Source organism: Paenibacillus sp. FSL M8-0212, assembly GCF_038004645.1.
Classification (GTDB): Bacteria; Bacillota; Bacilli; order Paenibacillales; family Paenibacillaceae; genus Paenibacillus.
Genome location: NZ_JBBORP010000001.1, coordinates 2,652,504 through 2,883,189, shown reverse-complemented (window position 1 = coordinate 2,883,189; position 230,686 = coordinate 2,652,504). Strand labels below are relative to the sequence as shown.

Here is a 230,686-nt window from a genome sequence, read left to right as displayed (position 1 = left end):
AAGTTCGTCAACGTACCCGCTGTTACCGTTGCACCGAGTACACTGGTAATGGTTCCGTTCAACAGGTTCGTCAGTGTTCCTGCTGTTATGGTCGCTCCGAGTATACCTGTAATGGTACCCGCTGTAATCGTTGCTCCAAGCACACTTGTGATCGTTCCGGCGGTAATCGTCGCTCCTAATACACTTGTGATCGTACCATTCAGCAAGTTCGTTAATGTTCCCGCGGTCACCGTGGCCCCGAGCACACTGGTGATTGTTCCGGCTGTAATGGTCGCTCCCAATACACTGGTAATCGTACCATTCAGCAAGTTCGTCAGTGTTCCCGCGGTCACCGTAGCTCCGAGTACACTGGTGATCGTTCCAGCTGTGATCGTCGCCCCAAGTACACTTGTGATCGTACCATTCAGTAAGTTCGTCAGTGTTCCTGCGGTCACCGTGGCTCCGAGTACACTCGTGATGGTACCATTCAGCAAGTTCGTGAGTGTTCCTGCTGTTACGGTTGCCCCGAGTACACTTGTAATCGTTCCCGCCGTGATCGTTGCTCCCAATACACTGGTGATCGTACCATTTAGCAAGTTCGTTAATGTACCCGCTGTAACTGTGGCTCCAAGCACACTGTTGATCGTACCTGCCGTGATCGTCGCTCCAAGTACACTCGTGATGGTTCCGTTCAGAATGTTGGTAATGGTTCCGGCGTTAATTGTAACCGTGGTCAGACCTGAGATGTTACTGATGGTTCCGTCCAAAATAATACCAACCACGTTCCCGCTCGTATCCGTTCTGACAGGCTGGGCTGTGCCTGTACTATCCTGGCCAAAAATCAACGTTCTCAGATTGTCCGGATTCGTATTAAACGTTGTAAAGTTAGGCATGTGCCTCGTCCTCCTCCCTGGTCAAATCTGTGAGATCATAACTCCCTTACGGCATACGCTGTGCCTGAAAGTAAACATCGAGCCGGGTCGGTTGATCCGGTTCAACGGATCGAATTGCAAGCCGGGTATAGTGCAAAAATCGCAATGGTACCAGCGCTTTGGTCTGGCCTCCCGCGACCACCTCCTGGCTGTCCACAGCATAATCTACGGCATTGGGGCTGATCTGGATCTGTACAAGCGCCGGATGTTTTCCCCGATTCACAACGCCATAGGTATACATGCTGAGTGATGAGGTGTCTTGTGCCGGGAGTGAATCCATGCTGCTACTGGTTTCGGCTCCGACATACGTATGCTCTGTAAAACAATGAATAGCACCAGGGAGTTTCGTGCGTGAGGAAGCACCCTGCTTGAACCGGGGACGAGTAATCCGGGAACAAGGGGGTTTCAGCAATTTAGCGCGGCAGGAATGACGGGAGCGGCGGCGACTGACATATTTAGTTGGTTGCTTCGTTCTCTTCTTGCTTCGCTTCGCTGTTCGACTCATCTCGATTTCCCCTTAAAAAATGTGCTTACGCATCGTATGCCCGGTTTGTATATGCGGGCACGGCATCTGCCGTTATTTCCAGATATACGGCTCAGTCCCCAATCCATTTTGCTTCTTTTCACATACACTGCAAGTACAATGAAATGCGAATCAATCGGAATGTTGCTCAAATGAACTGGTCTATGGGAGGTGGATGAGATGACCAACTATAATGTATTCAACCAATCCAATCGTCCCCTGTTTACTCAACTGACCAATACCTTCTCAGCCCCCGGCATTGAAGCGTCACCAGACAGCGGCGCAGCTGCTGCAGGCAGTTTTTTTGCCCTGACGACCAACAATACCTTAATTCCTTCCAACCAGAATCTTCTTCTACAGATCTTGAATGCGGCCGGCAGCGGCCGAACAATACGCATATCCAGCCTCACAGGAGGCACAACAGCGGCGGCTACTCTTGTTATCTATTCAGGAGGAACCGTGACTGTTGGTAGCACACCAGTGCCCGTCAATACATTACTGGGCAATACCAATGCCAGTGTAGTTACCACAAGGCAAAATACTGGTACTCTGGGGGGAACCTTCACGAGTATTGCAAGTATTCCGCTCACCGCAGGAATTTTTTCACTGGATCTGAATGGCTCCATTATTGTGCCACCGGGACAAACATTATCCATTAGCGTAGGCACGGGGAATCAGACCGCAGCCATTAATCTGTTCTGGTGGGAATTCTGAGTTTGATCCTGATAAAAGGAGGTGCACACTGTGCCAAACAATAATGTATTCAACCCGTTAAGCCAGCCCGTCTATACGTCCAACACCAACACGTATATTTCTCCCGGCATTGTTGCACCTCCGGAGAATAATGCTGGCAGTACAGGAAATCTGTACAACGCAGGTTCCACCAACTCCACTACACTGGGGTTACTGGGAGGAACGGTTATCGCCACCGTACAATTGGCCAATCCAGCAGGGAGTGGGAAGACCCTATACGTATCACGGCTCTCCGGCGGAATCACGGTTGCACTGAATCTGTTGTCATCCTTCAGCGGTTCCATGAGTCTCAGCGCTAATGGAACACTGACATCGCCCACCACACTCACGCCGGTAAACAGCAATCTTTCCAGCAGCAATACCAGCGTAGCCATCGTACGATTTTCTGCTGCTGCGCCTTCAGGAGCGACCCCATTGATGGCTATGCCCCTTCAAGCAGGGCCGTTTCTGTCCAATGAATTTGGCCGTTATGTGGTTCCTCCAGGTCAAGCCATTAACCTCTCTGTCAGCGGATCACTTTCGGTTGGTGGACTGATGGCGTCTACTGCTTATTTTGCTTGGTGGGAAGTGTGATTCGTTCAATCGTGCTTAACAATGCAATGTGCAAACAGCCGCCTTCGGATGAGTACCGAAAGCGGCTGTTCGTTATATTGTAGATGTAATGATAATTAAAAATGTCCGGACAGGCTGTCAGACCGATTCCTACGGAATGATCTCTTTGGCTTCAGACACGAGAGGCTGCTTCCCTTCCCACAAAATGCGTTGCAGCAGTATGCCGGCAAGACCAATCACCAGCGTAGCGAGACCGATATATTGAAAGGTAGGACTCGGCCCTGCAACTCGGATGAGCGCCCCACCTGCAAGTGGAGCTACGACCAGTACAACACTGGATAGTGAATTTTGGATGCCGAAGACGCGCCCTACATAGGCAGGAGGGGTCTCTTTTTGCAACAAATAATTCAGTGTTACCATAAAGAGTCCATTACCTATCCCGATACAGAGACCCCAGATAATGACCCAAATTTCAGGTGTTTGTGGGCCGATCCACCCCAATGCAGCGATTCCAGCACCTACGAATAGATATCCTCCACCCAGTCCCCACCCATACCCAATTCTCGGCAAGCGATTTAACAACAAAATGATGATTACTGCCCCTGCGCCTGCAGATGAACCCAACCAGCCGAGCAGTGATTCATTACCTGGCTTGATCTCCCGAAACAGGGTCGTAAACTGATAATCAATCATAAGAATGGCCATGAGTCCAAAACAGCCGAATAAAATCGTACTCAGTACGGTGCGACTGCTCTGTATAAAACGCCAGCCTTGCTTCCATTGTGAGAACAAGGTTTCCGATCCATCCTTTTCACTAACAGCACTTCCGTCTGATGCTACGGACTCCGCCTTCTCCACCGAACGCCGCAAGGGCCACAATACCGCACCTGACAACAGGCGGGTACAGGCATTAATGACAATACAGATTTGTGGTGAGAAAAAGGCCAAAATGACTGCACCCAGAAGTGGTCCCGCCACTTTCGAACACTGGCTTACAAAACCGTTTAGGGACGATGCCTGAAACAGATGCTCCTCTGCCACCACCTGGCGGGTTAACGCCTGCTGGGCTGGAACATGAAAAACACCCATCATGGCACGTAGAGCAAGAAGTGGAAGCAGCCAGATCGGGCTTGGTGCGAATAAAATAGCAACGGTTAATCCCACGGTGATCACATCACACAGCATCATGATTTTCACTTTGTGAAGTCGATCGGCAAGGGCACCTCCAAAGGAGCCCAGCAGTATACCCGGGACAGCCATACATACAGGAATAAGCGCAATGATCAGCGGATCAGCACCCCAGCGGTAGGCCACCATCACCTGGATGGCGAGTGCATCGAACCAATCTCCAAACGTAGCCAGCGAGTATGCGATAAACATGCGGACAAACTGGAGGTTAGTCCATAAGCTTTTGGAAGATTCCGCAGATGAGGCGGTTAATTCGGTGGATTCATTGGATGTGGGTTCATTTGAAATGACGGTCATACATGTACTCCCTCCCTTGATTACAGCCGTTTACGGTCTGTATGTTCCTTGGCTGTAATCATAAGGGAGTTATATCAGAGGAAGATCAGAGGATGGGGAGGTAGGAGATAAAAAGTTACGTACTTCATCTGCAATTTGTTGTCCATATAAGGGAACACCGTAACTTTTGCCGATCTCAGCGTACACTTGACGATACTTACTCCGAAGTCTGCCTTCGATTCGATGATGACCCAGGAATAGGAGAATCTGATATGCAGCATTCAGATATAGCGGTGCGTTCAGCGACATTTTCAATACATCCAGACCGTCATCCATTCTTAACTCTGCTTCACGAACTCGTCCTTGCCGAAGCAACCATAACCCCTCCATCACCTGAAAACGTCCGATCTCCCGCAGATATGGGGCATCCTTCAATCCTGACCGCAGGACTGCCATCTGGGCCTCAACAGCTTCACCGCTGCCACCCCACAGTTCCACATACAACGCGGCAAGTGCTACAGGAAGTCTGAAATTCTTCAGCTCCTCAGTCTCTATTACACGATACGTTTCTTCAAGCTGCGTTTTGGCACGTTGATACTGGCCCACCTCTACATAGACTTCAACGATGTTTAGAATGCGGAGTTCCCGAAGTTGATCGGCAGATAATGCAGATGAACTCAATGCCTGCTCATACAAGGGTAAGCTTTCTGATGGTTCAATTAGCGAATGGACAAAAATTAATAACCAGTATAAGCGTTCTTCAAAAGCAATTTCTTTGGTTGTAATCAGCCACTCCAGATCTCCCTGTATAAAATGAATATACAACTGATAATACGGGGCAATCTGAATGCCAAGCGCTTCCTGCTGTTGAACCAGGGTCTGTATGGCATTTCCCTGCCCAAACAAGTGATATTTACGAAGTAATCCGTGAATGACTTCCTGCATTTCTGGGTCCTGAGCAGAAGGGCTAGCGGGTAGAGCGGACTTGTTCTCCTGCACAGCAAGCCGGTATCCATAACCCCGTACCGTGTCCAGACTGATCTCATCCCAACGTTTCAATTTCTTGCGCAGGCGATAGATATGATCGTCCACGGTGCGTTCAACCGGATATTCCAGCGGCCATACCCGATCCAGCAGTTGACTGCGGGTGAAGGCTTTTTCCTTGTTTTCATACAGAAAATGCAGCAGTGCAAATTCCTTGGCGAGCAAGCGAATGGATTCCGTTCGCCGCGTGACCGTATATGTTCCTTCATCCCATTGCAAAGACATGTCAGGGTCCTCCTACTATGTATAATTCGCTATTCCGAAATAATATAGATTCTTTCCATTTTCTTCAACGTGTTCAACATACCACAAAAGAACCCTTTGCGAGAACGCAAAAGGTTTCTATCGTTTATCTTATAGATAGCTAAATTGCAGACGCTACGTATATCTGTTCTTCCAACAAGTATTACCTTGCCTTAACCCAGTACGACACGATCATCTGCCATTTTTTTGCCGCTAATCCGTTCGAATTCACCAAGCAACTCAGGCACGGTTAACGTACGTTTGCGCTCTTCGCTGACATCCAGAATAATTCGTCCTTTGTCCATCATGATCAGACGGTTACCCAGACGAATGGCCTGCTCCATATTGTGCGTCACCATCAGGGTGGTCAGTCTCATCTCACGCACAAGTGTCTCCGTCAGTTCCGTGATCAATTCGGCACGTGAAGGGTCAAGGGCTGCCGTGTGTTCATCCAGTAGCAAAATCTGCGGCTGGGTAAACGTAGCCATCAACAGACTGAGTGCCTGCCGCTCACCGCCAGACAAAAGCCCCACTTTTGCATTGGGACGCTTCTCCAGTCCGATTCCCAGCTTCTCCAGTTGCGTGTTGAAAACCTCACGTCTGGCACGGGTAACTCCGAAGCCCAGTCCGCGTCCTTTGCCACGTTTATATGCCATCGCCATATTTTCTTCAATGGACATATGTGGTGCTGTCCCTGCCATCGGGTCCTGAAACACCCGGCCAATCCAGCTGCTGCGTTTATGCTCCGGCAGGTTTTTAATAGAGCGGTCATTGATCAGCACATCACCCATGTCTGGCTTCATCACACCCGAGATAATGTTCATCAGCGTGGATTTACCCGCTCCGTTACTGCCAATCACCGTCACAAAATCTCCCGGATTCATCGTCAGATTCACGCCAACCAGCGCGGTCTTCTCATCCGTTGTGCCTGGGTTGAACAGCTTGGTTACTTGCGTAATCTCCAGCATGCTCACATACCTCCCTTCGCCTGATGACCCCCGGATCGCATCAACTCTTCTGTTCGTTTGCGAGCCAGACTTCGCTGCTTCATGGAGCGCTGCATCGTTGGGAATACAAGGGCAATAATGACGATCACCGCGGTGATCAACTTAAGATCAGATGTATCAAACCATTCCACTTGAAGGGCAAGCGCGACCACAATCCGATAAATAATCGAACCAACAATCGCAGCAAGTGTAGCCCAGAAGACCGTTCTTGCACCAAGAATAGCTTCACCGATAATCACCGAAGCCAGTCCAATGACTATCATACCAATGCCCATCGTGATATCCGCAAAACCTGATTGCTGTGCAATGAATGCACCAGACAGAGCAACCAATCCATTAGATAAGCTGACACCTACAATCGTAGTCACATCCGTATTTGCACCAAAGCTGCGAATCATGCGTTTGTTATCACCTGTCGCGCGGAGTGCCAGTCCAACATCTGTTTTCATGAACAGATCGAGCATGATTTTAAACACCAGCACGATGATAATAATAAGTACCATGACATGCTCACCTGAGAACGGATTGTCCATACCCATAATGGATTTATTCGGTGCGCCAAGAATACGCATATTAATGGAGTAAAGCGCGATCATCATCAAAATCCCGGATAACAATCCGTTGATTTTGCCTTTGGTATGAAGCAGACCTGTACAAGCCCCGGCCACCATGCCGCCAGCCATTGCCGCCAAACAGGCGAGCCAAGGAGAGAAGTCATTGGAGATCATAACCGCCGCGATTGCGCCTCCTGTTGTAAAACTTCCGTCTACGGTAAGGTCAGGAAAATCGAGTATGCGGAACGTAATATATACACCAAGTGCCATCAGTGCATATAAAAGCCCCAGCTCGATTGCTCCTTCAATTGAATTCCAGCTTATACTCACGCTACTTCCTCCCTGTCTATCGAAAAGAATGAGGCGAACCCGTTGCACGTTCGCCTCGCATCCATACTGCCGGATTACACTTCGGTCAGATTATTGAATCAATCTCAGATTCTATTGAATAATGTTGTTTTCCTGGTCTTTTACTTCGGCTTTCATCTCATCCGTAACCGTGATGCCTTGGGCTTCAGCTGCTTTCAGGTTCAGGATCAGATCCAGTTTGTCCGGAACGGTGACTTTCATATCACCAGGATTCGTACCATTTTTCAGAATGTCCGCGGCCATCTCACCCACCTGATATCCATGGTCATAATATTTGAAGCCAACCGTTGCAAAAGCTCCTTTTTCAACGGTATCCCGATCACTGGAGAAGAACGGAATTTTATTACTGTTTGCCGTTTGGATGATCGTATCAACCGCACTCACGACAGAATTATCAAGTGTGATGTAAAAGGCATCTACTTTGCCAACAAGAGAATCCGTTGCCTGTTTTACTTCAGATGTATTCGTAACGGGTGCTTTCACCAGCTTGATATTATGTGTTGCGAGTGCTTTTTCTGCGTTATCTGCCATAACCACCGCATTTGGTTCACCTTCGTTAATGACCAAGCCCACCGTTTTCACATCCGGCAGATTTTTAGCGATAAAGTCAGCCAATTGTACGATGGCCTCTGGATTCGTGTCGGATGCACCTGTAACATTGCCGCCCGGCTTGTCCATATCGGTCACCAGTTTGGCACCCAGTGGGTCTGTCACTGCTGCAAACAACAATGGCTTGTCCTTCACTTGTTGAGCCAGAGCCAACGCAGATGGTGTTGCGATGCCGAGTACGAGATCATTTTTGGAATCACCCGAGATTTTCTGTGCAATGGACAGGTTGTTTGTTGAATCACCTTGCGCATTATTGTAATCGATTTTGAGGTTCTTGTTCTCTTCAATGCCTGCTTCCTTCAGTGCTGCGATGAATCCTTCACGTGTAGCATCCAGAGATGGATGTTCAACAATCTGCGAGATGGCAATCTGGTATGATTTTTCCTCGCTGCCTCCACCTGTTGTACTCCCCGATCCTTCGGATTCCGAGCTTGTACCGCTGTTATTTCCGCAACCTGCCGCAACGATCATTGAAGCAACCATCATCAGTGACATCCAAAATTTCTTTTTCATGTGTGAGAACCCCTCTCCATCTTATAAAATGTGGTTACCCTTATCGAGATTCCATTGGCACGATAGGGCGGGACAAAACGCTTCAACGCATTGTTGCTTTGATCGACAAAAGCAGACAAATATAGACTTTTCTCATGCGACTGAAGTCCATGACCCGTGTTGGTGTTTTATTGTTCCCCTAATATTAAGGGGCGTCCCGATATCCGTCAATGGTTGAACCGCTTCCAATTTACTTTCATCGTATGGTTGTGATAGAAAACATTACATAACGAAAAAAAAGCAACCCGCAAGTTATGCGAGTTGCCTAGTATATATAGCTTATTTTTCTTGCTGGATTGCTTTCACTTCAGCAGAGGTTAGTCCCGTCGCTATGACAATAGTCTCTTGATCAAGACCTAAATTGAGCATATTCATTGCGATTTTCTGCTTGCTCTCAGCTTCACCTTCTTTGATTCCCTCTTTGATCCCTTCTTTAATTCCTTTTTGAATTCCTTCCTCCATGCCTTTCTTGAGACCCTCTTCTCGTGCGCCTTCCATCATGGATACTTGATCCCGTAAAAACTTTTGACGTGCTTCATATTGTTGACGGAACTCTTCATCCTCGCTCAGTTCCTTCAATAGATTCATGGCCTTTTTCAAAGCCGGTTCGGGTTCGTGCATCGTTAACGCCTCCCATCTAATATTGAGTTATGTATAAAACATCTGGATGTTATTTCAGATTATATCACGCATCTCACCATATAAATAACTCATTTACGTCATTTTCATTCAAAAAAAGAGACTATTTCGACGAATCGAAACAATCTCTTTGTATAAACCAGTTAATTCCCCGACGCTTCGCGAATCTCATACTTGCACCTTTTGCCGCCATCGGCGTAACATTCGGTACGCTCTACCTCAGCTTGAAGAAGCGAGCGGAACAGTTCCAGTTCACAGCGGCAAGCCTGCTTGTAGACACTCGCGACTTGTACAATCGGGCAATTCATTTCCGTAATGACGTAGGTTCCATCTTCTTCTCTGGACGCATCCGCCATATATCCGTTGGCATTCTGGATTCGCGCGAGTTCCTCCACCCGTCCGGCCAGATCCTGGCCCTCCATCTGTGGCAATCCGCTACGAAGCAGCTTGTCCCGTCGACTCTCGAACAATGCATCCACCACACCGCTCCCGGCTGAGTCAGACAATTCTTCAAGTAGCTCCAGCGTAAGGGACGAATATGATTTTGGGAAAAAGCTGTCCCCACGTACCGTCAATTGGTACACCGAGGACGGACGTCCAGCCGTAGCCCGCGCCTCCCGAACCTCGATCCAGCCGTCCTGCTCCAGTGCCGTCAGATGACGGCGAATGGCCATGCCGGTCAGACCCAAATCAGCTGTCATTTCCCTCGCGGTCAATGTGCCTTGCTGCTTCAGCATGAACAAAATCCGTTCACGCGTCGTTCGTTCCTCTTCACGCTTCACGATCAGCACCTGCTCTCCTGCTTATGCGTGTACCGGTGCTGCCTCCCGGCAAGCATCCGAGCAAAAGCGGTTATGCGTCTCTTCGCAATCCTCACAGCTTACGTGCTGCAGGTTGCAGGTTGGACAATTAATATATCGGTCATGTGTCGTTCCACAGTGATAACAGCTGGCAATGACAATATCCTCGTCTGTCCGGTTAATCGGCACAGAGATTCGCTCATCAAACACGTAACACTTGCCATCAAACAGATGGCCTTGTACTTCAGGATCTTTACCGTACGTGACAATACCGCCGTCCAATTGAGCCACGTCCTGGAATCCTTCATTGATCATGAAGCCAGTCAGCTTCTCGCAGCGAATGCCGCCAGTGCAGTAGGTAATAATGGTTTTGTCCTTCATGTCACCCAGGTTCTCCCGAATCCACTCCGGAAACTCACGGAACGACTCAACATCTGGACGGATAGCCCCGCGGAAATGGCCGATTTCGTATTCGTAATCATTGCGACCATCGATAACGATGACATCATCACGTTGCAAATGCTCATGGAACTCCTTCGGTGAAAGGCGTTTGCCGCTAATCACATTCGGATCGAGATCTTCCTCCACGCGGAACGTAACCAGCTCTGCTTTGTGCCGAACAAAGATTTTTTTGAACGCATGCTCTTCCACATCATCAATCTTAAACACCATATCGCTGAACAGCGGGTTCGCATGCATGTCTTTCATATACTGTTCCGTCTGTTCTGGCGTTCCGGATACCGTGCCGTTAATACCTTCGGATGCGATCAGAATACGGCCTTTCACACCGAGGTCCTTGCAGTATTGCAGATGCTCTTGTGTAAACGTCTCGGGGTCTTCAATCTTCACGAACTTATAATATAAAAGCACGCGGTACGCGCTGTTACACATGTATATCACCTGTTCCTATTCCATGTTGTTATTAGCCGGATCATCCGGCAAGACGACTACGTTGCACCCTTACTTGTAAAAAGAAAAGAAACAGCCGCCCGAAACTTCGTCTCGAACTGCTGTCTGACATTCGACTTTTATTCCTGCATTCTAGTTTATCGGAAGCGGAATAGCTTAGTCAATATAAATGTATAGAAAGGGATGAAAGATATGGAACATATCTGTCCGCAACAACCATCCTATTCCGAGATCGTAATGACTGAGGTTACAAAGTGATACGATTCATTCTCCAATACCGCCTGCGATAAAAGGATCTTATTACCTTCCGGGCTCCAGGCGAGCGGGTCAGAAGCGTTGTCCATATCCGCCGAGATCTGGAACTGTTCTGCCGACTCCGTATTGGAGACAAACAGCCCTTTCTCATTATCATTCTCGGAATTGATGGTGTATGCAATCTTGGAATCATCACCCGACCAGCTGGTGCCGAAGATCTGCGTACCTCTGGCGAGTGTGGCCTTCTCATTCCCTTCCAGATCGGTGAGCACCAGCGCACGTTTGGTATCCGCCGTTCTTTTCACAATCGCAAGCCTTGTTCCATCATTAGAAGGAATGACCCACTCCACACTTTTCAGCACCTGTTTCACGTCACCCGTCTTCACATCGTATGCATTCAACTGGCCGTCCTCGCCCGTAATATAATAGAGCATATTGCCTGACACTTTGATACTCCGCACATTGAAATTACCTGTCTCCACCAGCACTTTCGTTGTGCCATCCACATTTGCCGAGATCAGATCACCCTTCATATTAGGGAAAACGACATGTTCATTATCCAGCCATGCGCCCTCTTGGATAAAGCCATCCTCCTTACCAGCGGGGATTGCCTCCCCGTTATGCAGGTTCAGAATATAGCCTTTTCCCGTGTTTTCCTCCGGCTCCCGATAGAATAGGTACTGACCATCCGGTGACACCAGCGGTGCACCAAGATTCGCTTCACTTTCCTTGAGCGGCGTATCTGTACCTTTGGTTAGATCATACATGTATAAGTTATGCGGGTACCTTTCCTGACCTTCAACGGTGACGGGTTTCAAGGACTTGTTCTCCTTGTCGGATACAATCCAATCATCACTGAGCCAGGTAATCCCGCGCATATTTGGCAATTTATCTATTTTCTCCAGCTTAAAGCTCTGGTAGACGGATGTGTTGGTGTTATCTTTCACCGTAATATCGGTTCCCGTCTTCCCGCCTTGTGTGTTGCCCCCCGGCTCTGTTATTCCCCCGCATGCTGCTGTTGTTAACAGGACGATGGCCCCGAACGTGCCCAAAGCTGCTTGTTTCCAATTCATCATGGTCCCCCCTGGTTTCTCTTCTATAAGACCAAGCATACACACGGCATACTTCCAAAGTTATTCAGACTTGTTTCGAACTTGTAAACTTGCATCAGCCAAAGGAAATACGAGTTGGAATGCCACACCTTCCCCATCTTCTGGATCACCCGACAGCAGGGTGATTGTACCGCCCTGTTTTTCAACAAACTGCTTCACGAGAGATAGTCCCAGTCCTGTTCCGCCAGTTTTTCTGGCCCTGTCTTTGTTCACGGTGTAAAAGGGTTCAAAAATCTTCTCCCGTGCCTCTGCCGGAATCGGTGTACCCGAGTTGTAGATGCGAATGACCGCTTGACGCCCCTGCATCCGTAGTTCACTCTTCACCCGGATCACACCATCCGGAACGTTATATTTGATCGCATTATCCAGCATGTTGATGAAAATATGCATAAGACTCTCCCGATCACTGCGGATCACCGCCGGTTCAAGATCCAGTTCCATGTTCAGCGCAAACTTCTCCGCTTTCCCACGCATCCGGCCACAGGCATCCTCCAGCAGAGCACTGACCTCTACATCTTCGGCCTGGTTCTCGAAGTCATACTTCTCCAGGGCAGATAAATGTAATACTTTCTCCACCATCTCGTACAGCCGCTCCGTTTCTTTGCCAATGTTACTTGTGGCATCATCAAGCAGTTGCGGATCATCCTTATACATGTCGAGCAGCTCCACATAGGCTTTGATCGACGTTAGCGGTGTCTTGAATTCATGGCTAATGTTACCGATATATTGTTTCTGCTGCTGTTCCAGCGCCTGCAGCTTCTCTATGGCCAGTTGCAACTTCTGCTGCTCCGCATGCATGGCTGTGATGTTTTGCTGAATGGATGTACTCATATAATAAATGCCCTGCCCCAGCTCTCCCAGTTCATCCTTGCGCCTTACAGGGGACTCCGTAATGTAGTTCCCTTCGCGAATGGAATCTGCGGACCTCTTCAGCCGGGTAATCGCAACGGCAAACCGATTGTAGAACAGATAACCTAATATGAAGCTCAGCGCCACAACGGTAATTCCGGCCCAGATGAACAATTGAAGGATGCGAGTATAAAATTCATGGTAGCTCTGGACAGGGTATTGTATCCATACGGCGCCCATCTGTCCATCCGGACCATCCAGCGGTGCGGCATAGAGCAGGGTCTCGCCCTGCTCATGATAGGCTATTTTATTTTGCAGCGCATAGTCTAGCGTTTCCTGAACAAGTTCACTCTCGCTGGAGGCGAAGGATGCTCCCACCTGCTGGCCTGTCATGTTATAGAGTGCTATTGGCAATCCGGTAGAGTTGGCCAGTTCCTGTGCCAGCCTGCGGCCATTTCGCTGTAAAAAAACGTCCTGATCCAGATGAACGGACTCGGTGTAGTAGGACTGTCTCACATTCAGATTCACCAGCCGTGTCTGCTGCGATAAAATACCTTCAATCTGTGACTGTTGATTGCGTTCAATACCGCGCAGAACCAGTGAGCTAAGCACAACCACCGTTAGGATAAGCAGGGCTGCCAGAAAAACACTGAACTTCAGCTTGATGCTGACTCTCATATGGCCCCGCCTGTTTCAGGTGCAGATGCTTTGTAACCAATCCCGTATACGGTCTGCAATTTTTGCTGATCCGTATCTCCGATTTTCTTACGCAAACGCTGGATATGAATGTCCACGGTTCGTGTACCACCCGCATATTCCATGCCCCAGACCCGATCCAGAAGATCGTCTCGTGTATACACACGCTCAGGATTAGACATGAGAATGGTTAGCAGATCGAACTCTTTTGGGGTCAGATCCAGCTTCTCCTCATTCACGGTCACCGTGCGGTGAGCAACATGAATACGCAGTGTGCCATTCACGATGGCCTGATTCTTCGAATCGTCAGGTGGTGGACTGCTTTTCTCGACACGGCGCATGAGCGCTTTCACCCTTGCGAGCAGTTCGCGGATCTCGAACGGTTTGGTCATGTAATCATCGGCGCCCATTTCCAGGCCAACGATCTTGTCCACGATATCATTTTTGACGGTCAGCAAAATAATGCCGATATCCTCCCGGTCTTCCATCCTGCGGCATACGCCGTATCCATCAAGCCTTGGCATCATGACGTCCAGAATCATGACCTGCGGGTGAAACGATGCAACCTTGACCAAGGCCTCTTCACCGTCACTCGCAGTCTCTACTTCATATCCTTCGCGCCGCAGCGCGTAAGCAATGGCACTGACGATACTTGATTCGTCATCCACCACGAGCACTTTTTTATTCATGGGATTCATCCTCTTTATCTATGTCATGAGTTAGTTTATGGGTCTATGTTAGCAAGGTCCGTGGGAATTAGCTATGGATGAGTTTGCAATTTGTATGAGAGACTTTCATCCTCTCAGCTTGGACTTGGCTCTACTTTCTTTATACCCCAAAGGCAACAAAAAGAGCCAACCCATAATTGGATCAGCCCTTGATCTATAGATTCTCAATTCATGTTAATGTTTAAGTCAGCCGTTTAATGCCCCCTTCTGCATTTACTCCTCAAATGACAGATTGAGCGGCTCGTCCGACATCTCGTACTCTGTCTCCATATGTGTCAGCGGTGTGTTCAGATCCACTTCTTCGAAGCGGAAGCTGTCGACCCACACTTTTCCTTTACCGTTCAAAATAACCCCGAATGAAATGACCGCGCTGCCCTCCGGTACATCAAGCACAATACTATACTGATTCCATGGCTGCGTACCAGTAATTGGCCGATCATGCATGTTATCAAATTGAAGTACATCATGAACGTTATTATCCACACGCATCCATAATCCGCAAAAAGCATCCACATGCTCGGTCTTCACAAATCCCGATAATTTCATCCGCTTACCTATATACTTGTCCGCTCTGAACTGCTGCATCATAGTTGCAAATTCGTTGGGCTCCATCGGCGTAACTGCCTTCAAATATCCTGAAGCTTTTCCCTGATGCACTTCGGCCGGATCAATGCCCATCTCATAATTTTGCGGATGACTTCCGGTTAACATCCAACCTGTAATCGTTGACGTCTGATTCATCTGTAATTCTCCTCCTCTGGTTCTTCCTTCGAATAATTTCAGATCGAACAATTTGCGAAAACGTCCTGGTGGCATGCCATATAATTTGCGAAATGCACGGGTGAAGGCTTCCTGACTCTCAAATCCACATGCCAGCGCGATATCCAAAATGCCCGCATCCGTCGATCGGAGGGTCGTGGACGCCAGACTCATCCGACGGTTTCGGATATAATCCACCACGGTCATGCCCACCTCATTACGGAAAATCCGATGGTAGTGATATGGCGACAACAAGGCCTCGGATGCCACTTCTTCCAGTCCAATCTGCTCATGCAGATGAGTCTCAATATAGAACAAACTTTGCTGAATCATTGCACGGTAACGGCTCAACTGTGGTAAAGCCCCCTTCCATATCCTTACTATACGTGAATGATGTCATCGCCGTTTTGATCATTTTTGCTATCTTCACTTCGGTTGGCCTCTATCCCGAACGCAAAAAAGAGCCAATTACGGATGGAATCCTTTCCGTAATTGACTCTTCTGGGAAACTGCTGCCCTGTGGCTACTGTAGAGCCATTTCATTGATCTACAGCAGGTTCATTTAACTATTTGCTTTGTTTATCCGCACAACACTTCGTCAGACAGCCGGTACCGGCTGTGCACCAACCTCTTCGTCATCATGCTCCACCAGTTCATGTTTCTCCCAAGCTCTACTCTTCCAGCGGAAGTACATAATAACCGCGCGGGTCCACTCATCCGCCGCAATGGCAAGCCACACACCAGCGAGCCCCAGATGAAGCTTGAATATGAGCAGGTACCCCAGTGGCAGACTCATGCAGACCATGGAGATCAGCCCCATGTATACCGGGAATTTTGCATCCCCTGCCGCACGCAGGGAACCAATGATTACAATATTGCAGGTACGTCCGGTTTCGAGTAAAAGACTGAGCAAAATTACCTGAGCCCCCAGCTTGATAATTTCCGGATTATCCGTAAATATGCTCATCAGAGGCACACGGAAAAAAATGATGATTACATCAATGATAACCGTGGCCAGAAGGGCCCATTTTACACTGTCAAAAACACGTTTGTACGCATCGTCTTTGCGCCGCGCACCCACAAGCCGGCCTACAATAATCGATGTCCCCATACCAATCGCCATGCTGAACAAGTAGATATAGCTGGAGATATTACCCGCATACTGCTTGGTTGCCATAGCTTCTGCACCCAGATAGGTCACATACAGCGTGAACACGAGCTGGCAGGAATGATATACCATCGATTCCATCGCAGACGGAATGCCAATCCGCAGAATTTTGCCAATGAATTTCTTGGACAACTTAATGTAGTATTCAAAATCCACCCGTACCTCGCTCACACGATACAACAACCAGAAGAAGATCAGCAGGCAGATAAACCGGCTTCCCACCGTGGAGATTGCTGCACCTTCCACCCCAAGCTTCGGCAGGCCGAAGTGTCCAAAGATCAATGCATAGTTACCAACAACGTGAATCACGTTCATGAATACAGCAACATACATCGTTTCTTTGGTGTAACCATGTGTACGAATCGTCGCAGCCAGCGCATTAATGAGTGCCTGGAGGAAGATCCCGCCACCAACGATATTTATATACGAACGGGCAAAATCATAAATTTCGCCTTGAATATTCAGAAGTGTTAGCAATTGTCCTCCGAACAGAAGGAAGATTCCGCTCAGGACCAGACCTACGATAAGATTCAGTGTGATCGCATTACCTGTAACCTGCGCTGCTTCACTTAACTTTTTCGATCCGATATATTGTGCGACTACAATCGCAGCACCATGTCCAATGACTTCCAATACAAGGATAGCGATAGAAATAATCTGATTGGCTGCTCCAACGCCGGAGACCGCATTATCGGATACCGAGCTGAGCATGAGCGTATCCACGCTCCCCATCAACATAAATAAGAAGAGTTCCAAGAAAATAGGCCATGTCAGTCGAATCAGATTCAGATCCTTGGCATCAGAACGAAGGGACTCTTTGGTTGAGGATATTGCTGTCATTTTCTCACCTTTCCCATGTGGGCTTTAATTCTTAGGGTATGTTAGCACAGGTAGTTTGAAAATGCAGTAGTTTTGCGAAAATAGTTGAAAGTTTTTTGTAATTCCATAAATAGGTATTTTCAGCGTTTTCATCAAGCCCTGTTTCCGTACGCCTGCCCGAGGTTTTAGAAGATAAAAAAGGCCCCTCCCGACTCGCTTTTAAGCAAGTAATGGAAGGACCTTAGATCCCCAGCCTTTTAACCTTTAACAGAACCCGCAGCAATTCCCTCTACGATTCGATTACTCAGGATGAGAAACGCAATCAGGATCGGCAAAATACTAATCATCAGCGTTGCACCAATCGCTCCCCAATCTGTTGTATATTGACCGATAAAGTTCTGTACCCCAACAGTTAAGGTCTTGTACGAATCTGTACTGATGAACGTATTAACAAAGATAAATTCATTCCAGTTATAGATCATGTTGATGATCGCCGTTGTGGAAATGACCGAAGACGTCATCGGCAGCACAATCCGAAAGAAAATCCGATGCACGGAGCAGCCATCCATCACTGCGGCTTCTTCCACTTCACGGGGAAGCGCGTAGTAGAATCCCAGTAGAATCATAATGGTAATTGGCATATTAAAGGCAATGTAAGACAAGATGACTGACAAAGGATGATCGGTGAGATTAAGCTTCAGGAACAAGCTGAACAGTGGGATCAATGTGGAGTGCACAGGGATCATTAGACCCACCATGAATAACCCCAATATCAACGAGCGACCCTTCCAGCGCATACGTGTAATGGCAAAGGTCACCAGACTGGCAAACAGCACGGTGAACACAACCGAGACCGCCGTAATCCATACACTGTTGAAGAAGTATAAGCTGATATTTCCCTCTGTCCATACCTTGACATAGTTTTCCCAACGCGGGGTAGCAGGAAGGGAAAAAGGCGCCATGTCGAATACTTCCTGATTATTTTTAAGCGAGAACAACAGCAGCCATACCAAGGGCAAAATTTGCAGCAAAGCTACCAGGGACAAGAGGAAATACAGCAGAACATATCCGAATCTCCTTAACCATGCCGAACCTCGGCTTGTCCCCGGGTACGTTGGCAATCTAACGGCCGTATCCGTCTTCACCGGGATGGACCTCCTTTCATTTCACTAGGGCGTGTCTGGAAACTCCGAAGGTGGCAGATTTTGCCGAATTTTCGTTCCAAGCAAGGAAATTTTCCGCAGGCGTGCCGGGGCACGTCAAGGGAAAGTGACGCAGCAGGGGGCGAAAAGGCGGTAAAAGATGCACTTCAGCGAGTTTTCAGACACGAACTAGCGTCAGGAATACTGGATCGTATCTTTGGATGCTGTCGCTTTTCGAAGCAGCCAGGTAACCAGCAGACAGATCAAGAGCAGGAAGAAACCTACAGCACTGCCGTAACCAAAGTCGAAGCTACGGAACGCCTGACGATACATATAGGAGGCCATCACTTCGCTGGAACCATTCGGTCCGCCATCGGTCATCACGTAGATGAGATCAAAATACTTGAGTGAACCTACCACAGCCAGTACAACGGTCACCTTGATCACCTCAGTAATAAGCGGCAGCTTGATTCGAAAAGCGATCTGCCAAGGGCTTGCTCCATCAATCCGGGCTGCTTCCACCAGAGATTCCGGAATATTTTTGAGTGCCGCATAATAGATCAAAATATAGAAGCCTGCATACTGCCACAGTATCGGTACGAACAATGCATACAGCACCAGGGATGGTTCCGCCAGCCAGGCTGGCGGATTGCTGAAGCCGATCGCTTCCAGAAAGGTGTTCAGCACACCATTGCTGGGATGATAGATCTTCAGCCATAACTGGGCGATCGCGACCGAAGACAGCAGCATCGGGATCAAATATATTTTGCGGAACAGATTGGCACCCTTGATTTTGCCTGACAGCACCAAAGCAATCATCAGATAACCGATCAGACTCAGCGCAGAGAACAAAGCAAGCAAAAAAGTATGACCCGCACTCTGCCAGAATGTTCCGTCCTGAAGCAGTCTGGCGTAATTATCCAATCCAATATAGGTCATTGCACCGATCCCGTCCCATTGCATCAACCCATAATACCCGGTGAGCACGATCGGGATGTAAACCAAGACCAGCAGCAGAAGCAGTGCAGGAAGCACGTACAACGCAGCAACGAGACGGTTGGACATGACTTTGTCCATCACATTATCCTCCCTTCAAGCGTTCAAACGTGTGTACGTCAATTGCCTTTATCAATCGCAGCCTGATGATTCTTCACAAAGTCCTCCGGTGTTACCGCTTTGCCAAACAGCGCCTGAATCATATCCAGATGTGCCTGAGCGGCTGCCGGTTTCATCTGCACGTCTGCAAAGAGTGTAAGGCTGCTGGCCTGATTCAATTCGTTCAGCAGGTCAATGTAAAGCTGTGGCAGCTGTACTGCATCTGTATCCACTTTGGTAGCCGGGATGACGCCTGCTTCAGTTACCGAACTTTCACCCCATTTTTCCACAAAGTATTGCACGAACTTCGCCGCTTCTTCCTTCACTTTGGAGTTCTGGGCCACGAACAGCCCTACGCCTGGTCCACCTACCCAGCTGTTAATATCACTCTTGCCATCTTCCATCGTTGGGAATTTGAAAAATCCGATCTTGTCCTTGAATTCCTGCGGGATGTCCGGGTTGGTCGTGAAGTTTGGCAGTTCCCAGGTGCCCATCAGGTACATGGCAGCCTTTTCGTTCATGAATTCGGATTTGCCCTCATCGTTGGACAACCCGTTGAAGCCTTTGTTGAAGGCATTCATATCCACCAGCTTTTGTACCTCGGCAGCAGCTTGAGTCAGCGCAGGATCGTCAAACTTGCCGGAGCCATTGATCGCCTTTTCCAGTGCATCTCCACCTAACCGATTCGCCAGATACATATACCAGAGTGAGCCGGTCCAGCGGTCTTTATTACCCAGTGCGATCGGAACCTCACCGTTATCTGTCAGTGTCTTCAGCACACTCAGGAATTCATCGTACGTTGCTGGCGGCTGCAAGTTATATTTCGCAAAAATGGCTTTGTTATAATAAATGGGGGAGATATTCAACTCGATTGGTAACGCATACGTTTTGCCGTCTATGGCATAGGCTTCTGTTGTTCCGGCTATGAATTTCTCGCCCAGCGAGCCGCTCAGCAGATCATCGACCGGTGCAAACAGATTCCCCTTCACATAAGGCTCCAGAAATCCAGCAGCCCAAGTTACACCAACATCGGGAAGTTCATTCGATGCCGACAGAATTTTCAATTTGTTCTTGTATTGTTCATTCTCCAGCACTTCCTGCTTAATGGTCACATTGGGATGATCCGTCTGATACTGCTTGATGATATCGTTGACCAGTTTGTTTTGCTGTGCGGAACTGCCTGCTGGCCAGAGGTGCATGAATTTGAGGGTTACTTTCCCATCTGTGCCGTTGCTGCCCGTTTCACCCTCTTGATCCGAACTTGAACTGTTACATCCGGATAAAATTACGGCGAGAACCAGCGTCCATGACAGAAGAATGGCCATCGTCTTTTTGCTCATTATCCCAACCCCCTTGGTTTTTTCGGTTAATGTAACCGCTTTAACCAAATTGTAGCACGGGCCTATCACCCCTATAAGGTCAGAATAATTTGGAAAAACTCCACTTTTTTGAGGTTATTTGTTATCTCGTTCAGATAGGGAATGACGATATTTACTTGGACTAAGCCCTTCAAGACTTTTAAATACCGTGATAAAATACTTATCCGTCTGATAACCCACCTGTTCGGCAATCTCCGAGATGGGCATCGTTGTCTGCACAAGCAACTCCTTCGCGCGCTGAATGCGTTTGCGGGTAAGGTATTCACTAAAATTGATGCCGATCTGTTCCTTGAATAATACACTGAAGTAACTGGAGTTTAGATGGAGTAATTCAGCGATTTCACGCATGGTCACATGTTCACCCAGATGAGTATCCACATAGGCCAAAGCTTCACTGATCTGGCTATTGAGCCTCTGTTCCCCGCGCTCCTTAACATCCAGCAACTTGGGGTCAACCATTTCCTGCATCGTTTGAATACGCCGCTGTTGTTCGCTGAACTTCAAGGCTTTTTCGACGGTCTGCAGCAATTGTTCTTTATCAATTGGTTTCAACATATACTCCACGACACCCAGCTTAATGGCCTGCTGGGCGTACTGAAAATCGGCATGTCCTGACATAATCAGGACAACAGGCTTGTTGGAAAAATGTTGAATGGCCTCAATCAGAGACAAGCCAGAGAATTCTGGCATGCGAACATCCGTTATTAACAGATCTGCCGGCTTTTTCTTGAGCCATTCCACGGCCTCGACGCCACTTTCTGCAGTCTGAATGTGATTTCGTCCTGCCGACCATCCTTCCAGTGTCTTGCGAATACCCTCTCTTGTACGCGGCTCATCATCCACGATAAGAATCGTTTTGTCATGAATCATATGCACCCTCCGTTCCCATGGGAATCTCAAAGCAAATGACAGTTCCTTCCCCAACCTTACTTGTTATGGAAAGCCTGCAACGTTCGCCAAGTTGGCTGCCAAAGTAAAGCTTCAGTCGCCGATGTACGTTGATTAGACCTACGCCTGTCCCCTTGTTAGATACAGCGGGGCCACCATGTAAGGCATGAATGACAGATTGAAGCCGTAATTCATCCATACCGGGACCATCATCCCGAACCTCAATGCGAACCAGATTCTCCTCGGTCGAAGCATACACATGGATGCTTATCTTTCCCGGTCCCAGTTTACTTTCAATGCCGTGGAGAATCGCATTTTCGACCAAGGGCTGTATAAGCAGTTTCGGAATGGGGACCTTACGAACCGCATCGTCCAGCTGAATCTCCCATTGCATTCTGTCTCCCAACCGCATCTGCATAATACGAAGATAACGCTCGGCGTGTTCCAGCTCGTCGGCCATCGTAACCCATTCATCCTGCTGCGAACTGGAGATAATGTAGCGAAATAATCGGGACATTGCCACGACCATACGTGCCATCTCCTCGTCTCCCTTTTCTTCAAGGGACCAATAGAACGCCTCCAGGGTGTTAAATAGAAAATGAGGATTAATCTGAGACTGCAACGCCTTCAGCTCGGCCCGGGACTGCATGATTTCCTTCTCATGAACCACACGGGTCAATTCGTTCTGCCTGTAAACCATCTGGTTATACACTTCGTTGAGTTCATTGATCTCCATCGTAGAGCTGACCATTAGATTAGGTCTCATTGCTCCTGGCTGTGCACTGCGCATAGCCCGCATCAGCCGTATGAGCGGACGTGTAATCATCGTGGACAGAAAGAAGGACATGATGAGGAACAGAACAACACCAATCATTCCCGAGACGAGCAGCGCCGTCCTCAGGATGGATACACCTTCCGTTGTCTCCCGCAGTGGGGTAAGGACAGCAAGTGTCCAACCCGTTAACTCCGATTTTTGACGGACGACGATATAGGATTCCTCCCCGTTCTGGACAACTGATCCGCTGTCCAATATGGCTTTGGGATCGAGATTAATCTCCAGATCGGAAGTCACCACTTCGCCTGCCCCATCCAAGAGCATGATGGAGTCCTGCGAACCATCTGCCCCGTTCGAATCATTGAGTTGAAAAAAGCTGCGCTGCATCCGTACTACCACATATCCCCCATGTTCAAAAGAATGATCCAGCAGGTTAATCCGCCGAATAGCCAGCAGCACACCCGGATCTTCAGGGTCAGCGCCTGCCCATACCAGTCTGCCTTTTCCTTCATCCGCCAGATTGATCCAGTTGCGCTCCACTCTGAGATCGAGAGAACGGTCATCCATCGGAAAGATGCGGTTATAACCCGTAGTGTATATCTCCATACTCTGCGCACCATTGATGAAAGACTGATAACTGCCTGCAATCTGCAAGAGCGCTTGGCGCTGATTAAAGGTGGCCGGGTTGCCTTGCTTCTCATCGCTAAGCAGACGCTGCACGTATGAATCATCCGCCACCTGGGCGGTCAGTGAATTCACTTGTGCAATGAGTGCATCCAATCTGCCACTGGCTTGGACGGCGGTTTGATGGATATGTTTCTCCGCATTGCTTTTCAGCAAAGCAGCTACCCGATCATAAGCCGTTATGCCTGCGAGCAGCAGAACAACAAGCATCACCATAACAAAACCAATGAAGATCTGATTCCGAAGTGAGTTAAAATGTCCTTTTTTCCCGTGCAACTTCCCCATTCTCCTCTCTTTTTGGCCATGTAAAAGAACCCACCACCTTACGCCCGTGCTCTTGAAGACTGGGTACAAACGATGCCGGATTTATCTACGTATTCAGTTCCCCTATATAAATGAACGAAAGAATATTTACACTTGCCACTACGATGACAGAATAACCTTCCAATCGCTGTTATCCCCAGATTTTTTGATTCCCTTTTTAAAGGGGAAAATCCGGGGATAAAGGCGAACGCTCCGCTTTTTCAGGTTATTTCTGCCCTCTCCGTTCTCGTGCAAATGTTTAGTTCAATTTATATAGTTAAAGCGCTTGCAAAATTGAACCTCAATCTTCTTCTCACTATCTTTGTTTACCGATTAAACTAACGACTAAAAAATAGCATAGTTTTACAGGTTAATCAATCCTCCGAAGAGTTACCAGACGTTAAATGACAAGGATCAAAAAAAAGAGAGGGGACTCTTACAGTCCACCTCTCTTTTTTCATATCCCTTCACACATATTCTTTTCTTTGGTACATCATCAGTTATTTCACAGACCCTTGTGTAACCCCGTTGATGATCCACTTCTGTGCAAACAGGTAGATGATAATCATCGGCAGTAACGCGAGCAGGTATGATGCAAATGCAAGGTTAAACTCGGTATTAAACTGTCCTTGGAATACATACTGTACCAGCGGCAACGTGTATTGTCCCGGATCACTGATAATAATGAGTGGCAGCAAGAAATCGTTGTACGTGGACAGACAGGTCAGAATACCAACCGTGGCACTGATGGGCGCCATGAGTGGGAAAATGATTTTCCAGAACGTGCCCCAGGTTGTCGCCCCATCCACAAATGCCGCTTCCTCCAGTGCTACCGGAATGGACCGGATGTATCCAACGTACACAAATACGTTAAATGCCAGGCCATATACCGTGTGCAGCAGGATCAGACCTACCAGATTTGTCATCTCCAGCGATGCGGTCAGTTTAACAATCGGCAGCATGATAATCGGGAACGGAATGAACATCGCGCTGACGAAGTAATAGTACAGTCCTTTGAAAAACTTGCGTTTCTCCATATTCCGCGCAATGGCATAGGCCACCATCGAGTTACTGAGCAACGTCAAAAGCACGGTTGATGCGGTCACAATCGCACTGTTACGGAACGATTGGAAGAAGTTTGTCATGTCGATGGCCCTCGCAAAATTCTCCCAGTGAAGCGTTGTCGGAATGGCAAAGACCGATTGGGCCATCTGTTCCGGATTTTTCAAAGCAATCGTAACGGTCATATACAATGGGAACAGGATAAACAGGGTACCCAGCACAACAAGCAGCATAACGAGCCAATTGATTCGTGTACGGCTTCTCATTACAGATCCATCTCCCTTCTTTGCAGGAACCGGATTTGCAGAATTGAAATCACCGCAATAACGATGAAGTAAATAACCGAGTTCGCAGATTGATATGCATATTCGCCGCCTTCAAATCCGCCGGTGTAGATCAGATGGGAGATGGACTGCGTCGCCCGTCCGGGACCACCGTTGGTCAAGGCTACGATTTGGTCGAAGACCATAAGTGAGTTTTTCATCGCCAGCACCATATTAATGGTGAAGAAAGGTGCAATCAGCGGGAAAGTAATACTCCAGAATTCACGCCATTTGCCTGCACCATCGAGGTTGGATGCCTCGTATAGTGTCGTTGGTATCGTTTGCAGACCAGCCAAATACAGAATCGTATTCAGGGCCACGGATTGCCATACTGCAACAATGACGATACCAATCCAAGCCAGACTCTCGCTGCCAAGAATGTTGGTGGATAGCGCGTTGATGCCCAGATTTTGTCCCCAGATCGGGAATACGTTGGAGAACAGGTAGTTAAATATGTAACCTACGATCAGTACACTCAGAATATTGGGCAGGAAGTAGATGCCGCGGAAAAAGTTACGGAACTTGATCTTGGCATTCAGCCCGAGTGCAATGAGCAGGCTCAGGATATTGGTCAGGATTGTCACCACGATCGCAAATTTGAATGTAAACCAGTAGGCGTTACCCACGTTGTCATCTTGGAACAGATTGAAATAGTTTTTAAAGCCAACAAAATCATACTCTTTCCCGAATCCGTTATAATTCGTAAATGAATAATAGATGCCCTGGAGGGCCGGCAGTGTCATAAATACAAAGAACAATACAACCGCCGGAACCGTCATCCAGTAATAAGGTGCGATACGTTTGTTCATGTTCCATCCTCCTTCAGACAAGGCTTAACGCCGATTGGCAACCTTGTCCCATTCTTTGTCGAGTGTATCTAGATAGTTGTCGATGTTTTGGTTCTGCAAAAAGGACTGTACGATGGAATTCAGCTGCACCGCAGCCGGAATATAGTGATCGGGAAAGTCAATAACCTTGCCCTGCTCGATATAAGGCATCAATTCCTGTACCGCAGGATCATCCTGCTTCACGCCTTCGACCGCAGAGAACAGCGTCTGTTCGTCAATGTATCTTCCGATATTTTCAGGCTTTAACAGGAACGCAATAAACGTCTCTGCCTGCTCGCGATTAGGCGTGTCCGCCGCAATGGTAAACAGAGAGTCGATCCCGTTCACCAGCTTGATCTCGCTTGCATCGTTGCCCGTTGGGAATGGGAAGAAACCGATGTCTACATTTGGGTTCGCTTTGCGAATCTCCGAGATGGCCCAGGTTCCCTGGATGTACATGAAAGCTTCACCGTTAGCGAAGGCACGGTTACCGTCCGAATAAGCTTTACCAAAGTTATCGCTGTGACCATATTTCATGAGTTCCAGCTGCTTCTCAGCTACCTCGCGGTACTTCTCCTTGAACGTCACTTTGTTATCGCGCCGCTCCTGGTAGAAATCAATACCGACCAGATTGGAGGCCAGTGCATTGAACGGCAGGCTTGTCTGCCAGTCATCCTTGTATGTGAAGTAAAATGGAATCTCACCTCCATCCTTTATCTTTTGGGCGGTCGCAATGAGTTCATCCCACGTCTTGGGTACGTCCAATCCCATTTCCTTAAACAGCGTTTTATTGTACATGATGCCGTTTGCATTAGTCGCGTAAGGAATACCTGTCACTTCGTCCATACCTGTGAGATCGTTGAGCATTTGTATGTAGTTTGGATCAATCGTCTGGAGTAATGAGCTGTCCGTCAGATCGGTGAAAATATCACTCTGGGCCAGAATGGAATAGGTATCGGTTGCGCCCATAGCCATAATATCCGGTATATCATTTTTGACGACACGCGTCTTCAGTACCGTCTCCGCATCGGGCGGATTCACCTGTGTCACTTGGATATCGTCATGCTCCGCATTAAACGTTTTAATTAATTCATCAAAGGTTGTTTTAGCTTCAGGCTTGTTCTGGAAAAATTCAATCTGCACTTTGCCATTCGCGCTATCTCCACTGGTACAGGAAGATAAAAGTACAGCCATCATTCCACACAGCAACATTGTCCCGAGAGCCTTGGTAAGCGTTCTTCTCATGTTGTACCTCCCTCAGCTTTATACGTAAAGATTTACCCATTCAGATGGTGAAATAACCATTTGGTTAATCCTTCCAAACTAACTTCAATCTGAATGGATAATATAAGCCTTTATTATTCCTAAAACGGTTTCGATAAAAATGAATCAAGACATTTCTTCCCATGACCTGAATCGGGCATAACAAAAAGGACACTGGATGATATCCAATGTCCCTCATTCAATAAGCTTATATTCAGCCACTGTAACGCTTTTATCCAACCTATTACGAACGCTCAACCTTCGGCAAAGCATTGCGTAAACGCTTGGCTCGATAACTCTGATATGCACGAATCAACATGCCGATGATGATCATGACCACACCGATGTTAATTGCGACATCAGCGAGATTCAAAATTCCGCGTCCTGACGGAAATACGAGGAAATCCGTTACCCGCGCATAGATAAATCGATCGATTGCATTTCCTAAAGCCCCACCGACCATAAAACCCGCGCCAGCTTGCATCCAGAAACCGCGAATCTCACCCTTACTCCGGTAATACAGCATGCCCGCTATGAACAGAACAGCAATCACACCGAACAGGCGCGCATTTCCCTGAAACATGCTGCCCGCCATGCCACTATTCTCATAATGCTGTAACTGCATGCCCGAGTTACCCAGTCTCATGACGTCGCCAACTTCCATATACATCCTCACTGCAATCTTGGTTCCCTGATCCACCAAAGTCACCAGCAGTGCTACAAAATAAAACAGCATCGTGCTTCTCCTCCTGCCTACTTAGCCATAACTTATTTTAACTTTAAGAGTTTTGAGTATATTAGGTTCCCTTCACTTTAACACAGCCGATGTACGCTCTCCAAATGAGCCGTCTTCAACCACGCCTATAACATCCACTAACATCGTTCAGACTGCATCCAGAAGGGACTACACCAATCCATGTCGAATGTAGACATCAATCATATATGTAAAGGGGCTGCCTGTAATTTGAACCTGACCATGATCGAAAAATTAAAGGAAATGCAGCAGGAAGAAATGGACTTGGTATTTGGCACATTTGATTCTGAAACGGCGCTTAACCTTGGCCTGCATCTGGTTGAAGAAGCGAAGCGTCGCTCCCAAGCCGTGACCATCGACGTTACCCTGAAAGGACATCGTCTCTTTTTGCATGCGATGGAAGGCACTCATCCCGACAACGAAAACTGGATTCGCCGCAAGAACAACGTGGTGAATCATTTCTCCTCCAGTTCTTGGCATACGGCTCTACGCCTAAGAAACGAGGACCAAACGCTTGAGCAGGATTTCAACCTGCCTGCATCTGACTATGTTCTGGCTGGTGGCGCTTTCCCGCTTATTCTGAAAAATGAGGGACAAGTCGGCACCATTACAGTATCGGGTTTGCCTGATGAGGAAGACCATGATCTGGTCACGACAGGCATTCGCTCGTTTTTGTTGCAGCAGAGTTAGATTAAATGGCGCAAAAAAAGCCCACCAGATCAATATAGATCAAGTGGGCTTTACTAGCTAAAGCAGCATGCTCAGGACGGATTTTTGCTTTTCATAATATGGTACACATTGCTAAAACTCCCGGAGAGAATGCCTGTAATCGGGAATATGGCCCAATTGATATCCCACCGTTGATATACAAAGCCTGTGAACAAGAAGATAGCTGTCGCCAGCGGCCATACAATCGCTTCCACGGCTCTCACAACCTTTACTTCTTGCTTCTTATCTACCGTCAACTGGTGCTTCTCCAGCAAGTTCGTGTAAGCCCCCTGAATATTACCGTAATATACAAACAAGAATGCTCCTACCCCAGCCATGACCATAAAGGCAGATACACCATAAGAGGCGTAGTTATCATTGATAGAGGAGGCTGCGAAAATAAACACAGGAGACAGAATGCAGAGGCAGACACCCGTAATGATGGCTATTCGATAAGTCAGAGCGAAGCTCTCCCGACTATGCTGAATACTCATTTTAAGTGTATAAGGAAGCTGGAAGCCCTTCTCCATATAACTGAAGCGTTCAAGCTTCATGCCACTGTGAATGAACATGCCCACCGCAATGGCAATGAGCACGAACATGCCGATCAGGCCCAGTACAGCCCCCGTTTCCACCGAACGGTTTGCAGCTGAAGTGGCATAGTTCTCAAATAAAGTATCCATGAAAATCAGAAACGCCACACCCACCGCGCACAATAAAATACCCAGCCCGATCCAAAATCCGGCATTTCTTTTGGCAGTGGTATATGCGTAGGCTTCTTCTTCCGTCAGCACAGGTACTGCCTCTTCCGCACTGACTGGCTGAATACCGAGTTCTGCAGTTAACTCCTCGATATTACCAAATTCCGAGATCACAATGCCGATGGCTTCATTCTCCGACTTGCCTTCCCGCTTCAACTCCAGGTACTTATCTTCCATCCCCGAAAGAAGCTCCTGCTTCAGATGCTCCACCTCGGGGGTCTTCGGCAGACCAGCAAACATGTTCTCCAGATACACCATAATTGTCTCCATGTTTCGTCACAACTCCCTGATAAATAGATTAACAACCTCCTGCGTAACCTTCCATTCCTCACACTTTTCTCTGTAATAGTCGAGGCCGGACGGCGTAATCCGGTAATAGGTACGACGCTTTCCCAAACTATTCTCATCCAGGTAAAACGATTCAATATAACCGTTCTTCTCCAATCGGGTGAAGGCCGAGTATAACGTCGTCTCCTTCATGACGTACTTTTCCTCTGTCAGCTGCCTAATGTTCTTGGAAATCTCGTAGCCGTACGACTCCCCTTCGAGCAGCATGTAGAGGATCAGCGTATCATTGTAGCCACGTATAACGTCACTGCTGATCACAAAAGATACTCCTCCTCATTACTTCATCTGTCGTAGTAGTTGAAGTATAGCACAATTTACTACGACAGGTGAAGTAGTTATTCCAAAAATGGGCAATAAAAAATCCGTACCTGGGATAGGCACGGATTTTCTTCTTTTTCCTGCAGTTAAATTCCTGCGTTTATTGAATCGCTGACAGAACATCCAGTAGCATGGATTTGAATTTCGGCCGATCAATGCCCTCACAGACACGTACATTGGGCTCTTTGCCAAAACGTCCGTTGATATCAACCACACTGTATCCACGTGTCAGTTCTCCTGCAGCTTCCACATCCACATAATATTGACCCGACTTGGTCATGATGGATTCATCTGCGGCTACAGCCATCAACAACGTATCCGGATGAGTGGTGCCATTGAGTTTATGTACCGACTTGTTGAACTTCATAACCACTTTGTTGATTGCGGTGAAGAAATCGGCACCCGATGTTCCGAGAGCTGCAATCTCTGCATGATCGTCATCGTCCATGACTGAATATTGCGTACACATTTCCCAGCCAACCATCGTGATTGGAATGCCCGCATGCAGTACAATTTTCGCCGCTTCCGGGTCCACGTAGAAGTTATACTCCGCCGCTGGTGTGATATTGCCCAGTGCATTATTCGTTCCGCCCATAATGTACAGGTGAGCAATTTCTGGAATAATCGTTGGGTCTTTCTGGATCGCCATTGCAATATTGGTCAGCGGGGCAATCGCCAGAAGTTCAATTTCACCCGGATGTGCATGCACCTTCTCAATGATAAAATCAACCGCATGCCCGCTCTCGGGACGCTGCTCCGCCTTCGGGAAATGTGCGCCGCCCATACCATCATCGCCATGCACATCTTCCACTGTACGGTGCTGAGCCTTTCCGTAGGACATTAGCGGACGCTCGCAACCTTTATACACAGGCACCTTGCCGCCATGTCCAGCAACCTGTACCGTGTACAGGGCATTTTCAACCTCCTGGTCGAATTGTACGTTACCGCCCGTAATGGTGATACCTTCCACCTGAAAGTGGTGCAATGCCGTCAGGATCGCAATTGTATCGTCTCCTGCTGTATCTGTATCGATGATGACTCTTCTCATGATGCCGCGCTCCTTCTTCCATTTGATAGTAAACTCTATAAAACACTATGTCTTATTTTACATCAAAAATGTACCAATGACGATGGAAACGCCGATGATAATCGAACGCAGCAGTTGCGCTACCGCCATATTGCCTCGTGCAATTTCGTCACATACCCGCATTTTGGGAATCAGGAAATCAAATATAATATAGACCAGGCACAGCACAATAATTCCAAACGCCGACCACAGCAGCATATCCAACCACGAGTGCGTCGAGAAAGATACCATGCCCACAATAATACACAGTCCCAACAATTTGCTGCCCATGTACATGCCTGCCGCCTCGTTACCTTTGGCGATTTCCTCACTATCGTTATACCGGGTCAATTTGCTAAAAGCGAAATATCCACATACCAATACCACCAGCAGAATGCCTACACCCACTGCCACATTCACGAGGTTTAATCCCAAGTTCTCCATTCCTTCTCCTCCTCATCATTCATCCGTTCACGAACCGTAGCCGCGCAATAATAAGCCATATCTCCAGTTACTTTCTCCCCAACCCTGGGTAACACCCCAGCCAAACGCCCACCGATAACAAACACCCCTGTAAGCAGATAACCGCTGTACGCTCCATCTTCCGTCTCGATCACGGCCTGTTCCATCGGAACCAGCTGCTGATAGATTTTGGGTTGGTTTTCGTAATAAGCTGCAATCTCTTCATCCTCGTCTGTTGCCCCAGTTGCAAGATTGGATTCCAGCGCCTCGTTAAGAGGATGCTCCATATCCTGCTTTCCAAAGGCATTGTTCGTTCCTCCATCCAGCAAAAGAGTACCTCTGCCCTCGCGTCCCCAATAACTTTTGGATACATACGGTATGGCATTCAGCTCGAAAGGCTCAGCCGAAAAATAGGTGGGTAGCAGATATCGGGAAATCACATCCATTTCTGCTTCATCAAAGAGGGTAAACCCGCAATATTCCGGGGTTTGCTCGTTACGCTCGTAGAGCGACCAGATCGCCGCCATGAAGCCTTTGCTCTGCATCAGGACATGCTGAACGGGATTCATCAGGCCCAGCCGTCCCTCACGTACAAGATCAAGTAGTGCAGCACCAATGTCCACCCCGGTCGTCTCATCCCGATCATCGATCAGATACTCCAGTGGATAAAGGCGATACAGTAGATTAATCTCCCGACCCTTATGGTAAAGCGCCTCTCCCGGAACAATCTCCAGTTCCTCAAGTGGAGCATAAAAGACTTCGTATCCGGCTTCACGACAACGTCTCATCAAGTATTCCGTATTTGTTCGATCTTCGACATGTTCGCCAAAAGAAGTAAACGTCACCGGACCCTGCAATCCATGGTTTGTATAGAATTCCAGCCATATCCTGAAACACTCCCGAATACGCGTATCCATCTCGGCAGATGGCGCAGTTAGCGTAGCATCCTCAGCAAGACCGACCAGGATATTTTCTAATGCAGCAGCCTCCGGTATGCCTGTTGGAGTGTCCGTATTATTTTCAATACACTTGGGCCCAGCCTCTCCAATAATCCAGTCCTGACGGGTAATGCCTCCAGTTACCATCTCCATACGTGCCGCCGGAATAAGCCCGGGATGGATACCCAACTGATGCTCCAAAAAGGAATCCGGCATGTATTGCTGGATAAATCGCATCACTTTACAATAAATGCCGTCTACCGCCTCAGCTGCGGTACGCAGCTCTTGTATCTCCGAGGGAGAATAGACCGTCAATGCAGGCACACAATACTGCTTCCCGTACATTCGATGGTATGGAATCTGTTGTCCCGCTTCACCCTGAAACACCTCTTCGTGACTAAACGGCAGTTGAACCACTTGCCTCATCCGGTTATCCTCCCGAACTGCGGAAGAAGCTACCGAAGCCGCTTGATTTGGACTTGGATTTGCTATAGGAGCTGTTACTGTCCTTGTTGCTTCGATACGACGACCCACCGTAGTAATAGTGCCCACTGCTGGAATCATATTCACATCCGGTATCATACTCCGGGTCACATTCATCATTGTTGCTGCCACAACCCGATAACACGGCAGGTACCGCCAGCATCAGGGAGAACGCAACCAGCTTTGCTTTTGAACCGGGTTTCGATGCTTGCCCCCGCTCTTGGTCACTCATTACAGATCCACCTCTTTCATATAAAACAACACTTTCTTGCGATCCGCATCCAGCACGGAATACAGGAATTCATACGTCTTGCCATCGCGAACCATGTAATGGTCCAACAGTTGTTCGGCAAGCTCCATCGTATAGGTGAATGACGCTGTGAGTTCCAACTCCTGAAATGAACGTCCATTCCACAACATATACTCTGCGCTGTACATGGAAGACATTTTGCACATCGCCAGCGCAGCATCCGCAATGGCTGCACCGTACTCATCCGGCATCTGTTGCTCATACGCCGTTACATATACTGCATGTTCCCGCCCATCCTGGCATTCATTGGACAGATGCGCCCAGAGTTTGTTTTTCACCAGAGTGGCATCCACCAGTTTGCGCATAAACAGTTCATCTCGCGTGACTGAAGTCTGTTCCAGCACTCCCGTCTCCGCCTGTCGATCATCCGACCAACTCCGATACGTCAATGAATAATAGATACCGATAACCTCCCTTTTTGCGAGCTCTTAGGTGAGCCGTTTCAATTCATACAAACGTATTTAACGCATGTGGAGGTAAAAAGTTACACTATTCCCCATGACATGTAAAAATAAGAACAGGTTGTCGCCCAATCTCGGATCAACAAAGCTTGAAAAAACAAGTAATTCCGCGTTTGGTATGTAACTCCGGCCCAAAAAGGCCGGAGAAGATTCTCCGACCTCGTATGTTCAATCTTATGCTCATGCCATTCAGACTTATAACTCAGCCCACTGGGCCAATAGATCATTGTATTCAGCGGACAATTGCTCATGTTCATTCCAGATTTGTTCCAATTCAAGCGGATTGTTCTGCACCGTTTCCAGCTGTTGATCCAGCACCTGAATCTGTGCCTCAAGACGAGCCAAAGTCTGTTCCAGCTTCTCCGCAGACTGTTTGTTGCCACTGCTGTTTCTATGATTCGATACAGCTGTTGCTGAAGGAGTTAACGCCTTACCTGATTCAGTAAAAGCTTCATGATCTCGACTTCCATCGATAGCTGCAACAGTGGAACCGTTCAATGCCGAGATTGCTTCTGATTTCTTCCCTGATCTGGTAGTCCCGCCGGGCGCAGACGTTAAACCTGACTTCACCTCAGACTTGGCGTTTCCACGAGAAGAAACTCCCACTCCTGCTGTAGCCTGAGTTGTCGCCGCCGAACGAGCTTGCAAATCAAGCTTCTTCTCGCGATACGCCTCATAGTCTCCCAGATAAGCGGTCATCTGCCCGTTCTCCAGTTCCCAGACACGGGAAGCGAGGCGATTGACGAAGTACCGATCATGCGAGATGGCAAGTACAGTTCCTTCAAAATCAACCAGTGACTCTTCCAGCGCTTCTCTGGATGCGATATCCAGATGGTTAGTTGGCTCATCGAGCAGCAGTACATTGGGTTTACGCTGCACCAGTAGGGCCAGCCGCAAGCGCGTCCATTCCCCGCCGGATAATTGCCCGACAGAGCGGAATACATCCGCTCCATAGAAAAGGTATCGAGCCAGAATGCCACGTGCCTCTCCTTCCTCCACGCCCGCTTCCAGACGGAAGTATTCAAGTACGTTCAGCTTTGGATTCGTAGGTTCCTCCTGTTGAGCCAGATACCCCACATCCACACGTGCCCCCCACTCCAACTTGCCCGCATTGGGCTGCTCGTCACCAAGCAACAGCTTGAATAGGGTCGTCTTGCCGGAACCATTGCGGCCAATGAGTGCAATTTTATCCCCATATTCCAGCAGACCCGAAACCCCGCGCAGGATTTCACGCTCGCCATAACTCTTTTCGACCTGTTCCAATACCGCTACCCGTTTACCCGTTCGATCCGTAGGACGCACATCGAATTCGGCATTGCGGCGCTCCAGCACAGGACGCTTCACCTGTTCCATCCGCTCGATGGCTTTACGCATAGAAGCCGCCCGTCTGAAGAACTTTTCATTGCCGCCCACACGACCCCATTCCTCCAGTTGGCGAATTGTTTCTTTCATTTTCTTGATAACCTTCTGCTGCTCCTTGAACTCTTCGAATTGCTGCAACAGCCGTTGTTCCTTCACTTTCATATATTCCGTATAACCGCCAGCAGACGTTTCCGCTTCTCCATCCTCCAGCTCCAGTGTTTGATTCACGACCCGATCCAGAAAATAGCGATCATGCGAGATCAGGACAATGGTGCCGGGATATTCTCGTAAAAATCCTTCCAACCACTCGACCCGCTCCAGATCAAGATGGTTTGTCGGCTCATCCAGCAATAACAGATCAGGTTTTACGATCAGCTGCGAGGCCAGCACAACCCGGGTCTGTTCCCCACCGGACAGGGAACCGAAGCGCCATTCATAATGCGCCTTGGCGATATCCAGACCGTCCGCCACCTGATCGATCCGCGCATCCATTTCGTATCCACCCTCACGCTCAAACTGGTCTTGCAGCGCTGCATAACGTTTCAACAGGCGCTCCAATTGATTAGGGTCTGCTGCACATGCCGGATCGGACATCTGCTGCTCCATTTCCTTCATTTGCGTGCGACATATCATAAGCTCTTTGAATCCAAGGCTCAGCACATCCAGGACGGTATGGTCATCCAGTCCTTCTGGAACTTGTGCCACGTAACCGGTCCGTGTATCTTTTTTAATCATCAATTGCCCTTCATCCGGCTTGTTCAGTCTTGCCATCAGGCGCATAAGTGTGGTCTTGCCGCTTCCGTTGCGGCCGATCAGAGCAACCTTGTCACCTTCCATAATTTCAAATGTAATGCCGTCCAGCACCAGATGTGCTCCATGGTATTGAGTCAGTTGTTGCGCGCTAATTATCATCATAATAAGGTTCCTCCTATGGTATGGAAGATCCTGACCGCAACACAAAAAGAGCCGCAGGAGGTTAGCTCCGCGGCCCTTCAGAATTCAAGCAATATCGCTTATCGTCCGAATGAGGTCAAGGCAGGCATCTTCTCGCAAATGTTAACTTCCGTATATTCAAAATTGGACAGACTTCTCCCGTTGGTCAGAAAAGTATGAACAATGCCAGCCATAGCAATCGGCAGCTGGCTAATACGGTTGTTAAGCATCTCGTGATTCACCTGTCTTCACCTCCCCTGTCATAATTAATGTCAATATATCACAGACGAATGCATTCCTGCAACCATCCCATTGCCCAATTCATCCTTACTCCACAGTAGCTACTGCTCTGATTAATCCCTGCCCCGTCGCCGAAGCATTACATCCCTGATCGCCACCGTAATAAGTGTTAACATTCCCGAGGTACCCAGTGATGCGCCAAGCAGGGCATATCCGATGCCGTTCCACCCGCCAATATCGATGCTGATCATGATTACGACGGCACCGCCAAGCAAGGCCACACATGGCAATATATATTGAACCCACGTCATTCGACGTCCTTGCAAACGGTAGATAAGCCATTCAATCAGCAGCTGCACCGCCCACATTCCCAATGTCCACAAGATCAGTACTTCCATAAGGTTCCCCTCCTGTTGCTGGATGGATCAAGCCTGTGTTACAGACCTTACGTTACTTCAACCAATCCGAGAAAAAGTTCCGGTACCCTTCTTTCATCTTTGTGCGCGAAAAAGCACCAAACGCATACTCACGGTTGTCTTCTGACACACTGCGCGGCGCGGCCGCAGCCATGTTCACCAGTTCAAACCAGTTATCCTCGTTGCCTGCAAAGGCATGCGTGGATCGAATGTGACCGTAGCAAGCATGCTCCGGCTTCACGACCATTTTGCCCATCGCCATCGCTTCCGTCAGCGGCATCGCAAACGTATCAAAGGCCGAACAGTTCCAATACACCTTCGCAGAATTCATCAACGTAAATATCTCATCCTGTGTGAGCGCAAACTTCAGCTTCACGTTGGCAGGAATGTCGTACTTCTTCATGGTTTCCCGATAGCGCACACCGCCGAATACCATGTACACTTCCTTGTCCGGGTTCTGCCGAGCATATTCCAACACCAGATCCGGTCGACGATTCGCTTCATCCCGACCGATCCAGAGCACCCGATTATGCACGACCTGGCTCGGGTCATAGTGCCGGTTCGCCAGCTCTTCGCTAAAGCCAATCGGGATGACGTTCACGTCATGTACGCCGAAATTGCGGCCCAGTTCTGTTTTCAAAAACTCGGTCTGCACAATGGCTTTATCCACCATCGTATAAAATGGCTTCATCATCTCATATCCCGTTAGCGCGGGATCGGGGAAACTGTGCGGGAACAATACACTCTTCGGTAAGAACATCTTCAAAAACGTAAACCCGGATACGGTGTAGATGACATGCTCTATATTTTGGCTATAAATCTGGTCCAGCACGATATCGTAGTTCACCAGGTCACCTTTCTCATGCTCATACCCCGGCAACCAGTCGTATCCGCTGACATGACGCTCCGGCGAGATGAACACAATATCCACGCCCAGCTCCAGACCAATCTGCTTCAGCCGATCCGCAAATACGCGTGGCCCCTGTGCTTCCGTGAATTGAATTTTACGCATAACAAGTCCGACTTTACGCAAGCTTCTCACCCCTCATTTCTATTCCTCACCCAAGTGCTTCATGCACTGTTCCAGCGTTGCTGCCGTCTCATGCCACTGGTTACGCAACTGTTCCTTCGGCCACACACATGCCTCACTTCTCAGGTCACCGTCAATCAAACGCAGCATCCAGAGCGAGAATACAATAGCATAGGCGTTGTACCATTCTGCAAAAGAAACCCGTTCAATCTGCACGCCCAGTCTACAAAGTTTGTCCAAATAAACATCAATGACCCGCTCTCGCAATGCAGGCGTAACCGTTCTGGGAAACAGCGGATGCGAGAGATCCACTAGATGAACTACGTCCCACAGCGGCGTATTCAGATGGGCATGCTCCCAATCCAAGATGACCAGTCTGCCGTCCACCTCCGCCATGTTACCTGGATGCAAGTCTCCGTGACATAAAACGGTTGGAAGTTGCTCCTCAGCTGTGAGAATCAACGTGGCAATCTTGTCCCAATCCGATGGAGACAACCGTATATCCAGCTTGGACAACAGGTCGTCCGTAGATAGTCTGTGCATTTGTAACTCATCCAACATCGTGCGAATAGACGGTTTCTGCCCCACGCGAGGCAGCTCACTCCAATCCGTAACAGACAACGCATGCCACGTTGCCATATGTACCGCTACCCCAAGCATCGTCACTTCTTGCGAATCATGCACCAGTTGCCCCAGATCCTCGTAGATCATCCAGCTCTGTGCCGGTGCAATGGTAAGATCCGACGCTGCAATAAGCTGTGGATAGATCTGTGGTAGACCAGACATTACACGCTCGTACATCCATCGTTCCCGTCCATGCTGTGCAGGATTCGTCAGTGGTTTAAAAATATAACTTTCACCGGTAGGAACAGTGAATCGCTCCACATATCGTCCGTTCATTCCTTGATACAACTGTTCACGGCTTGTTATATATTGATCATTCAGCATTCCTTCGGGCGTCACCCAGCTGTATGCATCCATCTCTTCTTTCACGCATCCACCATCCGTTTCGTTCTCGCTGCTGCTCCGATGTTGATTTCTATTCATCATACGTCGCTGTTCACAAGCCTGCAAGCTTTGTTCGTAAGCGCTTATTCAGTGTATCAATTCAGATTTTCAAAATTGCTTGTTGCATTTTGGTTAGTAATCACTTACTATACAATCATGAAGAACAAATCTCATGTGGACAGCAAAAAGAAAGATATCCTACAAGCGGCGATGCGCTTGTTCGCAACCAAAGGCGTTGACGGCATATCCGTCAAAGAGATCGGTGACGCCGCCGGAGTAACCGATGCGGCGATCTACAAACATTTTAAAAACAAAGATGCCGTTGCACTGGAAGCCTTCACCCAATACTGTGCGGACTATACTTCACTGATTGACGGGTATGTTCGACAGGAAGGTCCGGTGCTGGAACGCTTCAAGCAACTGGTTACCGAGGTTCTCCATCTGCATGATGAAGATCCCTACGGACTGCTGCTGATTTCACAGAATCATGAAATATTCATTGAAGCCGGAAGCAGCGAGGATTACCGTCAGCCGTTGGATGCGTTAATGGATCTGATCGATCAGGGAATCATGCGGGGCGAGCTGCCTCAGCAGGATTCACGGCTCACAGCCGTTCTGGTAATCGGTGCAATCACACGCATGGCGGTCTCCAGTATGCAGGGTGAACTGCCAGAGTTGTTGGTACCCTACACTGGGGAGACGGTTCACCGACTTGCATCAATGTTGGGAAACGTACCTCAGGAGTAGCGAGGGAGATGGGATGAAGCTAGAAATGGAGTAGCGGAGCGTAGGGAAAACGACGTGAGCAACTACATTGTTTCCGAAGCAAACAACCTTCGTAAACATCCGCTTATCTCAGCTGAATCCCATCTTCGATGCGGATGATGCCGCTAGGCATGATTTGTAATCAAAAGCGGACTTTTTGAATAACTTCTAAAGAGAATCGTCAACATACCATCAGGATATACAGATGGATTACCGGGTCATACGTGACCTTTTCTTTTTGCACATGAGGTTAGTGTTCATTAACTAAAATAGTCAGGACGTGTCATCTTCCATGAAAAAAATATTAATTATTCAAGGCAATCCCGTCTCCCCCAGTTACAACGGTGCAATCGCCGAGGCGTACCGCAAAGGTGCGGTGCAAGCGGGTGCCGACGTCCGCATGATTACCCTGAACGAACTCGCGTTCAACATGAATCTGGAAGGAGGATATCGTAATAAACTTCCACTTGAACCAGATTTGCTGGAGGCCCAAGAAGCAATCAAGTGGGCCGAACATCTCGTATGGGTGTTCCCAATTTGGTGGGGAGGACCACCTGCCCTGCTGAAAGGTTTCGTTGACCGAATCTTCATGCCAGGTTACGCCTTCAAGTATCAAAAAGGAAAACCTTTCCCGGATCAACTGCTCAAAGGCCGCACCGCTCGCATGATCACTACGATGGATGGTCCGAGCTGGTACTTCAAGTGGTTCCAGGGTGAGCCTGCACATAAAATGATGAAAATCTCCACATTTGCACTGACTGGCATCAAACCTGTTCGGATAACAACTGTAGATCAAGTTGGTAAGAAGTCAGATGAACAGAGAAAGAATTGGTTGGATAAGATTGAACAGCTTGGGCGGAAGATGGGGTAACTGAGTAGATATCCATCGTCGCCATGGTCAGGTACATTGTGTAAAAGTAAAGTTTAATCAAAACGCTATTTGCTGAGTTTGTTTTGTATAAAAGGAAACTAACTAAAACAGGTCAATCATGGGAGTATACAACCATAATTGACCTGTTCAATGCTATAGTGTTATTAGTAATTTCATTTGGTACTGGGTCGAATCTACTCATAGAGAACCGTTCCCCCTTAAGAAGCATAAGACGTTCTATCTGGAAAAACGCCGTCATTCTCTCTTAAGATTCTAATTAATTTTGAAGCTGCACGTAAATAATAGAAATTTGTAGCGGATCCCGGAACTTTTTCTATTTCCTCACATTCCCCATCCGATTTACTTAACTTTATCTTCCCTAATGAGTTTTCATCAGGACCAAATTTGTACACTACAAAATTCTCTGTCTCTTCTTCTTTAACTAACAGAACATAAGTTGCCAAAACTTCACCTCCCTAATTATTCATATACACTATCTGACCAATTATAGTGCTTATAGAGGGTAAAAAAAGACCACAACACGGGCGGCTAGCTCATATTGTGGCATTGTTGGTTGTGTATTGTACGGCCTAATCTCTACTGTTGTAAAGGATCTGCTTATTATCTTGTAACCATTTTCTAGCTTCTTCACCTACTAGAATTTTTGGTTGCTCTGGCGTCCCAATATTGATGCTTTTTATAAAAGCCTCATCTAGCCCCCGAACCCCAGTTAATTTAGCTCCTTTTAGCAATACTCTTTCAAACGTAGCTAACCGCAAATGAGTTTCGCTATAGCGATTATATTTTTAAGTTATGCTTGTTTCCAAACACAAAATAAAAAAAGATTGATCCATGGTAATAGCTACCATAATTAACCTGATAATGAAGCGCGATAACCTTATTTATGTTGTAAACTTTAAGGATTTGATGTGCGCACAATCGAATTCAGAAATCTTTATAAGTGTGTTACATCAGTTAAAACTGCTGTTGGATACTTAGTTACTCAGCACTGGGTAGCCCTACTACCAAAGAAAAATAATCTAATTCACTTCTTCAAACTCTTTCATTTTCTCAATTTTCACTCTGTCATTCTCTTCTTGTGGAATATGATTCAGATATTTACTTTCCCAATATTCTAACCTGTCTGAAGGGCCAAAGTTGGATTCCCCCCAATTCGTGTAATCGTATTCTATATTTAGTTTCCCCTCAGATGTAAGCTTCATGGTTATTGAAAACCATGGATCTTGTCCTTCGTTTAAAAATAAATTTTTTAACTCATTTGTAACTTCAAACAATTTAGTCTCTAAATGATTATATTCTTCTGAATTAACATTTAAAATATCAAGAGAATATATATACTCGCTCCCATTTTCAGGCTTAAAGAAAAAGAAGACTCCTCCTTCTCCATTTTCCACTTCACCATTAAAAAAAAAGTCCTCCCAATTAACTGGTATCATTTGATCTATGATTTCTGCAATTGTTCTATACAATTCGTTCATCTTTTGTTCCATTAATTAATCTCCGACTTTATGTAATATTCGTTTAGTAACTGGTCTTTTGTTACCAATTCGATAGATCATTTTTAATGAATCTGGGCTCAGATAACCAGCAATAAGTTGATAATCTGTAGATTCCACTATTACGTTATACTCATTTTTGAAATATTCTTTTGCTATGGGAGCGTCTTTTTTTACAATATTATGTAATTTAACATCAATTTAGCACTTATTTAATATTAACCCTTTATCGGTCTATTTCCCCTTCGTAATAAACCATCCCTACAAATTAATACAGATTAGGATTATCCTTGTCTTGTAAGAGTCTGTTTGAACTAATAGAGTGTACGGCTGCTTCTACCTTACCTGGATAATACATGAATATAACAAGCACCTGAGGACAATATAAGTACAAGACTTAAAAAGGAACTAATCGTTCGTTTCATCTTGATCGGCCCCTTCTTACTTGAATGGATTGATGATGGCAAAAGCGTACTCGTCCAAATCGCGATCACTCAAGAGAACATAATCTGCCGAAGAAAGCTTGAACTTCGTGTAATCATAATTCTCTACGAATTTTCCATTTTGAAAGATATCCACGCTACTTACTACTGGATAGTTATTAATCCTGGTTTATCCTCATTATTAGCCACTTTCTAGCTTCTTCACCTAGTAGAATAATTGGTTTTTCTTGGGTCCCAATATTGATACTTTTTATATGAGCCTCTCCTACACCTTTAATATTTTTTAATGTCACTCCTTTTAATAATGTTTCTTCAAATGTCGATAAACTTATATCTACGTCTTCTAATTTTGCATTACTAAAATCAGTGAGATAGAAAAGTGCAATATTCAACTTACAATCTATTAAAACTGCATTTTTAAATCCCACCTCCCAACAGTCACTCTTACTAAATCTAGATTTTTTAATGATACAGTTAGAAAAATCTGCATATCTAAGATCAGATTTATAAAAATCGCAGTTATTTAGATAGGCATTTTTAAATGTCGATGAGCATAATAACGATGTATGAAAATCAATGTTTTCCAATTTCAATTCATCAAAGTTACATTCTATTAAATATGCTTGTTCAACCAATTTATTGGATAAATCTACTCCTCTTAAATCCACCCCATCTAAATTTAACATTTCACCTTCTTCACCAATTGTATCAATCCATTTTTTATGAAGTTCAAATTCCTTACTGAGATTTACTTCCATTTCCACACCCCTTAAGGATACCATATTATTTTATCTGCTACTCCTCCTTCAGCAATTGCTTTTTTCATTTGTTTAATATGCTCACCTTCCATTTTTCTCGTATCAATAATCACAATATTTCCATTATCAAATTCTTTTTGTAGCTTTTTCATACCTTGTTGGATGGTAAAAGCACCCTTTTTGGGATTTGTTACATGAATCCCGTTATTACCACTTGGAAAAGATTCAAAGCTTTTAACGTCCCACTTTAAGCCTGAAGATGTATCAATAAATTCTGCTCCATTTTCTCTTTGAGGATCACGTATTAACCTTCCTAATTCACCTCTTTCTTCTACCGCTAATCCAACTTTTCTTCCCCTTATATTTTTTGGCTCTATTTTTCCACTACTTGCTGGATCACGAGCTAAATCATCTAATTCTGTTTGATTTCTTCCTCCAGTATAAGTACCTTTAACCGAGCCCCCAGTACTCTTACTCGACTGCTCTCTCTTCGCTTTCGCGTCCTTAATGGTCTGTTTCACCTTGGCGATTGCCGGATTGGTCCCACGTCCTTTGTAAGGACCTTTTCCGCCTGATAGACCTCCGGTGACCAGCCCGATTCCGGCAACGATTTGACTCCATTTCAGGGATGATATCATCATCTTGGCGTAATCGTCAGTGACGGGCTCTCCCGTAAAAGGATTCACTCTCCGTTCTAATGCTTCAATCTGTAACTGGATTAGATCCTGATTCGGAGGCTCGACAGCTCCCATCCCCTCACTCAAGCTGCTATTATCCAGTTTACCCTTGTCCTTCTCATACGCCTGAAGGGGCTGCCTGATCTGTCACGCCCTTCTCATTAACCGGTAGCCACATATGCCACTGCGAATTGTACGCCATCCGGTATCCTTTATCACTAGAACTATTCGCTGCTTTCAGCCCGATAGACATCGTAGCTAAGGTACCTGCCACTGCCGCTCCGCTCATCTGCCTGCTGAAAACGGACACCAATGTCTCGGAGTTCCTTCGCGATGTGGGTCAAATGCTCCAGCGTTTCGATCATGCGGGGCTGAGTTTCTTCAAATCGTTCTAAAAACCGTTCTCGCACCATCCCGGACCACATCGATTCCATCCAGCGGATCAATCGAACGAGTTCCTCGCGTGTATCTCCCATTCGCGGCGCGAGTCCGTTCAACCTCTCGTGAGGCTTCAAACAAACGCTCCGGGGTTACTTGAATTCTGCTCATCGCTTTCTCCATCTGTCCAATGCCGGACTCTATGTCTTCCTTATCTCAACCTATTGTGTTCTAAACGTTCGGCATATTTCGTGCTTGTTTTAGCTGCACGTTCTCGCTTAATGTGGCACCTGTGCACTGAAATCATCCCGGCTGGAACGATCGGCATGGTAGAAAACCACATCTCCGTCCCTTAAAGTGAACGAGTTGCCATAGCTATCTTCGACTTGACGCTGAAATCCTTCCAGCAACCATTGGTTCATCAGCGGTGCATGGATATATTGCAGATGCGGAGCCCTCAGGTTCCCTTCCTGGATCGACTCCAAGTTAAAGTTCACAACAATATAACCGTTCTTCAAGAAGATGGGTGACTTTGCATCCAAACCACCATGGGTACGCCCATACTCGGCCAGATTGGTTCCTGCTTGAACCACGTAAGGCTCGGCGGGCAGACTATATTCTCCATACCACTGCTGAATGGCAGCATTTGCACGAAGTACATCCGCACTTGCGTTCGTCGGAATATTCGTTTTGGGTCCGATAAACGTACGTAATTGCTCCGGCATCAGAAGCAAACTGTATCCGCCTACAGGAGTTTTCATCTTCGTAAATTTATCCCGGTAATACTCCTGATACGTACGTTCACTCATCATCCCTGGATGAATTTCGCCATAGCGATTATATTTATAGGTCGCCGTATCTCGTAGCTGTTCCGAAGGTACTTGACGTAACCGATCATTGAGAATGACAAACCGCTTGACTTGATCCTCTGCTGAACCAATACGAATAAAACCTCGCTGGTTCGTCGAGTAATACAGATCTACCGGCACGCGTGTTTTCCCGTCTTTGCTGACAAAATCAAAGGTTGGAGTCAGGCGAATGCCGTCTCTGGACCCGAACATATTGCCCTTGGTTTTGAAATCAAACTTAAAGTGATATCCCGTCTTCACAGCCACATTTTGATACCCTTGCAGCGGATGACTGCCTGGGCGAATCGGTACAGTGAACTGTGGTTTGTTCCCTCGTTTGTCACCATCAATTCCCTGCGTTCCTGTCCAGTAGCTGATCCAGGTGGGTGCAATGCTGCCCTTAAATCGCCGGAAAACAAGCTCCCAGTTGTAGTCTGCAATGTCCGTGATTTCAAAGTCGTATAGCCTCCCAATGACCTCCACGGATACTTCGTCGCTGGCCAGATGATAGGTTAGATCTGTGTTGGCATCGGGTTGGGCATTGCTCCTGGACATCGATTCAAAATCGGCAGGTGCATTCTCTGCAATATTACGGAACTCCACCTGGTAATCTCCCTCATCTACCCACACAGGCAGATAAAAGGTGGTATCGAGCACGTCCACCGGAATATCGATCCATGTACTCCGCGGGTAAAACTGTGTCCGGTCGGCACTGTATACGTCAAACGGAAACCGCACCTGTTTGATTCGATAATATTTGGCATAATCCCGATCCCCATATCCCGGATAAGAGTTGACATCCAAATGCTGTCCGCTCGTGGGGATACGGACTGTGAACGGCCGCTCCAAAATAAGGGCAGATCGATCCATATTCGGTATCGTTTTCTGATTATGAGGCTGATCGTCTGAAACAAGAGAATAGTTCACGACTGGAGTATGCACAGTGACCGTGTTAATCCCCGGAATTTCAAAGGTTTCTTCCTCATTGCCATCATTAACATTTCCACTCATTAATTCATAACGGATTTCGCCTGTGCTAGGCGTATCCTTCTTATTTAACAAGGTTTTGGATATTTCATTGTCAGGACTGTACAGAACATCTTTGCCAATCATTTGGGGTTCTGCGATCTGACCTGGCGTTGGCCCCGTTTCTTCTACTTTTGCGTTGTCCATGACAACAGCCCCATTAAACTTCAAATAGTCATTCTTAACTTGGACCTTTGGCACAGCATCTTCCGCAATTGATGAGAGATCATCTGTTGGTGTTGGAGGTTCGCTGGTCCCTCCCGGCACTGGCTGTGAAGGCGCTGTTAACACAGCCGGTGTATTGGGTGCGTAAAAGGTACCGTTCGTAGCCGCCGCATAGATGGGACTACGATAATCAGCAGGATATAGTTCAATCTGTGGTAAAGCATAGTTTTTTAGAATCGCATCGGTTATCTCATAAACAAGCAAAGTGTCAATTTTCCAATACTCGAAATCCCGTTTCACAGTATAGGTGTAGGGTACTTTGACATCTCTAGATCTTGGAGTTGATACCGTTGTCGTACCACCTTTACCATCCGAAATTTTCTTTTCGTCTGTCCACGTTTTGTTATACGTTTTTTCAACCACTACGGTATATGTACAAGTGCCTTGCATATTCACAAACTTATTTTGGAATAGGTAACTTAGACCAAATACATTGCCATATAAACTCTCAGAGGTAGGGATACCTTGCAGTACGTCAAATGGCTCACTTCCACGTTGATCGGCCTTAATAACTGCGCTTGCATTAGGATCCATTCTCTCCCCTGTCATTTCTCCGGCAGGTGACTCTGCACATGCCGCATCTGGCTTTTCCGGAATTTCGGGTGGTGGCGTATCGCCAACCGTAATCGTTACATTTTCATAAATGTAATATGGGCCATCTTTGGAATTCTTCCATTTCGCGGTGATGATTGCCGTTCCAACGTTTTTAGCAACAATTTGCCCTGTTAATTTTTCTACGTAAACTACTTCTTTTTGGTTAGAACTCCATTCGATTTGTTCAGCACGCTTGGAGACATTCACCCAGTTACCGAATTCTTCTTGGTCGTATGCCTTAGTTCGGATCTCCGCAACCAATGATTTTACATCATTAACCTGAAGCTGCATGTCTTCTCGGACACGGATTTCTTTTGTTTCCGTAACATAACCGGAGTAGTCGATTTTTAACGGGGTATCATAGGTCGCTTGATATTTACGATGTCCATCAGGTCTAATACCACCATAAGGTTCTTTTTTTGTTGCTTGCTTTGGGTATCCTGTTTTTGTTCTTAGTATTGCAAACAAATTACCTTTTTCATATTCCGGCTTTGATCCAGGCTCAACTGTATAACTTGGGGCCGAGACATAGTTAATATCTTCTATGCCTAATGATTTCACATACTGTCTTCTGAAAAGATTTTGTTTATCATCACTTAATGATGCTGGAACATAGTCTTGAGTATTAATCTTGTCTTTTACAAATTCATCTCCTCTTGGTACGGCATCTACTCCACTTCCATATGTGGTGGTTGTTACTCGATCAGCACCTTCATTCCTTGTTGCTGACCAAATATCACCGTCACCTTGCGTCCATACTGTCATAGGGTGAGGGGAGGCAGTTCCTGTCACCATTACCTTTATTGATTGTTTACCTTTGGCTAATCCACTAGGATTAACTTCAATACCTTTATTTGGGTAACCCTTATTAAAATTTGCATATGATGTATAAGATAATGCAAATGTAAGATATACAATTATGAAGGTAAACAAAACAGTAAAAACATACTTCTTCATTCTAAACTAACCTCATTTCTTTCTGATCACAGCAAAAGATCCACCGTCCATATCAAATTGGGAATTCGGGTTATTGAGATCAATGTAGTTAGCAACCCATAGTCTTACTCCCTTATTGTTTTCTTTGAAGAATTGCTTTGTATTCATGTTAGGCAAACTAATGTACCCATACTTTTCATGCAATTTGTTTACTATTTTAGATCCACCTGTAAAATCAATAACACCATTTAAATAATGAATTACATCAAAGTCTTTAGCCTTAGGATAAATAGTGATTTCCGAAAATACTGGTAGTACATTTCTCATTTCATCATAAAAGGACTTATCATCTGATGCGACAAAGAGTGGCGCATAGATGCTTTTCTTTTTATTCCATTCCTGCACATTCACAGCAATTAAACGGTGAAACACCAGACTCCCAGATCCATTTCTAAAGGTTTTTCTCTTACCTGAAATATCAGAGATAGAGGTATTGCCTGTTGTCAAACTAGATACTAATTCAAGATTAGATTTTTCTATTCCTACCATACGTAGCTCGTTTAAATCATCAAATGCAACCGCATCCTTTTTCAGTACATTTTCGAGTCGCAACAAAATAGCAGAAGATTCAGCCCGAGTGGTCGATTTGTCCATTCCAAAGGATCCGTCCGGAAAACCGTTCATCAAGTTGGTTCCTATTGCAACAGCGAGATAAGGAATTTTATCTTGAGCAATTCCTGGTTTAAAGGACTCTTTGACTGGAAGTAACGTTTCTTTCGTTTCAGCAAATGCTGTTTTATACTCAGCACTGGATGCGACCAATCCGGAACTCAACCATTTAGCCATTTCCTCGCGAGTAATCGGAGTACTTGGTTTAAATCCGTTTGGATAGTCTTTGGTATTAATGAAGCCCAAGCTGATTGCCCGATCTACCTCTGCTTTGCTCCAGTGTCCATTCAGATCCTTGAATGAATCTGTCTGGGCATCTTCCGGAAAGGACATGTCTTTGGCTACTCGTGAAATTAGGGACGCAAATTCTGCTCTTGTTACCGAAGCATTGGGCTTGAACAATCCATTACCGTATCCTTTGAAGTATCCCTTGGAAACCGCAGATTCAATAGCAGACTTTGCCCAGTGATTAGCTTGTACATCTTTGAAGGTCGTTGTTGCGGCAGAAGCCTGGGAAGAAATTAATGTCGATACGACCACTACAGCGCTCATTATGGGTAATATTATTTTTTTCAACTTTTCCACTCTCCGTATGTAAGGTTTTAGTAACTTTCTATTTGAACAATTCAAATTTATTGGTTACTTATTGAGTACCATATGCTCTAATCAACATCTCAATTAATCACTTTAATTTTCTTAAGCTTCAAAAAGGGCACTGATTTCTTCCATTTATTACATATGACCCTTCGGATCCAAAAAATTTATTCTAATTGAAACAGCCACTTTGGACCACCTACGTTTTCTACCTCATAAGTATTATAGTTAATGGAAATAGAAACATTCTCATTGATATCGTTGTTAACATAACCATATAAATTAACCTTTGGATAAACATAACCATCAAAAACTTGAGAATCTGTAAATTCAACCGTGACATCATACTCACTTTTAAAATATTCTATCCCTATAGGAGTAGCCTTTTTGATGATGATATTATTCTCAATCTGATATACAATTGTACATCCACTCACCGATAAAACTAAGATCACTAAAATGGTCAATAAAACTTTTAATTTAGAACTCATCTGATATCAAGCACTCCTCATACAATGGAGCAATACCGCCACCTTCTGCATTATTTAAACAGGAATTCACGTTTCATAATGAAATGGTTCGGATCCATTAAATTTATTGGTTCAATTGTATTTACATTAATAGAGAGATATGGATAACATTTTTTTTCAATTGTTCCACTCTCCGATTAGTTAGATTTAGTTCGTTTAGGTTCTTTTACTACTATGTAAATTTTCACTGTGCTCCGGAATCTACTTGTATAAAAATCTTCTCCCCTTTTGATTAATGTAGTCCACTAGTTCCGACGTATGCTCCAGGTGCCATTCATCCAACTGCTTAATACTCATTTGAAGATCCCACACAATCGGTACAAGTCGCTGACTATGGGCTGCTCTCGGTATACTCGAAAAGGTTCTGTTGAATCCGTTCAGAGGCATCAACTAAACAGTTGCTTCAGCTTTACCGAAATGATAAGTAAATAGGACGAGCACAGAGGACAAAATGATTATCAAACTGAAACTGAGTATTGAACTGATGGTCCTTTTCATTCAAAACATAGCCCCTTACTTGAAAGGATTAATGATAGCTACAGCCTAATTGTCCAAAGCTCCATCCCGTAGGAGAATATAATCTGCCGAAGAAAGTTTGAACTTCGTGTAATGTTAATTCTCTACGAATTTTCCATTTTGAAAGAGATCCAAGCTACTTACTACTGGATAATTATTCATTCCTGTTTTATCACCATTATTTATAAAAGTCCGCATCTAGCACCTGACGTCCCTTGAAAACTATTCTTTACTACGAACGAGATAGGATTTCCTCTGACACTACTTCTAATCTGTACCACATTGCCGCTACGTACAGGACCTTTTACCAAATCAATGCTGTACGCCACTTGACTATTCCCTAGTCGGATCGGTAAATCACTCTCTTTGATAATCTTCACGCCAGGGTAAGTTTTTTTCTTCAAGTTTTTTAAAAATATTCAATGCTTTGTGTATATGCTTTAAAATCACTTAACTTGGTTAACTTAAACACCTTATCATCTGTACTCCGGAAGTCTTTGTTCCCGATCCATACCCAACGGCCAATCTTGTCCCACTCTACCTTCTGGTACGCTTTATTATGAACTCGTGCGGCCCCATTGCATTTCTTGGTTCAAGTGTATTTATATTAATAGAGAGAGATACTTGTATTTGTTGCTCTTCTTTTACGTAACCATACAGAACAATATCCTCTGTAACAGGAGTATTTAATTCATACTTTGTGAAGATTATATTTGCACCATAATATTTCATAAAATAGGCTTGACCGATAGGTACTGCTCTTTCATATAACGCCTGTTTTTTTGCCTCTGATATCTTACTATATATAAAAATCATACTAATAATCACCAAAAATAAGATAAGAAGCTTGATGTATTTCGACAAAGAACAACCTCAATTCAATCCAAAGTATTTATAACAAAAAGCGGATGAGGATGAACCGTTCCTCAAAGATCAGGAGGATCATATCCAACAGGGACTGAAACGAGACTTACCTCATATGTCCGATAGTCTACAAATACAGTAAACGTTTTTTCCTGTTGATCATGGATTCTCCCATACAGGATAACCGTTGAACTAACATATACTGCATTAACTTGATAATCTTTTCGGTGATCTCGTTCCTGTAAGCTTTCTCGTTGAATATCCGTTAAGGTACCTATAAATCCGGTCGAGAGCATGCCGTCGACGGAGTGTTTGATGTGGTGAAGGATAGTTTTTGAGAAATAAGGTGGAGGTTTCCACTCGCCTAACCAATTATTCCATAGATTTTCTTGTGATACATTAGACGCATGAGACATATCTTGTTCTCCTCTGCGGGGGGTGGTTTGCGGTACTTCTATTTTACGCAGAGAGTCAGGTTTGTCTTTATTCACATTTCATGGAACTGATTTTGAGCAAGTACAGAATATTATTATTTTTCACGTGGTATGTATTGTGCAAGCACTCTCCAATAAGACAAAAGACGCAAATATATCAATACTATCTTGAGTTTTAGGACTCATCTGATATCAAATAAGTTTATATTCTTCAATAAGTAAAATTTGTTCTTCTATTCACCAATCTTTTTAAGATCTAAAGGAATACCAGTTCCTGTAACTTCCAAATCACGGTAATCCAAACTTATTTTAATCTTATCTTCTTCTTTACCTACAATATATCCGTATAGCACCACTCTAGTTTGTAATATAAGAAGCCACAACTTGTGAGTCAACAAATTCAACCTCCACACCATAATTATCTATAAAGTACTTCTCGCCTATAACCGTAGCTTTCTCAACAATTTGTTTATCAGTCAAGTAATTCTTAACAATTAAAAAACAAATAAACAAAACTACTATAGATATAATAATCAACAGGACTTTAGAATTAATTTTAATAAGAATCACCCTTTGATTCTATCAGGAATAATATGTATTACTTTAACAATAACTATCTTGGAAAATAAATACAGTTATGTTCTTGATAAGCTTTACAAGCCATGTCTAAAGAATCTTATGTGGAATTAGGGCTTCTTGTCCAAAAAGTTAGTCCGATTGAAATATCCACTCTGGCCCACCTACATTTTCAACTTCATAAGTATTATAATTAATCGCAATAGAAATTTTCTGGTTAACATCACCCTTGACATATCCATATAAAACAACCTGTGGATATACATAACCCGCAAAAACCTGAGAATCTGTAAATTTAACGGTAACGTTATACTTACTTTTAAAATATTCAGTTCCTATGGGAGTCGCCTTTTTAACAATATTATTATTTTTCACTTGATATGTAATTGCACATCCACTCACTAATAAGACTAAAGACGCAAAGATTATCAAAATCACCTTCATTTTAAGACTCAATTAATATTACCCCTCTTTACGGAACAGATACTGCAAAATTATACATTATTTCAACAGCGGATACGCTTGATAAAATGAAAAGGTTTGGCCCCCATGCATTTCTTAGTTCAAGAGTGTCTACATTAATGGGAAGAGATACTGGATGACCAAGACCTACCCCGACTTAGAGTTTATGCTTATATATTCATAATTAATCTTCTTGCCATCTGAAGGCACATAAATACCATTTTTTTTTCAAATAAGGGCCCCTTGTCCAAAAAGTTAGTCCGATTCAAACATCCAGTCTGGTCCAGTTACATAATTAACTTCATAAGTATTATAATTAATCGCAATAGAAAATGTCTCTTTTACATCGTGCTCCACATATCCATACAATACCACCTTCGAATCTATATAACCTGGAAAAACCTGAGAATCTGTGAATTTAACGGTAACATTATACTTACTTTTAAAATATTCAATTGCTATGAGAGTAGCCTTGTTGACAATATTATTATTTTTCACCTGGTATGTAATTGCACATCCACTCACCGATAAAACTAAGATCACTAAAATGGTCAATGAAACTTTTAGTTTAGAACTCATCTGATATCAAGCACTCCTCATACAATGGAGCAATACCACCACCTTTTGCATTATTTAAAAAGCGGGTCACGCTTCATAATGAAATGGTTCGGATCCATTGAATTTCTTGGTTCAATTTTATTTACATTAATAGAGAGTGATACTCGTATTTGTTGATCTTCTTTTACGTAACCATACAGAACGTATCCTCTGTAACAGGAGTATTAATTCATACTTTGTGAAAATTATATTTGCACCAAAATATTTCATAACGTAGTCTTGACCGCTATTTGCATATTTCAGCGATCCGCATGACCTGCACGGCATGCCAAATAGGTTTCGTTTGGAGCTACGAGTTTGTGGGGCCTAAACAACGATACAGCTAGGCTTTTCGTGCTCAAACCGTCGAACAAGCACTCGGCTCTACAGCAGTGCATAGCTCACACATGCAACAAGCGCCTGCAAGTACAGTGCAGCGAATGCATCGGGAAGCATGCGAGCGCTTGACGAAACAGGCATGGCACGAAGCTACAGACTGTTCGAATCTGGTACTCGGGATTGACGATTTCGCGATCAAAAAAGGACTTACGTATAATACCGGCATTCACAATCTACGTGGCGAAACCATGCTGGATCTTTGGGCTGGACGGAAGCTGGAAGACTTACGCGAGTATGCTCAAGTAAATCCCCGCTTTTTAGCCTTAAAGCCCAAAGCCGTTGTGATGGACCTTGCTAAGGCCTATCACACGTGGATTGCCGAATGTTTTCCCCAGACGATTCGTATTGCGGATCGCTTCCATGTTCATGGTTATGTCATCGACAGTGTTCAAGAGATTCGAAAATCGATTCAGCACAGGCTATCTTCCCGGGCTAAAGCCATCCTGAAAAGTCATCATCGATTGCTGAATCCGCCGATGGATCAGCTTTCTGAACAGAGCAAAATACAATTAGAAAGCCTACTTACCTTCTCTCCGTTGCTACGCAGCGTCTGGGAATGGAAGGAATCATTTTCGCAGTGGTACGACTGTTCTACCAACGTCAACGCAGCTCGCTTGGGATTCAATCGATGGTTAGAGCAAGGAGAGAACATCGATCATCCTGCCGTCCAGAGCACATTGAAAACCATGCGAAACTGGCAAGAAGAGATCGTGAATTACCATCACTGTCGTTTTACAGATGCGACTGTTGAAGGACGGTATAACCGGATCAAAGCTTACCAGCGTCGACACTACTTCACACGTAATCGCACGTGCTACAGAGCTGGTATCTTAGTTGAATGCAACCGACGTTACTTCAACGAATTGAAAAATTCAACCACTAGTTTTTAGATTGAGCCAAAATTAATATTATATTATTTAAACGGAATCTTACGCTTATTTATAAAATCCTGTGGTCCCATTTCTAATTGAGGCTCTAGTGTATCTAAATCGATTGAAAGAGATACTTGTGTATTCTCGTCTCCCTTTACATAGCCGTATAGAATAATGTCGTTTGAAACGGGGGTATTAATGTCAAATCTTGTGAAATATATTTCCGCATCATAATACTCCATAAAGTAAGCTTCACCAATCGGTATTACTCTTTCATATAAATCCTGTTTCTTAGATTCAGATATTTTATAATATACAGTGAATATTATAAGAAAAAGCATAAAAAACATAATAATCTTTTTGTTTTTTGACAAAAAAACTCTCCTTTCACAGAAAAATAATACTATATACAGTTTAGTATATATGGTAAAATAATACTACTTGTAGCTTTAAATTATTATAATTAGGGTGTGTCTTAATGAGTAATTTTGTTAGTGATGAAATCTATCATACTATCTCACAAGAAGTCTATAGAGATAGTATACAATCTGGCTATAACTTTCCTACAAATACCGACTGGAAAGTAATCAAACCTTCAGGTATGCTCGATGACGAGAAAAGTGGATTTCATGCTGAAGTTTTCTATAATAAAAAAACGGATCAAGTCATCATTGGTTACAGAGGAACTGAGCCACCTGACCGCCCCATTAAGAGCGTGATAACAGACTACGGAACGGACCTTAAAGACGTAATTGGGGGACGTACCAAATACACAGAACAACAGTGGACAAGTGTCCATAACAACCCGAATTTAAATGAGGCTGAAAAAAAACTTATATCTCCTCAAGTATATGGTCCTAACTCTCAGTATGAAAATAATCAATTCTATCAGGCAGATCAATTATACATATCCGTTAGAAAAGAATACCCACAAGCAGAAATTTCTACTACAGGACATTCACTGGGAGGAGCGCTTGCTCAATACGTCTCTGTTAGAAACAACCTGTCATCCACTACATACAACCCAGCTAGCATTCGAGCAGTTGTCTCCGATGATATCCTGAAGAAAATAGATGCCGGAGAATATGACAAGAAAAACACAGCTTATGTCAACCCAGGAGATGGTGTTGGAGCAGGTTTTTTCAATTCATCGACGCGGCATGCAGCCAATACAATCATGATTAATAAGACGTACGAGGAAGCAAATAATAGATATGTTCAAATCACTATACCTATAATATCCAAATCAAGCGGTACTTCTTCGGGTATTTCCACACCCTTTTGGAAGAATATCACTTTTGTATCTACTACACTCCCAATAGGTACTCAAGGCATGGGGGAAAAATTATTCAATTCTTTCGGTGGAGAAAAGGCCCACGGCCTGGAGAACTTCAAGTTTGACAAGAATGGCTTTATTACAAATACACTTTATACACGAGATGGTGAAGTGATTGGTGGAAATCCAAGGTACACGGAATACATAAATATCCTGCTTGCCAATGAAAAAATGAAGGATACCGTAAATAAATTAATTGAAAAGTATGGTGCCCACCTAGGACCTCTTGGACAAATGGCCGCTGCCGGTGCTGGGGTTACCATCCAACTCTCACTAGAGAATCTTCAAAGAGCCGGACAAAAAATGCAGCAGCATGTAAATGAATTTCAATCTAGCCTCCCCACAGCAACCAATGCCATTCTCAGACTTATTGAGTCCAGTGATAGCCGCTCTCTTGAACCTATTGTGGATCGGTTAACAAGTGATTTGCACAAATTTAGCCGATGGTACGAAGAAGAAGCACATATCATTGCAGAGTATATTAATCAAAAAGCGGAAGATTTCAGACAAGCCGACGAGGGTTAAAAAGGAGCGACGAAGCCTATGTCACGGAGCATTGTTGTAGAATTAGTTGATTTGATGAATGCCGAGAAGGAAATCAATGATTTAATGGATATGCTTGAAGCTAACAAACGTCATGTAAGATCCATTGATGAGAGTATTGGAGATTGGAAAGGTAAATCTGCGGAAGAATTGCGAAGAAAGATGGATCGTTTCCAGAACATTTTAGGAGAATGGATTGCAGATTTCAAGCAGCAACAGATTGAGCTTGTGAAGTATACATATCGTATGGAGCGTGCAGATCGGGGAAATTAGGATAACGTTCAACTGATGAATAAGATCTGAAAAAGGAGGCTTCTTATCATGAATATGGTAAGGAGCCTCCTTCACTATAAATTTCATTTAAACGAAATACGACCCGAGGGATGCTCAGGCAAAATGGACGAAACCAACTGCTGCACAGCTGGATGATCTGACTGCATTACCGAATCCCCGGCATCACCGCTATAGACAATCTTGCCCTGATCCATTACGGCAATGCGGTCACAGATGGTCATGGCGGCCCGAATATCATGCGTGATAAAGAGGTAGGACAACCGATAAGATGCTCTGAGCTCTGCCAGCAATGATAAGATTTGTGTCTGGTGCACCATATCCAGGCTGCTAATCGATTCGTCCAGTACGATTAACTTCGGCTTGAGCGCGATGGCTCGTGCGATGTTGACCCTCTGTAATTGGCCACCGCTGAACTGGTGCGGAAGCTTGTTTGCATCCTCTGGTGTAAGTCCAACCTGCTCGAGCAGTTGTCCAATCACACGAAGTTGTTCTTTTGCCGACAATCGCTCGTAATTATCCAGCGGCTCCCCAATGATCTGCGCGGCAGTCATGAGTGGATTCACAGCCGAATAACAGTCCTGGAACACGACCTGCAGATCACGCCGTAATCCCTTGAGCACGGGTTTGCTGGATCGGTAGATATCCTGTCCTTGAAATAAAACCTGACCCTGGCTGGGCTTCTCCAGACCAAGTATGATTTTACCCAAGGTACTTTTACCTGCCCCGCTCGTACCCAGGAGCCCCAGACACACACCCTTTTCTATCGTAAGTGAGATATCTGCCAGCACAGGAGGTCGTGCTCCCGAACGATCCAGCCAATTACGTTTGCCATAGCTATGGCTTACTCCACGTACCTGAAGCATCAGGTCATCCTCCTCTCTTGTACTTGGCAGAAGCAATCTCCGAAGAGGCCGAATCTACACATCACCATGCCCATTCCACCTCTACGACTACCCGCTCTACACATACACTCACTGAACGATTCCACTCTTTATTAGTCGCTATCGTCCTAAAGACATACTGGGTCTGGCATTTAACAACATCCGTGTATACTCATGCTGCGGGTGATCGAACAGTTGGTACACATCCGCCTGCTCCACAATTCGCCCCTTCTGCATGACCGCGACTTCATCCGCCATTTGCGAGATCACGCCCAGATCGTGAGAGATGAGTAAGATGGATGTGCCGTATTCCGTACGTAAACGATCCAATTCCTGAAGCACCTTCAATTGATTTACGACATCCAGTGCCGTCGTTGGTTCATCCGCAATAACCAAAGCCGGTCGCAGGCACATCGATATGGCGATCATCACACGCTGCAACATACCGCCACTCAGTTGGAAGGGATATCGCTTCATCAGTTTAGCTGGTTCGGGTAAGTTCATATCTGCCAAGGCAGCAATGGCCCGCTCCCTGGCAGCTGCTTTGGACATTCCCGTATGCGTACGCAAGGTTTCAATGAATTGAGATCCAATCGTATATACGGGTGTAAAAGCATTCATTGGATTTTGCATAATAAATCCGATTTCCTTGCCGCGGATGCGCCGCATCTCCTCACCTGACAAATAGCCAAGCTCCCGTCCATTCAGACGGATGCTGCCCGATACCTCCATCCTGCGCGGATCAAGCAGGTGGAGCAACGCATTACACGTAACAGTCTTGCCGCTGCCACTCTCGCCGACCAGACCGAAGACACGACCTTTTTGTAATTCGAAATCAATGGGCTCAAGTAACGTGACTGAACCCTCCGCTGTTCTAAGATTCACTTGCAGACCACGAACTTCGAGTACCTTCGCTGCATCATCCATCGTTACGTTCACCCCTCGTATGCCTTCGGTTTCGAACCACTACCTTTTTGCAATGCCATAACGCTCGGATAACGCTTCACCCAAGATGTTGAACGTAATGACTACCAACAGAATCAATGCACCCGGGTATATCATCAACTCCGGATGACTACGAATATACCCCGTTCCTTCATGGATCATGGCTCCCCACTCTGCATTCGGTGGTTGAATACCAAGTCCCAGGAAAGACAGAGCAGATATATCCATAATCGCCCACCCCATCTCCAGAGTACCCATCACAACGATCGGACGCTGCACGTTGGGGATGATATGTTTCCGAATAATCGTCCACGAAGAGGAGCCGCTAATCCGCGCCGCTGCGATGAAGTTCCGTTCTTTCAGACTAACGACCATGTTCCGGCAGATACGTGCATAATACACCCACTGTACCATCATGAGTGCTAGAAGCACCTGCATCAAACCTGGACCAAAGATCCCTACAATACCGAGCACCAGCACCAGATTCGGAAACGCCATAATGCCTTCACACAAGCGCATCAACAGACTGTCCACCCAACCACCAAGGTAACCGGAGATTGAACCTACAATGACACCTATGAGCAAAGATGACAGGAAGATCAGGGTAGCAAATCCAAGCGACACTCTCGCTCCATACATCAGCCTAGTGAGATTGTCGCGTCCCAGATGATCCGTTCCGAGCCAATGCTCAAGCGATGGACTCGCCAGCTTCTGCAACAGATTCACCTTCACCGGGTCATGAGGAGCAATCCATGGGGCTAATAACGCGATCACGAAGAAAAGCAATATGATCACCGAGCATATCTGGATGGCTCTCTGCCCTTTAAATACCGCACGCCATTTGTTTATCAATGTTCTGCCCGTCCTTTCGCTGAAATCCGTGGGTCCATAACGAGCTGCACCAGATCAACGAGCAGATTGCATACGATGAACAGGCAGGCCGCCAGGAAGACATAACATTGAATAACGGGAATATCCCGATTAAATATCGCATCGACAAAATAACGTCCGAACCCAGGCCAGGAAAACACCTGCTCCACAATAATGGTTCCTGTCAGCAGCTTGCCCATACTCATCCCCATCCCCGTAATAAGGGGCGATATGGCGATTTTCAGGACATGCTTGAGCATTATGACTCGTTCGCGAATCCCGCGTGTTCTCGCGTACTGTACATACGTCTCCTGCAATTGCTCCAGTACACTGGAACGTAGTAATCGGGTGTAGATCGCAATAAGAATGAAGGAGAGTGTAATTGTAGGCAGAACCAAATTCTCCCACGATCCACGTCCTTCCACAGGCAGCCAATCCAGCTTCACCGAGAAAAAGAAGATCAGCAGGTAACCTAGCCAGAATTGCGGAATAGATGCTCCAAAATAGGAAATAGCACGACTGACCATGTCAATCCAGCTATTCTTGTACATCGCCGCCAGTATTCCCAAAGGAATACTCACCAAAGCCGATAACAACATACTCCAGAAGGCCAGTTCAGCCGTAGCCGGAAGCCTTAATTTCACCTCATCCCATACGGGTTTATTGGTGAGATACGAGGTGCCGAAGTCGAGCTTGGCAATCTTCTGAATCGTATGCGCATATTGGGTTAACAAAGGCTGATCCAGTCCGAATTCATGCCGCTTTTGCGCAAGCAGCTCCGGTGTTGGATAGATATGAGCGGCTGTCAGATAAGCCTCGGCTGGATCAACCGGTGAAATATGAATAAGCGCAAAGGTAACAAGTGTAGCGATAAAAACGATAGGAATGATCGCGATCATTCGTTTCCCGATATAACTGATCACCAAACGTTCCTCCCTGTTCTCAAGCTACATGAGCTTATTACTCTTGAAATCACTATATAAGTTCAACTAATTTTTTTACACGAGAACGGAGAGGACAGAAAAAACCTGAAGAAGCGTAGCGTTCGCCTTTATCACCGGATTTTCCCTTTAGAAAGGGAATCAAAAAAATCTGGGGATAACAGCGATCGGAAGGTTATTCTGTCATCGGAGTGGCACGTGTAAACATTCTTTAGTTGAACTTATACAAATTATTGATTGCCTAATTCAATTCCCACAAACGGATTTTCATCACGATTCGCCGGGAAAATAAAGTTGGAAATTTTCTTCTGATATACAGCCGTTTTCTTAATATAAGAGATCGGTACAATCGCCGATTGCTCCTGAAGTGTTTTCAGGATGGAGCCATATAACTCCTGGCGTTTCGTCTCGTCTGTAGATGACAGTGCTGCATGCACCTGATCGTCCAGTTCCTTTTTCATCGGCAACGCACTCAGGGTCTCGGAAATCCCGAATCCAGGGCTCGCCACAACGTTAATGAATGAATGTGGATCATATGGAGCGCCATAGTTGTACCAGAAATACAGGTCGAAATCATTGGCTTTCAGACGTTTGATCTGAACCGTCAGTTCCAGTCCAGTGAGATTTACTTTAACCCCAAGCTCGCTCCATTCCGCCTGAATGGTCTCAGCCATCGCTTTCTGAATCGGGTCCGTCTTGTCAAAAATCATCTCGAAATCAAGCTGCTGACCGTCTTTTTCACGAACCGTACCACCGGCCGGCAGCTTCCAGCCCGCTTCATTCAGTAATGCTTTGGATTTCTCCACGTCATACGTGATTGGTTCCAGGTCTACATTGGTGTACGGATAGTTTTTGGACAATACGGTATCGGCTGGTTCTTCCAATCCGGAAGTCACGCCTTCCACCATCGCCTTTTTGTTAAACCCTTGCTGAAGCGCCTTCCGTACTCTGACATCGGACAGCTTGGGATTGGAAGAGTTCAGCAACAGACTGCGAGTTCCTACAGGATCAGATAATTGGGTCACATATTCATCATTGTCACGCAGCTCCTGGAACGCATCCAGACTGATCATACCTTCACCATAGATCAGATCGAGATCGCCTTTTTCAAAAGCAAGGACACGAGTTTCACCGTCAGGAATGATTTTGACCGTAATCTGATCCACCTTTGGTGCTGTTCCCCAATAATTCGGGTTGCGTTTGAAAACAGCATATTCGTCCTGCTTGTATTCAGCCAGCATCCACGGGCCTGTTCCAACTGGCTCTTTGATGCCTTGGGATGTATCTCCATCATCCGGGAATCCGGCTTCACCCAGGAAGCGGAATGGACGGACCACAGACAAGTCCTGAAGAACCGGATAATATGGCTCTGTGAGTGTCAATCGGAAAGTATGGTCATCCACAACCTCTGTCTTGTCGAGCACACCTACAATGCCCAGCCAGCTATGTGTATCTTTATTTTTCATTACAGCATCAAAGTTCTTTTTCACAATCTCAGCATTAAATGGTGTACCATCTGAGAATTTCACACCTTGGCGAAGCTTGAATGTATATACTTTGCCGTCATCGGAGATTGTCCATGATTCTGCCAGCGCAGGTTCCAGTTTTCCGTCCTTCTGGTAACTGATCAGTGGCTCATAGAGCATGGATTGGGCAAATAATTGCGAAGGATTGTACGTATGCGGATTCATTGTACCGATATCACGTGGCCATGACATCGTAATCGACTTCGTAGATGTTTGATCCGAAGCAGCAGATGAGGATTCATCTCCACTTCCTGTATTGCTGCAGCCCACAATAACGAATAACAACAAGAGCATAGTTGCCAGCGTGAGGGCCGAAGATTTGCGATGTTGAACAGACATGGATGTTGAACCCCTTTTCTCTATTTTATGATAATGATTATCATATTCATCCATTAAGAATAGGCAGGAGCCCTCCTTTTGTCAACAAAATTCGACATAGTATGCATCACTACTAAAATAGCCAAAAAAGCCCTTCCTATAGGAGGAAGAGCCTCTCGACCTGAATATGAATCACAACTGAAAAAATAAGTTCCACAATAATCTGCTATTCCTTGCTCACAGCAAGGTAATCACGAAAGTACATATGCAGATATATTACTGAAATCCATCTTCATACGCCTTCTTGTTTCTCGTTTAAACTTCTACAGCGATGCCCTCATAGAACCGACGAATCACCTGCTCCGCTGGCTTGCCGTAAACTCCATATCCGTCATCGGTCAGCGCATCATTCTCCGCGTGCAGATGTGCGCTCCAATCCCACAGACCGAAGCCCCGCACCCAGTCACGCTGACTGACATGCCGGAACATGGCCTCATAGAAACGCTCCTGTTCCTCCGCACTTACTTCGCCTTCCAGTCCCCAATCGTTTGGTACCTGGGCTGATCCACTGCGGCTGGGACAGCCTGCTTCTGCGAAGAAGAAAGGTTTGCCGTAGGGAGCAATCGCCTGCTCAATTCGATCCAGCTGTGCCTCCCAATCTCCGATGGGATAGTACCCACTGGAAGAGATGACGTCCACAGCATCCCACCAGTTCACATGGCCTTCCTGATATTTGTCCGTGTTGTATGAAACCAGTCCCGTATACACTTCACGCACAACAGCGATCACCTCGCGCCACTCTTGATCCCGACGCTCGGATTGCACCATCTCACAGCCTACAATGAACATCTCACACTTTTCCTGCTCTGCTATCGCTGCATAATGCTTCTGAAATGCCGTGTAGCTGCGGAACCAATCCTTCCACTTCGGCTCACAAGGCACATCGATATCAAAAAAGTTAATATGTGCACGCCATGTGCCGTCGGTGCAGTTAACGGTTGGTTTCAGAATGATACGCAGCCCGAGTGTACGAGCATAACGAATCATGTCGATAAGTTCATCATCCTCCACCAAATGTGCACCCCGATACTTCACTTCTACTGCCTGCGGATGATCCTGATGTGCCGCCAGTGCAAAAATAACATGTGAACTGCCTGTACGTTCAGCCATCAGGCGCAAGGATTCTTTGGCTTCCGGCTTACGGAAGTCTCCCCTGCCACTCATCCAGCCAAATGTAAATCCCTTGATATACTCCATATACATTGCTCCCCAATGTTTCTGTTCACTTAATGAAAAAAGAATGACCTACTATATACACTTTCACTACGATTGCAGTACCATCTTCCGATCGCCGTTATCCCCAGATTTCTGTCAATCCCTTTTATACAAGGGAGAAATCCGGAGATAAATGCGACCACTTCGCTTCTTCAGATTGGTTCTGCACTTTCACTTCGATTACAGCTTGCCTTCCTCGTGATCTCCGGCAATAACTTCGTCCGTCTCGATCACATAGTTCACGATCTCTTCGATGGTCGTGTAAGCGACGCCCACATACGTGTCGGCAGCGCCGTAATAGATGGCGATACGTCCGGTATCAGCATCATGCAGTGTTGCACACGGGAAGATGACGTTATCAACAAAGCCTTGCTCCTCGTACCATTTCTCTGGTGTCAGCACAAAGTTGGACGAACGATATTTTACTTTGGACGGTTCATCCAGATCCAGAATGACCGCACCCATGCTATAGACAAAACCGTTACAGGTTCCAGTTACGCCATGGTAGAACATCAGCCAGCCTTCGGACGTTTCGATCGGAGCGGGCCCGCCTCCAATTTTGACCGATTGCCACCAACCTTGGCCGCCCTTGCTCATCACATGACGATGCTTGCCCCAATACACGAGATCCGGGCTTTCACTCAGGAAGATGTCTCCGAATGGCGTATGTCCACTGTCACTTGGTCTGGACAACATCACATAGTTATCGTTGATTTTGCGTGGGAACAACACGCCATTCCGGTTGAATGGCAGCATTGGATTTTCGAGGCGGACAAATGTTTTGAAGTCATCCGTCTTCGCCAGTCCCAATGCAGCGCCGTAAAAATCAGTACACCAGATGATGTAATACGTATCCTCGACTTTGACCAGACGTGGGTCATACGCATAGTTCGGCATAAACGGATCGCCATTTTCATCTACAAATGCAATGCGTTCCTCTTCAATCGTCCACTCCAGACCATCCTCACTCGCCCCCATGTGCAGGTGCGGACGGCCATTAACGGTTTCAGCGCGGAATACACCAATGAATTTCCCTTCATACGGTATAACAGCACTGTTGAAAATACGAGCAACACCCTTGACCGGGTTACGCGGGACTACCGGGTTCGCCGAATGTCTCCATACCGGGCCTTCCGTTCCCTCCGGTTTGGCTTCCCATGGCATATTCGGCAAAGCATCCCCAACAATGTGTACGTTTTTCGTTTCGGCAACTGACATTTTTCATTTCTCCCTTCGGTTAGGCTTTATGAAATGAATAATTAAAATTGCACTAGACCACTTTGATGACAGAACAACCTTCCGATCGCCGTTATCCCCAGATTTTTTTGATTCCCTTATACAAGGGGAAAATCCGGTTATAAATGCGACCACTCCGTTTCTCCAGCTTTTTTCTGTCCTCTTCGTTCCTGTGCATTCTCACATGCATTTCATATAGCCTCTCGTTTTTTATTTAACAGAACCTTGCGCGAAGCCGTTGTAGATGTATTTCTGTAATAACAGGAAGATGATCATGGTTGGAATAATGGCGATCATGATGCCGGCGCTGATGACCTCCCACTGCGATCCGAACGGTCCCTTGAATTTGAACAAGGCGGTGGATATGACCTGTAGATCGGTCTTTGGCATGTACAGGAACGGTGTGTAGAAGTCGTTATAGATGTTCACACCCTTCACGATAATGACCGTTACAATAGCCGGTTTCAGCAGTGGCAGAATGATTTTCCAGTAGATCGTGAAGTACGAAGCACCGTCCAGCATGGCGGATTCATCCAGTGCACTTGAGATGGAGCCAAGGAACTGGAGGAAGATATAAACCGCGATGATATCTGTACCCAGATACATCACGATGGCCGCCCAGCGTGTGTTAAACAGGTCGAGCGCGTTGATGATCTGGAATGTGGCGACCTGCGTCGTAACACTTGGAATCAGGGTAGCGAGCAGGAACGCCGCGACCATGATTTTCTTGCCTTTGAATTTGAACCGATCCAGCACATATGCGATCATGGAACCCGTTAAGGTCGCCCCTATAATGGAGATGACCAAGATAATAATGGTGTTTTTGAAACCGACCAGCATGTTGCCATCCACAAAAGCCTTAGCATAGTTCGCAAAGTTCAGCCAGTTGGCTGGTGGGGCAAGCGGGCTGCTGGTAGCGTATTCCGCATTCGTTTTGAGAGATGCAAACAGGATGACCACGATAGGTAACAGTGCGATAAACGCCGCAAGCACCAGGGAAGCATATTTAACCACGCTCGCAAGGGTGTATTTGAATTGTGTCACGTTTATTCCTCCCCTTTCATGGTGACGCGCTGCACAAGCGTAACAAGAATAACGATCAAGAGCAGCACCACAGCCATGGCGGATGCCAGTCCCAGCTTGCCGTATTTAAACGCCAAATGAACCGTCTGGATTACAAATGTCATACTGCCGTTGGAACCATCGGTCATGATATATGGAATATCGAACGCACTAATTGCGCCGCTAATCGCCAAGATCAGGTTGAGCTGCAGGATGCGTGTAATGCTTGACAGGATGATGTGGCGGAATTGCTGCCAGCGATTGGCACCATCAATATCGGATGCTTCATACACATCCTTCGGAATGGAAGAGATTGCACCCAGGAAAATGATAAAGTTGAAGCCCATGTATCTCCATACCGATGCACCTGCGAGTGACACGTTGATAATATTCGGATTACCGAGCCAGAGCTGCGTGTATTGTCCTAGCCCTACAGCATGCATGAGCATATCGAGTGTACCGTCTGGTTTGAAGAAAAAGAGGAAGATAAAACCGATGGCTACCCCATTCAGCAAATATGGGAAGAACAATATGCCTTTGAAGAAGTTTTTGCCTCGGACTTTGAAACTCAGAATCGTGGCAAAGTAGAGTGCCAAGCCCATCTGTACAAACGTAGCCACAAAGTAGTACAAGCTGACAATGAATACTTTGAAGTATTCGGGATCACTGAATATGCGAGTGTAGTTCTCAAAGCCAACATAATCGAACCTTTTACTATATCCGTTCCAATCGGTGAAACTGTATTTGAACATGTTGATGACTGGCAAGTATGCAAATGTAAACAGCAACGCCAGCGGAATAATTGAGAAGGCACAGATGATAAATATGCGTTGCGCTGAGTAGCCCCAATTCGAAAGTTTTAAGTACTTCATGCTCTCCACACCTCCAAGCGGTTCACCCGCCTATATATATCGAAAGACTCCCGTCCAATGGAATTCCTGCGGAATAACTGCCGGGGGAAGAGCATGGGTATCATGCTTTCCAATACCACATACTCCATGCTCCATTCATAAATGGGTTCCTATATCCCCGCAGTCCATTCATTACCTGATCCACTTACGTTAATCCAATTATTTCGTGAGTTCTGCCCGTGCTTTGACCCACTTATCGTTCAGATCTTTCATGATGTCGTCATACGATTCCTTGCGGTTCCCAATACCTGCTTCGATAATGCGTTTCTTGAAGTCAGGCTGCCAGAGACCGATTTCGCCTTCGTTATCAATCTTGTCGACCAGACCTTCCTGACCTTCTTTGGCAGGTGTAAGCGTGGAGAATTTAACGTCTTTATATTGATCCAAAATGGGTGGTAATTCCGCGTTTTTGTCTGCATCCATACCGCCGCCCTGTTCAACCGCGTAGTTTGATTTCGCCAGGAACCAGTCAATCCAGGCTTTGGCAGCAGGTTTGTTCTCACTGTTCACGTTCATACCGATGTTATAGTCGGCGGAGAGCGGAACCACAACCTCACTAGCATTGGTTGGGAAAGGTAAGAATCCAATGTCGTCCGGGGTATCCGTCATGCCTTGGATCTGCGTGATGGCCCAAGAGCCCAGTGCCATTGTGGCAATCTTGCCTTTGGCGAGATCCGCTTTGGAGCTTTCCCAATCGGTTGTTGTTGGATCTTTCTCGATCAGACCGTTCTTGGCTGCATCATAGAGCACTTTGTACAGTTCATAGTGCGGCTGACCAGGCACAAAGTTCTCATCTGTGTTCGGTTGGTCCACGTTAACGTAATCCACACTGCCTGCAACGGTTGGCAGATCCGATTCCCATTGTGTCAGGGCCCAGCCGGATGCATAGTTGGTGTAGAGCGGAACCGCGTCAGTATTGTCTTTGATCAACTGAAGCGCAGCCTGGAATTGTTCAGGTGTCTTAGGCACTTCATTGATACCGGCTTCTTTGAAGACCTGTTTGTTATAGATAATTCCCGAGAACGTGATGACCGTAGGGATACCGTATACCTGACCATCCACCATGCGTTCTTCAATAGCCGTGTATTTGTCTTTCAGTTCATCGTACGTGCCAAGCGGCTCGAAGAAGTCCGGGATATCCGCGATCGGAACGCTCGTCGGGATCATCAATACGTCACCGTAATCTTTGGTGCTCATACGAATTTTCACTTGTCCTTCATAGTCTGCCAGTGCCTGAAAGTTCACTTTGACATCCGGGTATTCCTTATTGAACTCAGCAGCGTAATCTTTGAATACGGTATCAACAATATCTGTACGTTGTGTAAGGACGGTAATTTCGCCCTTGATATCTGCCGGATCTGTACTGATCTCCTCCCCTGCCTGCGAAGATCCACCTCCGGATGAACATGCAGCAAGTAGTGAAGTGATGAGTAGCATCGTCAGCAACATCATCCAACCTTTGTTTTTTCTCAATTGTTTCGACCCCTCTCTTAAGTTAATTAAGTTATCGTTAAGGTTACAAAATGAATTCTATTATGGTAACGCTTACCTGTCAATTAAATTATTTATAACTTAACAAGAAAAATTGCGATGCATTTCGTTGACATCTGTTTTTCAGAGCACTAATATGGATTAATAAAGTTACCGATAACTTAAATATATAAATTGATTAAACATTTACACGAAACGTAGAGGACAGAAAGAACCTGAAGAAGCGGAGCGTTCGCCTAAAAGCTTTCTGAAAGAAAGCTATATCGGAAGCATACGCTATCCCCGGATTTCCCCCTTATAACAAGGAATCAAAAAAATCTGGGGGTAACAGCGATCGGAAGGTTATTCTGTCATCGGAGTGACCAGTGTAAATATTCTTTAGTCCATTTATGAATTAAGATTTATGTAACACGTTGAAGGAGCGCTCACTTATGAATACAAAAACACCCCAACTCCAATCTGAGATTAAGGCCCATTGGGAGAAGCAAATTCTACCCTTCTGGTCCAACCTTAAAGATACAACCCACGGTGGATTCTACGGTTGGGTTGGCAATGATCTTCAGGTGAATCCACAGGCACCCAAAGGCGGGATCGCCACGGCACGACAACTCTGGTCTTTTGCAGCGGCGTATCGGGTTACCGGAAACGAAAGATGGCGCGATCACGCGGAGCACGCCTATCGTTTTCTCGCAGACCATGTGATGGATACCGAATATGGCGGTATGTACTGGATGGTAGATTACACAGGGGAAGCGCTGGACACGAGCAAACATGTGTATACGCAATCATTCGGTGTGTATTCACTCAGTGAGTACTATCGTGCTACCGGGGATGCTTCTGCATTGGAATTTGCGAAAACGCTTTTTGCTCTTATCGAGGACAAAGGTCTGGACGCCGGACTACCTGCTTACAAGGAACAATTTGATCGTACATGGAAGGAACAGCCCAATGAAATGCTGAGCGAAAATGGGGTTATTGCGGATTACACAATGAATACGCATATCCATGTACTGGAGGCCTACACCACGCTCTATCGCGTGTGGCCAGATCAACAAGTGAAGGCGGCGCTGGAACGCCTGCTCGGAATTTTGTATGAACGGGTGTATGACCAATACACCAAGTTTCTCGGGGTATTTTTCAACAAACAGTGGGAGTCCATCATTGACCTGCGCTCGTTCGGACATGACATTGAAGCCAGCTGGCTGATCGACGAAACACTGAAAGTGCTGGGACTGGAACAACATCCGGAGTATGCGGCCATGGTAACGGATATTGCCTATAACATCTCCAACGTGGCCGTAAATGCCGATGGTTCCCTGCTAAATGAACAAGAAGGTGAACATATCGATGAGAAGCGAATCTGGTGGGTTCAAGCTGAGGCGATGGTCGGTTTCTATAACGCGTATCAGCGCACAGGTGATCCACTGTTTCTGGAGAGAGTGGAACGCTTGTGGACCTATACGCAAGAAAACATCATTGACCAGCGTGCTGGCGGGGAATGGTACTGGTCGGTGGACGGGAACGGCACACCGGATCAGAGCGAAATTGCCGGACCGTGGAAATGCCCATATCACAATAGCAGATTCTGTATTGAATTAATCGAGAGGATGGGATCAGAATGATACACCCGAAATACAAGGAGTTACTGGAGAAACAGGAGCAGTTGCTTACTCGCCCCAATGAGATTAATTCTTCCTTCTACAACGGCATATATGATCGGTATCAATATCCGGTAATCACTCGCCATCATGTACCGCTGCATTGGAGATTCGATCTGGATGAGACGACGAACCCGCATTTCATGGAACGCCTGGGTATTAACGCAACGCTGAATCCGGGAGCCATCTATTTCAATGGCAAATACGTCATGGTCATCCGTACGGAAGGATTGGACCGCAAATCAATCTTTGCACTCGCCGAGAGTGACAATGGAATTGACGGGTTCCGTTTCACGGGTAAACCATTGGTCTGGGAAGATATCGATGCGGATGAAACCAATCAATATGATATGCGCCTTGTCCAACATGAAGATGGCTGGATCTATGGCATCTATTGCTCGGAACGCAAAGACCCGGAGGCTCCTGCATTTGATACATCCAGCGCAGTTGCACAGGCAGGACTGGTCCGTACACGGGATCTTACAAGCTGGGAACGGTTGCCCAACATCACAACGAATTCCCCTCAACAGCGCAATGTCGTATTGCACCCGGAATTCGTGGATGGAAAATATGCCTTCTACACACGTCCACAGGACGGATTCATCTCAACAGGCAGCGGCGGCGGAATCGCCTTTGGTCTGTGTGAGGATATCTTGAACCCTGTCATTCATGAAGAGACCATTATCGACGAACGGCAATATCATACGGTATATGAGGTCAAAAACGGTCAAGGCCCTGCTCCGCTCAAGACGGATCGTGGCTGGATTCACATTGCTCACGGGGTTCGGAACACCGCAGCAGGCCTGCGTTATGTGTTATACACTTTCGCTACGGATCTGAATGATCCGGCGCGTATTATTGCCAAGCCGGGCGGCCACTTCATTGCCCCTTATGACGATGAGCGGGTAGGCGATGTGTCCAATGTTATTTTCTGCAACGGTGCTGTGATCAATGAGAAGGAAGAAGTCTTTATCTATTACGCATCCAGTGATACCCGCTGTCATGTGGCAACAACCACGTTGGAGAAACTGGTCGATTATACGTTTAATACACCTGCTGATCCGTATCGTTCCTTGGACTGTGCCAGCCAGCGTGGTCAGCTGATTGAACAGAATGAGAAGCTTCTACAGAAACAATTGACATAACATCGGTAGAGCGTCCTCTCAGGGAAACCTGCAATGTGCTGAAAATTAGCGTAACAACAACCAGAATGGCTTTATTCCGAGTGGGTAACGATGTATACTGATATGGATTGTTATTATGTTGGAAGAAAGTGTTCATCATAATGACAGCACATTGTGCCTATACCGGCTTGAAGGAGGCGACCATACTGAAGAACAATATCACCATGCGGGATATCGCCGACAGGCTCGGGGTCAGCAGTGTGACCGTCTCGAAAGCATTGAATGATAAAGATGGCGTGAGTGGCGAATTAAAGGAAAAAATTAAAGTACTTGCTGTTGAAATGGGCTATCGGTATAATGCTGCTGCCCGTTCCATGAAGGAAGGCTTAACCCATAATATTGGCGTAATTATCCCGGAGCGTTTTACCGGGCCTACGCAGTCGTTCTATGTACGCGTGTTCCAGCGCATCACCAAACATCTGGAGGAACAGGGCTACTACGGCATTCTGCACATTCTGAATGTGGAGGATGAGGAGGAATTAACACTGCCCAAGCTGTACAGCGACAACAAGGTCGATGGTTTCATCGTGCTCGGGCAGATCAGCAAAGAGTATATTGAACTCGTTCGATCAATGGAAGTTCCCAAAATGTTTCTCGACTTCTACGATGAGCATTCGGATATCGATTCCGTCGTTACCGATAACTTCTACGCTGCCTATGAGCTAACGAACTATCTGGTTCAGCAGGGCCACCGTGACATTGCTTACGTGGGAAACCTCTATTCCACGAGCAGTATCCAGGACCGATTCCTCGGATATTACAAATCCTTGCTGGAACATCGGCTGCCAATGAATCCGGATCTGGTTCTGAATGATCGGGATGAACGGGGTACGTTTATTGAGATTGATCTGCCGGAACAGCTGCCAACCGCTTTTGTATGCAACTGTGATCAGGTCGCTCATCTGCTCGTTCAGAAGCTGACTTCCATGGATATTCAGGTGCCTGGCCAATGCTCTGTTGTTGGTTTTGATAATGATATCTACGCGATGCTCTCCGATCCCAAGCTGACAACTGTTGAAGTGGATGTGGAACAGATGGCGCGCACGGCAGTTCAGTCCATGCTCAAAAAGGTCGACAACCCGAACCGCAGTTTCGGCCGTGTACACGTGAAAGGCAACATCATCTATCGTGACTCGGTGAGTGCTGTGTCTGCCTCATCAGATACTATGGATATCTGAATTATACAATTAAATAAACGAACACAGATGACTGGCCTTTATCTTACTGGCCAGTCTTTTCTGATGCATCGGAGCTTAACGAGGGCGACGATCTGTTGAATTCTTCAGAAATGTAGTCGTTCTCCAAATCGAGAGGATGAGGATTAACTCATACACATTGGTTAAAGTTCCGGTTTCCACTGGCAAGGAGATTAACTGTCCTACAAACAATAATGCAGTCCCAACAAACAGCCATACCCATTTATGTTTGAAAAGAACGATCAGGCTAACAAATAAGAGTACAAGCCCCACGATGATCACCATCATCGGCGGACCTCCATGACCTTCTGCCATATATCTCAGTACTCCATGCTCTTCTATAACCTTGAGATTTTTAACCTCGGATAAAGTAAAACCTACAATCTGGTAGATAACCAAACCTAAAGTTATCAGCCATGCTACCACACTCGTTATACTTCTATTTGCAAACTTGGCACCTGAGCTACGCAAGATATGGTAGCCAACCAGAATAAGGGTAGGGGTAGCAAATGCATGTAGCCAAAATCGAAGGCTACTAAGAACAATTAACAATTCCCCTTCCCCTATCAAATTACCTAAAGCAATAATTCCATTATCATATGCCAAGCTGAACGCTACAAATAGCTGAAAACTGGAATACGCGAGCCATTGCTTCCTCTGGGTTAAATCGACGCCCATCCGAATAACAAGTATCAAATAAACAAGAGTAAGTACGGAGTATATCCATACATCCAAGCTGCTTCACCATCCTTATTGGTCAATTCTAATAAATTATATTTACCGGTAAGTAAAATTACAAGTCATACTTGTAAAAATGGATAATTTGTCATAAATTACTCGCTGATGTAATGAAGATGAATATCGATATATAACGTTTACCCGGGAGACCAACACATGCTGTAGCTGGAGATGTTCCACCCTAACAAGGAGTCACTTTTCAAGCGGCCCGCCAAACTGTTTATGGAGCTAATTCATATAAAAAGAGCACTCCCGGCTATCGTAGCTGCAGGAGCACTCTTTTCCTTATTTGAAGAACGTAAAAGCAACAGGTTACTCTGATGTCTACTCGCTTTGTTCAGACTTAAATCACATCATGGCCTAATAACTTGTCTTCAACCAATTGTCCTTGGACCAGGTCAGTTTACCCGAACCCGCGCCATTGGAAGCCGTGAGGCGAGCATTCAACGTAGATGGATCATCCGTGGTATAGCTGTAAGGAAGTGTCGAGAAACCGTTCCAGGAGAACGATTTTACCACTGCCGGGATTGGCGCCAGTGGACTGCCAGACGTATCACTGCTTCCACGGAATGAGCTGCCATCCAGGGAGTACATGGTATCGGTCACTCTGATTTTGCCGGTATAGGTTGGATCTGCCGGATCGGTCTGATTGTTACGAACAGGATATAGCACGTCCTTGATGACTGATTTCTCAACTAATACGGCTCCGCTCTCTGTGGAGATTGCCCCATTGCCAATGATATCGAACTTATAACCTTTGGACGCAATCGCTGTTGCCATCGTAGTTGTAATTTTGGCTTTAGCGGCACGTGCACCTGTCGCATCCATCACGATGTTGTATGCATGTGCGTTGCCTCCACGCAGGCGTGGCATCCGGTCCTGAATATCCTTGTACAAGTTATGGTGCAGCGTCATGGACAGGTTGGCGTTAGCTGATTCCAGGCTGGTCGAACCGACCAGATGTCCTTTCTTTTGTGGTCCTGAGATGGCGATAATATCGGCTTTGCTGAGACCTACAGCACTGCTGCGCAGGTAGTTATACATGGGATAGGAAGCCTTGTTTGCTTCCAATTCGTTAATCTGCTGGGTAACCCAGCTGTTCGAGCTGCCGTCATCCCCTTTGAAGAGGGACCAGGAGATGGTCACGCCGCTGGTTCCTTTTTTCGAATCGATGAGTCCGTCATAGGCTTTATTAAATGTGCAGTGATCAATCCATACGTTGCTGTTCTCCTCCAGGGTGATGTAATCCCAGTCATTCTTGTCGTAATCACCTTTGGTGGATTCATCCCATTCCCATAACTCATCAAATTCCAGGTTGCGGATGATGACGTTGGAGCTTCGTTTCACGCTGATCGCAGCGTGTTTGATTTTAGAGCCGTTGGCGGAGAAAATCGTGAGTCCATTGAAACCATCAATCGTGAGCTTGCTAACACCGGTCTGTTTTAATACGGGATGCGTCAACGCATTATTATGCTTGGCAAAAGGAGAAGTCTGCGCTGCGCTCGGAATTTCATTCCATCCCAGATTCAGATCGTTCATGATCTCAACAACTTTGACACCGGAGTTCTTTTTCAGCGCCAATGCCAGATCGGTCGCATTATACACTTTCTTATACGTGGCTGTGTTTGATTCGCTAATGATGCCGCCGCCCGCATTCCCTTGGGAGAAGCCTGTAAGATTGTAGTCTGCGTTACCCGCTGCCTGCACACTTGCCGGGCCGGACAATAAAGTTAACCCCAACGTTAGAGCCAGAGCTGTGCTGCACAAGCTTCGAAATTTGCTTTTCATCGATTCCATTCCTCCCAATATATGATGATGACATTCGTCCATCGCTGCCATGCCAAGTTACGAAGGACATGTTCTCAATGTAATTGTTGAAAGCGATTACAACAATAATCCCTATCTCACATGTGGTTAGGAAAGGCTGGTATGGTAAGGGTTTGTACTGTAAGCAACCTTGAATCGTACAGAGTTAACTTGGAGAGTGAGGTTTCAGGGATACATCGAGGTAACAAGAACATTCCAGATGGGATGAAATTAAAAAAGCAGGACTGCATCTGCCGCAGACCTGCTCGATTTTACTTTTTGATGGAACGTGTCCAGAAGCCACCATGGAACTGTTTGGGCTCCACAGTAATGACAAATGCTTTCGGGTCCAGACTGAGAATCGTCTGATAGAGCAGTTTCTGGTTTTTACGTTTTGCCAGAATCTCCATCACAAGCCGATCTCCATCACGTCCACTGCCCACCCATGCAGTAACGCCGTAGCCCTTATCCCGCAGGGCATTCGCGACGCTTCCATCCAGCTGATTACAGATTACTTTAACGGTGATATAACCGAGCGCAATCTTTTCTTCAATCCACGCTCCGAGCAGCACACCCAATCCGTAACCTACCGCATATACAATCAGGGCCTCCGGTTGTTTCAGATAGTTTAACACCAGATTCAGACCGAGCACATAGATCACAATCTCACCCATGCTGATCAGTGCGGCGATATATTTCTGTCCTTTGAGTGTCAGAATCATCCGGAGTGTATAAGCCGATACATATACAATCTGGATCAAAAAGATAAATACCAATATTTTAAACAATCACAATCCCTCTTTCCTGGCCTTCGCAACGGAATTGGCCCTTTGCTGCATATACTCGACGATTTCGTTTCATCTATGCTTCCGATATGTTCGCTCTATCTCCATCATTGGACGTTATGCCCTCATTCTAAACGGTTGAATGTAAATCCGTAGGCATTTTCTGCTCTCTGGCATGCCGGAACTGCAATTATAGAACCGTTTGTACCGATTATCAACCCGGCGGAGGTCCCAGGGTCGAAAACGGGGGTCTTTGAATATGCTGTATCATCATAAAGCCAAGCACGCTGGCACAGGATATCAGGTCAGAACCAGGATGGATGGGTCAAAACAAAAAGGGGGTGCCGTCATGCAGCTATGGCAGGAGATGGAGCGGGAAGGCATGGAGGAACTCATTTTTTGCCATGATGCAGATAGTGGATTGAGGGCGGTCATTGCCATTCATAACACGGTCCTTGGACCTGCGCTCGGCGGATGTCGCTACTGGACGTATGCGTCCGAGGAAGAAGCTGTTCGGGATGCTGTGAAGCTTGCCAGAGGCATGACGTACAAAAATGCAATCTCCGGACTGCCTTATGGTGGAGGGAAAGTGGTCATATGGAATGTGCCTATTGCGAAAAATGCAAAACCGGATGTGGATGGTTGCGGGTCTGTTAGTGGTGAGCAGGTCATTAGAGATCTAGGGGTAGAGCAGCAAAAGGGCGCTGCCGCTGAACGGGAAGTCGTCGCCGATCAGGGTGCTGATCGTATAGATAAAAGCCTGGATACGGACGTATCCAAGCGGGCGCAGCGCTTTCGAGCACTGGGACGTTGTCTGGAGCGGCTGAACGGACGGTACGTGACCGGTCTTGATCTGGGTACCACGGCGACAGACATGGACCAGATCCGACTGGAGACCGCACATGTGACGGACACCACGGGTTCGCTTGGGGCGCAGGATGACTTCACTGCCGAGATGACCGCCTACGGCGTACACATCGGCATTGTGACCTCGCTGCGCCAGCAAGGCATTGCATCTTTGCAGGGCATTCCCGTTGCCGTCCAGGGACTGGGCAAGGTCGGGTATGCCCTGTGCCGTTACCTGCATGCAGCCGGGGCACGGCTCATTGTGGCAGACGTTGTACCGGAGCGTGTACAACGTGCCCTTGTGCAGTTCAGCGGCGCCATCCCGGCCGATCCGGCCCATATCCACGCCGCTGACTGCAAGGTCTTCGCCCCCTGTGCCTTAGGGGGCGTACTGACCCCGGCAACGGTGGAGGAGCTGCGCTGCTCCATCGTTGCCGGGGCGGCCAACAACCAGCTGAGTGAACGACAGCTGGTTGCAGGCCGCATGCAGGCGCGCGGCATCCTGTACGCGCCTGATTATGTGCTCAACGCAGGCGGGATCATCTCCACCGCCTACGAGCTGGAAGGCGCGGGGCCTGACCTGATCCGCCAAAAAGTGGCGGGGATTGCAGGCACGCTGAGCAAGGTATACGCAGAAGCTACGCAATCTGCGATCTCCACAGCGGATGCAGCCGATCGGCTAGCGGAATCCATCCTCCGATCAGGCCATAAAAAATAGGTCGCCCCACTCTGCCACCTGAGTATCTTCATACCGCCAACACATTCCCCACCCTCTAACGTTAAAAGCTATAGCATATCTGGAACTTATCATGGGCTTCACTGCATTCGGACGGATTCCGACGTGCCGAAAAAGAGCTCCCACCGATTTACTCCATGCTAACGAATCTGATACACGTTATTAGCCCTTTCTAGCATGGATCTAAAATCTAACGAATCTCAGACACGTTATTGTGCCTAGTTTGGTCCTTTTTCAAGCTTAATAACTACTTTTCCGAAGAATAGCATTCCTGAGGTTCGTTAGAATTTATATTTCAGAATTTTACCCTGAATAGGTTGTCTCAGGTTCGTTAGCGCTGCGGACGAGGGTTCTATGGGGTAGTATCACCTATCAAAAAGAGCTAACCCCGACATCCATGTCCAGGTTAGCTCTTCTTAGTTCTTCTTAGCACTCTTAACTCTTCTAGGCTCTTATCACTTCGTCCTTTTACTTTCTAATCCCTTATCGCTTTTCTTTTATTCTTCTGTTCTGCTGTAACTTCTTAAACTGCAACCGACCTCTTCTTCGCTGTCTTCTTCTCTCGAAACAGCAGCGTCCACAGCAACACATTCGCTACGATCAATAGCGCACCATAGATCCATACGCCCCCCGATGCCGAACGGAAAAAGACATGGACTCCCCATAACATGGCAAGCACAGGGAGGGCGGCGAATACATACCAACCATCACTTTGCTGCGCCATACTGAAAGATTGGGAGAACGGCGGCTTACGCAGCAACAATTTGCCTGCCAGTGGGACAAGTGCCGTAGCCGTCAACAAAATTATCGCAATATCCGGCAGTATCCGTGATCCAAATGCCCAGGTGAACAGAATGGCATTTGCCAGAAATATAGGCAGAAACATGTTGCACAAGAACGCCTTCAGAGCGCCTTTATATAACGCGCTATCGTTCGCCATCGGTGCAGCGCGAAAGGTCCAGAACGCTTTGTATTGTCCCGAAAATTTCAACATGACCACAACCGTTACAACTAGCATCAGTACAATGTAAAAGGTGTATACAAACGAACTTTGCCTGAACTCCGCCCAGGTAGAAGATTGTAATTCGGTAAACCAAAATACATAAGGTAAGACAAATGATAAACCAAGCGATGGATACACCTTCAGCTTGAATTCCCGTTCATTACGCATCATGCTGGCTGACAGACGGAAGCAAGCTTGCTCCTCTCTGGAACGACTGACTACCTTGGAGATCAACCGATCCCATCTTCCGCGTCTGCGTCCGGAGGACTGACCCGAATGTGCCATTTTTTCCAAATACAATTCAAAGGAAGGCATAAGCTTCACATATATGATCATACTCACCACAGGAACCAAGACTGCCAGTGCTGTGAACGTATAGATCCACACATTCCCGCCACCTGCAAATAACCATTCGTATGCAGCCGCATACCATAACGGAGGCAATAGCAACTGCCACCAAGCTGGTGTAAATACCATACCAAAGTCAATAATACTGAACGAACGGATGACCAGCTGATAACCGATTGCAATCCCCACGGAAAGCAGAATCTGTACCATATTGATCATATCCTTCAGCTTCTCGCCATCCAGAAACTTCATCATGAACAGATAGATCAGAGACGTTGTCACCAGAATCAGCATATTGATCAGAATCAGTTCTACAAGGAAAATCAGAAAGAATCCGATCCCATGCGTCACTAACGCGGCAATTAGCGGTATACCGGTTAATGAACCCGTCAGCAATAGCAGATAAACGCCTGCATGGATGGCTCGGGCCATACCTACCGTTCGCCCATTAACAGGCTTAGTCATAATAATATTACGATCCCGAATGTCCAGCAGTACGGAGGAAAAATCCGAGATCATGGACGTCATGATCATAAACATTAAGATACCAAACACAAGACCCATCTGAAGCATGAAATGCCCTGTATCCCAGACGATGAAGGGAACCATCATCAGTCCCATTAATCCATACAACCACAGGGAACGAAGAAACTGATTCCCTTCCTTGCGCTCTTTTTTCCCTGAATTGTTGGACAAAATGGTAGGTACTCTGCGTTGATCCATCTGGAATTTCACCCGCAAAATCAGGCGCAGCACATCATAATCCGCTCCTGTTCTGGCGATGATCGGACGAAAGCGATCCAGAATCTTGAGTGTGCGGAAGTCGGAGGATTCCTCCATATCAGTACACCTCCTGCACAATCGATACAAATCGCTCCGCAATTGCTTTGTGCTCATTGAAGCCTGTCAATTGATTAAATACTTCCTCCAACGTCCCTTCCATGGACTGCTGTTGGAGCTGCTTGAACGTACCGTCTGCCACCACGCGTCCTTCAGCGATCAGTACAATTCGACTGCTGATCTTCTCCACCACATCCATGATGTGTGACGAATAGAAGATCGTTGTGCCTTTGGCTGACAATTGTGACAAAATCTCTTTGACCACCATCACACTATTGGCATCCAATCCGCTGAGTGGTTCATCCAGAAATAGCAGATCCGGGTCATGCAGCAGCGCAGAGATTAACAGCACTTTCTGACGCATACCTTTAGAAAAGGATGCAATGCGGGAATGATATGATTTTTCCAGTCCAAAACAATCCATCAATAGCTTGGCTTTGTAATCCGCATCTTCATAGGACATGCCGTATAACTCTCCCGTAAAAGTCAGATACTCCGCAGGCGTTAATTGTTCGTACAATTCCGCGACCTCCGGAACATAACCGATTCTGCGCTTATACTCTACATCCCCATCCGCAATATCTTTACCAAAGATTCGCACCGTGCCTACATATCCTTCAACCAGCCCGAGTAAAATCTTAACCGTTGTACTTTTGCCAGCCCCATTCGGACCAATATATCCAATCATCTCACCGCGATTCACTTCCAGATCGATGCCGTTCAGCACATAACGTCCGTTGTATCTCATACGTAAGCTTTCAATTGATAGCACTTGTTGTTCACTCACTTCGTTATCCAGCTCCTGTCTCTATCTTTTTCTACAATTCTACTAGTTTACCACAGATTGGGATGGTAATGATCGGAAATAGGTCACGATATGAGCCATCAACTGGATATCCCTTTCGAGTAAGAGCATCACGTAACAAGCTCTAATACATCACAAAGCCCCTGTCCCACCTTATGGTAAGAGACAGGGGCTTCCACTTTATGTTGAACCTTATTTTATAATATTTAAAACGTCTTACTGCACCTTAACAATCTGAAAATGCTGATTCGTACCCCCATTATCCGTCCACTGGATGGCCGCAGCCCCATCTGCCAGGGATTGACTGGAGATGTCCAAGACCTTGCCTGTACTGCGGTTCTTCAGTTTATAATAACCACCACCTACATGGACGAGCTGCCATTGCTGGCTGGCCCACCCTCCATCATTCCACTGTTCAATGACAGCCCCATCAGTGGTGGCACCATTCTCCACACCGATTAGCTTACCGCTGGAACGGTTGATGATTTTGACATAACCGCCACCCGCATCGGTAATCTGCCACTTTTGACTTGTTGTTCCCCCATCTGCTCGCTGCTCCAAATCCGCACCGTTGGCGGAAGAACCCCCGATGACATTTAGCAACTTGTTGCTTTTACGACTAATCAGCTGATATGAAGCATTTGGGTCCCAGACATCCGGTGTATTCACTCCAATTACGGTACCTGTTGCTGTATCAATCGTAATACTGCTGGCCCAATTCATCGCCAGACTGGTTGCGCTTGGGAATGAAAGTGGCAGCCAGACATACTTGGAATCTTGCACAGGCCCACTCCACGCTCCAGCCCAGCGATCACCCATGTAGAGATAGGAGGTTGTCTGTGAACCTTCTACCGGAACGACATAGGTGGATTGGGAACCATACGTTGTACTGTCTCCAAAGTTACTGAGACCGCTCCATGTGCCTGTAATGCTGGAGGCTGTCGCATATTTCGCCTGATTCGGATTCCAGCCAGTGGCACCCGAGGTGATCAGGAAGTAGACGCCGTCTTTTTTGAATAGAGCAGGTGCTTCACGATATTGTCCGGGCCACAGTGTTGTGACAAGGGATTCCACACCGAGGAAATCCGGGGTCAGCTTATATATATTCAGATCTGCATTCACTCGGGTCGCGGAGATCAGATAAGCGGTTCCGTTATCGTTGTATACCGTCATGTCTCTGGAATCATACCCAAGTGGACGATAGCTGCCCACATACGTGTAATTGCCATCAACCGTATTCGAAGTAGCTACGGCCACTCGGGCCTCGCCATAATCCAGACCATTCTCCTTGTGCATCCACAGCACATATTTGCCAGTCGAACTGTTATAGATGACTTTTGGGCGTTCAATGTTGGAGATATTTAACTCGGCTGCCGAGCTGCTGGTGAGCACATCATTGCGATACTCCCAGTTCTTCAGATCCGATGAACGATACACCGATACCGCCTTGAACGTTCCATTCGTATTACGATTCTCCCCAAACCAGTAATAATACCCATTTGCCTTGATCATCCCGCCCCCATGAGCATGAACGACATTGCCATTGGTATCCTTGAACTGTATCCCGTTCGTTACACTGAGCGGAGCAGCTGAAGCATTCGGTCCGGGTGCGAGCAGCATACCTATTGATTGCAGCGCCAAAACCAAAGCAAGCAGATAACTTAAGCGGCGGGTAAAGCGACGTGAATGTGTATTCTTTTTCAACCATCCATCGTTCATAGCCATATCGTAATGCACCTCCATATTTTTTTGTGAAGCGCTTACATAAAATAAAATCGATATGTCTCATCTGCCTCCGATCGATGATGCATTTCAGCAAAAGAATTCCTGGCAATACTGGCTGGGCGATCACCTCCATGATTCCGATTGTATCCGCCACATTCCTGCTTGAATAGTGAACAATCCGGCGGAAAATGTACAATCTCATACTCAGCTCTCTCCATAAACAGCAAAAAGACGCTTCCCCCGAAGCGTCCTCTGCTATACCTGCCCTGCCCCTCCATGATTTAACGATCTCTAGCTGTGTGCGGCTGTTCATAGGCAGGTTTTTATATGATGTTTTATCGGCGTATACTCGCCCTTATCGCTTAATCTTGGTCGTCAAAATCCTGGTCAAACGATAACACTTTACCTGTGTTGGCATCGATATCTACATCTGCTTCACCTTGAGCGGTTCTCAGTTCGATCTCATACACATAGCGACCATCATCATGATCCAGCTCGACTTTGGTTACTTTACCACCCGTAACTTGTTTCAACGCAATGTTTGAAGCTTGGGATGCCGTCAATTTGACCTGCTTGGAAGCAGAGTTATTAGACGTGTTGCCTGTTGCAGTACCTTTATAATCGTCGTCATCATCGTAGTCTTCATCATTCACGACCGCAAGAATTTTGCCTGTATAAGCATCCAGACGAACGACAACATCATTGGTTCCTTTTCTGTCGATCTCAACTTCATAGAACGTTTGGCCGTTTCTACGCTCCAGATCCACGTCATCCACTTTACCATCGGCTGCTTTTAACGCCAACGCTTTCGCTTGTGATGCATTCAGCATTTTACCTGTGCTGTTCTGATTCTGTGTTACAGATTGTGTTGTTGACGTTGGTGTAGTTTGCACCGATTGTCCGTTCACATTCCCGCTAGCCGCTACGGCTGATCCACCAAGTAATACTGCTGCTGACAAGCTACCAATCCAAAGTTTATGTTTGTTCATCATCATCATTCATCTCCTCGTTTGTTGTTTCGTTCTCGTCTACATTTATAGAATAACCTGCAGGAATGAGAGATCAGCGAGAGTTAGATTAGAATTTGATGAGAAAATGAAGAGAATGCTCATTTAACAGGTATTCATTGTCCATCTAATTGAAAAAGATGACCCCTAAAATAGGAATCATCTCTCTAAAGCAGTTTAACACGATAACTATATTTAATGGGTTCTTTGCAAAAGGTTAATCCTCGTCCTCATCCCAAGTCACCGAACGAATCGCTCCTGAGATGGCATTCACCTGCACAATAGCCTCTCGGCCATCCTCCAGATCAATTTCAACCAGATAATATGGATTCCCACTGTTGGTTCCACGCAGTTCGATGTCGTCCACTTCTCCCGGGACCTCCGCAAGTGCCTTCTGCTTGGCTTGTTTCTCGCTCAGAAACTGAGGTTTGGGATCATCCTTGGTTGGTTCAGTTGTCGGGGCTGCTATTGTTTTGGAAGCTATCGTCTCTCCCGTGTATGGATCAATCGTGAGTTCTTCACGACTGTTATCCTTCGCCTTCACCACCGCGGTGTATACCGGACTGCCTTGCTGCTCCACAAGTTCAAGCGAGACCAATTGGTTATCTGTTTGTTGTTTTAACAACGCCGTCTTGATCTGCTCGCGGCTCCATAACGTCTTCTCTTCTGCTTGTGGGTTCGACTCCAGCCGTTTAATGGAATTCACAGCAGCTGTAACGGCATCCACTTGCACATCATATAGGCCGGTCTCCGAACGGAGCTGCATGATATACGTCCCATCCTTCAACGTGGAATTCACAATCTCCCCTGGATATTGATCCAGTACCGATTGGGCTGCCGCATCTGCCGTAAGTACCACACCAGTTGATTGCCACGGCTTCCACCAAGCAACTACTGCCACAATCAGCACAACGAAAAGCCCTGCACCCCACCAAAGTGATCTTCGCGATTTCGCCCATCCACTGTTCGCCTGTTCATGCCGTTTCATCTCCGGTGGTCGCTGCTCATGCTCTGTCATCACGTTTCCCCCTATGCACTCTCTTATCATCCCCAGTTGATCTGATGCTTATCAGTATATAAGAGAAGAATGAGAATTTCATGAGAGCGGCCCGTTCTGAACCGATAAAGGCAAAATAATCGAAGCCTCGGTGCCTTCACCCTCGGTGCTGGTCAGTTCGATCCGTGCTCCAACTGCACCTGCAAGCTCTTTGGCAAGTGACAATCCCAGACCTGAACCACTCGCGCCTAAGCTGCGTGTTCTGGCCGGATCAACCCGGTAGAATCGATCAAATACCTTCTCCAGCTCATCCTCCCGCATACCAATTCCGGTATCCACGATCCGAATTCGGCACTCTTGCCCCTTGGCTTCCAACTTGACTTCAATTGCATCTTCACTATACTTCCGAGCATTATCCAGCAAAATAAACAACAGCTGCTTCAGCTTGCTCTCATCGCTGATCGCCCAGATTGGACCTGGATCTTCACACCGGACTTCGCGGTGATAGGCTTCGCGAAACGCACGTGTGGAGTCTGTTGCCAGTCTCGTAATATCCACACGCTCCAACTGTACATTCCACTGCTCTGGCTGCTTCGCGAGCAGTAACAGTTGCTCGGTCATCTCTCGCATGCGAACCGATTCGGACAGAATCGCTTCCACCGCTTCATCAAATACCTCGGGCCGCTCTTTCCCTCGCCGCTGTAGCAGACTGGCATAGCTTTCAATAATGGTCAGCGGTGTTTTGAGCTCATGAGATGCATCGGATACAAACCGTTCTTGTCGTTCAAAGTTGGATTCGAGCAGATCCATCATCCGGTTGAACGTTTGCCCCATCGTTTTCAGTTCATCCTTCGACCCTTCCTCCAGTGGAAGACGCTTGAATTGGCCGCTGGACTGTATATCAGTCATCGTGCGTGTCATCTGCTGAATCGGTCTGGTCATTCGATTCGCCAGAATTCGGCTGGAGATAATGGCTGGAATGAGAGCAATAATCGTGACCGCCACAAGCACAGTCCGCAGTACAGACAGACGATTCTCCGTCTCTGCAATGCTCTCGGTGACCTGTACATTCACCACCTCGCCATCAGGCCAGATGACCGGGACTGATACCCACACATAACCAATCTGTTCAACTTGGGTATACTCCGATTTTTTCTCACTTTCGTACTTATAAGGTAGCTTGCTCAGCTGCTCGGAAGCTGCTGTTGTTGTCACCGGGGAACTGGTGCCGTCTTCATTAACGATCCGAAGCATGCCGTTCACAGGCGCGTAGGCCCGCAACAAGTCATCCGGCGGAATGGAGCCGGCAGACTGACGCACTCCTTTGACAATAGACTCCGCTTCCGCTTCCACCCGATTAACCTCGTTATCAATGGACATCCGTTCAAACACGATGTAGACCGACAGGTTCACCGCGATTAACAGCACAGCAAATAATACAGACGAATACCCGTAGATTTTACTGCGCAGGCTCATAACTGTTCCTTCAGGACGTATCCTACGCCCCGTACGGTATGTATTAAGGGTGGTGTGAATCCGTTATCCACCTTTTTGCGCACATAACGGATGTACACATCCACCACATTGGTATCTCCATAATAATCGTATCCCCACACGGCCTGCACGATCTGGTCACGACTGAGCACCTGACGTTGATTCTGCAGCAGATACACGAGCAGGTCGAACTCACGTGGAGTAAGCTCAATGGCCACACCATCTCGGGATACCTCTCGCGTACCTTCATTCAGTTTCAACCCGGCAGCCGTCAACCAGCCCGCCTCAGCTTCATCCTGATGCCCAGAAGAGTCATTCCCCGTATCAGCAGGTGTAGACGAAGAAGCGGAAGAAGCAACCGACGCCACTGCACTAAGCCGCAATGCAGCTCGAACTCGGGCAAGCAGCTCTTCAATCTGGAACGGCTTGGTGATGTAATCATTGGCTCCGAGATCCAGGCCAGATACTTTGTCTTCTACCGAATCTTTGGCAGTGAGCATAATGATCGGAACTGTAGCGTCTTTGGCCCGAACTCGACGCAACACCTCAATGCCACTCAGACCAGGCAACATCACATCCAGCAGAATCAGATCCCACTGTCCTTCTGCATACTTCTCCAGTCCTTCTGTTCCACTACCAGCCTTGCCTACCTGATAGCCCTCATACTGTAGTTCCAGTTCCAGCAGACGTGCTATTTTGGGCTCATCCTCTATGACCAGCACGGCTTCGTTCATGCAGCGCTCCCCCTCATCCCCATCATTTCATTCTCCCGTTATCTTACAATAACATCTACAATTTGCCCAAGGCATCTTCAACCGGATGCTCCCCGGCAATCAGATCAAAGGCCATCCGGTACGTCTTCTCTTCCTGCAAAGAAGCCACGATGACACGGGCCACATCTTCACGCGGGATGCTTCCCGGCTCCAGATCGGTTCCAACTGCAATCTTGCCTGTGCCCGGTTCATTCTTGAGACCACCTGGACGTATAATCGTGTAATTGAGATCACTTGCAAACAACGCACGATCCGCATAATGTTTCGCCACGTAATAAGGCTTGATGGACTCTGACCATTTCTCCCGTTGATCTGCGCCATACGCACTGACCAGAATATATCTGGAGATTCCTTGCTGCTCTGCGGCTTCCATCGTTTTCACCGCACCGTCGAGATCAATCAGCAGTGTTTTGTCCTGACCGGTAGATCCGCCAGAACCTGCCGTAAATACAATGGCATTATGATCCTTCATTGCCTCAGCCAAGTCCTCTACACTACCCTCCAGGTCACCAATTACCACTTCGGCACCGAGTTCCTTCAGTACATCCGCCTGCTCCGGTTTGCGGATCATGGCCGTTACTTTATGTTTGCCTTCCTGTGCCAGCTGCTCCACCACAAACTTGCCGATTTGTCCATTTGCTCCTATAACTAAAACGTTCATACGTCATTCTCCTCTCAGTTGAACGGATGGCTTGTTGTTGCTCCCCGTTCCTTTTATTTAAAGATGCTCATCCTATAATTTAAACGAAAGCCGGCGCTTCTAAGCGCCGGCTTCATGTCCATGCCTGTTCAGTACCTCTATGAAATGTGAATTCTTCCGTTGTCCCATTAATATGCCATATACCCTAGGTGGTTTATACGCCACCTCACATTGACCACTTCTGCCATACCTTTTTCCCATCTGAATATCTGTTTTCCTTTGTAATGGTTACAACCAAAAAGGACGCCCAAAAGGGCGCCCTTGAATGGCATGAAGATTAGTAAGCCAGTGCGAACAAACCGTGAATATGAGCCAGGTAACGGATGTTACTTGCTTCTTTCATCATGGTTGCAGGCAGACCTTTCAGACGAGTCTGGTTGCCACCGATCATGCCGACAGCATCTTTACGACCCAGACTTCCCAGCGTACCGGAGAATACTGGTGTGAAGGATTCCATTGCGCCACCTTTGAACATAACGCCCAGGTTGTGACCAATAGTCTCACCCATTTGCCAAGCCAATTGTGCTGTTGGAGGGTAAGGGCGAGCGCCTTCGCTAGGGAAGACCACTGCGCTGTCACCAGCAACAAACACGTCTTTGTGTGAAGTAGATTGCAGAACTTCCGTAACTTTCGCGCGGCCACGATCCACTTCAATTCCGCTGTTAGCAACAACAGCGTTGCCTTGTACGCCACCTGTCCATACGAGTGTGTTCGTAGGGATGGAGCTGCCGTCTTTCAGCAGAACTTCGTTTTCTTTCATCTCGGTAATCGCTACGCCAACGATGAAGTTAACGCCACGTTTCTCAAGACTTGATTTAGCACGTTCAACCAGCTCTGGCGGGAATCCTGCCAGGATGGAAGGACCTGCTTCAACTGTGTACAGGGATACTTCTTTGAAGTCGATGCCTTTTTCTTGACATACTGCAGGAAGCAGGTCAGCGAATTCGCCAACAAGCTCAATACCTGTCAAGCCGCCGCCACCAATAACAAACGTAGCGTCTGCTTTGTTGCCGGACTGTTTGTAAGCATCAAGACGTGCTTCAACGTGTGCACGAATACGGTTTGCATCGCTAACCGATTTGAGCGTGAAGCTGTACTCTTGCAATCCCGGAATTCCGAAGAATGCCGTTTCGCTACCCAAGGCAACGACAAGTGCATCGTAAGAGTATGTGGAGCCGCTGGTCATCAGAACTTTCTTCTCGTCCGGCTTGATTGTATCCACCGTATCGATTTTCAAGTTCACGTTTTTGCCACGCAGCAATTTTTCGAGTGGAAGAGCAACTGCTTGTTCAGCAATGCTTCCCGCTGCAAGACGGTGCAGTTCCGTGATAATTTGGTGTGTAGGGTAACGGTTCACGACAGTAATTGTCGCTTCTTCCGGAGACAAGTATTGACGTGCAGTCAATGCAGTCAACAGACCGCCGTATCCTCCACCCAAGATCAAAATTTGCTTCGACATATCCATCCTCCGTTCTTCTAAGTCTTAACGTTTCGGTTGTTGACGCTCGTTCAGGATGCTCAAGAAAGATTGAGCAAAACGAAGCGATTGTTGTACGTTTGGATCTTTAAGCATTTTCAGCATAGCGAACAAGCCAACTGAAGTTTGCTCTGTTTGCGCACGGTCATTGGCTTCGATAGCAGCAGAAGCTACACCTTTAGCTTTGTCTACAACAGGCTTAGCGAACTCGCCCATTGCGCTCATTGTGTCGCTGATCAGAACTTTGTCTGTTGCTACACTTTGTGCAAAGTCATAAGCTTTGGTCATAGCAGTAACCATTTCAGCCAATTTAGGCAGGTTCTCCACCAGAACGGTTAAAGACTCCTGTACCTCAGGCTTCATCAGTTGATCCAGAACGTCCAAGGACTGGCGCTCGGAAACGTTGGCACCTTCTGTAACTGGCACCTCTTGTTGAGTAGGCGATTGTGACATAAGAGAAAGTCCTCCTTTACTTTGGGATAGAAGTCCGCGACTTTCATGATGCCTGTCAAGCAGAGCCGAACCACAAAATACATCGAATACATCTAAATGTACCAAATTTCACACAATAGGATGAGCGTAGCTCATGGCCACTCCCATATCATGCATTGTATCTTGGATCTATTGCGGACAACATGTGTTGACGCACAAAACGACAAGCAGGCCGAAACCGAACTCTATACCCTTATATTACACCTCTTACACATGAACATGAAAAAGAAATTTTTTACACTTGTGAAGATATTGTGAACATTGTAGCAAAATCGATTTTTTTGTCAAGCATTGCGGTCGGATTAAAATCGATTATTCTCCTGTCCCAGATCCGTCATCCTACCACATGTGGTATGAAGACAAGATCCCATATGACCATATGTGCGATATGTACACAAGGAAGGATTTTTTCAACTAATGATTCAGGAATTGTTTTCCAAAATCATGAATTTCATGCAACGAAATTGGTCACTGTCGTTATTATGCAGCTAGGGGTACAGCCTTATTCCTGAAATGACATCATTTCTTGTTCAAGTATGAACCTATTCTGGCATGAAAGCAAAAAAGACACCAAGAAGGCCTGACGAATCGTCATACCTCCTGATATTTTGCTTTACTATACGCCCGATTGAATCATTCAGGTCATCCCATAACTATTCCTGGGGAATGCTGAGCCATTCCTTCAAGCAACGCTTTTATTACAACGACGGCGGCTCGCTCCAATTCCTCCACTTCCAGAAGTATCGAGATAGCCTGATCGGCATGAAGCTTCTCATCAGGCAGTCCTCCTTCTGGAAAAGGAAATAGTTCCGCGAGTGTATTTAACTTTTGGGACATGTTTCGATATAACTCTTCTGCCTGAAGACAGAATGGAATCAAGCTGGAATAACAGGCAGTCGACGCCCACTGTAGAGAAAGTTCTTTGAAAAACTCACTTGCATAACGTCTTGCATCCCACAAAACCGCAATGTTATAGGCGTGACCGTTCGGTTCTACCCGTCTATATTCTAGGGCTTCTCTCCAAACTGCATAGACAGCAAGACCACTGACAGTGTTCGGCAAGGTATAAGGGTCCTCCCCACGATAATGAGCCAAAACAGCTGTTAGTGCCGCGTGCAAGTTCATTTCTCGTATCATGCCATCTGATTCCGCTGCCAGCACAAATACTTCCTGATTCACACCCCGGCCTACATGATCATAGGGAATTGTTCCTGATTTAATGAAATCGGTACCGTATAGGGTCCGGGCTGCGTCATCATAGCCATAGATCAACCCGAATTCGGGAATATTCAGGTCCCACACAACGGCCGGAATTCCCCGATGAATGGAGTAACGTATCAAGGAAAGGGCCTGAACAAGTCTTGGATTAAGCAACCTTTTCCCCTTCGCTTTCTCCTCTAGCATCGAAGGATCGACCAGATTGGCATTAAGTCCCGCTTCGCTCGCCAAAGCCTCAACCGCATGGGAACGATAACCCATATGTTGCAATCCTCTTGTAAGCACCTCTTTGAAGTTATAGGCGGTAGGTCCAGCGATATGTATGTCCTGAGGCAGGATGGTCAGACGAAAAGAAAGTCCACTCATCCCCATAACCATGGGAAGAGACGGAGATGGACCGATATAACCTAACATCTCGTGAATGGATGCTGCTGCCGAGTTCCAGGTTTGGGGAGCCCGAAACGAAAGGGGCTCCTCCAGAGTCACTCGATTTTGCCCAAGTGAATTCCACTCTGCCAGCATTTCTTCTACAGATAAATGAATATGAAACTGAGACACTTTTTTACGTGAACGGGACAGAATTTGATACACATTGGCAATTGTCAGATTGAATTTGTAGGCCATTTCTTGCGGTGACAGCTGCTCCATCCAATATGATGTGAAGACCTGTTGTTCTCTTTCATTCAGACAACCCAACAGCCTGTGGAGATTGTTCCTCATTTCCTGCTGAACAACAGCTTGATACGGATCATAGCCTGTCTCCTGCGATCTCCAATTTGAGTCATTCAGAAGATGATTCAGCGTCATGTCGAGTAAGTCTTGATCGCTCCATGAGGTATCATCGGCTCCAAATCCAAATGCAAAAAACGAAGAAAAATGTTGTTCCCGCTGCTGCTTTTGGCGCTGCATATGTGAGTACGCCTGATTACGTATAATACGCTGCATCCAGGCCATAAAACGCTCAGCATTCTGAAGCTGTCCCATATGAATGAACGCACGAATAAGCCCATCCTGTAAAATGTCTTCTGCGAGATAAGAATCATACGTAAGTGCTCGCACATAACGAAACAATTGCCCACGGTGACGGTGAATCAAATCTCCAAAAGCCTCTGTATCCCCCGTTTGGGCTCGTTGGATAAGCGTGATATCCGGCTCATTTTGCCGATCCTCTAATATCTCATCTTCCCCTGGCCTGATATGGCGATTATTAGTTAATCCATCCATGTATATCTCCCTTTCTTATAACGCCGCTCCACTTTCATTACTCCATCTTCAGAATAGAAGCTTCGATCATGGCTTCCGTCTCCGCGAGTGCCACCATGATTGTCGCAGCAGCCTCCCAGTTCCGAGAGACAAGACGGGATTGGCATTCCCCGAATTGGCGGGATTGTGCGTATTTCAAAGCAGATAGGTCAGGATGGATTGTTTTAAAAAACAAACCATAATCATGGGCACGACGCGCGCCTACTGGCAGAGCAAAATACACATAATGAGCCCACTCATTATCATCGATTGCTCCAGCACGAACCTGTTCCGCCTTATGCAGAATGGCTGAAGCTCCGGTTCGTCCTTCCTGTGCAGCAATATCATGGGTCTGTTCTGTAAGGGTTGATTTGAACCAAGTAAAAGCCCGACGGTTAATCTCCTCCAGATCAGGATGTTCAATGCGTTCAGGACTCCACCATCGTCGATACACACCGCTACTCCATGGGAATTCAGACTTCCATGCTTCCTCAAGTTTATCCAGTGTCAGGAAGACATTGGGGAATCCGGCTGGGTCATGCAGGCATATTTCATCACCCTTCATATTGAGCGCCACTACATAATGATCGCAACCACCCAGGTTGGGAGAGTTGGGATTGTAGACGAGTTTGCCCATATCCAGCGGACCCATCATTACAGGACCCTGCTTCAAAGCCTCTCTTAGCTCATTAACAGGCATCTCTGTACCCCGTGCTTGCACACTTTCGCGCACACTAAATCCCAAAATGCTCATCGCTTTGCTAATCGCCTGATCAGGACTAGATGTACAGTCATCAAAAAATAGAAGGTCTTCCTGCGTGCAGAAAGCTCCCAGGGAAAAGCCACCGATGGTTTCAAGCAGACCGGGATCTATCTTTTCTCCAACGGACGACAGCAGCATTGAAGCTGAATTGGCGTAGCAATACGCACCATTTCCAATATAATTGCTCATATCATAACATCCTCTCATTCCTTTAATGAAGCACGCGATTAAGCAATGCCTATACTTATACTGACTCTTCGTACAGATCATTTCTGACAGAATATCCAGAACAATTTCTGCCTGCATCACAATAGCAACGTTTAGAATAAGGACATCCCGGTTAATAAGGACTACACCAGAAACGAAGGAGATGTTCGATATGAGTAATTCAACTGGCGATAAAATCAAAGCAGGCGTAAATAAAGCCAAAGGCGAAGTGAAGGATCAGATCGGTAATGCAACCAACAACAGATCCCTTCAGGCTGAGGGTAAAAAAGACAAAGCCAAAGGTGCTGTACAGGATAAAATTGCCGACATTAAAAAAGATCATCACTAGATCCTTTTAATGTGAAGGTCCAACAGCACGATGATTTCGTGCAATAGATCGTTATGAACTAGCCTAACTGTCCGTGTTCGGATGAAATCTGAAAATGAGACGGAGGCGCAAAAAAGCCAAGGAAGGTGTTACTCAATACACCCTTCCCTGGCTTTTTTTGTGCGTTCTATACTGCTGGAACTGCGTATCTTGCCATATCGATAATGAAACTGCGCGTTTCCCTTGTTGTATGGTATTCACGACTGAACTGTCTGACCCATTCGGGATGTTCCCGATACCAACGGAAGGTTCTTTCCAATCCTTTTTCCAAAGTGGTTTGAGGTAACCACCCCAATTCCGCTCGCAATCTCCCTGAATGTACGACCAGACTGGACCCCCTGGACTGGGTTGGTTCTTGCTCCCGGATCTCTACAGCAGCTATAGATCGATCCATCGGTTTCAACAATTCCCCGATTTCCTGCATGGTTGTTCCAAGCCCTGTCGATATGTTATAGACCTGTCCATCTTTGCCTTTCAGCATGATCTGTTCAATGGCACGGAGGGCATCATCTACATACAAGAAATCACGTACTGCCGATCCCTGGATATCAAGAGGCAGTCCATCCAGCATTCGACCGAAGTTTCGGGGAATAATACGGTCTGGCAATTGCCATGGACCATAGAGGTTGGTCAAACGAAAGAGTTTGACTGGAAGCTGGTAACATTGAGCGTAGGAGTGAGCAAGCATTTCACACGCGACTTTGGATGCGGAATAAGGTGAGACAGGTGCATACGGATCTGATTCGTGATAGACTCTGCCCCAATCACCGCCATACACTTCAACGGATGAAGCCAGCAAGACTGGAATGTGATGTTCGGTCGCATATTGCAGAATAGCCTGTGTGCTGAGTGTATTATTGCGGAAAACTTCTCCTGGCTGATGATACGAATAATCCACGTGTGGCATGGCTGCCAGATGAATAATGTAATCTGTTCCTGGAGGCAGATGAATCCGGTCCGATGCAAGGTCACAACAGATGAACGGCATCTCATGCAGAGGAGAAATGTGAACAAGCCTCTGACAATAATCATCCCGATCCAGAAGGATAATTTGATGCCCCTTTTGCGCCAAATACTGCGAAAGATTAAATCCCACAAATCCAGAAGCCCCTGTAATCACAATGTTCACACACGATTCCCCCTTGCGATTTATACAACGAGTGCATTGAAGAGAGTATATGTACTGAGTATAACCTTAAAATGATACATTTTGTATCATTTTACAATTGTTTTTTGTTCGTCTTTGAGTTTATAGGGTAATTTATAGTGAGGTGATGTGAGATGAATGAACGGAAAAAGGACATAGAGACGTTATTCCTTCAGGATGACGGTGTAATTCCCAATCATCCGACCCTGCCTGTGCTTTTGTATAAGAATGTATGGGCTGAAGAGGCTCTTCATGCAGAATCGTTGCTGAACCGTAATGGATGGGGGAATAGCTGGTTGAATGGTGTGTTCAATTATCATCATTATCATAGTAATGCTCATGAGGCTCTTGCTGTGGTGAGTGGATTCGTGGAACTGATTTTAGGCGGAGAAAATGGACAGAAAGTTTACCTTCAGACAGGCGACGTTGTCGTGCTTCCCGCTGGAACAGGGCATAAACGTTTGGAGTCCAGCACGGATTTTCGTATTGCCGGTGCTTATCCGGGCGGCATGAGTTACAACACACGCACAGGTGAGGAAGACGATCGTGCCAAGGCTCTTCAGGAAATTCGAAAGGTTCCGATCCCAGATACCGATCCCGTCTATGGGCAGCACGGACCGCTACTAGAAATCTGGAATGGGAAGAAATCTTAATACAGTGATGATCATAAAGACGATTGGACAATGCACAAGCGAAGTTGGTTCAGTAATAAAGGATGAAAAATAGACTGTTCCCCGGACAAGTAGGAGAATCATGCCGGAGTACAGTCTATATGTTTTTCTTTAATCTCTAATCTATCGCACGCCAGCAACTTTTAGTTCAGCTCCGTACTCGCAAGTCGGATACTGTAGTACCTCATCGCATGTGGCCTACCTTCCATCTCCAGTCGTCCCTGCAGTACAAGTTGACGTATTCGATATTCAATAAATGCGTCTCCCACAGTTTGTTCTAAATATCCAAGTACTTCACCTACAACACGGGCACATATTATAAATTCATCAGATTGTCTGGTTAACGTAAGGTCTCTCACCTTTTGCATAATGAAATCATCAATTCCGTCCTCGGACACGCTATGGATCTTACTATCCTTCATTATTCGCAGAAGGCCTCGTTGTTTAGAGAGAGAATCCCACTCTTGCTCCATCTGCTTGCGCTCTTCTAAAGACACCGGCTCTGCATTTACATAGTGGTTCCACATGGCCAACAACTTCTCGGAAACAATCTCTCCTGTTCTCCAAACATCATACTCGATATCAGGGTTATGGAATAACTGCTGATACAGTTCACTTGTCTCGATCAGATAAACAGGACTCTTCCTGTTACGCAGCAAATGAATAGCATACAGAAGACCCGTTTTCTCATGGGCGTTATTAGCATACCAAATGGTAATTCTAGTCTCTTCATCAATGGAACTCATCACGGTATTTAATTGAATCAGTTCATCTACGCCTTTGATAGCGTAATTTCCGTGTTCACTCAAATAAAGTCGCTCCAGTAACCAGAGGTGTCTACGTTGTAGAACTATCCTATCAGTGAGATCTCCCAATGGGCCAATCGCATAGTAGTCATTCATAGAATAAAAACGCCGCTCCAAGCGTCCAGGAACGCTACCCAACGGCGATTCACCAATCGCTATATGAATTTCACGCGGCTTCTGTGTATCAAGCAATTGCTGCTCAGCTTGCTTCCTATTCCTTTCCTCGTCTAACCCCTCAAAAATCCGCTGTACACTCACTGCAAAATGAACTGAATGTTCTTCTGTCTGATGACTGACTGCCATGTCCGCCCTAAGATAGAGCATACGCAATAATGAACGAAGCTCTTCTTCATTCATGCGATATAATTCTTTATCAAAGTCAAAGACATTTTCAATCATACTGATCCCCCTTAAAAGGTTCATCACGAGTTAATTCATAAATGCCACACAAATATACCACTGTACCCCGAAACTAGGAGGAAATTGATTTTCCAGAGGGTTGATTCAGATCATGTAGATCTTCTCCATCTGACGATGAACGGGTAAAGTGTCGCTCCAGTTTGCGGCTTGCCCACAGGGATATCGCAATAAACAGCAATACGCCTACCCAGCGTACAGGGTGCTCCAGAAATTGTTCCACATTGGAACCGATATACGTAACAGAGAAAATCATGATCGCTTTACCACAGCCCACCGCAAGCAGGAAGGATAACAACCGCATTCGTGCGATACCTGCTGCCACATTAATAATGACAAACGGACCTACCGGGAAGATACTTAGCAGGAAAACATAACCGAACGCGTTCCTCCGAATCCATACCATACTGCGCTGCACGCGGGGTTTGCGTGCCCAGCGTTCCACAAAAGCGGATTTCCCAATCTCCCGTACGATCAGGAACGTAACGGTACAACCGAGCACCATGCCGATCCATGAATATATAAATCCTGCCCACAGACCATATACCGCACCGTTCACGCCTACAATTAATAGCGTTGGAAGCGGCGGCACAAATGATTTCATAAACGTAAGCAAAATTCCCGGTAACGGGCCAAGGGAGCGAAACTTCTCCAGCCAGAAACGAATATTTTCTTCCGTAATATATGACATAATGTCCAATGCTGCCGGGGTCATCTGCATCCATCCAATCTATACAGTCTAAGTTCTCAGGCTTGATGTTCACTATACATTTCATCATTCATATGGATGATGAAGCTTCTTTAGCAACTCCCTCCCAGTATAACGTACATCTTCGATGAACACCGTTGTCAATTTGAAGAAATTATTGCACAGCAAACTCACTTCCCACCCAAATCAGAATTAAATCAAAAAAGCACACCTCGACCTCTGTGGTCTTGGTGTGCTCTTCATATCAAAACCCCGATTCCATGTTCGGGGGCATTTATCCTTCTTCCAGCTGCGCTTCCTGCATTGCCAGTTCAATCAGTTCTGCCTGATGTGCAGCATTCCATTCGGGAATACCGGAACGCATGAACTCTTCGGCATCCATCGCTGCTTTGGACTGGTTGCACAGATTACAGGCGCAGACACAGTTGAGCGGGGTGGTATGTCCACCTTTGGCACGCGGCAGCAGATGGTCAATCGTATCTCCATACGATCCACAGAAGTAACAGGTGTAGTGATCTCGGGTTAAAATATACCGCTTGAAATCCTTGTTGCTGAACAATCGGCGAATCGTGTACCGATTGACCACCACAGCGGCTTTTTCCTTGACCAGCGTGACCGCAAGCTCCATGTCCACTTCCTGATGCCAGCGTCTGCCTTTGTCGGTCTTGCCTCGCATCCGTACCATGCCTTGCCGGTTGGTCCGGAGCGAAGCCGGATCTTCCGGGTCGATGGCCACCGGGGCCGCCGGCGTCTGGCGGCGAGGACGGCCGTCCGTGCCAGCCCCGTGGCTACGGCTGGCATGTGCGGGTCGCTGCCCGGATGTAACGCGGGCAGCGTCTTCGCCGTTCGCCTTGGGCGCACGCTCCTTGCGCGCCTGGCGCGGCTTGGACCCTGGCGAGCCAGGCTGGCGCACGGGCGCAGGAGGCCCTGCCTCCGCAGCAGCCCCCGGCGCTTGCCGAGGCTCGCGCCCGGTGGCGGCAGGCTGTGCCTCCGCCGCCGTAGGTGCAGCGACCGTGGTGGCATCGCCACGGTCGCTCAAGGCCGGCGCATGGGCCTCAGCAGCTATGCTGCGGGCCTGCCCTGCGCCGGGCGCGAGCGCGGCAGCACGCTTGCGGCGCCGCTTGCGCTTGCGTTTGGCTGCGGTCGGTTGATCCGCAGCCATGGGCTCTGCTGCCGGGCCTTGCGGCTCAGCTGGCAGCAGAGCCTGGTGGGCCGCCGCAGCTTGCTCGGCGGCCTGCCCTGCAGCGGCTGCTCGCGCGCCAGCCCGCTGTGCAGTGCCCTTATCATTCGCAGCAGCATGAACCTCCTGCGAATGCCCTTCTACCCCACGCCAGCGCTCACCTGGTTGTGGCTCATCTCCTACCTCACCCGCCAAACCATCATGCTCCAGACTCGTATCTCTCAGCTCATTGCCCGTTATGCTTTCTGATCGCTTGCTCTTCCTCCGTCTTCTCCTCTTCTTCCGAATACCCGAAGAAGAGGGTGAGGAAGTCACCAAGTCAGCATGTTCATCGTCATCCGAAGATGACGATGAACATGCTGACGGTTGAGACAACAGACTTCTGTCAGACTCAGACACCGTAGCTGATCCCTGCTCCATACCATGGGAGGTACGACCTGCCTCATTTCTTGCAGTTGCAGAGGGTCTGGCAGTAACCTCACGTGTATCCAAGCCATCCCGTTGACGCTCGATCCGTTCATTCGTTTGCCCGCCCACGCTTGAACCTGCATCGTGGTCAGCCTGTCCACCGAGCTGGCGACAGCTGCGGCAGGCTCCACGCCTGGCTCCGGGACCTGCCCGCTTTCCGGTTCTGCGCCGGAATTCGGACATCGGCCGCTGTTGTCCGCAATACATACACGTTTTGCTCAGTCGCGCTTCTTGTTCCGTCTTTCCTTGCCGGAAAGGGGCTGGACCCGTCTCCATGTTGTCACCTCGGTTCCGTATGAATCCGGTTTCTTTCTATTGTATCACATCTGCTCGCGAACACCCTCATGGCCAAAAGCCTGATAATCTTTCGAATTGTACTCCTGAGTCTGTTCACTGCATTCGTGAAGAATGTGTTCCACATATTCCAATATATCTTGCATCGGTCTCCCGCATTTTTCGCATGTTGTCATTATATTCACCTTAATCCTGTTATCCATAATGTATTATCGTTCCGCCTTATGATTACCCCTCATACATGAAAAAGAAACACTCGTTCCCCACATCCAGCATATCTGTATAGACGAAAAAACCGTTCCCTGCTCTCCCCTAAGGTCGACCAAGAAACGGTTTATTATTCCTGTGTTGGAAAACTATCTTAACGAACGTCCAGTTGGCCCGAGTTCTGTTGTGGGACGAGACGTGGTTTGGGTTTTGGCAGATTGCCAAAGATGACCCATGCATATGGAACAAACCTTGCCGTCAATCCAACGACGATCCACGAAGCGATTAGAGCTACACCGAATCCTCCGGCATACCACAGATGCACTAACCAGGAAACACCTGTTTGCGGTGGAAATTCACGATACACCAGCAGGAAGAAGGGATGGATCAGATAGATGCCAAAGGACAATGCCCCAAGCCGATTCAGCGGCTTGACGATGAGTGAAGGCCCTTTGCGATAGAGCAGATAGGCAATCTGGATAAGCACCAGCGCACAAGCAAAGGTATGCACATTCCAGAAGAATTCATACCACAGTGTGTTATACGTTGCGATCTTCAGACGCAGCAGGTAATAGATATACACATGGCCAAGTCCGGCAATGATCCAGACCGCCCAGAGCAGAATCCATGAAGCTACGCGTCCTTTGGTTGCATTGGCCCGACTGATGACAAACCATTGCTTGATTTTAGGGAAATATACCCCGATAAAAGCACCCAGCATGAAATAGGAAAAGTATGAGAACGCCCAGCTTCCCTTGTTGGGTACCTGGAATCCATATTTATTACTTACGATGAATGCCCATTGAATCAATAGTCCAATCGGAACAGACCATTTCACCACAGAAGGATATTTCTTAAGCAACCATAACACCAATGGGAATAACAGATAAAATTGCATGTTAATAAACACAAAGTACAGATGCGTATAGGCTTTACCCGTAAACAATTTCGTAATGAAACTTACAGCCGATTCACCAAACGGTCGGCCCTGATAATGCGTGAAATGCAGAATAACAAAATACATCAATGAAAACAGGAAGTACGGAAGCAAAATATACACAAATCTTTTCTTGTAAAAGTTACTCACGAGTTTCTTATCCAGCGGACGGGAATAATAGTTATAGAACAGTACGAAACTGCTCATAAAAATAAAGGTTGGCGTACCATATTTCATAAAGATATTAATAAAGTTGTACAGCCAGTAGTAGCCTGAGCCCGTCATGTCCACCGTCGCATAAGACGTGGAATGCACGCACAGTACGCCGATAATTGCCATGGCACGCACCAGATTCAGCTCTGGAATTCGCTCTCTTTTCAGTGTTTCACTCATGTTTACGTTTCTCCTTAATGTGTTCGTCAATATGTCAGATATGACTTAATACAATAAAGCTCTCTATCTATTAAAAGCCATAATGCTTAAGATGGATAGTCCATTTTCTTAACAATTCCTAAATTTTCAACACATTTCACACTATTTTCATGTCTATATATGTAAAAAAGACCGCGAGTACGCGGTCTGTGGGACATCCTGCTCTCAACCAAATGAATATTGGATCAACCGGATGAAAATGGTGAATTTGGGTTTGGGCATGAATCCACCCCTGACTGAGTCTACTTCCCACGACTCGCCAGAATCTGTTTATACACGTCAATTGCCGCCTGTCTGGATGCCTTCAGATCAACAATGGCATCCTTGCGCGGCTGATGGATATCCTTGCTATGCAGATCCTTCAAATCTGGCAACCACTTTCGAATGTAGTCTCCTTGAGGATCGTACTTCTCCGATTGCGTTACCGGATTGTTCACCCGAAAATATGGAGCTGCGTTCTCACCAAGCGAGGCGCACCACAGCCAGTTACCTCGGTTCTGAATGTTATCATAGTCACGCAGCTTGCGCCTGAAATAAGCTTCGCCCAAGGTGAATGGGCATTGCAGGTTTTTGGTGAGAAACATTGCCGTGAGAATCCGCAGCCGGTTTGGCATATGTCCGGTTTCATTCAGTTCCGTCATCGCTGCATCAATAATCGGAATGCCTGTGTCTGCCTTGCACCACCGTTCAAAGTGATCATCATGGAGAGCCGAGAGATCGTACACCTTTTCATATGTAAAATAGTGACTCTCATAGACCGCTCGATACAGATAGAAGTCGCGGAAGCACAACTGCCTGATCCATTCCCCAGCCTCAGCCATGCGACTCGCCGCATCATACATTTTGCGAATGGATACAGCCCCCACAGCTACGTAAGAACTGAGATGACTTGGCTCGTACGCCTCATATTCATCCCGATGATCCCCATATTCAGCAATTCGATCCGACAAGAATTGATCCAACAGCAGATGCGGGTCCTCGTCATTCGAACCACTGCCCTCAAGCAACTCCGGAGGTACCTGCATTGCATCCGGCCATTCAATCTGACGATCACTCACCTTCAACTCTGCAACCGTTGTTGCCGAAGGAAGGTTGGGATGTTCATTCATGAATTCCACCCACCGCCGATGAAAAGCCGCAAATACCTTATAGGGCTCCGACTTTCCTGTAAAATTGGCAAATCCATTCAGATCCATCAGCAGATGATCCGTCAGTTGTGTGAACGTAACCTCGCGTGCCTCACTGACTTTGCGTATGGCCCTATCCCGCTCGATTGCATATGGCGTCATATCCCGATGGACCACAATCTCGTTAATCTCACCTTTGAATTCGTTCAAGATGAATTCAACCACTTCAGCTGGATTGCCATAAGCAACATGCAGTTTTCGTTTGGCTTCAAGATAACGTCTGCCTAATTCCGCTGCATGCTGCCTAAAATTCACACCGCTGTGTTCCTTCTCTCGGCCTTGCCGCAGGAGAAATGCATCGTAGATGAGAACATGCACACTCTCTTCTTGGTGTTCCCGCAAATAATCGAATGCAGCCAGATCATCCGTACGCAAGTCTTTGCGGTGTATGAATAACTTCATGCCTCACCCTCCTGTCTGCACTTACGTTTATTTGTCCGTCAGGTTCTGATATAACCTGCTTGTTTCGGGCTCGGGCTGATACCCCAGATCCTCATTTAATGTCAATGTAAATGAATGATATAAACGAAGTATGCCTTGCTGATCATCCATGGATGCATACACTTCCATCATGAGTCGGCAGATCTCTTCCGAATAAGGCTCCCGTTCCTGCAATATCGTTAATTGCTCAATCGCTTCCTTGCCACGACCATGCTCCATGTCCCATCTCGCAATATCCATAACCAGCCCTGTGTACTTCCGTCTCAGTTCCCTTGCTTTGGCCTGTGCCCAGTGATAATCATGCTCTTCCAAATAATCGGCACGATAAAGTGGAATCATATGCCTCAAGTCATCAACATTGTCTGATGTGATGACGTTGTAGACCATGGATTTTTCGAATTGATCCACATCACTTACCAGATTGCCTGATAACAGGCGATAACGGTTCATATTGTACTCCAGCTTGCCTGTCATGTTCCATTCCTTAAACAGCTTTCGAATCTGGTACACGGAAGTATGTAGATGGGTTAATCCCTTTTCCTGGGAAACATCACCCCACAGCTTATCCAGCAGAATCTCCTTGCTTACCCATTCTTCCCTGTGATGAAACAAAAAAGCAAACAATTCCTGTGATTTGGTTGTGCGCCACTTATGTTTCTTGGCACCCTGATCCAAACTTCTGTAGATATCCAGATGTTTGAACGTAAGCAGCCCCGGAACTTCAGTATCCAACTCCACAGATACAGGTGCCGATTCCTGTATCTCGGCGGTGGCTGCAACTTGGGAAGTATGCGACATTATGCCCGCAATTCGATCAATGGTTTTGGTCAATCGGGCGGAGCTTACCGGTTTCAGTACATAATCCAGTGCATGCAGCTCAAATGCTTCCACTGCATGGTCCGCATAAGCCGTAACAAAGATGATACAAATACTCTGATCCAATTGCTGTATATATTCAGCCGCTTCCAGGCCATTCATCTCCGGCATTCCAATGTCCAAAAATACAACATCTACACGTTCGTTTGCCAGAAAATGCAGACCATCACGAGCTGTTGGAAAACATTGCACGGGTGTAATTCGTCCGTCCGCTCGTAGTAGTCGCTCCAGATGAAGCTGCGCTGGCTTCTCATCATCGATCACAATGGCTCTCACCGTTCTTTCAGCCTCCTGCCATGAAAGATTCAATAGGAATACCGATTTTATCGGCATCCGCTTATTAGTCTGTTAACCATAATTGCTTCACTCGGCACATTAATTGGAATAATCCACCTTTTGCACAGGGATACGGAATCGGATCTGCGTGCCTTTACCCACATGGCTATGAATCTCGAGTCCCTGACCATAGAGAGACATCAGGCGACGGTTTATATTTTGCAGCCCGACACCTCCTGGACCTTCGGTGCGCCCTGACATGACCTGAGCCATACGCTCAGGAGGGATACCTACACCATCATCCTGAACCTGAACGACCACATGCTCGCTCTCTTTGAAAATTCTAAGCTGAACTGTCCCGCCGGCTGCCCTCTCCATCACGCCGTGGCGAATGGCATTCTCCACAAGTGGCTGAATACTGAGAGGTGGCAGATATAGATGCACGTCCGATTCCACCTCATACTCAACCACCAGTCTTTCCTCAAATCTCGCCTGTTCCAGATGCACATAAGACTCCACCAATTCCAGCTCTTTGGTCAATGGAACAAGCTGCTCCCTGTTCTGGAAGTCAAAACTTCCACGCAGGTAATGACTCAATTCAATCAGCAGATCGGTTGCTTTGTCCGGATTCACTGCACAGGTCGCGATAATCACATTGAGTGCATTATATAGAAAATGCGGCTTGATTTGCGCCTGCAAAAAGGCCATTTCGGTCCGAATAGCCTCCTGCACAGAACTCCGCATCTCAATTAACGTCCGAACTCTGGCGCGCAATTCGCCGGCATCCACCGGTTTGCTCAGGAAGTCATTGGCTCCCGCCTGGAATCCGTGCTTGATATCCTCTGGCAACCCGCGAGCGGTCAGCATCAGAATCGGTAACTCTGACAGGGAACTGTGCTCACGCAGTTTGCGACATAACTCAAGTCCGGACATTTTGGGCATCATCCAGTCCGTTATGACAAGATCAATCGACGGGAATTCTTCACGAAGTTTCAATGCGGTGGACCCGCTATCTGCTGCGATAACCCGATATCGTTCCGTCGATAAAAGGTTAAGCAATACCTGTCGATTCACGGGGTCATCGTCCACAATCAAAATCGTATGCTCAGCTTCCGTAAGTTCATCCAGCTCATCTGACTCTCTTGTCACAAGCTCCTTCGTCCCTGCCCCCTGTGCAGCAACATATCGGGCGGCAGCTGGTTTTGAATGAGATTGCAGCAGCGGCAACTTCATAACAGGCAGGGTGAAATGAAAGGTCGAACCTTGCCCCGGCTCCGATTCAACCCAGATCTCACCACCGCCAAGCTCAACGAGTTTTCGCGTAATACTGAGACCCAGTCCGGTTCCATTATTCAATCGCTCGATCGTGCCGTTACTCTGCTCATACGCCTGGAAGATATCCTCCTGTTTGTCCAAGGCAATGCCTACCCCTGTATCAGTAACCGATACCTTCACCCACTCCCCTTCAACACTAGCGTACAATCGAATCTCACCCTGCTCAGTGTACTTATAGGCGTTACCCAGCAAGTTGTACAGAACTTGTCTTAGGCGATCTTCGTCTGCCTCCACAAGTGGCAACGACTGGGGCCATTGCTGAATCAATATAACTGGCTTATCCTCAAACGTGAAACCCGAGACTTCAACCACAGTACGAGCAACGGATTCCAGATCAACAGGTACCCGTTTCAACTCGATCTCACTATTTTTTAATTTGGAAAAATCCAAAATATCGTTAACCAGCAGTGAAAGGCGCTTTCCGGTTGAAGTAATCATGGACAGATTTTTGGCTTGCTTGGGCGTGACTGCTCCGGCCGCCCCTTCCAGCATGGATTGCGCAATATTAATGATGCCATGCAGGGGAGTTCGCAGCTCATGAGACGTGTTAGCCATGAACTCGTCCTTCAGGCTGTCGATGGCAAGCAAACGCTCAGACAGGGCTTCCACGTCTCGGAATGATTGTGCGAAGCGGATTGCGGTCACAATCATCTGGGCAAATACAAATAATAAAAGTTCAATCAGCGCAAAGAACGCTGTGTCTAGGGTAGTGAACGCACCAAGGGTGTGCAACACAACAACCATGAGTATGCTCATCATGCTCACCAGTGCAAAGTGGCTATCATTCGGCCGTCCTTTCAACCAATAGAACATCGCTCTCAGCGTATAGAACATGACAACAAGGGAGATCAGTAACATGGGAAGCTCAAGAGACGAGAAAAGCGTGGGAGGGAGCGTAAGACCCACAATGGTCTGGGTAACGATCAACACTACAGCCAGACGAACAAACCACTGATGAACTGCTCCTGGCACACGGGCATCCATATACCGAAGCAAAAAGTAATAGGCAAAGGCTGAACTAAGGAGCTGAATCCGAAGCATCTCATTATTGGTCAGGAACGGTACAAACGTCCCCAGTAACTTCTCCCCATGTGTCAGAGCGTACACCGCACCAGAAAGGCTGAATAATCCGAGAAAACGAAGTTCCTTCTCCGTACGTCGTAATCTGAATAGTAGTAGGAAAAAGGCGGCTGGCAAGATAAAACCAAATAAGGCCATCAGATCCTTGAGCCAATCTTGTTGCTGGCTTTTCAGAATGCTATGCTCGTCTCCAAACAAAATGGGCGCTACAATGCCCCCGGAAGAATAACTATAGTTCGATACCTGAATGATAATGTCAGCCGTGTTGCCCTCAATGGACGTGAATCCCGTAAAAGGCAGATTTAATTGTATATCTGTCGCCTTGGTCTTTCCTGGCAGGCCTTTGCCACCAATCTCTTTACCATCGATAAATACCCGATGGGCCATGCGTATATTCTGTGTGCGTATACCATAATCGTTTTTCATCGTCCGGGGTGTAAGCTGGACTTGCAGGTGATAGGTGCCATACCCATGCGCTTGCCCCAGAGATTTGTTCCATCGGGCAGGAACCTGAGTGCCAGACGAAGCCGGCAATGGCTTGCGACCGGATACACTTGCTTCAATATCTGCCGGACTCAGCAGCTGCCCAGGGTAGAAATCCCAGACACCCTTTAGAGACGCTGCACCCTTGCGATCAAAGTCCCATTGGGTAAGGTCAATTTTTCCATCTGTAGCCTGGGGGTTACTCTGCTCGCTAATTAACGTCTGGGCGATCCAACCCAGTGGAACAATGACAATACATATGAAGCTTATGGTCAGCATAATCCAGTGTTTTCTCATCTATGTATTCCTTCCATCCACAATGGCGAGAGACGTCTAATTCTGTCGATTTATCACTATAATTCATGTTACACGTTTCTGGTGCTCACGGAAATAGTTTCCGTATCATAATCGGTCAACTTCCTTATAATTTTAAGGATCTCTATCTGTTTTCGCCAGCTCCTAGTACACCAAGGAACCCCAGGCCGAATTTCACCGGAATGAACGGGCGAAATGGCCTGGGGTTGATTGAATGAAGATTTATTTAACAACTTGAGCAAGCTTCTGAACGATTCCGGCCCATCCCTGTTCCATACGTTCGCGTACGATAGCGTGGGCCTGTCCAAACTCGGTCAGTTTATCTGCATCCCAACCGCTATGAATCAGTGTAAAATCCGTACCTTCGGGCTGTTCATTCAGTTGGAACGTCAACGTCCAGTCCTTACCCCAGCGGAATGACAGCTTGTGCAGTGGAAGAACTTCCGTCACCTGACATGGTGATTGGCCGAAGGGGCCTGCTTCCAATATAAACTCGTGACCTTCCACGGGTTCCAGATTGCTTGGCATGAACCAGGTTTTCAGTCCCTGCTCGGTCGAGACCATTTCCCACACCTTCTCTACAGGTGCATGGAGCATCAGTTCCTGCCGGATATCTGGCAGTGCACTTGATGAACTTAATGATGAATCCATTCGAATCACCTCCTTATACATTTCATTTCGTATACTACCCGAATAGAAGTTGACCTCCGCTTTATCCCCACCCTATAATTGGAACATATTCCATAAAAGGTGCGTGATTCCTATGATAGTCTGCTCTGAAAAATCCAATTCCAACCGTTGCCGGAAGGGATAATCTTAACGTATTCCCTTCCACGTTTGCAATGCATTACATTGAAATGTGGGGGATACCTATACCATGTCTTTCAGTTATTACGGTCCATTATGTACCGCCGTTTATGATCTAACCAAACCCGTGGGACACTCCTTGGGAGGAGACATTGAATTCTATCGCCATTATCTCCAGCGCTGCAAAGGACGTATCCTTGAAGCCATGTCGGGATCAGGGAGAGTGCTCATTCCTTTGCTTGAAGCAGGCTTGAAGGTGGATGGAATTGATTATTCAATGGATATGATCGACTCTTGCCGTTCTCGTTGCACCGAGCGGGCATTGCCCATGCCTGAGCTGTTTGTTGCCGATCTGGAGAAGCTTGACCTTCCATATCGATACGAGGCAATTATCATTCCCGGAGGTTCTCTGCTCCTCATTCAAGACAGACAGGCGTCGATTAACGTATTACGTAATCTATTTCAGCATTTAGAACCTGGCGGCAGGCTCGTGTTTGATCTGTTTCTGCCCGATGTGACACAACCCTCTTCTGTAGAAACATCAACCGTTTCATTACCCGATGGTGATACGATCACGGTAGAAGTGAAAACCATTGAAGTGAACCTTCTTCAACAGTACAAAGTGAGTCTGATCCGCTACGAACAATGGCATCAGGGTGCTCTTGTTGCTACGGAGCTGCAACAGCTTACCTTGCGCTGGTACGGCATAGAAGAGTTACGCCTAATTCTCGAACACATTGGTTTCTCTGACATTAAAGTGTACGCCGACTTTAACCCGGATCAACCACCCACGCAGTCCAATCAAAAATTCGTCTATGAAGCGACTCGAAGAGCGTAGTCATCCGTATTGATGCTTCTCATTATAAAAAAATTAGGCCACAGCAAAGGTTATCCCCTGCTGTGGCCTATTTTACTATATAAAATTTGCAATAACATTTACATGAGAACGCAGAGGGCAGAAATAGCCTGAAGAAGCGGAGCGTTCGCCTTTATCCTCAGATTTTCACCTTTGAAAAAGTGAATCAAAAAAATCTGGGGATAACAGCGATCGAAAGGTTATTCTGTCATCGGAGTGGCAAGTGTAAATGTTAGTGCAAGTTAGTATCCACGAGAATATTGCTCTGCAATGGCAGCTTGATCCTTGCTGACACCCAGTTCCAGAGCGGCATGGTTCGCCCAGTACGGATCACGTAGCATGCCTCTGCCAACGGCAACCAGATCCGCATCACCGTTGCCAATCACCGCCTGAGCCAATGCTGCATCCTCCAGCATACCCACTGCGATTACAGGAACGTTCAGTTCTTCACGGAAACGACGGGCAAATGGTACCTGATACCCCGGATAGTTCCCCGGTTTCCGCTGTCCCGAAGGTCCTTCGCCACCTGAACTGATATGGAACATGTCCACGCCTGCATCTTGGTAGGCACGAGCGATATTGATCGTGTGGTCGATATCGTATCCACCATCCGCGTATTCTATGGCCGAAATCCGCAAAATCAGCGGCATGTCTGCTGGCATTTCTTTTTTCACCGCACGAATGACTTCAACGCCAAAACGGGACAGATCCTGCCCATATACATCTTCACGATGATTCATCAGCGGGGAATGAAACTGGTGGATCAGGTATCCATGTGCGCCGTGCAGCTCAATGGTATCCACTCCAGCCTGTACTGCGCGACGAACACCGTCTGCGAACTTCTGCACCATGGCTTCTACCTCTTCTGTACTTAACGCACGCGGCTCCTTGTACTTTTCTCCCGGGAATGTGACTACCGATGGGGCAACCGGCTGCGGTGCATCCTCTGCTTTTCGTCCCGCATGTGCGATCTGAATAGCTACTTTGGAGCCGTAGGCATGAATTCCATCGACAAGTTTGGTGAAGGCAGGCACATGCTCATCTGACCATATACCCAAGTCATTATCGGTAATACGTCCATCCGGATCTACATCGGTCATCTCGATTACAATCAGTCCTGTTCCTCCAACCGCACGGCTCACATAGTGAACCTGATGCCAATCGTTCGGAATGCCGTCCTTCGCAGTGACAGAATATTGGCACATCGGTGCCATGACGACACGGTTATTTAATTGCAGGCTCTTGAATTGATAAGGGGAAAATAATTGTTCAGTCATTGATGTTGCATCTCCTGTTCCATGATCATGATATATATGAAGCCTTACTTATTTGTCTAAATCCGAAAACAGTTTTCCGTTCTTGCCGTAATTGTCCTTCTCCAAATCCTCAATGAAGATAAAGACTTTGCTCGGATCAACATCCAATGTCTCACAAGCCACCTGAGTCATACGTTCAATCAACTGACGTTTCTGCTCGACCGACTTGCCTTCCAGTACCTTAACCGTGATAAATGGCATGTCTTGAACACATCCTTTCTTCATCATTTATTATGAACCTCGGTTATAGAAATACAAGTACGTACATTTTTGTGACCTAGTACCCTTTTTGATACCTAATCATCCTCACATTTCGGTTCTGCCCCGTTCTGGAAATGACTGCAAAACATGATATGATAACCGTAGAGAACCACAATAATTACTATACCCAATTTACATAAGTTGTGACCAACGGTTACACGATAACGGAGAGGGCAGAAATAACCTGTAGAAGCGGAGCTAAAAGCTTTCTGAAAGAAAGCTGCATCGAAAGCATACGCTATCCTCAGATTTTCACCTTTGTAAAAGTGGATCAAAAAATCTGGGGATAACAGCGATCAGAAGGTTATTCTGGCCTCGTAGTGGATCAGTGTAAAACAAGTAGCTCAACTTATATACTACTCAAGCTAGGGAGAGATTATAGATGAAAGATATATTAATTCAAAGACTGAGCACTTACGTTCAGATGGATACCCAATCCGATGAAAATAGTGAGACATGCCCTTCCACACCCGGCCAACTGGCCTTGGGCAAACTGCTCGTTGAAGAATGTACCTCCATTGGTCTGCAAGATGTAACGATGGATGAGAACGGTTATGTCATGGCTACACTGCCATCCAATACCGACAAAGATGTTTCCGTAATCGGTTTCCTGGCTCACCTCGATACAGCGACCGACTTTACTGGCAAAAATGTCAAACCACAGGTTATCGATAACTATGACGGTGCTGACATTGTGCTGAACTCGGAGCTAGACGTAGTACTGTCCAACAAGGATTTCCCGGAGCTGCATGAGTATAAAGGCCACACCCTGATCACAACCGATGGTACAACATTGCTTGGTGCAGACAATAAGGCAGGCATTGCTGAGATCATGACCGCGATGGCCTATCTGATTGAACACCCGGAAGTGAAACACGGTAAGATTCGGGTTGCTTTTACCCCGGATGAAGAGATTGGCCGTGGACCGCACAAGTTCGATGTAGCTGCTTTTGGAGCCAAATATGCGTACACGGTTGATGGTGGACCGCTTGGCGAGCTGGAATATGAGAGCTTTAACGCAGCTGCCGCCAAAATTACAGTACGAGGCACCAATGTGCATCCCGGAACAGCGAAGGATAAGATGGTGAACTCTCTGAAAATTGCAATGGAATTGAATAGACGCCTGCCTGTGGAGGAAGCTCCTGAATTCACGGACGGTTATGATGGGTTCTACCATCTGTTGTCTTTGGAGGGTGACGTTGAGCTGACGAAAATGAGTTACATCATCCGTGATTTCGACCGAGAGAAGTTTGAAGAGCGCAAAACAAATCTGCTCCATATCGCAAACGAACTGAAGACCAAGTATGGAGAGAAAAGCATCACGGTTGAATTGAATGACCAGTACTATAACATGCGCGAGAAAATTGAACCCGTACGCCAGATCGTCGATATTGCCCATGAAGCCATGACCCGACTGGACATCGAACCTGTTATTCGCCCCATCCGGGGAGGAACAGATGGTTCCCAGCTATCCTATATGGGCATGCCAACACCAAATATCTTCACTGGCGGTGAAAACTACCATGGCAAATTCGAATATGTATCGGTAGACAATATGGTGAAGGCAACCCGTGTCATTGTAGAGATCGCTCAATTGTTCGAGCAACGCGGAGATATCTAATCCACTTGAAGTGCAGTGCAAAAAGAGCACCCCTTGGGATATTCGGGAGGGTGCTCTCTGTTATGCCGTATTGTAGTTTATTGTGTCGCGTCATGTCGCATAGATATGTAGGCTTGGTCTTTATTTAAAATGCCATCACTCATATATATTGCCTCCCGCGATGACACGTAACTGTTCCAGATCACAGATCACAAGCTTTCGTTGCACTTTGTGAATAATATTTCGATTACACAGATCTTGAACAACTCTATTAAGATGTCTATAGCTGGTGCCCAGCATATCCGCCAGTTCGGTGAGCTTGGAGGTCTGAATCTCTTCCGAAGAGGACTCGTCCTGGCCCATTGTGGACAACAGATAGCTGGCAAATCGGCTCTCGACCGGATATAACATGTTCAGACTCGACAGGTTCGAGAAGGTATACAATTTGTGTGTAACTTGACTCAGCATAAAGTGGAGAAATTTAGGGTTCTCTGCATACGTATTCTGGAGAGCGCGATAACTGATACCCAGCAACAGACTTTTGCTCACAGACTCTACCGTATTCATAGCCTCCTTGCCATTTACCAGTTCCAAATCTCCCACAAGCGCAAGTGGTGTACTGAAACGAAGCAACAGAGACTTCCCGTTAGGCAGGGTGGTATAGATCTTGAGTTTGCCCTGCACGAGAAAATACAATCGCTCGGGTCGTTCACCTTTGGCACATATCATCTCGCCCTTCGCGGCCTCAAGCAGTCGCAACTCAGCGAGCGCAAACTCGTCCAGCACCTTATCCAACCCATTCTCACGGGCAAGTTGCCGCACAAGTCCAAAGTCCATAATTTCCTTCATTCCGACTTCCCCTCCGTTGTCGTATATAACATATGCAAAAGGACATATGTCCCATAATTGATATACACTCGTACAAATATCTTGATATAAAAATAGTTACAACTAACACTTATATCCAATAAATCAGTTCACATGGTAAATATTTAAAAATTTAATCATAAAATGTTCATTCTTTCATACAAAATGCCGTTCACGAAAAGCCATTTCTATCCGATGAAAGATAGAGCATTCCATAGATCGTTAAAAATAATACATTCAAATATTGAAAGGATGGTCCTCTTCCATGAACGTTGTAGATGCCCTGCTTAAAGTAATGCCTTATATCAGCATGATCCTTAGAGAACCAGCTAGTTTAACTGTATATGATCACGAAAAGGTATTGGAGGTTGTTACCACCGATAAATTTGACCTTGGTTTTGAAAAAGGAATGCCACTCTTGGAATCGTATCAAAACTTTGCCATCTTAAAAAACGGAAGAGAAGCAACCCTTGCTACTCTCTCCAAGGAAGTTTATGGTATCGAACTGGATATTTTGAACATTCCGATCTTTGATGATAACCAGAACGTTGTTGCTGTTTTCTGTGTATCTTACGACCAATCCAACCAGAACCAACTTGAAGACATTATACAAGAAAATCAAACCATCAATGGTAACCTCGTTGATATGGTGCAGCATGTCGCCGCTCATGCCGAAGAATTGCAAGCAACCAGTGAGCAGATCCTGCAGAACACACGGATTGCTGTTCAGAACTCTTCCCAAATCAACAAAGTAGCCGGATTCATTCGTGAAATCTCTGAACAAACCAACTTGCTTGGCCTGAATGCCGCTATTGAAGCTGCTCGCGTTGGTGAGGCAGGCGCCGGCTTCGGCGTGGTGGCATCCGAAGTACGCAAACTCTCTGTGGATGCCAAACAAGCTACAAGTGACATCGATACCAGCCTGAGAGATGTACAACAGGTCATCAAACAGATGGAAGTTGAAGTCTCCCAGATTGCAGCCTCTTCACAGGAACAAGCAACGCTTGTAGCATCCTTTACCGATGTGATTGAGCAACTTAACGAAACAGGGGCACGAATGAAAACTCTATCCGAACAACTGATCAGTTATTCGGTTAAAAAGTAATCAAAATAAAAACAAACAGGACTCGGGTTGCCCATGATGGATAATCCAAGTCCTGTTGTTTGTTGTGCCCATTTGTATATAACCAACCACGTTCAGATGAAATCTTAATTGGCTACATGTATTGATTTATCTCCAATAACTTCTTCTTCCGACTCCCAGCATTCCACTTCACCCGGAATATGAATCCGGTCCCGGGTAAAGACGGGATCACGGCCTTCAGCCTTCTGTTTTTTGTAGTCCTTCAATGCTTCGAACGTCACCTTGGACAGCATCAGAATCGCAATCAGGTTCACCACCACCATGAGCCCCATGAACAGGTCAGCCAAATCCCATACCAGCTGCACTTTGGCTACCGCACCAAACACCACCATCGCGATAACGCAAATACGGTATACCCACAGCCAAACTTTGTTGGATTTGATAAACTCAATGTTGGTTTCTCCGTAGTAATAATTTCCGATTAGTGTACTGAAGGCAAACAGGAACACCATAACCGCCAGGAATCCCGATGCCCATGAACCAATATGTACACTTAATGCTGCCTGAGTTAACTCAATGCCACCCAGATCGGAACCTTTGTACACTCCTGATAGCAAAATAATCATGGCTGTGCTTGTACATATCACTAACGTATCTGTCAGTACGCCAAATGCCTGGATAAGTCCCTGTTTCACTGGATGTGTTGTATCCGCCGTTGCAGCAGCATTCGGGGCACTACCCATCCCCGCCTCATTGGAGAACAATCCACGTTTCACACCGTTCATCAGTGCAGCGCCCAAAGTTCCGCCAGCCACCTGTTCAATGCCGAAGGCATTTTTGACGATCAATGCAATCATGGCCGGAAGCTGGGTAATGTTCGCCAACACAACAAAAGCCGCTACCCCAATGTACAATACAGCAAGCACAACGACAATGTATTCCGACGCTTTCGCAATCCGTTTGACACCGCCCATAATAATTCCTGCAAATACCACGGCCATAATGATCCCTACCGTTAACCGATCCGTGCCAAATGAGTTCTCAAATGCAACGGTAATCGTGTTAGACTGCACCGCATTAAAGACCAAACCGAATGAAAGTGTGATGAGAATGGCAAATAAAATCCCCATCCAGCGCTTTCCTAGCCCACGCTCCATATAATACGCCGGACCCCCGCGGAATCCGCCCTTATCCTTCACTTTATAGATCTGAGCCAACGTGCTCTCCACAAAACTGGAGGCAGAACCAATAATCGCAATAACCCACATCCAGAATACAGCCCCGGGTCCCCCCAGTGCGATGGCCAATGCAATACCGGTAATATTGCCTGTGCCTACACGGGCCGCCATACTAATACAGAACGCCTGAAAAGGTGAAATTTTGCCTGGTTCCTTGCTTTTCGGCTCTAGAAGCACCTTCACCATATCTCCAATCATGCGGAATTGCATGAATCGGGTCTTGGTGGTGAAGTATATACCACATACTACCAATAGTATAATTAACACTTTGGACCATAGAAAATCATTGAAAATGACGACAATATCTTGTATTGTTTGCTCCATCGGTATGCCCCTTTTTATGGTGTATTTCAAGCACAGAGATGGTCACGTGAAAAGTTTGTACCATTCTGCACAACACTAGCCCCAGACTTCGGGATGTTACTTATACTACAAGGGCATCTACGAAAATCGACAAATACCTACATGCAATTCCTACATTTATTTTAAAAATGGGCTTTGATCGCCCAAACATTGTCATAGAACCTGACATGTCAGGTTCTATGCAAGAAGGAAAGGAACGATTACACTGGAACGAGAGTTCATGGCGGAGTTAACCGCCTTTACCATAGATTTATCAATCACACCATTCGCAGAGAAAGGGAATGACTGACATGCGTTATTTTATCGTGGATGATGATCCTGGCGTTCGTTCCATGTTGATGGATATTATTGAGGATGAAGGCCTTGGCGATATTGCCGGGGAAGCTGAGGACGGAGCACATATTCACGCGGAACTGTTGGAGCTGCATAAGGTGGATGTACTGCTGATTGATCTGCTGATGCCCCAACGAGACGGGATACAGACCGTGCGGGCGCTTGAGGGAAGGTTCGAGGGCAAGATCGTCATGATCTCCCAGATCGAGTCGAAAAATATGATCGGAGAAGCCTATTCACTAGGCATTGAATATTATATTACGAAGCCGATTAACCGATTGGAGATTCTATCTGTTCTGCGTCTGGTAAGCGAAAGGCTTCGGATGCAGCAATCCATCGCAGATATTCAGCGGACATTGCAGGGACTGTCCGGTTTGAATTCTACCGAACGCGCTGCGGCTCCGGTTCCGGACAAAACAATCACGACTGCAGGACATTTCCTGCTGTCCGAGATGGGCATGATCGGCGAAGCGGGCAGCAGGGATCTGCTGGACATGCTGGAATATCTGGAACAGGTAGAGACAGATGAACATAAGCTGTCGCCCTATACGTTCCCATCCCTCAAAGACATCTTCCAGAACGTAGCGATACGCAAGCTGGGAGACAACGCATCACTCGCAGAGGTGAACAAGGAGATCAAGGCATCGGAACAACGTGTTCGCAGAGCCATCTTCCAGACGCTGAGTCATGTGGTGTCTCTGGGATTAACGGATTATACACATCCCAAGTTCGAGAACTATGCATCCAAATTTTTCGATTTCACCGAAATCCGCAAGAAAATGCTGGAGCTGCAAAACAATGTGGAGCCTTCCTTGTCCCAGACACGCATTAATACGAAAAAATTCGTACAGGTTCTATACTTGGAAGCCAAACGATTGCTCCATTAAACAGGTAGATGATTGATATTTGGCAAAACAAACGGGCATGAATACTATGTCGGTATGGTACCGCCTCTTCAACCGAGGCTATCCATTCCGGCCATATTCATGCCCGTCTGTACGATCAAGTGTTACTTATCTATGTGATTCGTTCTGTATTTAAAATCAAAATCCCTTCGGGTTCAGGCCCGTGAATGGTTTCGGCTAATTCGGTTATACTCATTAATCAATTCGTCCAATGCCATAGACTGCCGAATCACATCGGGATGTCCAAGACCACCTTTGTTATGCTCTACCAGCACATAAAGGTTATGTCTGGCCTTCTCTATTTTATTTTTCAAATCCAAACTCATAACCATAACCCCTGATACCTCCTTATTCTGTGAACCATTTTAGTTTTTCCTGTCAATCTATAGTTGGATTAACATATGGCATAGGAGACAAGGATGTTTTGTATTCTTCTCCATTTTTTGATAAAGATTATTTTATCACACAAGAGCTTATCCGAAAATGGCTGATATGACGCAATTTAGCGTTAATCACGAGGCCTTTATTCTAACGTCTAGCCTCATCATTCACGGCCAGAATGGATTGTGTCGTAAATGTGTATATTGAAAAAACAAAAACTCTATTGGTTCAAAAGGTAATAAAATCCCTTTCCATAATGGGGGCATTCAGGTACAATAGGGCGATGTGTGTGTCCGGACCCGGCGGATACAAATGATGTAATTTAGAGGACGGCCAACGACGGCCATGGATCCTGATTTGATATTATTGGAGGCTTATCATCACCATGCAGACCGATTCACAGACTAAAGTCAAAATTGTTAACGCCGATCCCAGCGCAATGGGATTATTTGGGTTGGCTATCGTAACCCTGGTCGCTTCTTCCCAAAAGCTTGGCATTACGGATGGACTTAGCTACGCTATTCCTTGGGCGATCTTCCTGGGTGCCTTTGCCCAGTTATTCGCATGTATTCAAGATTCCAAACGCAACAACACCTTTGGCACAACAGCTTTTGGCGCGTATGCATTCTTCTGGTTTGCCATGGCGGCCAACTGGATGATCAAAATGGGCGTATTTGGCTCCACGCTTGCTGAACAGGCCGATGGCAAGCAGCTCGGATTTGCTTTTGCCGGATACCTCGTATTCACCCTGTTCATGACAATCGGTGCTATTGAAGCAAATAAAGTATTGCTTATCATCTTCATTCTGATTGACTTCCTGTTCCTTGGCTTGACCTTTGACGCTTTCGGCGTAGCTCCTCACATTTTCCACACCATTGCAGCATACGCTGAAATGGCGATCGGAATTGTGTCCCTGTATGGTACAGGTGCTTCGGTACTGAACGCTCACTTCGGTTATGCGTTCTTGCCGATCGGCAAACCGTCCGGCATTTTCAAACCCAAGGCTTAATATACAGCAGTAAACCGCCAGCGCGCCGGTCCGCGCCTGGCGGTTTTTTTGCAGTCTGACTTCATTTGAATATGTATCTGACCGACACCTATACTAGGGATAATAGACCCAAAAAAGACCCTGCAACACATGAAATGTCACAGCAGCCATACTGTAAGGAGGAAAAAACATGAGAGAGATACCAAAGCCTACGGAGATGGATCAGGTGGAGAAAAAGTATGTACGCGAAACGCGTTGTTTTAAGACGGCACGGGTATTCCCAACCGATGTCAACAATCATAATACACTGTTCGGCGGCAAGCTGATGTCCTACATCGATGATATTGCATCCATCGCCGCTTCCAAGTTATGCCGGGTCAATACCGTAACAGCTTCAACCGACTCGGTCGATTTCCTGTACCCGATTAACCCAACAGATTCCGTAACGCTTGAATCGTTCGCGTCCTGGACAGGACGAAGTTCCATGGAGATTTTTGTGAAGGTGATTCGAGAGGATCTGAAGACCGGAGAGAAGAAAATTGCGGCGACGGCATTTCTGACCTTTGTGGCCCTGGACGAAAATAATCGCAAACTGATTGTACCCCGCATTATCCCGGAGACGGAAGAAGAGAAGAAACTATACGAGACCGCTCCGGATCGGGCGGCCATGCGGAAACAACGGCGGGAAGAGAGCAAGAAATTCGCTGACTTCCTGACCGTTACTTATCCTTGGGAATAAACACACGCTAAACAATAACAAGATTGAATAAAAGCATTACATTATCTGGACGATGCCGGATAGATGGACATCGCTCTATTATCCGGCAGTTCGCCACCCATGGAGACACACCACTGTTGATAGATGCGATATGCTGCACCACTCTCCAGCAATCCCTGACAAGTGTATATGCCCTCTTCGATGGAATTGACACGCCCAGCGGCGTACAAGCGGAATCCTCCATTTAACAAGACCTGATTCACAAAAGCGATATGACCATCGCCGCTTAATACACTTTCCGCCACTTCAAGCTGCTTTGCAGCCGTCCAGACCAGTTCCGGCACGGGCATATCGAGTTCATAGGCTGCAGGATCAACCAATTCCAGCTTCATATCGCCATCTTCTACTGCGTATACGCGGGTTGGCCGATCAATGTACAGATCCTCAGAACCTTCCATCCCCTGTACAACATAAGCACGACGATAGTTAAACCGGGTGAGCAACTTCGCAATCCGATCCAGAAAGGTATTATGAAACACACCAAACACCAAATACGGTGAATGGTTATAATCAATCAGTTTCTCTGCTGTGTTAAACACCGTTCGAAAACCCAACTCTTCCCGTAACGGACGAAGCTTGCGAAGAGGCTCACACCACTCCTCGGAGGATACGTACATGACACCGGAACGCAACGCAGCCCCACGGGCATCTTCCCGATCCATTTTACGTGTATCAATTCCCGCTTCCTTTAACAGAACCGACAGCGTAACGCCCCACTTGGGCGGTAAAGGATCACTCCCGTGCAAAGTCACCGGCAACCCGGCCGCTGCGAGTACAAACGCAACCGGAAATGTAGCCATGAACGACTTCGTCCGCCCGTCATAGGGACCCGCACAGTCCAATCCGTCCTGAAATACGGAGAAACGTTCCGCACTGTTACGGCATGCATGAACAAAGGCTTCCAGTTCCTCAACGTTTTCCATTTTCATTCGTTCAGCCATTAGAAACGCAGCCGTCTGGGCAGGGGAAACCTCCTGTTTCAGGATTTTCTCTGCAACGGTCAGTGCCTCTGTATAATTCAGATCACGCGAGCCTCGTTTCCCACGTCCGACTTCTCGGAGTATCTGAGACATATCCATGGAGAATCCTCCTTCCAATTAAGACTGGAGCAGTTGATGTGCCTTTACAATTGCTGTGGCTACATCAACCATCCGTTTGCGTTCATCCATCGCTTTCTTGCGTAACAGGTCATAGGCTTCGGCCTCGGAGATCTGCTTCAGATCACTAAGGATGGCCTTCGCCATATCAATCCATTTCCGATCCTCCAGCCTGGATTGCAGCTGCTTCCGTTCCTGCTCCCACTGCTTGCGTTCCATGTAGCGCCGAGCTGCAAAGTGAAGAGTCCAATGGATCTCGGGCCCGGTCATGGATGGTGTAAGTATTCCATCAAATGAAGTTTCGACCTCGCAGGATTCTGCGGAGGAAGAAGCCGTATCTGGCGCACACCACCAGAGCAGCGGGGAATCCGACTTCTCCTTTCCCAGGCAGTTCACCCAGTACTCCACATCGGCCAGCGACAGATGCAAGATGGACGCTTCCGCTGCAATAGCCAGCTTCAACGCTTCCGTTTCACTGCCCGCCACCTGTACATGGTACCCGTTTGCTCCCAGCAGCCTCTCCGGTGTCAGAGGGATTGCATCGGATGAGGCAGCTATCGTTGGTTGAACACGGATGACCAATAAAGATCGCATGATGGATCAATCCCTCCCTATGGCGTATAGTCAGAGTCCACAACATTTAAGACGTTAATACACGAAAGCGATAAACATGTTACATTACCTAACAAAAATTAAGTGGTGACGATTATACGTCTTATTTTCAACATTAGAATGATCTTTTCATGCCTCAAAATGATCTTTTTATGCCCCATCATGTTGCAATAAAAAAGGTCAAACACTATACATGGCACCTTTTCTACAGTGTTTATCATATCCAGCGTGCTAACGTTATCTAAATCCTTCAAATTAAGAAGATATACTCGTAAAACTTCGTCGTCCATTCGGTATTCCAATAAACTCATGTAAACATAATTAACTTTAAATTTCAAATACTTTTTTATGTTAACTATATTGACACGTGTAGATCGATCTTTTATAGTTAAGCCATAACAACTCCATATTTAAATCGATCACAGTTACAACGGCGTAGCTGGTTGAAACGGCAATGAAGCCTGTTTTGCAATCTCGGAGCAAGGGATGCGTATGTATATACGCAGTCCTCCGAGGCATAACAGGCTTTTTCGATTTTAGAGACAAGGTTTCGAGGCAGTTTGCAGAATGGACCTAAGGGGGCTAATCATAATGAGTACAACGAAAAAACTGGTGCTGGTCGGCAATGGCATGGCGGGAATCCGCACAATCGAACATATCCTTAAGCTTGCTCCGCACGCTTATGAAATTACAGTCTTCGGCGCAGAGCCGCATCCCAACTACAACAGGATCATGTTATCCTCTGTATTGGCTGGCGGAACATCCATTGAAGATATCGTAATCAATGAGTGGAGCTGGTACGAAGATAACGGCATTCAGGTATACCCGGGTGACCCGATCGTTCAGATCGATACCAAGCGCAAGGAAGTTGTATCTCAAAATGGTGTACGCGCAGCCTATGATGAGCTGATTATGGCAACTGGTTCACAAGCGTTCATCCTCCCGCTTCCCGGCGCTAACAAGGAAGGCGTCATCGGTTTCCGTGATATTAAAGACTGCGAGACCATGATGGCAGCATCACAAAAGTATCGTAAAGCTGCCGTCATTGGAGGCGGATTGCTTGGACTGGAAGCAGCGCGGGGGCTGCTCAATCTGGGCATGGACGTCACGGTCATCCATATTAACGGACATCTGATGGACCGGAATCTGGATTTGCCAGCAGGCCTGATGCTCCAGCGTGAGCTTGAAGAGCAGGGCATGAAGTTCCTTTTGAATAAACATACTGAAGAAATTACAGGCAAACATCGAGTGAAGGCTATTCGTTTTACTGATCAAACGGTACTTGAAGCGGATCTGGTTGTCATGGCTGTCGGGATTCGTCCTCAGATTGAACTGGCTCGCAATGCCGGACTCGACGTGAATCGTGGTGTCATTGTAGATGATTATATGCATACCAGCATCCCTGGCATCTCTGCCGTTGGCGAATGTGCAGAACACCGCGGTATTGCCTACGGACTGGTTGCTCCATTATATGAACAAGGTATGGTGCTCGCAAAACGTCTGGCTGGTGCGGCAACTGAAGGCTATGAAGGTTCAGTCACTTCTACCAAGCTGAAAGTATCCGGTGTAGACGTATTCTCTGCTGGACAATTCAAAGACGCTGCGAACACGCGCAGTATTCGCATTCAGGATGATGTCGATGGTGTATACAAAAAGATGGTGATCAAGGATGGGCAGCTCATTGGAGCTGTATTGTTCGGGGATACCACGGATGGCGCATCGCTGTTTTCTCTCATTAAGAGTGGAGAGAACATCAGTGGTCGGGAGAAAGAAATTTTGCTCGGTGTACCCTCTGGTGGTTCAGGCTCGGGTCCATCTGTCGCAGAACGCATGGCGAGTATGCCGGATGACGAGATCGTGTGTGGTTGTAATGGTGTTACCAAAGCTTCCATCGGGGACGCCGTTCTGAACAAAGGCTGCAACACCCTCGGTGCAATCAAATCCTGCACCAAAGCCTCCGCTTCTTGCGGTGGGTGCAAGCCTATCATCGAAAACCTGCTCACGTATTACGCAGGTGATAATGTAGGCGAACAGACCAAAGAAGGCATCTGTGGCTGCACCTCCTATGATCGGGATGAGATTGTTGCCCAGATCAAGGAAATGGGACTCAAAAGCGTGAAGGAAGTTATGAACGTTCTCGGTTGGGATGAGCCGGAAGGTTGTTCCAAGTGTCGTCCTTCACTCAACTATTATCTCGGTATGATCTGGCCGGCTGAATACACAGATGAGCGTGTATCCAAATTCACCAATGAACGTTATCACGCCAACATCCAGAAGGACGGTACCTACTCCGTTATTCCACGGATCTATGGTGGTGTCACTTCCCCAGCGGAATTGATCAAGATTGCGACTGTCGCGGAGAAATACGATGTTCCTTTGGTGAAATTCACGGGTGGACAACGACTCGATCTGCTTGGTGTACAGAAGGAGAACCTGCCGAAGATCTGGGAAGAGCTCGATATGCCTTCCGGTTTCGGTTATGGGAAGGCGCTGCGTACGGTGAAAACTTGTGTAGGCAACACATTCTGCCGATTCGGTACACAGGACTCCATCGAGATGGGGATTCGACTGGAGAAAAAACTCGACAAGATGGTAGCTCCAGCCAAAGTGAAACTCGCTGTCTCGGGATGTCCGCGGAACTGTGCTGAAGCGACCATCAAGGATCTGGGTGTTGTCGCCATTGATGGTGCTTGGGAGATTCATGTTGGCGGTAACGCCGGAGTCAAGGTTCGTGCAGCCGAGTTGCTCTGTACGGTGAAGACCGATGCGGAAGTGGAAGAGTGGACTTACTCTTACCTGCAATATTATAGAGAGAATGCAAAATGGAATGAGAGAACAGCGGCTTGGATTGAACGGGTAGGTCTGGATCATGTGAAGGAAGCATTGGCGGATCGGGATGTACGTCTCGCTCTGGTTGAACGTCTGGAAGTTACACTGGGCCACACGGTTGATCCTTGGAAAGAAATCATTCAAGACGAGAAATTACGTAAAAACTTCACCCCACTGTCCGGTGCCGAGCCGGTAACCCACTAGAAGAGGAGGAACAGGGATGAACAAATTCCGAATTGGACACCTTGCAGATATTGATGAAAAGGGAGCACGGACCTTCCTGATAAAGGATACCGAAATTGCAGTCTTCAAACTGAGCGACGGAAGTCTGCACGCCGTCGAGAATCGCTGCCCCCACAAGGGCGGCAAGCTGTCGGAGGGTATGGTATGCGGGACAGCGGTTCATTGTCCTTTGCATGATTGGAAGATTGATCTGCGTAACGGTAAGGTACACGAGCCGGATGAAGGCTGCTTGAATACCTACAAAACAGAAGTGGACGGCAACAGCGGAGAAATCTACATCACAATTGCGGGTTAAAGGCTAGAGATACCCTGACATCAAGGAGGCGTGCGCTATGGATTTTGTTAAACCTGCAGAAGTGCTGCAATCGATGGTCGAAGCTGGTGAGAGCAAAGCCAGAATGAATCGGGTACAGATGCTGATCCGCGGTTTTCTGGCAGGGGCTATTCTTGCTTTTGCAACCACAATGGCATATACCGCTGTCTCTCAAACTTCCGTTGGTTTGGCAGGTGCACTGATATTCCCGGCAGGATTCGTCATCATTATTCTGCTGGGTCTCGAATTGGTGACAGGAAACTTTGCGATGCTTCCACTCGCGGTGTTGAAACGTAGAATTACATGGATGGATATGCTCCGAAATTATTTCTGGGTGATCACAGGACATCTGCTCGGATGTGCATTCTATGCTCTGTTATACGGTTTGACCATTACCAAGATGGGTACGGATATGAGCGACCCTCTAATACAAACGCTGATCCAGACCAGTGAAACCAAAACATTGGGGTATCAGCACTTGGGCGGGGCTGGCATTGTACTGGTCATCATCAAAGCCATTCTATGTAACTGGATGGTCACACTCGGGGCAGTGATGGCAATGACGTCCACTTCTACACTGGGCAAAATCGTAGCGATGTGGCTGCCTATTACCATATTTTTCACTCAAGGATTTGAGCATGCTGTGGTAAATATGTTCGTCATTCCGGCAGGCATGATGCTCGGCGCACAGGTGAGTGTCGCTGACTGGTGGCTGTGGAATCAGATCCCGGTGTTGTTGGGTAACCTCATTGGCGGAGCTGTATTTACAGGCCTCGGTCTATATGCTGCACACCACTGGGGAAATCCGGTGAAGCTATCAACGAAACTGGCAACCATTCAGGGTGGTCGTTCAGGATTAGCAAGTTCCGATGCTGCACCGAAACTGGGGACACGATCATGAGTCGGGGCCTGGTTAGTATTGTTGGCGCTGGTCCTGGAGATCCGGATCTGATTACGGTAAAAGCCCTGAAACGAATTCAGTCCGCAGATGTCATTATGTATGATCGACTTGTGAATGATCAATTGCTCGCTGAGGCTCGTGAAGGAGCACTCCGCATCTACTGCGGCAAGGCGCCGGGCCTTCACTCCATGAGTCAGGAGATGATTGGACGAATGCTGGCTGCACATGCAGCGGAAGGCAAACAAGTCGTACGACTCAAGGGTGGCGATCCGTTTATCTTTGGCCGTGGTGGTGAAGAAGCGCTTGTGCTAGCGGAAGCAGGGATTGCATTTGAGATTATTCCTGGCATCACTTCGGCTGTAGGGACATCCGCTTCATCCCTTATTCCGTTAACCCATCGCGGGATTGCTTCATCCTTCGCATGTGTCACGGGAACCGGCAGTGACGGAAGTGTATCATCGGTTCGCTGGGATCTGCTCGCCCATAGCGTGGATACACTGGTCATCTACATGGGCATTAGCCAACTGCCCCAGATTCAACATGAATTGCTTCACCATGGCAAAAGTGGACACACTCCTGCGGCTTTAATCGAACGAGGAACCACTTCGGAGGAGCGCATTATTACCGGCACACTTGCCGAACTCCACTTGCTCGCCCTGTCACATCAAGTGAAAAACCCGGCATTAATCATGATTGGCGAGTCGGTCCTGATCCGCGAACAGCTGCTTCAGATGCAACAGGCCGCTAACGCCTCCATGACCGGATAATCCGGTACTTTAATCCAACAGCATACGCTCGTGAATAGTCCGGCCCTTCTGCCCTGGTTCAATCAGCAGACGGGTCGGTTTGATGTTAATCAGCGCCGTAAGCTGCTCTCCCATATAATGCGCAGAATACTTGAATCCAATCTCTGCCCAATGCATGATTACGCCTACCGTTGCAGATACCAGATAACTTAACATGATGTCGTAATTAATCGTCCACTCACTATCCTCGGTCACCAATACAAAATCTTCGGTTAGATACGTTCTAAACATATTGCACAGCCGGGAACTCATATCGGAATGCATCGTTATTAATGCACGAAAGATATCCTGATGGGCTTCAATATATTCGAATACAGGCATCGTGGATGGCAGCAATGCAGTCATGTCCACTTCTTTGAGCTGTGCGTATGGTTCTGCATAAGCTCGCCCCACTCCCTGCATGAAATCATCCAGAATGAACTGCAACAACTCCGGTTTGCCGGGAAAATGTAAATAGAAGGTTCCACGGTTGTAATCCGCCCGTTCCGTAATATCCCGGATTGTGAGGGCATCCGCTCCCTTCTCTAATATCAAAGAAACCGCCGCAGCGATGATCGCATCCTGCGTTCTTCGTGCTCTCCGGTCCTGAGGATGTTCAATGATCAACATTTTCGCCTCCTTTGTTCATTATTGTAATATAAATGAACACCGCTTACACCTCTGTCCGATAGCTGACATATGCGCTGTCAATGATTATTGTCACATTGCTATGTATATCTTAACATTGAGACAGGAAAGATAGACGACAGGTTGAAACTTTTTTTGAGAAATACCTGCCAATAATGAATAAGGAGCGAATATATCATGAGTACAACGTATACACATACAGCCGTAATTACAGGAGCAGCCGGAGGCATTGGTAAAGAATTGGCACGCCGCCTTGCAGAGCGCAAAATCAACTTGGTTCTGGTGGACCTGAATGAAGAAGCCATCCAGCAGACAATTACTGATCTGAACCTCGACAAAGAGCACGTCATCGCCGTAAAAGCGAATGTATCTCAGGAAGCAGACGTGAAAAACTATGTGCAAAAAGCATTGGATGCGTTTGGCCGAATCGATTATTTTGCCAACAATGCCGGAATTGAAGGTCCAACAGGGCTGATCGAAGACCTGAGTGTTGAAGCACTCGACACCGTATATAACGTCAACATTCGCGGCGTATTCCTGGGTCTGCAAAATGTTATTCCGGTGATGAAAAAACAAAAATCCGGTGCGATTCTAAATACCTCTTCCCTCGCGGGTCTGATGGGTGCACCTGCTGTATCTCCATATATTATGTCCAAACATGCCGTGGTTGGTCTCACGCGTACCGCTGCAAATGAACTGGCACCTTATAATATCCGGGTTAACGCTGTATTGCCAGGCACAATCAATACACGCATGATGCGCCAGATCGAAGCAAATTCCGGTAACGTGGAAGATTATCAATCAGCAACCGTATCCAGCATTCCAATGGGCCGTTATGGCGAACCGGAAGAAGTTGCTGCGGTGATGAACTTCCTGTTGTCCGAAGAAGCATCCTATGTAACAGCTTCCCTCTACACCGTAGATGGCGGTATGGTGGGTCAATAAGAAGCTGTAAACTGTAGGATCCGGTCCGATAGAACTTCAAGTCCATCCTTAGAAAAGTTATACCGACAGGTATTCCCGAAGGAATGCCTGGTCACTACAATCTAAAAAAGGCCTCAACACCACAGTAATGTGGAGTTGAGGTCTTTTTTAGATTACAACACTTGCTGTGCAGAAGGCTGCATAAGTGAAATGTCACTTTTGAAACGCCATTTAAACGTCTCGTTGCACCTTGTGATCACTCTAACGAACTTAGGGCACCTTATATCGGCTAATAGAGCTTATTTCCCAAACTAACGAATCTCAGACACGCTAATCCCGCAGAAATGCTGCAATTGCACCGAAAAGTCCTAAAATCCAGAGAATAACGTGTCTCAGATTCGTTACATTCCCAATCGAGCGAGAAATACTCGAATAAGTCGTGTCAGGTTCGTTAGATTTTGCCCGGACCACAGAAATGCTTGGTCGCCGTACTGAACAACCATCGAACACCGATAATCAAGCACCTCATGCCGCCGTCCATCATAACGAAGCTCATTAAACCTCACGCCACAGTCCAAGCTCCATATCCACACTTAACTTAATCGACGTATCCCGCGTGACCCTTGTCCATCAAGTAGTCCATCTCAGCATCCAGGATGCTTTCCACGGTCAACTCATCCAGCTTCACATCTTTGCGACTAAGGATGTAGTCCGCCAGATCATCGCCGTCAATATCCACATCGTTACCTTTGGCATTTTCGTGCGCCTTGTTGATGTACGCTTGCTCATGCTTCAATACAAGAGCGATGTTCGCTTGGCTTGCCTTTGTTTTATCTGCAATATATTGCATCATTTCTTGTTCATTAATTGCGTTTGCTTCTGCCACGTTCAGTTCATCTCCTTGATTCATACATACTGTTGCCATTGTAGCATAGGTTAACCCATTACAGGCAGAACTTATGCCTGAAGAACGATTATAGAGCAGTAGCGAAGGGTTAGTGTGGAGCCGAAACGTAAGTAGCATTTTTTCATACGCTGGCTCATCACTCCCACCTTACGACAACCGCACGTAAAATGTAGCGCCCTCTCCGACCACGCTTCGAGCGTATAGCTCTCCTTTGTGCTGATCCACAATGGAACGAGCAATCGCCAAACCCAGACCATGCCCACCATGCTTGCGGGCTCTTGACGAATCCGTACGATAGAATCGATCGAAGATCCGATCGAGATGTTCCGTTGCAATGCCTTCCCCTGTGTTGGACACGGCCAGCATAACATCGTTATTTTGTCTCTGGAGCGTAACGTTTACGGACCCTTTTGGACCGGAATACTTTACTGCATTATCGAGCAGGATCAGAATGACCTGTTTGATCTGCTCACTGTTCCCATGAACCGTAAGATTCGGCTCAATGTTGTAATCGAGGGAGATATTTTTCTCAAATATAACGGCTTCCATCGGCAAAATAATACTCTCTACCGCATCGCTCATATTAAACTTCGCATGAATCATCGTGGAGCGTGAGTCGTCCATCTGTGTCAGATAGAGCAGATCATTCGTAAGTCCGGTCATACGCTCAGTTTCCGACTTGATATAGTGCAGCCACTTCGCCTGGTTCGCTATGGTATCCTCCTGATTCGCAAGCAGCACGTCAGTATTGGTATTGATGATCGCCAGAGGTGTCTTCAACTCATGTGAAGCATCACCGATGAATTGTTTTTGTTTCTCAAACGCTTCTCTGACGGGTGCAATGGAGCGATTCGCAAAATAACGGCTCAAGAAGTAAATCACAATCAACATGATTAATCCAACAACAGCAAAGGTATAGATCAGATTCGTAAGAATGCCCTGTTGTGCCGTCACATCAATGAATACGATCATATGCCCGTCACCGCTCGGATCAACCACATAGGCCCAATCCGTTCCATCCAGCGCAAATTGTCCAGTCTGCCGTTCTGAATCACCAACTTTATTCTGGTCAACCTTTTGCAACGCCTCGGTGTAGAACGTATCTTCCATATCAAATCGGGAATGTGTATCCGTAATCTTCCACTGATCATCCGTCTTGATCATGAACGAAACGGAACGTGCCGGAGGTGAGTTGGGATCCCCTCCCGGACCTCCATTATCACCACCCATGGCATCGGAGGGAAACGAATCTGAACCGGAACCGGAACTTGAACCTGAGCCTGTACTACCACCTGTACCGGAACCCTGCCCTTCCCCACGTGGCATCTTGGATGAATTATAAGGACTGTGATAGAAATCAGACACCTTGTACAACTCCATATTGGTCTCACGCTGCACATTCTGATAAGTAATCGTATAGATCGTCGCAAATGCCACCAGCATCATAATGGAGATGGACACCAGATTCACGATCAGGAATCGATTTCGGAGTTTCTTGAACATCAGGACGTCACCTCAAGCACATACCCCACACCCCGAATCGTGTTAATGCGGACAGCCGAGTTCAGGAAGGTTAATTTTTTGCGCAAAAACGAGATGTACACCTCCACATTGTTATACTCCACTTCCGAATCAAATCCCCATAACTTCTCAATAATCTGCTCTTTGGAAGTTATCGCCTGTTTGCGGGCAATCAACAGCTCCAGCAGTTCATTCTCCTTCAGATTCAGCTTGATCTCCTTCCCCTGAACGCTCAGCTTCAACTGCGTTGTATTCAGCTCAATGTCGCCAAATTTCAAACCGTCCTCGGGAACCACTTCGCCCTTCCGCCTTAAGGCTGCTCGAATCCGGGCCAGTAATTCCTCTGTGGCAAAGGGCTTGGCGATATAATCATCGGCACCATAATCGAGGCCTGTGACTTTGTCCGATAGTTCACCTTTCGCAGTAAGGAGAATGACAGGCGTATGATTGCCTTCACTGCGGAGTTTCTTCAGGACGGCGATCCCGTCCATCTCCGGCATCATGATGTCGAGTAGTAACAGGTCGTAGATGCCGCTCTGCGCATAATCGAGTCCTGATCTGCCGTCGTGGACCATGTCCACGGAGTAGTTGTTTTTTTTCAAAATCTGCGATACAGCCTCTGCCAAATGAACCTCATCTTCCGCAATTAATATTCTCATGCTCTATTCATTCCTCTGCTTGAATTATTCGTCTTCAATTAACTCTTTATGATATCACCTATTCTACCAATTAAACCTTGAATCAATCTTAATTCATTTTGTGCATTCGCACTATTATAGGAAGGTAAAAAATGTTAACGCAATGTAAAACCATTTAAGATTCATTCAAGGTTGGGGCTCTAAGATACAGACATGGAAGCAATACACGATGCAACAAAACATACAACCCACCCACGAAAGGAATGAGTCCCACATGGCTATTGAAGTATTCAACCGATATGAGAGCAAGTATCTTCTGACCGATGAGCAGTACGCACACTTCTACAATGACCTGCTGAAATACATGGAGCTGGATGCCTACAACAAGAAACATGAGTATTACTCCATCAGCAACCTGTACTTCGACACTCCGCAGGATTCGCTGATCCGCGCCAGTCTCTCCAAACCAAAATACAAGGAGAAACTGAGACTGCGGGCTTATGGAATCCCTGAAGAGAACGCCAAAGTGTATCTGGAGATTAAAAAGAAAGTCTTCGGCCTGGTGAACAAACGCAGAACAGCATTAAAGCTGGATGAAGCTTACGAATTCGTTCGTTCGGGACAGGCGCCGGAGCTGGCGGATTACATGAACAAACAGGTTGTCGAGGAGATTAAATATTTCCTTCGGGTATACGACTTGGAACCGAAAGTGTATCTGGCGTATGAACGCAAAGCGCTCTTCGACAAGAACAGCCGCGATCTCCGCATTACCTTTGACACCAACATCCGCAGCCGCAGATACGATCTGAAGCTGGAACAGGGAGATTACGGTGAGCCGCTGGTGAAGGACGGTCGATGGCTGATGGAAGTAAAAGCCGAGAAAACTGTTCCGTTATGGCTGTCGCAACTGCTATGTGAGCATGGTCTATATCGCACCGGATTTTCGAAATACGGCAACGAGTTCAGACATCTGGCGAGAACAACCAACCTGAATTACCAAACAGAGCGCATTCTTGTACCAGGTACCGATTTCAACCCATCCATAGAACAAGATAAAACGATTATAGAAAGAGAGAGTGTCCTATATGCTTGATTCACTGTTCAGTTCAGCCCTAACCGATACCAACCTGACGTTTAACAACGCAGTCATCACCATTGGTCTTGCCATCATTCTGGGGTTAATCATCAGCCTCACCTACATGAAGACTAACCAAAGCACATACTCCCAGAGCTTCACCTTAACGATGGTTGTCCTGCCCGTCATTGTCGCCATCATCATCCTGCTCATCGGCAGCAACATCGCTCGAGCATTCAGCTTGGCAGGTGCCTTCTCGATCATCCGATTCCGAAGTGCACCTGGTGATCCAAAAGACATTGCTTATGTATTGTTCACGATGGCTTCCGGTCTGGCCTGCGGTGTAGGCGCTTTTGGATACGCGGTGCTGTTCACCATTATCCTGTGTGTACTGATGTTTGTTCTGAGTCGCTTCAACTTCGGCGGCAAGAAAAGTCAGCTGAAAACGCTGAAAGTCACCATTCCCGAAAACTTAAGCTATGAAGAAGCCCTTAATGAAGTGTTCCATAAATTCAACGTACCTTTTGATCTGAAAAAAATCAGAACCACTGAACTCGGCAGTCTGTATGAGCTGGTCTACAGTGTAACCATTCACGAAAGTGTTAGCCAAAAGGAATTCCTCGATGCGATCCGCACACGGAACGGCAACCTGGATATCTCGTTAACCATGAGTCCAACAACGGAATATTAATTTTTAATTCGAAGGGAACGATCTAATATGAAGAAAAACATGATAACAGGCAGCAAACTTTGGTCCATCGCCATGATTACCAGCCTACTCGCAGCATGCAGTGCACCAGCAACGACAAGCACAACCGCCAATGCCGCAACATCGACGACAGGAACAACCAAAACGTTATCTGTCAGCGAGCAAACTTCAGTGAAATATGCAGATCTGGTCTCTCTGGATGCTGACGATACCAACATTAGCTGGAGTGAGACAGATTCCACAGCGATCAAGCTGAACGGAACAACTGCAACGGTGACCGGTTCGGGCGCCAAAGCAGCGAATGGTTCGGTAACCATCTCCGAAGCAGGCACTTATGTACTTAGCGGTGAGCTAACCGACGGACAGATCGTGGTCAATGTTGCCGATAAAGGCACCGTTCATCTCGTATTAAACGGAGCTACCATCCATGATAATGACAGTGCAGCGATCTATATTCAAAAAGCCGGTAAAGCGGTAATTACGCTCGAAAAAGGAACCAAGAATACCGTTTCCGATGGTAAAACGTATGTGTACGCCGACGCTACGACAGACGAGCCGGATGCTGCGATCTTTAGCAAAGCGGATCTTACGTTCAACGGTGCAGGTCAATTGACCGTCACAGGTAACTATAATGAAGGTATTACAAGCAAGGATGATCTGAAAATCATTAGTGGTAACATCAGTGTCAAAGCAGCCGATGACGGGATCAAAGGTAAAGATATGGTCGCCATTCAAGCGGGTACCATTACCATTGAAGCCGAAGGCGACGGTATTAAATCAACCAATGACACAGATACCACCAAAGGTTACGTTGCTATCGCAGGAGGTACCTTCGATATTCAGAGTGGCAATGACGGTATTCAAGCCGAAACCGCACTCGTTACGGATGGCGGCACTTACAACATTGTAACTGCCGGTGGTAGCGCCAATGCACCAGCCAAAGTAGAAGAAGGTCCGTTTGGCGGTGGATGGGGTGGCGGCACACCTCCAACCGATATGGGCACACCACCGGATGGCGAACCTCCTGCAGATATGCCGGAGATGCCTAATAACAGCGGTACGGATACAGGTGCTAATACAAACGGCGCAGCAGCATCCAACTCTGCCAACACAACAACAGATAACAATGCTGATGCGGACACAGCAACTACAGCAACGGAGTCCACAAGTGCCAAAGCACTCAAAGCAGGTGCAGATCTTACGGTTAATGGTGGTACGTATACCATTGATTCCATGGATGATTCCTTGCACAGCAACAATAACGTAACAGTCAACGACGGAACATTCAACATCGAATCCGGTGATGACGGCATCCATGCCGATCAGGCCCTGACGATTAACGGCGGAACCATCACGATTGCGAAGAGTTATGAAGGACTTGAAGGTGCAATCATCACCCTGAACGATGGGGATGTAGATGTAACGGCATCCGATGATGGCGTAAATGCTGCAGGTGGCGAGACGGAAACAGCTGCGAATACAGCGGCAAGTACAGATAGCGCTACTACAGCAACCGATGCAACAACGACGTCTAACATCTCTGTAACCGAAACAACAGGTACAACATCAACTACCGATCAGGCATCCCAAGGTACAGCTGCTAATCAGCAAGGACGTGGACCGGGCGGTATGGGTGGTGCAGCAGCAAGTAATAACGAGTTCCACATTAACGGCGGCTCCCTCACAGTGAACGCAGGTGGTGACGGACTGGATTCCAATGGTTCCATCAACATGACTGGCGGAACGGTTATTGTGAACGGACCAACGGATAGCGGCAACGGAGCATTGGATTATGACGGTACATTTGAAATCAGCGGTGGATACCTCGTGGCTGCCGGAAGCTCTGGTATGGCACAAGGAACATCCGATACGTCTACGCAAAATACCATTGTGATGACATTCCCTGCAACGCAAAAAGCTGGAACACTTGTACATGTACAAGATAGCGAAGGCAACAACATTCTGACATTTGCTCCGGCAAAAGATTATCAAACTGTGGTTGTCAGCTCCCCGGATCTGAAAAAAGATGGCTCCTATGTGATCTACTCCGGTGGTACGTCTACAGGTAAAGCGGTGGATGGACTCTACACAGACGGTACCTACAGTGGCGGAACTCAAGTAGTTGCATTCCAATCGACTAGCAATGTAACTTGGGTCAATGAATCAGGTGTAACTACAGCCAATTCAGGTATGGGTGGTCCTGGTGGCGGCGGTGGACAAGGTGGATTCGGAGGCGGCAGAAACAGATCGCAATCCGGTACAACCTCCGACAGCACAGGCACTACGGATTCTGCAAAATAATCATAATTTGTAGTTAGGTTATAATAAGAAACACTAGGTCCCGAAATCACGATAACAGTGAATTCGGGGCCTAGTGCTTTTATTTTTCAGGAAGAACATGAGCAACTGTTCATGCGTTCCTTTTATTTGTAAGATACAAACTAGGGATTAGAATAATTACAAGAATAACGCTGGATAATAGAAATCCGGCATGGTACCCCTTCAACTCATTTATGACCGTTGCAACAACCGTCGCGATAATAGCTGAGCCAAAGCTTGAACCAAGATTCTCAATCATATTAATGCCCACACTCGCTTCGGGGAGCTGTGTGCTATCAAGCCCGGTGTATGCTTCACTTGTTAACGGCAGACTAATTCCTCCAATACTCGCACCACGAATTAACAATATAACGGAGATCCAGATCATACTTGTTTTATCAGAGATAAAAATAAGCGGAATTGAACCAATGAGAGAAAGAAATAAACTGACGATCACTACATATTTAGGTCCAATTTTATCAATCATTTTTCCAAGTAAAGGCCGAGTAACAAGCATCCCAACCCCTTGTGGGATAAGAGCAACTGCTGTTTCAATCGCCGTAAAATGGCGAAAGTTTTGAAAGAATAGCGGGAGGATTAACATCGGGCCCATAAGAGCAATATTTGCCATGAACAAGCCGGCGCTTGAAGCAGCAAAACTTTTATAAGTAAACAAACTCATGGGCAGGACCGTTTGATTCTTGCGAATGAGATTATAAGCCATATATATGACAGCCAAACCCACACCAATACCCACCCATAAGATCGTTTCATTATTGTTAAACGTAGCATGTTCCGCAGCTCTCGTTATCCCGTAGATTAAAGCCCCGCTCATGGAAGACAAATTAATAATGCCAAACAGATCAAGCTTATTCTCTTTGTTGAAAGGTTCAAAGTCAGGAATTGTTTTCATCATTACTGGCGCAGCAATCAACACGATAAACACGTTAATGAAGAAAATCCATTGCCAGGATGCCACCTGAACGATGAATCCTCCAAGGACTGGACCCAGAATAGGGCCGAAGATCATAGGCGTACTTACGATGGCCATCACTTTTCCCAAGTGATCTTTCCCTGCCGTTTTCAACAAGAGGGTAAACATGAGGGTCGTAATCACCCCTGCGCTGAACCCTTGAAGTAAACGAAAAAAGATAAAACTCGAAATGTTCCAGCTAACACCTACTAAAATAGAAATCACTCCAAATAGGATAACAGCACCAATGAAAATCTTCTTGCTATTAAACTTGTTCATAAGCCAACCGGAGATGGGAACTGCCATGGCAAGAGCGAGAATATAGCCTGTAATGGCCCATTGAATAATGGTCAAGGTTGTATTGAAATCATGTGTTAATTGATCTATGGCAATATTCACCATGGTTGAATCAAGCAAAGGTGCAATGGCTCCAAGAGCTATAGCCCAGGCTGCAATGAGCACCTCTTTGGGTAAATCAGTGGTTTTAACGTTTTCTTTAGTCATATGTGTCTCCTCTTTGCATTATTGTTTCCTATTCAACAAAAAATGTAACTCTTTTTAGTTTCCTTGTCAACAATAATTATTCAAATAAAAAAGCAACCTACCCTCGATTAGAGTAAGTTGCTTTTTTGTGTTACCCTTCATTACACACATTTATCTAAATGTCCAAACCCTGTTTCTTTATCTCTGCGTCCAAATGTTTACTGTATTGCTCCATAAACCTGAGCATGCCCTCCAATTGCGCTTCGGTTACCTGCTCAAACACAGCCTGATCCCGCTTTTGAAATTCTTGGTGAAGTTCCTCGTGAATACCGAATACAACATTCCCTTTCTCGGTCAGTCTGAAATAGACTTCTTTCTTGTTCTCCGGCTTCTGGTAGACTTCGATCAGTTTTTTTTCGATAAGTTTCTTCGTCAATTTACTTATGGCACCCTTGGTCATATACAGCGACTCTGCAAGCTTTGTCACATTGGGATCGATATTCTTTCCAATATATTCAATGCAATGAACTTCGGAAGACTTATAACCACGAAGACTGGCTTCCATCTTCGACTTGTTAATCCAGACCATTTTATTAAATAATTCTCTGAAATGATCAGTCACTTGTTCTTGTTTATTCATAGCTATATACACCCCACGTGAGTTATAACATGCATTGAAAAAAAGCAGAAACATGAGGGTCTCATTCCTCCGGTTTCTCCTGTCTCCAATCATAAGCTTCTTCATTAAAAAGCATACACATACACTTTGGTACGTAGGGCATCTCGACATGTTATTGTGCGTAGCGGTTCCTTGCCCGGCAGGGCAAAACAGATACTAATCACCTTGGCACCCGGCGGAAGCTCCCGACTGAACTTGTCCAGAAGTCGGGTCATCGCTCCCGGAAACAGATAACAGATCACACAATCCGCATGTTCATAGGAACTGGTGTAGATATCCCCGCGCATGAAGCGCAGTCTGCCCTTGAGAGAGTGCTTGTTTCCCTTCGCTCGGCGTAAGCGAACACTGAGATAGGCAATTATTTGGGAAGACCATAAGGGAATGATAGAATTCTCAATCCCGGTCAGCCTTTTACCAGGGCAATGCCTTACAACATCCATTCCCAGTGTGCCCCATCCGGAGCCTGCTTCGAGCACATCCCCGTACCCTGGAATGCGGTTTACCTCCTGAATGACCACCTGCCTGACACGGCCGGATGTGGGCATCGGGGAAATCCCGTTTTTCCAACTGACAAGTACGATAGATATGACACATATCAATGTCACCACAGCAATCAGCCATGGAATTAGATGAACGATGAACATAGCATCATCCCTTTGTTATCACGCATTCATTCGGGCACATGAGACTTCATGTATACCCCTTTTTTGTACACAGACTTGATCGTAAAATGTACACCCAGCTTGCGATTCGTCCGATAGATGAGCGAGTTAATCTCGTCGATCCCTACCGCTTCACTCTCCAGCATGCTCCGCTCCGGCCACACCTGAGCCACAATCTGCTCTCGGGTCACAAAATGGTCCAGTTGACTATACAGCAATTTGAACAGCTGATACTCCTTCTTGGATAGCGGAATCTCCACTTCACCGATCTGCACGGTTTGCAGGTGATCCTGCAAGCGTACGCCCTCACCCAGCAGATCCGACACCCGATATTCCCTGGTCTCTCCAAGATCTCCTTCAGCGCGAAGCTGAATCAAGCCGTTGACCAATGTCAGGCTGTCTCCTTCGCCAAACGGATATTTCTCATAAGGAACGAGGCGCTGCCCGTTCAGTTCGGTTCCATTTTTACTATCCAGATCCTCGATCCATAGCTGTTGCTGTGAATCATAATGAATGCGGCAATGCCGCTTCGATATCATCTGATTATAGACAGACAAGTCCAATTCACTGCCGCCTGTATAACGTCCCACCGTAATGGAGCGACCTTGGCTTACATAAGCGAATGAGCCGTCACTTTCCTGTCCTGGCGTACGAATGACGATTTTTGCCGTCTCCCGCATGTTATTCTCCCACCTTCAATGATCACTCACTCGATCTCTATAAACATTTCATAACAATAATGATAAGATCATCAGATTTGTTCCATTGTTTGCACCGCTATAGTTCAATATAGTGGTATACAGGAACGATTTATGTTTGGTTCTACTCACTCTACTATACCAGACGTTGTGCTTTTTTTCTCATGACGGCCGGATGTCTACTTTAGCTCATTCAACAAGAGAGGTACCTTCCTATGAATAAAAAAAACATTTTCATATACGTGTTGCTCGCCTTTGCCCTGTCCATGACATTAACCGTGCTCTCCCGTATGAATGATGATGGCGGAGAATCACTGAAAGGCACATCGGCTTCCGAAACCTCATGGTTACAAATGAAGATCCAGCCCTGAGTCTACTCTATTATAACGTGATCTCCGCGCAAAACGTTTCACGAATGTCATATTAGCCTAAGCCATAGACTCCAATCAATAAGGCCCCGGATTGCTGTTCACAGCAGCCCGGAGCCTCATTTTAATACCAAAAAACTATATTACAAGACTTATTTCCCAACGCGAAGTGAAGTGGACAGCGGACATTCCCACCATCTCACCCACACTCACCTTAACGCCGCTTCTTTCTCACACCGAATTTCCTCCACGCATACACGATAAGAGCTACAGGGCCAGCAAGCCATAACAGTTGCCAAAACATGATTTTCATGTCGAATCCCATTTCAAAAATCCCTCCCCATATAATCGCAAATGCAACCTCGGTCGTTCAGAATCAAAGTCAGTCTTGCTCCTCCTCAGAAACAGTCGGTTCGTCGGCAGGCTTTGCTGTCTCTCTGGACTGTATTTCCTCCATCCGGCTCGACACCTTCTGATACAGGTAAGAGATCCCAAGCAATAGTACGCCAAAGCTGAAATAAGCAAAGATTTTGCTGCCCGAGGTAAGCATCCCTACATCATAGAACACCATCTTACCCGTAGCGAACAACGTGAGACCCAGGCCCAGACGCCGAATCATCACATATTTTCTACGGAATCCATAGGCAATATAGAGAATCGCCAGCAGCAGATAGATCAGGCTGAACATCAGCCCCACATCACCCCACTGGAACTGGATCGTCAGGAATACGGTGATAACCCCAAGCAGGTATACCCCTGCGATAACCGGGTACCATTCAATGCTCTTGAACTGCCCACGGATGCCTGCAATCAGCAGATCCCTTCCTGCAAAGAATACCCCTACGTTAAAGATAATTAGCACCAGTAAACCAACAATCTCTGCCGCTGTATGCTGCTGAACTTCCGGCTGAAGCGCCGGCATGGTGAAGGTTACAGCCAGTGCAATACAGCAGCCAACGGCATGAAGGAAGGTGGTGTACACCTGCACGAATTGGTCGCGCAGCAGCTTCACTTTGCCTAGTCCATACGCCAATGCAATGGTGAACGCTGCGAACATGAGTAACTTGTAGAACATGTATAACAGGAACGTCCCATCGACTGCTCTGGTATACAATTCATTTGACTCATACAGCACGTATAACCACAGATTCGCAAGTGTCACATACTTGAATCCGTTCAGGAAACCCAGTTCCAGTGCGCTGTAATTGAATCTCTCTCTGGAAGATGAGTTGCTGTGAACTGCCCAGGCATAATACAGTGTAATCAGCAGGGTCCCCAGCGTAATGCTGGTGTATTTTAACATAAAGTAAGAACGTTCCCCGATGAAGAATAGCGCCAGCAGGTCATAGTACACAAAAGTGAATAGACATAGAAGCACGATGCCCCATCCGGCACGTTCCACCGATTTGAACCGTTTCAGATGTCCGAGTGTGACCAGCAGAACGCCTTCAATTAACCAACCCATGGATAACCACTTGGCCCCGAACTGGAACGGGATAATCAGAATGGCAAAGGTCAGGGAAGTGACATAGAAGAGCAGAATCGTCTGTTTCTCCTGAGCCATATGGCGCTGAACGAATCGTGCGAGGCCCAGATACACCGCGCAGAAGATTAACGCCAGCAAGCCCTGAGCATCATTCCAACCTGCCACATCAAATAACATGTATAACATCAGACAGCTGATGCTTGTATTCATAGCGAGCAGAGCGAAATCCCACCAGGTTAACTTCATCCGGTGTTTGAACGGATACGCCAGTGTAATGCCCAGATATAATGCAAACGTCACAATGGAATACAACATGCCAATCTTCTCACTTGGTGACAGCCATAAGAGGATGAGCATGGATGGTGTGTTGAACAGGAAACTGATATAGTGCACCACCGGCCACCGTTTGCCAAACGAAATGAACACAATAATGCCGTTTAAGAGCAGCAGATAGATCATGGCTACATAGACAGCAGTGCCCTCAAGCCCGAACGAGAACATATACGAGAATAGCGGAAGATATCCGCCTACCAGACCCAATGAACAGATGGTCTTCGACTGATACCTTAGGGACAACAACACGGAGATTGCCGATACCAATACAGACAGGGCAAGTCCCGTATATAACCCGATAATATGCAGTAAAAAATAACTATAGAAGATGGACCCGAACAACACGGAGATCCCGCCGCCGAGCAGCCCCATTGCAAACGTCTGCTTTTTGCGACGAAACAGCAACTCTCCTCCAGCGAGCATCAGAGCACCAAGCAGGAAAAAGGCTCCACTCTTCATCTCGTCATTAAACCAGGTCGAGTACGAGTATTGGAACGCTGCTCCAACGCCTAGAATAAGCAGCAGAATGGCTACTTTGTTGATCCAGCTAAGTCCAATCTTCATCTCCATACGATTCTGCTTGATCCGACGCTGAATGGTCTCTTCGCTCAAGCCCTCCTCCGCCATCTGCTCATATCCACGCTCCATGTGCCCACGCAGAGCCTCTTCTCGCTCCCGTACGGCCCGCTTGTGCGATTCAATGCGCTCATTCACCTCTGCAGCAAGGTAAGCAATCCTCTCCTTCACCTCGTGGGAGTCCTCTTGCAACTCCTCTGCTGCCCGGTTGTACAGCGCGTTCAGATTGGATTTGGTTCGATGTTCATGGAATGCAATTCGATCATTATGTACCGCTGTTTTCCCTTGAAAATAGGTCTCCATCTTCTCTCGGGATACCCGAATCAGATTCAGCTTCTCATCCAGCATCTGTTCAGATAACGCCATGCGAAGACGTGCATTCTCTTCTTCCATCTTGCGCGAGCGAAGTTCAAGCTCGCGCAGCTTGAGCTTATGGGCTTCATACTGTTCCTGCAACTGTTCATTCTGAACGATCAGATCATCGGACTGGTATTCCTGGAGCAAGGCTTGATACTCCTTCGCCAGCTGTTTCTGCTGCTCCTGAACCTGCCCAAGCCGTTCCTTAAACTCCTTCATGAGTTTCCTCCGTTGGTTGATGTTTAATCTTTTCCCTATATTTTACTATATGTATGCCATAAAAAGAGGTTTAAACATTAGATATATCTGTACAATATTCCATCCTTAGGATCTCAAACGCAAAAAAAGCCGGGAAGCAACTGCTTCGCCGGACTTATATTCATATGAGCTTTGCACAAGAATGGATGCTTATGCTGCATCAGGTGTATCTGCCTGGTCCGCTGACTCCGGTTCAATAATCTCGGTAGCATCCGGGTCCAGCCAGCTGGCGATCATGCCACGCACATATTGCAGATCGTCCTCCGACAGATCGTAGTACCATGTGCCACTGCGCGTTGCACCCTCACCCTTCAGCATGTAGTTGCTGATCGTTGGTATGCTATCTTTCATATATAAGGACTCGGCAAATTTCACGATAAAGTCCGAGGTCATGTTGGTTGTAAAATTCGATCCGGCAATCTGAATTACGTCCGGGATCTTGGTCAGATTTTTGACCTCTAGCGCACGATTCATGAAGGCACTTAGGAAAATCCGGTGACGCATCGTCCGATTGAAATCGGAATCTTCCCGGTAACGCACATAACCAAGCGCTTCTTCACCGCTATAGATCGGTTTATTCGCTTCAACAAACAGCTTCTCATGAATTTTGAGCTTGTTCTCAATATTCTTTTTGATCGGCAGTTCAACACCGCCCACCGCATCAACAATATCCTTGAGCCCGTTAAAATTAATCGCGGCATAGAAATCTACTTTGTTCCCCAGCAGATTCTCCACCGTATCCATCGCCATCTTGGCTTCACCGTGGGCATACGCTGAGTTGATCTTTGACTTCACATCCCGGCCGACAATCTCGGTATAGGAATCGCGCGGAATGGACAGCAGCAGCACTTTATTGTCTTCTGGACGCACGACGGAATAGATGATGGTATCCGAACGGCTTGGTTCGTTATCCCGCTGGTCAATCCCCAGCAGCAACAGCGAGAATGGGTCGGTATGTTCCACAACAGGGGCATCCTTATCGCCAGCTGGTACAAAGGAGTCATCCAAGGCTTCCTTCACCGTAGCTGAAGCGAACAAATTAAAGGCAAACACGACGAGTTGCTTTTGATAAACAAATCCGAGTCCTCCGAGCACAAGCAGCACACTTAGGGTGATGATTAATGGTTTCTTCCATTTCTTCTTCGGTTTCTTCGGCTTCCGTCTTGTTAAATGTGCAGCACTGTTTTCCATCATATCTCCTTTAATAACGGGTTCTTAGATTCATTTAACTATATTAATAACACGTTTTCAATAGATTACGTTATAATCTGCTATACATAAATGAATAGAGAAGGAGCGATGAATGATGGAGTATCGACGTTTAGGCAATAGTGGTTTGCGTGTTTCGGCACTGGGGCTCGGCACCAATGCGTTTGGCAAACGCGCGGATGAAGCAGCTTCTACCCGCATTATTCATGCAGCGATGGATCAGGGCATCAACTTTATCGATACCGCCAATATCTACGCAGGTACGGAATCGGAACGCATCATTGGACAGGCCCTGGCAGGTCGACGGGAAAACGCAGTGCTTGCTACCAAAGCCGGATTACCCCGGCATGATGGTCCCCATGGGCGGGGTTCCTCCCGCTACCATCTGCAACAAGAGCTGGAACATAGCCTGCGGCGTCTGCAAACGGATTATGTGGATCTGTACCAGATCCATACTTTTGATCCGCATACACCGCTGGATGAGACACTGCGCACACTGGATGATATGGTCACTTCCGGCAAAGTCCGTTATATCGGAGCCTCCAACTACGCAGCCTGGGAGCTGATGAAAGCTCTGGGGATCAGTGAACAGAAAGGTTATGTGCGCTACATCTCCACCCAAACCAGCTACTCCCTGGCAGACCGTACGCCTGAGTTGGAACTGGTACCGATGTGTCTTGATCAGGGTGTAGGCATTATCCCGTATTTCCCGCTGGCAGGTGGTATTCTGACAGGTAAATACAACGGACAGACCAGCGTACCTTCCGGGTCCAGAGCAGACACCGATCCATCTTTCAACCGTTTCCTGCTGGAGCATAATATCCAACTGAGTGAACAAGTGAGTGCTAAAGCTGCCTCATATGGCTGCTCCCCAAGTGTGCTGTCACTCGCATGGCTGCTGACACGTCCGGCTGTATCCACAGTGATTGTGGGCGCTACACGCACCGAACAGCTGGAACATAATCTGGCTAGTCTGGACATGTCACTGCCCGATGAGCTGTTGGCCGATCTGGATCAGATCAGTGACTCTTTCCGTCGCCGCGAGCCGTTTGCATCCTACCGAATCGATTGAGCAACCGAAATAGACCTCCCGACAAGATGAAGTCAGGAGGTCTATTTGTATTTTGCATAAATATTATTATCATTAGTATTCAGAAAATTTTCCAATCCCACTACAATCTGTAGTTTAATAAAATAAAAAAATGTATATTATGGATTAGCCCTCTGTTTTTTGACGAAGAAACTCCTGCATGATCTCCATGTACTCTTCCTTGCGATCATCCAAAGTTTCAAAAAATGCCTTGTCCGACTCCTCACACAGATGAATCCCTTCAATAGCCAATCGGGTTCCTTCTTCCGTTGTTGTGATAATATTGGCACGCGTATCCGTCTGATGACGAGCCCGGGTAATTAATCCTCTCTTTTCAAGAGCACGCAGCACCTGAGAAGTCACGTTAACATCCACCTTGGCAAACTGAGCAATTTGAACCTGAGTTACTCCTTTGCCTTCCTCATCATGTTCATTGAGCCACAGACATGCGTGCAACAATACAAATTGAGGTTGTGTCAGTTCGAGGGGCTCCAGCACCCTGCGTATTTCCTTTTGCCACATGGATGTAACCTGCCATAACAGATATCCCGGACTTTCTTGTGCATTTTTATACCGTGAGCTTGTCATCTCATACCTCCATGATGTGCGACTTATGCAACAGATTATGTACCCACCAGTTAATGAAGTAAATCCATTATTCATATAACGATGATGGAAACATATCCGTTGCAACTCTGTGTGTTCTTTCTCAAAAAAATAATTAGCGGGCAGGGATAAACTGCTTCACCCATTGTCCGAATCCTTGCGGATTGCGGCTCTGTATAAGAATGGTTCCTTCTCCCCGGAACCGACATACCAGTCCTTCTCCACTTGTAACACTGGATAACCAGCCCTGTGAAGCTTTCTCAATACGGTAATCTACATAATGAGGCCATGCCACCAAATGGGCGTTATCCACGATCATTTCTTCACCTGCTGCCAGATTAATCGCATGGATGGCACCATAGGAAGACAGAAATACGGTTCCACGTCCACTGATCTCAATAATGAAGAAACCTTCTCCCGAAAAGAGACCTTTCTTCAGGTTTTGCATCTTGGTATTCACCTGAATGCCCTCGGTTCCTGCCAGAAATCCGTCTTTCTGCACATAGAGTGAATAGGAACCGTCCAATTCAACAGCTTCTACATCGCCCATGCTTGAAGGTGAGAGCAGAATCTCTGCCGACCCACCCGCAGCCGTCAGTTCCTGAAAGAAAAACTTCTCCCCGCTCAGCATCCGACCGAACCCGGCAAACATCCCACCTTCTGCTGAACCCTTCAATTCAACCGTAGGAGTCATGGAAACCATCGCACCACTCTCGGCCTTGAACCGCTCTCCCCGCTGCAAATGTACCTTGAGCATCGCAAAAGCACCATCATATAAAATCTCATAGTTCACGGTTGCACCAGCTCCCTATTGTCAGAGTTAAAATCATTGAGTCCATTATCTTCCAGAACTGCTGATTTGTCTCCGTATTCCTTCACAATATGTTGATCTCCCCAATTACATAGCGCATTGAGAATCGGTTCAAGACTTCTCCCGTAATCACTCAATTCGTATTCCACTTTGGGAGGGACCTGATTATATACGATTCGGTTTACGATTCCGTCGTTTTCAAGCTCTCTCAGTTGCTGTGTTAACATTTTCTGTGTAATTGCGGGCATAATACGCTTAAGATCACTGGTTCGTCTTTTCCCATGTGTCAGATGACAGAGAATAACGCATTTCCACTTGCCACCGATCACTTCTAGGGTAGCTTCAACCGAGATGTTATATTTTTTTCTGACCATAACTTGCTTCCTCCCTGATGAATTGGATACATCCGTCGCATGCTGTATAGGCACCAAAAAGTACGTAGGGTACTAAAAAGTACGTACTATTCAATCTATACCGAATAACTCATAATAGCATTTGCCGGTACGTAAATCTACATTCGGGGGAGTTGAGCAAGAAATGTTACAAGATTCAAAGCGCAGCACGTGGGCATTGCTTGCGCTGGCCATTAGTGCATTCGCGATCGGTACCACAGAATTTATCAGCGTTGGGCTACTGCCCCTCATTGCAGATGACCTGGGCATTTCCGTAACTTCCGCGGGACTGACCGTTACTTTATATGCATTAGGCGTTACCTTTGGGGCTCCTGTGCTGACCTCACTGACGTCTACCATATCACGCAAAACGCTATTGCTTGCCATCATGATCGTCTTCATTGCGGGTAACACGATGGCTGCACTATCGACGGGCATCACCATGTTACTCATTGCAAGAGTAGTATCCGCTCTGGCACACGGGGTGTTCATGTCCATTGGCTCCACGATTGCAGCCGATCTGGTGCCTGCCAACCGTAGGGCAAGTGCCATTGCCATCATGTTCTCCGGTCTTACCATTGCCACAGTAACCGGTGTACCTCTCGGTACACTCATTGGTCAACATTGGGGCTGGCGTGCTGCCTTTATCCTGATTGTTGTGGTTGGCATTATTGCAATGATCGGAAACCTGATACTCGTGCCATCCACGTTGAAGCGAGGAACAAGAACGGCAATTCGGGATCAGCTGAAGCTCGTTACAGGTGGACGCTTGCTGCTTGCTTTTGCCATCACTGCCGTTGGGTACGGAGGAACATTTGTAGTCTTTACGTATCTGTCCCCGTTGTTGCATGATATCAGCGGATATTCCGAGAAAACGGTAGCGTTCATTCTGTTGTTGTACGGAATCGCCATTGCTGTTGGCAACATCATCGGCGGCAGAGCAGCCAATCGCAACCCGCTCAAGGCGCTCTTCTACATGTTCATCATTCAGACCATTATTCTCGGCGTGATGTACTTCACCGTCCCGTTTAAGTTGGCAGCACTGCTCACCATTATGGGTATGGGTCTGCTCGCCTTCATGAATGTGCCTGGTCTTCAGATGTACGTTGTAACCTTGGCTGAACGATATGCACCACAGGCCAAGGATGTAGCCTCAGCCTTTAACATCGCCGCATTTAATGCAGGGATCGCTATAGGTGCCTATTTGGGTGGAGTGATCAATGACTCCATTGGTTTGATTCACACGACATGGGTCGGAGCCTTGATGGTTCTCGTTGCTGTAATCCTGACAGCATGGGCTAAAATGCTGGAAAGCAAGGATCAACATGCATCAGTCGAAATGGAGAAAGCTTCGTTCTAATTTCCATTCCGACCATAGGTCTCACTCTTATATATATCAGTTCCAGTCTTCGAGGGGAACCGGTTTCACATGGTATTTTATTATACTATATACGTTGAATACAATTTGATCTACTATGATTTAATTTTGTATGATGAAAAAACGAAAATTCAGCTTAAAATCACTGATTTTTACACACTTTAAGGAGGAAATCTCATGACAACAGCTCAAACCGCACAACATTTACAATCCACAGTAACTCTGCATAACGGTGTTTCTATGCCTTGGTTCGGTCTTGGTGTATTTAAGGTAGAAGAAGGATCTGAACTGATTGAAGCCGTGAAAAATGCGATTAAACATGGCTACCGCAGCATTGATACTGCTGCAATATACGGCAATGAAGCCGGTGTTGGCCAAGCTATAGCCGAAGCTTTGCAAGAAAACAACCTGAAACGCGAAGAACTGTTTGTTACATCTAAAGTATGGAATGCAGACCTCGGATATGAAGAGACTCTTGCGGCTTTTGATACAACCTTGAACAAGCTGGGACTGGAATACCTGGACCTATATCTGATTCACTGGCCTAAGGCAGGCAAATACAAAGCAGCCTGGAAAGCGATCGAAGAACTGTACGCAGCCGGCCGCATTAAGGCCATTGGCGTAAGTAACTTCCAGATTCATCATCTCGAAGACCTCATGCAGGATGCCAAAGTGAAACCGATGGTCAATCAGGTGGAATACCACCCTCGCCTGACTCAGGTTGAGCTTAAGGCTTTCTGTGAAAAACATGGTATCCAGCTTGAAGCTTGGTCGCCTCTGATGCAAGGTCAGCTTTTGGACAATCCGGTGCTCACGGCGATTGCTTCAGCCAAAGGCAAATCGGTTGCACAAGTCATCCTGCGTTGGGATCTGCAAAATGGGGTCATTACCATTCCGAAGTCCACCAAGGAAAACCGGATTATCGAGAACTCCTCCATCTTCGACTTTGAACTTTCAAATGAAGAGATGGATCAGATCAGTGCTCTGAACGAAGATGTACGCGTTGGACCTGACCCGGACAACTTCGATTTCTAATGAATAGCCTTTTTGGAGCCTGCTTTATTTGACATTGACATAGCATAGCGAAAAAACACCGGACCAGGAGCCGGTGTTTTTTCGTTATATTCTCTTCCCTATAGCCAAGCCTTGCTAAAACTGCACGCTTCAATTCAAAATGTTGTAGTCCATTTTTTAACTATTGAACCTGCCATAATGCAGGGACATTGGATGGTTCCCACCCAGGCAAGGAAGTGTGGGCCTGCAAACATTTATATGTCTTGCCGCTATACGTGACCAGCTGTCCTACAGTATAGGCTGTATTCGCCTGCCAGGCGGAAACGCCCGGGTTCGTCGTTCCTGCTGTTGTTTTCACGGTCACCGCATTGCTCGCAGCAGAAACATTCCCCGCCGCATCCTTTGCTTTTACCGTAAATGTATACGAGGTATCCGCAGCAAGCCCGCTGATCGTTGCTGTCGTTCCGGTCACGGATGTCGCAAGTGTCGTTCCATTGTACACATCATAACCCGTTACACCCACGTTATCCGTGGATGCCGCCCAGCTCAGCGTTATGCTGGATGTCGTTTGCGCCGTTGATACCAGGTTCGTTGGTGCAGATGGCGCTTGCGTATCACCTCCCGGCGAAGTGGCAGTGCTTACAGTTACAGCATTACTGGCTGCAGACAGATTGCCTGCCGCATCTTTTGCTTTGATCGTGAAGGTATAAGAAGTCCCTGCGGTAAGTCCGCTAATTGTTGCTGTTGTTCCGGTGACGGATGTTGCAAGATTATTGCCATTATAGACGTTATAACTGGTAACCCCTACATTATCCGTTGAAGCATTCCAAGCCAGCGTCACCGAGTTTGCCGTCACGCCTGTCGAACGGGCATTTCCCGGTACACTTGGCGCCGTCGTATCTGCAGGAGGTACTGTGCCTCCAGTAGGCAGATCGGCTTTCAGTTTATTTTGGAGTGTTTTATTTCGGTCACCGCTAAGCTCCCAGAACATCGCACCGCCGAGTCCTTTGCTCTTGATATAAGTCGTTTTATATCCTACAGACTCCGCATCATCATAGCTGATAAAACGTTTGTTGGTCGCGTTATAGAGATATGGCACCTTGGCCGTATCATTCCAGTAACGCGTGTACCCGTTTTTGTTAATGTAATTGGTCTCCAGATCATAGAAATCAAAGGAGCCTGCTTCCCAAGTTCCAACGGAAGAACCTCCCGCGCAGGTCTGATACTGACCATTGCCCGCCTGTGCGCATCCATCCCAGCCGCGGCCGTAGAATGGAACACCAAGCACAAGTTTGGCGGCCGGTACCCCAGCATTCAGATGCCCTTGCGCTCCGGCAGCTACGTTAAATGTATTGGCATCCGGCACCCCAGCAGCTGAAGCCGCAGGATCATAGTTCAACGGCGCGTTATGCGCGCTGACTTTTTGCCAAGCCCCGTTAAAATCATATGTCATAATGTTAATCCAGTCGACGATGGCAGCTATATTGGCAAGCTCTGTATTCGCAGCATAGGTCGTCGATGCACCGCTTGCAATCGTAAGCAGATACTTCTTGCCGTCCACAGCTCCGGCAGCATCCAGCTTCTCACGAATTTTGCTCAGAAGCAGTGTGTAATTCTGCTTATCCTCAGGACGTTTGCTGTTACCATCAAGTCCGCCTGATACCGGATACTCCCAGTCCAGATCTACCCCGTCAAAATTGTATTTCCGCAGGAAATCGACGGCAGAGTTTGCAAATACCTCTCGCGTTGCAGCAGTCGCAGCTACATCGGAGAACCGGTTGGACCATGTCCATCCTCCCACAGAGATGATTGTCTTCAGGCTGGGATTGATCTGTTTCAGCTTGTTAAGCTGATTGATATTACCTGCAATGGGCTGATCCCACGTATCCCCTGCAAATGTCTTGCCGGTATCAATCCATGGATCGCCAAGCACGATCGTTCCATTTGGTACATTGATTGTCTGGCTCTTCTCATTCTGACACGTCCAGGTCACCGGGTTAGGGCCCGAAGGGTCCGGATTTCCATGAATACCATTCCAGCAAATATCGGCAAAAGCATAGTTGATATGCGTGACTTTGGTCGGGTCGATATCCGTTACATTATAGTTTCTCCCATACGCAGCCCAGGACGGGTAGTAACCAACAATTTTATAAGAATCTGCAGCTGCTGCCGTAGCGGGTTGGAGCACAAAAGAAGGAACAATGACGGATAAGAGCAGGGATAGACCCAGGAGAAACTTTGCGGTTTTTTTGAAAGCAGTGTGTTTATTTAAATGTATCATCTAATACACAACCTCCTTTGTCGTTTGCGTACTCAGCCCGTTCAGGAACGGACGATGTGCGCTCGAAAACTGGTTATTTGTATATGCGTCCCAGTTGATTGACCAGGTCATAATCCCTTTTATCCCCGCATAGCCCGTAGACTGGCGCAAAGTATAGGAACCGCCGTACGACACACCTTTGATTAGATAATTCAGTGCCTTCTGCAGATTGGCAGGCGTTGTATAACCACCTCCCGCAGCCTGCTGGGAAGCCGGTACGCCGATGGCAATCTGGTCCGGTCGTAAGGGGCTAAAGAAAGGGCCTGTGCTACCGCCTACATGAAAGCCTTGAAGCAACATCTCCGCCATAGCCACATGGAAATCAGCTGTTCCTTGAGCGTAAGAGCGTCCATCCAGACCCACCATGGAGCCCGTGTTATAGTGCTGCACATGAAGCAGGGTCAGGTCATTACGCAAGGCATGGATGACTGGCAGGTAAGCTCCCCAAGGACCGCCGTAGCTCAGATATCCACCCTGTACATAGGCCGTCTCCGGCGCAGCCGTCAGGATGAAATTGGCGCCGAAGTGTGACTTAACCGCTCTCACGCCTTGGATGAGGTTAACAATTTTCGGTGTAGTTGGACTACGGAAATCGGTATCCCCTGCATTCAGAGACAGGGAGCTTCCTTCCAGATCGATATCTAGACCATTGAAACCATACGTGGAAATGATTGATTTTAACGAATCTTCGAACTGCTGTCTCTTGGTCGCGTCGGTGAGCTCAATGGTACCGTTGGCTCCCCCCATGGAAAGCAGTACTTTTTTCCCCTGGCTTTGCAGATAGGCAATATCGGATTTGAATTCGGCTACCGTTGCATTGTATGGAGTAAAAGCAAGCGTTCCGCTGCCATGTGAAATCGGTTCGGCAAAGGAGACATTAATGACGTCATAGGCTGTTGATACGTTACGAAGTCTGATATTGGTTGAACCATTATCGAAGTTATGCCAGTAGCCGATCAGCCATTTGCCGCTGGTTGGCCCCGGATTGGATGATCCATTGGAAGTTGTCACACTGAGGGAGGTGCTCGCAGCGGATATATTGCCTGCGGCATCTTTGGCTTTTACCGTAAAAGCATAAGTCGTGCTGGCTGTCAGTCCCGTGACTACAGCTGTTGTAGTTGAAGTACTTGTCACAAAAACGCCGTTCCGATACACCTCATACCCCGCTACGCCCACATTATCCGTGGATGCATTCCAGGAAAGACTCACAGAGGTGTTCGTGATGGAGAATGAAGTCAGACCCGCAGGAACAGAAGGTGGTGCCGTATCTGGCGTTGGCGTTTCCCCTCCTGAACCTTCCCCGACGTGTTTCCACAACGCGGGCACAACAGAGGGCTCCCATCCGGTCAACGCCGTGTGTGCCTGAATACACTCATAATCTTTATTTTGATATGTTACGAGGTCTCCTTTCTTGTATGCGGTGCCTGCCTGCCACTGGGCGGCGGCATCAGCTCTCGGTGCAAACCACGAAATAAGTAGAAGAAATGCCAAAGCAAATGTAATGACCGGGCGGAATCGAACAGCTTGATTCAAGCAAAATCCCTCCTGTACTAAGGATACGTTCACCTCGCAAACAAAACTTCAATAGTCCACCTGCATCTGATCTGTGATCGATTAGAGCCAGCCTCATTCAGCCATCTGATGTTGCGTGTCACTTCACTCCCTTCCCTTACCAAAATGGACCTTCCCTCTCGTGTTCTTTTTTTTGCAGGCACCATCCAAATTTTACAGGGAATTTACAGATCCTCACCCTGTATTTAATCAGTAAAATGCAAAAGAGATAAGGGATAAAATAGTTCTATTGGGGGCGAAAAATGTAATATAGCGCACAAAAAAGGTTTTCTTTCAACTCCTTAGGAGACTTGAAAGAAAACCTGTGTTAGATATTGCGCAGAGAAGAGGGCGTGTCTTACCGCCGCTACTCCCCTTCCCCTTCAAAAGGCTGCCATTCATCCACGCCGGACAGAATCAGAGGTACAGTGTACTCGGCCGCTTCCTGTTCGGTCAGTATTTTGGACCAAGGCACACGATCAGCAGCACTTCCGGCACCAGGCCCGGCGCTGTTGTATTCCGCATACTGAACGGTCTGCTCTGCATCTGTCTTGTTCCAGTTGTGCCATCCCTCCCGCTTCACATGAGCGCCGATCCAGCAGTTCAGAAAACAGACTTTGGCATGATGACGCCACGGTCTGCCCAGATACACCGACTGCGGCGGAGCATTGCTGGTCAGATCACAGTCCAGAAATACATAGCCGTAACGCACATCCTCCGGCGTAGAGGCTGCCGTAATCCAACCGTTCACTTGTCCGTCCGCAGCCTCTGCTTCAGTCAGGCGATTCTTCGTAAAGATCTCGCAGCCCTTAAACACCACCGTAGCCGAGCCAAAAATAAAATCGATATCACCTTCGATGTAACAGTCCTCGAAATACTGCCGCAGTTTGCGCCGCTCAGCACCATCGCGTGGCCCGCCAAAATAACTGCGATCCATGGGCTGCTCCGGCAGCGGGCCGGTGAAGATTGTATCCTGGTGACCGATCAAACGACAGCGGCGAAAGGCAGCCCGGTCTCCATCCACATAAACGGCCAGCGCCTGACCAACTTGCTTACCCGGCCCAGCAGCATTTACGAAGGAAATCCCCTCTGCCGTGAAATCATCAGCACCAATGAAAGCCGTATAGGAATGAAACGTATGATATGGCGACCCATCCGGGAACTTCTTGAGTGCATGATCATCATACGTAATGATCGTCTGCTCCGCCCCTTCACCAATCAGGTGGATGCCCGGCTTCTCCATATGCAGCTTCTCATGATAGACACCAGCCTTCACTCGAATTGGAACGATTCCGATGCCATTCTCCGGCAGCGCATCAACTGCGGCCTGAATCGTCACATAATCCCCTGTCCCATCTGAAGCAACAGTCAGACAGGGAGCTGATGATTCCAATGCTGTATTTGGCAATCTCTGCTGCGTCATGGCAGTCGCTCCATTTCCAGTGCTGCCAGAAGGAGAGGGGCCATTCCCATAAAGGAATCGCTTACAACTGCTTCGTTTACATAGTAGCTGTACGAGCCATCCCGGTCCAGACTTAGTCCTGCGCCATGACAGATCCCGTTTAACCGAACGCCGTCAGTCATCTCCTCCACTAACCTGGAGGAAAGTCCCTGCCATCCTTTCTCCGCCGCAGCTCTGAAATGCGGCTCAAGATATCTCAGCCGCACACCCTTCGCAAGTGCATATACAAACATGCTTGACCCGGATGCTTCTAGATAGTTGCCTTTGCGGAAGCCCTGATCGAGCACCTGGAACCATAACCCGCTCTCCTGCTCCTGCACGCGTACCAAAGCATGGCACATCCGTTCGAAGATACCGATGATGGTGCCGCGCTTTGGATGATTCACGGGGAAATGCTCCACACTGTCCACAATCGCCATGGCATACCAGCCCATCGCCCGGCTCCAGAAGTGTGGCGAGCACCCTGTCGATGAATCTGCCCAGACCTGTTCCTTCGATTCATCCCAGCCATGATAGAGCAGTCCGGTCCGAGGATCACGGGTCTGGCGTTCGATCAGCAAAATCTGATGTGCTACTTCATCCCATAACTCGGGTTGATGAAATGTCTTCGCATACTCGGACAGAAAGGGAGAGGACATATACAGGCCGTCCAGCCACATCTGGAATGGATAGATTTTTTTGTGCCAGAAGCCGCCTTCCGACGTGCGGGGTTGCCCCGCGAGCTGTGCTGCCAAGAGATGCGCCGCTTCTGCGTAACGCTGATCTTCTGCACCATCCAGTAATGCAAACAGGTTTTTCCCCTGATTAATCTGATCCAAATTATATTCTTCCAACGTATACGTGCCAATAGAGCCGTCGGACTGGATATACAGATCCATATGTTTTTTCATAAAATCAACATACTCTTGCTTGCCATAATACTGCCCGGTTCGTGCCATCGCCATCAAGGTCATGCCTTCCACGTATGCCCATCGTCCCGAAGGGAACGCATGATAACCGTCCCCGTTACATTGCTGGATGATCGTTGCTGCAATTCGCTCAGACCAGGATAACTGTGTCTGTACCTGCATAAGCAATTCCTCCTTGAATGTTGTACTCACCTAATAGATGTATGACTAACGGCTGTTGAATTGCGAAGGTTCAGCTTAGGCTGAATAACTACCGGAACATCGACCTGTTCATCACGGATTAACGATACGATCAGCTCTGCTGCCTGCACGGCCAGTTCATCCAGAGACGGGCCAATCGTTGTCAAGGCTACTTCCGCATACTGCATATCCGGCAGATCATCATACCCAATTAACGAGATATCGCGTGGAACACTGTAACCTGCCTCAAGCAAAGCCCGAAGCGCCCCTCGGGTGACCAGATTGTTCAGTCCAATAAAAGCTGTTGGCGACTCCGGCCCAAACGCATGATTACGTATGGCAAAATACCCGTCCTCCCAAGAGGAATACGCTGGCAGCACATGATCTTCGTTAAAAGCCAGACCCGTACGTTGCAACGCTTCCCGGTATCCCTCCAGTTTGACGTGCTGGGAGTTGCCGATGAATCCGATTCGGCTGTGGCCCAGCGATTTCAGATGCTCCACTGCTTTGAACAGCCCTTCTTTGCGATCAATCTTGATGTAAGGAGAGTTCGGCGCTTCATCTGTACCGAGCACAAAACATGGCATGTTGAGTGTGGCGAACTTTTTCCAGAACATCTCCCGATTGTCCAATGCATAATCCCACAGAATACATCCGTCCACGCGCAGCTGGCTGAAGACATCCACACCATCATCCGCCACAACCAGGATCATCTGATATCCCCGCTTCTTCAGCTCGGTGTGCAGACGGCCGGAGATGTTCGAGAATAACGGATTGCTCAGCTCATCCAGCACAAAACCGATAATGTTGCTCCTGCCGGTGGAGAGTTGCCGGGCCAGCATGTTTTTTCGATACTGATGTTTCTCAGCGACCGCAAGCACCTTCTGCTTTGTTGCCGGTTTGATTCGGGGATCATCATTCAGCGCCTTCGATACCGTGCTATAGCTCACCCCCGCCAGTTTGGCAATGTCTTTAATGGTTATCAAAATCAATCAACACCTCTCATACGCCTGAAACCCTAATTTTCTATTTCTGTGCAGCCTTATAACGATCATATTGTGCCTGTCTGCCTGCAATAACCTGCTCTATATTCATCTTCTTCAACGTCTCAATATAACTGTCAAACTGGTCCAGACTGGCGTCACCGCTAATAAACTTGAAGTTCATCTCTTCCACATATGTGGTGATGTCAGGCATCGCCATGCTCTCCACACTCGCTTCATCCGGCAGGGCATAGACAAACGGGAACGGTTCGCGCACATACGGCTCCAGTTCCTTATCCATCTTTGCATGCCAAGGGGCTACGACGGAATCAGCAGAATCGGTCGATTGGATGTTCGGCAGATTTACCGGACCAATGCCGAGCTTCTGAATGTATTCATTGTCCTTGCCTTTGTCCGTAAATGTCTTCACGCCATTCTCTTCCGTATACGTGTCATCCTTGATGCCCCACGTATAATACGTCTGTGCCTCTTCACTTACCGCATAATCCAGGAAGCGGAAAGCCAGCTCCGGATTTTTGCTGTCCCGCGTGATGCCGAAGATGCCGCTAACCGGGGTACGACCGATGTAGAACTGATCGCCTTGCGGTCCTTTTAGTGGCAAAATGCCTTTGATGATTGGCTCTTCCGGATTGTAATCCTTGAACAACGGGCTGTAGACCATCGACATGTACCAGCTAAAATTAAACGTTGCGCCCGTCACATCCTGAGAGATGCGCGATGTGACCTGATCACTCGTGGTACTCGCATAATCCACCCCAAGCAGACCTTCCTTGTACAGTCCGTTCAGATAGGTCAGGTACTCCTTGTACGCCGGCTCATAATAGCTGAAATGTACCTTGCCCTGATCGTCTGCATAAAACTGATTGGACAGATCAAGTCCAAATGCCGGGCCAAAGGCCATGGACACAAATTTGGCTTCCATGGACAGCGGAATCTCATCGGCTTTTCCGTTGCCGTTCGGGTCAGCTGTCTTGAACTTGCGCAACATCGCCGTAAACTCATCCAGCGTAGTCGGCTCGCTTAATCCCAGCTTATCAAGCCAGCGCACATTGACCATAAATACCGGCATGTAGTTGCGGGTTAACGTCTGCTGCGGAATATAATACATTTTACCATCTGGCGTCGTTAAACTGGCTTTAACTGAAGGGGACTTTTCATATATTTTTTTGAGATTCACGCCGTACTTTTCTACCAGCTCGTCAATCGGGATAAACAGGCCGCTATTGATGTACTTCATCAATTGATCCTGATCCGGCAGGTATACGATATCGGGCAAGCCCGTACCGGCAGCCAGCCTCGGATTTACGGCATCCGCATAGTTCTGCGGCGGAATTAGATCCCAATCCACCGTAACACCGGCATTTCCTTCGATTTTCTTAACGATCGCTGCGGTGGACAAATCCACGTTCGTCGTCCAGGCGTTGGTGCCGAGAATAGACAGCTTGGCATCCGGTTGATCCGTTACCGGCCCTGCCCCGGTATAGTTGAAAGCTGGCTCCGAACTGGACGGGGTGCTCCCCGCATCGGTTCCCGCCCCTGTTCCACCGCTGCATCCCGCCAGGCTGATTGCCAGTATCGCTGCCACTACACTTTTTCTTCCTGCCCCTTTAAATCTCATCCATCATTCCTCCTTAGGTATGAACCATTTTGAACTCCCTTGAATGACATGACACTTAAGTAAGTAAAGCTATCCTTTCACGGCTCCGAGGGTGATCCCCTTAACGAAGTACCGTTGGATAAACGGGTAGATCGTAACAATAGGCAGAATGCTGACTACAATGGATACATAACGAACCTGAAGGGTGGATACCGCCAGCGCACCGGATGTCATCGTGCCGCCCATCTTCTGCATCACTTCCGGCGAAGCCATGATCAGCACCCTTCGCAGGAACATCTGTAAGGGCTGCATATCCTGTTTGCCCAGATATAACAGGGCCGAGAAAAAGTTGTTCCAGTGGAATACCGCATAGTACAGCGTGAGCACAGCCAGTGTTGGCTTGATGATGGGAACCGCCAGACGATACAGCATCGTCATCTCGTTGGCCCCGTCTATACTGGCACTTTCGAATATTTCATTCGGAATACCTTCGAACGCTGAGCGGCAGATCATGACGTTAAACGTAATCACCAGCACAGGCAGCACCATAACCCAGCGGGTGTTGTACAGCCCAAGCGAGGTAATCAGCATGTAGACCGGAATGAGTCCACCCGAGAAATACATGGTGAAAGCGATGAAGAAATTCAGCTTGCGTCGTAAGAAAAACTGCTGTCTGGATAATGGAAACGCCGCAAGACATGTTGCCACAATGTTTAACAGTGTGCCTACCACGGTGTACCAGAGGGTGTTGTAGAACGAAACCCATAACTCCTTGTATTGCAGTACCATTTGGTAACCTGACAGGGTAAACCCAACGGGCCACAATACCACTTTTTGTTTGTCGATGGCATCCACCGAGCTGAATGAAATACTAATGACGTACAGAAAGGGATACAACGTGATAACAACCGCCAGTATGGTCAGCAGGTAGACACATCCGTAGAACAAACGGTCACTTCTCGATTTTTGCATACAGGTCTCCTTTGGTCCGGGTTATAGTCTTACCAGAGTGACATCTTGGTCAGGCGGCGGGTCATGGAATTGGCAGCAAAAACAAGGATAAAGGTGATGATCGAGTTGAACAGGCCGACCGCTGTGGCGAAGCCGTAATTCTGGCCCTCAATCCCCATCCGGTATACATAGGTGGACAGGACATCAGCTGTTTCGTAGGTGGCTCCGTTGTAGAGCAGATATACTTTCTCGAAACCTACACTCATAATGCCGCCAAGCGACAGAAGCAGAAGAATGACAATGGTTGGTTTGATACTCGGAAGGGTCAGGTGCCATAGCTCCTGGAATTTGTTGACGCCATCAATTTTGCCGGAATCATACATCTCGGGGTCGATCCCCATAATGGCCGCAATGTAGATGATGGAGCTGAAGCCAAAGCTCTGCCAGATGTCGGAACTTGTGAAGATGGTACGGAACCAGCTGGCATCCATCATGAAATTCACTTTTTCCATGCCAAGACTCGCGATGAGGGTGTTCACAATACCGTCTGTTGGTGACAGGAAGTTAATAATCATGCCGGCTACAACAACAGTGGAGATGAAGTGAGGAAGGTACGTAACCGTCTGGGCAAATCGCTTGAATGTCCGGTTCTTGATTTCCACGATGCAGACAGCGAATAAAATCGGAATGGAGAAACCAAACAGGAGCGGCAGGAAGGCGAGCAAAAATGTGTTACGCAGCAGTCGCCAGAAGTAAATGGAATTCACGAACTGTTCGAACCAGCGCAGTCCCACCCACTCCCCACTGAGCATGCCCTGCCCCGGCAAGAAATTGCGAAATGCCAACAGCACGCCAGGCATCGGAAGGTACATGAAGATAAGGTAATACAGAAAGATAGGCGAAAACATCAGTAGCAAATACTTATCCCGTCTGATCAGGCTGAACAGCGTGGACATGCGTTTTTTCAACGTAAAACACTCCCCTTCGCTACATAATTACAACGTTTGAATTTTTGATTAAAAAGGAACTGTCATTTCACTGACGTATTTGTTATTCATTTCATTCACATTTTGTAACAACCTATATTATTCTGCATAAGAACAAGATATTAGCTTGAATTAGTCCTCCTCACACCGTATTTCTTTCTTTTCAACACTTGCCATAACCATAATTACAACGTTGTAATTTTAACTTAAATGTATACGCTTACATAAACTTTTTCCCATCTTAGCAAAGTCTTCAATGTTTGGCAACAACAAAAATCAGTGGCATGTTGTAACGTACTAAAATACAGTCTCGCATATGCGAGACTGCCCGTTAAAATCTAAATGTGATTCCGATATTCCATCGGTGTCATATCATACACTCGCTGAAAGGCTCTGTAAAACTGACTGACGCTGGAAAACCCCAGTTCATAACTGATTGTGGTCACTGAATCTGTTGTATGGCGAAGCCTCTTGGACGCTTCTTCTACGCGCAATTTCAGCAAATATTGATACGGTGTTGTTCCCGTAAGAGCTTTGAAAGAACGCATAAAATGATACCGGCTCTGATGCGCAACCATCGCCATCGAATCAATATCCATTGGGCTTGTATAGGCACTGTTAATGTAATCCAACACTCGTTGGAGATGAGGGTCAATGAATGTACCGTGATCCACAGTCCCTTTACCATTTTCCTGCCCCGTCAACATACGTCTTAGATACGTCTCGATCGCCAGTTCTGTTTCCTGCACTTGCAGCATTTCGGGCACATCATCTAACAAAATAAGATTCCAGCCACGAAACAGACTGTTTATCTCAGCAGGATCAAATGTCTGGGTAGGTCGAAAATCAGCTCGTTCCCCACTTAACTCCGCACCTTCGAAACTGCCTAATGGCGGTTTACGGAACTTGATCACAATGACAGCCGAATCCGACCCTATCTCAAAATAATGCTCAGTCTGGGGATGAGCAATAATCCCTATGCCTGCTTTTAGCGGGTATGCCTGCCGTTCCTGTACCAGATGACATTGGCCTCTGACCGGCAGCGTTAGCTGATACCAGTCGTCATGTACATGCGGCTCATTCGCAAACCCTCCGGTAGCTTTCCATAATTCCAACCCATTTAGCGTCATGTTTAATTCCATCGTTTGCTCACCTGCAGACATTATAGCAAATCGTGCTCACTTTCCAAGCACTTTTCACAAAGACATGATCTGCCCCCATCTTTTATCATAGAAAAAAATAATTCGAGGTGATCTCCCATGGCTCAGGCCACTTTAAGCAAAATGCAAATCAACTCCTCCGCCAATTGGGCACTTGCCGGAGTCAGCTTCGCCCATCTGCTGAATGATGCGATGCAGACAGTGGTTCCATCTGCTTTCCCACTATTCCAGCAGACCATGCAGCTCAGCTTCGCCCAGATGGGCTGGATTGCTTTCACCCTGAATATTACCGCATCCGTCCTTCAGCCACTGGTCGGTTATATGTCAGACCGCAAGCCCATGCCGATCCTGCTTCCCGGAGGCATGTTATTCTCCCTGATCGGTGTTCTCGGCTTAGCCTTGTCTTCCGAGTTATGGATGCTGCTTGTTGCGGCAGCATTGATTGGCATAGGCTCGTCCATCCTCCACCCCGAATCCTCACGCGTGGCTCATATGGCAGCCGGCCGTGGACGCGGAATGGCGCAGTCGATCTTCCAGGTGGGAGGCAACACAGGACAGGCTATTGCTCCATTACTGGTCGCCTTCATCCTGCTGCCACATGGGCAGCGTAGTTTTCTATGGCTGATGGGCTTTGCCCTGATCGGCATCTTCATTCAGTCTTTTGTCAGTCGTTGGTACAGAGACAAACTTGCCGAGACTCGCATTCGTCAGCAACCACCTCTAAAATCAAGCGGCGCAGAGCCAGCAGCTCGGCCTGTGAGCAGGGGATTCATCGCATTTACAATGGGAATTCTCATCCTGCTGCTGTTCTCCAAATTCGTATATATTGCAGGCATGACCGGGTACTACGCCTTCTATTATGCCGATGCATATGACTTGCCTCTCTCCCAGGCACAGATCTGTCTGTTTATTTTGCAATTTGCAGGCATGGTCGGAACCTTGCTTGGTGGACCACTCGCTGACCGATACGGACGCAAACCGATGATCTGGTTCTCCATTGCAGGTACTGCACCGTTTTCCCTGTTGCTACCTTATGCAGGGCCCGTCTTGTCCATGGTGTTGTGTGGAATGATTGGACTCATCCTGATGTCCGGTTTCAGCGTCATCATTGTTTATGCGCAGGAACTGCTTCCTCGTCATATTGGTACGGTATCCGGGTTATTTTTTGGCCTGTCGTTCGGCATGGCTGGACTTGGCTCGGTTGTGCTGGGGTCCTTAATTGACGTGACCAGCATTTCGTTTGTTATCAAGTTATGTTCGTTTTTGCCACTGCTTGGTGTGTGTGCTGTATTTCTGCGCAGGGACCAACCAAGAACAGTGTGATAACCGTTGAAACCTCACTGATTTTGTGACTACAATACACCTAGGACACTCGAGGATAACAGGAGGAAGGAATAACCCATGATAATTGATGTACAGCATGTCACTTGGAAAAGGGGACCTCTTACCCTGCTGAATGATGTAAGCTGGCAGGTTAAAGACGGTGAACACTGGGCGTTGCTTGGCCTGAATGGCTCCGGCAAAACAACACTCCTGAACATGATCACCGGGTATCTCTGGCCGACCGAAGGCAAGATATCCGTGTTAGGCCATGAATATGGGGATGTGGATCTGAGGCAGCTTCGCAAATCCATCGGCTGGGTCAGTTCATCTCTGCAAGAGAAATTGTACGGCACGGATCGCACACAGTATGTCGTGATCAGCGGCAAACATGCCACCATTGGCCTGTATGACAAGCTGTCAGATGATGATCTGGATCAAGCAAAACAATTAATGCAAACGCTGGGCTGTCAGCACCTGTGGGATCGGGAATATCGTACCTGTTCTCAAGGCGAGAAACAGAAACTCCTTATTGCCCGAGCACTCATGGCCAATCCACGCGTACTCATTCTGGACGAGCCTTGCAATGGACTGGATCTGTTCTCAAGGGAGCGACTGCTGGACAGCATCCGTGAACTATCACAGCGTCCAGATACCCCTTCGCTCATCTACGTCACCCATCATACCGAGGAAATATTGCCCGTGTTTAGTCACAGTCTCTTGCTACGCAGGGGTGAAATCGTGAATAGCGGATTAACTAGCGAGCTGATGAACACCGAAGTGCTGAGCAACTTCTTCGAGGCACCTGTGGAAGTGGATCGGCACGGGGATCGTGTCTATGTCAGAGCAGCGGCGGATTCATAATCGCATGGTTATACACAGCAAACGTAACATAGGTGAAGAAACTTAACAGTAAAAGCCCAATATCTTATCCACATGTGGATAGATTTCGGGCTTTTAACTGCTATATCTAGTGTTATCCACCGTTTTCTGTGTAGAACTTTCTAATTTATGAGTATAACTTAGTTATGTCCTTCTATTTATCTATATTCTTCTCCACGATCTATTTCCGGGCTGCCAGGAACAGAAACAATGGAATACGCTGCCTGCGCAGATAGGTTTCCTCGTTTACAAAATAAGCACGTTGTGGTGCTGACTCGCGCAAATGTTCTACACGGAATCCTGCCCGCTGCAATGCCATAAAGTATGATTCAATGGAACGATGCATCTTTTTCACAGAACCGCCCAGCCACTGCTGCTCACGGAATCCTTCCACAAAATACTGATCAACCACCCAATCCGTTCGCGTCCCGGAAGGTTGCAGTGTGGACGTGATCACAGGATGTTCTACCGAAAATATGAATGTGCCATTTTCATTTAACGTGTTATATATCTTGTGGAATAGGCTCTCCACATCCTCAATGTAGTGAACAGCCAGTCGGGATATAACCAGATCGTATGTACCTACCGGATAGGTCCAGTCTTCCATGAATGCCTGTTCAATCTGTGCATTCAATCCTTTTACTGATTCGTTAGCTGCCTGAATCATATTTACCGAACCCTCAATCCCCGTATACGTCGCACCTTCGTGCTCCCCACTCAGCAATTCTACGCCAAACCTCGCATCCCCGCAGCCAAGATCCAGTATGCTCTTGCCCGCAACGTCTCCGATCAGCTCTAGCATCACGGGTTTCTCTAACGTATCATTGGCATTCTCCTGCCACTGGCGGCGTTCCATATACTTCTCAAAGTTTTCCTCATTATCGTAAAAATCAGGTCCCCTGTAGCCCATTCCACACGCCTCCGTTTCCTTTATGCAACGTTCAATATGTACAGCCTGAAAGAGTATACATAATGCCAACCAATCTTTCCATAGTAAAAAAGACTGCCTTCTGAACGAATCCAGAAAACAGCCCTTCATTTATAAGTTGATGTTTCTCAGCCAAAACGCTGCGTTTTGTACCATTTGGTTTCTCTCCGGAATAGCTTATCTCCAATAAGCGAGATAAATGCTTTGACGGATATGACCAGAAATAACTGGGCATATGTGAAATAGGAGAGGCAGGCCACAATAAAATTCTGCGTATTGCTTTGCCCAATATCTGCTGAGAGTGCGAGATTAATTTGTAGTACATAAATGTAGTACATTAATGCCCATGCTATTACGAGATACACGTAAACATCCCCCGAGAACTGGAAGGGAGAAATGACATTCGGATTAAATAATGCAATAACCTGATACACTAGATTCGAGACAAAAATAATATCCGATACAATAATAGCGATCATAAACCAGAAATAACTTGCAGCATAGTACAGAACATGCAGTTTAATTCTCCAGCTAGTACGGTCAAATAAATGCTTCACATTGTCGATAACAACCTGGTAATTTCCCTTGGACCAGCGCTGGCGCTGTTTCATATATACCGATAATTGCTCAGGTTCCTGCTGGTAAGCCTCTGCTTGTGGCGCTAATGCAATAAGCTGACCCCGAGTAAGAATATCAAACGATACGGCCGTATCTTCCGTGATCGCATCAGGGTCCCATCCACCAATCTCACGGATCAGTGCTGCCTTGATAATATAGTTCGTACCAGGAATCGTGCCCAGTTTGAATAACTCCCATAACCCCGTATGGTGAACACGTTGGACCGTTACAAGTTCCAGATTAATGCAACGGGAGAGAAAATTCTGACCCCGATTACGAGCTTTGTTTCGACCAAATACAGCACCATACTTCTCCGGGTTTTCCAATGCTTTTTGTGTCAAAAACATCAATGCATTCCGCTCAGGCGCCGCATCTGCGTCATAGATACATATCCATTCTCCCCACGCCAGTTCAAGGCCATCATTCAAAGCTCCCGACTTCCCACCTGTACCGGTACGCTCCAGAATGGTAAAGTCACGATCTGCATAACTCGTCTTGGCCTTGAGTTCCTTCAGGCGCTCTGCTGTATTATCTGTACAATTATCTGCAATAACAATAACTTGAACTTTATGCTCAGGGTAGTTCAGACGCAATATATGCTCAACGGTAGACACGATAACTACCCCTTCATTATGCGCAGGCACCATGACAGTCACAGTGGGGTAATCATCCATACTTTCAGGAATTTGAATTCCCTTTTTTTCTTGTTTGTTAATGAAACGAATAGCTCCAGCCATAATGACAATCGACTCGGTGACGGATATCCAAATACTGAGGATGGACATCAACAGCAGGAAATCAGCCATTCAATTTCCTCCGATCATATTTCCTGTTAATTTTCCCTCGAAAACGAAGAGTCGCAAAGGTTAATATAAGAATCGTAATGGCAAAGAAACTGCTAACTACAATACATAATGGAACAAACCATGTTAAATAATTCACAGAAATACTCCTCCCCCATAGCATCTAGATGTATTCACCAATGAGATCTGTCTCTGTGTTCCGTTCCAGTGCCGCAATAACAGCATCGATATCCTCATACTTACTGAATTGTTCCTTCTGGAATACCAGTGCACCCGATCGAATAACCGTCTGCAACTCATTTCCCTTTTTATCGATGATTTGCAGATCCATCATGGCTTTTTTGATCCGTTGTGTCAGGATGGGCAAGTACTCCACATTGGTCATTGGACAGATAATCACAAAACGTCCTCGATCCACAAAAAATTTATAATCCTCAAACCGAATCTGCTTCTGTATGGTAGTGGATAGTTCAAGAAGGAACTGTGCATAACGTACGGAACCGAGAGATTCCAGTACCAACGGCAAAAACTCGATCTTGAACATCGCCATGCTGAATCCATATTGCTCCGAATAACGTCTGGCTAGATTACTTTGCTTAACAAGCGTATCCGCAAGTGCATCCTTATTGCCCAGAGAGGTATCCAGATCAATCTCCGGATTACGCTCCTGAAGCTCCTGCAGACGCTCCATGACACGCGCATTGCGCACAAGACTTGCCTTGATAAAAGCAGCCACAGCCACATTGGCTGGAATGAGCAGCCACCAAGAGAACGTAAGTACACTTACATCCGCGTAGGTAACAAGCCATACAAAATAAGAGACCAGATAGATAAATCCGGCGACGACAGATACCCCGACAGGTATCACAAAACCCAGGATCAGCGCTGCAAGCGACACAATGCTAAACACCACATCCAGTGTAGTATAACTCTGATTCATATAAATCTTAAGATAGACAACGAGCTGCTGGATTACGGCTAATCCAATCAAACTCGCATATCCCCATGCAATACGAAGGATGGGTGCTTTATTCCTCATAGGTTTCTTCTCTCCAGTAGATTGGTTAGTGATATTTCGAGTAAACAATATATGACATGAATAGACAAACATTATGTTAACACATAGTTGAATATATTAAACGACATTTTTATTACTTTTTAAGTAACTTTTGTAATTCAGTCTCCCCAAGCAAAGGAAACAGGTTATCAAACATATGTGTGTTTCCACTAAATACATATCCGCCTGGATAACTGGCATCCAGACTACGCATGCTGATCATATGCTTATACAGCTGTTTCGCCCATTTTGGATCACCTGATTGAACCGCAAGCAGTATCGCGAGTCCATATACGGATGGAGATTGGTAAGATACCGCAGGTGTGCGAGTACTACGCTTATATTGTCCCGGCAGCTGATGACGGGTATTGAATTCTTTTTTCAAAAAAGCAATGAGCTTGTCCGGTTTGCGGCTGGTCGCAGTTAGATGGTTCGCTACGATCAGCTGATCAATCAGATTCACTGTGTCATCATATGTATACTCTTTCGTCCCCACATTGAATGTTTTCGGATAAAATATCCCGTCATCCGGCATACTCTTCAACATGGATTCGTACTTGGCATATGTGCCCGGCTCCAGCATTTCATGCTTCTCCATTAATTGGAGAGACGGTAGATCCACATAAACCAGGCTTAACATATCCGCGGAGTAACCGTTGCCAAAATCGTGAAAATCAACATAATATCCTTTATTCTGAACCGACTGCGTCAGTGTACGAGAAATATCCGAGGCCGTTGCCAGTTTGGATTCTCTTCCCTGTTGCCATTGATCTGCTGCCTTTAATAAGGCACCTACAATTCGGAAATCATCACCGAGCGCGTTGGTGGTCACGTGAGATTTTCCCTCAGCATCCAGCTTCCAGGCAATATATTTTTGCGGCATGAGGAAATAGGTCGTCAGCAGCTCATAGCTTTGCTCAAATAACGCCTGATCGTTCTTGGCTACAGCATATTGCATCCAAAGACCAAGTGATTCAGATAAAACCTCTCTGCCTGCTACGATATCCGCTTTTTCGGATGTGGCATCCTGCAAATAGGACGCAAGTAAACCATTGGGATTGGTCATATGATCTTGGACAAAGGATACTGTAGGGGATAATTCATTCATCACGAACCGCTCCTTCATGAAAATAATGAACGCTGCTGCAATACTGACCACCATTATGACCAACCACGTTACTGTTTTCCGGTTCACTCTCTTCATGATTCCCTCCTGTACTTTTGCTATTGTGAGATAATGACTCTGCTCCTTGAGATCGGTTCGGCTAGGGTCTGGGATGTAGGGGTCAAGGATAGAGGCATTGTTCATTCTGAGATATCCATGTAGGACCGCCGTCCGCCCTTTTTGACAAATTTCCAGTCTACCTCGATGTTGTGGCGCATTCGGCGGAGAAGCTTAACCGCGGTCTCTATCTCTTCATCCGTAAAGTCGTCCAGCGTCACCTGGTCGGAATGCTCGCCCTCTTTACGAATGAATTCCCATGCTTTCAGGCCAGCTTCTGTCGGATATAACAACTTGTTCTTCTTATTGTCTATTGCCGACTGTTTGACAATAAATCCATCGGATTCGAGTTTGCTAATCGCTCTGGCCGCTGTCGTTCGATCTACTTTGATTAGTTCAGCCAGCTGGTTGGGAATAATGCCCGGATTCTCACATATGCGATAAAGATACAGATATTGGCCTCGGGACAAGTTCAGATGTTGAAATTCGACATTGCTGATCGAATCCAGACAGCGGGCAATCATGCCAATTTCACGCAACACTTCTTTTTTATCAGTCAATGCACTCACGCCCTTTTATAAAATTGTTGCATTCACAACATAAATAGTGATATAACTACAGTTAAATTGGATTAAATTTTAACCAAGATACTCACATGGAATGGCTGCAATGATTATGCTATATACCAGTTTATCATGCCCGGATATGATTACTATCGTCCAAAGGAGAAACATTCATGAATACAACGATTGTTGAAGTTACTAATCAGGAATTGCTCGATGCCTGCTTCGCCATTCGAACTGCTATTTTTGTCGAAGAACAAGGCGTACCCGCAGCGGATGAATTCGATGCTTATGATACATTAGACGCGGAGGCACGCCACATTCTGCTCTACGTAGACGGTGTGCCTGCTGCTTCCTCCAGACTGCGCATTGTGGAACAGGTCGCCAAATTGGAACGGATCTGCGTCATGCTCGATTACCGCAAACACGGCCTGGGCCGTGTGCTGATCGACAAGCTGGAGCAGATGGCTGTTGCCGAAGGACTTGAGAAAGCCAAGCTGCATGCACAGGTACAAGCTTCCGGGTTCTACGAACGTCTCGGATATGCACACGCGTCGGAAGTATTCATGGAAGACGGCATTCCCCATCTGCTGATGACCAAAAAACTGAAATAATGAGATTCCAAAAAAAACGCCTCCGGTATCACTTCTCAGTGATATACAGAGGCGTTTTGCATTAAAACCAGGCAACACTTATTCCTGACCCAACAACGGTAAATAGCACGTAGAGGCACCCATTAGAGCAACCAAGTATCCTAACTTTACTTGCCAGATCCGCGTTTTATCTTATCCCAGTGCCAGACGGTCTGGCTCGGATTCGGCAGCGTTGTTTTTCATTTGTTTACTGCGCAGCTGTCCGCAAGCAGCATCGATATCCGTACCATGTTCCATACGTACAGTGGAGTTGATGTTGTTCTTTTTGAGCGTATCATAGAAACCCAGAATCGATTCTTCTGTACTCCGTTGATACTGACTGTGCTCATCCACCGGGTTGTATGGGATCAGATTCACACTGACCATACTTCTGCGACTTGACAACAGTTCAGCGAGCTCCGCGGCATGCTCACGTTGATCGTTAACATCACGCAGGAGGATGTACTCAAACATGATACGTTTGTTCGTTGTAGCCAGATAATAATCCACAGCATCCATCAATTGCTCAATCGGGAAAGCCCGGTTGATCTTCATGATGTGTGTACGCAGTTCATTATTAGGTGCATGCAGAGAGATTGCCAGGTTAACCTGCAGACTGCTGTCTGCAAATTCCTTGATTTTATCCGGAAGGCCACTCGTGGACACAGTAATCCGTTTCGCCGCCAGCGCCAATCCTTTGCGATCCTTGATGACTTCGATGAAATCACTCATGTGTTGGAAGTTGTCGAATGGTTCGCCAATCCCCATCACAACGACGTTGGTTACCCGCTCGTCTTGACCCGCTACATCCAGATGTCGCTGCACATGCATAATCTGTTCCACAATCTCGCCAGCGGTCAAGTCACGGCTCTTCTTGATCAGACCGCTCGCACAGAAGCTGCAACCAATGTTACAGCCCACTTGTGTGGTCACACAGACGGTAAGTCCGTACTTTTGCCGCATCAATACCGTCTCAATCAGGTTGCCGTCCTGCATCCGAAGCAGAAACTTCACGGTACCATCTGCCGATTCCTGCTTCACATGTTCGCTAAGAGAGTTCATTGTGAAGTGCTCGGAAAGTACATCCAGACATTCTTGACGGACATCGGACATCGCCGGGAAATCGTGTACACGCTCTTGATATAACCATTCCCAGATCCGGGATGCACGGGATTTTTTCTGCCCATGCTCCGGCAGCCAGGAACGTAATTGCTCTAATGTTAATCCATATATGGATGATTTGTTCATTGTATAATCCTCTTTTCGCAAAAAAGCATATGGCTTATCGGTCCTACCCAAAAAACCTCTACTCCGTATTGTCCCAAAATTGACGAGGGAAAACAAGGGCTTTTGCATTTCTTCCAAGAGGTTTTATCCATGGTAAATCTGCACAACAGACCATATTTCACCCTATCGGGCCTTCACCATTAGAAGTGAATGATACCGGATGTGTGCAGTAGAACCAGCAGAACCAGGATCGGAGCTACGTAACGCAGCATGAACAGCCACACCCGGAACCATCCGGAACGCAGGCCGGAAGCTTCCGCAGCCGTTTTCCAGAAGTATCCGGCAAAAATCGTCACAAGCAATCCACCGACAGGCAGCAGGATGTTGGATGCTACAAAGTCCATCCAGTCGAACACACTCTTCGATCCAATCGTCCATTCAGGCTGCAATCCGAGCGACAATACAGAAGGAAGTCCCACAATGAAGACCGCTAGCGATATCACCCATACCGCACGACTGCGGCTCCAGGACAAACGTTCCATGAAATATTTCACCGGAACTTCAAGCAAGGATACCGCTGACGTTAATGCCGCAATAGCCAACAGGATGAAGAACAGTCCGCCAAACAAGAAGCCAAGTGGCATCGCCGAGAAGGCCGCCGGAAGTGCCACAAAGATCAATGACGGTCCTTGGTCCGGTGCAATACCAAACGAGAATGTTGTTGGGAAGATGATCAGACCCGCAATGAATGCATAGATCAGGTCACCTGCACCAACGGCGACGGTTGCCGCACCGAGGGATTGATTTTTATCCACATACGAACCGTAGGTTACAAGAATACCCATCCCCAGTGACAGGGAGAAGAAGGCATGTCCAAGCGCCACCAGTGCGGATTCCGTTGTAAGTTGTGAGAAGTCCGGATTCAGGAAGAAGGAAACCCCAGCTCCTGCACCCGGCAATGTAACTGCACGAATCATCAGGATAATGAGCAGTACCAACATCGCTGGAATCAGCACCTTGTTAAACTTCTCGATTCCGTTAGATACCCCTTTGGCAACAATCCAGCCTGTGATCAGAACCGAAACCAGTTGCCATACAATCGGCATATAACCGCCTATGAAGGAATTGAACTGTCCGGCATAATCCGGATTGTTGAACAATGTTCCACTGAATGACGTAATTGCATATTGCAATGTCCAGCCCGCAATAATGACATAAAAAGACAGGATGATAAACGGCGTCAGTACTTGCAGCAATCCGGCTGCGAGCCAGCCCTTATGTCCACCTGCTTTGATAAAAGCAGTAGCTGCACTACCTCTGCCACTGCGACCAATCGCAAGTTCAGCCAGGAGCACTGGCAGACCGATGAGCAGCAAACAGACGATGAAGAGCAGGAAAAACGCAGCCCCTCCGTTCTCACCCGTAATGTACGGGAATTTCCACATGTTGCCCAGACCAACCGAACTACCAATGGCCGCCAGGATAAATCCAGCTTGGGAGAAACGTTCTCCTTTGCCAGCGTTGTCTTGATCTAGATTAGGCTTACTAAAATTCATCGTATCTACTCCATCACTTTAAAGTTTTCCCGTAATTATATACTACTCACCTTGTCAGGTCATTCGAAATTCGAAATTTGTCGAAATGTTATTTTTTTACATAAAAAACATACGGAATTCTTTGTCTTATAAGTTCCTTAAACACAGTATGTGATAAAGTCCGTTAGTCCAACCGTATGAAGTTTCAACAAATCCATATTTCCAAACGTTCAAAGCCCAGTAAAATCAAAAGAGGTGTCCCCTCAGCCACCTGGATGACTGCGGAACACCTCTTATTTTTGATTAAACTTTGATTTGAAGTAACTCGTACTTGATAACGCCCATCGGAGCATTGACATGAATGACGCTGCCCACTTCTTTGCCCATCAATTCCTTGCCCAGCGGGCTCTCGTACGAAATTTTATTATCCGCAACATCGGCCTCGGCAGGACCAACCACTTTATATTCAATCTTCTCGGCGAACTCAATGTCATTAAGCAACACCGTCGATCCAATGCTCACTTTGTTGGAGTCTATATTGTCTGAAGAGATGACTCTTGCTTTTGTCAACATCTTCTCCAAGATTAAAATCCGGGTCTCCATAAAGGCCTGATCATCTTTGGCTGAATGATACTCACTATTTTCCTTCAGGTCACCGTAACTGATGGCGAGTTTCAGACGCTCAGCCAGTTCCTTACGCTTCACCGTCTTCAAATCCCTCAGTTCGTCCTCCAGCTTTTCCAAGCCTTCCTGTGTCAAAATCACTTCATCATTAGCCATTTTTCCATCTCCTAATCCTGCTATCTATCTATATTCTAACCTATATCCACTCCAAAGGGTTAGCATACCCCAGAAAAAGAAATAGCTCATCCATATATTGTATTTCAATGACATCAAAACCATGTCCATCTCATGAGATGATTTTAAAGGCTATCCTATGAATTGTACCGTTACAATCAACTCAATTGATGATGTTGTTTTCACCCGTTGAATTTTACAATGAACTCAGGGCAGCAGAAGTTTTATAAAAATTTGGGCTGCAGCCCACCATATGACGTGAGGTGACTTTGAATGATTGAACTATTGAATACAGCTGAAATACAGACCTATCTGAAACGGATCGGCATTGAAGATATAAAGGAACCTACACTGGAATTCTTATTTGAACTCCAGCGAGCACATGTCCAATATTTATCCTGGCAAACGGTCGATATTTTTGCAGGTCGTCCTGCGGGAATCGGTCTTCAAGATTCCATTCAGCTTATATTACAGGGACGCAGCGGCTACTGCTTTCATCTAAATGGTGCATTTAGTGTTCTTCTCCGCTCGCTGGGTTATACAGTTGATTGGCATCGAGGGGGAGTACAGCCTCATGGGGAACAACCCCGTGTGAACTCATTCCATCTCGGTCTATCTGTGCTTCTACCGGATGCTGACCCAACAGTTGAGCACTGGATTGTAGATGTAGGTCTGGGCGGAATGCCCTTTGAACCTCTGCCACTTCGTTATGGAACCTATGGTTCAGCTCCGTTCACATACCAATTGATCCCTTCATCTGTTGCTATTGGGGGATGGCGACTTGAGTACGAGCCGAATGGGCCAAGTGAAGGCGTCGACTATGCTCCCGAGGTAGTCCACGATCTGGAGGAGTTCATCCCCAAACATGAATTCTACAGTCGGGCGGCCGAATCACCTTGGCATAACGCATTTTTGCTTCGTCAGCGGGATAAGAATCGCAGTCATGAATTACGTGGATGTATGCTCCGAACTCATGATATCGAAGGAATCCGGAAAACGGAGATCCGGAATTATACCGAGTGGCGCAACGTATTAACTGAAATATTCCATGAACCCTTGGTGAATTACAGCGAACTGGAATGCCAAGAGATGTGGGAGCGAGTGCAGTCTGCGCATATAGAATGGAAACAAGCGCAAGAAGCATGAGATAAAGATGCATTACCTGAAATCTTAACATGAAAAGCGAGACAACCGGCTTGCTTGTTAGGGGCATCCGTATAGTGATGATTTGGGAGGAAGAGTTGAAGGGACGTTCCATATAAAGGGAAGTTACTGAACTGCGCCGAATACGTATTCAGGTGATAAATGATGATAACTATTCGTGTGCTCCAAGTTCCAGAAGTATTGCCCGAGGCGTACTGGAACCACTTTTTGTCGCAAGTTTCTGCCGAGCGACGTGCTCAGGCTTCGCGTTTTGTGCGTCAGGCTGACGCGTATCGCTCCGTGCTGGGCGAGATATTGACTCGTGTGACTTTGAGCAAGTTAACCGGCCTAAGGCCTGCTGATCTTTCTTTTTCCCGTAATTCCTACGGCAAACCTTCGCTCAATCACCATTCGGATGTACAATTCAACGTCTCCCATTCTGGTGATTGGATTGCTCTGATCTCTGGCAGTACAGATGAACTGGGCGTGGATGTGGAAAAAATAGCTCCAATTGACATGCAGATTGCAGAGCGTTTCTTCTCTCCTAAAGAGAGCCAGTTCTTGGCTGCCGAGCCTGACGATCGGCGGTTGGAAACCTTCTACCGTCTATGGACGCTGAAGGAAAGTTATATCAAGGCAGTGGGTATGGGGTTGTCCATGCCATTGGACTCCTTCGCCATCCTACCTGATGAGCGGAAGGAATGGCATTGCGAACAGGCGGGGACATATTTCTTTCTCAGTCAGCGACTGGATGAAGGACATATGCTTGCGGCATGTTCGGCTGGTGGAGAGCTTCCAAACATGCCCGAGATCATTACCTTGGAGGATCTGTATACAGAGTTGGTATAGAGTGGTACTGGGCTGAACTAGTTGGGATCAGTTGAGTTTTGTAAGAGGCTGGAATCAAGAAGCCCTGGCTAAGGTTAATTAAAAAAAGCTAACGACGTGAGTATCACGCGTTAGCTTTTTGGCTTTTTGGCTTTATATTCACACTCAGTTTACGTCTCTGACGTATCAAATAGAACTAATCCCGGCTCCGCAATTTGCCAAGCAGACGGATGATCTCAATGTACAGCCATACCAGGGTAACCATCAATCCAAATGCACCGTACCACTCCATGTATTTGGGCGCACCACGTTCAGCACCACCCTCGATGAAGTCGAAATCAAGGACCAGATTGAGGGCAGCCACAATCACGATAACGACCGAAATACCAATGCCGATCAAGCTGTTATCATGCAGGTAAGGAATCGAAATTCCGAAGAAACCAAGTACAAAGCTCAGCAGATACATGATCATGATACCGCCAGTTGCAGCCACGACCCCAAGCTTGAAGTTCTCCGTAGCTTTGATCAATCTGGTTTTGTATGCCATCAACAGAGCAATGAATACAGCCATGGTCAACAGGGCCGCCTGCAAGGTAATTCCGTTATACAGTGACTCATAGGTCGCCGAGAGTGCTCCCAGGAACAAACCTTCTGCCACAGCATAGACGGGTACCAGATAAGGTGCCGCTACGGGTTTGAACGAAATCACAAGTGCCAGAATGAAACCAACGATTAATCCGCCATAAGCAAGCGGCATCACTTGTTGTCCGTTAAAGAACATCATCCATGTTGCAAACGCACTGCCCAGCAGGATCACAAGCGTAATAAACGCTTTGTTAACCGTACCGTTGATCGTCATGTAATTCTGATACCGATCTTCTCCATATCCTCTGTTTTCAAACGTGCTGTCTTTAAGTGTAGGGTTACCGCTACGACCGATCAACACAATCACCTCTTCATATGTATTTGATATATCTGTGATACTAAGTTTGGGCGTATTACGGTTCAATTCTACAAGCTACTCCCTCGAAAAGATCGGGATGGCACCAGAAGGAATCGGATGCAATCCTTCGATTACATCCGTACCCACTGGCGCAACATTTAGGACATATGTCCCAGACATTGCATGTTCATGTGCTTTTTAAGTGTCTTATTTGTACAAGACTTTATCTACATTGTATTTCGCACGCATCGTGTTGATGATATACGTCTCGTAAATTTCACGATCTACCGGATCTTCAACCAGGCATACTTCAATCTTCGTTACTTCTTCGCGGTGATTCTTCATTGGTGATACCGTGTCTTCAAAATGCTTTTTGATACGTGGTCTTAATTTACGTGCTTTCCCGACAAATAACAACTCTCCATCGGCATTGTAAAACATGAAAATCCCGCCTAGTTCCCGGGTAATCAGGTGAAAATCAGTAAATCCATAAATGTGGCTAAGCTGTGGATCAGCCTGCTTTGTGATGGTTACATCCGGTGTTGGCACGGTAATATTAATCAATAGGCTCACTTCCTCATTATCTATAGGTTTACATCCTATCACATATTATAAAGGGACACCATTTCAATCTATATGAAGTACAATTCACGCAATTTTCGCTATTACGACAAATATTTCAAAAAAAAGGTTAACTTCCCTGATTCAAAGTGGTACTATAGGGGTATGAGGAAGAAATTGGGCACTGAGACATACGTCTTTATATCTACCTCCGTCTATTGTACCCTATGATTGAATATCTTTTTCATGCTGAATTCTGTTACGTGATCACGACAAGAGTACAGTTAGCAAGAACCCTAGCTTATAGATTGTGGATTCATCATTTACTCGACCCTTGCAGCAAGCAAACCTAGAAAGACCTAGATTCATGATTCACTGTAGATTTTAAGTATCACCTAGAAAGCCTGCAATTATAGTCGTACTGAAGTTAATAGACACACGTAGAAGGTCAGATAGCTATCGATCCTAGAGAGACTAGTCATGCAATGCAACTGTAGAAATTATAGCAGCAGTACTATAGAAAATGGATCAAGTTTCACCACCAGGCCCCGGCATACTGCCAGGGCTTTTTTGCGTTTGTGCGAACAACCAACCACACGCTCAGGGAAACAGAGGTATCGTGGTTCTTTCTGCTGGGTTTATAATATGGCAAGATACCAATAGAGGGAGTGATGGGATGTATTCCGATCTGCAACTGACGGAGGACCGCCCTGTATATATACAAGTCAAAGATTATATGAAGCGATTGATGCTCAAAGGCGGCCTGCAAGCCAAACAAAAACTGCCGTCGACCCGTGAACTCAGCACACTCATGAAGGTTAGTCGAAGTACGGTCCTGCTCGCTTATGCCGAGCTTGAAGATGAGGGACTGATCTATGCAGTCAAAGGCAAGGGCAATTACGTCAGTGCCTCCATCGAAACACCTGAGGCAGCAGCAAGCTGGAAACTGGACTGGACGACAGAGGTAAGCGAGTATGCCATTCAGGCAGAGCAATACGATCTGATGAAGCATGGCTCCGGAGCAGAGCGCGGTGAAATATCGTTTACCAGCATAGCACCGGATGAAAAGCTGTTTGATCTGCACAACGTGAAACGCGCTTTTCTGGATCGCATGTCACTTGAAGGCGAAGTACTGCTGAATTACGGATATGCGCAAGGATACAGACCGCTGATGAACTATTTACTACGTTATATGGAGAACAAAGGTGTCGACCTCCGTGGCAAGGACATTCTGATCACCAACGGATTCACGGAAGGTTTCGATCTGGTGCTTGGAGCGTTGCGTAAAAAAAGCGGAAAAGCGCTCTGTGAGAATCCAACGCACCACACGGCGATCAAAAATCTAAAATTACACCAGTTCCACCTGACCGGTGTGAATATGGAGCCGGATGGCCTGGACTTGAAACAACTGGAACATGAACTTGAGGCAAGTCCATATGATCTGGCGTATCTTGTGCCCTCCTATCACAATCCAACCGGGATTGTGACGTCCCCTGCAAAACGGGTAGAGATCATCCGGTTGATGAACAAGTATCAGGTTCCCATCATTGAGGACGGATTCAATGAAGAATTGCGCTATTCCGGTTCCCACGTATCTCCCCTGATCGCCAGCATGGGCAAAGGCAATGGACTGGTGTATCTGGGCAGCTTCTCCAAAGTCCTGTTCCCAGGCCTGCGGGTAGGTTGGATTATTGCGGATGCGGCGCTGATTGATTATCTGGAGAGTATGAAACGGGCACGCAGCATCCATACCTCCACGCTGGACCAATCGTTATTGTATCAATATCTGAGCAACGGTAATTTCGAGAAATATTTGAAGCGAGCTCGCACGGAGTATAAGCGAAAATATGAATTGGTTGTGCGTTGCCTGAAGCAGTATCTGCCAATGTGCCGGATTTCCGGTGCGGGTGGTCTGCATCTGTTCGTGCAGTTCCCGTCCGAATACAGAACCCGTGAACTGCTGGCCGCCTGTAAAGTGAAAGGTGTAACGTTCACACCAGGGGATACCTTTTATCTGGAACCTGGTCAGGGTGTAAACACGATGCGTCTGGGTTTCTCCAGAGTCAGCGATGATAATATACGCAAGGGCATTCGCATCATTGGCGAGACAGCAGCTCAAATGAGATAAGGAGGATTTCACATGAAAGTTGGCGTGATTATGGGCGGTACATCTTCAGAGCGGGATATTTCCCTGCTCACCGGACAGGAGATGATTGCAAACCTGAATAAAGACAAATACGAGGTTGTACCCATTGAGCTGAATACCAAGCGCGATCTAATCGACAAGTCAGCGGGGATCGATGTGGCACTGCTTGCCCTGCATGGCAAATACGGCGAAGACGGTACGGTTCAAGGCACACTGGAATCCCTGGGTATTCCCTACACAGGTTGTGGCGTGCTTGCGAGCAGTGTATGCATGGATAAAGACATGTCCAAACAACTCATGCAGCATGCAGGTGTGCTTACCGGAGAATGGCTGCGAGTGAGTCATATCGAGGAACTGTCCTCTATTGCTGTTCAACAATTAACGTACCCCGTGGTAGTCAAACCCAATTCAGGCGGTTCCAGCATCGGTACCCAAGTGGTGAAGGAAGCTTCCGCCCTGTCCGCTGCTGTAGAGGCTGCCCTCGCCTGGGATGATACGGTCATGATTGAACAGTATATCGAAGGTGAAGAGATTACCTGTGCCATTCTGGATGGTAAGATGCTGCCGGTGATCTCCATTCGTTCGAACGCGGAGTTTTTCGATTATTCTTCCAAATACGATGACCACGGGGCCGATGAGCAGGTTGTGCAATTGCCTTTGGACCTTCACAATCGCGTTGAAGCCGCGGCCTTGGCCTGTTATCAGGTGCTCAAATGCAGTGTTTACGCGCGCGTGGATATGATGATTCGGGAAGGCTTGCCTTATGTGCTTGAAGTAAACACGCTGCCGGGACTTACCCGTAACAGTCTGCTGCCCAAAAGTGCAGCCGCGGCAGGCATTTCTTTTGCAGAGCTGCTGGATACCATTATTGAACTTTCTTTGAAGGAAAGACCCAAGGAGGATACAACATTATGAGCCTGGATGTGACGATTAGACATAGCTCCACTACAGATCTGCAAGATATGGTCATTCTGATGGATCAACTCGGTTATCCCACCACGTACGCCGAGATGGAAGAGCGCTATACCCATATCTCTGCGGACGCAAACTTTACTACACTGGTTGCTGAAGCACGCGGACGCGTAGTTGGACTGATCGGATTACAGACGTCTTATATGTATGAAAAAAACGGAAGACACTGCCGCATCTTGGCATTGGTTGTACACGACCAGTTCAGGGGCTCAGGCATCGGCCGTCAGCTCATTCTTGAAGCTGAGCAATGGGCAGCCAAGCATAACGTGGATTCCTTGTCTCTGAACAGTGGCAATCGCCCAGAGCGTGAAGCTGCACATGAATTCTATCGCCAGATGGGCTTTACAGCCGGGAGTACCGGGTTTAGCAAAAAGCCGCAGATTCTACAGCACACTTAACCTGCCGGATACGGGATACGCCCCCTTGAATATCAAACCCAAAAAAGAACGCCCCAATCCGCACATTGGCGAAAAAGGGCGTTCTTCAGTATATATCTATGTCGCATTGATGTGCTGTTGATGATTATGGGATCAATATTTGGCTGACTGCGCACCATCAATCGGAATAATGGCTCCATTGATAAATGGTGCTTCGCCGGACAGCAGGAAGGCAACGAGGCGCCCTACTTCCTTCGGTTCACCCAAGCGCTTCGCCGGGTTGTCCTTCACGAACTCTTTGGATGCTGACTCCCAGTCATTCGGATTGATCTGTTTGAACGAGCCGATAACCATATCTGTCAGAATGGCTCCGGGTGCAATTGCATTAACGCTGATCCCATGCTCGGCGTATTCAATCGCCGCATCTTTGGTCATGCCGGCTACGGCATGTTTGCTCGCTCCGTAGGCAACCAGGTTTGGCACGGCGCGAATCCCACCAACAGAGGACGCGTTCACGATGTAGCCTTCTCCCTGTTTTTTCATCACAGGTAGAACGTGCTTCAACCCGTAGAATACACCCTTCAGGTTGATGTCGATAACTTTATCAAACATTTCTGTCTCGTAGTTCTCGATCAGGTTTTGCTTGCCTTCAATGCCTGCATTGTTGAAAAATGCATCGATACGTCCGAACTCATTGACCGTATCGCTAACATACTTCTTCACAGCTTCTTCGTCAGCTACGTCACCTTCAATTAGCAGAAACTCGGCATGCTGTACCTCTTCGGAGATTACACGTTTGGTCTCTTCCAGCGCCTTCATGTTCACATCCACCAAGGCAAGCTTCGCCCCTTCACGTGCTACTTCCACAGCAGCTGATCGCCCGAGGCCGGAACCGCCGCCTGTAATCAGGACCACTTTACCCGCAAATCGTTCAGTCATCATTCATAGACCTCCCTTTGCTGTTTTGGACATCTTCCATAGATAAATACCCGTTTCCTTAATTGTTCTAATCAAACGAGGATCTGTTACAACCAGCATCTCAACCGGATTAGTATGCTTCCGTATTTGCCATGCCATTCGTCCTCAGGACTTCATAGCCTCATAGGCTGCAAGTAATTCCTCTACTTCTACTCCGTTGATCTTCATCCCGGTCACTTGACATTGTTCCAACTGAACTCCAGATAGATCGCAATCGATAAAACGACTTCCCCTAAGATCACAATGAGCCCACTGCATAGGTACACGGTCAGATCCAAGATGTGTGTCCTGGAATTGAACTCCATCCAAAGCACAAAATTCAATCTTGCTATCAGTTAGGCGTAAATCAGCTAGCAATATATTGGTCATATTTAAATTGGTAAATTTGCTTCCACTCAGGTTGCAGTCGGTAATCCGACTATTGGTCAGATTACTGGTGCTGTAACGAACCGAGTCCAGATTAGCTTGAACATATTCAACCACCGACTCACCCGAGTCCTTGGCTAATGTCTCATCACATGTTGGATCAAAAGAATCAACGGACATGTTCTTCTCATATACAAACTCATCCTCAGATGCATAGATACAAACATATCCCATTTTTTCGTAAAAATGATGATTATCCAGCTGCCGACCTGAGGTCTCCAGCTTCCAGGTTTCAATCTGCGGAAATTCAGCCTCAATAAGCCTCATGACTTGAGTTCCCACGCCACGGCCCTGGCATACGGGATCAATATAGATCTTATCGATCCTGGCATGTTTTCGTCCAAGTACGTTAACACTCACTCCGCCAATAGCGCATCTATCTGATTCTACAACATAATAATCCCATTCACGGATCACGTAACGATGCATGCGAACTGACGAATAATCAGGCGGGCATAGATTGCTATCGATATCCTTCTCATTATCCGCCCAGACTTTTATGACATGATCAAAAGCACGAGTGCAAATCTCTGTAAGTACAACAGCATCTTCCTGCTGTGCTCGTCTTAAGCGAACTGTGCAATGCATCTGCTTCAATTGCGCTGGTTCGGACTTTACTTTGAGCAGTTCAAAATAATCGTAGCACTCCTGGTCCATAAGCATTCTGCGAGAGATATAACGAAAACCTGTATGCTCCAGAACTTTGCGTGACGGCTGGTTGTGCGGCTTCACAATGCCCACGATTCGATCCAGCAAGGTATGCTCAAATACATATGCTGTTAGCGCCTGCACAGCCTCTGTGATGTATCCTTTATTCCGGTAATCCCGGGAGATGGCGTAAGCCACTTCACGGTCAGCCCGATCCAGCAGGTCATTGGGAAACACACCACACCAACCAATGATACGCTGATCTTTATTGTGTACAACGGCAAGCAGGATGCGTACATCTTCCGGGTTGAACTGTTCGTAACTGCCAACGACAAACTGTAAAAATTCGCGCAACTGCTCCTCGGTCATCTTCCAATCGGGTAGCATATTGGTGATTTCAGGTTGTTGGGTTAATGCATACACGACAGCCTGATCTTCAAGCGTAAATGGACGCAACGTAACGGAGTTTGAATGGATGAATAATTGACTTTTCATATACAACACCTCTGGGGATTTATTTAGGATGACACAACAAAGAGGAGCACCTCCAATAGAGGCACTCCCCGATCCGTTTCCTCATTTCAGAAACGCCGAAGTTCCTCGTAATGGGTCAAAAGGACACACGTATCCCGTTCATGTTCTAACGGAATTTTTGCGGTGTTCTTTTCACGATCATTACGAGAAATCTGGCATACTCTGAAATCCCCTCTCTTACTAAGGCTTACTTATAACGTCTCACTTAAGGACGGTCAATATAAATCCAGCCTGTTTCTTGTTCCTTATCTACAGTAGCTCCAAGGGATTCAGCCATAAAGCGCAGTGGCACATACGTCTTGCCGTCCTTGCCCACATAGGCGGATTCCACCATGGTCACTTCTTTACCAGCAACGGTTGCTTTCTTGGAACCTACAGTCAGGACAATCTCATCACCAGTGATGTCGTCAATAACAACGATTTGGTTTGAACCTTTGGTCCATTTCACTTCAGCATCCAATTCTTCAGACACGTAGCGAAGCGGAACAAATGTTGTATTCTTAACCGTGATCGCCCCAGCGTATTCATCATCCGGGAAGAGCACTACACTTTTACTCGTGATCCCAGCTTCATCTTTCAGCAATTGGTATGCGAGTGAATTGGAATCAAAATTGCGCAGCATCTGTCCAGGCGTAATATCATCCTTCATCAGATCCATAACGCCACCCGATACATCCACTTCATCCACTGCAACCGTTCCACCGATATTCCACTGTTCACTGTCTCCACTTACGGTTACGGAGTTCACCGGCAGATCTTCGGAAGCCGGCAACGCTACTTTCAGTTCAAAGTTTTGCTTGCGAATATCCAGCTTGCTGTCGAGATAGAAATCCAATTTCAGTGTGGTACCTGTGCCAAATACCGTTTTGAATTCAGGTGTCTCATTCAACAGGTTGTTCAGCTCCTGATCATAATTGACCAGCATGCTGTCCAGTCCTACTTTGATGATGGCATATAGTGACGCAACAGCTTCATCTTTCGATTCAGGAACGATAGAATTCAGCGTTTCATCTCCCCCGCCTTCAACCTCATTCACAGCTTCCAGAACAGGATAGAACACATCATACAGATCGCCAATCAGCTCTTTCAGTCCTTGCTCATCCTTCGAGATACTCGTCAGGAACGGTTTAACCATAGCAAGCATCTCTTCACCACTAACTTCCAGATGCAGCTTGGAGAGGCTAAGCGCTTCGCCATTCACGGATTCCTGTACCGGTGTTACGGAGATGTTCTTCGGATTGGACAGATGCTTCAGGACAAAAGAGAACAGTTTCGGGGAAATTTCCTCGAGTTGTTTCTCCAGAGCCTTCGTATCTACCATTGGAAGAGCCTGTGCATCTTGGAGCGTATCCAGAGATATGTACAGCGGTTTCTGGGCTCCGTCCAGATCAATGACCAATTGGGACTCATTCATGGACAGGTGGAAAGGTAATTTCGTTCCCTCCATGCTCAGTGTACCTTTAATCGATGCAGTCTTCGCATCTTTCATTTTGGCTTGATCAATATCCAGGGATATGGAATTAATGAGTTCGATCATTTCAAGGTCTTTTTCTGTAGCAAATTCCTTAGCCGGTTCTATGTTTATATTCATGGATTGTCTGGATTCACCGGACTTGATACTCGCGCCATTGGCCATTGCTTTGCCAACGTCTACTCCACCCACAGCCTGACATCCTGTAAGAACAACCATTAAAAGTACTAGTGGCACTGCCATCCATTGGACTAACTTCCGATTCGTAATATGAACTCCTCCTTAGAAAAATATGGTTCATTTCCATTATGAAGGTATAGGTAATTCTTGTAAACGGATACGCAAAAAAATAAACCAAAAGGCCGGAACATGTCCGACCTCTGGTCTATCTATATTTCAGCATATCGTATGTTTCGATAAAACATCCTGCTTCATTATGCAATGCTGGGAGTTATTCTTGCTCCTGATCTTCTGCGAGTTTCTCATCCGTTTCTTCATCTTCCGCAGTTGCGGGAGTCTCGAATTGATCCGGCTCGTCCTCTTGAATCGCTTTGTTCTCTTCGTTCTGATCCTGTGTCATATCGCATTCCCTCTCTTCTACCGGATTGTCATGTATCAAGGCCTGAGCCTTGTGTCTATCAATAACCCGAATAAGCGTAGTTCAAACCTGCCTCAATATCGGCATGACATTTTCCATCATAATTTTAGTGCTCATTTAGAAAACATAAAAAATGATGCCGTTCCCACTTGCAGCCGTGGCCTGAAACAAGGCCTGAACATCATCCACAGTCTGAACGATCTCCTGAAATGTCTCTTCCGCATCCCAATCTTCCATGACAGGATAGACCCCTTCAGCGATCATCCGGTCCAGACTATACCGCTGCTTCAATTCCTCCGGTGTGAGCTGCTCCAATGCCATGTAGGCTTCCAGCACCTGCTCATTACTAAGCAAAAACAGATCCATGTCCGAATAGTTTCCCAAGTATTGCTCACCTGCTAGAGGCACCACATAGCCCAGGGGCGGCTCCCCTTCTAACAAGTTACCGTTCAGCGTGAACTGCAGCATCTGCCACATTTTATCGATATCCAGATCAACTGCACAATCATGCACACTAACCTCACCTGACTTGATGGATTCAACTAGCTCCTTCGTTACCACAAGATATCTGCCGGACATTCCCATACCGTTATCCCTCCTGTGTAATTGATTCTGTTGTTCCCCATTAACCGTGCTTGTTGGTTCAGAATCGGGGTAATCCCTATCAAGGAGGGTGTATACATGAAAAAATTTGATTACAGTCTCAATTATGATGAGTTGGATCTGCGCAAACATCCTGAGCTGTACACCGTAGGCCGGGGCGAGCAGGGTGTGCTGATGGTTGAGCCGTACAAAGGCGAGATTCTGCCACACTGGCGATTCAAAACACCCGAGATTGCGACAGAGTCATCAGAGAAGATCTATGAGCTATTTTTGGAGTATAAGAAAAAGGGAGATTTCGTGGGTATGGATATGGCTCGCAAATTTCTCCAGATGGGCTATACACGGGCCAGACGTTATACGAATCACAAAGGAGGACGCAAATACTCGAAGGAGGATGGCTCGATCCTGCCCTATCAGAATGATAAGGTGAAGGCAGAAGCCGCCGCTATATTCAAAGCACAATGGGAGATTGCGAAGACCGATCCAGACTATGTGAAGATGAAGAAGGAGCATCGAGAAAAGTACGAGTCTGATGAAGCGTAGGATCAACGGTGAAAAGATTGACTTATGGAAACATTTGTCTCAGAATCGATCTTGTTACTGTACATTTTCAACCATTATATTGGAGAAAAGAGGCGCATCCGATTATGACAGATTCGCTCGTCCACTTAAACACAGGCCAGAATATTAGCATCAACGAATGCGCTCAACTTCAGGTAACCATTCAATGTACATCATCTCCCTCTCCCTTGGATGTTAGCTGTTTTATGGTAAACGAAGAGGGAAAGGTCCCATCTGACGACTATTTTGTATTTTATAATCAGACGGCCGATCCCCATCAAAGTGTACTTCTGCAACAGGCAGAGGAACTGAAATCCTCGTTTGTACTGGATACGAATCAATTACGGCAGGCCCCTGTGGAAAAATGTGTGTTTACGGCTACTCTGGATGCGGGAGGGACTTTCGCCGATGTTCAGGCATGTCAGGCGATTGTACAAGCGGGTTCCCAGCAGATCACCTACGAGATCACACAGGTCACTGCGGAAACAGCGCTTATTCTCATTGAAATCTACAAGTATCGTGACGGGTTCAAAGTTCGTGCGATTGGACGAGGTTTCTTTGGTGGATTGCAGCCGCTGGCAGAGTCATTCGGTGTTGAAATTGAGAGTAACGACACCTCGGAAGCCGAACAGGTTCTTCTCACGGCACAAGCTGAAGTAGCAGCCGCCTCTCCAGAAGCCTTGGCACCTGTTGCTGCACCAAACACGAATCATCCGCCGCTTAACCTGACCAAAATCGATCTCCTCAAGCGTAAAGTAACCCTGTCTCTGCAAAAGAAAAAGATTGAACCTATCCAGGCACGTGTTGCCGTTGTATTTGATGCATCAGGCTCCATGTACCATCTGTATCGCAAAGGCATCGTGCAAGAGGCCTTCGAGCGTATCCTGGCGATTGCATCAGCGTTTGATGATAACGGAGAGTTGGACGTCTGGTTCTTCGCCAAAGACTTCTTGCGTGCACCTAGCGTCACCGCCAGGGATTTCGAGAATTATATTGAACGCACATATACGCTGGGAAGCAAAGGCGGTACCAATAACGAACCTCCTGTGATGCAGGATGTCATTCGCAAATATACGATCGAGGAACCCGATGTGAAGATTCCAACGTATATTATCTTTTTTAGCGATGGTGGAGTCAGTCAAAAAGGGAAAATCATACGGCTTATTACCGAAAGCTCAACCAAAAACCTATTCTGGCAATTCGTTGGCCTAGGCCAAGCCAATTACGGTATTCTCGAGAAACTCGATGACATGACTGGACGTTTCATCGATAATGCTGACTTTTTTGCTCTCGACGACATCTCCAAGATCAGCGATGAAGAATTGTACGATCGTCTCCTTACTGAATTTCCAGACTGGATAAAGGAAGCTCGGGCCAAAGGCATTTTGGCCTAAAGCTTTTACCCTATACCACTAATCAGGCTTGTACTTTTTCTGGTTTACCATCCTTGGAACGTGGACGGAGCATACTTCCTACGATTCGCAACATCAACTTGCGTGGCACGAGGCGGGTGAACTGCGCTGTCCAGTAATTACCAGCCCCCGGCACAGCATAAGGTTTGCCTGACTCGAGTGCTCTCATGGCCACTGCCACGACATGCTCAGGGGTATCACGTTTACCCACCGAGGCTTCATCAGCACCTACTACATCAAAGAACGAGGTCTCGGTTGAGCCTGGGCATAGTGCCAAAAACTGTACGCCACGCTTCCTATTTTCTTCGTATAATGCCTCTGTAAAAGAAAGTACAAATGCCTTCGTTGCTCCATACACAGCCATATACGGATCAGGTTGAAAGGCAGCCGTCGAAGACACATTAATGACAGCACCATTTTTCTTCTGTAACATGCCTGGCAAGAAAAGATGTGTCATGTTCGTTAAGGCGAGCACGTTCAACATAATCTCGTCCTGTTGCCTTGAACCATCCACCTGTTCAAAACATCCATGGGTAGCAAATCCAGCATTGTTGATCAGCATATCGATGTGTATTCCCCGATTTTGACATTCCTCATATACATTCTGAGGTGCCTCTACTTCGGAAAGATCCGATACGATTACCTCAGCCCTTACTTGATATGTACGTTCTATTCGCTCTGCCAACTGATTCAGTTTGGATTCTGTTCTGGCCACCAGCACAATATTTTTACCCTTAGAAGCCATTTCGAGTGCAAAAATTTCCCCAATACCTGAAGAAGCACCTGTAATAAGTACCCATTGATGCTGTTCCTTTATCATCTCTCATCCATCCTCTGTGCATAATTTAAACACTTGTTTTCATTAGGAAACACTGTTTCTTTATAGAACCATCGTAACCAAATTGCATGACGCTGTCAAATGCATTTGTTAAATTTGAATCTAGAACGTGGTGCTTACTTATTAAACTAGGATTAAATTGACGTTATCCGGCGTAAAACAGTAGAATGACGATAAGCGAAGGAAACGTAGTTTCTGTTCAACAACAATACGGTTACGAGGATGAAATCAATGAAGGATCATAATTCGGGTTCCACGGAATCTGCACATACGGTAACAACCTTTCAGGAAGCCAGACTCCAGCACTCAGATAATCTGCGGCAAAATATTGTGCATGCTGCTGCTGCTTTACTGCAAGAGCATGGACCAGAAGCTGTCACGGTACGCCGTGTAGCTGAACGCATGGAGTGCTCCACCAAAATCATATATAACCTTTTTGGCAAAAAAGAAGGGTTAGCCAAACATCTGTATTTAGAGGGCTGCTCCCTCATGGCCCAGCGATTTGAAACTATACCCCGGCAGGCATCGTTCGAACAGTATTTCCGTGATCTGGCCTACGTCTACTGGGACTTCGGCATTTCTCAATCCAGCTTCTATCAGCTGATGTTTGGAGGATCTTTTTCCGAATTCAAACCAGATGGAGAAACCTTACAGGGAACAGCGACTGCACTGAAACAAGTGTCTGCCTTGGTTGAGGTAGCCATTGAACAGGGAATGCTTCAGGTACAAGATCCCATGCTTGCAGTTCGGATGATCTGGGCTCCCTTACACGGTGTTATTCATCTGTATTTGGGAGGCCATATTGAGAGCGAAGAAGCTGCCAAAACCCTCTATGATCATACGTTGTCGATGGTTATACACTCCCTTGTGAGTACATCTGCGAATGGATAAGCATTACATCTGTGGTGTTTTAGATACTTTTAGAAGATAAACGAAAAAGGAGCAGACCCATTGGCGTAATACGCCTAGGGCATGCTCCTTTTCTTCTGTGTTCGCTCTATTATAGTTCCGTAACGGTTTCAGTCGATTAACGTGCCTCTTCGTTCTCAGCTTCCCAACGTGCAATTTCTTTACGCACGATTGGAGCGACTTCTTTACCAAGTAGCTCGATTGCTCTCATAACCTCGTTGTGCGGCATTGTGCCGAGGGGGGTGTGCAACATGAAGCGTGTAATCCCGACTTCTTTGCGCAGGTAAATAATTTTCTGAGCTACCGTCTCCACATCACCTACGTACAAAGCACCCTCTAGGCTACGCGCTGCATCAAATGTTGCACGGCTGTAGTGTCCCCATCCACGTTCACGGCCCAGTATGTTCATGACCGCTTGCGCTGGCGGGAAGAATTTCTCCACGGCTTCGTCTGTTGTATCGGCAATGAAGCCGTGAGAGTGAGAAGCAACGGTCAGCTTGGAAGCATCATGTCCTGCATGTGCAGCTGCTTTCTTGTACAGCTCCACCAATGGTGCGAATTGCACCGGACGGCCACCAATAATGGCAAGCACCAGTGGCAAACCGAGCAGTCCTGCACGAACTACGGATTCCTGATTACCGCCACTACCAATCCATACCGGAAGTTTCTCCTGTACCGGGCGCGGGTAGATGCCCAGATTGTTAAAGGAAGGGCGGTGTTTGCCTTCCCAGGTTACTTTTTCCGAATCACGCAGTTTGAGCAGCAAATCGAGTTTCTCATCGAATAACTCATCGTAGTCGTTCAGATCATAGCCGAACAGTGGGAACGATTCGATAAATGATCCCCGCCCTGCCATAATCTCTGCACGTCCGTTCGAAATGCCGTCCAGTGTCGCAAAATCTTGATATACCCGTACCGGATCATGCGATGACAGCACGGTTACCGCACTCGTCAAGCGAATATTCTTGGTCTGTGAAGCTGCTGCCGCCAGAATGACAGCTGGTGATGAAGCGGCGTAGTCAGCACGATGATGTTCTCCCACGCCATATACATCCAAACCCACCTGATCTGCCAAAACAATCTCTTCAACAACATCCCGAATACGCTGCGCATGACTGATAAGTTCTCCTGTTTTTACATCCGGGTTTGTCTCCACAAATGTACTAATTCCGATTTCCATTGTCTGTTCCTCCCTGGTATGAAGCGATCCGTCGTTCATCTAACCTATTGTAAGTAGATCACCTTTTGTTATGTATCTTAATATTGAACTATTTTGATGAAAAACACAAGTACCCTCTGTTTCCAGAGGGCACATTTATGTTTATTTTCTATAGATTATGGCTTGATCAAATTCCATAAACCTCTGAAATTTTCATCGAGGACCTCTCATGCCAACATATCGTTCTCTTGCCACAACTTCTGGACGTGAAGTGTGAAAAAAGCAGTATTCCCGTCTGGGATCTTCCTGATGCAATTCACCATAACGTTTTAGTGCCTTTGTAGAATCATCAAATGAATCAATCACTGCCATCTCTTCAATATAACGCTGGCCTTCTCTAGAATGCGCCTTGGTTGCCTCAAAAACGACCCACTCATTAGGGAATCGCTCCTGAACTTCCTTCCATTGCATAGTGACACCTCCAGACCATTAGATAGAGATATTATATCATGTGGAAACAGTATTCCACGGGCTGAAATTCTAAAATACATAGATTTTTAGAGCATTGCCTGTAAGTCTATTATTTCTTCCTCCCGATGTACAGCAGATGCGACGAGATTCCCAATATGGAAGGGTCTTTGGCGGCTTCGATCATATATTGCATGAGTTCATCGTACTCGCCACGCTCTTTCCAATATTGCTGCTGCTCATCCGTGAGCATGGCTCTAAGACTGGATGAACCAATCAAATCTACGGTTTCAAACCCATGTTGCTCTATGAAGGGTGTAACGTCCTGAATATTAAAATAGTATGCTCCCGTAAATCGTCCTTGATCCTGATGATCGAATATACCCTTTTCCACAAAAGAATGGATTGCTGCCATGTTATCATTCGGTTTCCAGTGCTGCGGAGATTGTAACGAATTGATACTCATGCGCATTCGGCTTTGCATGGCTACAAACACCACGCCCCCTCGCTTGGTCACACGGTACAACTCCCGTACAGCAGCCATCCGCTCTTCGTCTGTCTGTAGATGATATAACGGCCCCAGCATGAGGGACGCATCGTACGTCTCGTCAGCCATACCGGAGAGTGAAGTGGCATCGAGAACATGGAACCCATCGAATTGCTGTGTCAAACCAAACTCCTGAGCCTTTTGCCTCGCAGTATCCACGGAGGAAGGTGTCAGATCCGATAAAGTGACTTGATACCCCAGCTTCGCCAGCTCCATGGCATACTTTCCTGGTCCTGCGCCATTATCCAGAATACAACCAGTAGCGGGGAGATGTTCCTTGATGTAATGCATGTTAATGATGAACTCAATTGGTTCCCGCTCCAATCTGCCCCACTCATCAAACCCGGAATAATATTCAATAATGTGATCTCTCTTCATCGCTCTGACACCTACCTTTTCTTATATGTAGACTACTCATCCATGTTCAAAAAAATTAAATTCCAACCAGTATATATCTACTAAATATTTCCTGTCAAACAAAAAAAACGTTCAATTCCCATTGAATGCGGAACGGAACGTTTCTCGATCTTATCTTATATCTTTTTCACAAACTCAGACTTCAACTTCATTGCACCCAAGCTGTCGATCTTGCAATCAATATCATGATCCCCATCAATCAGGCGGATATTCTTCACCTTCGTGCCCTGTTTGACCACAAGCGAGCTACCTTTAACCTTCAGATCTTTAATGACTGTAACAGTATCGCCATCACTTAGCACATTTCCGTTGGCATCACGGATTACTTTTGCATCCTCTGCATTATCATTGTCTGCTTCCAAAGACCATTCATGCGCACACTCCGGGCAAACCAGCAGGTTACCATCCTCGTACGTGTACTCTGAATTACATTTGGGACAGTTAGGCAAATTAGACATATGTATTAAACTCTCCATTCTACGATTGGCATTCCCGCTAGTATACGGGATTTCGGCGGTATATTCCATACGCTTGCTCACTGCAAGGATGGATTTAAACCAAATTTAAGGTTCATGCCTCCCTCACTTTAAGGGTAACTACTTATGATGTAACTAATAGATACGCACTACACATACATGAATTTTTCTGTTTCTATGAATGTTATTATATTTAATACCAAAGGAGTTCCTACTCATGTCCTCATATGTTTTCCCTGTGCAAACGGCTTTTTTGATTTTTGTTGTTGCGGCCATGTTTTTGCTGGTGCCGTGGTTGATCTATGGTTATCGTAAAGACGGTTTCTTCAGCTGGTCACGGTTTGGCATCAGCTTTTCGTTTATCTTTTATATTCTAGCCGCCTATTGCCTTGTCATTCTCCCGTTTCCAACTACGCGAGATACATGTGCGCAGCAAGCCGCTGACACGATCTATTACAATCTGGTTCCATTCACTTTTGTCAAAGACATCATGAAGGAAACACCCATTGTATGGACCCAGCCTTCCAGCTATCTCAGCATGATTCAGGGCAGAGCCTTTCTGCAAGTTCTATTTAACGTCCTGCTCCTTATGCCGCTGGGTGTATATATCCGTTATTTTTTTCAAAAGAGATCATTCTGGAAGTACGCCCTGCTAGGCGGATTCGGGCTTTCCTTATTCTTCGAGATCACTCAAATCACCGGATTCTACGGGTATTATAATTGTCCTTACCGCCTCTTCGATGTAGATGACCTGTTGTTGAATACTTCGGGAGCGGTCATTGGATTCTTCACAGCGCCCATCCTGCTTGCTTTATTCCCATCACGTGCAAGCATTCAGGCGAAGAGTGAACAGATCGTGGAGCAAAACCGAGTGTATACTATGCCTCAATTGCTCGCGTTGATTATTGATGGAATCATTGTTGTCTTCCTTTCGAATCTGATATCGATCTTCACAGCATCTGATGTGATCAGTGATGCGCTAAGTACATCCATTGCTATGGTCATTGTGCTGTTCTTCATCCCTTGGGTGCGAAATGGGGTAACTCCAGGCTCGGCCATCTTGCGATTCCGCTATGTGGATCGTCAGACCGGCACACCCACCAGTGAATCGTTATTCAAAAGATTTGCCGCACTCTATGTTCCATGGCTGCTAGTTACGATCATTCGCCTGGTCAACGATTATGCTTTTTCAGGACATCAGGATGTGATGCTTCAGCCTTATCAAATGTGGATCTCCTTGGGAACATTCGGCATCTATATGTTAGTCTACGCCGTGCTCTTTGTTCATGTCTTGATCGTACTCTTCTCCCGTGGAAAACGTTCCTTCTACTTCGATGAAGTGTCCCGCACACGTGCCTCTCGTAAATAATGTTTGGAGTATAACAATGCAATGCATAATGTATCCCCCTAATTGGTACTTACGTTCTGCTTACTCTCCAGCCGGATTACAAAAAGAGGACGTTCATTCTGAGAATGAATGTCCTCTTTTGATCGGGCTCAAAGCAGTTATTCAGAGTATCCATTTCAAATAATTGGCCTGGATTATAACCCTAACAGCTCTCGCTTGGCTGCATCCGGATCATGTACGACCTCAATCTCATGGTTGAAGATTAGTGTCGCACGATCCTGCTCATATTCAGGCCATTTCACACCTGCAACTTCAGGTTGGCCATTCTTGGCAAAGGAAATCCAGGCATCCTGTACCTTGAGGGCAAGTGCCGCCGCGGCTTCATCCGGCTCTGCATTCATGAATTTGAGGACATGCAGTGTATTAAACACAAAGAACATTTCGATACTGTGAATCGCTCTTTTTAACAAGGGATGTTCCGGCATGACCCAATCAAATCGATACATCCACACCGGGGCATACTTCTGCTGTGCAGCAGCATATTGCAGCGCTGACCGCCAGAAGTACATATCCGTCATGACTTGGGCTTGTCCATCTGCCGTTTTTGGATAACTATCCGCGATGGCTACCCGGTTCTCCAGATCTGGCGTCATAAAGTCTACGCCCTGAACCATATCGATCTCTTTTGAATAAGGCACATGTGGCTGAATGAACAGTGCACCCTCGTGCAATGTCGTACCAATCAACACCGGAATATCCTGCGCCGAGCCTTCGCTCACCGCCTGAAGTGGCACCTGTGGTAGTGTCTGCCCATCCAATACAGGTTGGAACAATAATGCCATACCTGCCCCGCTCTGCTGTTTGACCGTTTCACCCGCTGCAATAATCTGCTCTACAGGAATTGTATTTAACTTCTGCAGGTTGTCCCGATCCACCCCAAGGATTTTTAACACCCCTTCCCGCAACGCTGAAGCTTGCTCTGCCGGCATGAACTGGGATGCACCACTCTCCATAATGGCACGTTGGAACAGTCCTTTGGCCGCTGGCATCGCCATCAGTGCTGCAATACTCATGCTGCCTGCTGATTCGCCGAACACCGTAACTTGATCCGGGTTACCACCAAAAGCAGAGATATTATCCTTCACCCACTGTAATGCCGCAACCTGATCCAGCAGACCTGCATTGGATACATATGAATCACCTAATGGAGCCATATGCAGGAAACCCAAAGGTCCTAATCGGTAGTTGATCGTCACAACAATGACGTCCCCCCGAACCGCTAACTGTGTACCATCATACATCGGCTGGCTACCTGAACCTGTTACAAAGGAGCCGCCGTGAATCCATACCATGACCGGCAGTGGTGTTGCTCCTTTTTCCTTAGGTGCCCAGATGTTCAGATATAGACTATCTTCTGACTCATTCGGAATTTCTGTCTGGCCTTCTGGTTGGTGATTTCGAGGTTGTATATTCTCAGGCCCAAATTGTGTAGCCTGTCTTATTCCATCCCATGACTCAGGCTGTACCGGAGCCTTGAAACGCAGCTTACCTACCGGGGGTTTCGCATAAGGAATGCCTTTCCATACGCCTGCATCGTGCAAAAGCTCGCCTTGAACGGTACCATATGTCGTTTGAACCTGAAGTTCTCTCATGCCGCTTCTACTTCCTCTCCGTAAATAGGTTAAATTAACGAGTACGTGCATATCATGTGTACTTATTTGAGTATAGTTTGTAGTCATACCCATTTACAACTTTACCCAACTCTAGCCACTCCTGCTACGTTTCACGTGGAACTTTATGGGGTGGATGTTCTGATACATATCTTTAAGATGGACACCAAAAAGGCCACCTTTGAGCAATGTCATCAAGTTTAACTTGTCTTAATGGCATTGACCCTTAGCATGACCCTTTACCGTTGATTATCCAAATAACTACCCTACTGTAGGATAACTTACTGTAAACTCAGCACCCTCAATCCATTTGCTCGTAACAAAGTTCCGCCCCTTTACAACCACTCGATCCTTATAAACCTCCACATGAAGTCCTTCACTGCCCTCCAGATGCTCATCCTGATCTGTCCAGAGATAACCTACAGACGAAGCATTGAACATCGTTGGCATCTTGCCTGCGCCATCGTACATCGTATGCTGTGCCTCCAATTGCCAATGGGTATGGCCAGAGAAGAGAATTGCTTGCGGGTATTTAGCAAGAACCGCTTTGAGTTCAGCATCCTGATTCACACCATACCATCCCTGTTCCTTCAGCGATCCAGCTACCGTATCCATAAGCGGCTGGTGCAAGAACAGGAAGATGGGATGATCTAGTGTTGCACGCTCAGACAATTTCGCATCCAGCCAGTCCAACTGTTCAGCCGACATATCGCAATCCTTCGGATGAGGTTGCTCAGTGCCCAGGAATATATAATGATACCCATCAATCCAATGGTCATGGTAAGAGCCCCTCATGCCGGTTCTCCCTTCAAAATCACTTAATCGACGCTGCCATAACCCTGCGACTGTAATGGGGTCGACTCCTGAAGAGATCGGTCCCCCATCCTGACCATCCTGCTCCGAAGGTGCAGTAGACAACGTATATGTGCCGCCGGATAGTTTCTCAATCAGTGCAGCTGATTCAGCAGCGGTCTGTTTTGTGACTAGCTCCATATCCGCTTCCTGCTCCAACAACTCGGCTACTTCATCTTCTTTCATCTCTAGCAAAACGATCGGCGGATCTTGCCATACCACGGCTCCAATATCATGGTTACCTACCGTGTACCGGATGTCCGGCAAACTCTCCGCATGCTGCTTCCATATGCGTTGCAACTCACGATATTCGCTCGGCAGACCTCGATCCGTCACATCGCCCACATGCATAATCCCGCTGCTCCCCTGACTAAATGTAGCTATGTCGGCTAATGCTTGGTCCAGATGCCGGTTATGAATATGGTCTGCCTCATCTCGCACATGTGTGTCCGTAATAACCTGGAAGCTGACAATAGGTTGCTCCGGTGTATGTTCATTTTTCATCAAGAATCACTCCATTTCAGTCCAATAATGCCAATCAGAATAAAACCGATCCAGACCATCGACGTGAGCCGCAGACGTTCACCGAAATAATAATGGCCCACAACGCCAATGAGCGTAATGCCCACCCCAGACCAGATCGCATAAGCTACAGCCAGCGGCATATACTTCACTGCAAAATTAAGAAAGGTAAAACTTGCGCCATAACAGACAAACATCAACACCGAAGGCCATAACCGTGAGAACCCATCCGATACTTTTAGCAAAATGGTAGCGCTCAGCTCCAGCCCGATGGCCAATGCCAACAGTACCCAGCCCAAGTAGGCGTGACTGTTCGTCATCGATTCAGCCCACCATTCAGCAATTCATGGAAGGATTGAATCGTTCTGTCCGCCAAGCGGATTTTTCCCGGTTCTCCAATGCCAATCCTGTACCCCGCACCAGCGGTTCGTGCCATCTCCATGTCTCCGTCCGTATCTCCAATAACCACAGTATGCTGTACAGATACTCCCAACCGCTCACAGGCAAGCAGTAGCATATCGGGAAAAGGTTTCCCCCGTTCCACCAGATCTGTACCAATCACCACGTCAAAAAAGGAATCCAGTCCCATCCACTGTAAATGTTTAATTGCACTTGGTGTATCATCTGCCGTCACAACACCCATAACCACGCCTTCGCTACGGCACTGTTCAAGGAATCTTTGAACTCCCGGTAACGGACGTGCCGGACGATGCTGTTCCATCTCTTCCTCCGCTCGCGCCAAACACTCCCGAACCATGATCTTGGCTTCCGCCCAGCTGAGACCCGCACGATATCCATGCCACGTCAGCACGGCATACACTTCATCCATAGTTCCCATCGCAAGTGGCCCCCGCACGTCATACCCATTCATTCGGCCTTGGTCATCGTGGAATGTACCCCAGATCTGTGGAAGTTCATCTGTATTGATACGAAGTCCCCTGGCCGCCAACTGGTCTCTGAAATCGTTCAACACACAATCGGTCCAGAACCCCCACATGCCCGTAAAATCAAGTAATGTGCCGTCCTTGTCGAACAAAACGGCTTCAATCGGATTTGGTAATCCGTCTACATACGTTTCATCTTGCATTGGTCAAACTCCTTGTCTGCAATCTTTATGAACGGAAAGAACGGTACAGCATGTACCGCCCTTTCCGCGTGAGTTACTTATAGTGATTAGTGATACGTTATGTTTACAATCTGGTCAGGCTCACGACCGAGTCTCTTGGAAACAGTTCTTGTCGATATCGTTACTTCGTTACCCGATCCAGTTCCTTCTGCGCTTTCTCTTTTGCTTCCTTCAGCGCTTGTTCCGCTGGCATATTATTGATCTGCACCTGATCAGCTGCATCTTTCAATGCATCATTGATCTTGCCACCCGTTGGATCCTGGAATGGAGCCGAGGCGTGAGCTGCCTGTTGCAATGGTACCGTGATCTGTGGATTTTCCTCACTGAACTTCATGAACTCTGGATCTTGTTGAGCCGACTGACGTACTGCAATATATCCGGTGTTCATGGACCATGAAGCTGTGTTCGAAGTTTCAGAGAAATACGTAAGCCATTTGTATGCTGCCTGCTGTTGCTCTGGACTTGCCGCTGACGGAATACCTGCCGATATGGCACTCGCTACCGGTTTTCCTTCACCAATACCTTCCCAGCCTGGTTGTTGCATTGCAGCGACTACGCTAAAGTCCAAGTCACCTTGGTCACCACTAGATCCGGTGTAACCTGCTGCTTTATTTTTCATCACATCATCAATCGTTTTGTACCAGTACTCCCAGCCCTGACCTCCGTAATGAATGCCCATAATCTTGTCTTCGTTAATCCATTTACGGAACAAGTCCCATGTCTCGATCCATTCCGGAGAGTCGATCATAACGGTTTTGCCATCGTCGCTAAGAATCTGTCCGCCCTTACCCAGCACGGCATCAATCATATTGTCTCTACCCCACATCGGTTCCCAACCGTAGAAGGTAGTCTTGCCATTCTCTTGTTTGCTCATCTTCGCCGCTGCCTCAGCCAGCTTCTCCCATGTCGTCAGACTGGCTGGGTCGATTCCGTTCTCCTTGAACGTATCCATACGGTAGTACATGATCTGGGTTGTACCGTACATTGGCAAAAAGTATTGCTTTCCATCCACCTGTCCCTGGTTCAGGAATGTCTGAATGAAATCGTCTTTCTTAAAATTCGGATCAGCGGCAATCATCTCATCCATGGGTGCATAATATCCTTTGCGTGCCCAGTCTATATTGGAGCTGAGTACAGCGGCTGGAACCTTCTTGGAAGCAATCGCTGCTTGCAGCTTCTGTTCCGTCTCCGTGTAATCTGCTTGTACAATTCCTTTTACAACGACTTCGCTCTGAGAAGCGTTGAACGCATCAATCGTCTTTTTCATGTTATCGCCCAGATTACCACCCAGACCATACCAGAACTCAATCTCCACCGGATCTTTTGCCTGAACTTCGGTTCCACTGGCAGCAGCTGTCGTGCCTGATTCTGCGGGTGCTTGTGTTCCACAAGCGGTCAATAGAGCAAAGCTGGTCGCGAGTACCAGCGACATGCCACCCTTCCAGTTCAACCTCAATCTCTTTTTCCATGTCATGCTTGCTTGACTCCAGTTCATTGTCGTTCCTCCCGTTTTAGGTGAAATGGTAGTGCATATCAGTTCTTGTTCACACCAGCCGTGATATTCACGCTCTGCATGATCGTCTTCTGGGTGAACAGGAAGAGAATAAGTAGGGGTGCGATGGTGAAGGCACTCGCAGCCATAATCTGTGGCCAAGCCAGTCCATATGCCCCGCCTTCTACAAAGAAGCTGCGCAGACCCGCCGATACCAGCTGTAAATTAGGGTCTTTGGTGATGAGCATAGGCCAGAAATAGTTGTTGTACTGTTCAATAAACGTAATCAGCACCATCACGGCGAAGCTTGAGCGAACAAGCGGCGTGATAATCGTCCAGAGAATCCGGAAGTGGGATGCACCGTCCAGCTGTCCGGCTTCCACCAATTCATGCGATACCTGCATGAACGCCTGCCGGATCAGGAAGATCGAGAACACGCTGACACAGTTGGATACAATCAAGCCTGTGTAGGAATCTAGCAGATTAAGTTCGCTAAGCACCAGGTAACTAGGCAGATATACGGCTGTACTCGGTATCATATAACCCACCAGAATCAGGGAGGTCAGCACACCTTTGAGACGGAACTTCATATGTGTCAGGGCGTACGCCATCATACTGGAGTTGACGACCTGAAATAAACAGATGGCTAAGGCCACCCCGGTACTGTTCAAGATGTAACGGGCAAATGGTGCCGCGTTCCAGGCATCCACATAGTTGCTCCACAGGAACGTCTCCGGCCAGAAGGTCGGCGGAAACTGCCAGATCTCATCATTGGTTTTGAATCCGCTAATGACCATCCAATAGAAGGGAAAGGCTGTACCCAGCGCGATAATGGCTAACAGGAAGTAGCGGATTAATTTACTTATTTTAAAATTCGGTTGTGACACGTTCTGCAACTCCTTGCGCTTCATCCGTTTAGACTTTTTGTTGGGCAATGTCATTGTCATTAGTAGTGCACCAGACGTCTGCCAAGCAGGAACGATACTCCCGACAGCAACACGCAGATCAGAATAATCACAACGGCGATGGACGAAGCTTCGCCTACGTTAAAGGATTCGAATGCAGACTGGTAATACATGTACAGCAACGTTCTCGTTGATCCCGCCGGTCCACCCTGCGTCATGACATTGATCTGGTCATAGGCTTGCAAGGACTGGATAGTAAGAATAATCGAGAGAAAAAATGTCGTTGGTGAGATCAGCGGCAATGTGATACTTCTGAACTTGTCCCAACCGTTGGCTCCATCGATTGAAGCTGCTTCGAGCAGATCGGAAGGCAGATTTCGTAGCGCAACGAGATAAAATACCATTGCCCACCCAATCGACTTCCAGAGCGTGACGATCAGAACAGCAACCAATGCCCAGTCCGCGTCACGCAACCAGCCGATCGGAGATACGCCTACCCAGCCCAGCATCAGATTAGCGAGTCCCACTTCGGGCTCGAAGATCCAGGACCACGCGATGGACACCGCAACTGTCGGGGTGACCCAAGGTGAGAAGAGTAATGTCCGGAAGATGCCGGATGATTTGATTTTGCTATTCATGAGCATCGCAAGCGCCAATCCGCCCACAATGGTTGGGATTACACTTCCAAGTCCGAATAACAAGGTGACTTTCAGTGATCGATAGAATTCAGAGTTTGTCAGCAGATAACTGTAATTGTCCAACCCAACGAACAACTTGTCCGGGCTCATGAAGTCCCAGTCGGTGAAACTGAGATAAACGATATATCCCAGAGGTCCCAGCCAGAAGATCAGCAATGGGATTAGAGCTGGCAGCGTGAATAGGACCGCCTCAGACTCCCTCCATAGTTTTAAACGCAAATCCCCCACTCCTTACTGTCCAATTTTTCTTTAATGATTGGGAATTTTTGAGTATAATCGACTTTATATTTCTTCTGTACAAAATTGATTGTACACTTGTATTGAAAATTCTAATTCCGGCTTATGTTAAAATTGGAGCAAGTCATGTAAAATATGAGGCAGCTAGTGGGAACGCTATCATAAACCAGAGGTGACATTGTGGGAAAAGAAACCGCCGGGAACCCGAATCATTCTTCGTTACCTGATCGGCATGCGCTGAGGGAGAGAGTCATTGAGGCCATCGCCAATACGATGGATCTGTATGGGGTGAATCATACGTTTGGCAAATTATACGGCATCATGTATTTTGAAGATCGTCCGATGACACTTGAAGAGATGAAAAACTCGATGAATATGAGCAAGAGCAACATGAGCTATGCGGTTCGTTCGCTTACAGAATCACAGATGATCTACAAACTGGAGGAGAAGAAGGACCGCCAGGATCAGTATCTGGCAGAGACCGACTTTTATCGTACATTCCAGAATTTCTTTGGGGCCAAGCTCCAACGGGAAGTAGATGTCATGTTAGAAGGCATTCGTGAGGTCATTCCCGACCTGTCCGCAATGATTCTTTCGGAGCATACCTCTTCTGAAGATCGAGATGATGCACTGCGTGATCTGCACAAACTCCAACACGCAGAGCAATATTACGTCTGGCTCCAAGGATTCGTGGATCAATTGCGAGACGGGAAATTTTACGAGAATGCTGCACACGCACCCAAGAAAGAGTAGTACAACTGCGTAAACAGAATAACTAATAGGTGACCCAGGGGCGCTAACGAACCTAGACGATCTGACGTACCATTGTTGAGTCACACTAAAGCGCAAAAAGGAGCTGTTCCTAGCCAATGTATGGCTTTTTGGAACAGCTCTTTTTTTATTCTATCTATTGTATTGTCATATCCTATCCGTCATTAGGGGTTCTCTTTTCCATATGCTACTGCGTTAATGACCCCTTTTTTTCTTTTATAAATATTACTTTTGCGCTGCAGCTTCGATATCTGCATATGCCCAGTGTGTTGCTGGTACATCACTAAACGTTGGCGTAACTGCACCAGTGAGCGGTGTGCGGTTGAACAATACATTCAACACTTTCACCGCTTCCGCACGCGTCAGCTTACTGTCCGGTTTGAATGTACCATCGTTGTAGCCGACCATCAGGCCGGCAGTTTGCACGTATGCAATGGCATCTGCTGCCCACAGGTCTGCGGATACATCTGTGAAGGAAACCGCTGTACCTGTATTTGTTGCTGTGCTCGCTTGTTGCTGCATCCAGCGATACGCAATGGTGGCCATCTGTGCACGGGTGATCGAACCTTCCGGTGCAAAGTGGGTGTTGCTCATCCCGTTCATGATACCAGCGGATTGCGCTTTTTGAATTTCACTTGTTGCCCAGTATGTCGCAGATACATCCTTGTAACTCACGCTATTCGCGGAACCTGCTGCCGCTTCAGTTGGAAGATTGCGAGCCAGCATAGCTGCCATCTGTGCACGTGTTACGAATGCATCTGGACGGAAATCTGCACCAAAACCTTGGATATACGGTTGGTGTGTACCTTGCGAAGCTTTCAGTCCATCTACAACAACGAGGGTGAACGTACTGAATTTGGTTACGGTAAATTCGATACCTTCGCTGTTATCCGCGAGTTTCACCAATTTGCCTTGAATCAATTCTTTTGTGCCGTCACTGTGTTCGATATAAATTGCCAAGTTGTCCAATACCTGCTGACGAGCAGCCGGATCAGTTGGCAGACTGTCACGCAGTGGCAAAGTCAACGTCACTTCACGGCTCTGCATATTCGTTTCGATCTCTACTGGGCGAGCCAATACGCGAACATTCGTATTCGGAGCAATCTGTTGGATCAACTGTTCTTTCTTTGCACGCTCTTCAACTTCTTTGCGCTCGGATTCCTTTTTCAAAGGTACAACGCGGAAGTACAAGTCTTGATCGAATCCGGCGATGGAATTCGTCGGAACGGAAATCACTGCATTTTCAGTGGAAATTTCGAGTTTCAGCGAACCATCATTCAATTCTTTCACGGCTGCCTTAGGCAGTTCAATACGTGTCTCGGACACGGCATCTTTGGTGTCTGGGATGACAATGCGTGCGGTGTTCATGTTTAATTGCTTCGCTTTTTCCACCGATTCCTTGGCAATCGCTTCGGTCATCTTCACCAGATCTTTAATCATGCCGCTGGTTTCAGTTGTACGGGTAATCGGTGTCTTGGTTAGGTTCGTGCCGTTCGCTCCATTAACGTCAACCACGATCTGTTCTTGTTTCGTTGTTGGTGCAGGTGTAGATGTTACAGGTGTAGTCGTAGAAGATCCGCCACCTGTGCTTCCACCCGGGTTAGGGGTTGGAGTATTGGATGTAAACGTAAGTGTTGTCCATTTCCATACCGGTGTGTTGCCTTTGGCTCTTACACGAACCACAATGGTTTGGTTCCCCTCGAATCGATCTGTACTGGTAAATTTATTCCAAGTCACCCCATGATCTTTGGAGTATTCCATCGTTTCATCTGCGCCGATAACAACATTGGCTGTGTCATCAGCAGAAACATTGGGCGCTGGGGGAGCAAAGAACAAGTTAAATGCTCTTTGAATATCATTAATTTTCTCATATCCTCCAATAGGTCGTTCACTAAACATCCATTCTGCAAGCTTTTGCTGCTGCTCCATATCCTCTGATATGTCATTTAATCGGTTCAGTTGCAGCGGGAATTCTTGAAGCATTACTTCAGGATATTGATTCATATACATTTCTGTCTGCACTTGCATCATGTAGTAAAACGTTAAATGCTGCCATGCCTCATTTGCAGACGAAGCTTGATTAATTGAAGGCAGCTCTCCAGATATCATAAACAATAAACTGACATCACTATCATTGTTCATCGTGACAGAACTCATCTTCGCAATATAAGCAATCATCCGTTGATCTGCTTCATTAGCTTTCAGATAAAAATCAGCTGCTGCCTTGAAGAGTCCAAAATCTTTTTGTGAGAAGAGACCCGGGCCTTCTAACAAAATCTGTTGGTAGAAAGTTTGTAATTCATAAGCCATTTCACGATAATCTAACCGATAGGCTTTGAGTGCCTTGGCACTCGCATCTACAATAAATTGGACCTGATCTCCATTATAGGAATTCGAATCGGGTATCAACTGCACTAATGTAGCAGCAACTGTATTTTGCTCTTCTTCAGTCAAATCACCAAACGAGCCGGGCTGAGTCAGCAAATCCGAGTTTCTCAACAGAGATAATATTGCATCCCGATCTTTGGCAAGTATAGCTTCATTTAATTGTGTCAAAGACTCTTTTGCAGGTGTATCAAAAAATTGGTCAAAATATTTCTGTGCCGTACTGTATGTCTCATAGCCATTACCCGGTTTTTTCAGCAGCATCCAGTCTGCAAGCTTCTCCATTTCAGTCATGTCGGAAGAAACGCTTTGCATTTTACTAAAATCAAGCGGGAATGTACCAACAAGGGTCTCTTTATCTGTACCTTTAAACTCCTCTGCTTGTTGTTGAAGGTTGTATAATTCCTTTAGCGCTTTAATCATTTCACTCTGTGTTGAGGCATTCGTAATTTTGGTAATTTGGAATGGAGCCATCGAAAGATTCATCACTGATTCTTCAAGGGATGGGTTACTAGTAATTCGTTGTAACTTAATTTTGAATGCCAGCACATTCCGCTCCAGATCAGAAGCATCAAAATATTGATCTAGCATCGGTTTAATCATATTCAGATATTCAGGACTAACCGACGCTGCAAAAGTAAAAGATCTGTCGTAATAAATACTCAATCTTTCTTGGACATCGGACAATTCATTTGCCTTCATTACTGAAATACCTTGTTGAATATAATCGACCAAAAGTTGAACCTCAAGATTACTCTGATATCCATTAACAGGTTCATTCATTTGTCCCGCTAAAGTTACCAGTGCATTCTGCTCTTCCAGGGGTAGAGATTCAAAATCCGGCGTCGTCGTAATAAAATTTTCATTTTTGAACAGTTCAGCTATTTTAGCTGCGTCAAAATTTTGACCAATGGCGTTATTAAACTCACCCAACGGTGTAGTAAATTTGATGGATTGCATCTGATATGCAAAATCCGAGTAACGATCCTGAACAATTACGTTAAAATAGTAGGTCTCACCTTCTGTTAAGTTAGTAACTATTCTAGAAAATGATCCATCTGTAGATTCTGAACCAGAAATCCAATTGCCATAAGCATGATCAACTGAGCTATTGTTGATTTCGTTCGCGTCCGTAAGATCAGAATTTTGGGAAAAGAAAACCCGATAACTCAATTCATGTGATGCAGTATTATCGGATTGAGCATATTCCCATTTAACCTCTACCGAATTATCGTCCACACCCTTCACCGTTATTAAACCATTATTGCCGGGTACCGGATACGATGCTCCTGCACTAACCTTTCCTGCTGGCGCCAGCCATGGAGCTACCAACACCAAAATGAGCAACATGCTCATTATTTTTCTGTACTGCATATTTCTCTTTCCTCCCTAATCTCGCTTTATGAAATATAGGCCAATTGTAGTACACAACTCTGAACGGATTCTGAACAATAGAGCAAATAAAAGGTTTTAAATCCATTTTTATATACATAATTCGCGTTAAAAAACATTTTTTTCGTCATTATTCAACATTTAAAGTGAAATATATAATATCTAAGACCTACAAAAATGCATCACGTAAGATTAGATTCAATAAACTAGCCTAATGAATTGAACAAATAGATCACAGAAACACATCTTAGAAATATCCGTTCTTCGAATTTCATTAGAACAAAGAAAGACCACCTATTGGGGTGGTCTTCTTTGTCTATCTTATCAGCTATTCGAAACCAAGCTAAAAGCTAAGCTCCTCAATCCTGCACTAATATTACTTCTGCGCAGCAGCTTCGATATCTGCATATGCCCAGTGTGTTACTGGTACATCACTAAACGTTGGCGTAACTGCGGCAGTGAGTGGTGTGCGGTTGAACAATACGTTCAACACTTTCACCGCTTCCGCACGCGTCAGCTTGCTGTTCGGTTTGAATGTACCGTCGTTGTATCCGACCATCAGGCCAGCGGATTGCACGTATGCAATCGCATCTGCTGCCCACAGGTCTGCGGGTACATCTGTGAAGGAAACTGCTGTGCCATTCACGGTTGCTGCGCTCGCTTGTTGCTGCATCCAGCGATACGCAATGGTGGCCATCTGTGCACGGGTGATCGAACCTTCCGGTGCAAATTGGGTGTTGCTCATGCCGTTCATGATACCTGCGGATTGCGCTTTTTGAATTTCACTTGTTGCCCAGTGTGTCGCAGATACATCCTTGTAGCTCACGTTATTAGTGGAGCCTGCTGCCGCTTCAGTTGAAAGATTGCGAGCCAGCATGGCTGCCATCTGTGCACGTGTTACGAATGCATCCGGACGGAAATCTGCACCGAAACCTTGGATGTACGGCTGATGTTTACTTTGTGAAACTTTCAGCCCGTCCACCACAACGAGGGTGAATGTACTGAATTTGGTTACGGTAAACTCAATGCCTTCGCTGTTATCCGCGAGTTGCACCAGTTTGCCTTGAATCAATTCTTTTGTGCCGTCACTGTGCTCGATGTAGATCGCCAGGTTATCCAAAGCCTGCTGACGAGCAACCGGATCGGTCGGCAGACTATCACGCAGTGGCAATGTCAACGTCACTTCGCGGCTCTGCATATTTGTCTCGATCTCTACCGGACGAGCCAGTACGCGTACATTCGCATCCGGAGCAACCTGTTGAATCAACTGCTCTTTCTTCGCACGCTCTTCGACTTCTTTGCGCTCCGATTCTTTTTTCAGTGGAACTACGCGGAAGTACAGATCTTGATCGAATCCGGCGATGGAATTCGTCGGAACGGAAATCACTGCATTTTCAGTGGAAATTTCGAGTTTCAGCGAACCATCACTCAGTTCTTTCACGGCTGCCTTAGGCAGTTCAATACGTGTCTCTGACACGGAATCTTTGGTGTCTGGAATAACAATGCGTGCAGTGTTCATGTTCAATTGCTTCGCTTTTTCCACCGATTCCTTGGCAATCGCTTCGGTCAATTCCACCAAATCTTTAATGGTGCCGTTGGTTTCGGTTGTACGTGTGATTGGTGTCTTGGTCAGGTTCGTGCCGTTCGTTCCATTAACGTCAACCACGATCTGTTCTTGCTTCGTAGTTGGTGCAGGTGTAGATGTTACAGGTGAAGTCGTAGATGATCCGCCACCTGTGTTTCCACCCGGGTTAGGTGTTGGAGTATTACCATTATCTGTGCCGCTATCACCGTTCTGTGTGAAGACAAACTTCACGGCGCGGCCTGGCAGTTCATCGCTGATTGCTTTGTAACGAACCCATACTGTTTTGTTTCCACTAAGGTCGAGCTTATTAATGGAAGCAATATCAATCCAGTGCAACTTATTATCAAAGGAGATCTCCATCGTGTCGTCCAGACCTGTCAGGGTGTTATTGATGTCATTCCCCTTCACATCAGGAGCCGTAAAGAATCGGTTAAATACATATTGTAGATTACTAACATCCTCATAGCTCTCTTGCTCAGTGAGCAACCATTCCGCCAACTCCTTTTGGTCTTCAGGACTCAACTCTGCTCTTTTGGATAAATCAAGGGCGCCTGTACGATCAAACTTGTATTTGTTGAAGAATGCTTCACCTGTAATGTAATCATTCATAGCTGAATCAAGCCATTGATTCATTCGATCAACCTTGGTAGCCTTATTGATAGACTGGTATGGCGTAGTCAAAAGCCCTAGCACTACCATAGGTTCAACAATATCTCCTTGGAAAGTCCCCTCTAACTTCTCGAAGGCCACCGAATACAAGTATCTGTAGGCAAACACACTTTTGTCTACTTCGTTGGTACGTTTCAAGTATTCTTGACCAATACTACGATATTCTTCGCTTTGTTGATCATTAAAGGACACTGGCAAATTCGCTAACTTCTGGGCAAGTGCATCCAGCTTGTTTTTAAGAGTAATAAGTTCTTTTTGCTCCCAAACCGATTGTGCGAGGACACCAAGTTCAATCATGTATTGAACCTGTTCTTTATTTTTGAACTCTTTACTTACATATTGAATCAGGAACCCTGCAATGAAATTTTTGACCTGCGGGGTTAGAGCACCGTAGCCATCAGGAAGAGTAATACCCAAATCTGGATTCTCCATAGCTACACGCATAGCCGCTCTGTCACCATTAGTTTTTGCAGTATTTAAGACAGTCAATGGGTCAGCTTCGTTGTCATCTGGGAAAAATTTATTAAATGCAGTCTGAATTGCTTCGAAACTTGCATATCCACCAAGTGGTCTCTCACTAAGCATATGGTCTGCCAATTGTTCTCGTTCTTCGGGTGTCAGATCATGCACTTTACCTACATTCAAAGGAAAGCTTCCGAGTGGCGTTTCCGGGTTATCAGAGTTGTACGACTCGATATCCGATTGAATGTCATACATTTTGAACAGCGATTCCAACATACTTTCTGTCGTTTCAGCCCTATTTATAAACGGTGTGTCATCCACTGCCGTCTCCATATAAGAAAGAATTTTTCTTATTTCCAGGTTCCCTCTGAGTTTATTTTCAAATAAAAAGACCGTCATACTTCTATCAATCGTATCTGATTGGAGATACAGGTTTATACGTTTATAGTATCTATCTTCGGCACCAGGATAATCAAAATGCTCTATCCGCTCAGCTAGTTTCTCATAAAACTCATCAAGTATTTCTCTTGGGGCTGATCCCTCGATTTTGCGAGGAAGTTCAAGTGCTTGAAGAGCCAATTGCACCATATATTGTACCTGTTCCTTATTCTCATACCCTTCACTAGTCGGTGGATCTATGCGTAATAAATGCTTTATGATGGCCTCCTGATCCTCGTTAGACAAAGATTTGAAATCGGGATCAGCTATGAAATTTTTGTTACTCAGTAACTCGATTAGTTCAGGAGTGAAATCTGTATTCTCCCCCTGATCCTTTCTTTTTTTGATATCGTTGAATTGCTCCAACAAGGCTGAACTATTGGGTTCGAAAAAAGCATCAAACGCAGTTTGAACTTCGGATATTGTTTCATAACCATTTTGCGGCTTATGATCCACCATCCACTGTGCAAGTTCTTCTCTCTTTTGATTATCGTCTTCAATATCTTCCATCTTCTCCATCTGAACTGGAAAAGGGACTATACTGGAGTCTTCGGTACTCATCATTCTGGTCATTCGATTATGAACCATCATGGAATTGAGCGCTTCGTCCATGCCTGGTACATCATTAGCAGTATTAATTGGTCGATATTCCTCGATTAATGTTTTCATCAAAGTAAGCTGTGAAACATAAGATACCGAAACTTGTGATCTGTTCATGGAAGCTCCAAACATAGCAATATTCTTAAACATTGGCTTATCAGCACCACTCAATATGCTGTAGCCAACACTGGCCTCTACCATGTACTGCGCTTCGTCGAAAGGTAGAAAGTCTTCTGCCTGACTAAACAGACCATAGATCTCATCCAAAAGGTCCTGAGCATTATCTTCATTCATAAACTTAGGGATTTTTGACAAGTTATATAACACTGAGAAGACATACTCAACTTGGCTTTGACTCTCATAATCCATTTCCCGTGGCAGCAAAAAAATCATTCCTCGTGCCAATTCTTTCTTCTGTTCATCATTCAGCAGGTCATAAGTGGTGGAGATATCGGTCATATCTATTAAACTGCCGCTCTCCAACAAGCTTTGAACATCTGAAATAGCTACATCGATATCATCATCTGAACTTCTGATGTAGTTAAGTTGGTCCAACGGAGTAACCGGGTCAGCACTTGCAACCCCACCAACGCTAACCACCTGTAATAACAGAACCGCAATTAAAAGACAGCTTATCAGCTTTCTGTAGTTCATGTACTTGATCCTCCCTGTCTCATGTTTTTTTACATATAAATTCAATCCCTCTGATACGTAAGGCCTATTGTATTGCAATGCAATAAACAGAATCTAAACAAAAAGTGAAAATAAATGGAAAAAGATCCACCCTGTAGTACAAAAACAGGATAGATCTCAACTTTTTTCGTCATATTTCATTATTTTATTTTTAAAAAAGTATTCTTTTGGACCTATATAACTCCGACTCTTAAATCAAGGTGTACCCGCCATCCACATACAATGTGCTGCCGGTCGTAAACGTATTGGTCATCAGATACGTAACTGTATGTGCAATTTCTTCATTGTAGCCAACCCGCTTGAGCAGAGACAGCTTCTCGTAATCTTTAAAATGATCACCACGCGGCGTCCCTTCTTGACCCTCCCGCCAGATGGTTCCAGGGGATACAACATTCACACGAACCGGTGCCAATTCCACTGCAAGTGCCTTACCCAGACTCTCAATTGCGCCGTTACATGCAGCGTAGGAAGCACCCCCATCCAGTGGTCGCTGGCTGAATCCACCAGACATTAACGTGATCGAGCCGGAAGTCGAAAGAGACGGTGCAGCGTATTTAGCCGCAAAGTATTGAGGCCAGAATTTTCCTTTAAAACAACTCTCTGCCGTTTCCCGATCCGAAGTCAGTGGACCTCTAGTGTAGGCTGCTCCTGGCGTGAAGAGATGATCGAACCTGCCGATTCGGGCAAAAAATGCTTCGAGCTGTTGCTCATCCTGATTGTCCAATACATGAACTTCCACCACCGTTTCTCCAGCCACCCCTTTGCCCACAGCCTTCGTAATCTCTTCCTTTGCTTCCTCCAGTCTGGACGCCGATCTTCCCGCAATTATCACATGCGCACCTGCGGCAGCTGCCTGAATTGCCGTAGCCAGTCCGATGCCCGAGCTTCCCCCGATAATAACGACCCGTTTATTCGCCAATGTATACTGATTCATCTATGATCATCCTCTCATCTCCGGTTATATAAGTGCATGTGCGCTCACGTTGTGTTCATTATTCATGAAATGAAGAACGTTGAATAGTACGCATTTACATCGTACCTAGTATGAATATTCGTACTATTGGGACGGGATTACGACGGTTCCCCCCCCTCTTTTCACAGAGTCAATCAAGCAGAGATCGTGAAAATCCGATATGATAGAGATACATATTGTCGTATAAAACGAGGTGATTACTATGGATTTACAAGAACCCAGGTTACAGGGAGTATTAACAACGCTGGAGACCATTAATGGGAAGTGGAAACCCCTTATCTTGTTTATTTTATTAAAGGAAGGTACGAAACGATTTGGTGAACTACGACGCATGATTCCTGATGTAGCCCAAGGCACGTTAACGAAACAACTACGCGAGCTGGAGCAGGATCGAATTATTGTGCGTACGCTCTATGGGGATGTTCCACCGAAGGTGGAATACAGCCTGTCCGAACACGGTCAGACCATTGGTGCGTTATTGGACGGCATGTGTGGTTGGGGCAAAGCACATCTGAACTATTTGAACAGTACACAAGGTACCACTATGGATACATGAACACCTTCAATTCGAACTGTCGTGCTTGTGTAAGCCTTACCATTCCTCTATAATTTCGTTCAGATGCACAATATGGTATCGGGCGGAATCATCATCAGAGAAGATGCGCATTTAGCACGATGAGATGGAAGGGGAGGAGCTTCGTTGTTGCAGCTTTCGGAAAAACAGGCACAGGATATCGTAGATAAAATGATGCAGGACATTCCATACAACATCAACATCATGAATGAACATGGCATTATTATTGGAAGTGGTCAGAAGGAACGTGTGGGCAAAGTTCATCAGGGCGCTGTCCGCGCATTAACGACAGGAAGCATGATCGAGGTTTGGCAGGATGGTATACTTGAGAAGATGGGCACCAACGAACCGATTCTAATCAATCAGCAGCATGTCGGAGTCATTGGCATATCCGGTCATCCGGATGAAGTTCGGCCTTTCTGCAACATCGTGCGTACTACCGTATCTCTCTTGATCGAACAGCGTAATCAAATGGAAAGTATGGCTCATGAAGCTTCACGTAAAAAAGCCTTTATCGAACGACTGCTCAATCAGCCGGGTTCATACTCACAAAAGGTCAAAAAGGAAGCCCTGCAATACCGTATTGATCTGCAATTGCCAACCATTCTTCTATATGTCCGTCTTCCTAAAAACTCCTTGGCCGCTGAGATGGAGGTTAACCGCATATTGCTCCAAGTCCCTTCATTCTCTATTGAAGGTGATGGTGATGATCAGATTATTCTGATCCAGAATGAAGCAGACGTTGATCGGATAATCCAGCGTTTGAGACAGATCACACCCACAGCATTCATCGCCGTCAGCCAAAAAGAAGCGAATATCGCCACCAGTTACGAACAGGCCCGGTCCCTGATGAACATTATGGTGGCACTTCAACCAGACTCGCCGATCATTCGGTATGAGGATGTACCCTTTCTGGTACGATTCAGCGCGGCTGATCTAACACCTCATGCCAATATCATCAGCAAACTTGAGGATACAGCTGACCTGCTGGATACACTCCGCAGTTTTATCCAACATAACGGCAGTATGACCACGACAGCAGACCATCTCAATATTCACCGCAATACCCTTCAATATCGGCTCAAACGCATACAGACCCTTACGGGCAAAGATCCCCGTAATTTGCTGGAACTCATTGAACTTACACATGGACTACTCGCGTTCTACCAATAGCGTCAGAACAGCTTCGAGAATAGCAAAAGACGAGACACAGATCACCTGATTTCAGGCATATCCGCATCCCGTCTTTTTCAATCGAATTCCAATACGATCACGTAACTCCCCGTACGATCCCGATCGTCACTGATCTAAGATAGTAGACCCAGTTTCAACACCCTGGCAATATTCTCGGTTGTACGCTCCACATTCTCAGGGCCTTCCCGCAATAGTCGCTCCAGATCTGCTGCCCCGGGAACAATACCAAATATGGCATCAATGCCTTCCGCGTAAAGGGTCTCGATCCCTTCGCCCACGCAACCTGCAAGGGCAACCACAGGTTTACCCGCTTCCTTGGCTGCCCGAGCAACGCCATAGGGGGTCTTGCCAAATTTCGTTTGGAAGTCGATACCGCCTTCACCCGTAAATACCACATCCGCAGCAATCAACTTCTCACGCAACTCAGTATATTCAATGACAATTTCAATACCTTTACGTAGTGCAGCTTGTGTAAAAATCAAGAGTCCCGCGCCCAATCCGCCTGCCGCTCCGGCACCGGGTATATCACGGATGTCTTTGTGCAGCTGCTGCTTTACGACACCTGCATAATGGGACAGGTTCGCATCCAGCTGCTCAACTATCTCTGGGGTAGCCCCTTTTTGTGGACCAAACACCCTTGATGCACCATGCTCCCCACAGAGCGGATTGGTCACATCACAGGCCACAATGAACTCCACTTCCTGCAAACGCTCATCCAGACCCGACACATCAATCTGGGCCAGTTGATCCAAAGCCCCACCACCCCGCGCAAGCGGCTGACCCTGTGCATCCAGAAATTTCACACCAAGTGCTTCAGCCATGCCGGCACCACCATCATTAGTCGCACTGCCACCAATGCCGATGATGATTTTGCGTATGCCAAGGTCCAGACACGCTCGAATCAACTCTCCTGTTCCATAGGTTGTCGTCCGTAGCGGATCTCGGGTTTCTTTGGTTACCAGATGTATGCCACTGGCCGATGCCATCTCGATGGCCGCCGTTGTTCCGTCACCCAAAATGCCATACTGGGCAGTCACTGTCTGACCTAATGGTCCGCTCACCTCTTGCTGGTGAAGGGAACCGCCCGAAGCATCCACAAGGGACTGTACCGTGCCTTCCCCACCATCCGCCATGGGTACATGAATATAACCTGCCGTTGGATATATTTTACGCAAACCTTTTTCCATCGCGATACATACTTCTTTCGCTGTCATGCTTTCTTTAAACGAATCCGGTGCCAGAACAAATGTCTTCTCTCTAGTCCCTACAGTTTCTCTCATCTCTCTCACTCCATCCGTTAGATTAAAGGATAAATCCGTACAGTAACGTCGCTACGATAGCCATCGTGCCACCCACAATTGCCTCATATGGAATCACGCCCATCCGCTGACGAATCGTCATCTTCATGCTATCAGCCGACACGTGGAAGTAATTGCCCTGTGGCAGTGAATCAATAACGGTAGCCCCAGTGTGCACCATAACGGCAGCTGCGAGCGGCGCTGTTCCCATGTTCAGGATGGCATCACCGAAGGAGCCCGTTGCCAGAATAACCCCCGTTGACGTTGAAGCCGTTGCTGCCGCCATCAAAATACCCGCGATTGGTGCGAGGAAGGTACCGGATATTCCGGACGCTTCAATCAGACCCACCACCTGTCCTGACAGATCTGAAGCAGAGATGAGCCCTGCTATTCCGCCTGCACCTACCAGAATGAGCACAGTTGCGGTCATTTTGTTTAATCCTGCGGTGGAGTATTTTACGATGTTTCTACCTTGTCCCATCGCCAACATACCGATGATGCCTGCAATCGGCAGGATGTACATCGCATCCACTTTAAAAGTAGACAATGCTTCAATGCCCGCAATAGAGCCAATTGGATTGATCATCAACAAAATGATCGCAACCAACGGGGCAACAATGGCTTTGCCAAGTGGCGGGTATTGAGATGTATCTACATCACCCTGATCTGCTTCCTGATCAGAAACCATAACCCCTTTGTTCTTAAGCATTGAAGCTACAATTACAGTTACAATCAAGCCGCAGATCGCTGGAATTACGCCTGCCAGCATGACATTGCTCAGATCCAGATCGAACCCTCGCGCTGCTGCAATGGTATTGGGATTCGGGGAGATAATGTTTCCCGCCTTGCCTCCACCGGATAAGGCCAGCAGCAATGCCAATTTGGATATGCCCATTTTATTACCTACAGACAATGCAATCGGTGCAACGATCAGTACAGCTACGGGGATAAACACCCCAACGGCGGTGATGATCATCGTGGCCAGTGCTAGCGCCAGAATGGCTTTACTTCCGCCAAATTTCCGTACAATCGCCTGCGCTATCGTCTCTGCTGCTCCCGATTCCATCATCACACCCGCAAGCACCCCGGCAGCCAGCACACGAAGTACGGTTCCCATGACACTTTGTGTGCCATCCACCAGTATATTTACGGTCTCTTCCAGGTTAGCGCCGCCAATTAAAGCGCCTACAATTGCGCCCAGAAATAAAGAATAGACCGGATTCAGCTTTCTCAAAATCAAAATGATGGCAATAGCCAGTCCTGCCAGCGCGCCGATCCAGCTAATTGTTAATGGTTCCATTGTCAATTTCCCCCCATGCACTCGTTGAACACGCTTTCATTATAGTTGCTGGAGGCAAAAATAAATATTGATGAAAGGACGGAATTCATTGTGCATTTGCACAACACGAAGGACCGATTGTTCTCATTAACACCCTAGAGCACATTTTAAAACCCGGAAACCCAAGCGCTAAAGAATCTGAGACACGTTATACCTGAATAAATAGCCGTTTGCAGCGTTTTTATCAAGGGATTGCGGGAAATAACGTGTCTAATGTTCCTTACATTTTCAAAAGAGGGCCAAGAGGCCAAATAAGACGTCCTGTGTTCCTTAGAAAATCGTTCACTCATTCGCGGGATCAGCTCGGCTTGGGTTCAAGACTTTTGGGATACTAACATCCACACTTGTATAGCTTGCCTGACCTTGAAGATACAACCTAGAGGAGAACACGGTTTTCCATAATATTTTTCATGCTGATATGGGATTTGGAGGGTCCCAGCTTCACCAGTGAATCCTGGAACTCGGCAAGTTCTTCAATGGACGCCGTCTGTGCCTTGATCAGATAGTTATATTCACCGCTAATCCGATAGACATCCGTGACTTCGATGGCCTGTTCACAGAACTGGACCAACTCGTCGCAATGCTCTGTTTTGAGCAAAATAAACGTCGTGGTTCCACGGTTTAACCGGGCCAGATTATAGATGGTTGAATATCCCGTTATCACACCTCTTTCCTCCAGTTTCAGAATTCTTTCCTTAACCGAAGGTTGGGACATGTTAATTTCTTTGCTTATCTGTGCAACGGGGATACGTGCATGATGTTGCAACAAGCGCATGATCTGCTGATCGATCTCATCTATTATGTGTTCCATTTGTAAGACCTCCGAGTCGTCGCCTAATTTAATAAGGTTTTTCTAATAAATTAGCTAAAAATAGTTAGATTTCATCTCATTATATCCTTTGATATTGTATGGTTCCAATGCGATATCAACCCTATAATTTAGAATACAATCTGAAAAAGGAGCGATGAACTGTGAGTGTTATTGGACTTGCACATGTAGCCATTCAGGCTCGTAATTACGAAGATACTCTGGCGTTTTATACAAAAGCATTGGGATTCAAGGTCGGTCACTCCTGGAGTTTGCCTTCCTTCCACATTACCGAGGCATGTATGCTGATCTCTCCGGATCAGCGCACCTGCATTGAGGTATTTGACCCAAAAGCCGTCATTCCCGCCGAGGGTGAACCTGCCACCTCGCCTGAAGCGGTCCGGCACGGCGCACTATTACATTTCGCCTTTTACGTGCGTGATGTAGAAGACATCTATCAGCAAGCGCTCGCCCACGGAGCCAAAGCCTATGTTGAACCGGATTGGATATCGCTTGGCGAACCTGCACTTCGGGTTAGAAATGCGCTCGTCCACAGTCCGAATGGTGAAGTGATCGAATTCCTCGAAGAGGTTAATTTCGACCGTTCCTCATCCCCACCATTATCCATATGAAGTACACAAACAGCCTGTTGCCTCGTCATTCGTGGCAGCAGGCTATTTCATGGTTCGATTCCTTGGCAAGCATCAGCACACGCACCTACCCTACTCTTGCTCTGCATTCCCCAGCGTATACTCGCTTAGCTTCCCTTCATAGACCAATTGCAATCGTTCACTCTGGCGAAAATCATCCGGTGTCACCAGCGCAGGCAGCTTGTTCCACAACTTGATGCCTGAACGCTGCAGAATCTCGGCTACAAATTGGGAGCAGAAGTAGGAGTTGCTGAACTCCACCGGTTCCTTGAGCGTAATGCCGATCACGCCAAGCAGATTGTACATATATTTCTGGCGGCTGCGGATGAAGATGTGCAGCACGCGTTTCATCTTTTCCACTTCACGATCCGTCACCTGAAGCTCGTATATGACACATGTCGTATTAGGATACTTGCTGTATGTACCTGTCTGAATATCTTCCTTCACAAACCCGCCATTCAGCGGATTGCTCGGATGCTTGCGGCCGAAGCTGTACAGCTCGGTTAACTCCCGGTCAAATGAGATCGATGCGTGATTATATGGCGCTCGGGTATAGCTCTGAATAACCTTGGTAAACAACGTTCCTGTATTCGTAAGCAAGATATAGATGGAGCGTTCATCTGTCATAGCAAAATTTCCCCTTATCAAGTTGGCACTATTCCTTCATAATAACATAGGTACCCTATAATGGAATCTTACTTTGAATAAGCAGGTGATCGGTACGTGAGCAGTTCACTCTTTACACTAACGTTAATCTTCACAGCTTTACTTGTGATACATATCGTGTACAAAATCATTGCAAAGCTTCAGCCAAACAAAGACTATTCAGGCATCGGCCAAAAAATCAAAACCTGGTGGGGTATGTTTGTGATCTTCTGCCTCGCCACCCTTTTTAACCCCATCGTGTCCCTCATCTCCCTTATGGTGCTTGCATTCTTCTCACTCAAAGAATACTTCTCCATGATTCGCAGCACACGTAAAGCCGACCGCAGGCTGTTCCTGTGGGCGTATCTGGCGATTCCGGTTCAGTTCTACTGGATCTACATTGGATGGTATGGCATGTTTATCGTGTTTATTCCCCTATATGTATTCCTGGTGCTGCCCTTGCCACGCCTGATTAATAAAGGTACGGTCGGGTTCCTGCGCAGTGTCAGCTCCACACAATGGGGACTAATGCTGATGGTGTTTGGGCTGAGCCACCTGGCCTATTTCCCATTTGCCACACCGGAATACGGCTCTAAGCTGGTACTGTTTCTCGTCGTGTTAACACAGCTTAATGATGTGGTGCATTATCTGGTCTCTCTCTATCTGGGCAAACGAAAAGTGGTGCCTACCGCCAATCCATTTGTCACTTGGGAAGGGTTCGCGTGTGCGTTCATTGTAACGACAGCAACTTCTTATTTCATTCATCCCTACCTGACGCCATTTGATTGGAAATTCTCGCTGTTCATCGGGGTGTTGATCAGTCTGGCCGGATTCTTCGGCAGTCTGACGGTGTCTGTACTGAAGCGCGATCTGTTAATTGGAGATGACAACAAGTTCGATTCGCTCAAAAAAAGCTACCTGAGCCGGGTCGACAGCCTGACCTATACCTCTCCGGTTATGTTCCACGTGGTCCGTTATTTCTTTGACTTTATGTAGCAACAGATAGATCGGCGATCTTATAATTATGTATGTCAAAAAAAGCAGCCCCAGTGGCTGCTTTTTCTGTTCAACAGACTCCTGACGGAGCCTTCATGATATGCCTGCTACTTCAACGTAATTTCTTTCTCGGACATGATTTCGTTCCCCTTATCATTGGTGAAGACAAATGTCGCTTTGCCCCGCTCGCCCTTCATCTCATCCGAATAGATAAAGCCTGAGAACTGTCCATTGCCGCTAAAGTAAAAGCCATCTTCTCCATTTCCACCATGTTCAATGGCTTCCTGTAGCGAATTCACAATCGTCACCGTGTTAGACGTCCATCGCATCTCCGTTAGTGTATACCCCTTCGGAACCTGTTTAATTCCAAAATCAAAGCTGTTACCCTCGCTCGGTTTCTCCGACTGGTCAATGACGATCTCAATCTGCTCAGACGGTTCAGTGGATTCCGATTGAGCCGTAGGCTTGCCCTCATCACCACTGGCACTGCCTTTGTCATTGTTATTCTTCGCATCCGCATTCGGAACAGAGTTTTCTCCGGCTTCCTCTACAGGTTGCTTCGATTGCGGATAGGCGTGCTCCTGAACCGATTCATTATTATTCTTGGCGCCACAGGCACTAACTAATAGCGAAATACAGAGCACAGACATGCAAAGTGCAGATTTCTTTATATTTATTTTCATCATCTACTTCTCCCTTCATTCATCTTCAGCACGTATATCCAACACACCACTTACTAATCACTACACCATATCGTCCCACATGAAGCTCCATTATATGTAAATGATTAATAAATTCAGTATGTAACTGCACCTCGATGAATAAAAAAAGAACTCTGTTCATGACGTCATGCACCGTTTATTTTATCGATCAAACCCAGGCAAGACCAACACTTGTCCAATCTGAATGGCGTTATGCTCGATTTTGTTCACTTTCTTGATTGCTTCTACATACACACGAGTGTCCATCTGCTGAGGTTTATGTGCCAATGAAATGCCCCACAGTGTATCTCCCTGAGATACAACGATCTGGTCCCCCGACAACAATTGCTCATCCCCGGCAAATGCAGTGAATACAGCACTACACCCTATGATTATAATTAGAGTTATGGTGACGATCTTCACTAGCCAGGTTGGCGTCTTCACACGCTGCATGAATTGATCTTTAACATACATTGTGCGAGACTCGGACGTTTTGGTATAAGCGGATTCATAAATACTTTTGTACGTGGAATATTTCATTCTAGTCGACCTCCAAACTTTCGTTCCGCTAATCTTTAATTTCATGTTTACCTATGTATTTTTCCTATAACAATGAATGATCAATAATTATATTTTTCACTATATAGGTATCCTTGCCTAAGTAACCCTACACTGATAGGTCTATACTACCAGTTCACTCTAAACAAATTCTGAACAACCGAATTTCGATGTGATAGCCAATTTAATCTATCCAATATTCATGCCTGATTTTCGGCGATGCTTGCTGCAACGTTTTTCTATAATAGGCTATAGATAAAGATTCTACTGAGTAAGGACGTGCCCCATGATTTCTGCTGATCTGAAGGAACAATATTACGAGGCGCTTGTGGCCAAGGATTCGGAATACGAGGGTTTATTCTATGTTGGAGTCCGAACCACGGGTGTGTTCTGTCGCCCCACATGCCCTGCGCGAAAGCCAAAATTCGAAAACTGCGAATTCTATGAGACGGCTCAGCAGGCACTTCTGGCCTCTTATCGCCCTTGCCAGCGCTGTCGCCCGCTTTCTCACCCCAACCAAGTATCCGATGTCGTTCGCATATTGGTGGAAGCTGTGGAGAACAATCCGGAGAAACGCTGGAAAGGACAGGATTTCAAGGAACTCTCCATCGATGAATCCACGGCGCGCCGACAGTTCAAGAAGCGGTTCGGCATGACCTTTGTCGAATATGCTCGCGCTCGCCGCATGGGACTTGCCCTGAAACATATTCGCTCCGGCCGCACCGTGATTGATAGCCAATTATCTACCGGATATGAGTCAAGCAGCGGCTTCCGCGATGCCTTTTCACGGATCATGGGTGCCGCCCCTACACAAGTCGATGAAGGACATATCCTAAAAGCGTCCTGGATTGACACCCGCCTTGGCCCGATGATGGCCATTGCAGATGAGGAGTCGCTATATTTACTGGAATTTGTGGACCGCAGAGGTCTGGAGCGCGAAGTTGAGCGTCTGCGCAAACGAACCAAATCAGCGATTGTACCCGGTACTACAGCTCCCATCCAGTCCATTGAGCGTGAACTAAACGAGTACTTTCAAGGTATTCGGACAGCATTCGACACACCGTTGTTCTGTTTAGGAACACCATTCCAAAAGCGTGTGTGGGACGAGTTGCTGGCCATTCCGGCTGGTGAAACTAGGTCATATCAAGAGATTGCAAATGCACTGGGAAAACCGACTGCTTCCCGAGCTGTGGCACAGGCAAATGGGGCCAATCAGCTTGCGATTGTGATTCCATGTCACCGTGTAATTAATGCCAGTGGGGAACTGGGTGGATACGGCGGGGGATTAACTCGCAAAAACTGGCTTTTGACTCACGAGAAACAAAAACAGGGTAGCTGAAAAACAGAATGAAGTAATGAAGTACGCATCAAATGTCCAAAGGAATGCATGATATAACAAAGGAGAGTCAACATAATATGAGTACCTTAGAAGAAAAAGCAACGTTGTTCCAACAATACCATGTGAAAGGAAAACCACTTGTTCTGGTCAATGTGTGGGATGCCGGAAGTGCGCAAGCCATTCAATCCGCTGGAGCAACGGCCATCGCAACCGGAAGCTGGTCCGTTGCTGCGGCCCATGGTGAGCAAGATGGGGAAGCCATGCCATTCCATCTGGTACTTGCCAATCTGGCACGGATTACAGCGAGCGTGGATCTACCTGTAACGATCGATATAGAGGGAGGGTATGGGAGGTCTGTGTCAGAAGTGAAGCAAAATATCCTGCAAGTCATCGATCATGGTGCTGTAGGAATCAACATGGAAGATCAACTTCCCACTGGCTTGGGATTGTACTCTGTGGAGGAGCAATGCCCGAGACTGTCCGCCGCCCGGGAAGCTGCGGAGCAGGCAGGCATACTGTTGTTCATTAACGCCCGCACAGATATTTTTCTGCAACATGCACCTGAACACCATAACCACTCCCTCCTGGAGGAAGTACTTATACGTGCGAGCCATTATGCAGATGCAGGAGCCAGTGGTCTGTTTGTACCCGGTTTGCAGGATCACCAACTGATTCAGGAATTGTGTGAGCGTTCACCGCTGCCAATTAACGTCATGGTTACGTCTCCTGAACCTTCACCAAAACAACTTGCTGCACTCGGTGTAGCTCGCGTAAGCTATGGACCATATCCTTATCTGCAAGCTATGGAACATCTGAAAGAACTGGGGAGAAGTATTTTATCGGGAAATTAACTGGAGGGCATGTTATAATCACCTCTATTGAACATTTACAGGAGGCAATTATGCTTAACGTGGAACAAAAGCTTGAAGTGCTACAATCGTATACCCAACTGCAACGCAAAGATGTTTCTCTCGGTCGTGTTAATTTCCACTACGAGGATAGTGCGTATGATAAAAAAATTGTTGCTCTCCATATTCACCCTAACGGTAACGGTTATATCTATGCAGGGTTACTGCCCAACTATGAGACCGATGCTAAAGGATTCGTCAATATTCGTGATTACTCCGAAGCAGATCTGCGCACCTTGTTAGATGAAACGATCCAAGCGATGTCTCACAATCCCAACGCAGTTGAATTCGAAGAGCCAGAACAAGTAAAAGCTGTTGCTCCTGCCTTGTCTACAACCTCTACGGGTGGCGGAACATGGGTCGATGAAGATGGACATACGCTGACTTTAAAATACGAAGATGACATGTGGTATGTGTATTCCGGTGTTAATCTGGATATGGCTTTTGAAACGCGTAGCGAAGCCGGCGAGTACCTCAAAGACGAAGGATTCAAACCGCAGGCTCAGGCTTAAGGGATACACCTTCATTTTGAATTGCGCACAAAGATTGCCGAATAGGTATATTCAGAGATTTAGGATGATACAAAAAACACGAGGCGTGTTCGCACTCGTGTTTTTCTGGTTACAGGAAGTTTCCCTTAGATTCCTTGCCCAGTTCCTTTATAACTGTTTCCTGTCAGTCTTTTTTGGATTTCATGGTAAGCGGCGCATTCTTCATCATCGGGTACGTAGACAGAAATAGCGCACCACCAATACATCCCAGAACGGTGAACAATGTCATGCGATTGATCCTAGCAATCCACAACGTAAACTCACCAAGATCGCCCAATGTAATGATCAGCGTAATGACCAAGCCTACCCCAAAGAACATTATGAAGAAGTTACGCATCCCCAATCGCATCCAACAAACCGTTGGGAAGACAGAGATTCCCAGTACGAGAAAGCCACACATCAGATCGATCCACAGGTAAGATAAGAAATGATATTTGCTTGAATAAAACATGCCCGGTTGATAAAGGGTTACGTCAACAATTCCTTTTTCCTGAAGCAGGTGTATGAGGAAGTAAGCCACATGCAGAATGATCATGGTGCCCGCAACCATCCATACCGAATTCATATAGAAGGATTTCATGAATTGAATTCGTGTACTGCCCATTCCAATCGCAACCGGAAACAGTGTAATAATTCCCCCGATTGCAAACGTACATATCCCTCCGTACATGGGACCAAACAGTTGCGTAGCATACGAGACATCAAATATGAAGCCAATGGCCAAATATACAACGGCGAGCATTAGAGCGATGGATGAAAATATGCCCAGATACAAACGCATATCATCGCGAATCAGTCGGTTCGTACCTTTTACTGCGTTCATGGTTTAACCCCCTCTTGATTACGGGTCCTGTTAACCAAATAATCTTGTAATGTCGCTTTCTCAATGGAAAGACCCTGCGAATGAGCGATATCCTTCCACATTTTCGAGTAGGGCTCATCAATCATCACTTTTACAGTCGATCCCATCTGGGAAGACTCTATAACTTTAACACCTGCTGTAACTCGGTTGATATCGTCAATTCCCCCTGTTAGAAGAACTCCTTTTTCGCGTATCTCTTCCATTGGTTGATTTAACAAAATCTCTCCGGCTTGCAAAACGATAAGGGACTCACATAAGGGCTGAATCTCCTCAATATGGTGGCTGGATATCAGAATCAGACGAGGGTTATCTTCATAACTTTCCAGTAACGCATTGTAGAAGAATTTACGCTTCTCAGCATCGAGCCCATTGGTGGGTTCATCCAGAATGGTTATCTTTGCATTACTGGCAAGACCCAATATAATCTGGGTGGCAGTCTTCATGCCTTTCGAAAATTTAATGATCTTCTTCTTCTCCGGTAGTTCGAACACATCGATTAAACGTTCTGCCAAATCCTGATTCCAATGCGGATGAAAATATTGCCCCATTTGAACCATGTCACTAACCGTCCAGTTTTTCCCCAGGGGATGATTCTCCTGGATGTAGCACAGATGCTCTTGGGCAGTCAGATTATTATAGGGGTCTTGACCCATGATCTGAACGGCTCCACTGTCGGGGCGGTTATGACCTGCCAGTAAACTCATCATGGTTGTTTTACCCGCTCCATTTCTTCCCCAGATTGCACTAATGATTGGCTCACTCTCATGTAGCGTAACCTGATTCAGAACGGGCGTCTTCTGATAGCTATAGTTGACCTGCTCCATATGAATCATAACTCACTCTCCTTATCCTTCTTGCCGCGAATCAGATCAATGATCATGTCCTCATTCATGTGAATCCGTCTGGCTTCTTCAAGTAAAGGCTTGATGTATTCTTCATAAAAATCTTGCTTCCGTTCAACGAGCAATGCTTCTCTTGCTCCCTTTGCAACAAACATTCCAACACCTCGCTGTTTGTATATAATCCCCTTGTCCACGAGTTCCTGCAGTCCTTTGCGGGCTGTAGCCGGATTGATATTGTAGAAGCGTGACAGTTCATTGGTTGAGGGAACCTGTTCTTCCACCTTCAATCTGCCCTCCACAATATCGTCCATAATCATTGTGGCAATCTGATGAAAAATAGGCTGAGATTCATCCAAAGTCGATTTCATGTGCTTCCAACTTTCATACGTATTCATTAGTCAGTTAGTCGGTTAGTCGGTTAGTTACTCATGTAACTAACTATAGTATACAAAAACGCAAATGTAAATAGGCGAACTTAATTCATTGCCTTCCCTACCTTGGCTCTGTTGTATTGATTAATAAGCCCGTCCAGGACTACGGATTGCTGGATCACTTCCGGATGAAGCAGACTGCCGTATTCCATATGCATGCGATATAACAACTGTCTGGCATCTTCGATCCGTGATATCAAATCCAGGCGATCCATAGTATCCCTCCTTTTTGTCATATTTTAGTGTATTATGCCAATCATAAGCGCATGTGAGATACGACATACTTATTCTTCCACTTTGATACACAAAAAAAGAACGCTTCTGAAATGAATTCAGAAGCGTTCTTTACTTTTATTAAGTTCCAAATCCATGATCAGCGGGTCTCATAATTTCGGGGTTCGGGCTTTCGGGATTCGGGCTTTCCTTGCCTGGGACAGGTTCCGTAGCAGGAGCTACGATGAATACAACGATACTACAGGTAGCTATCAGCAAAGCCAACTTTCTCTTCATTGAGTTTCTGCACCTCACTAATTATCATTTTGTATTGCTGTTTCGCCGTCTCAGATGCAAATTCCCGGTATTGCTCAAACAGTCCGACACCTCTAAGCATACCTCGTCCACTGCTAATTTCAATAGAAAATTTTAAACTATCTAGCACAAATTCTATACCTAAATGATATTCGTCTTTCTTTAAATAATATGCACCCAAATCTGCTAAAAGTCGTAAATATCGATCATCCGTAACCTGTCTGCTCACTTTGCCAATTCGGTTACTCTGTTCCTGATAAGTGAAGTACGATTCATACTGTTTGAGAACATGATCAATATCCTTATCATAACGATTAGCCGCTGTTACAATATCACACAGCGCTGGGAATATCTCATTTTCCTTCGTCGAGATATACGCCAGGTAATCTGGTAATACCTCAAACTGTCCACCCATTAAATGATATATATATCGATTAGCTTCAGCCCATTCTTGAAACTGATTCATAACTACGATTTCATCTTTATCCGGGTTCCTCACCCAGCGATTATCCGAATATAAAGAAACATATTTTAGTGCTCCGGTGTAGTCCTTCAAATGATAACAGGCACTTCCTGCAGCTAGATCGGAGTATAGAATATAGAAAACAATTGGTCTTTTGGTCTCTTCTTGTTTCCGTCGGCCATTCATCTCATAATGGATGGACGCTTTTATTTTCAATTTTTCAGATAACTCCTGAACCTTGTCCCATCTATGCAATGCTCCAAAAGCATTAATCAGTTCGTTAAGCGCATCCAACTGGTAGCGTTCATCTAGCCGATCCACATAATATTCGAACCGAGATGCAATAATCAGATTCCGGTGCTGATCATTAGTCAGTCCCAACCGGAACAGTCGATACTGACAGAGTGCAAGCCGCTCGGAATGTTGCATTTTCTCGCTTTCAGCGATATTTTCATATAGAAGAATGGCTGGTTTGAATTTACCCGCTTGGAAGAATTCTTCAGCCACATCAAATAACAAAGGAATATAGGATAGATTATCCATCATCAGACGAATAACCTCTTCAATACAGTCCAACTTGTCCAACTCGGCACAGCGATGAAGGAAGGGTCCCAGTCTTCGCCAGTCCGGGGTCGCGTGTACAAAACACTCATCTATGTATAACTCATAGAAGTAACCTTCTTCAAGTTTCATGGCGGAAGTAATGCGATCCAACTGCTGCATGGCAATAGGTCGATTTTTATTCAAAATATTGCTGAGCGTACCCGAATTAATCCCTGACGTTTCCGAAAAATGACTAATGGACATCTGTTCACGCTTCAGATAACTTTCCAAGTGATCGCGTATCGTGGTTGTCGACTCCAAACGAACACCACCCTCCAAAATAAAAAACATAAACAGGATTATCGGTATGCAAAAGTAATTATATGTAATTAGAAAGTATCGGTCAATATAATAATTTCAACTAATTTGTATTAAAACCATTTTAATCCTTTTATAAAACAGACAATCCTATCCTTATTTTATATCGGAAACGTGCCTGACATCAAACCTCAAAATAGACAAAAAACACGAGCCATCTACGGGCTCGTGTTCTCAACTGACTCAGCAGTCATCATGCTCACTATAACTTGAATTTAAGGCAGTATATTGCCTGCCGCACGGTAAATTTCATACCACTCTGGACGTGTGAGATGAACATCTCCTGCTTTTACACAGTCTTGCAGACGTTCAATATTCATCGTGCCTGTCACAGGTTGCATCTGCGCAGGGTGACGAAGCAACCATGCGATTGCAATCGTTGTATTGCTCACGTCATACTTCGCAGCAATCTCGTCAATCTTTGCATTCAATTCCGGGAACTTGTCGCTACCCAAGAATACACCTTCGAAGAATCCGTACTGGAACGGGGACCACGGCTGAATGGTGATATCATGAAGACGACAGTAATCAAGAATGCTACCGTCACGGTTAACCGCGGCATCGTTCTCCATGTTCACGTTGATGCCACTGTCAATCATCGTCGTATTGGTAATACTCATCTGCAACTGGTTGGCTACCAGTGGCTGTTTCACGTATTTTTTCAACAATTCGATCTGGTTCGGATTCTGGTTGGATACCCCGAAGTGACGCACTTTACCTTCGCGCTCCAGTTGATCAAAGGCTTCAGCCACTTCCTCCGGCTCAACCAAAGCATCTGGACGGTGCAGCAACAGAACGTCAAGATATTCCGTTTTCAGACGTTGCAGGATGCCATCGACTGAATTCAGGATGTGCTCTTTGGAGAAATCAAACATGCCTTTGCGAATCCCGCATTTGGATTGAAGAATCATATTTTCACGAACTTGGGGATTCATCTGTACCGCTTCGGCGAAGATCTCCTCACATGTTCCTGTACCATAAATGTCGGCATGGTCAAAGAAATTTGCCCCAACCTCCATTGCAGAACGAACAAAATGTTCGGCTTCCTTACCGTCTAGTGAATTAATCCGCATGCAGCCCACAGCCACTACAGGTACTTCTAGTGCACTGCTGCCCAATTTAATGGTTCTCAAGATGTTTTCCCTCCATATTCGAATATTATCGTGTATCTTACCTTTGATTGTGACATATATCTGCAATCGGTTTCAATAGATTTATCCTATATTCATATGGAGAAATGATAGGTTCTTCATTCCAGCCTATAGATCCCAAAGAATAAGTTATACTTCTTCCGGTATGATAACCTCAATATGCCTTGGCAGGACAGTGAGGTGAATCGGCAGGGCAGGACCTTCTTCCCCATCTACATTGGTGCGAATGGCTTCTTCTGAGCGAACATGAACTTCTTTGGCTGTAAAATAGTCCACATCCTTATGGTCCTTCAGATTGCCAAAAAACAGGGAAGTACCTAGTGTGAGGCTGTTGAACACACTGATGTTACGAACAACAAAACAATGTATCAGACCATCATCCACCTCAGCATCCGGGGACAACTTCTGGAATCCTCCAACCGAATTGGTCAGCGCCGCCAGAAAAAGGGGAGATTCTCCTTCCCAGATCTGTCCGTCATATTCGATGGTTAGATGATTGGCTGGTGTATTCACCAGGTCTTTCAAGCCTTCTTTGAGATATGCGAATGATCCCAACTTCGACTTCTCTTCCGAGGATACGGAGAACAGAGCTTCTGCCAAAGAACCTGCAGCCACAACGTTGGCAAACAGGCGATCATTGATTTTCCCCAGATCCACGATATGGGTCTGATTCGAACGTAACTGCCTAATGGCCTCCTCCGGGTCAAGCGAGATATTCAGCGCACGCGCAAAATCATTCACCGTACCTAGCGGTACCACGCCCAGTCGGGGACGATGATCCTGATCCATCATGCCGTTAATCGTCTCATGTAGTGTACCGTCGCCCCCGATGGAGATGACCAGATCACAGCCGTCTTTGCAGGCGCTCAGACAGTAGTTGGTGGCATCACCTTCCCCGGCCGTCTCATTAACAACTACCTCGTACTGCTGTGACTCCAGAATTTCTCTGACTTGGGACACATACTGCTCGGCCTCTTCCTTACCTGACGATGGATTACTAATGATCATGGCTTGGCGCATACTCACATCTTCCCCTCCAAATGGCATCTTTACTTCATCTTTACCCGTTTCAAGGGTGGGTTGAATAGGGTCTGCGGGAGATGTTCTATTTTTTTTTGATAAACATGTCTCTGAAGAGTGCAGAGCAGGGTTTGTTTCATATAGAATAGAAGTAGAGAATTACCCATTACGAAATTTCTTGTTCCTTTTCCCTGTTGACGGGTTAATAACTATAGATGTGCTTTTAGCCGAACCTGCAAAAATTAAACAGATTGATTTACACATAGCACTCCGATTGACAGAACAACCCTACGATTACTACTGTTCGGAGTATTTTATATTTTAATATCATCGGAATCGGAGGGAATGCATGCAATGAGAAGAATGACGCTACTATTTCTAGTATTCATCCTGAGTCTCGGGGCATCGGGGCAAGCCATGGCTTACACGACTTCAGACTTGGGCGAGGGAATCATTGAAGATCCCCTACTTGAGGACGGACTGAAGCTAATCCTGAACAAACCTCTGGATGTTCCACTGACTTCATCTGATCTGGAGCAGCTTGAGGTGGTGGATCTGAGCAATGCAGGTATTCAAAGCCTGTCCGGTCTGGAATATGCAACCAACCTGACTCACCTCCGATTATATGGGAATGAGATTGAGGATCTCACACCGCTGGAGCACCTAACCCAGCTTCGCGAGATCGATGTTCGCAACAATTACATTACATCCATAGACGCACTTGCTGAATTGAAAGACTTGGGAAGGCTGTATATCAGCAACAATTCCATTTCATCCATAGAGGTTGTACGTGGGTTCAACCGATTACATACGCTCCACGCCAGCGGTAACCAGATCACTAGTCTTGCGGCCCTCTCGGATGCGGATGCACTGAAGTGGCTTGAGATCTCGAACAATACAATTAGCGATCTGACACCGCTCATGGATAAAACCCGGCTTCAACAACTCAATGTAGCAAACAACCAGATTCAGTCGCTGGAAGTACTGGCTGAACTGCCAAATACACTACGGAATCTGAATGTGGCAGGCAATCAAATCACGGATCTGACACCACTGGAGCACATGACACGGCTGCGGACACTTGATATCTCCGGTAACCAAGTACAACACCTCAAGGGGCTTGAGGGACTGACTGGGCTGAAGGAGCTGAATGCAGAATCCAATCAGATCTATGATCTGGAACCTCTTCGGCAACTATTCAGCCTGGACGTATTAAAATTATCCAATAACCGGGTGTGGGATCTGACACCGATCGCAGGTTTTACGTTTACCCGTGATCAATCAGCGACGAATGCCATACAGGATATCTCAGCGTCCACCTCGTTATCCTCTGGTATTCAGACCTCTGTCTCAGAGGTTGAGCCTGCGGGGCTTACGGTGCAGAACAACTATCTAGATGTCACAAGTGGCAGTCAGACGATGCAGCTTCTGAACCGGATGAATGTGTGGGAGCAGAAACGAACGCCGCAGGGCAGCTTCCAGCGTCTGATTGAAGGGTCTACCACTGCCTATGTAGGAGATCGCGCTTATGCACTGGATGCTGCACCTTTTATCGATGAAGGGCGGACCTATGTGCCTCTGCGTTTTGTCTCGGAGCAGTTAAACGCCAGTGTGAACTGGAACAACGGTACACGCGAAGCCGTGATCACACAGAATGACAAGACCATCCGCTGGAGTGTAGGCAACAAACAAGTTGTCGTGAACGATGCACTTGCAATCAATGATGCACCTCTATTGATGAAAAATGGCAAAGCATTTGTTCCAGTTCGCTTCATTTCAGAGCAATTCAATACCTCTGTTGGTTACATCGGAAGCAGCAAAACGATTCTGATTTTTGAAAATAAACAGCTTGGTGAGAGTGTACAGCCTTAAGTTGTGTCTCACGTTCATTTTCAGCCATAAGAGAATATGAGAAACATAGCGAAAGTCCCCGTCTGAACAATCAGCGGGGATTTTTGTTGTGTTATGACAGTTGTGTAATGACATTGGATAATGGTATATGGGCATCGCTGATCACAAGCAAATATAGCAGACCATCTGTCTGTGCGGACATGAACTTGTATGCTCTAGCTTGGATTAGGGCAAATTTTACACGGTTTAGCATATCTTCTTTTACCACGGGAGTTGTTATACTGAACGTAATAAATAGGACAGCTGAAGTTCAAGCGAGGAGGAAATTCATATGACATTCAAGCTCACTGGTTATTCAACAACCCAAGGTAGCCCATGGAAAGAGTTATCTTTTGTGCCGACTAATGAAAGCGCTAACTTGAAATTAACGGGTGAACAGCACCAACTTGTGGAAGGGTTTGGTGGCTGTTTCAACGAGCTTGGTTATATAGCTCTGTCCCACTTAAATGAGGAGCAGCGCCATGAGGTATTTCACTCTCTCTTCCATCCGGAGGGTGAGCACAAGTTTAACATCTGTCGCCTGCCGATCGGCGCAAGTGACTATGCAGAGCAGTGGTACAGCCACAACGAGGTGGACGGAGACGTGGCCATGGAACATTTTTCAATCGAACGTGATTTCAAATATCTGATTCCTTACATTAAGGAAGCTCTGACTTATAACCCGAACCTGCAATTCTTCGCCTCCCCATGGAGTCCACCAACGTGGATGAAATCGCCAAAAGCCTATAACTTTGGCACGCTTCGTTGGGAGAAAGATATTCTGGAGGCCTACGCCCTGTACTTCGTAAAATTTGTACAGGCCTACCGTGAAGCAGGCATTACCATCCATCAGGTGCATGTGCAGAACGAAGTGATTGCAGATCAGAAATTCCCTTCTTGCATGTGGACAGGCGAGCAGCTTCGTGAGTTTATCGCCGATTATCTGGGCCCGGCTTTTGACCAACACGGTCTGGATACGGAAATCTGGCTGGGAACAATCAACGCCCCTGATCCATGGGAGGAATTGATTAAAAAAAAAACAAGCGACTTCGACGAGTACGCCGGGCTTGTCCTGAGTGATCCAAAGGCCTATTCCTATATCAAAGGTGTTGGGTATCAATGGGCAGGCAAAAATGCCATTCAACGTACCTCGGCGAGTTATCCGGAGCTGCGTTATATGCAAACCGAGAACGAATGCGGTGATGGCAACAACTCATGGAACTACGCCAAATATGTATATAACCTCTACCAGCACTACTTCAGCAACGGAGTGAACGCGTACATCTACTGGAACATGGTTCTGGAACCCAAAGGCCGTAGCACATGGGGCTGGGAGCAAAACTCCATGATCACCGTAGATCCGGACAATAAGGAGGTTACTCGGAACCCCGAGTATTATGTGATGAAACACTTCGCTCATCATATTGTTCCTGGTGCTCGAAGAGTCGGCCTGTCAGGCGCGTGGAGCGGGAAATCCGTTGCTTTCCGCAACCCGGATAACAGTCTCGTGATTGTCATCAACAATCCATTCCAGGACCCTCGTGACCTGTATCTAACCCTTGAAGAAGGACATACCCTACACATGAAGCTGGAGGCAGATTCGTTCAACAGCATGGTTATCCAACCGAAATAATTGATCCAACACATCGTTAAAAACGCGGACATCAATAGCGTTGGGCTCAGGAATCTCTTGAGCCGGCGCTATTTTCCATGGGCCAAACCATGCTTATTGTCACCATGATTACTCCTGTAGAACACAAGCCGAAGACAACTTAAAGATATGACGTTTCACCTTTTATATTTACAAATCTATAAATCTAGATATAATGTAATCCAGAGAACTTACTCTCATGTCCATCATATTATAGGAGGCAAGGCAGGCTCATTTTGCATATATATCTACTTTTCTGTATATTTAAATTCACCGGAGGTACGCTTTACATGAAATCACAACAGGTCAACCCACTCCTTATCCTGATGCTGGCACTCGGGGTATTCGGGATTATTACAACAGAAATGGGAATCGTGGGGGTACTGCCTCAGGTTGCGAATAAATTCAACATTACGGCTGCACAGGCAGGTTGGCTGGTCAGTATATTTGCGCTGGTTGTAGCCATTGCAGGCCCTTTTCTCACCTTGCTGGCGTCTGGAATTAATCGCAAAATCATCCTGTTAGCCGCTGTGCTGATGTTTGCCATTTCGAACGTCGTATATGCCTACGCTACAACATTTGATACCATGCTGATCTTCCGTATCATTCCCGCGTTATTCCATCCCGTCTTCTTTTCCGTAGCCCTGGTCACCAGTGCCCAACTCGTGCCAGCAGAGAAAAGCAGTCAGGCCGTCGCCAAAGTATTTACCGGAGTTACCGCGGGCTTTGCCTTTGGCGTACCACTGACATCGTATCTTGCTGAACGCCTATCCCTCGAAATCGCCTTCATGTTTGGAGCGATGGTAAGTGTAGTCGCTTTGATCGGCATATGGATCTGGTTACCCTCGATGCCCGTGAAGGAAAAGATGTCCTATGGCAAGCAACTCGGTATTCTGCGCAAACCTGGATTATGGCTGAATGTTGCCGCAGTCATTTTTATATTCGCCGCCATGTTCTCCGTGTACAGCTATTTCGCCGAGTATCTTGGACAGGTCACTCACATGAGCGGATCATGGATCAGTGTCATGCTGACCGTCTTCGGTGTCGTCATGATCATCGGAAATTTGGGGTTTGGACAGTTTCTGCGTAAGAGCGTGGTCCGTACTGTTCTCATGTTCCCCCTGCTCTACATAGCAGCTTACGCACTCGTCTATTGGGCCGGTCCTCACTTCATATGGATGGTTATTGTAGTCATCCTCTGGGCATCCGTGCATTCAGGAGGATTAATTGTAAGCCAAACCTGGTTAACCGCTGAAGCGCAGGATGCGCCTGAATTTGGCAACAGCTTGTATGTATCCTTTTCCAACCTTGGTATTACCCTGGGTACTGCCATCGGAGGCTGGTTCATCGCGAACCTGGGGATACATCAACTGATCTGGAGCGGAATGATCTTTGCACTGATCGCTTTTGTATTGGTTTGGATTAAAATTAAATGCTTCCCTGCACCATGAATTGCCGAACACTGTTGAGACAAAGTATTAACACAAATAGCACCATATTCCCATGTGGAACAGGCGCTATTTGGTGTTATATGATTACCGGATCTGCAAGAGATGCCCAGACTCATCAATACGCAAACTTATGGATTGTTCGCCAGGTAATTTCTCAGCCATTGCATAGCCGGACGTTCTGTAC

213 protein-coding genes and 2 pseudogenes (2 of these 215 only partly in view) are annotated in these 230,686 nt (G+C 46.7%); 55 read left to right on the top strand and 160 right to left on the bottom strand.

Annotation, left to right across the window (positions count from 1 at the left end):
* Both MKX68_RS12855 and MKX68_RS12850 read right to left on the bottom strand, forming a co-directional pair.
* Positions 1-872, bottom strand: the 5' portion of a protein-coding gene (locus MKX68_RS12855) for a DUF6385 domain-containing protein (RefSeq protein WP_340912022.1). 598 nt of this gene lie to the left of the window's left edge; the window shows 872 of its 1,470 coding nt (coding positions 1-872); its start codon is at positions 870-872; the stop codon falls past the left edge of the window.
* Positions 873-918: 46 nt separating this feature from the next.
* Entirely contained in the window at positions 919-1,416 is a 498-nt protein-coding gene (locus MKX68_RS12850) for a DUF6385 domain-containing protein (protein WP_133386207.1), read from the bottom strand.
* 198 nt (positions 1,417-1,614) lie between these two features.
* Here MKX68_RS12850 and MKX68_RS12845 point away from each other — a divergent pair, with 198 nt between their 5' ends.
* Both MKX68_RS12845 and MKX68_RS12840 read left to right on the top strand, forming a co-directional pair.
* Positions 1,615-2,148: a hypothetical protein gene (locus tag MKX68_RS12845; RefSeq protein ID WP_340912019.1), complete on the top strand. Its 534-nt coding sequence runs from the start codon at positions 1,615-1,617 to the stop codon at positions 2,146-2,148.
* Between the two features lie 30 nt (positions 2,149-2,178).
* A complete protein-coding gene (locus tag MKX68_RS12840; RefSeq protein ID WP_133386209.1) occupies positions 2,179-2,760 on the top strand; it encodes a hypothetical protein in 582 nt (193 codons plus the stop codon).
* 129 nt (positions 2,761-2,889) lie between these two features.
* On the opposite strand, the gene MKX68_RS12835 is transcribed toward MKX68_RS12840, so the two are convergent.
* From MKX68_RS12835 to lspA, 22 genes are all read right to left on the bottom strand, one after another.
* Positions 2,890-4,224 carry an MFS transporter gene (locus tag MKX68_RS12835; protein WP_340912017.1) on the bottom strand — a complete coding sequence of 445 codons (1,335 nt, stop codon included), beginning with the start codon at positions 4,222-4,224 and terminating at the stop codon, positions 2,890-2,892.
* A gap of 69 nt (positions 4,225-4,293) precedes the next feature.
* Positions 4,294-5,472: a winged helix-turn-helix domain-containing protein gene (locus MKX68_RS12830; RefSeq protein ID WP_340912015.1), complete on the bottom strand. Its 1,179-nt coding sequence runs from the start codon at positions 5,470-5,472 to the stop codon at positions 4,294-4,296.
* 191 nt (positions 5,473-5,663) lie between these two features.
* Positions 5,664-6,458, bottom strand: a complete 795-nt coding sequence (locus MKX68_RS12825) for an ABC transporter ATP-binding protein (RefSeq protein WP_339788062.1) — start codon at positions 6,456-6,458, stop codon at positions 5,664-5,666.
* 2 nt (positions 6,459-6,460) lie between these two features.
* A complete protein-coding gene (locus MKX68_RS12820; RefSeq protein WP_445671117.1) occupies positions 6,461-7,321 on the bottom strand; it encodes an ABC transporter permease in 861 nt (286 codons plus the stop codon).
* Between the two features lie 171 nt (positions 7,322-7,492).
* Positions 7,493-8,542: an ABC transporter substrate-binding protein gene (locus MKX68_RS12815; RefSeq protein WP_340912012.1), complete on the bottom strand. Its 1,050-nt coding sequence runs from the start codon at positions 8,540-8,542 to the stop codon at positions 7,493-7,495.
* 318 nt (positions 8,543-8,860) lie between these two features.
* A complete protein-coding gene (locus tag MKX68_RS12810) occupies positions 8,861-9,202 on the bottom strand; it encodes a hypothetical protein (RefSeq protein ID WP_340912010.1) in 342 nt (113 codons plus the stop codon).
* A gap of 161 nt (positions 9,203-9,363) precedes the next feature.
* Complete coding sequence (locus tag MKX68_RS12805; protein WP_084174359.1) at positions 9,364-10,011, bottom strand: helix-turn-helix transcriptional regulator; 648 nt, start codon at positions 10,009-10,011, stop codon at positions 9,364-9,366.
* A 12-nt stretch (positions 10,012-10,023) separates the two neighbouring features.
* On the bottom strand, positions 10,024-10,911 hold the full coding sequence (gene trhO, locus MKX68_RS12800; RefSeq protein WP_091035847.1) for an oxygen-dependent tRNA uridine(34) hydroxylase TrhO: 888 nt from the start codon (positions 10,909-10,911) through the stop codon (positions 10,024-10,026).
* 239 nt (positions 10,912-11,150) lie between these two features.
* The gene (locus MKX68_RS12795) at positions 11,151-12,257 is read right to left on the bottom strand and encodes a TolB family protein (protein WP_340912005.1); all 1,107 of its coding nucleotides are present in this window, start codon (positions 12,255-12,257) and stop codon (positions 11,151-11,153) included.
* 60 nt (positions 12,258-12,317) lie between these two features.
* Complete coding sequence (locus MKX68_RS12790; protein ID WP_340912003.1) at positions 12,318-13,823, bottom strand: sensor histidine kinase; 1,506 nt, start codon at positions 13,821-13,823, stop codon at positions 12,318-12,320.
* Positions 13,820-14,530 carry a response regulator transcription factor gene (locus tag MKX68_RS12785; RefSeq protein WP_340912001.1) on the bottom strand — a complete coding sequence of 237 codons (711 nt, stop codon included), beginning with the start codon at positions 14,528-14,530 and terminating at the stop codon, positions 13,820-13,822. The genes MKX68_RS12790 and MKX68_RS12785 overlap by 4 nt, the downstream gene beginning before the upstream one ends.
* A 252-nt stretch (positions 14,531-14,782) precedes the next feature.
* Positions 14,783-15,661: a helix-turn-helix transcriptional regulator gene (locus MKX68_RS12780; RefSeq protein ID WP_340912000.1), complete on the bottom strand. Its 879-nt coding sequence runs from the start codon at positions 15,659-15,661 to the stop codon at positions 14,783-14,785.
* 265 nt (positions 15,662-15,926) lie between these two features.
* Positions 15,927-17,336, bottom strand: a complete 1,410-nt coding sequence (locus MKX68_RS12775; protein WP_253504043.1) for an MATE family efflux transporter — start codon at positions 17,334-17,336, stop codon at positions 15,927-15,929.
* Between the two features lie 236 nt (positions 17,337-17,572).
* Positions 17,573-18,436: a carbohydrate ABC transporter permease gene (locus MKX68_RS12770; RefSeq protein WP_340915376.1), complete on the bottom strand. Its 864-nt coding sequence runs from the start codon at positions 18,434-18,436 to the stop codon at positions 17,573-17,575.
* Between the two features lie 216 nt (positions 18,437-18,652).
* A complete protein-coding gene (locus MKX68_RS12765) occupies positions 18,653-19,534 on the bottom strand; it encodes a carbohydrate ABC transporter permease (protein ID WP_338589132.1) in 882 nt (293 codons plus the stop codon).
* A gap of 38 nt (positions 19,535-19,572) precedes the next feature.
* A complete protein-coding gene (locus MKX68_RS12760; RefSeq protein WP_340911998.1) occupies positions 19,573-20,892 on the bottom strand; it encodes an extracellular solute-binding protein in 1,320 nt (439 codons plus the stop codon).
* 114 nt (positions 20,893-21,006) lie between these two features.
* Positions 21,007-21,801 carry a response regulator transcription factor gene (locus MKX68_RS12755; RefSeq protein ID WP_339788041.1) on the bottom strand — a complete coding sequence of 265 codons (795 nt, stop codon included), beginning with the start codon at positions 21,799-21,801 and terminating at the stop codon, positions 21,007-21,009.
* Positions 21,791-23,563, bottom strand: coding sequence for a cache domain-containing sensor histidine kinase (locus MKX68_RS12750; protein ID WP_340911996.1), 1,773 nt, complete (start codon positions 23,561-23,563; stop codon positions 21,791-21,793). The genes MKX68_RS12755 and MKX68_RS12750 overlap by 11 nt, the downstream gene beginning before the upstream one ends.
* Positions 23,564-24,081: 518 nt before the next feature.
* Entirely contained in the window at positions 24,082-24,909 is an 828-nt protein-coding gene (locus MKX68_RS12745) for a carbohydrate ABC transporter permease (protein WP_036606635.1), read from the bottom strand.
* Positions 24,909-25,775 (bottom strand): carbohydrate ABC transporter permease, encoded by an 867-nt coding sequence (locus MKX68_RS12740; protein ID WP_036606633.1) that lies wholly within the window; start codon positions 25,773-25,775, stop codon positions 24,909-24,911. Before MKX68_RS12740 ends, MKX68_RS12745 begins: the two co-directional genes overlap by 1 nt.
* Positions 25,776-25,799: 24 nt before the next feature.
* Positions 25,800-26,990, bottom strand: coding sequence for an ABC transporter substrate-binding protein (locus MKX68_RS12735; protein WP_445671116.1), 1,191 nt, complete (start codon positions 26,988-26,990; stop codon positions 25,800-25,802).
* A gap of 310 nt (positions 26,991-27,300) precedes the next feature.
* A complete protein-coding gene (gene lspA, locus MKX68_RS12730; protein WP_307541401.1) occupies positions 27,301-27,792 on the bottom strand; it encodes a signal peptidase II in 492 nt (163 codons plus the stop codon).
* A gap of 240 nt (positions 27,793-28,032) precedes the next feature.
* Here lspA and MKX68_RS12725 point away from each other — a divergent pair, with 240 nt between their 5' ends.
* On the top strand, positions 28,033-28,500 hold the full coding sequence (locus MKX68_RS12725) for a heme-degrading domain-containing protein (RefSeq protein ID WP_340911987.1): 468 nt from the start codon (positions 28,033-28,035) through the stop codon (positions 28,498-28,500).
* A gap of 71 nt (positions 28,501-28,571) precedes the next feature.
* On the opposite strand, the gene MKX68_RS12720 is transcribed toward MKX68_RS12725, so the two are convergent.
* From MKX68_RS12720 to MKX68_RS12665, 12 genes are all read right to left on the bottom strand, one after another.
* Positions 28,572-29,549, bottom strand: a complete 978-nt coding sequence (locus tag MKX68_RS12720) for a permease prefix domain 1-containing protein (protein WP_338589145.1) — start codon at positions 29,547-29,549, stop codon at positions 28,572-28,574.
* 6 nt (positions 29,550-29,555) lie between these two features.
* Positions 29,556-29,885: a PadR family transcriptional regulator gene (locus tag MKX68_RS12715; protein ID WP_133386233.1), complete on the bottom strand. Its 330-nt coding sequence runs from the start codon at positions 29,883-29,885 to the stop codon at positions 29,556-29,558.
* A 160-nt stretch (positions 29,886-30,045) separates the two neighbouring features.
* Positions 30,046-30,993 (bottom strand): nucleoside hydrolase, encoded by a 948-nt coding sequence (locus MKX68_RS12710; protein WP_340911983.1) that lies wholly within the window; start codon positions 30,991-30,993, stop codon positions 30,046-30,048.
* Between the two features lie 57 nt (positions 30,994-31,050).
* The gene (locus MKX68_RS12705) at positions 31,051-31,455 is read right to left on the bottom strand and encodes a DUF350 domain-containing protein (RefSeq protein ID WP_017691702.1); all 405 of its coding nucleotides are present in this window, start codon (positions 31,453-31,455) and stop codon (positions 31,051-31,053) included.
* Positions 31,437-32,837: a glutathionylspermidine synthase family protein gene (locus MKX68_RS12700; protein ID WP_340911982.1), complete on the bottom strand. Its 1,401-nt coding sequence runs from the start codon at positions 32,835-32,837 to the stop codon at positions 31,437-31,439. Before MKX68_RS12700 ends, MKX68_RS12705 begins: the two co-directional genes overlap by 19 nt.
* 4 nt (positions 32,838-32,841) lie before the next feature.
* The gene (locus MKX68_RS12695) at positions 32,842-33,126 is read right to left on the bottom strand and encodes a hypothetical protein (protein ID WP_036671603.1); all 285 of its coding nucleotides are present in this window, start codon (positions 33,124-33,126) and stop codon (positions 32,842-32,844) included.
* The gene (locus MKX68_RS12690; protein ID WP_340911980.1) at positions 33,126-33,593 is read right to left on the bottom strand and encodes a hypothetical protein; all 468 of its coding nucleotides are present in this window, start codon (positions 33,591-33,593) and stop codon (positions 33,126-33,128) included. The genes MKX68_RS12695 and MKX68_RS12690 overlap by 1 nt, the downstream gene beginning before the upstream one ends.
* 267 nt (positions 33,594-33,860) lie before the next feature.
* A complete protein-coding gene (locus MKX68_RS12685) occupies positions 33,861-35,942 on the bottom strand; it encodes an ABC-F family ATP-binding cassette domain-containing protein (protein ID WP_338589158.1) in 2,082 nt (693 codons plus the stop codon).
* Between the two features lie 98 nt (positions 35,943-36,040).
* Positions 36,041-36,202 carry a hypothetical protein gene (locus tag MKX68_RS12680; protein WP_017691697.1) on the bottom strand — a complete coding sequence of 54 codons (162 nt, stop codon included), beginning with the start codon at positions 36,200-36,202 and terminating at the stop codon, positions 36,041-36,043.
* Positions 36,203-36,313: 111 nt separating this feature from the next.
* Entirely contained in the window at positions 36,314-36,598 is a 285-nt protein-coding gene (locus MKX68_RS12675; protein WP_076216814.1) for a hypothetical protein, read from the bottom strand.
* 52 nt (positions 36,599-36,650) lie between these two features.
* Positions 36,651-37,649 carry a glycosyltransferase gene (locus tag MKX68_RS12670; protein ID WP_340911976.1) on the bottom strand — a complete coding sequence of 333 codons (999 nt, stop codon included), beginning with the start codon at positions 37,647-37,649 and terminating at the stop codon, positions 36,651-36,653.
* Between the two features lie 18 nt (positions 37,650-37,667).
* Positions 37,668-38,696, bottom strand: a complete 1,029-nt coding sequence (locus MKX68_RS12665; RefSeq protein ID WP_340911975.1) for a phosphotransferase family protein — start codon at positions 38,694-38,696, stop codon at positions 37,668-37,670.
* A gap of 114 nt (positions 38,697-38,810) precedes the next feature.
* Between MKX68_RS12665 and MKX68_RS12660 the strand changes: the two genes are divergently transcribed.
* Together MKX68_RS12660 and MKX68_RS12655 are read left to right on the top strand one after the other, a co-directional pair.
* Entirely contained in the window at positions 38,811-39,401 is a 591-nt protein-coding gene (locus MKX68_RS12660) for a TetR/AcrR family transcriptional regulator (RefSeq protein ID WP_340911973.1), read from the top strand.
* A 310-nt stretch (positions 39,402-39,711) separates the two neighbouring features.
* The gene (locus MKX68_RS12655; protein ID WP_338589170.1) at positions 39,712-40,290 is read left to right on the top strand and encodes an NAD(P)H-dependent oxidoreductase; all 579 of its coding nucleotides are present in this window, start codon (positions 39,712-39,714) and stop codon (positions 40,288-40,290) included.
* A gap of 218 nt (positions 40,291-40,508) precedes the next feature.
* Here the strand turns inward: MKX68_RS12655 and MKX68_RS12650 are convergent, their stop codons facing one another.
* The 16 genes and pseudogenes from MKX68_RS12650 to MKX68_RS12585 all read right to left on the bottom strand — a co-directional run bounded on the left by MKX68_RS12650 (position 40,509) and on the right by MKX68_RS12585 (position 52,916).
* Entirely contained in the window at positions 40,509-40,754 is a 246-nt protein-coding gene (locus MKX68_RS12650; RefSeq protein ID WP_340911969.1) for a hypothetical protein, read from the bottom strand.
* A 576-nt stretch (positions 40,755-41,330) separates the two neighbouring features.
* Positions 41,331-41,801 carry an immunity protein YezG family protein gene (locus MKX68_RS12645; protein ID WP_340911968.1) on the bottom strand — a complete coding sequence of 157 codons (471 nt, stop codon included), beginning with the start codon at positions 41,799-41,801 and terminating at the stop codon, positions 41,331-41,333.
* Between the two features lie 447 nt (positions 41,802-42,248).
* On the bottom strand, positions 42,249-42,386 hold the full coding sequence (locus MKX68_RS12640) for a hypothetical protein (protein ID WP_340911967.1): 138 nt from the start codon (positions 42,384-42,386) through the stop codon (positions 42,249-42,251).
* A gap of 22 nt (positions 42,387-42,408) precedes the next feature.
* Entirely contained in the window at positions 42,409-43,008 is a 600-nt protein-coding gene (locus MKX68_RS12635) for a pentapeptide repeat-containing protein (RefSeq protein ID WP_340915374.1), read from the bottom strand.
* 11 nt (positions 43,009-43,019) lie between these two features.
* Positions 43,020-43,760, bottom strand: a complete 741-nt coding sequence (locus tag MKX68_RS12630) for a hypothetical protein (RefSeq protein WP_340911965.1) — start codon at positions 43,758-43,760, stop codon at positions 43,020-43,022.
* A 43-nt stretch (positions 43,761-43,803) separates the two neighbouring features.
* Positions 43,804-43,974 carry a hypothetical protein gene (locus MKX68_RS12625; protein WP_340911963.1) on the bottom strand — a complete coding sequence of 57 codons (171 nt, stop codon included), beginning with the start codon at positions 43,972-43,974 and terminating at the stop codon, positions 43,804-43,806.
* Positions 43,910-44,110 carry a hypothetical protein gene (locus tag MKX68_RS28700; protein WP_445671115.1) on the bottom strand — a complete coding sequence of 67 codons (201 nt, stop codon included), beginning with the start codon at positions 44,108-44,110 and terminating at the stop codon, positions 43,910-43,912. Before MKX68_RS28700 ends, MKX68_RS12625 begins: the two co-directional genes overlap by 65 nt.
* The gene (locus MKX68_RS12620; protein WP_340911961.1) at positions 44,067-44,234 is read right to left on the bottom strand and encodes a hypothetical protein; all 168 of its coding nucleotides are present in this window, start codon (positions 44,232-44,234) and stop codon (positions 44,067-44,069) included. Before MKX68_RS12620 ends, MKX68_RS28700 begins: the two co-directional genes overlap by 44 nt.
* A 107-nt stretch (positions 44,235-44,341) precedes the next feature.
* Positions 44,342-47,713 carry a DUF5704 domain-containing protein gene (locus MKX68_RS12615; protein WP_445671069.1) on the bottom strand — a complete coding sequence of 1,124 codons (3,372 nt, stop codon included), beginning with the start codon at positions 47,711-47,713 and terminating at the stop codon, positions 44,342-44,344.
* Between the two features lie 12 nt (positions 47,714-47,725).
* Entirely contained in the window at positions 47,726-48,946 is a 1,221-nt protein-coding gene (locus MKX68_RS12610; protein ID WP_340911958.1) for an S-layer homology domain-containing protein, read from the bottom strand.
* A 176-nt stretch (positions 48,947-49,122) separates the two neighbouring features.
* A complete protein-coding gene (locus tag MKX68_RS12605; protein ID WP_340911956.1) occupies positions 49,123-49,446 on the bottom strand; it encodes a hypothetical protein in 324 nt (107 codons plus the stop codon).
* Positions 49,447-49,669: 223 nt separating this feature from the next.
* Positions 49,670-49,864: pseudogene (locus MKX68_RS28695) on the bottom strand (lipase family protein); the annotation flags it as partial.
* Between the two features lie 674 nt (positions 49,865-50,538).
* Positions 50,539-50,865 carry a hypothetical protein gene (locus MKX68_RS12600; protein WP_340911954.1) on the bottom strand — a complete coding sequence of 109 codons (327 nt, stop codon included), beginning with the start codon at positions 50,863-50,865 and terminating at the stop codon, positions 50,539-50,541.
* Between the two features lie 667 nt (positions 50,866-51,532).
* A complete protein-coding gene (locus MKX68_RS12595; protein WP_340911952.1) occupies positions 51,533-51,694 on the bottom strand; it encodes a hypothetical protein in 162 nt (53 codons plus the stop codon).
* Positions 51,695-52,007: 313 nt separating this feature from the next.
* Entirely contained in the window at positions 52,008-52,331 is a 324-nt protein-coding gene (locus tag MKX68_RS12590) for a hypothetical protein (protein WP_340911950.1), read from the bottom strand.
* 261 nt (positions 52,332-52,592) lie between these two features.
* Entirely contained in the window at positions 52,593-52,916 is a 324-nt protein-coding gene (locus MKX68_RS12585; protein ID WP_340911948.1) for a hypothetical protein, read from the bottom strand.
* Positions 52,917-53,182: 266 nt separating this feature from the next.
* Here MKX68_RS12585 and MKX68_RS12580 point away from each other — a divergent pair.
* Positions 53,183-54,223 (top strand): annotated as a pseudogene (locus MKX68_RS12580) (ISL3 family transposase); the annotation flags it as partial.
* 23 nt (positions 54,224-54,246) lie between these two features.
* Here the strand turns inward: MKX68_RS12580 and MKX68_RS12575 are convergent.
* Entirely contained in the window at positions 54,247-54,579 is a 333-nt protein-coding gene (locus tag MKX68_RS12575; RefSeq protein WP_253441756.1) for a hypothetical protein, read from the bottom strand.
* 104 nt (positions 54,580-54,683) lie between these two features.
* Here MKX68_RS12575 and MKX68_RS12570 point away from each other — a divergent pair, with 104 nt between their 5' ends.
* Together MKX68_RS12570 and MKX68_RS12565 are read left to right on the top strand one after the other, a co-directional pair.
* Complete coding sequence (locus MKX68_RS12570) at positions 54,684-56,066, top strand: hypothetical protein (RefSeq protein WP_340911940.1); 1,383 nt, start codon at positions 54,684-54,686, stop codon at positions 56,064-56,066.
* Between the two features lie 18 nt (positions 56,067-56,084).
* Positions 56,085-56,357 carry a hypothetical protein gene (locus tag MKX68_RS12565; protein WP_076212169.1) on the top strand — a complete coding sequence of 91 codons (273 nt, stop codon included), beginning with the start codon at positions 56,085-56,087 and terminating at the stop codon, positions 56,355-56,357.
* A gap of 83 nt (positions 56,358-56,440) precedes the next feature.
* On the opposite strand, the gene nikE is transcribed toward MKX68_RS12565, so the two are convergent.
* The 10 genes from nikE to MKX68_RS12515 all read right to left on the bottom strand — a co-directional run bounded on the left by nikE (position 56,441) and on the right by MKX68_RS12515 (position 67,816).
* Complete coding sequence (nikE, locus tag MKX68_RS12560; RefSeq protein WP_340911935.1) at positions 56,441-57,241, bottom strand: nickel import ATP-binding protein NikE; 801 nt, start codon at positions 57,239-57,241, stop codon at positions 56,441-56,443.
* A 138-nt stretch (positions 57,242-57,379) separates the two neighbouring features.
* Positions 57,380-58,186, bottom strand: a complete 807-nt coding sequence (locus MKX68_RS12555) for an ABC transporter ATP-binding protein (protein ID WP_340915372.1) — start codon at positions 58,184-58,186, stop codon at positions 57,380-57,382.
* Between the two features lie 39 nt (positions 58,187-58,225).
* On the bottom strand, positions 58,226-59,056 hold the full coding sequence (gene nikC / locus MKX68_RS12550) for a nickel ABC transporter permease subunit NikC (RefSeq protein ID WP_036606611.1): 831 nt from the start codon (positions 59,054-59,056) through the stop codon (positions 58,226-58,228).
* The gene (gene nikB / locus MKX68_RS12545; RefSeq protein WP_340911931.1) at positions 59,053-59,997 is read right to left on the bottom strand and encodes a nickel ABC transporter permease subunit NikB; all 945 of its coding nucleotides are present in this window, start codon (positions 59,995-59,997) and stop codon (positions 59,053-59,055) included. The genes nikC and nikB overlap by 4 nt, the downstream gene beginning before the upstream one ends.
* 248 nt (positions 59,998-60,245) lie before the next feature.
* Complete coding sequence (gene nikA, locus MKX68_RS12540; RefSeq protein ID WP_340911929.1) at positions 60,246-61,880, bottom strand: nickel ABC transporter substrate-binding protein; 1,635 nt, start codon at positions 61,878-61,880, stop codon at positions 60,246-60,248.
* Between the two features lie 294 nt (positions 61,881-62,174).
* Positions 62,175-63,116, bottom strand: a complete 942-nt coding sequence (locus MKX68_RS12535) for a glycoside hydrolase family 113 (protein ID WP_340911926.1) — start codon at positions 63,114-63,116, stop codon at positions 62,175-62,177.
* Between the two features lie 198 nt (positions 63,117-63,314).
* Positions 63,315-64,352, bottom strand: a complete 1,038-nt coding sequence (locus MKX68_RS12530; protein WP_091035772.1) for a glycoside hydrolase family 130 protein — start codon at positions 64,350-64,352, stop codon at positions 63,315-63,317.
* 228 nt (positions 64,353-64,580) lie between these two features.
* Positions 64,581-65,414 carry a carbohydrate ABC transporter permease gene (locus tag MKX68_RS12525; protein WP_340911920.1) on the bottom strand — a complete coding sequence of 278 codons (834 nt, stop codon included), beginning with the start codon at positions 65,412-65,414 and terminating at the stop codon, positions 64,581-64,583.
* Positions 65,415-65,416: 2 nt separating this feature from the next.
* Positions 65,417-66,304 (bottom strand): carbohydrate ABC transporter permease, encoded by an 888-nt coding sequence (locus MKX68_RS12520; RefSeq protein ID WP_340911919.1) that lies wholly within the window; start codon positions 66,302-66,304, stop codon positions 65,417-65,419.
* Between the two features lie 198 nt (positions 66,305-66,502).
* Complete coding sequence (locus tag MKX68_RS12515) at positions 66,503-67,816, bottom strand: ABC transporter substrate-binding protein (RefSeq protein ID WP_289390635.1); 1,314 nt, start codon at positions 67,814-67,816, stop codon at positions 66,503-66,505.
* A 449-nt stretch (positions 67,817-68,265) separates the two neighbouring features.
* On the opposite strand from MKX68_RS12515, the gene MKX68_RS12510 reads away from it, so the two are divergent.
* The 3 genes from MKX68_RS12510 (at position 68,266) to MKX68_RS12500 (ending at position 71,854) form a co-directional block, all read left to right on the top strand.
* Complete coding sequence (locus MKX68_RS12510) at positions 68,266-69,456, top strand: AGE family epimerase/isomerase (protein WP_340911916.1); 1,191 nt, start codon at positions 68,266-68,268, stop codon at positions 69,454-69,456.
* Positions 69,453-70,637, top strand: coding sequence for a glycoside hydrolase family 130 protein (locus MKX68_RS12505; RefSeq protein WP_340911914.1), 1,185 nt, complete (start codon positions 69,453-69,455; stop codon positions 70,635-70,637). The genes MKX68_RS12510 and MKX68_RS12505 overlap by 4 nt, the downstream gene beginning before the upstream one ends.
* A gap of 140 nt (positions 70,638-70,777) precedes the next feature.
* Positions 70,778-71,854 carry a substrate-binding domain-containing protein gene (locus MKX68_RS12500; protein ID WP_339787984.1) on the top strand — a complete coding sequence of 359 codons (1,077 nt, stop codon included), beginning with the start codon at positions 70,778-70,780 and terminating at the stop codon, positions 71,852-71,854.
* A gap of 75 nt (positions 71,855-71,929) precedes the next feature.
* Here the strand turns inward: MKX68_RS12500 and MKX68_RS12495 are convergent, their stop codons facing one another.
* The 3 genes from MKX68_RS12495 to MKX68_RS12485 all read right to left on the bottom strand — a co-directional run bounded on the left by MKX68_RS12495 (position 71,930) and on the right by MKX68_RS12485 (position 75,204).
* Positions 71,930-72,607, bottom strand: coding sequence for a hypothetical protein (locus tag MKX68_RS12495; RefSeq protein WP_340911911.1), 678 nt, complete (start codon positions 72,605-72,607; stop codon positions 71,930-71,932).
* Positions 72,608-72,970: 363 nt separating this feature from the next.
* Positions 72,971-74,398: a pectate lyase family protein gene (locus MKX68_RS12490; RefSeq protein WP_340911909.1), complete on the bottom strand. Its 1,428-nt coding sequence runs from the start codon at positions 74,396-74,398 to the stop codon at positions 72,971-72,973.
* A gap of 290 nt (positions 74,399-74,688) precedes the next feature.
* A complete protein-coding gene (locus MKX68_RS12485; RefSeq protein ID WP_036671622.1) occupies positions 74,689-75,204 on the bottom strand; it encodes a DUF2179 domain-containing protein in 516 nt (171 codons plus the stop codon).
* A gap of 346 nt (positions 75,205-75,550) precedes the next feature.
* Here MKX68_RS12485 and MKX68_RS12480 point away from each other — a divergent pair, with 346 nt between their 5' ends.
* Positions 75,551-76,765, top strand: a complete 1,215-nt coding sequence (locus MKX68_RS12480; protein WP_340911907.1) for a Leu/Phe/Val dehydrogenase — start codon at positions 75,551-75,553, stop codon at positions 76,763-76,765.
* A 541-nt stretch (positions 76,766-77,306) separates the two neighbouring features.
* On the opposite strand, the gene MKX68_RS12475 is transcribed toward MKX68_RS12480, so the two are convergent.
* The 12 genes from MKX68_RS12475 to MKX68_RS12420 all read right to left on the bottom strand — a co-directional run bounded on the left by MKX68_RS12475 (position 77,307) and on the right by MKX68_RS12420 (position 91,856).
* The gene (locus MKX68_RS12475) at positions 77,307-78,974 is read right to left on the bottom strand and encodes a hypothetical protein (RefSeq protein ID WP_340911904.1); all 1,668 of its coding nucleotides are present in this window, start codon (positions 78,972-78,974) and stop codon (positions 77,307-77,309) included.
* Position 78,975: 1 nt separating this feature from the next.
* On the bottom strand, positions 78,976-79,761 hold the full coding sequence (locus MKX68_RS12470) for an ABC transporter ATP-binding protein (protein ID WP_047840868.1): 786 nt from the start codon (positions 79,759-79,761) through the stop codon (positions 78,976-78,978).
* A 234-nt stretch (positions 79,762-79,995) separates the two neighbouring features.
* Positions 79,996-81,504, bottom strand: coding sequence for an RICIN domain-containing protein (locus tag MKX68_RS12465; RefSeq protein WP_340911901.1), 1,509 nt, complete (start codon positions 81,502-81,504; stop codon positions 79,996-79,998).
* Between the two features lie 362 nt (positions 81,505-81,866).
* The gene (locus MKX68_RS12460; protein ID WP_340911900.1) at positions 81,867-82,496 is read right to left on the bottom strand and encodes a PepSY domain-containing protein; all 630 of its coding nucleotides are present in this window, start codon (positions 82,494-82,496) and stop codon (positions 81,867-81,869) included.
* A gap of 232 nt (positions 82,497-82,728) precedes the next feature.
* Positions 82,729-83,529 carry a PepSY domain-containing protein gene (locus MKX68_RS12455; protein WP_340911898.1) on the bottom strand — a complete coding sequence of 267 codons (801 nt, stop codon included), beginning with the start codon at positions 83,527-83,529 and terminating at the stop codon, positions 82,729-82,731.
* Between the two features lie 78 nt (positions 83,530-83,607).
* Positions 83,608-84,984: a sensor histidine kinase gene (locus tag MKX68_RS12450; RefSeq protein ID WP_340911896.1), complete on the bottom strand. Its 1,377-nt coding sequence runs from the start codon at positions 84,982-84,984 to the stop codon at positions 83,608-83,610.
* Complete coding sequence (locus MKX68_RS12445) at positions 84,981-85,736, bottom strand: response regulator transcription factor (protein WP_339311339.1); 756 nt, start codon at positions 85,734-85,736, stop codon at positions 84,981-84,983. Before MKX68_RS12445 ends, MKX68_RS12450 begins: the two co-directional genes overlap by 4 nt.
* A 55-nt stretch (positions 85,737-85,791) precedes the next feature.
* A complete protein-coding gene (locus MKX68_RS12440) occupies positions 85,792-86,436 on the bottom strand; it encodes an SDR family oxidoreductase (protein WP_340911894.1) in 645 nt (214 codons plus the stop codon).
* Between the two features lie 316 nt (positions 86,437-86,752).
* The gene (locus MKX68_RS12435; protein WP_036606574.1) at positions 86,753-87,934 is read right to left on the bottom strand and encodes an NAD(P)/FAD-dependent oxidoreductase; all 1,182 of its coding nucleotides are present in this window, start codon (positions 87,932-87,934) and stop codon (positions 86,753-86,755) included.
* A gap of 24 nt (positions 87,935-87,958) precedes the next feature.
* On the bottom strand, positions 87,959-88,405 hold the full coding sequence (locus tag MKX68_RS12430; protein WP_017691658.1) for a DUF1641 domain-containing protein: 447 nt from the start codon (positions 88,403-88,405) through the stop codon (positions 87,959-87,961).
* A 681-nt stretch (positions 88,406-89,086) separates the two neighbouring features.
* Positions 89,087-90,886: an RNA polymerase sigma factor gene (locus MKX68_RS12425; RefSeq protein WP_338589225.1), complete on the bottom strand. Its 1,800-nt coding sequence runs from the start codon at positions 90,884-90,886 to the stop codon at positions 89,087-89,089.
* Between the two features lie 37 nt (positions 90,887-90,923).
* Positions 90,924-91,856, bottom strand: a complete 933-nt coding sequence (locus MKX68_RS12420) for a hypothetical protein (RefSeq protein ID WP_340911892.1) — start codon at positions 91,854-91,856, stop codon at positions 90,924-90,926.
* Positions 91,857-92,046: 190 nt separating this feature from the next.
* Between MKX68_RS12420 and MKX68_RS12415 the strand changes: the two genes are divergently transcribed.
* Positions 92,047-92,223 (top strand): CsbD family protein, encoded by a 177-nt coding sequence (locus tag MKX68_RS12415; protein WP_074092719.1) that lies wholly within the window; start codon positions 92,047-92,049, stop codon positions 92,221-92,223.
* A gap of 166 nt (positions 92,224-92,389) precedes the next feature.
* Here MKX68_RS12415 and MKX68_RS12410 read toward each other — a convergent pair whose 3' ends face one another.
* Positions 92,390-93,391 carry an NAD-dependent epimerase/dehydratase family protein gene (locus MKX68_RS12410; protein ID WP_338589230.1) on the bottom strand — a complete coding sequence of 334 codons (1,002 nt, stop codon included), beginning with the start codon at positions 93,389-93,391 and terminating at the stop codon, positions 92,390-92,392.
* A 152-nt stretch (positions 93,392-93,543) separates the two neighbouring features.
* On the opposite strand from MKX68_RS12410, the gene MKX68_RS12405 reads away from it, so the two are divergent.
* Positions 93,544-94,062 carry a cupin domain-containing protein gene (locus tag MKX68_RS12405; RefSeq protein WP_338589233.1) on the top strand — a complete coding sequence of 173 codons (519 nt, stop codon included), beginning with the start codon at positions 93,544-93,546 and terminating at the stop codon, positions 94,060-94,062.
* Between the two features lie 161 nt (positions 94,063-94,223).
* Here MKX68_RS12405 and MKX68_RS12400 read toward each other — a convergent pair whose 3' ends face one another.
* The 8 genes from MKX68_RS12400 to MKX68_RS12365 all read right to left on the bottom strand — a co-directional run bounded on the left by MKX68_RS12400 (position 94,224) and on the right by MKX68_RS12365 (position 106,174).
* Positions 94,224-95,285 (bottom strand): DUF1835 domain-containing protein, encoded by a 1,062-nt coding sequence (locus MKX68_RS12400; RefSeq protein WP_340911888.1) that lies wholly within the window; start codon positions 95,283-95,285, stop codon positions 94,224-94,226.
* A gap of 73 nt (positions 95,286-95,358) precedes the next feature.
* On the bottom strand, positions 95,359-95,994 hold the full coding sequence (locus tag MKX68_RS12395) for a TVP38/TMEM64 family protein (protein WP_340911886.1): 636 nt from the start codon (positions 95,992-95,994) through the stop codon (positions 95,359-95,361).
* 292 nt (positions 95,995-96,286) lie between these two features.
* Positions 96,287-97,936, bottom strand: a complete 1,650-nt coding sequence (locus MKX68_RS28690; RefSeq protein WP_445671068.1) for an HNH endonuclease — start codon at positions 97,934-97,936, stop codon at positions 96,287-96,289.
* Between the two features lie 379 nt (positions 97,937-98,315).
* The gene (locus tag MKX68_RS12385; protein WP_338589237.1) at positions 98,316-99,491 is read right to left on the bottom strand and encodes an acyltransferase; all 1,176 of its coding nucleotides are present in this window, start codon (positions 99,489-99,491) and stop codon (positions 98,316-98,318) included.
* A 281-nt stretch (positions 99,492-99,772) separates the two neighbouring features.
* Positions 99,773-101,119, bottom strand: a complete 1,347-nt coding sequence (locus MKX68_RS12380) for a deoxyribodipyrimidine photo-lyase (RefSeq protein ID WP_340911883.1) — start codon at positions 101,117-101,119, stop codon at positions 99,773-99,775.
* Between the two features lie 27 nt (positions 101,120-101,146).
* Positions 101,147-102,310 (bottom strand): response regulator, encoded by a 1,164-nt coding sequence (locus MKX68_RS12375; RefSeq protein WP_340911881.1) that lies wholly within the window; start codon positions 102,308-102,310, stop codon positions 101,147-101,149.
* Between the two features lie 99 nt (positions 102,311-102,409).
* Positions 102,410-105,505, bottom strand: coding sequence for an ATP-binding protein (locus tag MKX68_RS12370; RefSeq protein ID WP_340911879.1), 3,096 nt, complete (start codon positions 105,503-105,505; stop codon positions 102,410-102,412).
* A gap of 240 nt (positions 105,506-105,745) precedes the next feature.
* On the bottom strand, positions 105,746-106,174 hold the full coding sequence (locus tag MKX68_RS12365) for an SRPBCC family protein (RefSeq protein WP_340911877.1): 429 nt from the start codon (positions 106,172-106,174) through the stop codon (positions 105,746-105,748).
* Between the two features lie 226 nt (positions 106,175-106,400).
* On the opposite strand from MKX68_RS12365, the gene MKX68_RS12360 reads away from it, so the two are divergent.
* Positions 106,401-107,168 (top strand): class I SAM-dependent methyltransferase, encoded by a 768-nt coding sequence (locus MKX68_RS12360; protein WP_340911875.1) that lies wholly within the window; start codon positions 106,401-106,403, stop codon positions 107,166-107,168.
* A gap of 260 nt (positions 107,169-107,428) precedes the next feature.
* Here the strand turns inward: MKX68_RS12360 and MKX68_RS12355 are convergent, their stop codons facing one another.
* Both MKX68_RS12355 and MKX68_RS12350 read right to left on the bottom strand, forming a co-directional pair.
* Positions 107,429-108,463, bottom strand: a complete 1,035-nt coding sequence (locus MKX68_RS12355) for an NADH:flavin oxidoreductase/NADH oxidase (RefSeq protein WP_340911872.1) — start codon at positions 108,461-108,463, stop codon at positions 107,429-107,431.
* A gap of 48 nt (positions 108,464-108,511) precedes the next feature.
* A complete protein-coding gene (locus MKX68_RS12350; RefSeq protein WP_017691642.1) occupies positions 108,512-108,703 on the bottom strand; it encodes a tautomerase family protein in 192 nt (63 codons plus the stop codon).
* Positions 108,704-109,145: 442 nt separating this feature from the next.
* On the opposite strand from MKX68_RS12350, the gene pepT reads away from it, so the two are divergent.
* Positions 109,146-110,384 carry a peptidase T gene (gene pepT / locus MKX68_RS12345; RefSeq protein WP_340911870.1) on the top strand — a complete coding sequence of 413 codons (1,239 nt, stop codon included), beginning with the start codon at positions 109,146-109,148 and terminating at the stop codon, positions 110,382-110,384.
* Between the two features lie 135 nt (positions 110,385-110,519).
* Here the strand turns inward: pepT and MKX68_RS12340 are convergent, their stop codons facing one another.
* Complete coding sequence (locus MKX68_RS12340; protein WP_340911869.1) at positions 110,520-111,212, bottom strand: Crp/Fnr family transcriptional regulator; 693 nt, start codon at positions 111,210-111,212, stop codon at positions 110,520-110,522.
* A gap of 283 nt (positions 111,213-111,495) precedes the next feature.
* Between MKX68_RS12340 and MKX68_RS12335 the strand changes: the two genes are divergently transcribed.
* Positions 111,496-112,335: a methyl-accepting chemotaxis protein gene (locus MKX68_RS12335; RefSeq protein ID WP_338589254.1), complete on the top strand. Its 840-nt coding sequence runs from the start codon at positions 111,496-111,498 to the stop codon at positions 112,333-112,335.
* 104 nt (positions 112,336-112,439) lie between these two features.
* On the opposite strand, the gene MKX68_RS12330 is transcribed toward MKX68_RS12335, so the two are convergent.
* A complete protein-coding gene (locus tag MKX68_RS12330; protein WP_340911865.1) occupies positions 112,440-113,876 on the bottom strand; it encodes an alanine/glycine:cation symporter family protein in 1,437 nt (478 codons plus the stop codon).
* 329 nt (positions 113,877-114,205) lie between these two features.
* On the opposite strand from MKX68_RS12330, the gene MKX68_RS12325 reads away from it, so the two are divergent.
* Entirely contained in the window at positions 114,206-115,135 is a 930-nt protein-coding gene (locus MKX68_RS12325) for a response regulator (protein ID WP_338595081.1), read from the top strand.
* A 173-nt stretch (positions 115,136-115,308) separates the two neighbouring features.
* Here MKX68_RS12325 and MKX68_RS12320 read toward each other — a convergent pair whose 3' ends face one another.
* On the bottom strand, positions 115,309-115,479 hold the full coding sequence (locus MKX68_RS12320) for an aspartyl-phosphate phosphatase Spo0E family protein (RefSeq protein ID WP_340911863.1): 171 nt from the start codon (positions 115,477-115,479) through the stop codon (positions 115,309-115,311).
* 440 nt (positions 115,480-115,919) lie between these two features.
* Between MKX68_RS12320 and MKX68_RS12315 the strand changes: the two genes are divergently transcribed.
* Positions 115,920-116,543 carry an acetate uptake transporter gene (locus MKX68_RS12315; protein WP_091012490.1) on the top strand — a complete coding sequence of 208 codons (624 nt, stop codon included), beginning with the start codon at positions 115,920-115,922 and terminating at the stop codon, positions 116,541-116,543.
* 205 nt (positions 116,544-116,748) lie between these two features.
* Positions 116,749-117,261: an acyl-CoA thioesterase gene (locus MKX68_RS12310; protein ID WP_026081401.1), complete on the top strand. Its 513-nt coding sequence runs from the start codon at positions 116,749-116,751 to the stop codon at positions 117,259-117,261.
* 41 nt (positions 117,262-117,302) lie between these two features.
* Here the strand turns inward: MKX68_RS12310 and MKX68_RS12305 are convergent, their stop codons facing one another.
* A complete protein-coding gene (locus MKX68_RS12305) occupies positions 117,303-118,379 on the bottom strand; it encodes an anthranilate phosphoribosyltransferase (RefSeq protein ID WP_339787921.1) in 1,077 nt (358 codons plus the stop codon).
* Positions 118,380-118,397: 18 nt separating this feature from the next.
* Complete coding sequence (locus MKX68_RS12300) at positions 118,398-118,991, bottom strand: ANTAR domain-containing response regulator (RefSeq protein ID WP_340911860.1); 594 nt, start codon at positions 118,989-118,991, stop codon at positions 118,398-118,400.
* Positions 118,992-119,600: 609 nt separating this feature from the next.
* Here MKX68_RS12300 and nirB point away from each other — a divergent pair.
* From nirB to cobA, 4 genes are read left to right on the top strand one after another with little or no spacing between them, the layout of a single operon-like run.
* The gene (nirB, locus tag MKX68_RS12295) at positions 119,601-122,042 is read left to right on the top strand and encodes a nitrite reductase large subunit NirB (protein WP_340911858.1); all 2,442 of its coding nucleotides are present in this window, start codon (positions 119,601-119,603) and stop codon (positions 122,040-122,042) included.
* A 16-nt stretch (positions 122,043-122,058) separates the two neighbouring features.
* Positions 122,059-122,376, top strand: a complete 318-nt coding sequence (nirD, locus tag MKX68_RS12290) for a nitrite reductase small subunit NirD (protein WP_340911857.1) — start codon at positions 122,059-122,061, stop codon at positions 122,374-122,376.
* Between the two features lie 37 nt (positions 122,377-122,413).
* Positions 122,414-123,295 (top strand): formate/nitrite transporter family protein, encoded by an 882-nt coding sequence (locus MKX68_RS12285; protein WP_340911855.1) that lies wholly within the window; start codon positions 122,414-122,416, stop codon positions 123,293-123,295.
* The gene (gene cobA, locus MKX68_RS12280; RefSeq protein WP_340911854.1) at positions 123,292-124,062 is read left to right on the top strand and encodes a uroporphyrinogen-III C-methyltransferase; all 771 of its coding nucleotides are present in this window, start codon (positions 123,292-123,294) and stop codon (positions 124,060-124,062) included. Before MKX68_RS12285 ends, cobA begins: the two co-directional genes overlap by 4 nt.
* 9 nt (positions 124,063-124,071) lie before the next feature.
* Here the strand turns inward: cobA and MKX68_RS12275 are convergent, their stop codons facing one another.
* Positions 124,072-124,707, bottom strand: coding sequence for a TetR/AcrR family transcriptional regulator (locus tag MKX68_RS12275; protein ID WP_340911851.1), 636 nt, complete (start codon positions 124,705-124,707; stop codon positions 124,072-124,074).
* Between the two features lie 198 nt (positions 124,708-124,905).
* Between MKX68_RS12275 and MKX68_RS12270 the strand changes: the two genes are divergently transcribed.
* The gene (locus MKX68_RS12270; protein ID WP_338589273.1) at positions 124,906-125,673 is read left to right on the top strand and encodes an SDR family NAD(P)-dependent oxidoreductase; all 768 of its coding nucleotides are present in this window, start codon (positions 124,906-124,908) and stop codon (positions 125,671-125,673) included.
* Positions 125,674-126,250: 577 nt separating this feature from the next.
* On the opposite strand, the gene MKX68_RS12265 is transcribed toward MKX68_RS12270, so the two are convergent.
* From MKX68_RS12265 to MKX68_RS12255, 3 genes are all read right to left on the bottom strand, one after another.
* Positions 126,251-126,562, bottom strand: coding sequence for a hypothetical protein (locus MKX68_RS12265; RefSeq protein ID WP_076332227.1), 312 nt, complete (start codon positions 126,560-126,562; stop codon positions 126,251-126,253).
* Positions 126,563-126,706: 144 nt separating this feature from the next.
* The gene (locus MKX68_RS12260) at positions 126,707-128,062 is read right to left on the bottom strand and encodes a sensor histidine kinase (RefSeq protein ID WP_340911849.1); all 1,356 of its coding nucleotides are present in this window, start codon (positions 128,060-128,062) and stop codon (positions 126,707-126,709) included.
* Positions 128,062-128,739: a response regulator transcription factor gene (locus MKX68_RS12255; RefSeq protein WP_338589277.1), complete on the bottom strand. Its 678-nt coding sequence runs from the start codon at positions 128,737-128,739 to the stop codon at positions 128,062-128,064. The genes MKX68_RS12260 and MKX68_RS12255 overlap by 1 nt, the downstream gene beginning before the upstream one ends.
* A gap of 253 nt (positions 128,740-128,992) precedes the next feature.
* On the opposite strand from MKX68_RS12255, the gene MKX68_RS12250 reads away from it, so the two are divergent.
* The 3 genes from MKX68_RS12250 to MKX68_RS12240 are packed head-to-tail and all read left to right on the top strand — an operon-like array spanning position 128,993 to position 132,803.
* The gene (locus MKX68_RS12250) at positions 128,993-129,811 is read left to right on the top strand and encodes a polyphosphate polymerase domain-containing protein (RefSeq protein WP_091036525.1); all 819 of its coding nucleotides are present in this window, start codon (positions 128,993-128,995) and stop codon (positions 129,809-129,811) included.
* Positions 129,804-130,484, top strand: a complete 681-nt coding sequence (locus MKX68_RS12245; protein WP_076332062.1) for a DUF4956 domain-containing protein — start codon at positions 129,804-129,806, stop codon at positions 130,482-130,484. Before MKX68_RS12250 ends, MKX68_RS12245 begins: the two co-directional genes overlap by 8 nt.
* A 27-nt stretch (positions 130,485-130,511) precedes the next feature.
* Positions 130,512-132,803, top strand: a complete 2,292-nt coding sequence (locus tag MKX68_RS12240; RefSeq protein WP_340911842.1) for a carbohydrate-binding domain-containing protein — start codon at positions 130,512-130,514, stop codon at positions 132,801-132,803.
* Between the two features lie 109 nt (positions 132,804-132,912).
* On the opposite strand, the gene MKX68_RS12235 is transcribed toward MKX68_RS12240, so the two are convergent.
* The 4 genes from MKX68_RS12235 to MKX68_RS12220 all read right to left on the bottom strand — a co-directional run bounded on the left by MKX68_RS12235 (position 132,913) and on the right by MKX68_RS12220 (position 136,298).
* On the bottom strand, positions 132,913-134,298 hold the full coding sequence (locus MKX68_RS12235) for an MDR family MFS transporter (protein WP_340911841.1): 1,386 nt from the start codon (positions 134,296-134,298) through the stop codon (positions 132,913-132,915).
* A gap of 154 nt (positions 134,299-134,452) precedes the next feature.
* Complete coding sequence (locus MKX68_RS12230) at positions 134,453-134,917, bottom strand: MarR family transcriptional regulator (protein ID WP_133386280.1); 465 nt, start codon at positions 134,915-134,917, stop codon at positions 134,453-134,455.
* 104 nt (positions 134,918-135,021) lie between these two features.
* A complete protein-coding gene (locus MKX68_RS12225) occupies positions 135,022-135,600 on the bottom strand; it encodes a class I SAM-dependent methyltransferase (RefSeq protein WP_340911838.1) in 579 nt (192 codons plus the stop codon).
* 26 nt (positions 135,601-135,626) lie between these two features.
* Positions 135,627-136,298: an FHA domain-containing protein gene (locus MKX68_RS12220; RefSeq protein WP_340911835.1), complete on the bottom strand. Its 672-nt coding sequence runs from the start codon at positions 136,296-136,298 to the stop codon at positions 135,627-135,629.
* A 233-nt stretch (positions 136,299-136,531) separates the two neighbouring features.
* Here MKX68_RS12220 and MKX68_RS12215 point away from each other — a divergent pair, with 233 nt between their 5' ends.
* The gene (locus MKX68_RS12215; RefSeq protein ID WP_165980318.1) at positions 136,532-136,687 is read left to right on the top strand and encodes a hypothetical protein; all 156 of its coding nucleotides are present in this window, start codon (positions 136,532-136,534) and stop codon (positions 136,685-136,687) included.
* Positions 136,688-137,066: 379 nt separating this feature from the next.
* On the opposite strand, the gene MKX68_RS12210 is transcribed toward MKX68_RS12215, so the two are convergent.
* Both MKX68_RS12210 and MKX68_RS12205 read right to left on the bottom strand, forming a co-directional pair.
* The gene (locus MKX68_RS12210) at positions 137,067-139,655 is read right to left on the bottom strand and encodes a DUF2339 domain-containing protein (RefSeq protein WP_340911833.1); all 2,589 of its coding nucleotides are present in this window, start codon (positions 139,653-139,655) and stop codon (positions 137,067-137,069) included.
* Positions 139,656-139,844: 189 nt separating this feature from the next.
* Positions 139,845-140,888 (bottom strand): LCP family protein, encoded by a 1,044-nt coding sequence (locus MKX68_RS12205; RefSeq protein ID WP_340911832.1) that lies wholly within the window; start codon positions 140,886-140,888, stop codon positions 139,845-139,847.
* Positions 140,889-141,000: 112 nt separating this feature from the next.
* Between MKX68_RS12205 and MKX68_RS12200 the strand changes: the two genes are divergently transcribed.
* A complete protein-coding gene (locus MKX68_RS12200; RefSeq protein ID WP_340911830.1) occupies positions 141,001-141,975 on the top strand; it encodes an aldo/keto reductase in 975 nt (324 codons plus the stop codon).
* Positions 141,976-142,119: 144 nt separating this feature from the next.
* Here MKX68_RS12200 and MKX68_RS12195 read toward each other — a convergent pair whose 3' ends face one another.
* The 3 genes from MKX68_RS12195 to MKX68_RS12185 form a co-directional block, all read right to left on the bottom strand.
* Positions 142,120-142,581: a MarR family winged helix-turn-helix transcriptional regulator gene (locus MKX68_RS12195; RefSeq protein ID WP_338589296.1), complete on the bottom strand. Its 462-nt coding sequence runs from the start codon at positions 142,579-142,581 to the stop codon at positions 142,120-142,122.
* 133 nt (positions 142,582-142,714) lie between these two features.
* Positions 142,715-143,392, bottom strand: coding sequence for a TIGR00266 family protein (locus tag MKX68_RS12190; RefSeq protein ID WP_017691614.1), 678 nt, complete (start codon positions 143,390-143,392; stop codon positions 142,715-142,717).
* Positions 143,389-143,784 (bottom strand): winged helix-turn-helix transcriptional regulator, encoded by a 396-nt coding sequence (locus MKX68_RS12185; RefSeq protein ID WP_017691613.1) that lies wholly within the window; start codon positions 143,782-143,784, stop codon positions 143,389-143,391. The genes MKX68_RS12190 and MKX68_RS12185 overlap by 4 nt, the downstream gene beginning before the upstream one ends.
* A 163-nt stretch (positions 143,785-143,947) precedes the next feature.
* Here MKX68_RS12185 and MKX68_RS12180 point away from each other — a divergent pair, with 163 nt between their 5' ends.
* Together MKX68_RS12180 and MKX68_RS12175 are read left to right on the top strand one after the other, a co-directional pair.
* Positions 143,948-145,162, top strand: coding sequence for an MFS transporter (locus tag MKX68_RS12180; protein ID WP_338589300.1), 1,215 nt, complete (start codon positions 143,948-143,950; stop codon positions 145,160-145,162).
* A gap of 195 nt (positions 145,163-145,357) precedes the next feature.
* Complete coding sequence (locus tag MKX68_RS12175) at positions 145,358-146,215, top strand: aldo/keto reductase (RefSeq protein ID WP_340911827.1); 858 nt, start codon at positions 145,358-145,360, stop codon at positions 146,213-146,215.
* 160 nt (positions 146,216-146,375) lie between these two features.
* Here the strand turns inward: MKX68_RS12175 and MKX68_RS12170 are convergent, their stop codons facing one another.
* The 9 genes from MKX68_RS12170 to MKX68_RS12130 form a co-directional block, all read right to left on the bottom strand.
* Positions 146,376-148,475: a glycosyl hydrolase family 18 protein gene (locus MKX68_RS12170; RefSeq protein WP_340911824.1), complete on the bottom strand. Its 2,100-nt coding sequence runs from the start codon at positions 148,473-148,475 to the stop codon at positions 146,376-146,378.
* Positions 148,476-150,047, bottom strand: coding sequence for a chitinase (locus tag MKX68_RS12165; protein WP_445671067.1), 1,572 nt, complete (start codon positions 150,045-150,047; stop codon positions 148,476-148,478).
* Positions 150,048-150,432: 385 nt separating this feature from the next.
* Entirely contained in the window at positions 150,433-151,488 is a 1,056-nt protein-coding gene (locus MKX68_RS12160) for a pectinesterase family protein (RefSeq protein WP_340911822.1), read from the bottom strand.
* Entirely contained in the window at positions 151,485-152,597 is a 1,113-nt protein-coding gene (locus tag MKX68_RS12155) for a glycoside hydrolase family 88/105 protein (protein ID WP_340911820.1), read from the bottom strand. Before MKX68_RS12155 ends, MKX68_RS12160 begins: the two co-directional genes overlap by 4 nt.
* Before the next feature lie 26 nt (positions 152,598-152,623).
* Positions 152,624-153,601: a LacI family DNA-binding transcriptional regulator gene (locus MKX68_RS12150; RefSeq protein ID WP_338589313.1), complete on the bottom strand. Its 978-nt coding sequence runs from the start codon at positions 153,599-153,601 to the stop codon at positions 152,624-152,626.
* 40 nt (positions 153,602-153,641) lie between these two features.
* Positions 153,642-155,237: an extracellular solute-binding protein gene (locus MKX68_RS12145; RefSeq protein WP_338589315.1), complete on the bottom strand. Its 1,596-nt coding sequence runs from the start codon at positions 155,235-155,237 to the stop codon at positions 153,642-153,644.
* A 69-nt stretch (positions 155,238-155,306) separates the two neighbouring features.
* Positions 155,307-156,188, bottom strand: a complete 882-nt coding sequence (locus MKX68_RS12140; RefSeq protein ID WP_338589317.1) for a carbohydrate ABC transporter permease — start codon at positions 156,186-156,188, stop codon at positions 155,307-155,309.
* Positions 156,189-156,217: 29 nt separating this feature from the next.
* Positions 156,218-157,123 carry an ABC transporter permease gene (locus MKX68_RS12135; protein ID WP_047841090.1) on the bottom strand — a complete coding sequence of 302 codons (906 nt, stop codon included), beginning with the start codon at positions 157,121-157,123 and terminating at the stop codon, positions 156,218-156,220.
* Positions 157,124-157,491: 368 nt separating this feature from the next.
* Positions 157,492-158,295, bottom strand: a complete 804-nt coding sequence (locus MKX68_RS12130) for an AraC family transcriptional regulator (protein WP_340911817.1) — start codon at positions 158,293-158,295, stop codon at positions 157,492-157,494.
* A gap of 117 nt (positions 158,296-158,412) precedes the next feature.
* Between MKX68_RS12130 and MKX68_RS12125 the strand changes: the two genes are divergently transcribed.
* A complete protein-coding gene (locus MKX68_RS12125) occupies positions 158,413-159,636 on the top strand; it encodes an MFS transporter (protein WP_340911815.1) in 1,224 nt (407 codons plus the stop codon).
* A gap of 78 nt (positions 159,637-159,714) precedes the next feature.
* Positions 159,715-160,497 (top strand): ABC transporter ATP-binding protein, encoded by a 783-nt coding sequence (locus MKX68_RS12120; protein ID WP_340911813.1) that lies wholly within the window; start codon positions 159,715-159,717, stop codon positions 160,495-160,497.
* 199 nt (positions 160,498-160,696) lie between these two features.
* Here MKX68_RS12120 and MKX68_RS12115 read toward each other — a convergent pair whose 3' ends face one another.
* The 5 genes from MKX68_RS12115 to MKX68_RS12095 form a co-directional block, all read right to left on the bottom strand.
* A complete protein-coding gene (locus tag MKX68_RS12115) occupies positions 160,697-161,425 on the bottom strand; it encodes a class I SAM-dependent DNA methyltransferase (protein WP_340911810.1) in 729 nt (242 codons plus the stop codon).
* A gap of 146 nt (positions 161,426-161,571) precedes the next feature.
* A complete protein-coding gene (locus tag MKX68_RS12110) occupies positions 161,572-162,867 on the bottom strand; it encodes a glycosyltransferase family 2 protein (RefSeq protein WP_036612238.1) in 1,296 nt (431 codons plus the stop codon).
* A 160-nt stretch (positions 162,868-163,027) separates the two neighbouring features.
* Complete coding sequence (locus MKX68_RS12105) at positions 163,028-163,903, bottom strand: diguanylate cyclase domain-containing protein (RefSeq protein WP_338589329.1); 876 nt, start codon at positions 163,901-163,903, stop codon at positions 163,028-163,030.
* A 112-nt stretch (positions 163,904-164,015) separates the two neighbouring features.
* Positions 164,016-165,125: a glycosyl hydrolase family 8 gene (locus tag MKX68_RS12100; protein WP_340911807.1), complete on the bottom strand. Its 1,110-nt coding sequence runs from the start codon at positions 165,123-165,125 to the stop codon at positions 164,016-164,018.
* Positions 165,126-165,226: 101 nt separating this feature from the next.
* Positions 165,227-165,667, bottom strand: a complete 441-nt coding sequence (locus MKX68_RS12095) for a MarR family winged helix-turn-helix transcriptional regulator (protein ID WP_340915367.1) — start codon at positions 165,665-165,667, stop codon at positions 165,227-165,229.
* 212 nt (positions 165,668-165,879) lie between these two features.
* On the opposite strand from MKX68_RS12095, the gene MKX68_RS12090 reads away from it, so the two are divergent.
* Positions 165,880-166,320 (top strand): GNAT family N-acetyltransferase, encoded by a 441-nt coding sequence (locus tag MKX68_RS12090; RefSeq protein WP_340911806.1) that lies wholly within the window; start codon positions 165,880-165,882, stop codon positions 166,318-166,320.
* A gap of 171 nt (positions 166,321-166,491) precedes the next feature.
* Here the strand turns inward: MKX68_RS12090 and rlmN are convergent, their stop codons facing one another.
* From rlmN to greA, 3 genes are all read right to left on the bottom strand, one after another.
* Positions 166,492-167,586, bottom strand: a complete 1,095-nt coding sequence (gene rlmN, locus MKX68_RS12085; protein ID WP_340911804.1) for a 23S rRNA (adenine(2503)-C(2))-methyltransferase RlmN — start codon at positions 167,584-167,586, stop codon at positions 166,492-166,494.
* 179 nt (positions 167,587-167,765) lie between these two features.
* On the bottom strand, positions 167,766-169,121 hold the full coding sequence (locus MKX68_RS12080) for a sodium-dependent transporter (protein WP_091035609.1): 1,356 nt from the start codon (positions 169,119-169,121) through the stop codon (positions 167,766-167,768).
* Positions 169,122-169,403: 282 nt separating this feature from the next.
* Positions 169,404-169,880, bottom strand: a complete 477-nt coding sequence (gene greA, locus MKX68_RS12075) for a transcription elongation factor GreA (RefSeq protein WP_062836673.1) — start codon at positions 169,878-169,880, stop codon at positions 169,404-169,406.
* A 291-nt stretch (positions 169,881-170,171) separates the two neighbouring features.
* On the opposite strand from greA, the gene MKX68_RS12070 reads away from it, so the two are divergent.
* A complete protein-coding gene (locus MKX68_RS12070; protein ID WP_340911801.1) occupies positions 170,172-171,044 on the top strand; it encodes an arylamine N-acetyltransferase family protein in 873 nt (290 codons plus the stop codon).
* A gap of 162 nt (positions 171,045-171,206) precedes the next feature.
* On the top strand, positions 171,207-171,890 hold the full coding sequence (locus tag MKX68_RS12065; protein ID WP_340911799.1) for a 4'-phosphopantetheinyl transferase family protein: 684 nt from the start codon (positions 171,207-171,209) through the stop codon (positions 171,888-171,890).
* A gap of 175 nt (positions 171,891-172,065) precedes the next feature.
* On the opposite strand, the gene MKX68_RS12060 is transcribed toward MKX68_RS12065, so the two are convergent.
* Positions 172,066-172,812: a Bax inhibitor-1/YccA family protein gene (locus MKX68_RS12060; protein ID WP_310339472.1), complete on the bottom strand. Its 747-nt coding sequence runs from the start codon at positions 172,810-172,812 to the stop codon at positions 172,066-172,068.
* Between the two features lie 207 nt (positions 172,813-173,019).
* Positions 173,020-173,376 carry a nucleotide excision repair endonuclease gene (locus tag MKX68_RS12055; RefSeq protein ID WP_340911797.1) on the bottom strand — a complete coding sequence of 119 codons (357 nt, stop codon included), beginning with the start codon at positions 173,374-173,376 and terminating at the stop codon, positions 173,020-173,022.
* A gap of 673 nt (positions 173,377-174,049) precedes the next feature.
* On the opposite strand from MKX68_RS12055, the gene pdxR reads away from it, so the two are divergent.
* From pdxR to MKX68_RS12040, 3 genes are read left to right on the top strand one after another with little or no spacing between them, the layout of a single operon-like run.
* A complete protein-coding gene (pdxR, locus tag MKX68_RS12050; RefSeq protein WP_340911795.1) occupies positions 174,050-175,501 on the top strand; it encodes a MocR-like pyridoxine biosynthesis transcription factor PdxR in 1,452 nt (483 codons plus the stop codon).
* A gap of 12 nt (positions 175,502-175,513) precedes the next feature.
* Positions 175,514-176,434 (top strand): D-alanine--D-alanine ligase, encoded by a 921-nt coding sequence (locus MKX68_RS12045; RefSeq protein WP_340911793.1) that lies wholly within the window; start codon positions 175,514-175,516, stop codon positions 176,432-176,434.
* On the top strand, positions 176,431-176,889 hold the full coding sequence (locus MKX68_RS12040; protein WP_340911790.1) for a GNAT family N-acetyltransferase: 459 nt from the start codon (positions 176,431-176,433) through the stop codon (positions 176,887-176,889). Before MKX68_RS12045 ends, MKX68_RS12040 begins: the two co-directional genes overlap by 4 nt.
* A gap of 132 nt (positions 176,890-177,021) precedes the next feature.
* On the opposite strand, the gene MKX68_RS12035 is transcribed toward MKX68_RS12040, so the two are convergent.
* The 5 genes from MKX68_RS12035 to MKX68_RS12015 all read right to left on the bottom strand — a co-directional run bounded on the left by MKX68_RS12035 (position 177,022) and on the right by MKX68_RS12015 (position 182,108).
* A complete protein-coding gene (locus MKX68_RS12035) occupies positions 177,022-177,807 on the bottom strand; it encodes a glucose 1-dehydrogenase (protein WP_340911788.1) in 786 nt (261 codons plus the stop codon).
* Positions 177,808-177,951: 144 nt separating this feature from the next.
* Positions 177,952-179,415: a GNAT family N-acetyltransferase gene (locus MKX68_RS12030; RefSeq protein ID WP_340911785.1), complete on the bottom strand. Its 1,464-nt coding sequence runs from the start codon at positions 179,413-179,415 to the stop codon at positions 177,952-177,954.
* A gap of 244 nt (positions 179,416-179,659) precedes the next feature.
* Complete coding sequence (locus MKX68_RS12025; RefSeq protein ID WP_340911784.1) at positions 179,660-181,144, bottom strand: copper amine oxidase N-terminal domain-containing protein; 1,485 nt, start codon at positions 181,142-181,144, stop codon at positions 179,660-179,662.
* A 232-nt stretch (positions 181,145-181,376) separates the two neighbouring features.
* Complete coding sequence (locus MKX68_RS12020) at positions 181,377-181,505, bottom strand: hypothetical protein (RefSeq protein ID WP_017691584.1); 129 nt, start codon at positions 181,503-181,505, stop codon at positions 181,377-181,379.
* A 135-nt stretch (positions 181,506-181,640) separates the two neighbouring features.
* The gene (locus tag MKX68_RS12015; RefSeq protein ID WP_340911781.1) at positions 181,641-182,108 is read right to left on the bottom strand and encodes a YfbM family protein; all 468 of its coding nucleotides are present in this window, start codon (positions 182,106-182,108) and stop codon (positions 181,641-181,643) included.
* A 96-nt stretch (positions 182,109-182,204) separates the two neighbouring features.
* Here MKX68_RS12015 and MKX68_RS12010 point away from each other — a divergent pair, with 96 nt between their 5' ends.
* Together MKX68_RS12010 and MKX68_RS12005 are read left to right on the top strand one after the other, a co-directional pair.
* Positions 182,205-182,669: a DUF4385 domain-containing protein gene (locus tag MKX68_RS12010; RefSeq protein ID WP_047840920.1), complete on the top strand. Its 465-nt coding sequence runs from the start codon at positions 182,205-182,207 to the stop codon at positions 182,667-182,669.
* 104 nt (positions 182,670-182,773) lie between these two features.
* On the top strand, positions 182,774-184,081 hold the full coding sequence (locus MKX68_RS12005; protein ID WP_340911779.1) for a VWA domain-containing protein: 1,308 nt from the start codon (positions 182,774-182,776) through the stop codon (positions 184,079-184,081).
* A gap of 22 nt (positions 184,082-184,103) precedes the next feature.
* Here the strand turns inward: MKX68_RS12005 and MKX68_RS12000 are convergent, their stop codons facing one another.
* Entirely contained in the window at positions 184,104-184,919 is an 816-nt protein-coding gene (locus MKX68_RS12000; RefSeq protein ID WP_340911776.1) for an SDR family NAD(P)-dependent oxidoreductase, read from the bottom strand.
* A 249-nt stretch (positions 184,920-185,168) separates the two neighbouring features.
* On the opposite strand from MKX68_RS12000, the gene MKX68_RS11995 reads away from it, so the two are divergent.
* Positions 185,169-185,828 (top strand): TetR/AcrR family transcriptional regulator, encoded by a 660-nt coding sequence (locus MKX68_RS11995; RefSeq protein ID WP_340911773.1) that lies wholly within the window; start codon positions 185,169-185,171, stop codon positions 185,826-185,828.
* Positions 185,829-185,964: 136 nt separating this feature from the next.
* On the opposite strand, the gene MKX68_RS11990 is transcribed toward MKX68_RS11995, so the two are convergent.
* The 4 genes from MKX68_RS11990 to MKX68_RS11975 all read right to left on the bottom strand — a co-directional run bounded on the left by MKX68_RS11990 (position 185,965) and on the right by MKX68_RS11975 (position 188,895).
* Positions 185,965-187,026, bottom strand: a complete 1,062-nt coding sequence (locus MKX68_RS11990) for an LLM class flavin-dependent oxidoreductase (protein WP_036612299.1) — start codon at positions 187,024-187,026, stop codon at positions 185,965-185,967.
* Positions 187,027-187,218: 192 nt separating this feature from the next.
* Positions 187,219-187,476: a hypothetical protein gene (locus MKX68_RS11985; protein ID WP_047840923.1), complete on the bottom strand. Its 258-nt coding sequence runs from the start codon at positions 187,474-187,476 to the stop codon at positions 187,219-187,221.
* 109 nt (positions 187,477-187,585) lie between these two features.
* Positions 187,586-188,398, bottom strand: coding sequence for a class I SAM-dependent methyltransferase (locus tag MKX68_RS11980; protein WP_340911769.1), 813 nt, complete (start codon positions 188,396-188,398; stop codon positions 187,586-187,588).
* 155 nt (positions 188,399-188,553) lie between these two features.
* The gene (locus MKX68_RS11975) at positions 188,554-188,895 is read right to left on the bottom strand and encodes a zinc ribbon domain-containing protein YjdM (protein WP_017691576.1); all 342 of its coding nucleotides are present in this window, start codon (positions 188,893-188,895) and stop codon (positions 188,554-188,556) included.
* A 235-nt stretch (positions 188,896-189,130) separates the two neighbouring features.
* On the opposite strand from MKX68_RS11975, the gene MKX68_RS11970 reads away from it, so the two are divergent.
* The gene (locus MKX68_RS11970; RefSeq protein ID WP_340911767.1) at positions 189,131-190,282 is read left to right on the top strand and encodes a VanZ family protein; all 1,152 of its coding nucleotides are present in this window, start codon (positions 189,131-189,133) and stop codon (positions 190,280-190,282) included.
* Positions 190,283-190,455: 173 nt separating this feature from the next.
* Here the strand turns inward: MKX68_RS11970 and MKX68_RS11965 are convergent, their stop codons facing one another.
* The 7 genes from MKX68_RS11965 to MKX68_RS11935 form a co-directional block, all read right to left on the bottom strand.
* Entirely contained in the window at positions 190,456-191,913 is a 1,458-nt protein-coding gene (locus tag MKX68_RS11965) for a carboxylesterase/lipase family protein (RefSeq protein ID WP_340911765.1), read from the bottom strand.
* A gap of 279 nt (positions 191,914-192,192) precedes the next feature.
* Positions 192,193-193,287 (bottom strand): metallophosphoesterase family protein, encoded by a 1,095-nt coding sequence (locus MKX68_RS11960; protein WP_340911763.1) that lies wholly within the window; start codon positions 193,285-193,287, stop codon positions 192,193-192,195.
* A complete protein-coding gene (locus tag MKX68_RS11955) occupies positions 193,287-193,625 on the bottom strand; it encodes a DMT family transporter (RefSeq protein WP_051447260.1) in 339 nt (112 codons plus the stop codon). Before MKX68_RS11955 ends, MKX68_RS11960 begins: the two co-directional genes overlap by 1 nt.
* Positions 193,622-194,392: an HAD family hydrolase gene (locus tag MKX68_RS11950; protein WP_340911761.1), complete on the bottom strand. Its 771-nt coding sequence runs from the start codon at positions 194,390-194,392 to the stop codon at positions 193,622-193,624. Before MKX68_RS11950 ends, MKX68_RS11955 begins: the two co-directional genes overlap by 4 nt.
* A 160-nt stretch (positions 194,393-194,552) precedes the next feature.
* On the bottom strand, positions 194,553-195,926 hold the full coding sequence (locus tag MKX68_RS11945; protein WP_340911759.1) for an ABC transporter substrate-binding protein: 1,374 nt from the start codon (positions 195,924-195,926) through the stop codon (positions 194,553-194,555).
* A 38-nt stretch (positions 195,927-195,964) separates the two neighbouring features.
* Entirely contained in the window at positions 195,965-196,810 is an 846-nt protein-coding gene (locus MKX68_RS11940) for a carbohydrate ABC transporter permease (protein ID WP_340911757.1), read from the bottom strand.
* Between the two features lie 59 nt (positions 196,811-196,869).
* Positions 196,870-197,745 (bottom strand): carbohydrate ABC transporter permease, encoded by an 876-nt coding sequence (locus tag MKX68_RS11935; RefSeq protein ID WP_036671737.1) that lies wholly within the window; start codon positions 197,743-197,745, stop codon positions 196,870-196,872.
* Between the two features lie 198 nt (positions 197,746-197,943).
* Here MKX68_RS11935 and MKX68_RS11930 point away from each other — a divergent pair, with 198 nt between their 5' ends.
* Positions 197,944-198,516, top strand: a complete 573-nt coding sequence (locus MKX68_RS11930; protein WP_340911755.1) for a GbsR/MarR family transcriptional regulator — start codon at positions 197,944-197,946, stop codon at positions 198,514-198,516.
* A 243-nt stretch (positions 198,517-198,759) separates the two neighbouring features.
* Here MKX68_RS11930 and MKX68_RS11925 read toward each other — a convergent pair whose 3' ends face one another.
* The 3 genes from MKX68_RS11925 to MKX68_RS11915 all read right to left on the bottom strand — a co-directional run bounded on the left by MKX68_RS11925 (position 198,760) and on the right by MKX68_RS11915 (position 207,692).
* Positions 198,760-202,269 carry an S-layer homology domain-containing protein gene (locus tag MKX68_RS11925; protein WP_340911752.1) on the bottom strand — a complete coding sequence of 1,170 codons (3,510 nt, stop codon included), beginning with the start codon at positions 202,267-202,269 and terminating at the stop codon, positions 198,760-198,762.
* Between the two features lie 418 nt (positions 202,270-202,687).
* Positions 202,688-206,719, bottom strand: a complete 4,032-nt coding sequence (locus MKX68_RS11920; RefSeq protein WP_340911751.1) for an S-layer homology domain-containing protein — start codon at positions 206,717-206,719, stop codon at positions 202,688-202,690.
* A 229-nt stretch (positions 206,720-206,948) separates the two neighbouring features.
* Positions 206,949-207,692, bottom strand: a complete 744-nt coding sequence (locus tag MKX68_RS11915) for an SDR family oxidoreductase (protein WP_340911748.1) — start codon at positions 207,690-207,692, stop codon at positions 206,949-206,951.
* 241 nt (positions 207,693-207,933) lie between these two features.
* Between MKX68_RS11915 and MKX68_RS11910 the strand changes: the two genes are divergently transcribed.
* Positions 207,934-208,287, top strand: coding sequence for a winged helix-turn-helix transcriptional regulator (locus MKX68_RS11910; RefSeq protein ID WP_133386322.1), 354 nt, complete (start codon positions 207,934-207,936; stop codon positions 208,285-208,287).
* 144 nt (positions 208,288-208,431) lie between these two features.
* Entirely contained in the window at positions 208,432-209,478 is a 1,047-nt protein-coding gene (locus MKX68_RS11905; protein WP_340911744.1) for a CdaR family transcriptional regulator, read from the top strand.
* 134 nt (positions 209,479-209,612) lie between these two features.
* Here the strand turns inward: MKX68_RS11905 and MKX68_RS11900 are convergent, their stop codons facing one another.
* The 3 genes from MKX68_RS11900 to MKX68_RS11890 all read right to left on the bottom strand — a co-directional run bounded on the left by MKX68_RS11900 (position 209,613) and on the right by MKX68_RS11890 (position 212,947).
* Positions 209,613-210,779 carry a glycerate kinase gene (locus tag MKX68_RS11900; protein WP_340911741.1) on the bottom strand — a complete coding sequence of 389 codons (1,167 nt, stop codon included), beginning with the start codon at positions 210,777-210,779 and terminating at the stop codon, positions 209,613-209,615.
* A 22-nt stretch (positions 210,780-210,801) separates the two neighbouring features.
* Positions 210,802-212,097: a GntP family permease gene (locus MKX68_RS11895; RefSeq protein ID WP_340911739.1), complete on the bottom strand. Its 1,296-nt coding sequence runs from the start codon at positions 212,095-212,097 to the stop codon at positions 210,802-210,804.
* 415 nt (positions 212,098-212,512) lie between these two features.
* On the bottom strand, positions 212,513-212,947 hold the full coding sequence (locus tag MKX68_RS11890; protein WP_340911737.1) for an Lrp/AsnC family transcriptional regulator: 435 nt from the start codon (positions 212,945-212,947) through the stop codon (positions 212,513-212,515).
* 161 nt (positions 212,948-213,108) lie between these two features.
* Here MKX68_RS11890 and MKX68_RS11885 point away from each other — a divergent pair, with 161 nt between their 5' ends.
* Positions 213,109-213,576, top strand: a complete 468-nt coding sequence (locus MKX68_RS11885) for a VOC family protein (protein ID WP_340911735.1) — start codon at positions 213,109-213,111, stop codon at positions 213,574-213,576.
* A 90-nt stretch (positions 213,577-213,666) separates the two neighbouring features.
* Here MKX68_RS11885 and MKX68_RS11880 read toward each other — a convergent pair whose 3' ends face one another.
* Complete coding sequence (locus tag MKX68_RS11880) at positions 213,667-214,221, bottom strand: hypothetical protein (RefSeq protein WP_062836632.1); 555 nt, start codon at positions 214,219-214,221, stop codon at positions 213,667-213,669.
* A 96-nt stretch (positions 214,222-214,317) separates the two neighbouring features.
* On the opposite strand from MKX68_RS11880, the gene MKX68_RS11875 reads away from it, so the two are divergent.
* A complete protein-coding gene (locus MKX68_RS11875; protein WP_340911731.1) occupies positions 214,318-215,235 on the top strand; it encodes a phosphatidate cytidylyltransferase in 918 nt (305 codons plus the stop codon).
* 107 nt (positions 215,236-215,342) lie between these two features.
* Here the strand turns inward: MKX68_RS11875 and MKX68_RS11870 are convergent, their stop codons facing one another.
* Together MKX68_RS11870 and MKX68_RS11865 are read right to left on the bottom strand one after the other, a co-directional pair.
* On the bottom strand, positions 215,343-215,918 hold the full coding sequence (locus MKX68_RS11870) for a hypothetical protein (RefSeq protein WP_340911728.1): 576 nt from the start codon (positions 215,916-215,918) through the stop codon (positions 215,343-215,345).
* A gap of 180 nt (positions 215,919-216,098) precedes the next feature.
* Positions 216,099-216,476: a LysM peptidoglycan-binding domain-containing protein gene (locus MKX68_RS11865; RefSeq protein WP_338589408.1), complete on the bottom strand. Its 378-nt coding sequence runs from the start codon at positions 216,474-216,476 to the stop codon at positions 216,099-216,101.
* 304 nt (positions 216,477-216,780) lie between these two features.
* On the opposite strand from MKX68_RS11865, the gene MKX68_RS11860 reads away from it, so the two are divergent.
* The 3 genes from MKX68_RS11860 to MKX68_RS11850 all read left to right on the top strand — a co-directional run bounded on the left by MKX68_RS11860 (position 216,781) and on the right by MKX68_RS11850 (position 219,253).
* Positions 216,781-217,833: a bifunctional transcriptional activator/DNA repair enzyme AdaA gene (locus MKX68_RS11860; protein WP_340911726.1), complete on the top strand. Its 1,053-nt coding sequence runs from the start codon at positions 216,781-216,783 to the stop codon at positions 217,831-217,833.
* A gap of 77 nt (positions 217,834-217,910) precedes the next feature.
* The gene (locus MKX68_RS11855; RefSeq protein ID WP_340911724.1) at positions 217,911-218,684 is read left to right on the top strand and encodes an isocitrate lyase/PEP mutase family protein; all 774 of its coding nucleotides are present in this window, start codon (positions 217,911-217,913) and stop codon (positions 218,682-218,684) included.
* 50 nt (positions 218,685-218,734) lie between these two features.
* Complete coding sequence (locus MKX68_RS11850) at positions 218,735-219,253, top strand: hypothetical protein (RefSeq protein ID WP_340911722.1); 519 nt, start codon at positions 218,735-218,737, stop codon at positions 219,251-219,253.
* Positions 219,254-219,416: 163 nt separating this feature from the next.
* Here MKX68_RS11850 and MKX68_RS11845 read toward each other — a convergent pair whose 3' ends face one another.
* The 7 genes from MKX68_RS11845 to MKX68_RS11815 all read right to left on the bottom strand — a co-directional run bounded on the left by MKX68_RS11845 (position 219,417) and on the right by MKX68_RS11815 (position 225,510).
* A complete protein-coding gene (locus tag MKX68_RS11845; RefSeq protein WP_340911720.1) occupies positions 219,417-220,115 on the bottom strand; it encodes a hypothetical protein in 699 nt (232 codons plus the stop codon).
* On the bottom strand, positions 220,112-220,987 hold the full coding sequence (locus MKX68_RS11840) for an ABC transporter ATP-binding protein (RefSeq protein ID WP_340911717.1): 876 nt from the start codon (positions 220,985-220,987) through the stop codon (positions 220,112-220,114). Before MKX68_RS11840 ends, MKX68_RS11845 begins: the two co-directional genes overlap by 4 nt.
* The gene (locus MKX68_RS11835) at positions 220,984-221,364 is read right to left on the bottom strand and encodes a GntR family transcriptional regulator (RefSeq protein ID WP_036611682.1); all 381 of its coding nucleotides are present in this window, start codon (positions 221,362-221,364) and stop codon (positions 220,984-220,986) included. The genes MKX68_RS11840 and MKX68_RS11835 overlap by 4 nt, the downstream gene beginning before the upstream one ends.
* A gap of 107 nt (positions 221,365-221,471) precedes the next feature.
* Complete coding sequence (locus MKX68_RS11830) at positions 221,472-221,642, bottom strand: aspartyl-phosphate phosphatase Spo0E family protein (protein WP_017691550.1); 171 nt, start codon at positions 221,640-221,642, stop codon at positions 221,472-221,474.
* A gap of 257 nt (positions 221,643-221,899) precedes the next feature.
* Entirely contained in the window at positions 221,900-223,282 is a 1,383-nt protein-coding gene (locus MKX68_RS11825; RefSeq protein WP_340911714.1) for a transcriptional regulator, read from the bottom strand.
* A 272-nt stretch (positions 223,283-223,554) separates the two neighbouring features.
* Positions 223,555-224,472, bottom strand: coding sequence for an aldo/keto reductase (locus tag MKX68_RS11820; protein ID WP_076213731.1), 918 nt, complete (start codon positions 224,470-224,472; stop codon positions 223,555-223,557).
* 147 nt (positions 224,473-224,619) lie between these two features.
* Positions 224,620-225,510 (bottom strand): diacylglycerol/lipid kinase family protein, encoded by an 891-nt coding sequence (locus MKX68_RS11815; RefSeq protein WP_091035480.1) that lies wholly within the window; start codon positions 225,508-225,510, stop codon positions 224,620-224,622.
* Between the two features lie 354 nt (positions 225,511-225,864).
* Between MKX68_RS11815 and MKX68_RS11810 the strand changes: the two genes are divergently transcribed.
* The 3 genes from MKX68_RS11810 to MKX68_RS11800 all read left to right on the top strand — a co-directional run bounded on the left by MKX68_RS11810 (position 225,865) and on the right by MKX68_RS11800 (position 230,502).
* Entirely contained in the window at positions 225,865-227,382 is a 1,518-nt protein-coding gene (locus tag MKX68_RS11810; protein ID WP_340911712.1) for a leucine-rich repeat domain-containing protein, read from the top strand.
* A 310-nt stretch (positions 227,383-227,692) separates the two neighbouring features.
* Positions 227,693-229,033, top strand: a complete 1,341-nt coding sequence (locus MKX68_RS11805; RefSeq protein WP_340911710.1) for a glycoside hydrolase family 30 protein — start codon at positions 227,693-227,695, stop codon at positions 229,031-229,033.
* A 308-nt stretch (positions 229,034-229,341) separates the two neighbouring features.
* The gene (locus MKX68_RS11800; protein WP_340911708.1) at positions 229,342-230,502 is read left to right on the top strand and encodes an MFS transporter; all 1,161 of its coding nucleotides are present in this window, start codon (positions 229,342-229,344) and stop codon (positions 230,500-230,502) included.
* Positions 230,503-230,630: 128 nt separating this feature from the next.
* Here MKX68_RS11800 and MKX68_RS11795 read toward each other — a convergent pair whose 3' ends face one another.
* Positions 230,631-230,686, bottom strand: the 3' end of a protein-coding gene (locus MKX68_RS11795) for an endo-1,4-beta-xylanase (protein WP_339787726.1). The gene runs 907 nt beyond the window's last position; only the last 56 of its 963 coding nucleotides appear in the window; its start codon lies beyond the right edge, outside the window — the gene reads right to left on this strand; it ends in the stop codon at positions 230,631-230,633.

Coding starts and splice junctions, on each gene's coding strand:
- MKX68_RS12850 (WP_133386207.1), bottom strand. CDS start 1,416: ATGAGTCGAACAGCGAAGCGAAGCAAGAAGAGAACGAAGCAACCAACT.
- MKX68_RS12845 (WP_340912019.1), top strand. CDS start 1,615: ATGACCAACTATAATGTATTCAACCAATCCAATCGTCCCCTGTTTACT.
- MKX68_RS12835 (WP_340912017.1), bottom strand. CDS start 4,224: ATGACCGTCATTTCAAATGAACCCACATCCAATGAATCCACCGAATTA.
- MKX68_RS12830 (WP_340912015.1), bottom strand. CDS start 5,472: ATGTCTTTGCAATGGGATGAAGGAACATATACGGTCACGCGGCGAACG.
- MKX68_RS12825 (WP_339788062.1), bottom strand. CDS start 6,458: ATGCTGGAGATTACGCAAGTAACCAAGCTGTTCAACCCAGGCACAACG.
- MKX68_RS12820 (WP_445671117.1), bottom strand. CDS start 7,321: ATGGCACTTGGTGTATATATTACGTTCCGCATACTCGATTTTCCTGAC.
- MKX68_RS12815 (WP_340912012.1), bottom strand. CDS start 8,542: ATGAAAAAGAAATTTTGGATGTCACTGATGATGGTTGCTTCAATGATC.
- MKX68_RS12810 (WP_340912010.1), bottom strand. CDS start 9,202: ATGCACGAACCCGAACCGGCTTTGAAAAAGGCCATGAATCTATTGAAG.
- trhO (WP_091035847.1), bottom strand. CDS start 10,911: ATGTGTAACAGCGCGTACCGCGTGCTTTTATATTATAAGTTCGTGAAG.
- MKX68_RS12795 (WP_340912005.1), bottom strand. CDS start 12,257: ATGAATTGGAAACAAGCAGCTTTGGGCACGTTCGGGGCCATCGTCCTG.
- MKX68_RS12790 (WP_340912003.1), bottom strand. CDS start 13,823: ATGAGAGTCAGCATCAAGCTGAAGTTCAGTGTTTTTCTGGCAGCCCTG.
- MKX68_RS12785 (WP_340912001.1), bottom strand. CDS start 14,530: ATGAATAAAAAAGTGCTCGTGGTGGATGACGAATCAAGTATCGTCAGT.
- MKX68_RS12780 (WP_340912000.1), bottom strand. CDS start 15,661: ATGATTCAGCAAAGTTTGTTCTATATTGAGACTCATCTGCATGAGCAG.
- MKX68_RS12775 (WP_253504043.1), bottom strand. CDS start 17,336: ATGACAGCAATATCCTCAACCAAAGAGTCCCTTCGTTCTGATGCCAAG.
- MKX68_RS12765 (WP_338589132.1), bottom strand. CDS start 19,534: ATGGACAAAGTCATGTCCAACCGTCTCGTTGCTGCGTTGTACGTGCTT.
- MKX68_RS12760 (WP_340911998.1), bottom strand. CDS start 20,892: ATGAGCAAAAAGACGATGGCCATTCTTCTGTCATGGACGCTGGTTCTC.
- MKX68_RS12755 (WP_339788041.1), bottom strand. CDS start 21,801: ATGATTCATGACAAAACGATTCTTATCGTGGATGATGAGCCGCGTACA.
- MKX68_RS12750 (WP_340911996.1), bottom strand. CDS start 23,563: ATGGGGAAGTTGCACGGGAAAAAAGGACATTTTAACTCACTTCGGAAT.
- MKX68_RS12745 (WP_036606635.1), bottom strand. CDS start 24,909: ATGAGAAGCCGTACACGAATCAATTGGCTCGTTATGCTGCTTGTTGTG.
- MKX68_RS12740 (WP_036606633.1), bottom strand. CDS start 25,775: ATGAACAAACGTATCGCACCTTATTACTGGATGACGGTTCCGGCGGTT.
- MKX68_RS12735 (WP_445671116.1), bottom strand. CDS start 26,990: ATGATGGCTGTACTTTTATCTTCCTGTACCAGTGGAGATAGCGCGAAT.
- lspA (WP_307541401.1), bottom strand. CDS start 27,792: ATGCTGTTTTATTTTGTAGCACTGCTGGTGACTTTGGTGGATCAGGGA.
- MKX68_RS12725 (WP_340911987.1), top strand. CDS start 28,033: ATGATCGAAAAATTAAAGGAAATGCAGCAGGAAGAAATGGACTTGGTA.
- MKX68_RS12720 (WP_338589145.1), bottom strand. CDS start 29,549: ATGGAGACAATTATGGTGTATCTGGAGAACATGTTTGCTGGTCTGCCG.
- MKX68_RS12710 (WP_340911983.1), bottom strand. CDS start 30,993: ATGAGAAGAGTCATCATCGATACAGATACAGCAGGAGACGATACAATT.
- MKX68_RS12705 (WP_017691702.1), bottom strand. CDS start 31,455: ATGGAGAACTTGGGATTAAACCTCGTGAATGTGGCAGTGGGTGTAGGC.
- MKX68_RS12700 (WP_340911982.1), bottom strand. CDS start 32,837: ATGAGGCAAGTGGTTCAACTGCCGTTTAGTCACGAAGAGGTGTTTCAG.
- MKX68_RS12695 (WP_036671603.1), bottom strand. CDS start 33,126: ATGAGTGACCAAGAGCGGGGGCAAGCATCGAAACCCGGTTCAAAAGCA.
- MKX68_RS12685 (WP_338589158.1), bottom strand. CDS start 35,942: ATGATGATAATTAGCGCGCAACAACTGACTCAATACCATGGAGCACAT.
- MKX68_RS12675 (WP_076216814.1), bottom strand. CDS start 36,598: ATGGAAGTACTGATCTTGTGGACATTGGGAATGTGGGCGGTGCAGCTG.
- MKX68_RS12665 (WP_340911975.1), bottom strand. CDS start 38,696: ATGATGAATAGAAATCAACATCGGAGCAGCAGCGAGAACGAAACGGAT.
- MKX68_RS12660 (WP_340911973.1), top strand. CDS start 38,811: ATGAAGAACAAATCTCATGTGGACAGCAAAAAGAAAGATATCCTACAA.
- MKX68_RS12655 (WP_338589170.1), top strand. CDS start 39,712: ATGAAAAAAATATTAATTATTCAAGGCAATCCCGTCTCCCCCAGTTAC.
- MKX68_RS12645 (WP_340911968.1), bottom strand. CDS start 41,801: ATGGAACAAAAGATGAACGAATTGTATAGAACAATTGCAGAAATCATA.
- MKX68_RS12635 (WP_340915374.1), bottom strand. CDS start 43,008: ATGGAAGTAAATCTCAGTAAGGAATTTGAACTTCATAAAAAATGGATT.
- MKX68_RS12630 (WP_340911965.1), bottom strand. CDS start 43,760: ATGGGAGCTGTCGAGCCTCCGAATCAGGATCTAATCCAGTTACAGATT.
- MKX68_RS12625 (WP_340911963.1), bottom strand. CDS start 43,974: ATGAGCGGAGCGGCAGTGGCAGGTACCTTAGCTACGATGTCTATCGGG.
- MKX68_RS28700 (WP_445671115.1), bottom strand. CDS start 44,110: ATGTGGTCCGGGATGGTGCGAGAACGGTTTTTAGAACGATTTGAAGAA.
- MKX68_RS12620 (WP_340911961.1), bottom strand. CDS start 44,234: ATGAGCAGAATTCAAGTAACCCCGGAGCGTTTGTTTGAAGCCTCACGA.
- MKX68_RS12615 (WP_445671069.1), bottom strand. CDS start 47,713: ATGAAGAAGTATGTTTTTACTGTTTTGTTTACCTTCATAATTGTATAT.
- MKX68_RS12605 (WP_340911956.1), bottom strand. CDS start 49,446: ATGAGTTCTAAATTAAAAGTTTTATTGACCATTTTAGTGATCTTAGTT.
- MKX68_RS12585 (WP_340911948.1), bottom strand. CDS start 52,916: ATGAGTTCTAAACTAAAAGTTTCATTGACCATTTTAGTGATCTTAGTT.
- MKX68_RS12570 (WP_340911940.1), top strand. CDS start 54,684: ATGAGTAATTTTGTTAGTGATGAAATCTATCATACTATCTCACAAGAA.
- MKX68_RS12565 (WP_076212169.1), top strand. CDS start 56,085: ATGTCACGGAGCATTGTTGTAGAATTAGTTGATTTGATGAATGCCGAG.
- nikE (WP_340911935.1), bottom strand. CDS start 57,241: ATGCTTCAGGTACGTGGAGTAAGCCATAGCTATGGCAAACGTAATTGG.
- MKX68_RS12555 (WP_340915372.1), bottom strand. CDS start 58,186: ATGGATGATGCAGCGAAGGTACTCGAAGTTCGTGGTCTGCAAGTGAAT.
- nikA (WP_340911929.1), bottom strand. CDS start 61,880: ATGTCTGTTCAACATCGCAAATCTTCGGCCCTCACGCTGGCAACTATG.
- MKX68_RS12535 (WP_340911926.1), bottom strand. CDS start 63,116: ATGGAGTATATCAAGGGATTTACATTTGGCTGGATGAGTGGCAGGGGA.
- MKX68_RS12530 (WP_091035772.1), bottom strand. CDS start 64,352: ATGTCAGTTGCCGAAACGAAAAACGTACACATTGTTGGGGATGCTTTG.
- MKX68_RS12520 (WP_340911919.1), bottom strand. CDS start 66,304: ATGAAGTACTTAAAACTTTCGAATTGGGGCTACTCAGCGCAACGCATA.
- MKX68_RS12510 (WP_340911916.1), top strand. CDS start 68,266: ATGAATACAAAAACACCCCAACTCCAATCTGAGATTAAGGCCCATTGG.
- MKX68_RS12505 (WP_340911914.1), top strand. CDS start 69,453: ATGATACACCCGAAATACAAGGAGTTACTGGAGAAACAGGAGCAGTTG.
- MKX68_RS12500 (WP_339787984.1), top strand. CDS start 70,778: ATGACAGCACATTGTGCCTATACCGGCTTGAAGGAGGCGACCATACTG.
- MKX68_RS12490 (WP_340911909.1), bottom strand. CDS start 74,398: ATGAAAAGCAAATTTCGAAGCTTGTGCAGCACAGCTCTGGCTCTAACG.
- MKX68_RS12480 (WP_340911907.1), top strand. CDS start 75,551: ATGCAGCTATGGCAGGAGATGGAGCGGGAAGGCATGGAGGAACTCATT.
- MKX68_RS12475 (WP_340911904.1), bottom strand. CDS start 78,974: ATGGAGGAATCCTCCGACTTCCGCACACTCAAGATTCTGGATCGCTTT.
- MKX68_RS12465 (WP_340911901.1), bottom strand. CDS start 81,504: ATGGCTATGAACGATGGATGGTTGAAAAAGAATACACATTCACGTCGC.
- MKX68_RS12460 (WP_340911900.1), bottom strand. CDS start 82,496: ATGATGAACAAACATAAACTTTGGATTGGTAGCTTGTCAGCAGCAGTA.
- MKX68_RS12455 (WP_340911898.1), bottom strand. CDS start 83,529: ATGACAGAGCATGAGCAGCGACCACCGGAGATGAAACGGCATGAACAG.
- MKX68_RS12450 (WP_340911896.1), bottom strand. CDS start 84,984: ATGAGCCTGCGCAGTAAAATCTACGGGTATTCGTCTGTATTATTTGCT.
- MKX68_RS12445 (WP_339311339.1), bottom strand. CDS start 85,736: ATGAACGAAGCCGTGCTGGTCATAGAGGATGAGCCCAAAATAGCACGT.
- MKX68_RS12440 (WP_340911894.1), bottom strand. CDS start 86,436: ATGAACGTTTTAGTTATAGGAGCAAATGGACAAATCGGCAAGTTTGTG.
- MKX68_RS12435 (WP_036606574.1), bottom strand. CDS start 87,934: ATGTCGAAGCAAATTTTGATCTTGGGTGGAGGATACGGCGGTCTGTTG.
- MKX68_RS12430 (WP_017691658.1), bottom strand. CDS start 88,405: ATGTCACAATCGCCTACTCAACAAGAGGTGCCAGTTACAGAAGGTGCC.
- MKX68_RS12425 (WP_338589225.1), bottom strand. CDS start 90,886: ATGGATGGATTAACTAATAATCGCCATATCAGGCCAGGGGAAGATGAG.
- MKX68_RS12420 (WP_340911892.1), bottom strand. CDS start 91,856: ATGAGCAATTATATTGGAAATGGTGCGTATTGCTACGCCAATTCAGCT.
- MKX68_RS12415 (WP_074092719.1), top strand. CDS start 92,047: ATGAGTAATTCAACTGGCGATAAAATCAAAGCAGGCGTAAATAAAGCC.
- MKX68_RS12405 (WP_338589233.1), top strand. CDS start 93,544: ATGAATGAACGGAAAAAGGACATAGAGACGTTATTCCTTCAGGATGAC.
- MKX68_RS12400 (WP_340911888.1), bottom strand. CDS start 95,285: ATGATTGAAAATGTCTTTGACTTTGATAAAGAATTATATCGCATGAAT.
- MKX68_RS12395 (WP_340911886.1), bottom strand. CDS start 95,994: ATGTCATATATTACGGAAGAAAATATTCGTTTCTGGCTGGAGAAGTTT.
- MKX68_RS28690 (WP_445671068.1), bottom strand. CDS start 97,936: ATGGAGACGGGTCCAGCCCCTTTCCGGCAAGGAAAGACGGAACAAGAA.
- MKX68_RS12385 (WP_338589237.1), bottom strand. CDS start 99,491: ATGAGTGAAACACTGAAAAGAGAGCGAATTCCAGAGCTGAATCTGGTG.
- MKX68_RS12380 (WP_340911883.1), bottom strand. CDS start 101,119: ATGAAGTTATTCATACACCGCAAAGACTTGCGTACGGATGATCTGGCT.
- MKX68_RS12370 (WP_340911879.1), bottom strand. CDS start 105,505: ATGAGAAAACACTGGATTATGCTGACCATAAGCTTCATATGTATTGTC.
- MKX68_RS12365 (WP_340911877.1), bottom strand. CDS start 106,174: ATGGATTCATCATTAAGTTCATCAAGTGCACTGCCAGATATCCGGCAG.
- MKX68_RS12360 (WP_340911875.1), top strand. CDS start 106,401: ATGTCTTTCAGTTATTACGGTCCATTATGTACCGCCGTTTATGATCTA.
- MKX68_RS12355 (WP_340911872.1), bottom strand. CDS start 108,463: ATGACTGAACAATTATTTTCCCCTTATCAATTCAAGAGCCTGCAATTA.
- MKX68_RS12350 (WP_017691642.1), bottom strand. CDS start 108,703: ATGCCATTTATCACGGTTAAGGTACTGGAAGGCAAGTCGGTCGAGCAG.
- pepT (WP_340911870.1), top strand. CDS start 109,146: ATGAAAGATATATTAATTCAAAGACTGAGCACTTACGTTCAGATGGAT.
- MKX68_RS12340 (WP_340911869.1), bottom strand. CDS start 111,212: ATGAAGGAAATTATGGACTTTGGACTTGTGCGGCAACTTGCCCGTGAG.
- MKX68_RS12335 (WP_338589254.1), top strand. CDS start 111,496: ATGAACGTTGTAGATGCCCTGCTTAAAGTAATGCCTTATATCAGCATG.
- MKX68_RS12330 (WP_340911865.1), bottom strand. CDS start 113,876: ATGGAGCAAACAATACAAGATATTGTCGTCATTTTCAATGATTTTCTA.
- MKX68_RS12325 (WP_338595081.1), top strand. CDS start 114,206: ATGCGTTATTTTATCGTGGATGATGATCCTGGCGTTCGTTCCATGTTG.
- MKX68_RS12320 (WP_340911863.1), bottom strand. CDS start 115,479: ATGAGTTTGGATTTGAAAAATAAAATAGAGAAGGCCAGACATAACCTT.
- MKX68_RS12315 (WP_091012490.1), top strand. CDS start 115,920: ATGCAGACCGATTCACAGACTAAAGTCAAAATTGTTAACGCCGATCCC.
- MKX68_RS12305 (WP_339787921.1), bottom strand. CDS start 118,379: ATGGATATGTCTCAGATACTCCGAGAAGTCGGACGTGGGAAACGAGGC.
- MKX68_RS12300 (WP_340911860.1), bottom strand. CDS start 118,991: ATGCGATCTTTATTGGTCATCCGTGTTCAACCAACGATAGCTGCCTCA.
- nirB (WP_340911858.1), top strand. CDS start 119,601: ATGAGTACAACGAAAAAACTGGTGCTGGTCGGCAATGGCATGGCGGGA.
- nirD (WP_340911857.1), top strand. CDS start 122,059: ATGAACAAATTCCGAATTGGACACCTTGCAGATATTGATGAAAAGGGA.
- MKX68_RS12285 (WP_340911855.1), top strand. CDS start 122,414: ATGGATTTTGTTAAACCTGCAGAAGTGCTGCAATCGATGGTCGAAGCT.
- cobA (WP_340911854.1), top strand. CDS start 123,292: ATGAGTCGGGGCCTGGTTAGTATTGTTGGCGCTGGTCCTGGAGATCCG.
- MKX68_RS12270 (WP_338589273.1), top strand. CDS start 124,906: ATGAGTACAACGTATACACATACAGCCGTAATTACAGGAGCAGCCGGA.
- MKX68_RS12265 (WP_076332227.1), bottom strand. CDS start 126,562: ATGAATCAAGGAGATGAACTGAACGTGGCAGAAGCAAACGCAATTAAT.
- MKX68_RS12260 (WP_340911849.1), bottom strand. CDS start 128,062: ATGTTCAAGAAACTCCGAAATCGATTCCTGATCGTGAATCTGGTGTCC.
- MKX68_RS12255 (WP_338589277.1), bottom strand. CDS start 128,739: ATGAGAATATTAATTGCGGAAGATGAGGTTCATTTGGCAGAGGCTGTA.
- MKX68_RS12250 (WP_091036525.1), top strand. CDS start 128,993: ATGGCTATTGAAGTATTCAACCGATATGAGAGCAAGTATCTTCTGACC.
- MKX68_RS12245 (WP_076332062.1), top strand. CDS start 129,804: ATGCTTGATTCACTGTTCAGTTCAGCCCTAACCGATACCAACCTGACG.
- MKX68_RS12240 (WP_340911842.1), top strand. CDS start 130,512: ATGAAGAAAAACATGATAACAGGCAGCAAACTTTGGTCCATCGCCATG.
- MKX68_RS12235 (WP_340911841.1), bottom strand. CDS start 134,298: ATGACTAAAGAAAACGTTAAAACCACTGATTTACCCAAAGAGGTGCTC.
- MKX68_RS12230 (WP_133386280.1), bottom strand. CDS start 134,917: ATGAATAAACAAGAACAAGTGACTGATCATTTCAGAGAATTATTTAAT.
- MKX68_RS12225 (WP_340911838.1), bottom strand. CDS start 135,600: ATGTTCATCGTTCATCTAATTCCATGGCTGATTGCTGTGGTGACATTG.
- MKX68_RS12220 (WP_340911835.1), bottom strand. CDS start 136,298: ATGCGGGAGACGGCAAAAATCGTCATTCGTACGCCAGGACAGGAAAGT.
- MKX68_RS12215 (WP_165980318.1), top strand. CDS start 136,532: ATGAATAAAAAAAACATTTTCATATACGTGTTGCTCGCCTTTGCCCTG.
- MKX68_RS12210 (WP_340911833.1), bottom strand. CDS start 139,655: ATGAAGGAGTTTAAGGAACGGCTTGGGCAGGTTCAGGAGCAGCAGAAA.
- MKX68_RS12205 (WP_340911832.1), bottom strand. CDS start 140,888: ATGATGGAAAACAGTGCTGCACATTTAACAAGACGGAAGCCGAAGAAA.
- MKX68_RS12200 (WP_340911830.1), top strand. CDS start 141,001: ATGGAGTATCGACGTTTAGGCAATAGTGGTTTGCGTGTTTCGGCACTG.
- MKX68_RS12195 (WP_338589296.1), bottom strand. CDS start 142,581: ATGACAAGCTCACGGTATAAAAATGCACAAGAAAGTCCGGGATATCTG.
- MKX68_RS12185 (WP_017691613.1), bottom strand. CDS start 143,784: ATGGTCAGAAAAAAATATAACATCTCGGTTGAAGCTACCCTAGAAGTG.
- MKX68_RS12180 (WP_338589300.1), top strand. CDS start 143,948: ATGTTACAAGATTCAAAGCGCAGCACGTGGGCATTGCTTGCGCTGGCC.
- MKX68_RS12175 (WP_340911827.1), top strand. CDS start 145,358: ATGACAACAGCTCAAACCGCACAACATTTACAATCCACAGTAACTCTG.
- MKX68_RS12170 (WP_340911824.1), bottom strand. CDS start 148,475: ATGATACATTTAAATAAACACACTGCTTTCAAAAAAACCGCAAAGTTT.
- MKX68_RS12160 (WP_340911822.1), bottom strand. CDS start 151,488: ATGACGCAGCAGAGATTGCCAAATACAGCATTGGAATCATCAGCTCCC.
- MKX68_RS12155 (WP_340911820.1), bottom strand. CDS start 152,597: ATGCAGGTACAGACACAGTTATCCTGGTCTGAGCGAATTGCAGCAACG.
- MKX68_RS12145 (WP_338589315.1), bottom strand. CDS start 155,237: ATGAGATTTAAAGGGGCAGGAAGAAAAAGTGTAGTGGCAGCGATACTG.
- MKX68_RS12140 (WP_338589317.1), bottom strand. CDS start 156,188: ATGCAAAAATCGAGAAGTGACCGTTTGTTCTACGGATGTGTCTACCTG.
- MKX68_RS12135 (WP_047841090.1), bottom strand. CDS start 157,123: ATGTCCACGCTGTTCAGCCTGATCAGACGGGATAAGTATTTGCTACTG.
- MKX68_RS12130 (WP_340911817.1), bottom strand. CDS start 158,295: ATGGAATTAAACATGACGCTAAATGGGTTGGAATTATGGAAAGCTACC.
- MKX68_RS12125 (WP_340911815.1), top strand. CDS start 158,413: ATGGCTCAGGCCACTTTAAGCAAAATGCAAATCAACTCCTCCGCCAAT.
- MKX68_RS12120 (WP_340911813.1), top strand. CDS start 159,715: ATGATAATTGATGTACAGCATGTCACTTGGAAAAGGGGACCTCTTACC.
- MKX68_RS12115 (WP_340911810.1), bottom strand. CDS start 161,425: ATGGGCTACAGGGGACCTGATTTTTACGATAATGAGGAAAACTTTGAG.
- MKX68_RS12110 (WP_036612238.1), bottom strand. CDS start 162,867: ATGGCTGATTTCCTGCTGTTGATGTCCATCCTCAGTATTTGGATATCC.
- MKX68_RS12105 (WP_338589329.1), bottom strand. CDS start 163,903: ATGAGGAATAAAGCACCCATCCTTCGTATTGCATGGGGATATGCGAGT.
- MKX68_RS12100 (WP_340911807.1), bottom strand. CDS start 165,125: ATGAAGAGAGTGAACCGGAAAACAGTAACGTGGTTGGTCATAATGGTG.
- MKX68_RS12095 (WP_340915367.1), bottom strand. CDS start 165,667: ATGATTGCCCGCTGTCTGGATTCGATCAGCAATGTCGAATTTCAACAT.
- MKX68_RS12090 (WP_340911806.1), top strand. CDS start 165,880: ATGAATACAACGATTGTTGAAGTTACTAATCAGGAATTGCTCGATGCC.
- rlmN (WP_340911804.1), bottom strand. CDS start 167,586: ATGAACAAATCATCCATATATGGATTAACATTAGAGCAATTACGTTCC.
- MKX68_RS12080 (WP_091035609.1), bottom strand. CDS start 169,121: ATGAATTTTAGTAAGCCTAATCTAGATCAAGACAACGCTGGCAAAGGA.
- greA (WP_062836673.1), bottom strand. CDS start 169,880: ATGGCTAATGATGAAGTGATTTTGACACAGGAAGGCTTGGAAAAGCTG.
- MKX68_RS12070 (WP_340911801.1), top strand. CDS start 170,172: ATGATTGAACTATTGAATACAGCTGAAATACAGACCTATCTGAAACGG.
- MKX68_RS12065 (WP_340911799.1), top strand. CDS start 171,207: ATGATAACTATTCGTGTGCTCCAAGTTCCAGAAGTATTGCCCGAGGCG.
- pdxR (WP_340911795.1), top strand. CDS start 174,050: ATGTATTCCGATCTGCAACTGACGGAGGACCGCCCTGTATATATACAA.
- MKX68_RS12045 (WP_340911793.1), top strand. CDS start 175,514: ATGAAAGTTGGCGTGATTATGGGCGGTACATCTTCAGAGCGGGATATT.
- MKX68_RS12040 (WP_340911790.1), top strand. CDS start 176,431: ATGAGCCTGGATGTGACGATTAGACATAGCTCCACTACAGATCTGCAA.
- MKX68_RS12035 (WP_340911788.1), bottom strand. CDS start 177,807: ATGACTGAACGATTTGCGGGTAAAGTGGTCCTGATTACAGGCGGCGGT.
- MKX68_RS12030 (WP_340911785.1), bottom strand. CDS start 179,415: ATGAAAAGTCAATTATTCATCCATTCAAACTCCGTTACGTTGCGTCCA.
- MKX68_RS12025 (WP_340911784.1), bottom strand. CDS start 181,144: ATGGTTGTTCTTACAGGATGTCAGGCTGTGGGTGGAGTAGACGTTGGC.
- MKX68_RS12020 (WP_017691584.1), bottom strand. CDS start 181,505: ATGACACAGGATCAGAACGAAGAGAACAAAGCGATTCAAGAGGACGAG.
- MKX68_RS12015 (WP_340911781.1), bottom strand. CDS start 182,108: ATGGGAATGTCCGGCAGATATCTTGTGGTAACGAAGGAGCTAGTTGAA.
- MKX68_RS12010 (WP_047840920.1), top strand. CDS start 182,205: ATGAAAAAATTTGATTACAGTCTCAATTATGATGAGTTGGATCTGCGC.
- MKX68_RS12005 (WP_340911779.1), top strand. CDS start 182,774: ATGACAGATTCGCTCGTCCACTTAAACACAGGCCAGAATATTAGCATC.
- MKX68_RS12000 (WP_340911776.1), bottom strand. CDS start 184,919: ATGATAAAGGAACAGCATCAATGGGTACTTATTACAGGTGCTTCTTCA.
- MKX68_RS11995 (WP_340911773.1), top strand. CDS start 185,169: ATGAAGGATCATAATTCGGGTTCCACGGAATCTGCACATACGGTAACA.
- MKX68_RS11990 (WP_036612299.1), bottom strand. CDS start 187,026: ATGGAAATCGGAATTAGTACATTTGTGGAGACAAACCCGGATGTAAAA.
- MKX68_RS11985 (WP_047840923.1), bottom strand. CDS start 187,476: ATGCAATGGAAGGAAGTTCAGGAGCGATTCCCTAATGAGTGGGTCGTT.
- MKX68_RS11980 (WP_340911769.1), bottom strand. CDS start 188,398: ATGAAGAGAGATCACATTATTGAATATTATTCCGGGTTTGATGAGTGG.
- MKX68_RS11975 (WP_017691576.1), bottom strand. CDS start 188,895: ATGTCTAATTTGCCTAACTGTCCCAAATGTAATTCAGAGTACACGTAC.
- MKX68_RS11970 (WP_340911767.1), top strand. CDS start 189,131: ATGTCCTCATATGTTTTCCCTGTGCAAACGGCTTTTTTGATTTTTGTT.
- MKX68_RS11965 (WP_340911765.1), bottom strand. CDS start 191,913: ATGAGAGAACTTCAGGTTCAAACGACATATGGTACCGTTCAAGGCGAG.
- MKX68_RS11960 (WP_340911763.1), bottom strand. CDS start 193,287: ATGAAAAATGAACATACACCGGAGCAACCTATTGTCAGCTTCCAGGTT.
- MKX68_RS11955 (WP_051447260.1), bottom strand. CDS start 193,625: ATGACGAACAGTCACGCCTACTTGGGCTGGGTACTGTTGGCATTGGCC.
- MKX68_RS11950 (WP_340911761.1), bottom strand. CDS start 194,392: ATGCAAGATGAAACGTATGTAGACGGATTACCAAATCCGATTGAAGCC.
- MKX68_RS11945 (WP_340911759.1), bottom strand. CDS start 195,926: ATGAACTGGAGTCAAGCAAGCATGACATGGAAAAAGAGATTGAGGTTG.
- MKX68_RS11925 (WP_340911752.1), bottom strand. CDS start 202,269: ATGTTGCTCATTTTGGTGTTGGTAGCTCCATGGCTGGCGCCAGCAGGA.
- MKX68_RS11920 (WP_340911751.1), bottom strand. CDS start 206,719: ATGAACTACAGAAAGCTGATAAGCTGTCTTTTAATTGCGGTTCTGTTA.
- MKX68_RS11915 (WP_340911748.1), bottom strand. CDS start 207,692: ATGAATCAGTATACATTGGCGAATAAACGGGTCGTTATTATCGGGGGA.
- MKX68_RS11910 (WP_133386322.1), top strand. CDS start 207,934: ATGGATTTACAAGAACCCAGGTTACAGGGAGTATTAACAACGCTGGAG.
- MKX68_RS11900 (WP_340911741.1), bottom strand. CDS start 210,779: ATGAGAGAAACTGTAGGGACTAGAGAGAAGACATTTGTTCTGGCACCG.
- MKX68_RS11895 (WP_340911739.1), bottom strand. CDS start 212,097: ATGGAACCATTAACAATTAGCTGGATCGGCGCGCTGGCAGGACTGGCT.
- MKX68_RS11890 (WP_340911737.1), bottom strand. CDS start 212,947: ATGGAACACATAATAGATGAGATCGATCAGCAGATCATGCGCTTGTTG.
- MKX68_RS11880 (WP_062836632.1), bottom strand. CDS start 214,221: ATGACAGATGAACGCTCCATCTATATCTTGCTTACGAATACAGGAACG.
- MKX68_RS11870 (WP_340911728.1), bottom strand. CDS start 215,918: ATGAAAATAAATATAAAGAAATCTGCACTTTGCATGTCTGTGCTCTGT.
- MKX68_RS11865 (WP_338589408.1), bottom strand. CDS start 216,476: ATGAAATATTCCACGTACAAAAGTATTTATGAATCCGCTTATACCAAA.
- MKX68_RS11860 (WP_340911726.1), top strand. CDS start 216,781: ATGATTTCTGCTGATCTGAAGGAACAATATTACGAGGCGCTTGTGGCC.
- MKX68_RS11855 (WP_340911724.1), top strand. CDS start 217,911: ATGAGTACCTTAGAAGAAAAAGCAACGTTGTTCCAACAATACCATGTG.
- MKX68_RS11850 (WP_340911722.1), top strand. CDS start 218,735: ATGCTTAACGTGGAACAAAAGCTTGAAGTGCTACAATCGTATACCCAA.
- MKX68_RS11845 (WP_340911720.1), bottom strand. CDS start 220,115: ATGAACGCAGTAAAAGGTACGAACCGACTGATTCGCGATGATATGCGT.
- MKX68_RS11840 (WP_340911717.1), bottom strand. CDS start 220,987: ATGATTCATATGGAGCAGGTCAACTATAGCTATCAGAAGACGCCCGTT.
- MKX68_RS11835 (WP_036611682.1), bottom strand. CDS start 221,364: ATGAAATCGACTTTGGATGAATCTCAGCCTATTTTTCATCAGATTGCC.
- MKX68_RS11830 (WP_017691550.1), bottom strand. CDS start 221,642: ATGGATCGCCTGGATTTGATATCACGGATCGAAGATGCCAGACAGTTG.
- MKX68_RS11815 (WP_091035480.1), bottom strand. CDS start 225,510: ATGCGCCAAGCCATGATCATTAGTAATCCATCGTCAGGTAAGGAAGAG.
- MKX68_RS11810 (WP_340911712.1), top strand. CDS start 225,865: ATGAGAAGAATGACGCTACTATTTCTAGTATTCATCCTGAGTCTCGGG.
- MKX68_RS11805 (WP_340911710.1), top strand. CDS start 227,693: ATGACATTCAAGCTCACTGGTTATTCAACAACCCAAGGTAGCCCATGG.
- MKX68_RS11800 (WP_340911708.1), top strand. CDS start 229,342: ATGAAATCACAACAGGTCAACCCACTCCTTATCCTGATGCTGGCACTC.